The sequence below is a fragment of the Streptomyces sp. NPDC107550 genome, assembly GCF_055639095.1.
This window is the reverse complement of record NZ_JBVKBC010000001.1, coordinates 111,361-342,046: the sequence shown is the minus strand read 5'-3', so window position 1 is coordinate 342,046 and position 230,686 is coordinate 111,361. Positions and strand designations below refer to the sequence as shown.

185 protein-coding genes (2 of these 185 running past the window's edge) are annotated in these 230,686 nt (G+C 72.9%); 100 read left to right on the top strand and 85 right to left on the bottom strand.

Going from position 1 to position 230,686, the window contains the following annotated elements; translation table 11 throughout:
• The 6 genes from ACZ7LY_RS01460 to ACZ7LY_RS01435 form a co-directional block, all read right to left on the bottom strand.
• Positions 1-1,085, bottom strand: partial view of a Wzz/FepE/Etk N-terminal domain-containing protein gene (locus tag ACZ7LY_RS01460; RefSeq protein WP_471622420.1) — the 5' portion only. It extends 277 nt beyond the left edge of the window; the window shows 1,085 of its 1,362 coding nt (coding positions 1-1,085); its start codon is at positions 1,083-1,085; its stop codon lies off the left edge, out of view.
• Positions 1,082-2,329: a glycosyltransferase family 4 protein gene (locus tag ACZ7LY_RS01455; protein WP_471622419.1), complete on the bottom strand. Its 1,248-nt coding sequence runs from the start codon at positions 2,327-2,329 to the stop codon at positions 1,082-1,084. The genes ACZ7LY_RS01460 and ACZ7LY_RS01455 overlap by 4 nt, the downstream gene beginning before the upstream one ends.
• On the bottom strand, positions 2,319-3,635 hold the full coding sequence (locus ACZ7LY_RS01450; RefSeq protein WP_471622418.1) for a nucleotide sugar dehydrogenase: 1,317 nt from the start codon (positions 3,633-3,635) through the stop codon (positions 2,319-2,321). Before ACZ7LY_RS01450 ends, ACZ7LY_RS01455 begins: the two co-directional genes overlap by 11 nt.
• 73 nt (positions 3,636-3,708) lie before the next feature.
• A complete protein-coding gene (locus tag ACZ7LY_RS01445; protein WP_471622417.1) occupies positions 3,709-5,187 on the bottom strand; it encodes a sugar transferase in 1,479 nt (492 codons plus the stop codon).
• Positions 5,188-5,954: 767 nt separating this feature from the next.
• Entirely contained in the window at positions 5,955-6,221 is a 267-nt protein-coding gene (locus ACZ7LY_RS01440) for a twin-arginine translocase TatA/TatE family subunit (protein ID WP_471622416.1), read from the bottom strand.
• Between the two features lies 1 nt (position 6,222).
• Positions 6,223-7,281 carry a sporulation protein gene (locus tag ACZ7LY_RS01435; RefSeq protein WP_471622621.1) on the bottom strand — a complete coding sequence of 353 codons (1,059 nt, stop codon included), beginning with the start codon at positions 7,279-7,281 and terminating at the stop codon, positions 6,223-6,225.
• A gap of 432 nt (positions 7,282-7,713) precedes the next feature.
• Between ACZ7LY_RS01435 and kdpF the strand changes: the two genes are divergently transcribed.
• The 11 genes from kdpF (at position 7,714) to ACZ7LY_RS01380 (ending at position 19,129) form a co-directional block, all read left to right on the top strand.
• Positions 7,714-7,803 carry a K(+)-transporting ATPase subunit F gene (kdpF, locus tag ACZ7LY_RS01430; protein ID WP_078075662.1) on the top strand — a complete coding sequence of 30 codons (90 nt, stop codon included), beginning with the start codon at positions 7,714-7,716 and terminating at the stop codon, positions 7,801-7,803.
• 6 nt (positions 7,804-7,809) lie between these two features.
• Positions 7,810-9,474, top strand: coding sequence for a potassium-transporting ATPase subunit KdpA (gene kdpA, locus ACZ7LY_RS01425; protein ID WP_471622415.1), 1,665 nt, complete (start codon positions 7,810-7,812; stop codon positions 9,472-9,474).
• 178 nt (positions 9,475-9,652) lie between these two features.
• Entirely contained in the window at positions 9,653-11,854 is a 2,202-nt protein-coding gene (gene kdpB, locus ACZ7LY_RS01420; protein ID WP_471622414.1) for a potassium-transporting ATPase subunit KdpB, read from the top strand.
• 21 nt (positions 11,855-11,875) lie between these two features.
• Positions 11,876-12,535 carry a potassium-transporting ATPase subunit KdpC gene (gene kdpC, locus ACZ7LY_RS01415; RefSeq protein ID WP_471622413.1) on the top strand — a complete coding sequence of 220 codons (660 nt, stop codon included), beginning with the start codon at positions 11,876-11,878 and terminating at the stop codon, positions 12,533-12,535.
• Between the two features lie 296 nt (positions 12,536-12,831).
• Positions 12,832-13,593, top strand: a complete 762-nt coding sequence (locus tag ACZ7LY_RS01410; protein ID WP_471622620.1) for an ABC transporter ATP-binding protein — start codon at positions 12,832-12,834, stop codon at positions 13,591-13,593.
• Positions 13,594-13,810: 217 nt separating this feature from the next.
• On the top strand, positions 13,811-14,686 hold the full coding sequence (locus ACZ7LY_RS01405; RefSeq protein ID WP_471622412.1) for an ABC transporter ATP-binding protein: 876 nt from the start codon (positions 13,811-13,813) through the stop codon (positions 14,684-14,686).
• 3 nt (positions 14,687-14,689) lie between these two features.
• A complete protein-coding gene (locus tag ACZ7LY_RS01400) occupies positions 14,690-16,072 on the top strand; it encodes an FtsX-like permease family protein (protein WP_471622411.1) in 1,383 nt (460 codons plus the stop codon).
• 104 nt (positions 16,073-16,176) lie between these two features.
• Positions 16,177-16,563 carry a cell division protein SepF gene (locus tag ACZ7LY_RS01395; RefSeq protein ID WP_471622410.1) on the top strand — a complete coding sequence of 129 codons (387 nt, stop codon included), beginning with the start codon at positions 16,177-16,179 and terminating at the stop codon, positions 16,561-16,563.
• 140 nt (positions 16,564-16,703) lie between these two features.
• Positions 16,704-17,879, top strand: a complete 1,176-nt coding sequence (locus tag ACZ7LY_RS01390; protein ID WP_471622409.1) for an AAA family ATPase — start codon at positions 16,704-16,706, stop codon at positions 17,877-17,879.
• 167 nt (positions 17,880-18,046) lie between these two features.
• Complete coding sequence (locus ACZ7LY_RS01385) at positions 18,047-18,448, top strand: nucleotide pyrophosphohydrolase (RefSeq protein WP_471622619.1); 402 nt, start codon at positions 18,047-18,049, stop codon at positions 18,446-18,448.
• Between the two features lie 177 nt (positions 18,449-18,625).
• Positions 18,626-19,129 (top strand): DUF6099 family protein, encoded by a 504-nt coding sequence (locus ACZ7LY_RS01380; RefSeq protein WP_471622408.1) that lies wholly within the window; start codon positions 18,626-18,628, stop codon positions 19,127-19,129.
• A 70-nt stretch (positions 19,130-19,199) separates the two neighbouring features.
• On the opposite strand, the gene ACZ7LY_RS01375 is transcribed toward ACZ7LY_RS01380, so the two are convergent.
• Together ACZ7LY_RS01375 and ACZ7LY_RS01370 are read right to left on the bottom strand one after the other, a co-directional pair.
• Positions 19,200-19,388 (bottom strand): hypothetical protein, encoded by a 189-nt coding sequence (locus ACZ7LY_RS01375; RefSeq protein ID WP_471622407.1) that lies wholly within the window; start codon positions 19,386-19,388, stop codon positions 19,200-19,202.
• A gap of 252 nt (positions 19,389-19,640) precedes the next feature.
• Positions 19,641-20,564, bottom strand: a complete 924-nt coding sequence (locus tag ACZ7LY_RS01370; protein WP_471622406.1) for an LLM class F420-dependent oxidoreductase — start codon at positions 20,562-20,564, stop codon at positions 19,641-19,643.
• A gap of 79 nt (positions 20,565-20,643) precedes the next feature.
• On the opposite strand from ACZ7LY_RS01370, the gene ACZ7LY_RS01365 reads away from it, so the two are divergent.
• The 5 genes from ACZ7LY_RS01365 to ACZ7LY_RS01345 all read left to right on the top strand — a co-directional run bounded on the left by ACZ7LY_RS01365 (position 20,644) and on the right by ACZ7LY_RS01345 (position 29,233).
• Entirely contained in the window at positions 20,644-22,176 is a 1,533-nt protein-coding gene (locus ACZ7LY_RS01365) for a 3' terminal RNA ribose 2'-O-methyltransferase Hen1 (RefSeq protein ID WP_471622405.1), read from the top strand.
• Positions 22,173-24,737, top strand: a complete 2,565-nt coding sequence (locus ACZ7LY_RS01360; RefSeq protein ID WP_471622404.1) for a polynucleotide kinase-phosphatase — start codon at positions 22,173-22,175, stop codon at positions 24,735-24,737. Before ACZ7LY_RS01365 ends, ACZ7LY_RS01360 begins: the two co-directional genes overlap by 4 nt.
• Positions 24,738-25,093: 356 nt before the next feature.
• Positions 25,094-26,323 (top strand): arginine deiminase, encoded by a 1,230-nt coding sequence (locus ACZ7LY_RS01355; RefSeq protein WP_471622403.1) that lies wholly within the window; start codon positions 25,094-25,096, stop codon positions 26,321-26,323.
• Positions 26,324-26,497: 174 nt separating this feature from the next.
• Complete coding sequence (argF, locus tag ACZ7LY_RS01350; protein ID WP_471622402.1) at positions 26,498-27,517, top strand: ornithine carbamoyltransferase; 1,020 nt, start codon at positions 26,498-26,500, stop codon at positions 27,515-27,517.
• Between the two features lie 231 nt (positions 27,518-27,748).
• Positions 27,749-29,233 (top strand): amino acid permease, encoded by a 1,485-nt coding sequence (locus ACZ7LY_RS01345; RefSeq protein ID WP_471622401.1) that lies wholly within the window; start codon positions 27,749-27,751, stop codon positions 29,231-29,233.
• Here ACZ7LY_RS01345 and ACZ7LY_RS01340 read toward each other — a convergent pair.
• Positions 29,187-29,639, bottom strand: coding sequence for an ATP-binding protein (locus ACZ7LY_RS01340; protein WP_471622400.1), 453 nt, complete (start codon positions 29,637-29,639; stop codon positions 29,187-29,189). The two genes, ACZ7LY_RS01345 and ACZ7LY_RS01340, sit on opposite strands and share 47 nt — an antisense overlap.
• Positions 29,640-29,942: 303 nt before the next feature.
• Here ACZ7LY_RS01340 and ACZ7LY_RS01335 point away from each other — a divergent pair, with 303 nt between their 5' ends.
• Complete coding sequence (locus ACZ7LY_RS01335; RefSeq protein WP_471622399.1) at positions 29,943-30,773, top strand: enoyl-CoA hydratase family protein; 831 nt, start codon at positions 29,943-29,945, stop codon at positions 30,771-30,773.
• Entirely contained in the window at positions 30,758-33,034 is a 2,277-nt protein-coding gene (locus tag ACZ7LY_RS01330; RefSeq protein ID WP_471622398.1) for a bifunctional salicylyl-CoA 5-hydroxylase/oxidoreductase, read from the top strand. Before ACZ7LY_RS01335 ends, ACZ7LY_RS01330 begins: the two co-directional genes overlap by 16 nt.
• Before the next feature lie 327 nt (positions 33,035-33,361).
• Here the strand turns inward: ACZ7LY_RS01330 and ACZ7LY_RS01325 are convergent, their stop codons facing one another.
• Positions 33,362-34,213, bottom strand: coding sequence for a PaaX family transcriptional regulator (locus tag ACZ7LY_RS01325; RefSeq protein ID WP_471622397.1), 852 nt, complete (start codon positions 34,211-34,213; stop codon positions 33,362-33,364).
• A 4-nt stretch (positions 34,214-34,217) separates the two neighbouring features.
• On the bottom strand, positions 34,218-35,984 hold the full coding sequence (locus ACZ7LY_RS01320; protein ID WP_471622396.1) for an AMP-binding protein: 1,767 nt from the start codon (positions 35,982-35,984) through the stop codon (positions 34,218-34,220).
• Positions 35,985-36,163: 179 nt separating this feature from the next.
• On the opposite strand from ACZ7LY_RS01320, the gene ACZ7LY_RS01315 reads away from it, so the two are divergent.
• The 3 genes from ACZ7LY_RS01315 (at position 36,164) to ACZ7LY_RS01305 (ending at position 38,790) form a co-directional block, all read left to right on the top strand.
• A complete protein-coding gene (locus tag ACZ7LY_RS01315) occupies positions 36,164-37,294 on the top strand; it encodes an acyl-CoA dehydrogenase family protein (RefSeq protein ID WP_471622395.1) in 1,131 nt (376 codons plus the stop codon).
• Complete coding sequence (locus tag ACZ7LY_RS01310) at positions 37,284-37,706, top strand: RidA family protein (protein WP_471622394.1); 423 nt, start codon at positions 37,284-37,286, stop codon at positions 37,704-37,706. The genes ACZ7LY_RS01315 and ACZ7LY_RS01310 overlap by 11 nt, the downstream gene beginning before the upstream one ends.
• A 148-nt stretch (positions 37,707-37,854) precedes the next feature.
• A complete protein-coding gene (locus ACZ7LY_RS01305; protein ID WP_471622393.1) occupies positions 37,855-38,790 on the top strand; it encodes an SDR family oxidoreductase in 936 nt (311 codons plus the stop codon).
• Positions 38,791-38,819: 29 nt separating this feature from the next.
• Here ACZ7LY_RS01305 and ACZ7LY_RS01300 read toward each other — a convergent pair whose 3' ends face one another.
• Positions 38,820-39,251 (bottom strand): response regulator, encoded by a 432-nt coding sequence (locus ACZ7LY_RS01300; RefSeq protein WP_471622392.1) that lies wholly within the window; start codon positions 39,249-39,251, stop codon positions 38,820-38,822.
• Between the two features lie 504 nt (positions 39,252-39,755).
• Here ACZ7LY_RS01300 and ACZ7LY_RS01295 point away from each other — a divergent pair.
• Together ACZ7LY_RS01295 and ACZ7LY_RS01290 are read left to right on the top strand one after the other, a co-directional pair.
• Positions 39,756-41,336: a sensor histidine kinase gene (locus ACZ7LY_RS01295; RefSeq protein ID WP_471622391.1), complete on the top strand. Its 1,581-nt coding sequence runs from the start codon at positions 39,756-39,758 to the stop codon at positions 41,334-41,336.
• The gene (locus tag ACZ7LY_RS01290) at positions 41,333-42,502 is read left to right on the top strand and encodes a PP2C family protein-serine/threonine phosphatase (protein ID WP_471622390.1); all 1,170 of its coding nucleotides are present in this window, start codon (positions 41,333-41,335) and stop codon (positions 42,500-42,502) included. The genes ACZ7LY_RS01295 and ACZ7LY_RS01290 overlap by 4 nt, the downstream gene beginning before the upstream one ends.
• A 142-nt stretch (positions 42,503-42,644) precedes the next feature.
• Here ACZ7LY_RS01290 and ACZ7LY_RS01285 read toward each other — a convergent pair whose 3' ends face one another.
• On the bottom strand, positions 42,645-43,481 hold the full coding sequence (locus tag ACZ7LY_RS01285; RefSeq protein ID WP_471622389.1) for an RNA polymerase sigma factor SigF: 837 nt from the start codon (positions 43,479-43,481) through the stop codon (positions 42,645-42,647).
• Positions 43,482-43,765: 284 nt separating this feature from the next.
• Positions 43,766-43,939: a CsbD family protein gene (locus tag ACZ7LY_RS01280; protein WP_471622388.1), complete on the bottom strand. Its 174-nt coding sequence runs from the start codon at positions 43,937-43,939 to the stop codon at positions 43,766-43,768.
• A 230-nt stretch (positions 43,940-44,169) separates the two neighbouring features.
• On the opposite strand from ACZ7LY_RS01280, the gene ACZ7LY_RS01275 reads away from it, so the two are divergent.
• Positions 44,170-44,331: a DUF5670 family protein gene (locus ACZ7LY_RS01275; protein ID WP_471622387.1), complete on the top strand. Its 162-nt coding sequence runs from the start codon at positions 44,170-44,172 to the stop codon at positions 44,329-44,331.
• 107 nt (positions 44,332-44,438) lie between these two features.
• Here the strand turns inward: ACZ7LY_RS01275 and ACZ7LY_RS01270 are convergent, their stop codons facing one another.
• Positions 44,439-44,768, bottom strand: coding sequence for a hypothetical protein (locus ACZ7LY_RS01270; RefSeq protein ID WP_471622386.1), 330 nt, complete (start codon positions 44,766-44,768; stop codon positions 44,439-44,441).
• A 768-nt stretch (positions 44,769-45,536) separates the two neighbouring features.
• Between ACZ7LY_RS01270 and ACZ7LY_RS01265 the strand changes: the two genes are divergently transcribed.
• On the top strand, positions 45,537-46,364 hold the full coding sequence (locus ACZ7LY_RS01265; RefSeq protein ID WP_471622385.1) for an SCO6745 family protein: 828 nt from the start codon (positions 45,537-45,539) through the stop codon (positions 46,362-46,364).
• Positions 46,365-46,433: 69 nt separating this feature from the next.
• Here ACZ7LY_RS01265 and ACZ7LY_RS01260 read toward each other — a convergent pair whose 3' ends face one another.
• Positions 46,434-47,186, bottom strand: coding sequence for a DUF4118 domain-containing protein (locus ACZ7LY_RS01260; RefSeq protein WP_471622618.1), 753 nt, complete (start codon positions 47,184-47,186; stop codon positions 46,434-46,436).
• A gap of 682 nt (positions 47,187-47,868) precedes the next feature.
• On the opposite strand from ACZ7LY_RS01260, the gene ACZ7LY_RS01255 reads away from it, so the two are divergent.
• Entirely contained in the window at positions 47,869-49,743 is a 1,875-nt protein-coding gene (locus ACZ7LY_RS01255; protein ID WP_471622617.1) for an APC family permease, read from the top strand.
• A 189-nt stretch (positions 49,744-49,932) separates the two neighbouring features.
• Here the strand turns inward: ACZ7LY_RS01255 and ACZ7LY_RS01250 are convergent, their stop codons facing one another.
• Positions 49,933-51,462 (bottom strand): helix-turn-helix domain-containing protein, encoded by a 1,530-nt coding sequence (locus ACZ7LY_RS01250; protein ID WP_471622384.1) that lies wholly within the window; start codon positions 51,460-51,462, stop codon positions 49,933-49,935.
• A 508-nt stretch (positions 51,463-51,970) separates the two neighbouring features.
• On the opposite strand from ACZ7LY_RS01250, the gene acnA reads away from it, so the two are divergent.
• The gene (gene acnA / locus ACZ7LY_RS01245; protein WP_471622383.1) at positions 51,971-54,685 is read left to right on the top strand and encodes an aconitate hydratase AcnA; all 2,715 of its coding nucleotides are present in this window, start codon (positions 51,971-51,973) and stop codon (positions 54,683-54,685) included.
• Between the two features lie 197 nt (positions 54,686-54,882).
• Positions 54,883-55,533, top strand: coding sequence for a dihydrofolate reductase family protein (locus tag ACZ7LY_RS01240; RefSeq protein WP_471622382.1), 651 nt, complete (start codon positions 54,883-54,885; stop codon positions 55,531-55,533).
• A gap of 70 nt (positions 55,534-55,603) precedes the next feature.
• Here the strand turns inward: ACZ7LY_RS01240 and ACZ7LY_RS01235 are convergent, their stop codons facing one another.
• Entirely contained in the window at positions 55,604-59,485 is a 3,882-nt protein-coding gene (locus ACZ7LY_RS01235) for a GH92 family glycosyl hydrolase (RefSeq protein ID WP_471622381.1), read from the bottom strand.
• A gap of 850 nt (positions 59,486-60,335) precedes the next feature.
• On the opposite strand from ACZ7LY_RS01235, the gene ngcE reads away from it, so the two are divergent.
• From ngcE to ACZ7LY_RS01185, 10 genes are all read left to right on the top strand, one after another.
• Entirely contained in the window at positions 60,336-61,796 is a 1,461-nt protein-coding gene (gene ngcE, locus ACZ7LY_RS01230) for an N-acetylglucosamine/diacetylchitobiose ABC transporter substrate-binding protein (RefSeq protein WP_471622380.1), read from the top strand.
• Between the two features lie 86 nt (positions 61,797-61,882).
• Entirely contained in the window at positions 61,883-62,806 is a 924-nt protein-coding gene (locus ACZ7LY_RS01225) for a carbohydrate ABC transporter permease (RefSeq protein WP_471622379.1), read from the top strand.
• Positions 62,806-63,762: a carbohydrate ABC transporter permease gene (locus ACZ7LY_RS01220; RefSeq protein WP_471622378.1), complete on the top strand. Its 957-nt coding sequence runs from the start codon at positions 62,806-62,808 to the stop codon at positions 63,760-63,762. The genes ACZ7LY_RS01225 and ACZ7LY_RS01220 overlap by 1 nt, the downstream gene beginning before the upstream one ends.
• A 296-nt stretch (positions 63,763-64,058) precedes the next feature.
• On the top strand, positions 64,059-65,258 hold the full coding sequence (locus tag ACZ7LY_RS01215) for an ROK family transcriptional regulator (RefSeq protein WP_471622377.1): 1,200 nt from the start codon (positions 64,059-64,061) through the stop codon (positions 65,256-65,258).
• 121 nt (positions 65,259-65,379) lie between these two features.
• Positions 65,380-66,507 (top strand): substrate-binding domain-containing protein, encoded by a 1,128-nt coding sequence (locus ACZ7LY_RS01210; protein WP_471622376.1) that lies wholly within the window; start codon positions 65,380-65,382, stop codon positions 66,505-66,507.
• A gap of 228 nt (positions 66,508-66,735) precedes the next feature.
• A complete protein-coding gene (locus ACZ7LY_RS01205) occupies positions 66,736-67,527 on the top strand; it encodes an ATP-binding cassette domain-containing protein (RefSeq protein ID WP_471622375.1) in 792 nt (263 codons plus the stop codon).
• The gene (locus ACZ7LY_RS01200) at positions 67,524-68,825 is read left to right on the top strand and encodes a sugar ABC transporter permease (RefSeq protein WP_471622374.1); all 1,302 of its coding nucleotides are present in this window, start codon (positions 67,524-67,526) and stop codon (positions 68,823-68,825) included. Before ACZ7LY_RS01205 ends, ACZ7LY_RS01200 begins: the two co-directional genes overlap by 4 nt.
• 618 nt (positions 68,826-69,443) lie before the next feature.
• On the top strand, positions 69,444-71,372 hold the full coding sequence (gene dxs / locus ACZ7LY_RS01195; protein ID WP_471622373.1) for a 1-deoxy-D-xylulose-5-phosphate synthase: 1,929 nt from the start codon (positions 69,444-69,446) through the stop codon (positions 71,370-71,372).
• A gap of 154 nt (positions 71,373-71,526) precedes the next feature.
• Entirely contained in the window at positions 71,527-73,056 is a 1,530-nt protein-coding gene (locus tag ACZ7LY_RS01190; RefSeq protein ID WP_471622372.1) for an amino acid permease, read from the top strand.
• 105 nt (positions 73,057-73,161) lie between these two features.
• Positions 73,162-74,664, top strand: a complete 1,503-nt coding sequence (locus tag ACZ7LY_RS01185) for an ArnT family glycosyltransferase (protein ID WP_471622371.1) — start codon at positions 73,162-73,164, stop codon at positions 74,662-74,664.
• Between the two features lie 7 nt (positions 74,665-74,671).
• On the opposite strand, the gene ACZ7LY_RS01180 is transcribed toward ACZ7LY_RS01185, so the two are convergent.
• Positions 74,672-75,766, bottom strand: a complete 1,095-nt coding sequence (locus tag ACZ7LY_RS01180; RefSeq protein ID WP_471622370.1) for an LCP family protein — start codon at positions 75,764-75,766, stop codon at positions 74,672-74,674.
• A gap of 346 nt (positions 75,767-76,112) precedes the next feature.
• Between ACZ7LY_RS01180 and ACZ7LY_RS01175 the strand changes: the two genes are divergently transcribed.
• From ACZ7LY_RS01175 to ACZ7LY_RS01155, 5 genes are all read left to right on the top strand, one after another.
• A complete protein-coding gene (locus ACZ7LY_RS01175; RefSeq protein WP_471622369.1) occupies positions 76,113-77,246 on the top strand; it encodes a hypothetical protein in 1,134 nt (377 codons plus the stop codon).
• A 361-nt stretch (positions 77,247-77,607) separates the two neighbouring features.
• Positions 77,608-79,422, top strand: coding sequence for a stealth family protein (locus ACZ7LY_RS01170; RefSeq protein WP_471622368.1), 1,815 nt, complete (start codon positions 77,608-77,610; stop codon positions 79,420-79,422).
• Positions 79,419-82,169, top strand: coding sequence for a bifunctional glycosyltransferase/CDP-glycerol:glycerophosphate glycerophosphotransferase (locus ACZ7LY_RS01165; RefSeq protein ID WP_471622367.1), 2,751 nt, complete (start codon positions 79,419-79,421; stop codon positions 82,167-82,169). Before ACZ7LY_RS01170 ends, ACZ7LY_RS01165 begins: the two co-directional genes overlap by 4 nt.
• 21 nt (positions 82,170-82,190) lie before the next feature.
• Entirely contained in the window at positions 82,191-83,669 is a 1,479-nt protein-coding gene (locus tag ACZ7LY_RS01160) for a glycosyltransferase family 2 protein (RefSeq protein ID WP_471622366.1), read from the top strand.
• Between the two features lie 53 nt (positions 83,670-83,722).
• The gene (locus tag ACZ7LY_RS01155; protein WP_471622365.1) at positions 83,723-86,461 is read left to right on the top strand and encodes a bifunctional glycosyltransferase/CDP-glycerol:glycerophosphate glycerophosphotransferase; all 2,739 of its coding nucleotides are present in this window, start codon (positions 83,723-83,725) and stop codon (positions 86,459-86,461) included.
• Positions 86,462-86,488: 27 nt separating this feature from the next.
• Here ACZ7LY_RS01155 and ACZ7LY_RS01150 read toward each other — a convergent pair whose 3' ends face one another.
• The 6 genes from ACZ7LY_RS01150 to ACZ7LY_RS01125 all read right to left on the bottom strand — a co-directional run bounded on the left by ACZ7LY_RS01150 (position 86,489) and on the right by ACZ7LY_RS01125 (position 93,724).
• A complete protein-coding gene (locus ACZ7LY_RS01150) occupies positions 86,489-86,836 on the bottom strand; it encodes a PIN domain-containing protein (protein WP_471622364.1) in 348 nt (115 codons plus the stop codon).
• A gap of 83 nt (positions 86,837-86,919) precedes the next feature.
• The gene (locus ACZ7LY_RS01145) at positions 86,920-89,052 is read right to left on the bottom strand and encodes a 3-hydroxyacyl-CoA dehydrogenase NAD-binding domain-containing protein (protein ID WP_471622363.1); all 2,133 of its coding nucleotides are present in this window, start codon (positions 89,050-89,052) and stop codon (positions 86,920-86,922) included.
• Positions 89,049-90,275, bottom strand: a complete 1,227-nt coding sequence (locus ACZ7LY_RS01140; protein ID WP_471622362.1) for a thiolase family protein — start codon at positions 90,273-90,275, stop codon at positions 89,049-89,051. The genes ACZ7LY_RS01145 and ACZ7LY_RS01140 overlap by 4 nt, the downstream gene beginning before the upstream one ends.
• A 295-nt stretch (positions 90,276-90,570) precedes the next feature.
• Positions 90,571-91,866, bottom strand: a complete 1,296-nt coding sequence (locus ACZ7LY_RS01135) for an HRDC domain-containing protein (protein ID WP_471622361.1) — start codon at positions 91,864-91,866, stop codon at positions 90,571-90,573.
• Between the two features lie 160 nt (positions 91,867-92,026).
• Positions 92,027-92,689 carry a response regulator transcription factor gene (locus ACZ7LY_RS01130; RefSeq protein WP_164301513.1) on the bottom strand — a complete coding sequence of 221 codons (663 nt, stop codon included), beginning with the start codon at positions 92,687-92,689 and terminating at the stop codon, positions 92,027-92,029.
• Positions 92,690-92,947: 258 nt separating this feature from the next.
• Positions 92,948-93,724, bottom strand: a complete 777-nt coding sequence (locus tag ACZ7LY_RS01125) for a DUF3000 domain-containing protein (RefSeq protein ID WP_471622360.1) — start codon at positions 93,722-93,724, stop codon at positions 92,948-92,950.
• A 97-nt stretch (positions 93,725-93,821) separates the two neighbouring features.
• On the opposite strand from ACZ7LY_RS01125, the gene hemE reads away from it, so the two are divergent.
• Positions 93,822-94,901, top strand: a complete 1,080-nt coding sequence (gene hemE / locus ACZ7LY_RS01120) for a uroporphyrinogen decarboxylase (RefSeq protein ID WP_471622359.1) — start codon at positions 93,822-93,824, stop codon at positions 94,899-94,901.
• 113 nt (positions 94,902-95,014) lie between these two features.
• Here the strand turns inward: hemE and ACZ7LY_RS01115 are convergent, their stop codons facing one another.
• Both ACZ7LY_RS01115 and ACZ7LY_RS01110 read right to left on the bottom strand, forming a co-directional pair.
• The gene (locus ACZ7LY_RS01115) at positions 95,015-96,412 is read right to left on the bottom strand and encodes an FAD-dependent oxidoreductase (RefSeq protein ID WP_471622358.1); all 1,398 of its coding nucleotides are present in this window, start codon (positions 96,410-96,412) and stop codon (positions 95,015-95,017) included.
• 46 nt (positions 96,413-96,458) lie between these two features.
• Positions 96,459-97,541: a DUF4349 domain-containing protein gene (locus tag ACZ7LY_RS01110; protein WP_471622357.1), complete on the bottom strand. Its 1,083-nt coding sequence runs from the start codon at positions 97,539-97,541 to the stop codon at positions 96,459-96,461.
• 141 nt (positions 97,542-97,682) lie between these two features.
• On the opposite strand from ACZ7LY_RS01110, the gene hemG reads away from it, so the two are divergent.
• Complete coding sequence (gene hemG / locus ACZ7LY_RS01105; protein ID WP_471622356.1) at positions 97,683-99,206, top strand: protoporphyrinogen oxidase; 1,524 nt, start codon at positions 97,683-97,685, stop codon at positions 99,204-99,206.
• Positions 99,207-99,210: 4 nt separating this feature from the next.
• Positions 99,211-99,942, top strand: a complete 732-nt coding sequence (gene hemQ / locus ACZ7LY_RS01100; protein WP_471622355.1) for a hydrogen peroxide-dependent heme synthase — start codon at positions 99,211-99,213, stop codon at positions 99,940-99,942.
• A 38-nt stretch (positions 99,943-99,980) separates the two neighbouring features.
• Here the strand turns inward: hemQ and ACZ7LY_RS01095 are convergent, their stop codons facing one another.
• The 7 genes from ACZ7LY_RS01095 to ACZ7LY_RS01065 all read right to left on the bottom strand — a co-directional run bounded on the left by ACZ7LY_RS01095 (position 99,981) and on the right by ACZ7LY_RS01065 (position 106,628).
• Positions 99,981-101,645 (bottom strand): alpha/beta hydrolase, encoded by a 1,665-nt coding sequence (locus tag ACZ7LY_RS01095; protein ID WP_471622354.1) that lies wholly within the window; start codon positions 101,643-101,645, stop codon positions 99,981-99,983.
• Between the two features lie 156 nt (positions 101,646-101,801).
• Positions 101,802-102,563: a TIGR04222 domain-containing membrane protein gene (locus ACZ7LY_RS01090; protein ID WP_471622353.1), complete on the bottom strand. Its 762-nt coding sequence runs from the start codon at positions 102,561-102,563 to the stop codon at positions 101,802-101,804.
• Positions 102,564-102,705: 142 nt separating this feature from the next.
• Complete coding sequence (locus ACZ7LY_RS01085) at positions 102,706-104,034, bottom strand: MbnB/TglH/ChrH family RiPP precursor modification enzyme (RefSeq protein WP_471622352.1); 1,329 nt, start codon at positions 104,032-104,034, stop codon at positions 102,706-102,708.
• Between the two features lie 143 nt (positions 104,035-104,177).
• Positions 104,178-104,942, bottom strand: coding sequence for a peptidyl-tRNA hydrolase (locus ACZ7LY_RS01080; protein WP_471622351.1), 765 nt, complete (start codon positions 104,940-104,942; stop codon positions 104,178-104,180).
• Between the two features lie 55 nt (positions 104,943-104,997).
• Positions 104,998-105,165: a hypothetical protein gene (locus ACZ7LY_RS01075; protein ID WP_471622350.1), complete on the bottom strand. Its 168-nt coding sequence runs from the start codon at positions 105,163-105,165 to the stop codon at positions 104,998-105,000.
• A gap of 60 nt (positions 105,166-105,225) precedes the next feature.
• Positions 105,226-106,065: a polysaccharide deacetylase family protein gene (locus ACZ7LY_RS01070; protein ID WP_471622616.1), complete on the bottom strand. Its 840-nt coding sequence runs from the start codon at positions 106,063-106,065 to the stop codon at positions 105,226-105,228.
• Between the two features lie 152 nt (positions 106,066-106,217).
• Positions 106,218-106,628, bottom strand: a complete 411-nt coding sequence (locus ACZ7LY_RS01065) for a VOC family protein (protein WP_471622349.1) — start codon at positions 106,626-106,628, stop codon at positions 106,218-106,220.
• A gap of 216 nt (positions 106,629-106,844) precedes the next feature.
• On the opposite strand from ACZ7LY_RS01065, the gene ACZ7LY_RS01060 reads away from it, so the two are divergent.
• Positions 106,845-107,180 carry a DUF6479 family protein gene (locus ACZ7LY_RS01060; RefSeq protein WP_471622348.1) on the top strand — a complete coding sequence of 112 codons (336 nt, stop codon included), beginning with the start codon at positions 106,845-106,847 and terminating at the stop codon, positions 107,178-107,180.
• Positions 107,181-107,494: 314 nt separating this feature from the next.
• Here ACZ7LY_RS01060 and ACZ7LY_RS01055 read toward each other — a convergent pair whose 3' ends face one another.
• Positions 107,495-107,773 carry a WhiB family transcriptional regulator gene (locus tag ACZ7LY_RS01055; protein WP_471622347.1) on the bottom strand — a complete coding sequence of 93 codons (279 nt, stop codon included), beginning with the start codon at positions 107,771-107,773 and terminating at the stop codon, positions 107,495-107,497.
• Positions 107,774-108,055: 282 nt separating this feature from the next.
• Between ACZ7LY_RS01055 and ACZ7LY_RS01050 the strand changes: the two genes are divergently transcribed.
• Both ACZ7LY_RS01050 and ACZ7LY_RS01045 read left to right on the top strand, forming a co-directional pair.
• On the top strand, positions 108,056-108,379 hold the full coding sequence (locus tag ACZ7LY_RS01050) for a plasmid stabilization protein (RefSeq protein WP_471622346.1): 324 nt from the start codon (positions 108,056-108,058) through the stop codon (positions 108,377-108,379).
• 11 nt (positions 108,380-108,390) lie between these two features.
• Positions 108,391-108,711, top strand: a complete 321-nt coding sequence (locus tag ACZ7LY_RS01045; RefSeq protein WP_471622345.1) for a hypothetical protein — start codon at positions 108,391-108,393, stop codon at positions 108,709-108,711.
• A gap of 115 nt (positions 108,712-108,826) precedes the next feature.
• Here ACZ7LY_RS01045 and ACZ7LY_RS01040 read toward each other — a convergent pair whose 3' ends face one another.
• The 4 genes from ACZ7LY_RS01040 to zapE all read right to left on the bottom strand — a co-directional run bounded on the left by ACZ7LY_RS01040 (position 108,827) and on the right by zapE (position 113,360).
• Positions 108,827-109,723, bottom strand: coding sequence for a substrate-binding domain-containing protein (locus ACZ7LY_RS01040; protein WP_471622344.1), 897 nt, complete (start codon positions 109,721-109,723; stop codon positions 108,827-108,829).
• Between the two features lie 105 nt (positions 109,724-109,828).
• Positions 109,829-110,704, bottom strand: a complete 876-nt coding sequence (locus tag ACZ7LY_RS01035; RefSeq protein WP_471622343.1) for a polyphosphate kinase 2 family protein — start codon at positions 110,702-110,704, stop codon at positions 109,829-109,831.
• Between the two features lie 74 nt (positions 110,705-110,778).
• Positions 110,779-112,155: an alkaline phosphatase PhoX gene (locus tag ACZ7LY_RS01030; RefSeq protein WP_471622342.1), complete on the bottom strand. Its 1,377-nt coding sequence runs from the start codon at positions 112,153-112,155 to the stop codon at positions 110,779-110,781.
• A 134-nt stretch (positions 112,156-112,289) separates the two neighbouring features.
• Complete coding sequence (gene zapE / locus ACZ7LY_RS01025; protein ID WP_471622615.1) at positions 112,290-113,360, bottom strand: cell division protein ZapE; 1,071 nt, start codon at positions 113,358-113,360, stop codon at positions 112,290-112,292.
• A gap of 85 nt (positions 113,361-113,445) precedes the next feature.
• On the opposite strand from zapE, the gene ACZ7LY_RS01020 reads away from it, so the two are divergent.
• The 4 genes from ACZ7LY_RS01020 to msrB all read left to right on the top strand — a co-directional run bounded on the left by ACZ7LY_RS01020 (position 113,446) and on the right by msrB (position 116,853).
• The gene (locus ACZ7LY_RS01020) at positions 113,446-114,288 is read left to right on the top strand and encodes a pyrimidine reductase family protein (protein WP_471622341.1); all 843 of its coding nucleotides are present in this window, start codon (positions 113,446-113,448) and stop codon (positions 114,286-114,288) included.
• A 150-nt stretch (positions 114,289-114,438) separates the two neighbouring features.
• Positions 114,439-114,894, top strand: a complete 456-nt coding sequence (locus ACZ7LY_RS01015; protein ID WP_471622614.1) for an indole-3-glycerol phosphate synthase — start codon at positions 114,439-114,441, stop codon at positions 114,892-114,894.
• 126 nt (positions 114,895-115,020) lie between these two features.
• Entirely contained in the window at positions 115,021-116,427 is a 1,407-nt protein-coding gene (gene murC / locus ACZ7LY_RS01010; RefSeq protein ID WP_471622340.1) for a UDP-N-acetylmuramate--L-alanine ligase, read from the top strand.
• 18 nt (positions 116,428-116,445) lie between these two features.
• Complete coding sequence (gene msrB, locus ACZ7LY_RS01005; RefSeq protein ID WP_471622339.1) at positions 116,446-116,853, top strand: peptide-methionine (R)-S-oxide reductase MsrB; 408 nt, start codon at positions 116,446-116,448, stop codon at positions 116,851-116,853.
• 117 nt (positions 116,854-116,970) lie between these two features.
• Here the strand turns inward: msrB and ACZ7LY_RS01000 are convergent, their stop codons facing one another.
• Entirely contained in the window at positions 116,971-118,230 is a 1,260-nt protein-coding gene (locus tag ACZ7LY_RS01000) for a cytochrome P450 (RefSeq protein ID WP_471622338.1), read from the bottom strand.
• Complete coding sequence (locus ACZ7LY_RS00995) at positions 118,227-119,003, bottom strand: alpha/beta fold hydrolase (RefSeq protein ID WP_471622337.1); 777 nt, start codon at positions 119,001-119,003, stop codon at positions 118,227-118,229. The genes ACZ7LY_RS01000 and ACZ7LY_RS00995 overlap by 4 nt, the downstream gene beginning before the upstream one ends.
• Before the next feature lie 220 nt (positions 119,004-119,223).
• Between ACZ7LY_RS00995 and ACZ7LY_RS00990 the strand changes: the two genes are divergently transcribed.
• A complete protein-coding gene (locus ACZ7LY_RS00990; protein ID WP_471622336.1) occupies positions 119,224-120,087 on the top strand; it encodes a pentapeptide repeat-containing protein in 864 nt (287 codons plus the stop codon).
• 3 nt (positions 120,088-120,090) lie between these two features.
• Here the strand turns inward: ACZ7LY_RS00990 and ACZ7LY_RS00985 are convergent, their stop codons facing one another.
• Entirely contained in the window at positions 120,091-120,669 is a 579-nt protein-coding gene (locus ACZ7LY_RS00985; RefSeq protein WP_471622613.1) for a chorismate mutase, read from the bottom strand.
• A gap of 412 nt (positions 120,670-121,081) precedes the next feature.
• On the opposite strand from ACZ7LY_RS00985, the gene cyc2 reads away from it, so the two are divergent.
• From cyc2 to ACZ7LY_RS00965, 4 genes are all read left to right on the top strand, one after another.
• Positions 121,082-123,316 (top strand): germacradienol/geosmin synthase Cyc2, encoded by a 2,235-nt coding sequence (cyc2, locus tag ACZ7LY_RS00980; RefSeq protein WP_471622335.1) that lies wholly within the window; start codon positions 121,082-121,084, stop codon positions 123,314-123,316.
• Between the two features lie 67 nt (positions 123,317-123,383).
• Entirely contained in the window at positions 123,384-125,333 is a 1,950-nt protein-coding gene (gene phsA, locus ACZ7LY_RS00975) for an O-aminophenol oxidase PhsA (protein WP_471622334.1), read from the top strand.
• Between the two features lie 321 nt (positions 125,334-125,654).
• Entirely contained in the window at positions 125,655-126,119 is a 465-nt protein-coding gene (locus ACZ7LY_RS00970; RefSeq protein ID WP_471622333.1) for a PDZ domain-containing protein, read from the top strand.
• A gap of 104 nt (positions 126,120-126,223) precedes the next feature.
• Complete coding sequence (locus tag ACZ7LY_RS00965; protein ID WP_471622332.1) at positions 126,224-127,351, top strand: aminopeptidase P family protein; 1,128 nt, start codon at positions 126,224-126,226, stop codon at positions 127,349-127,351.
• A gap of 468 nt (positions 127,352-127,819) precedes the next feature.
• On the opposite strand, the gene treZ is transcribed toward ACZ7LY_RS00965, so the two are convergent.
• The gene (gene treZ / locus ACZ7LY_RS00960; protein ID WP_471622331.1) at positions 127,820-129,604 is read right to left on the bottom strand and encodes a malto-oligosyltrehalose trehalohydrolase; all 1,785 of its coding nucleotides are present in this window, start codon (positions 129,602-129,604) and stop codon (positions 127,820-127,822) included.
• Between the two features lie 146 nt (positions 129,605-129,750).
• On the opposite strand from treZ, the gene ACZ7LY_RS00955 reads away from it, so the two are divergent.
• Positions 129,751-130,299 (top strand): FHA domain-containing protein, encoded by a 549-nt coding sequence (locus tag ACZ7LY_RS00955; RefSeq protein WP_471622330.1) that lies wholly within the window; start codon positions 129,751-129,753, stop codon positions 130,297-130,299.
• Between the two features lie 150 nt (positions 130,300-130,449).
• Positions 130,450-130,956, top strand: a complete 507-nt coding sequence (locus tag ACZ7LY_RS00950) for an SSI family serine proteinase inhibitor (protein ID WP_471622329.1) — start codon at positions 130,450-130,452, stop codon at positions 130,954-130,956.
• A 116-nt stretch (positions 130,957-131,072) separates the two neighbouring features.
• Here ACZ7LY_RS00950 and ACZ7LY_RS00945 read toward each other — a convergent pair whose 3' ends face one another.
• Positions 131,073-132,326 (bottom strand): M14 family zinc carboxypeptidase, encoded by a 1,254-nt coding sequence (locus ACZ7LY_RS00945; protein ID WP_471622328.1) that lies wholly within the window; start codon positions 132,324-132,326, stop codon positions 131,073-131,075.
• Positions 132,327-132,549: 223 nt separating this feature from the next.
• Between ACZ7LY_RS00945 and ACZ7LY_RS00940 the strand changes: the two genes are divergently transcribed.
• Complete coding sequence (locus ACZ7LY_RS00940; protein WP_471622327.1) at positions 132,550-133,716, top strand: cytochrome P450; 1,167 nt, start codon at positions 132,550-132,552, stop codon at positions 133,714-133,716.
• Positions 133,717-133,986: 270 nt separating this feature from the next.
• On the opposite strand, the gene treY is transcribed toward ACZ7LY_RS00940, so the two are convergent.
• Complete coding sequence (gene treY, locus ACZ7LY_RS00935) at positions 133,987-136,350, bottom strand: malto-oligosyltrehalose synthase (RefSeq protein ID WP_471622326.1); 2,364 nt, start codon at positions 136,348-136,350, stop codon at positions 133,987-133,989.
• Positions 136,351-136,430: 80 nt separating this feature from the next.
• Here treY and ACZ7LY_RS00930 point away from each other — a divergent pair, with 80 nt between their 5' ends.
• On the top strand, positions 136,431-137,696 hold the full coding sequence (locus tag ACZ7LY_RS00930) for an MFS transporter (RefSeq protein WP_471622325.1): 1,266 nt from the start codon (positions 136,431-136,433) through the stop codon (positions 137,694-137,696).
• On the opposite strand, the gene glgX is transcribed toward ACZ7LY_RS00930, so the two are convergent.
• Positions 137,671-139,788, bottom strand: coding sequence for a glycogen debranching protein GlgX (glgX, locus tag ACZ7LY_RS00925; protein WP_471622324.1), 2,118 nt, complete (start codon positions 139,786-139,788; stop codon positions 137,671-137,673). The two genes, ACZ7LY_RS00930 and glgX, sit on opposite strands and share 26 nt — an antisense overlap.
• A 158-nt stretch (positions 139,789-139,946) precedes the next feature.
• Between glgX and ACZ7LY_RS00920 the strand changes: the two genes are divergently transcribed.
• From ACZ7LY_RS00920 to ACZ7LY_RS00905, 4 genes are all read left to right on the top strand, one after another.
• On the top strand, positions 139,947-140,729 hold the full coding sequence (locus tag ACZ7LY_RS00920) for a Tat pathway signal sequence domain protein (protein ID WP_471622323.1): 783 nt from the start codon (positions 139,947-139,949) through the stop codon (positions 140,727-140,729).
• A 61-nt stretch (positions 140,730-140,790) separates the two neighbouring features.
• Positions 140,791-142,137 (top strand): copper amine oxidase, encoded by a 1,347-nt coding sequence (locus ACZ7LY_RS00915; protein ID WP_471622322.1) that lies wholly within the window; start codon positions 140,791-140,793, stop codon positions 142,135-142,137.
• A 113-nt stretch (positions 142,138-142,250) separates the two neighbouring features.
• Positions 142,251-143,519, top strand: a complete 1,269-nt coding sequence (locus tag ACZ7LY_RS00910; protein ID WP_471622321.1) for an SAV2148 family HEPN domain-containing protein — start codon at positions 142,251-142,253, stop codon at positions 143,517-143,519.
• Positions 143,520-143,646: 127 nt separating this feature from the next.
• The gene (locus tag ACZ7LY_RS00905; protein WP_471622320.1) at positions 143,647-144,366 is read left to right on the top strand and encodes an exonuclease domain-containing protein; all 720 of its coding nucleotides are present in this window, start codon (positions 143,647-143,649) and stop codon (positions 144,364-144,366) included.
• Positions 144,367-144,424: 58 nt separating this feature from the next.
• On the opposite strand, the gene ACZ7LY_RS00900 is transcribed toward ACZ7LY_RS00905, so the two are convergent.
• Positions 144,425-145,306, bottom strand: a complete 882-nt coding sequence (locus ACZ7LY_RS00900) for a phosphotransferase enzyme family protein (RefSeq protein WP_471622319.1) — start codon at positions 145,304-145,306, stop codon at positions 144,425-144,427.
• A gap of 129 nt (positions 145,307-145,435) precedes the next feature.
• Between ACZ7LY_RS00900 and ACZ7LY_RS00895 the strand changes: the two genes are divergently transcribed.
• Positions 145,436-146,722 carry a macrolide family glycosyltransferase gene (locus ACZ7LY_RS00895; RefSeq protein ID WP_471622318.1) on the top strand — a complete coding sequence of 429 codons (1,287 nt, stop codon included), beginning with the start codon at positions 145,436-145,438 and terminating at the stop codon, positions 146,720-146,722.
• A gap of 508 nt (positions 146,723-147,230) precedes the next feature.
• Here the strand turns inward: ACZ7LY_RS00895 and ACZ7LY_RS00890 are convergent.
• Positions 147,231-148,184, bottom strand: a complete 954-nt coding sequence (locus tag ACZ7LY_RS00890) for a hypothetical protein (protein WP_471622317.1) — start codon at positions 148,182-148,184, stop codon at positions 147,231-147,233.
• Between the two features lie 619 nt (positions 148,185-148,803).
• Here ACZ7LY_RS00890 and ACZ7LY_RS00885 point away from each other — a divergent pair.
• From ACZ7LY_RS00885 to ACZ7LY_RS00875, 3 genes are all read left to right on the top strand, one after another.
• On the top strand, positions 148,804-150,012 hold the full coding sequence (locus ACZ7LY_RS00885; RefSeq protein ID WP_471622316.1) for a S8 family peptidase: 1,209 nt from the start codon (positions 148,804-148,806) through the stop codon (positions 150,010-150,012).
• 79 nt (positions 150,013-150,091) lie between these two features.
• On the top strand, positions 150,092-150,649 hold the full coding sequence (locus ACZ7LY_RS00880) for a DUF1697 domain-containing protein (RefSeq protein WP_471622315.1): 558 nt from the start codon (positions 150,092-150,094) through the stop codon (positions 150,647-150,649).
• 45 nt (positions 150,650-150,694) lie between these two features.
• A complete protein-coding gene (locus ACZ7LY_RS00875; protein WP_471622314.1) occupies positions 150,695-151,714 on the top strand; it encodes a ketopantoate reductase family protein in 1,020 nt (339 codons plus the stop codon).
• Between the two features lie 51 nt (positions 151,715-151,765).
• Here ACZ7LY_RS00875 and ACZ7LY_RS00870 read toward each other — a convergent pair whose 3' ends face one another.
• Entirely contained in the window at positions 151,766-152,548 is a 783-nt protein-coding gene (locus tag ACZ7LY_RS00870; RefSeq protein WP_471622313.1) for a HEAT repeat domain-containing protein, read from the bottom strand.
• 502 nt (positions 152,549-153,050) lie between these two features.
• On the opposite strand from ACZ7LY_RS00870, the gene ACZ7LY_RS00865 reads away from it, so the two are divergent.
• The 3 genes from ACZ7LY_RS00865 to ACZ7LY_RS00855 all read left to right on the top strand — a co-directional run bounded on the left by ACZ7LY_RS00865 (position 153,051) and on the right by ACZ7LY_RS00855 (position 155,033).
• Positions 153,051-153,635 carry a hypothetical protein gene (locus tag ACZ7LY_RS00865; protein ID WP_471622312.1) on the top strand — a complete coding sequence of 195 codons (585 nt, stop codon included), beginning with the start codon at positions 153,051-153,053 and terminating at the stop codon, positions 153,633-153,635.
• A 54-nt stretch (positions 153,636-153,689) separates the two neighbouring features.
• Complete coding sequence (locus ACZ7LY_RS00860; RefSeq protein ID WP_471622311.1) at positions 153,690-154,277, top strand: TIGR03086 family metal-binding protein; 588 nt, start codon at positions 153,690-153,692, stop codon at positions 154,275-154,277.
• A gap of 84 nt (positions 154,278-154,361) precedes the next feature.
• Positions 154,362-155,033 carry a mycothiol-dependent nitroreductase Rv2466c family protein gene (locus ACZ7LY_RS00855; RefSeq protein ID WP_471622310.1) on the top strand — a complete coding sequence of 224 codons (672 nt, stop codon included), beginning with the start codon at positions 154,362-154,364 and terminating at the stop codon, positions 155,031-155,033.
• A gap of 40 nt (positions 155,034-155,073) precedes the next feature.
• Here ACZ7LY_RS00855 and ACZ7LY_RS00850 read toward each other — a convergent pair whose 3' ends face one another.
• Positions 155,074-156,351 (bottom strand): MFS transporter, encoded by a 1,278-nt coding sequence (locus ACZ7LY_RS00850; RefSeq protein WP_471622309.1) that lies wholly within the window; start codon positions 156,349-156,351, stop codon positions 155,074-155,076.
• 88 nt (positions 156,352-156,439) lie between these two features.
• Here ACZ7LY_RS00850 and ACZ7LY_RS00845 point away from each other — a divergent pair, with 88 nt between their 5' ends.
• Positions 156,440-157,432 (top strand): ArsR/SmtB family transcription factor, encoded by a 993-nt coding sequence (locus tag ACZ7LY_RS00845; RefSeq protein ID WP_471622308.1) that lies wholly within the window; start codon positions 156,440-156,442, stop codon positions 157,430-157,432.
• 72 nt (positions 157,433-157,504) lie between these two features.
• On the opposite strand, the gene ACZ7LY_RS00840 is transcribed toward ACZ7LY_RS00845, so the two are convergent.
• From ACZ7LY_RS00840 to ACZ7LY_RS00790, 11 genes are all read right to left on the bottom strand, one after another.
• Positions 157,505-158,257: a sirohydrochlorin chelatase gene (locus ACZ7LY_RS00840; RefSeq protein ID WP_471622307.1), complete on the bottom strand. Its 753-nt coding sequence runs from the start codon at positions 158,255-158,257 to the stop codon at positions 157,505-157,507.
• An 8-nt stretch (positions 158,258-158,265) separates the two neighbouring features.
• Positions 158,266-159,195 carry an ABC transporter permease gene (locus ACZ7LY_RS00835; protein WP_471622306.1) on the bottom strand — a complete coding sequence of 310 codons (930 nt, stop codon included), beginning with the start codon at positions 159,193-159,195 and terminating at the stop codon, positions 158,266-158,268.
• Entirely contained in the window at positions 159,182-159,973 is a 792-nt protein-coding gene (locus tag ACZ7LY_RS00830) for an ABC transporter ATP-binding protein (RefSeq protein WP_471622305.1), read from the bottom strand. The genes ACZ7LY_RS00835 and ACZ7LY_RS00830 overlap by 14 nt, the downstream gene beginning before the upstream one ends.
• A 42-nt stretch (positions 159,974-160,015) precedes the next feature.
• The gene (locus ACZ7LY_RS00825) at positions 160,016-161,128 is read right to left on the bottom strand and encodes an ABC transporter substrate-binding protein (RefSeq protein WP_471622304.1); all 1,113 of its coding nucleotides are present in this window, start codon (positions 161,126-161,128) and stop codon (positions 160,016-160,018) included.
• 236 nt (positions 161,129-161,364) lie between these two features.
• On the bottom strand, positions 161,365-162,717 hold the full coding sequence (locus ACZ7LY_RS00820) for a sulfate adenylyltransferase subunit 1 (RefSeq protein WP_471622303.1): 1,353 nt from the start codon (positions 162,715-162,717) through the stop codon (positions 161,365-161,367).
• Between the two features lie 2 nt (positions 162,718-162,719).
• Positions 162,720-163,658 (bottom strand): sulfate adenylyltransferase subunit CysD, encoded by a 939-nt coding sequence (gene cysD, locus ACZ7LY_RS00815; protein WP_471622302.1) that lies wholly within the window; start codon positions 163,656-163,658, stop codon positions 162,720-162,722.
• The gene (cysC, locus tag ACZ7LY_RS00810) at positions 163,655-164,257 is read right to left on the bottom strand and encodes an adenylyl-sulfate kinase (protein ID WP_471622301.1); all 603 of its coding nucleotides are present in this window, start codon (positions 164,255-164,257) and stop codon (positions 163,655-163,657) included. The genes cysD and cysC overlap by 4 nt, the downstream gene beginning before the upstream one ends.
• Positions 164,257-164,967: a phosphoadenylyl-sulfate reductase gene (locus ACZ7LY_RS00805; protein WP_471622300.1), complete on the bottom strand. Its 711-nt coding sequence runs from the start codon at positions 164,965-164,967 to the stop codon at positions 164,257-164,259. Before ACZ7LY_RS00805 ends, cysC begins: the two co-directional genes overlap by 1 nt.
• Positions 164,964-165,143, bottom strand: coding sequence for a hypothetical protein (locus ACZ7LY_RS00800; RefSeq protein ID WP_471622299.1), 180 nt, complete (start codon positions 165,141-165,143; stop codon positions 164,964-164,966). The genes ACZ7LY_RS00805 and ACZ7LY_RS00800 overlap by 4 nt, the downstream gene beginning before the upstream one ends.
• On the bottom strand, positions 165,140-166,837 hold the full coding sequence (locus ACZ7LY_RS00795; RefSeq protein ID WP_471622298.1) for a nitrite/sulfite reductase: 1,698 nt from the start codon (positions 166,835-166,837) through the stop codon (positions 165,140-165,142). The genes ACZ7LY_RS00800 and ACZ7LY_RS00795 overlap by 4 nt, the downstream gene beginning before the upstream one ends.
• A 449-nt stretch (positions 166,838-167,286) precedes the next feature.
• Positions 167,287-167,862 (bottom strand): GNAT family N-acetyltransferase, encoded by a 576-nt coding sequence (locus tag ACZ7LY_RS00790; protein ID WP_471622297.1) that lies wholly within the window; start codon positions 167,860-167,862, stop codon positions 167,287-167,289.
• Between the two features lie 110 nt (positions 167,863-167,972).
• Here ACZ7LY_RS00790 and ACZ7LY_RS00785 point away from each other — a divergent pair, with 110 nt between their 5' ends.
• The gene (locus ACZ7LY_RS00785) at positions 167,973-169,010 is read left to right on the top strand and encodes a M4 family metallopeptidase (RefSeq protein ID WP_471622296.1); all 1,038 of its coding nucleotides are present in this window, start codon (positions 167,973-167,975) and stop codon (positions 169,008-169,010) included.
• 108 nt (positions 169,011-169,118) lie between these two features.
• Positions 169,119-170,657: a right-handed parallel beta-helix repeat-containing protein gene (locus ACZ7LY_RS00780; RefSeq protein WP_471622295.1), complete on the top strand. Its 1,539-nt coding sequence runs from the start codon at positions 169,119-169,121 to the stop codon at positions 170,655-170,657.
• A gap of 244 nt (positions 170,658-170,901) precedes the next feature.
• On the opposite strand, the gene ACZ7LY_RS00775 is transcribed toward ACZ7LY_RS00780, so the two are convergent.
• Both ACZ7LY_RS00775 and ACZ7LY_RS00770 read right to left on the bottom strand, forming a co-directional pair.
• A complete protein-coding gene (locus tag ACZ7LY_RS00775; protein WP_471622294.1) occupies positions 170,902-172,194 on the bottom strand; it encodes a GAF domain-containing protein in 1,293 nt (430 codons plus the stop codon).
• 267 nt (positions 172,195-172,461) lie between these two features.
• Entirely contained in the window at positions 172,462-174,105 is a 1,644-nt protein-coding gene (locus tag ACZ7LY_RS00770; protein ID WP_471622293.1) for an acyl-CoA dehydrogenase family protein, read from the bottom strand.
• 80 nt (positions 174,106-174,185) lie between these two features.
• Here ACZ7LY_RS00770 and ACZ7LY_RS00765 point away from each other — a divergent pair, with 80 nt between their 5' ends.
• The 3 genes from ACZ7LY_RS00765 (at position 174,186) to ACZ7LY_RS00755 (ending at position 177,088) form a co-directional block, all read left to right on the top strand.
• On the top strand, positions 174,186-175,343 hold the full coding sequence (locus tag ACZ7LY_RS00765) for a YihY/virulence factor BrkB family protein (protein WP_471622292.1): 1,158 nt from the start codon (positions 174,186-174,188) through the stop codon (positions 175,341-175,343).
• Between the two features lie 507 nt (positions 175,344-175,850).
• On the top strand, positions 175,851-176,381 hold the full coding sequence (locus tag ACZ7LY_RS00760) for an AraC family transcriptional regulator (RefSeq protein ID WP_471622291.1): 531 nt from the start codon (positions 175,851-175,853) through the stop codon (positions 176,379-176,381).
• A complete protein-coding gene (locus tag ACZ7LY_RS00755; RefSeq protein WP_471622290.1) occupies positions 176,378-177,088 on the top strand; it encodes a DUF6597 domain-containing transcriptional factor in 711 nt (236 codons plus the stop codon). The genes ACZ7LY_RS00760 and ACZ7LY_RS00755 overlap by 4 nt, the downstream gene beginning before the upstream one ends.
• Before the next feature lie 26 nt (positions 177,089-177,114).
• Here ACZ7LY_RS00755 and ACZ7LY_RS00750 read toward each other — a convergent pair whose 3' ends face one another.
• The 3 genes from ACZ7LY_RS00750 to ACZ7LY_RS00740 form a co-directional block, all read right to left on the bottom strand.
• On the bottom strand, positions 177,115-177,516 hold the full coding sequence (locus ACZ7LY_RS00750) for a VOC family protein (RefSeq protein ID WP_471622289.1): 402 nt from the start codon (positions 177,514-177,516) through the stop codon (positions 177,115-177,117).
• Between the two features lie 65 nt (positions 177,517-177,581).
• Positions 177,582-178,502, bottom strand: coding sequence for a homocysteine S-methyltransferase (mmuM, locus tag ACZ7LY_RS00745; RefSeq protein WP_471622288.1), 921 nt, complete (start codon positions 178,500-178,502; stop codon positions 177,582-177,584).
• A gap of 75 nt (positions 178,503-178,577) precedes the next feature.
• Positions 178,578-179,540, bottom strand: a complete 963-nt coding sequence (locus ACZ7LY_RS00740; RefSeq protein WP_471622287.1) for an NADP-dependent oxidoreductase — start codon at positions 179,538-179,540, stop codon at positions 178,578-178,580.
• 70 nt (positions 179,541-179,610) lie between these two features.
• Between ACZ7LY_RS00740 and ACZ7LY_RS00735 the strand changes: the two genes are divergently transcribed.
• Positions 179,611-180,627 (top strand): GlxA family transcriptional regulator, encoded by a 1,017-nt coding sequence (locus tag ACZ7LY_RS00735; protein WP_471622286.1) that lies wholly within the window; start codon positions 179,611-179,613, stop codon positions 180,625-180,627.
• A 107-nt stretch (positions 180,628-180,734) separates the two neighbouring features.
• Here ACZ7LY_RS00735 and ACZ7LY_RS00730 read toward each other — a convergent pair whose 3' ends face one another.
• Both ACZ7LY_RS00730 and ACZ7LY_RS00725 read right to left on the bottom strand, forming a co-directional pair.
• Entirely contained in the window at positions 180,735-182,786 is a 2,052-nt protein-coding gene (locus tag ACZ7LY_RS00730) for an NAD(+) synthase (RefSeq protein WP_471622285.1), read from the bottom strand.
• 91 nt (positions 182,787-182,877) lie between these two features.
• The gene (locus ACZ7LY_RS00725) at positions 182,878-185,748 is read right to left on the bottom strand and encodes a glycoside hydrolase family 2 TIM barrel-domain containing protein (RefSeq protein ID WP_471622284.1); all 2,871 of its coding nucleotides are present in this window, start codon (positions 185,746-185,748) and stop codon (positions 182,878-182,880) included.
• A gap of 249 nt (positions 185,749-185,997) precedes the next feature.
• Here ACZ7LY_RS00725 and ACZ7LY_RS00720 point away from each other — a divergent pair, with 249 nt between their 5' ends.
• Positions 185,998-186,687, top strand: coding sequence for a pyridoxamine 5'-phosphate oxidase family protein (locus ACZ7LY_RS00720; protein ID WP_471622283.1), 690 nt, complete (start codon positions 185,998-186,000; stop codon positions 186,685-186,687).
• A gap of 64 nt (positions 186,688-186,751) precedes the next feature.
• Positions 186,752-188,074, top strand: a complete 1,323-nt coding sequence (locus tag ACZ7LY_RS00715) for a radical SAM protein (protein ID WP_471622282.1) — start codon at positions 186,752-186,754, stop codon at positions 188,072-188,074.
• A gap of 111 nt (positions 188,075-188,185) precedes the next feature.
• Here ACZ7LY_RS00715 and ACZ7LY_RS00710 read toward each other — a convergent pair whose 3' ends face one another.
• The gene (locus tag ACZ7LY_RS00710; protein WP_471622281.1) at positions 188,186-189,241 is read right to left on the bottom strand and encodes an asparaginase; all 1,056 of its coding nucleotides are present in this window, start codon (positions 189,239-189,241) and stop codon (positions 188,186-188,188) included.
• Between the two features lie 128 nt (positions 189,242-189,369).
• Here ACZ7LY_RS00710 and ACZ7LY_RS00705 point away from each other — a divergent pair, with 128 nt between their 5' ends.
• The 4 genes from ACZ7LY_RS00705 (at position 189,370) to ACZ7LY_RS00690 (ending at position 193,479) form a co-directional block, all read left to right on the top strand.
• Positions 189,370-189,819: an Lrp/AsnC family transcriptional regulator gene (locus tag ACZ7LY_RS00705; RefSeq protein WP_471622280.1), complete on the top strand. Its 450-nt coding sequence runs from the start codon at positions 189,370-189,372 to the stop codon at positions 189,817-189,819.
• Between the two features lie 251 nt (positions 189,820-190,070).
• The gene (rsgA, locus tag ACZ7LY_RS00700; RefSeq protein WP_471622279.1) at positions 190,071-191,201 is read left to right on the top strand and encodes a ribosome small subunit-dependent GTPase A; all 1,131 of its coding nucleotides are present in this window, start codon (positions 190,071-190,073) and stop codon (positions 191,199-191,201) included.
• Positions 191,202-191,581: 380 nt separating this feature from the next.
• Positions 191,582-192,979 carry a DNA-3-methyladenine glycosylase 2 family protein gene (locus ACZ7LY_RS00695; protein WP_471622278.1) on the top strand — a complete coding sequence of 466 codons (1,398 nt, stop codon included), beginning with the start codon at positions 191,582-191,584 and terminating at the stop codon, positions 192,977-192,979.
• A gap of 20 nt (positions 192,980-192,999) precedes the next feature.
• Positions 193,000-193,479, top strand: a complete 480-nt coding sequence (locus tag ACZ7LY_RS00690) for a methylated-DNA--[protein]-cysteine S-methyltransferase (RefSeq protein WP_471622277.1) — start codon at positions 193,000-193,002, stop codon at positions 193,477-193,479.
• Positions 193,480-193,966: 487 nt separating this feature from the next.
• On the opposite strand, the gene ACZ7LY_RS00685 is transcribed toward ACZ7LY_RS00690, so the two are convergent.
• Positions 193,967-194,449 (bottom strand): DUF456 domain-containing protein, encoded by a 483-nt coding sequence (locus ACZ7LY_RS00685; protein WP_471622276.1) that lies wholly within the window; start codon positions 194,447-194,449, stop codon positions 193,967-193,969.
• Positions 194,450-194,527: 78 nt separating this feature from the next.
• A complete protein-coding gene (locus tag ACZ7LY_RS00680; RefSeq protein WP_471622275.1) occupies positions 194,528-195,514 on the bottom strand; it encodes a helix-turn-helix domain-containing protein in 987 nt (328 codons plus the stop codon).
• Positions 195,515-195,706: 192 nt separating this feature from the next.
• Here ACZ7LY_RS00680 and ACZ7LY_RS00675 point away from each other — a divergent pair, with 192 nt between their 5' ends.
• From ACZ7LY_RS00675 to ACZ7LY_RS00665, 3 genes are all read left to right on the top strand, one after another.
• Positions 195,707-199,480, top strand: a complete 3,774-nt coding sequence (locus ACZ7LY_RS00675; RefSeq protein ID WP_471622274.1) for a S8 family peptidase — start codon at positions 195,707-195,709, stop codon at positions 199,478-199,480.
• Between the two features lie 120 nt (positions 199,481-199,600).
• On the top strand, positions 199,601-201,454 hold the full coding sequence (locus tag ACZ7LY_RS00670; protein WP_471622273.1) for a protein phosphatase 2C domain-containing protein: 1,854 nt from the start codon (positions 199,601-199,603) through the stop codon (positions 201,452-201,454).
• A 110-nt stretch (positions 201,455-201,564) separates the two neighbouring features.
• Positions 201,565-203,310 (top strand): pyruvate dehydrogenase, encoded by a 1,746-nt coding sequence (locus tag ACZ7LY_RS00665; RefSeq protein WP_471622272.1) that lies wholly within the window; start codon positions 201,565-201,567, stop codon positions 203,308-203,310.
• Between the two features lie 109 nt (positions 203,311-203,419).
• Here the strand turns inward: ACZ7LY_RS00665 and ACZ7LY_RS00660 are convergent, their stop codons facing one another.
• Positions 203,420-204,694 carry an FAD-dependent oxidoreductase gene (locus ACZ7LY_RS00660; RefSeq protein WP_471622271.1) on the bottom strand — a complete coding sequence of 425 codons (1,275 nt, stop codon included), beginning with the start codon at positions 204,692-204,694 and terminating at the stop codon, positions 203,420-203,422.
• Between the two features lie 607 nt (positions 204,695-205,301).
• On the opposite strand from ACZ7LY_RS00660, the gene ACZ7LY_RS00655 reads away from it, so the two are divergent.
• Positions 205,302-205,760, top strand: a complete 459-nt coding sequence (locus ACZ7LY_RS00655; RefSeq protein ID WP_471622270.1) for an ATP-binding protein — start codon at positions 205,302-205,304, stop codon at positions 205,758-205,760.
• A 42-nt stretch (positions 205,761-205,802) separates the two neighbouring features.
• On the opposite strand, the gene ACZ7LY_RS00650 is transcribed toward ACZ7LY_RS00655, so the two are convergent.
• Both ACZ7LY_RS00650 and ACZ7LY_RS00645 read right to left on the bottom strand, forming a co-directional pair.
• Complete coding sequence (locus ACZ7LY_RS00650; RefSeq protein ID WP_471622269.1) at positions 205,803-206,876, bottom strand: DUF2637 domain-containing protein; 1,074 nt, start codon at positions 206,874-206,876, stop codon at positions 205,803-205,805.
• A 209-nt stretch (positions 206,877-207,085) separates the two neighbouring features.
• On the bottom strand, positions 207,086-207,943 hold the full coding sequence (locus ACZ7LY_RS00645) for a (2Fe-2S)-binding protein (RefSeq protein ID WP_471622268.1): 858 nt from the start codon (positions 207,941-207,943) through the stop codon (positions 207,086-207,088).
• Between the two features lie 137 nt (positions 207,944-208,080).
• On the opposite strand from ACZ7LY_RS00645, the gene ACZ7LY_RS00640 reads away from it, so the two are divergent.
• Positions 208,081-208,809 (top strand): GntR family transcriptional regulator, encoded by a 729-nt coding sequence (locus tag ACZ7LY_RS00640; protein WP_471622267.1) that lies wholly within the window; start codon positions 208,081-208,083, stop codon positions 208,807-208,809.
• Positions 208,810-209,037: 228 nt separating this feature from the next.
• On the opposite strand, the gene ACZ7LY_RS00635 is transcribed toward ACZ7LY_RS00640, so the two are convergent.
• Together ACZ7LY_RS00635 and ACZ7LY_RS00630 are read right to left on the bottom strand one after the other, a co-directional pair.
• Positions 209,038-209,805, bottom strand: a complete 768-nt coding sequence (locus tag ACZ7LY_RS00635; protein ID WP_471622266.1) for a hypothetical protein — start codon at positions 209,803-209,805, stop codon at positions 209,038-209,040.
• A gap of 149 nt (positions 209,806-209,954) precedes the next feature.
• Complete coding sequence (locus ACZ7LY_RS00630; RefSeq protein WP_471622265.1) at positions 209,955-211,631, bottom strand: PucR family transcriptional regulator; 1,677 nt, start codon at positions 211,629-211,631, stop codon at positions 209,955-209,957.
• A gap of 274 nt (positions 211,632-211,905) precedes the next feature.
• Between ACZ7LY_RS00630 and ACZ7LY_RS00625 the strand changes: the two genes are divergently transcribed.
• The 5 genes from ACZ7LY_RS00625 (at position 211,906) to ACZ7LY_RS00605 (ending at position 218,706) form a co-directional block, all read left to right on the top strand.
• Positions 211,906-212,808, top strand: coding sequence for an FAD binding domain-containing protein (locus ACZ7LY_RS00625; protein ID WP_471622264.1), 903 nt, complete (start codon positions 211,906-211,908; stop codon positions 212,806-212,808).
• Entirely contained in the window at positions 212,808-213,392 is a 585-nt protein-coding gene (locus ACZ7LY_RS00620) for a (2Fe-2S)-binding protein (RefSeq protein WP_471622263.1), read from the top strand. The genes ACZ7LY_RS00625 and ACZ7LY_RS00620 overlap by 1 nt, the downstream gene beginning before the upstream one ends.
• Positions 213,393-213,397: 5 nt before the next feature.
• Positions 213,398-215,785, top strand: coding sequence for a xanthine dehydrogenase family protein molybdopterin-binding subunit (locus ACZ7LY_RS00615; RefSeq protein WP_471622262.1), 2,388 nt, complete (start codon positions 213,398-213,400; stop codon positions 215,783-215,785).
• 271 nt (positions 215,786-216,056) lie between these two features.
• A complete protein-coding gene (locus ACZ7LY_RS00610) occupies positions 216,057-217,514 on the top strand; it encodes an NCS2 family permease (RefSeq protein ID WP_471622261.1) in 1,458 nt (485 codons plus the stop codon).
• Between the two features lie 43 nt (positions 217,515-217,557).
• A complete protein-coding gene (locus tag ACZ7LY_RS00605; RefSeq protein ID WP_471622260.1) occupies positions 217,558-218,706 on the top strand; it encodes an XdhC family protein in 1,149 nt (382 codons plus the stop codon).
• A gap of 112 nt (positions 218,707-218,818) precedes the next feature.
• On the opposite strand, the gene ACZ7LY_RS00600 is transcribed toward ACZ7LY_RS00605, so the two are convergent.
• From ACZ7LY_RS00600 to ACZ7LY_RS00585, 4 genes are all read right to left on the bottom strand, one after another.
• Positions 218,819-219,559 (bottom strand): bestrophin-like domain, encoded by a 741-nt coding sequence (locus ACZ7LY_RS00600; RefSeq protein ID WP_471622259.1) that lies wholly within the window; start codon positions 219,557-219,559, stop codon positions 218,819-218,821.
• Positions 219,560-219,626: 67 nt separating this feature from the next.
• On the bottom strand, positions 219,627-221,075 hold the full coding sequence (locus tag ACZ7LY_RS00595; protein ID WP_471622258.1) for a hypothetical protein: 1,449 nt from the start codon (positions 221,073-221,075) through the stop codon (positions 219,627-219,629).
• A 123-nt stretch (positions 221,076-221,198) separates the two neighbouring features.
• Positions 221,199-221,630, bottom strand: coding sequence for an SRPBCC family protein (locus ACZ7LY_RS00590; RefSeq protein ID WP_471622257.1), 432 nt, complete (start codon positions 221,628-221,630; stop codon positions 221,199-221,201).
• Positions 221,631-221,689: 59 nt separating this feature from the next.
• Positions 221,690-222,502 (bottom strand): polysaccharide deacetylase family protein, encoded by an 813-nt coding sequence (locus tag ACZ7LY_RS00585; RefSeq protein WP_471622256.1) that lies wholly within the window; start codon positions 222,500-222,502, stop codon positions 221,690-221,692.
• A 599-nt stretch (positions 222,503-223,101) separates the two neighbouring features.
• On the opposite strand from ACZ7LY_RS00585, the gene ACZ7LY_RS00580 reads away from it, so the two are divergent.
• The 3 genes from ACZ7LY_RS00580 (at position 223,102) to crcB (ending at position 225,705) form a co-directional block, all read left to right on the top strand.
• Entirely contained in the window at positions 223,102-224,601 is a 1,500-nt protein-coding gene (locus ACZ7LY_RS00580) for a hypothetical protein (RefSeq protein WP_471622255.1), read from the top strand.
• 181 nt (positions 224,602-224,782) lie between these two features.
• The gene (locus ACZ7LY_RS00575) at positions 224,783-225,325 is read left to right on the top strand and encodes a fluoride efflux transporter FluC (protein ID WP_471622254.1); all 543 of its coding nucleotides are present in this window, start codon (positions 224,783-224,785) and stop codon (positions 225,323-225,325) included.
• Positions 225,326-225,330: 5 nt separating this feature from the next.
• On the top strand, positions 225,331-225,705 hold the full coding sequence (gene crcB / locus ACZ7LY_RS00570; protein WP_471622612.1) for a fluoride efflux transporter CrcB: 375 nt from the start codon (positions 225,331-225,333) through the stop codon (positions 225,703-225,705).
• A 44-nt stretch (positions 225,706-225,749) separates the two neighbouring features.
• Here the strand turns inward: crcB and ACZ7LY_RS00565 are convergent, their stop codons facing one another.
• The 4 genes from ACZ7LY_RS00565 to ACZ7LY_RS00550 all read right to left on the bottom strand — a co-directional run bounded on the left by ACZ7LY_RS00565 (position 225,750) and on the right by ACZ7LY_RS00550 (position 229,403).
• A complete protein-coding gene (locus ACZ7LY_RS00565) occupies positions 225,750-226,856 on the bottom strand; it encodes an ABC transporter ATP-binding protein (RefSeq protein WP_471622253.1) in 1,107 nt (368 codons plus the stop codon).
• A gap of 98 nt (positions 226,857-226,954) precedes the next feature.
• On the bottom strand, positions 226,955-227,803 hold the full coding sequence (gene modB / locus ACZ7LY_RS00560) for a molybdate ABC transporter permease subunit (protein WP_471622252.1): 849 nt from the start codon (positions 227,801-227,803) through the stop codon (positions 226,955-226,957).
• A complete protein-coding gene (gene modA / locus ACZ7LY_RS00555) occupies positions 227,800-228,648 on the bottom strand; it encodes a molybdate ABC transporter substrate-binding protein (protein WP_471622251.1) in 849 nt (282 codons plus the stop codon). Before modA ends, modB begins: the two co-directional genes overlap by 4 nt.
• A 362-nt stretch (positions 228,649-229,010) precedes the next feature.
• Positions 229,011-229,403, bottom strand: a complete 393-nt coding sequence (locus tag ACZ7LY_RS00550; RefSeq protein ID WP_471622250.1) for a TOBE domain-containing protein — start codon at positions 229,401-229,403, stop codon at positions 229,011-229,013.
• 82 nt (positions 229,404-229,485) lie between these two features.
• Here ACZ7LY_RS00550 and ACZ7LY_RS00545 point away from each other — a divergent pair, with 82 nt between their 5' ends.
• Positions 229,486-230,598, top strand: a complete 1,113-nt coding sequence (locus tag ACZ7LY_RS00545; protein ID WP_471622249.1) for a bile acid:sodium symporter family protein — start codon at positions 229,486-229,488, stop codon at positions 230,596-230,598.
• A gap of 50 nt (positions 230,599-230,648) precedes the next feature.
• Here ACZ7LY_RS00545 and ACZ7LY_RS00540 read toward each other — a convergent pair whose 3' ends face one another.
• A protein-coding gene (locus ACZ7LY_RS00540) for a glycoside hydrolase family 5 protein (protein WP_471622611.1) crosses the window boundary here: on the bottom strand, positions 230,649-230,686 show its final stretch. It continues 1,354 nt past the right edge of the window; only the last 38 of its 1,392 coding nucleotides appear in the window; its start codon lies off the right edge, out of view; its stop codon occupies positions 230,649-230,651.

Sequence of the window (230,686 nt, the reverse complement as noted above, 5' to 3'; positions counted from 1 at the left end):
TTCCTGCCCTCGGCGGCGAGCTGCTCGGCGGCCCGTACGGCGATGTCGTCGCCGTCCGGCACCACCAGCAACAGCCGTCTGGGCGGCGGCAGTTGCTCCCGCAGCCGCGTGCACACCCGCTTGTAGCGGATACGGCGGCCCGCCTCGTCGCCCGACTTCGGCGGCGCCGGCAGGTCCCACCGGCTGTCGAGGCCGAGCAGCCCCCGCACCCCGCGCTCACGCGTCCGGCGCGTGCCGCGCTCACCCGGCACGTCGACCGTGCCGAGGACCGTCGAGCCGAGCGCCGCCGCGATCTGCTGCTCGCTCCGCAGCCGCCGGTTCGTACGGGCCGCTGCCACATGCCCGATCAGCGCCAGCAGGAAGAACAGCAGCGCGCCGCCGCCGACGAGCTGCACGCGCGTGGGCGGTGCCTCACCGGTGGGCGCGGGCGCCGGACCCATCACGACAAGGCCCGCCTTGACCGACGCCGGGTCGGCCTCGTCGAGCTTCTTCATCGCGTCCTGGAGCGTCGAGCGCAGCTTCTCCAGCTCCGTGCGCGCCTGCACGCTCTCCACCGTCCGGCCGGGGTCGGCGGCCTGCGCCAGCTCCGTGATCCTCCGGTTGGTCTGCGCGACCTTCTTGCGCAGCTCCTCCGGGCTCGTCGACGCGGCGGTGTCCGCCGTGCCGGTGCCGCCCGCCGTGATCCGCGCCGAGAACGCCACGAACTGCTGCGCCAGCGTGTCCGACAGGCGCTGCGCGCGGCGCGGGGTCTCGGCCGTGCCGGACAGCGTGATGATGTTGCCGTCGGCGGCCTTCGCGGTGACGCGGTCGCGCAGCTCCTTGGCGTCGACGCCGCTCCAGTGCAGCCGCGTGGCGACCCGCTCGACGACCGCCGAACTCGTCGCCACGTTCACCTGCGTCATCAGCTCCCGCTCCTCCCACTGCCCCGGGAGCAGCACGGAGGCCGACGCCGTGTAGCGCGGCGGGAACAGCAACGACGTACCGAACCCCGCGAGCGCGCCCACCAGCGCGATCACGACCAGCAGCCGCCACCGCCGGCGCAGAATCCGCCCCACTGTCGCCAGGCGGATCGTGTCCTCGTTCAACGCCGCTGCCTCTTCCCCGTACGTGCCGTGCCGCCGCCGCCCGCCATGGCCGCCTCGTACGCGGCGAGCAGCGCCGCCTGCGAGTGCTGCCACGACAGTTCGCCGCCGACCCGCTCCTGGCCGATCTTGCCCATCCGGGCCCGCCGGTCGGGGTCGTCGAGCAGCGCCGCGATCAGCGCGGCGAACTCCCGCTCGTCGTCGCCCTGCGCGTACAGGGCCGCCTCGCCCGCCGACACCTTCGCCTCGCGCAGGTCGAAGGAGACGATGGGCTTGCCCATCGCCATGTACTCCAGGACCTTGTTCATCGTGGAGACGTCGTTGAGCGGGTTGCGCGGGTCGGGGGACAGGCACACGTCCGCCGTGGACAGGTAGCGCACCAGGTCGGCGTCGGGGACGCGCCCGGTGAACTCCACCCGGTCCGACAGGCCGAGCGTGCGCGACAGTTCCACCATCGCCTCGAACGCGTCACCCGCGCCGACGAACACCGCGTGCCAGTCGTCGCGGTCCTGCTCGTCCCGGAGCCGCGCCAGCGCGCGCAGCGCGTAGTCCACGCCGTCCTGCGGGCCCATCACGCCCAGGTAGCACAGTAGATGGGGCTTGCCGCGCTTCAACTCGGGCTCCGGCGGCACCGGTTGGAAGCGGTCCGTCTGCGGCGCGCTGCGCACCACGAACACGTCCTCGGGCCGCTGCCCGCCCCGGCGCACCGCGACCCGCTTGTAGCTCTCGTTGGTGGCGATCACGATGTCCGCCGCCTTGTACGTCATCCGCTCCAGCGCGCACACACCCCGGTACAGCAGGTCCTGGCCCCGGTCGAAGCGCGACAGATACAGCTCCGGTACGAGGTCGTGCTGGTCGAACACGAAGCGGGCGCCGCGCCGCTTGAGCCACAGCGCGGGCAGGAACAGCAGGTCCGGCGGGTTGCACGCATGCACCACGTCCACCGGGCCGACCTTGCGGGCCAGCCGCATCGTGTGCCACAGCGCGGAGCCGTACTCACGCGCGTACCCGGAAGGGCCGCCCGTCGCCGCGCGCAGCGGGTAGCGGTGGATGCGCACGCCGTCGATGACGGCCTCCGCCTCCGTGTCCCGCTTGCCGCCCTGCGGGCAGATCACGTCGACCTGCCAGCCGGCGTCGCGCAGCGTCGTGCACTCCTGCCACACCCGCCGGTCGAAGGGCACCGACAGGTTCTCCACGAGGATCAGCGCGCGCCGGCCGTGCCGGGCGCCGTTCGATTCACCAGGCAAGGCCCACGTACCCCGGCTCGGTCCGGCGCGCGTCGGCGTCGGGAAGGTGGACGAGGTCGACGATCACCGGCGCGGCGCCGTGCGGCAGCGCCGCGAGGACCGCCGGGTCCTTGGTGCCGACCAGGCACACCTCGGCGTGGTCGAGCACCTCCTCCACGGAGTCCGCGAGGAGCTGCGCGAGATGCGGCAGCCGCGTCTCGATGTACTCCCGGTTGGCGCCGATGAGCCGCGACAGGCTCACGTTCGCGTCATGGATGCGCAGGTCGTAGCCCTTGCCGAACAGGCGCTCCGCCAGCTCCACGAGCGGCGACTCGCGCAGGTCGTCGGTGCCCGGCTTGAACGACAGGCCGAACAGGCCGACCCGCCGCTTGCCGGTCCGCTCGACCAGCTCCACGGCCCGTTGCAGATGCGCCTCGTTGGAGGTCAGCACGTGCGCGAGGATCGGCACCGACACGTCGGCGCGCTGCGCGGCGTGCACGAGGCTGCGCAGGTCCTTGGGCAGGCACGAGCCGCCGAACGCGAACCCGGGCCGCAGATAGGCCGGGCTGATGTTGAGCTTGCGGTCGGCGAGGAAGACGTCCATCACCTGGTGCGAGTCCACGCCGAGCGCCTGGTAGACGGCTCCCAGCTCGTTGGCGAAGCCGATCTTCAGGCCGTGGAAGGCGTTGTCGGCGTACTTGATGGCCTCGGCCGTCGGGATCGACACCCGGAACACCTCGCCGGGCAGGTCCTTGTAGAGCGCGGCGACCACGTCACCGCTCGCCGCGTCCAGCTCGCCGATGACGGTCTTCGGCGGGTCGAAGAAGTCCCGCACGCTGGTGCCCTCGCGCAGGAACTCCGGGTTGACCGCCACCCCGAGGTCGACGCCCGCGGTCGCGCCGACGGCCTTCTCCAGGAGCGGCACCAGCAGGTTCAGGCAGGTCCCCGGCAGCATCGTGCTGCGGAAGACCACGGTGTGGCGCCCGCCGCGCTCGGCGAGCGCCTCGCCTATCTCCTCGGTGACCCGCTCCAAGTAGGTCGTGCACAGGCTGCCGTTGGGCTCCGACGGCGTGCCCACGCACACCAGCGACACCTCGCTGTGCGCGAGGGCGTCCCGTACGTCGGTGGTCGCGCGCAGCGCCCCCGTGCGCACGACGTCGGCGATCAGCTCGCCGATCCGCTCCTCGACCACGGGCGCCTTGCCGTCGTTGACCAGGTCCACCTTGACCTGGTTGACGTCGACCCCGACGACCTCGTGCCCCATCCCGGCCAGACACGCGGCTGACACGCAGCCCACGTACCCGAGCCCGAAAACGCTGATCTTCATGACGCGTCCTTCCCCCCAAGCGGGCCTCGCCGGCCCGATATCCGCGCACGGGCCGGTGTCCGGCCCCCGCGCATCAGTACGCCCCTTGCCCGTGGAGCACCGCACGCAGCGTCTTCCACAAGATCACGGTGTCCAGGGCGAGCGACCAGTCCTCCACGTACCGCAGGTCGAGGCGGACAGCCTCCTCCCACGGCAGGTCGCTGCGCCCGCTGATCTGCCACAGCCCGGTCAGCCCCGGCTTGACCAGCAGCCGCCTGCGGATGTCGGGGTCGTACGACGCCGACTCCTCCGGCAGCGGCGGGCGCGGGCCGACGAGCGACATCGACCCGGTGAGTACGTTGAAGAGCTGCGGCAGTTCGTCGATCGAGTACCGGCGCAGCACCGAACCGACCCGGGTCACCCGCGGATCGCGGCGCATCTTGAACAACACGCCCGCGCCCTCGTTGAGTTCGGCCAGTTCGGCGCGGGCCTGGTGGGCGCCGGTGACCATCGTGCGGAACTTCCAGATCGTGAACTCCCGGCCGTCCTTGCCGACGCGGCGCTGACGGTAGAACGCCCCGCCGCGGCTGTCGGTGACGACGAGCAGCGCCACCGTCGCCATGAGCGGCGCGAACAGCAGCAGCAACAGCGCCGCGCCGAGCCGGTCGACGACGCCCTTGATGGCGCGCCGGCCGCCGGTGAAGGCGGGCATGCTCAGGCGCAGCAGCGGTATCCCGAGCACGGCGTCGATGTGCAGCCGGGGGCCCGCGACCTCCATCAGGACGGGCGCCACGACCATGTCGGCGTCGCTGCCCTCCAGGTTCCACGCGAGGCGCTGGAGCCGGTCGGGCGTCCAGTGCGGGTCCGGGGTGACGGCGACGACCCGGTAGCCGTCGCGCCGCACGTGCCCGGCGACATCGCTGAGCCGCCCGACGACGGGTACGCCGTCCAGCAGATCGCTGCCCACGCCGTGCCCGTCCGGCGTGCACACCGCGGCCACCTGCCAGCCCAGGTGCGGGAACTTGCGGGTACGCGTGATCAGGTCGCGGACGGTCTCCGGGCTGCCGGCGGCGAGCACGGGCCTCAGGCACAGGCCGTCCTTGCGCTGCCGGTGCAGCCACAGCCGCAGCACGTACCGCTCGGTCATGGTGACGAGCGCGATCGCCGGGATCGCCACGAAGATCCACAACTTGATGTTGCGCGAGGTCAGGGCGATGCCGCCGAGCGCCAGCACGACGGTCGCCGTGAACAGCGACCGGCCGAGCCTGCGGAACTCCTCGGCGCCCTGCCCGAGCACGGCCGGCGCCCACGAGCGGCTGACCGCGAGCGCCCCCAGCACCAGCAGTTCGGTGCCGAAAGCGAGAATTCCCCATTTCTCGTGCCAGTTGGCCGCGTCACGCGCCCCGAAGAAATTGCCGATCGACGCCACCACCAGGGCGGTCGCCACGGTATCGCTGGTGATCACGGTACGTCTGTACCGCTGCTCCCAGTCATGTGCGGGATGGCTGATGACCCCGTCCGCCATGTTCCCGCGCGCCGAAGGAAAAGGGCCTACTAATCCCCCCTGCCGCACAGAACCCCCCTGGTCCCCAGTGGTCCGACGTGCTCGCCTGACAACGTTCCTCCCCCCGGGAGGCCCCCGCCCCCCGCGCTGTCCTTCCCCCCGGGAGGCCCCCGCCTCCCGCGCCCGCGCCGTTCTTCCCCCGGGAAGGCCCCCGCCTTCCCGCGCGTGACATGACGGCTCACGGGGCCGATGGGCCCCGGAATTCCTCCCGCGCTCGAAGTCCCCCCGGAGCGCCGGGAATTGATCACCCCCATGTCCGGCTCCGAGGGACCTCGAAAACGGTGTCCCACGGCGCCCGACCTATTGATCATTCACGCTCCGCAGGTGCTCGATCACCCGGAGCACGGTCAATCTAGACCATCGAAGCCGCGTTGAAGAGTGGATGTGTGGAATTTGTGTTCAAGCTTGGGCGACGGCAAACGGTTGCTGCGCTCGTGGGGCGGCCACAGCAGCCCCACGAGGCTGTGAACTGCGGTGGGACAGTGGGGGAGTGGGCCCCGGCGCACGGGGCGCACAGGGGGCGGGAAGCGGAAGCGGATCGCTACCGGAAGCCCCGCGCGCCGCCCTGCGGGCCCGGTCGCAGGGGGCGCACACACGCGAAGGACGCCGCCCGGCAGCGGGCGGCGTCCTCGTGGGAAATGGCTTCAACTATGGCGCGATATCGACCTTTTGACGGGCGATCAGGGCGTCAGGGCCGTTCGTCGGGCCCGGGGTCGGGCCTGGAGTGCCGGGCCTTGGACGTCAGCGCCGGGACGTCAGCCCCCCTCCGGGGCGCGTCAGGCCCGATCCGCGGGCGCGCCCGACGCACCCGTACCGCGCGCGCCACCCGCCGCGCGCCCCCGGGGCGGCAGCGTCTCGCCGCGGATCGTGCGCGGCGCCGGCTCCTCGGGCGCGTAACGGTCCTTGCGGCGCAGCGCCTTGGCCTCCGCCCTGAGGATGCGCGCGGAGCGGCCCGCGTTCCGCGCGAGGTCGGGGAGCTTCTTCGCGCCGATGAGCAGCACGAGCAGGATCAGTACGAGCCCCAGTTCGCTGATGCCGAACACGTCAGTCCTCGCCTCCGTCGTCACCCTCGTCGTCGCCCTCGAAGAAGTCGCCGACCTCGTCCACGACCTCGGCGGCGACCATACCGCCGACGACGCCCACCGCGAGCCCCGCGGCCCCGGCCGCCACCGCCGTGCCGACGCCGGGCCCGGAACGGTGCGTGCCGTGGGCGCCGGCGTGCGGGCCGTAGGGGTCTCCATGCGCGCCGTGGTGCGGGCCGTAGGCGTCCGCGTGCGTGCCGTACGGGTCGTGGCCGCCGTGTCCGTACGCCGCGTGCGACGCGTACGCCGACCGGTGTTCGAGCAGCGCCTCGATCCAGCCCTCCACGCGCGCGTTCCAGTCGTTCCGGCCCGCGTCCTCGTGCGCGACCGTGAACCGCGTGACCGTGTCGTGCCCCGCCGAGAACAGGCCACCGCGCTTGTCGGCCTCCAGGACGACGTCCATGCCGCCCGGCGTCGTCAGGAACGTCAGCTCGACCTCGTTCAGGGCGTGCGCGTACCGCGGCGCCGGGGTCAGCTCGATCTCCTGGTAGAACGGCAGTTGCTGGCCCGTGCCCCCGATCCGGCCCAGCTCCAGGTCCGCCGAGCGGAACCCGAACCCGAGCTGCCCGAACGCCTCCAGGACCGCCTCCTGCACGGGCAGCGGCGCCACCGTCAGCGGGTCCAGGTCGCCCTTGTCGCGCGCGCCGGACACCGAAAGCTCCGTGCGCACCCCGAGGACGATGCCGAGCGGCTGCCCGTACAGCTCCGTCACGGGCGTCTCCCAGGGCAGGCGGAGCGTGAACGGAACGGTCCGCGTCTCCTCGGCGGCCAGCCGGAAGCCGCCGCCCACCAGGTGCCGGTCGAAGCCGACCGCGCCGTGCGCCTCGCCGTCCTCGTGCTCGGCCTCCACCCGCGCCACCAGCTCCAGCGCGATGTGCTCGATCTGCACGTCGGCGCCGCCGCCGCGCAGCCGCACCTCACCGCTCAGCGCGCCGCCGGGCAGGGCGGGGCCGGGGTCGAGCACGGTGTCGAGGGTGGGGCCGCCGACACCGAGCGAGCCGAGCAGTCGTTTGAACACCATCGTGGCGTCCGCTCCTCTGGGGGTTGTTCCGTCGTCGTGGGTCATGCCGCCGTCCGCGCGGGCGCGGGACGTGTGAGGGGCGGCGGGCTCCCGGAGAGGGCGCGCGCCCCGCGTTCTACAGGCATGTAGAGCATAGGGGGCGGTGCGCTCCGGCGCGCCCGGTCACCGACGGGTTCACGCCGTTCGGCCCTGTTCAGGGGGGGGCGGGCGGTTGCCGGGCTCCTCCCGTAAGAGAACCGTCAAGGCCGCCCGCACACCCGTACGGAAGGCGTCAACGGCGTTCGGATCGGGCCCCGGGCCGGGTTCTGCTCTTGCTGTCCGATCCCGAACCCCGACACCCAGGGAGCACACGATGGCCGACGTGGCCTTCGTCGTCACCACGCTCGCGGTCTTCGCGCTGGTGGCACTCGTCGCCAAGGGGGCGAGCAAGCTGTGACCGCCGAGAACATCGTCGGCCTCGTCGTGGCCGTCGCCCTGCTGGGCTATCTCGTCCTCGCCCTGCTGTACCCGGAGAGGTTCTGAACCGTCATGAGCCCCCTCCTCGCCGCCGCGCTCCAGTTCCTCGCCCTCGTGGCGGCCCTCGCCCTCGCCCACCGCCCCCTCGGCGACCACATGGCCCGCGTCTACAGCGGCGACCGCCATCTGCGCGTCGAGAAGTGGATCTACCGGGGCATCGGCGCCGACCCCGACACGCGGATGCGCTGGCCCGCCTATCTGCGCGCCGTCCTCGCCTTCTCCGCCGTCGGCGTCCTCCTGCTCTATCTGCTCCAGCGCCTCCAGGGCGTGCTGCCGGGCTCGCTCGGCTTCCGCTCCCTCGACCCCGACCAGGCGTTCAACACCGCCGCGTCCTTCGTCACCAACACCAACTGGCAGTCGTACGCGGGCGAACAGGCCATGGGCCACCTGGTGCAGACCGGCGGCCTCGCCGTGCAGAACTTCGTCTCCGCCGCCGTCGGCATGGCCGTCGCCGTCGCCCTCGTACGCGGCTTCGCCACCTCCCGCACCGGCGAACTCGGCAACTTCTGGGCCGACTTGGTGCGCGGCACCCTGCGCATTCTGCTGCCGCTGTCGGTGGCCGGCGCCCTCGTCCTCGTCGCCTGCGGCGTCCTGCAGAACTTCGCGGGCATCCACGAGGTCGGCCAGTTCACCGGCGGCGTCCAGCAGTGGAACGGCGGCGCCGTCGCCTCCCAGGAAGCCATCAAGGAACTCGGCACGAACGGCGGCGGCTACTTCAACGCCAACTCCGCGCACCCGTACGAGAATCCGTCCGGCCTGTCCAACCTCTTCCAGGTCTTCCTCATCCTCCTCATCCCCTTCTCCCTCACCCGCACCTTCGGCCGCATGGTCGGCTCGCTGCGCCAGGGGTACGCGATTCTCGCCACGGCCGCCGCGATCTGGGTGACCTTCACCGCGCTCATGCTGGCCGCCGAATTCGCCCACCACGGCGCCGCGTTCGACCTCGCGGGCGGCGCGACCGAGGGCAAGGAGACCCGCTTCGGCATCGGCGGCACGTCGATCTTCGCCGTCGCCACCACCCTCACCTCGACCGGCGCCGTCGACGGCTTCCACTCCTCGTTCACCGGCTTCGGCGGCGGCATCGCCCTGCTCGGCATGCAGCTCGGCGAGATCGCCCCCGGCGGTGTCGGCTCCGGCCTGTACGGGCTGCTCATCATGGCCGTCGTCGCCGTCTTCCTCGCGGGGCTCATGGTGGGCCGCACCCCCGAGTACCTCGGCAAGAAGATCGGCGCCCGCGAGATGAAGTGCGCCGCCTGCTACCTCCTCGTCACACCCGCCCTGGTCCTCGTCCTCACCGCGCTCTCCGTCGCCCTGCCGACCCCCGCGCGGGCCGCGCTCAACGGCGGCGCCCACGGATTCACCGAGATCCTCTACGCGTTCACCTCCGCCGCCAACAACAACGGCAGCGCCTTCGCCGGGCTCGCCGCCGACACGCCCTGGTACAACACGGCCCTCGGCATCGCCATGCTCCTGGGCCGCTTCCTGCCCATGGTGTTCGTCCTCGCGCTCGCCGGCTCGCTCGCGGAACAACGCCCCGTGCCTGCCGGGCCGGGCACCCTGCACACGGCGAAGCCCCTGTTCACGGGGGTGCTCGGCGGCACGATCGTGGTCGTCGCCGGCCTCACGTACTTCCCGGCGCTGGCGCTGGGGCCGCTGGCGGAGGGGCTGGGGACATGATCCAGCGTGTCGCCTTGCGGGCGAGTGCCGTGTTCCCGTCCGGCCCGGTCGGCTCCGTACACCGCGCTTACGTCCGGTCCCGGCAGCCCCGTACACCTCACTGACCTCCGGTCCCGGCAGCCCCATGGGTCCCGCCGGCCCATCGACTCCCTCACTCCTCAGCAGAACCGAGGCTCACATGTCCACCCTCAGTCCCGCCCGCGCGCCCCACGACGGCACGCCCGACGCCTCCGGGGCGCCCGACGAGCCCGCGAAGGAGCGCCGTGGCCGGGTCGGCGCCGGCCTGTTCGACCCGCGCCAGCTCCTGCGCTCGCTCCCCGCCGCCCTGCGCAAACTCCACCCGCGCGTGATGGCGGCCTCGCCCGTCATGTTCGTCGTCTACGTCGGCTCCGCGCTGACCACCGCGTACGCCCTCACCGACCCGACCGACTGGTTCGGCTGGACGATCAGCGCCTGGCTGTGGCTGACCGTCGTCTTCGCCAACCTCGCGGAGGCCGTCGCCGAGGGCCGCGGCCGCGCCCAGGCCGACACCCTGCGCCGCGCCCGCACGGACGCCGTCGCCCGCAAGGCGGACGGCACGGTCGTCGCCGGGACCGACCTGTGCGTCGGCGACCTCGTCGTCTGCGAGGCCGGTGACACCATCCCGGGCGACGGTGACGTGGTCGAGGGGGTCGCCGCCGTCGACGAGTCCGCCATCACCGGCGAGTCCGCCCCCGTCATCCGCGAGTCAGGCGGCGACCGTTCGGCCGTCACGGGCGGTACGAAGGTGCTCTCCGACCGCGTCGTCATCAGGATCACCACCCGGCCCGGCGAGACCTTCATCGACCGCATGATCAACCTCGTCGAGGGCGCCGCCCGGCAGAAGACGCCGAACGAGATCGCCCTCACGATCCTGCTCGCCTCCCTCACCCTCGTCTTCCTGCTCGCCGTCGCCACCCTTCCCGCGTTCGCCGCGCGCGCGGGCGCCCACCTCGGCACGGTCGTCCTCGTCGCCCTCCTCGTCTGCCTCATCCCGACGACCATCGGCGCCCTGCTGTCCGCCATCGGCATCGCCGGCATGGACCGCCTCGTGCAGCGCAACGTCCTCGCCACCTCGGGGCGCGCCGTCGAAGCCGCCGGTGACGTCTCGACGCTGCTCCTCGACAAGACCGGCACCATCACCCACGGCAACCGGCGGGCCACCGCCTTCCTGCCCGTCGGCACCGCCACCGAGGCCGAACTCGCCGAGGCCGCCCGGTTGTCCTCCCTCGCCGACGAGACCCCCGAGGGCCGCTCGGTCGTCGCCCTCGCCGACAGCCTGTACGCCCCTTCCGGCTCCGGCTCCGGTTCTGGTTCCGGCTCCGGTTCCGGCGGCGCGGCGCGTGAGCAGCACCGGCGGTCGCCCGGCGACGTGCCCGCGCCGAAGCAGCGCCCTACGGACGAACTGCCCGGCGCCCGCTGGGTGGAGTTCACCGCGCAGACCCGGATGTCCGGCGTCGACCTCGACGGGCGCGGCATCCGCAAGGGCGCGGCGGCCGCCGTGCTCGCCTGGGTCGAGGAACGCGGCGGCGCCCCCGCCCCCGACGCCCGCACCGGCGCCGACGCGATAGCCGAAGCGGGCGGTACCCCGCTCCTCGTCGCCGTCGACGACTCCGAAGGCGCCCGCGTCCTCGGCGTCGTCCACCTCAAGGACGTCGTCAAGGACGGCATGCGGGAACGGTTCGCCGAGCTGCGCCGCATGGGCATCAAGACCGTCATGATCACCGGCGACAACCCGCTGACCGCCGCCGCCATCGCCGCCGAGGCCGGAGTCGACGACTACCTCGCCGAAGCGGCCCCCGAGGACAAGATGGCCCTCATCCGGCGCGAACAGGCGGGCGGCCACCTCGTCGCCATGACCGGCGACGGCACCAACGACGCGCCCGCGCTCGCCCAGGCCGACGTGGGCGTCGCCATGAACACCGGCACGTCCGCCGCCAAAGAAGCCGGCAACATGGTCGACCTCGACTCCGATCCGACCAAGCTCATCGAGATCGTCGAGATCGGCAAGCAACTGTTGATCACACGAGGCGCATTGACGACCTTCTCGCTCGCCAACGACATCGCCAAGTACTTCGCCATCATCCCCGCCCTGTTCGCGGCGGTGTATCCCGGCCTCGACACGCTCAACATCATGCGGCTGTCCAGCCCGCAGTCCGCGATCCTCTCCGCGGTCGTCTTCAACGCGCTGATCATCGTCGTCCTCGTCCCGCTCGCCCTCAAGGGCGTCCGCTACCGGCCCGTCAGCGCCGACCGCCTGCTCCGCCGCAACCTCACCGTCTACGGACTCGGCGGCCTGATCGCCCCGTTCATCGGCATCAAACTCATCGACCTGCTCCTCTCCCTGATCCCCGGCCTGTGACCGCGAAGGCGTGACGACCCCATGAAGAACTCCCTCACCGCCGGCGGCCGGCTGCTCGGCGCAGGACTGCGCGCCCTCGTGCTGCTCACCGCCGTGTGCGGCGTCCTCTACCCCCTCGCCGTGACCGGCGTCGCCCAGGCCGCCTTCCCGCACCAGGCGAACGGCTCGACCGTCGAGTCCGGCGGCAAGACGGTCGGCTCCGCCCTGGTCGGCCAGCGGTATCTGCGCGCCGACGGCACCCCCGACCTGCGCTGGTTCCAGCCCCGGCCCTCCGAAGGACTCGCCGAGAACACCGTCAACCGGCAGTACCGGCTGCTCGTCTCCGGCGCCACGAACCTCGCCGGCGACAGCGACGAACTCGTCCGCCGGGTCAAGGCCGCGCGTGCCGCCGTCGTCGCCGACAACTCCACGCCCACCCACCGCGTGGACCCCGCCGACGTGCCGCCCGACGCGGTCACCTCCTCCGGTTCGGGGCTCGACCCGGCGATCTCCCCGGCGTACGCCGCGCTTCAGACGGAACGCGTCGCCCACCGCAACCACCTGCCCGTGGCCCGCGTACGCGACCTCGTCGCCGCGCACACCCAGGGCCGCACCCTGGGCTTCATCGGGGAGCCCACGGTGAACGTGCTGGAGTTGAACATCGCGCTGAAAGAACTGACGTCGCACTCGTCAATGGGTTGACGTCGCACTCAAAGGGCTGACGGCATCGACGGTATCGACGCGGGCGTCCGCAGGTTGATCCAACTGGTGCATACGAAGGGCCGGTGCATGTCCGTCAACAATGTTGACCACGTTGACGGGAAACGGCATCGGCCCTGGGCCCCGACCGCACATCCGCTCGATGTCCGTCTGCTGGACGCCCCGCCGAGTCGATGCACCACGCAGCTACCCTCCGTAGGACACGCGACGAGGCGGGAGGCACCGGCACCGTGAACGACAACGACAGGCGCGTCGTCGCCGCACTCGACGGCGCGACCATGCGCCGCTACACCACCGGCCAGGTCATCCTCGACGGCATCGACTGGACGGTCCGCTCCGGCGAGCACTGGGCCCTGCTCGGCCCCAACGGCGCCGGCAAGACCAGCGTCCTGCGCCTCATAGGCGCCACCGCCTTCCCCACCACCGGCACCGTCGAGGTCCTCGGCCACCGCCTCGGCCGCGTGGACGTCCGCGAACTGCGCGCCCACATCGGCCACGTCTCCACCTCGCAGCGCGTCCCGCAGGACCTGCCAGGACACACCGTCGTCCTCACCGGCCACACCGGAACCGTCCAGCCCTTGTGGAAGGCGTACGGCGACGAAGTCCGCGAACGAGCCCACGAACTGCTCGCGGAACTCCAGATCAAGGAGCTCGCCGACCGCCCCTACGGCGTGTGCTCCGGAGGCCAGCGCGCCCGCATCCTCATCGCCCGCGCCCTGATGGCGGACCCGTCGCTGCTGCTGCTCGACGAACCGTTCAACGCCCTCGACCTGCCCTCCCGCGAAGACCTCATCGACACCATGGGCCACCTCGCGGCCTCGCGCCCCGACCTGGCGACCGTCACCGTCACCCACCACCTGGAGGAGCTGTCGCCCGCGATCGACCACGCGCTCCTCCTGCGCGACGGCCGCGTCCTCGCCCGCGGCCCCGTCCACGACGTCCTCACCGCCGACCGCATGACCGCCTGCTTCGGCCGCCCCATCGATGTCACCCGCCACGAGGGCCGCTGGCTCGCCCGCTCCGCCGGCCGCCGCCCCTGACGCCGGGGACGCCCGCCCCCGCCCGGGGTGGTGACAACTCCACCCCCTGCTCGGGCCGTACACCCCGTGTCCGCGCGCCCCGCCGTCCCTAGCGTCGTAGGAGACGGATCGAACGGCGCTCCGACAGCGCCACGCACCGGGACGAACGCCCCGCCGCCGATCCGCCGCCACCGGCCAACAGGCGCACCCGCGGCGCCCGACGAGGGGATCGGCGACCATGCGACGCCACCACACACCCGCCACCACCGCACCCACCACCGTGGGCGGGTACGAGAAGCGCGCGGAGGCCCTGCGCCTCGTCCGCGTCACCAAGACCTACGGCGGCACCGGCACCGGCACCGGCACCGGCACCGGCACCGGCACCGACAGCGGCGGCGACGGGCCCGAGACCGCCGTACGGGCCCTGGACGACGTCACGCTGAGCCTGCCCGCCGGCACCTTCACCGCCGTCATGGGCCCCTCGGGCTCCGGCAAGTCCACCCTCCTGAACTGCGCCGCCGGCCTCGACCGCCCCGACAGCGGCCTCGTCGTGGTGGACGGCGAGGAGATGACCGGCGGGCCGGGCGGCCCGCGCGGCGAGGCGGCCCTCACCCGGTTCCGCCGCACCCGCATCGGCTTCGTCTTCCAGCAGTACAACCTGCTGCCGACGCTCACCGTCGCCCAGAACACCGTCCTGCCGCTGCGCCTCGCCGGCCGTCGCGTCCACCGCGCCCGCGCCGAGGCGATCCTCACCTCCGTCGGCCTCGGCGACCGCCTCGGCCACTACCCCGACCAGCTCTCCGGCGGCCAGCGCCAACGCGTCGCCATCGCGCGCGCCCTCGTCACCGAACCGTCCGTGATCTTCGCCGACGAGCCGACCGGCGCCCTCGACACGCGCAGCGCCCGCGACGTGCTGCGGCTGCTCCAGGAGGCGGTGCGCGACCACGGCAGGACCGTCGTCATGGTCACCCACGACCCGATCGCGGCCGCGCACGCCGACGCCGTCCAGTTCCTCGCCGACGGCCGCCTCGCCGGACATCTGACCGCCCCCACCGCCGACAGCGTCGCCGAGCGGCTCGCCCACCTCGGCGACCCCACCCTCCTGGAGGTGTGAACCGTGTTCACCACACTCGGCCTCGCGGCCCGCTCCGTACGCAAGCGCCCCGGCCGCTTCCTCGCCACGCTCTTGTCGGCGTTCCTCGGGGCGACGATCATCATGACGTTCAACTCCCTCTACGACACCGCCGACGCACCCGGCGTCGACCAGGCCAGCTCCGACACGCTCACCACGGTCGCCGGCGTCGTCGGCGGCTACGGCACACTCCTCGTGTTCTTCGCCATCGCCTCGACGCTCACCGTCAACGTCCGTCAACGTATGGACGAGATCCACCTGTTGCGCGGTGCCGGCGCCACCCCCGGCCAGATCAAGCGCATGATCGTGGGGGAGGCCGTCGCCGTCGCGCTGGCCGGGGCGCTCCTCGCGGTCGGCCCCGCCGCCCTCGCGGGCGGCATCCTGCTCGACCGGTTCAAGGACAGCGGCCAGGTCGCCGGCTCCGTCGACCACTCCTTCGGCACGATCGCCCTGGGCAGCGGCCTGTACATCACCCTGCTCGCCGCGGCGGGCGCCGCCTTCCTCGCCGTACGCCGCGCGACCGGCCCCACCCGCACCGGCCGCACCCGTCGCGCCGGACGCAAGGGCGCCGCCGCGCGCCGACGCCCCGGCCGCGCCCGGCGGGCGGCGACCTGGGCCGCGCTCGTCCTCGGCGTCGCCGCCGTCAGCTCCACGTTCGCCATGAAGGCCACTGACGCGGCCCTGATGGCGGCCCCCGCGTACGGCGCGATCCTGCTCTCCGTGGGCTTCGCGCTCCTCGCTCCCGGCCTGCTGCGCACCGCGCTCGACCGCGCCGAACCCTTCCTCGCCGCGCTCGCGGGCGCCGCCGGGTACCTCACCGTACGGAACCTGCGTCGTCGTGCCGATCAACTGAGCGGTGTACTGATGCCGTTGATCCTCTTCACCGGCATGGCGACCGCGACGCTGTACATGCAGGCCGTCGAGAACGACGCGATCACGTCGTCCGGCCTGACCAAGTCCATAGAGGACAAGAACCTGGAGACGCTCAACCTCACCGTGGTCGGCATCATCGTCGTGTTCGCCTGCATCATGTTGATCAACTCTCTGTACGCCGCCACGGCCTACCGCGTCCGCGAGTTCGGACAGCAACGGCTCGCCGGCGCCACACCCGCCCAAGTCCTGGCGACGGTCGCGTCCGAGGGCGTCGTCCTCACCGCCACCGGCGTGTTCTTCGGCACACTCGCGGCGCTCGCGGGCATCGTCCCGTTCAGCGTCGTGCGCGCCGACAGCCTCCTGCCCGACCACGGCCCCGGTATCTGGATCGCCGTCGTGGCCACGGCCGCCGCCGCCACCCTGGTCACCGCCCTCGCCACCGCGCGCCGCGCCCTGCGGACGCCGGTCGTGGACTCCGTCGCCCTCGCCGCCTGACAGCGGGCGGCTCGCGGGCCGTGTCGGTGTTGGGCTGAACGGGTGACATGGCGTAAGAATTGCCCGGTGCAGACAACAGTGCGAGCCCGGACGGGGTGGGGGCAGTGAACAGCCACGACGTCACCGACGAACAATGGGAAGGGCTCGCCCAGGTCGTTCCGCTCCGTAGCCGCAACGAATGGCCCTCGGCGGTCGACCACCGGGCGATGCCCGAGGCGTACACGGAGCCGCGCCGCCGCTTCGTCGTCCTGCGGGTCAATGTCTTCGGCGACGCGCGCGAGGTCGCCGAGACCGTGATGTCCGGCATCCCGGTCCTCCTCGACCTCACCGGAGCCGAGTCCGAAGTGGCCAAGCGGGTGCTGGACTTCAGCAGCGGCGTGGTCCTCGGCCTCGGCTGCGGCATGCACCGCGTCGACCGCAACGTCTTCCTCCTCGCCCCGCCCGGCACCGAGGTCCAGGGCCTGGTCGCCGGGGCGAGCGCCCTGTCCTGACCCGGGACCGGACGCCGCCGGGCCGGCACCCGGCACAGGCCCGCTGCGCTCTGGCAAGACCGAGGGGCATAGTCCCTCGTTCGTAGGAAGGTCCCGGCGGAGAGACGGTTCTGCGTCTCATGACCGTTTACGTTCGCCGCATGACCGTGCTCCACCGGGGCGCGCCCCCGTCACCCCAGGGCGCGTCCGCGGACCGCCCGCGCGTGTCCGAACTGAGGCTCTCCGCCTACGCCCGGCACCGCGGCACCACCCTTCCCCTCGGCCCCTTCACCGTGTTGAGCGGGCCGAGCGGCAGCGGCAAGTCCAGCGCCATCGCCGCGCTCACCGCCCTCGCACGCCTCGGCGGCGGCGCCGGCCTCGCCGACGTCTTCCCCGACCCGTCCTCCTGTGTCCCCGAACGCGCGCGCCCCGACGCCCAGCAGCGGCGCGGCTTCCGCATCGGATGCACCGTCGAGGGCGCCCTCGGCCCCGTCCGCCTCGACCTCGCCATCCAGGCCGAACCCGAACTCCGCATCGTCGGCGAGCGGTTGCGGGGCCCGGACGACGTGACGTACCTGGAGACCGCGCTGCGCGATCCGGGCCGCAGAGACGTCCAGGCCGCCTGGTACACCGCCGGATCGGTGCCCGTCACGCGCGGCCCCCTCCCCGACGACCTCCTCGGCACCGCCCTCGTGCCGCTGCGCGTCGCCGGCCGCACCGAGGGGCAGCGCCAAGTGCTCGCCGCCGCCGAGCAGGTCGTCGTCGGCCTGCGGTCGGTCTTCCCCTGCGATCCCGAGCCGCGGCGGATGCGGGCGCCGGTCTCCGTCTGCGCCGACCGGCTCCAGCGCGGCTGCGACAACCTCGCCGCCGTCCTGCGCCGCACGCGCTCCGACTGCGGCATCCGGCACTCGCTCCTGGTGGCCGCCGCGCGCGCGGGGCTGTCCGGCGAGGTGACCGACGTCCTCACCGAGCACACCGCGTCGGACCGTTTCGTACGGGCCTTCGTGGCGCGCGGCGACGGCCCGGGCACGCCGCTGTCCCGGCTCGCGGACGGCGAACTGCGCTACCTCGCGCTCGCGCTGGTGCTCCTGACCGGGCCGCGGGTGCTGGAGGTGGACACGGCGGCCGAGGTCCCCGAGGCGTTCCAGAGCCTGACCATCGCCGCCGACGGCCTCGACCGCGGCCTCGACCCCACGCAGAGCGCCGAACTCGTCGGCCTGGCCACCCGCATGTGCGCCCGTGGACACATCCGCCTGCTCGCCGCCGTGGGCGTGGACTCCGTCGCGGAGCGGGTGGCGCGGGAGGAAGGGGCGACGGTGGTAGACCTGAGGCCGTGACAGACAGCGCCACCGGCCCCACGGACCCCCGCCCCGCCGACCCGGCCCGCCCCGGCGGCCCGGCCCCTGCCGATCCAGCCGCCCCGGCCGTCCCCGATGCCACCGCCGGGCAGGCCGGGTCCGCCGGCTCCCGTGCCGCCGAGAGGCCGGCCGGCGCGGACGGGCCCCTGGACGTGGCGGGCCTTCAGGCGCGGCTGGCCCGTTTCGCGGCGGCCCGGGACTGGCAGCGGTTCCATACGCCGAAGAACCTGGCGACGGCGCTCAGCGTGGAGGCGTCCGAACTCGTGGAGATCTTCCAGTGGCTGACACCCGAACAGTCGGCCCGCGTGATGGACGACCCGGCCTCCGCCCACCGGGTGGAGGACGAGATCGCGGACGTCCTCGCCTACCTCCTCCAGCTCTGCGAGGTGCTCGGCGTCGACGCGCTGGGCGCGCTCGCGGCGAAGATCGACCGCAACGAACACCGCTTCCCGGCCCCCGACCGCTCCGCCCGCCCGGACCCGGCGCCCGGCTCCCCGGCATTCGGGGCATCCGGGACGTCCGGGGCGCCCGGGGTGTCCGAGACATAGGACGGTCCGACCCGCAGGACGGTCCGAGGCCACCCGTTCGTCACTCTCCGGAGTCATAGAGTTATCCACATTCGATAATCTGTCCACAGATTTCGGTTTTCCTCTGGCGTTTCCACCCGACGACCCTCACTCTGGGTAGTGGACAAGGGAGTTGGGCAGGGACGGACGGGGACGCGGATGGATGCGGTGCGGCTCATCGGGGTCGGTCGACGGGCCCTGGCGGAGAGCCAGGACGCGCCGGACATCATGAGGGAGGCATGGCAGGCACAGGCACTGGCCCAGGCGATCGGGAACGGACTGGCGACACACGATTCGTCCCGGGTGCGCAGTGAGGCCCGGGGGCTGAGCGAGGCGGGCGCGCGGGGCAGCGGCGGCTCGGCGATACCGGTGGTCGGCGCGGGCGGCATACGGGCGGCGCGCCTGACCGAACTGGGGGACACACGGCAGGCGTTGACCGACCTCGCCGCGCTCCTCGGAGATGTGGGGATCGCGCTGGTCGCCGTGGCGAGCGCGTCGTTCGAGGAGGGTGCCTATTGGCAGTGCATGGAAGCGATCGACGCGGCGGACGAATCCCGGGACCGCGTCCTGGAGTTACTGCGGCGCCTCCCGGAGCATGAGCCCCGCCGGCTGGAGTCGGCCCCGGCCCCGGGGACTCACCCCGGTTCGGACTCCGCCGCATGAGGCCGGTCGGCGCGGCGGGGAGCGCGGCGATCCGCGCGGGTGGCGCGGACATCGGACCGGGGGAGGAGCGTCAGGCGTCCTCACCGCCCGGACGGGAGCCGCCCGGGGACTGCTGGAGGTCGGCGTCGAGCTGGGACAGATCGGCGTTGAGCGCCGCCATCAGCTCCTCCATCTGCTGCAGAAGCCCCTTGGGTGCGCCCTGCTGTGCAGGCACGGTCGACTCGTGCGCGGCCTGTTCGGGCACGGCTTCCTGGGACATGACGGCCTCCTCGGCCCTCGCCCTCCTCCGAGGGGAGGGCAGGTGACGCGAATGACGTCCGGCAGCGACCGCCGGCGCGGGTGCCGGGCGGTCCGGCTCCGCCCCGACAACGATCATCGTCACTGGCGGGTCACTGGCGCGGGCACCCCCCGCCACCAGGGTTGACGCCTTTTCACCCGCGCGTGGCGCCACCGCGTGCGGGGGTGTGTCCGGTTGACGCGTGTTCGAGCGAAGGAGGGAGGGGAAGTGGGATCAGCGGAGTTGAGGGGCGACCTCGGACGCGATCAGTTCGAGATGGTCCACGTCGTCGAGATCGAGCATCTGGAGGTACATGCGCCGAGAACCCACCGCCTGGTAGGCGCCGATGCGTTCGACGACCTCGGCGGGCGAGCCGGCGAGGCCGCTGGCCTTCAGCTCGTCCACGTCCCGGCCGATCGCGTCCGCGCGCCGCTTGACCTCGGCATCGTCACGGCCGACGCAGATGACGAGGGCGTTGGAGTAGACGAGGTCGTCCTCGGGGCGCCCGTGCCGGGCAGCCGCCGCCTTCACCCGCTTGAACTGGCGCTCCGTGTCGGCGACGGAAGCGAAGGGGATGTTGAACTCCGTGGCGAAGCGGGCCGCGAGCGCCGGGGTCTTCTCCGCGCCGTGCCCGCCGACGAGGATCGGCACCCGCCGCTGCTCGGGCTTGGGCAGGGCGGGGGAGTCCTTCAACTGGTAGTACGCGCCGTCGTAGCTGAAGCGCCGGCCGACCGGCGTCTCCCACAGGCCCGTCACGATGGCGAGCTGCTCCTCAAGGCGGGCGAACTTCTCCTTGGGGAACGGGATGCCGTACGCGGCGTGCTCCTGCTCGTACCAGCCGGTGCCGAGGCCGAGTTCGACACGGCCGCCCGACATCTGGTCCACCTGGGCGACCTGGATGGCCAGCACACCGGGCAGTCGGAAGGTGCCCGCCGTCATCAGCGTGCCGAGACGGATGCGCCGGGTCTCGCGGGCGAGGCCGGCGAGAGTCGTCCAGGCGTCCGTCGGACCGGGCAGCCCGTCGACGGACCCCATGTGCAAGAAGTGGTCAGAGCGGAAAAAAGCGTCGTAGTCGAGTTCCTCGGCGGCCTGGGCGACGCGGAGAAGGGTGTCGTAGGTGGCGCCCTGCTGGGGCTCGGTGAACACGCGGAGATCCATGCCGCCATCATGCCCACACCGAAGCCGGAGCCCGGAAAACCCGGTGGTCACCGTCGTGCCGCACGGGGAGACTGGCAGCGTGTTCATGACGATCAGCACCACCGGCTCCCCGGAGAACCCCGCGACCGACCTCGGGCACCTGTTGCACAAGCATCCCGACAAGGCACAGGAGTTCTCCACCTCCTACGGCACCGCGCACGTCCTCTATCCCGAGGCGAGCGCGCAGCGCTGCACGGCCGCGCTGCTGCTGGAGATCGATCCGGTGGCGCTGGCGCGCCGCGCCCGGAGCAAGGGCGGCGCCCCGGCGGACGCGGCGCTGGCGCAGTACGTGAACGACCGGCCCTACGCGGCGTCGTCGCTGCTCGCGGTGGCGCTCGGCGCCGTCTTCTCCAGCGCCTTGCGCGGGGTGTCCAAGGGGCGGCCCGAGCGTGCCGAGCAGCCGCTGGCGTTGCGTGTCGAGGTGCCGGCGCTGCCCGCGCGCGGTGGCCCCGAGCTCGTCCGCAGGCTGTTCGAGCCGCTGGGCTGGACGGTCCAGGCCGAGCAGGTGGCGCTGGACGAGACGTTCCCGCAGTGGGGGCCGTCGCGGTACGTGCGGCTCGTCCTCGACGGCGAGATGCGGCTCGCGCACGCACTGCGTCACCTGTACGTCCTGCTGCCGGTCCTCGACGACGCCAAGCACTACTGGGTGTCGCCCGACGAGGTGGACAAGCTGCTGCGGGCCGGCGAGGGCTGGCTTGCGGACCACCCCGAGCAGACGCTCATCACGAACCGCTACCTGTCCCGGCGCTGGTCGCTGACCCGGCAGGCCAAGGAGCGGCTGGAGCTGGCCCGCCTCGCCGCCACCGACGACACGGACGTCGAAGACCTCGACAACGCCGTGGACGAGGACGCGGACACCGAGGAGAAGCCGGTGCCGCTCGCCGTGCGCCGCCGCGAGGCGATCGTGGCGGAGCTGCGGGCGTGCGGGGCGGCGCGGGTGCTCGACCTGGGCTGCGGGCAGGGCCAGCTGGTGGGGGAGCTGCTCAAGGACCCCCGGTTCACGGAGATCGTCGCCATGGACGTGTCCGTGCGGGCCCTCACCATCGCCCGGCGCAGACTGCACCTCGACCGGCTCGGCGAGCGGCAGGCCGCGCGGGTGCGGCTGACGCAGGGCTCGCTGGCGTACACCGACAAGCGGTTGCGCGGGTATGACGCGGCGGTGCTCAGCGAGGTGATCGAGCACGTCGACCTGGGGCGGCTGTCCGCCGTCGAGTACGCGGTCTTCGGCGCCGCACGGCCCCGTACGGTGCTCGTGACCACGCCGAACGTCGAGTACAACGTGCGCTGGGAGTCGCTTCCGGCCGGGCATGTCCGGCACGGGGACCACCGGTTCGAGTGGACGCGCGCCGAGTTCCGCGCGTGGGCCGAGCGGGTCGCGGGGCGGCACGAGTACGAGGTGCGGTTCGCGCCCGTCGGCCCCGACGACCCCGAGGTCGGTCCGCCGACCCAGCTCGCGGTGTTCACGGCCACCGACCGGCCCGGCCCCGGCGACCCCCACACCCGTAGCAGCACCCGCACACAGCAGCACATACCGCAGTCCACATCGACGGAGAAGGAGGCGACAGCGGCATGAGTGTCCGTACGAGCGACGGCCGGGAGACCGGCCCGCGCGTGGTGAGCGTCACCGACCTGGCGCTCGTCGTCCTGATCGGTGCCTCCGGCTCCGGCAAGTCCACGTTCGCGCGCACCCACTTCAAGGCGACCGAGGTCCTGTCCAGCGACTTCTGCCGGGGCCTGGTCGCGGACGACGAGAACGACCAGAGCGCGAGCGGCGACGCGTTCGACGTGCTCCACTACATCGCCGGCAAGCGCCTCGCCGCCGGCCGGCTGACCGTGGTCGACGCCACGAACGTGCAGCAGGAGGGGCGCCGCCAGTTGATCCAGCTGGCCCGCGAGCACGATGTGCTGCCCATCGCCGTCGTCCTGGACGTGCCCGAAGACGTGTGCGCCGCGCGCAACGCCGCCCGTGACGACCGCGCCGGCATGCCGCGCCGCGTCATCACCCGGCACACCCGCGAACTGCGGCGCTCCCTGCGTCACTTGGAGCGCGAGGGCTTCCGCAAGGTGCACGTCCTGCGCGGCACCGAGGAGATCGACGGGGCGAGTGTCGTACGGGAGAAGCGGTTCAACGACCTCACGCATCTCACCGGCCCCTTCGACATCATCGGCGACGTCCATGGCTGCGCGAGCGAACTGGAGTCGCTGCTCGGCAAGTTGGGGTACGTCGACGGCGCGCACCCCGAGGGCCGGACGGCCGTCTTCGTCGGTGACCTCGTCGACCGGGGCCCCGACACGCCCGGTGTGCTGCGGCGCGTCATGGGCATGGTGGCGTCCGGCGCCGCGCTGTGCGTGCCCGGCAACCACGAGAACAAGCTGGGGCGTTGGCTCAAGGGCCGCACCGTGCAGCCCACGCACGGGCTGGCGGAGACCGTCGCGCAGCTGGAGGGGGAGAGCGAGGAGTTCCGCGCCGAGGTCGCGCGGTTCGTGGACGGGCTCGTCAGCCACTACGTCCTCGACGGCGGCAAGCTCGTCGTCTGCCACGCCGGCCTGCCGGAGAAGTACCACGGCCGCACCTCGGGCCGGGTGCGGGCGCACGCGCTGTACGGGGACACGACGGGGGAGACCGACGAGTTCGGGCTGCCCGTGCGCTACCCGTGGGCCGAGGAGTACCGAGGGCGTGCCGCTGTGGTGTACGGGCACACCCCGGTTCCGTCCGCGACATGGCTCAACAACACCCTGTGCCTCGACACCGGCGCCGTCTTCGGCGGGCGGCTGACCGCCCTGCGCTGGCCGGAGCGTGAGCTGGTCGACGTGCCGGCCGAGCGTGTCTGGTACGAGCCGGTCAGACCGCTCGCCACGGGGGCGCCGGGCGGTCACCAGGGCCGGCCGCTCGACCTCGCCGACGTCCACGGCCGCAGAACCGTGGAGACCCGGCACGCGGGGCGGGTCGCCGTGCGCGAGGAGAACGCGGCGGCGGCGCTGGAGATCATGAGCAGGTTCGCCGTCGACCCGCGCCTGATGCCGTACCTGCCGCCGACGATGGCACCTACCGAGACCTCCTCCGTCGAGGGCTACCTGGAGCACCCCGCCGAGGCGTTCGCGCGATACGCGGCGGACGGCGTGGACCGCGTCGTGTGCGAGGAGAAGCACATGGGGTCCCGGGCCGTGGCCCTGGTCTGCAAGGACGCGGCGGTGGCGCGGGAGCGGTTCGGCGTGGAGGACGGGACTGTCACCGGGTCGCTGTACACCCGTACCGGGCGCCCGTTCTTCGACAGCGCCGAGACCACCGAGGCGGTGCTCGGCCGGATCCGGGACGCGTTCGGCGCGGCCGGGCTGTGGGAGGAACTGGACACGGACTGGGTGCTGCTCGACGCGGAGCTGATGCCGTGGTCGCTGAAGGCCCAGGGGCTGCTGCGCTCGCAGTACGCGGCGGTGGGCGCGGCGGCGGGCGCCGTGTTCCCGGGCGTGCTCGGGGCGTTGGAGGCGGCGGCCGGGCGCGGTGTCGACGTCGGCGGGCTGTTGGAGCGGCAGCGCGGGCGGGCGGCGGACGCGGCGGCGTTCACGGACGCGTACCGGCGGTACTGCTGGGACACGGACGGGCTGGACGGTGTGCGGTTCGCGCCGTTCCAGATCCTCGCCGTCCAGGGGCGGTCGCTGGCGGAGCTGCCGCACGACGCGCAACTCGCGCTCATCGACCGGGCCGTCGAGCATGACGCGAGCGGGCTGCTGCGGACGACGCGGCGGCTGTACGTCGACACCGGGGACCCCGCGTCCGTGCGGGCCGGGGTGGACTGGTGGCTGGAGATGACCGGGCGGGGCGGCGAGGGCATGGTCGTCAAGCCGGTCGGGGCGGTCGTCCGGGACGGGAAGGGGCGGCTCGTGCAGCCCGGCGTGAAGTGCCGGGGGCGGGAGTACCTGCGGATCGTGTACGGGCCCGAGTACACACGGCCGGAGAACCTGGAGCGGTTGCGGCAGCGGACGCTCGGGCACAAGCGGTCGCTGGCGGTGCGGGAGTTCGGGGTCGGGGTGGAGGGGCTGGAGCGGTTGGGGGCGGGGGAGTCGTTGTGGCGGGTGCATGAGTGTGTGTTCGCGGTGTTGGCGTTGGAGGCGGAGCCGGTGGATCCCCGCCTGTAGCTTCCGCCGCGTCCTTCTTGCCCCGAGCCCTCTGAAGGGGCTGCCCCCTGGGGTTGTCGTTCACCTGCGGGTGGGTGGTGGGTTGGTCGCGCAGTTCCCCGCGCCCCTGGAGGGGCGACTGCGTCGCCGCCTCCTCCCCTGGGGAGCTGGGGCGAAGCCCCGCTCCCTCAGGGGCGCGGGGAACTGCGCAACGTTCAGGTCAGCGGGCCTCAGCTGGAGAACGCCTCAGGGGCGCGGGGAACTGCGCGATCAGCCACGACGGAGTGGAGGGCGAAAGACCACGCCCGCCCGCCCGCCGGCCTGAGGCATCGCGTCGGGCGCGTGCGTCATCGCGCGAAGAGGGAATGATAGGCCGCATGGGAATTCACGTGGACTCCGAGTCCGGCCGCCTACGCCAAGTGATTCTGCACAGGCCCGACCTGGAGCTGAAGCGCCTGACCCCCAGCAACAAGGACCAACTCCTCTTCGACGACGTCCTCTGGGTCCGCCGCGCCCGCCAGGAACACGACGGCTTCGCCGACGTCCTGCGCGACCGGGGCGTCACCGTCCACCTCTTCGGCGACCTGCTCACCGAGGCCCTGGAGCTGGACGAGGCCCGCACCCTCGTCCTGGACCGCGTCTTCGACGAGAAGGAGTACGGCCCGCTGGCGACGGACGCGCTGCGCGCCGCGTTCGAGACGCTGCCCGCGCCGGAGCTGGCCACGGCGCTGATAGGGGGCATGACGAAGCGGGAGTTCCTGGCGGCGCACGCGGAGCCGACCTCGGTGCGGTTCCATGTGATGGAGCTGGACGACTTCCTGCTGGCGCCGCTGCCGAACCACCTGTTCACCCGGGACACGTCCGCGTGGATCTACGACGGCGTCTCCGTCAACGCGATGAAGTGGCCGGCCCGGCAGCGCGAGACCGTGCACTTCGAGGCGATCTACCGCCACCACCCCCTCTTCCGCGACGAGCCGTTCCACGTCTGGTCGCAGGGCCAGGCCGACTACCCCTCGACCATCGAGGGCGGCGACGTGCTCGTGATCGGCCAGGGCGCGGTCCTCATCGGCATGAGCGAGCGGACGACGCCGCAGGCCGTGGAGATGCTGGCGCACAAGCTGTTCGCGGCGGGCTCGGCGCGCACGATCGTGGCGCTGGACATGCCGAAACGGCGGGCGTTCATGCATCTGGACACGGTGATGACGATGGTGGACGGTGACACGTTCACGCAGTACGCGGGCCTCGGGATGCTCCGCTCGTACACCATCGAGCCGGGCACGGCCGGCCGGGAGCTGAAGGTGACGGACCACCCGCCGGAGCACATGCACCGGGCCATCGCGGCGGCGCTCGGCCTGAGCGGGGTGCGGGTGCTGACCGCGACGCAGGACGTGCACGCCGCCGAGCGCGAGCAGTGGGACGACGGGTGCAACGTGCTGGCGGTGGAGCCCGGCGTGGTCGTCGCCTACGAGCGCAACGCCACGACCAACACGTTCCTGCGCAAGCAGGGCATCGAGGTCATCGAGATCCCCGGCAGCGAACTGGGCCGGGGCAGGGGCGGCCCGCGCTGCATGAGCTGTCCCGTGGAGCGCGATCCCGTACCTGCGTAGGGGATTCCGTCTGAAATGCACTCCGTCCCTGTACGACGCGACCCCGCCCCTGGCACGGACGCGACCCCGCCCCTGAATAAAAATGTGGATCGTCGTATAGACTTCCAGTTTCCGGGGCGGCCCGCGCCCCGGGAGTCCACCGGTCCCGCCCACGTCGTACCCCAGGAGCGTCCCATGGCGACAGCCCCGCGTCCCGATCTCACCGGCCGCCACTTCCTCAAGGAGGTGGACTTCACCGCCGAGGAGTTCCGCGGCCTGGTCGACCTGGCCGCCGAACTGAAGGCCGCGAAGAAGGCCGGGGCCGAGAAGCAGTACCTCAAGGGGCGCAACATCGCCCTGATCTTCGAGAAGGCGTCGACCCGTACGCGCTGCTCGTTCGAGGTGGCCGCCGCCGACCAGGGCGCCTCCACCACGTACATCGACCCGGCCGGCTCGCACATCGGCAAGAAGGAGTCCAGCAAGGACACCGCCCGGGTGCTCGGCCGGATGTTCGACGCGATCGAGTTCCGCGGGGACGCCCAGGAGACCGTCGAGACGCTCGCCGCGTACGCCGGGGTGCCCGTCTACAACGGCCTGACCGACGACTGGCACCCCACGCAGATGCTGGCCGACGTGCTCACCATGACGGAGCACAGCGACCGCCCGCTGACCGAGATCGCGTTCGCGTACCTGGGTGACGCCCGTTTCAACATGGGCAACTCCTACCTCGTCACCGGCGCCCTGCTCGGCATGGACGTACGGATCGTCGCGCCCCGCGCCTACTGGCCCGCCGACGCGGTCGTGGCCGAGGCCCGCGCGCTCGCCGAGGCCAGCGGCGCCCGGATCACGCTCACCGAGGACGTGGCGGAGGGCGTGCGCGGCGCCGGGTTCGTCGTCACCGATGTCTGGGTGTCGATGGGCGAGCCCGAGGAGGTCTGGGACGAGCGGATCAAGGCGCTCACGCCGTACGCGGTCACCATGGACGTGCTGCGGGCGACGGGCGTGCCGGACGTGAAGTTCCTGCACTGCCTGCCCGCCTTCCACGACCTCGGCACCAAGGTCGGCCGCGAGATCCACGCCAAGTACGGCCTGGAGTCCCTGGAGGTCACCGACGAGGTGTTCGAGTCGGAGCACTCCGTCGTCTTCGACGAGGCGGAGAACCGCATGCACACCATCAAGGCGGTCATGGTCGCCACGCTCGGCACCACCGACTGACGCCTCCCCGCGCCGCGCGGCCCGAACCCCGTACCCCGAGCCCCCTACCGGCTCCGCCGCCCGGCGCGGCACCCCCGTACGCGACCGTCCACACTGGTAGGACCGGACCCACCCCCGTCCGGTTCACCTCCGTCCGGCCCGCCCCTGATCCGAGCCCCGAGCCCACAACGGAGCCCCCCGCAACCCCGGAGACCCCGGCGGCCGGGAGCCGTAAGAAAAGAGCACCACCCCATGTCGCCGTCGCCGCCCCCTACCGGCCTGCGCATCAAGTCGCCCGAGTCCCTGATCGCCGAGTCCGGCGCCGACCTGGAGGGGCACGGGCTCAAGCGGACCATGGGCCTCTTCCAGCTCGTGTCGTTCGGCATCGGCGCGATCGTCGGCACCGGCATCTTCGTCGGTCTGTCCGACACGGTCGCCAAGGCGGGCCCCGCGGTCATCGTCTCGTTCGTGCTCGCCGCGATCACCTGCGTGTTCACCGCGTTCTCGTTCGCGGAGCTGGGCGGCGCGATCCCGGTCTCGGGGTCCTCGTACTCCTTCGCGTACGCGACCCTCGGCGAGCGCGTCGCCTTCCTCGTCGGCTGGTGCCTGCTCCTGGAGTACGGCGTGTCGGTGTCCGCCGTCGCGGTCGGCTGGAGCCAGTACCTGAACGAGCTGCTGGACAGCCTCACCGGATGGCAGCTCCCCGCCGCGCTCTCCGCCGGACCCGGCGACGGCGGTGTCGTGAACCTGCCCGCCGTGATCGTCATGCTCATGGCCGCCACGCTGCTCGTGCGCGGCATCCGGGAGAGCGCCCGCGCGACCGCCGCGATGGCAATACTCAAGCTCGGCATCCTCGTCGCGTTCTGCGCGATCGGCTTCAGCGCCTTCCAGGACGGCAACCTGTCGCCGTTCATGGCCCAGGGCGTCGGCGGCGTCACCTCGGGCGCCTCCCTCGCCTTCTTCTCGTACATCGGCTTCGACGCGATCACCACGGCCGGCGAGGAGGTCAAGAACCCGCGCAGGAACATCCCCGTCGCCATCCTGATCTGCATCGGGCTCGTCACCCTGCTCTACTGCGCGGTCGCCGTCGCCGCCATCGGCGCGCTCGGCGCCGAGCAGGTCGGCGACAAGCCCGCGGCGCTCTCCCTCGTGGTGAACCACGTGACCGGCTCGACCGTCGGCGGCGGCATCGTCGCGTTCGGCGCCGTCGTCGCCATCGCGTCCGTCGTGCTCGCCGTGATGTACGGACAGACCCGCATCCTCATGTCCATGTCGCGCGACGGCCTGATCCCGCGGGTGTTCGAACGGGTCTCGCCGCGCACCTCGACGCCCGTCGCCGGCACCTGGATCGTGGCGACGGTCTTCGCGGTGCCCGCCGCGTTCGCGTCCCTGGACGTGGTCGTGAACCTGACGACCATCGGCACCCTCGCCATCATGGCCGTGGTCAACATCGCCGTCGTCGCGCTGCGCCGCTCGCGCCCCGAGCTGACCCGCTCGTTCCGCGTGCCGCTCTACCCGCTCAGCCCGGTGCTCGGCGTGGCGATGTGCCTGTATCTGATCTGGGGGACGGGCTGGACGACGTGGGTCCAGTTCGCCGGGTTCCTCGTGGTCGGCGCCCTGGTCTACGCGCTGTACGGGCGCCGCAACTCACGGCTCGGCGCGCCCGGCGGACCCGGCGCTTCCGGATCCCCTAGCGCTCCGACGGCGGACGCTGGCACGGGACCGCCGGCAGCGTGAACCACACGGCCTTGCCGGACTCGGTGGGGCGGTGCCCGCAGGAGGAGCTGAGGGTACGGATCAGCAGCAGGCCCCGGCCGTGCTCCTGCCAGGGGTCGGGCGCCCCGGCGTCGTCGGGCCGGGTCAGATCGGTGGGCGGCGCCGGATCGGGGTCGTGTACCTCCACCTGACAGCCGGACTCCAGCAGCTCCACGACCAGCTCGATCGGGGCGTCGCCCGTCGTGTGCTCCACCGCGTTCGCCACCAGCTCCGCGGTGAGCAGTTCGGCGGTGTCCGCGTCCGCGACCGGTGACTCGATCTCGGCCAGGGCGGTTCGGACGAGGGCGCGGGCGACGGGCACTGCGGCGGCCGTGTGAGGCAGCGCTATCCGCCACGAGGCGGGCGCGGGGCCGGGATGAGGCGACAAGGCGGGTCCTGAGTGGGGCGGCTCGGGGACGGGCGTGGCGGCAGGGCGGCCGGGCAGGACGGCGGCACTGCCCGATGTTCAACCTTATGAATGGTACGGCGTGCGCCGATAGAGCCTCCCGGTGGTCTTCCACAGGACATTGGACTCTATGGAGGGGAAATAGCGCTTATGTACCCGTCTGCTCCCTCCGGCTCTACGGAGGCCGCCCGGCCGCGCAGGCTTATCGCGTACTCCTGACGGAAGTCACAAACAGGTGATAGCTTCGACGGAGAGCAGCCGAACCGTCCAGGAGGCCGCACGCGCATGAGTCCCTTCACCGGCTCCGCCCCCCGCACCCCGTCCTGGCGGCACCTCGCGTACGCCGAGGACGAGCACGGCGTGGCGACCGTCACCCTCGCCCGGCCCGACAAGCTCAACGCGCTCACCTTCGGCGCCTACGCCGACCTGCGCGACCTGCTCGCCGAACTCTCCCGCGAGAGATCCGTACGCGCCCTCGTCCTGACCGGCGAGGGCCGCGGCTTCTGCTCCGGCGGCGACGTGGACGAGATCATCGGCGCGACCCTCGCCATGGACACCGCCCAGCTCCTCGACTTCAACCGGATGACCGGGCAGGTCGTGCGCGCGATCCGCGAGGCGCCCTTCCCGGTGATCGCCGCCCTGCACGGCGTCGCCGCGGGCGCCGGCGCGGTCCTCGCGCTCGCCGCCGACTTCCGTGTCGCGGACCCGAGTGCCCGGTTCGCGTTCCTGTTCACCAAGGTGGGGCTGTCCGGCGGCGACATGGGCGCCGCGTATCTGCTGCCGCGCGTCGTCGGCCTCGGCCACGCCACCCGGCTGCTCATGCTGGGCGAGCCGGTGCGCACGCCCGAGGCCGAACGGATCGGCCTGCTCAGCGAGTTGACCGAGGAAGGCGGCGCCGACCGGGCCGCCCTCGCGCTCGCCCGCCGCCTCGCCGACGGACCCGCCCTCGCCCACGCCCAGACCAAGGCCCTGCTCACCGCCGAACTGGACATGCCCCTCGCGGCGGCCGTCGAGATGGACGCCGCGACACAGGCACTCCTCATGAACGGCGAGGACTACGCCGAGTTCCACGCCGCGTTCACCGAGAAGCGCCCGCCGAAGTGGCGGGGCCGGTGACGGCCGCGCCCGCCCGGCGCGTCGCCGTGCTCGGCGGCGGCCCCGGCGGCCTGTACACGGCGGCCCTCCTCAAACGCCTCGACCCCACCCGCGAGATCACGCTCTGGGAGCGCAACGCGCCACACGACACGTTCGGCTTCGGCGTCGTCCTCTCCGACGAGACCCTCGGCGGCATCGAACACGCCGACCCCGTCGTGTACGCGGCGCTGCGCGAGGAGTTCGTGCGCTGGGACGACATCGACATCGTGCGCCGCGGCGCCCGCCTCACCTCCGGCGGCCACGGCTTCGCCGCCCTCGGCCGGCGCCGCCTCCTGGAAATCCTGGAGGAGCGCTGCCGCGCCCTCGGCGTCGACCTGCGCTTTCGCACAGAAGCGCCGGCCGCCGCCGAACTGCGCGACTCCTACGACCTCGTCGTCGCCGCCGACGGCGTCCACAGCCGCACCCGCACCGCGCACGCCGACCACTTCGAGCCCCGCGTCGAGGAACACCGCAACCGCTACATCTGGCTCGCCGCCGACTTCGCGTTCGACGCGTTCCGCTTCGAGATCGCGGAGACCGAGCACGGCGTCATGCAACTGCACGGATACCCCTACAGCGCCCACGAGTCGACGGTCATCGTCGAGATGCGCGACGAGGTGTGGCGGGCCGCGGGCTTCGCCGCCATGGACGTCGCCGCGTCCGTCGAACACGCCGCCAAGGTCTTCGCCGACGCCCTCGGCGGCCGCCCCCTGAAATCCAACAACTCCGCCTGGCTCACCTTCCGTACCGTCGTCAACGCGCGCTGGTCGTACGGGAATTGCGTCCTGCTCGGCGACGCCGCCCACACCGCCCACTTCTCCATCGGGTCCGGCACCAAGCTCGCCGTCGAGGACGCCGTCGCCCTCGCCGGTGCCCTCGGTGAACAACCCACGGTCGAGGAGGCGTTGCGCGCGTACGAGGAGGAGCGGAGGCCCGTCGTCGCCTCCACGCAGCGCGCGGCGCGGGCCAGCCTGGAGTGGTTCGAGGACCTTCCCCGCCATCTCGGCCTGCCGCCACGGCAGTTCGCGTTCACGCTGCTCACGCGCTCGCGCCGGGTCACGCACGACAATCTGCGGATGCGGGACGCGGAGTTCGTGCGGGGCGTGGAGCGGGAGTTCGGGTGCCCCGAGGGGACGCCGCCCATGTTCACGCCGTTCGAGCTGGGCGGGCTGCGGCTGCGCAACCGCGTCGTCGTCTCCCCGATGGACATGTACTCCGCCGTCGACGGCGTGCCGGGCGACTTCCACCTCGTCCACCTCGGCGCGCGGGCGCTCGGCGGGGCGGGGCTCGTCATGACCGAGATGGTGTGCGTCAGCCCCGAGGGCCGCATCACCCCGGGCTGCGCCGGCCTCTACACCGACGAACAGGGCGACGCCTGGCGGCGCGTCGTCGACTTCGCCCACACCCACGCGCCCGGCACCGCCCTCGGCGTCCAGCTCGGGCACTCCGGGCGCAAGGGCTCCACGCGGCTCATGTGGGAGGGCATCGACGAACCCCTTCCCGACCCTGACTCCAACTGGCCGCTCGTCGCGCCCTCCGCGCTGCGCTACCGGCCCGACAGCCAGCTCCCGCGCGCGCTCACCGTGCCCGAACTCGCCGACATCCGCGAGCAGTTCACCGCCGCCGCGCGACGGGCGGCGCGGGCCGGCTTCGACCTGCTCGAACTGCACTGCGCGCACGGCTACTTGCTGTCGTCGTTCCTCTCCCCGCTCACCAACGTGCGGACGGACGCGTACGGGGGGTCGCTCGCCGGCCGGCTGAAGTTCCCGCTGGAAGTCTTCGAGGCGGTACGGGAGGTCTGGCCCGCGGGGCGGCCGATGACGGTGCGGATCTCGGCGACGGACTGGGCGCCGGGGGGCACGAGCGGGGAGGACGCGGTGGGCATCGCTCGGGCGTTCGCCCTGGCCGGGGCGGATGCGGTGGATGTGTCCACGGGGCAGGTCGTGAGCGGGGAGCGGCCCGCGTTCGGGCGGTCGTATCAGGTGCCGTTCGCGGACCGGATCCGGCATGAAGTGGGGGTGCCCGTCATCTCCGTGGGGGCGATCTCGTCGTGGGACGACGTCAACTCGCTTGTTCTCGCGGGGCGGACGGATCTTTGTGCGCTTGGGCGGCCGCACCTTTATGACCCTCATTGGGCGTTGCACGCGGCGGCGGAGCAGGGGTATTCCGGGCCGGGGGTGCGGTGGCCCGTGCCGTATGCGGCGGGTTCGCGGCGCCCCCAGACAGGGAAGTTCTCCGGCTGAGGCGGCTTGTAGCGACCGTTCCGCGCAGTTCCCCGCGCCCCTGACGGGGCGCTGCCCCTGGGCGTGGTTGTTCATCTTTCGGCCGGTGGGGCCTGGTCGCGCAGTTCCCCGCGCCCCTGTCGGGGCGACTGCGTCGCCACCTCCTCCCCTGGGGAGCAGGGGCGAAGCCCCGCTCCCTCAGGGGCGCGGGGAACTGCGCGAGCAACCACGACGAGAGTCGAGGATTCCCACCGGGTGGGGCCACCCACTCACCCAGGGGCGCGGGGAACTGCGCGATCAGCCACGACGAGAGTCGAGGTGACCCACCGGGCGGGGCCACCCACCTACCTAGGGCCGCGCGGAGCTGACCCCGTGGACGAATTCTGACGCCCGTTCCCGGAGCGCCTCGTTCAGCGCGTGGAAGACCGACGCCGACCGGAACCCGGGCCACCCCTCGGGAAGAACCCCCACCGGCAACCCGGGATCCGCATACGGCAGATGCCGCCAGGAGTCCAACGCCAGCAGATGATCCCGGTAAGCCTCAGCCGCCGCCCCCGGCGAACCCCCAGAACCCCGTTCACGCCACCGCACAAGCACAGGCCCATGCTCCGCAAGAAACGCCTCGTGCAACGAAGCCAGCCCCGCCAGATCCCACCACCGCGCAACCGCGTCAGCCGTCGCCGCGAACCCCACATGCTCCCCGCGAAAAAGATCCACGTACTCCGCGCACCCGATCCGCCGCAACGTATGCCGCGTCTCCTCATAGTGCCGCGCCGGCGCCACCCACACCCCGGGCGCGGCCGTCCCGAACCCGAGCCCGGCCAGCGCGGAGCGCAACACGTGCCGCTTGGCCCGTTCCGCCTCCGGCACGGAGAACACCGCGAGCACCCACCCGTCGCCGGCGCCGGCCTCCCCGTACACCCGCCGGTCCCCGTCGTCGAGCAGCTGACGGGCGTCGTCGGACAGGGCGTAACCGGCCGCGCCGCCCGCCGTCCGCGCGGCGACGAGCAGCCCGCGCCGCTTCAGGCGCGAGACGGCGGACCGTACGGACGGCGCGTCCACCCCGGCCGCCCCGAGCAGCCGGATCAGCTCGGCGACGGGCACGGGCCCCGCGAAACCGCGCCCGTGGGCGCCGTACAGGGTGACGATGAGGGAGCGCGGCGTGTGCGCGACGGGGGAGTGGGGCTGCTGCTCGGACACCCGATCACTGTACGGTTCCGCCCCCACCGTCCCCCCTGGCGCCACCGTCCCTCCCGGCCCCACCTACCCCCGGGGCACCGCCCCCGCGAGGCTCCCGGAGCCGGAACCGCTGGAGCTTGCCCGTCGCCGTACGCGGCAGCGCGTCCAGGAACTCGATGACGCGCGGGCACTTGTACGGCACCAGCTCCGCCGTCACGAAGTCCCGCAGCGCCTGCGCGTCGCGCCGCGCGCCCGGCCGCAGCACGACATGGGCCACGGCGATCTGCCCGCGCGCCTCGTCGGGCCGCCCCACGACCGCGGCCTCCGTCACGTCCGGATGCCGCAGCAGTGCCTCCTCGACCTCGGGCCCGGGGATGTTGTACCCCGCCGAGATGATCATGTCGTCGGCGCGGGCCACGTACCGGAAGTAGCCGTCGGCGTCGCGGACATAGGTGTCGCCGGTGATGTTCCAGCCGTGGCGTACGTACGCGCGCTGGCGCGGATCGGCGAGGTAGCGGCAGCCGACCGGACCGCGCACGGCGAGCAACCCCGCCTCCCCGTCCGGGAGTTCGCGCCCGTCGTCGTCCACGATCCGCGCCTGCCAGCCGGGCACCGGCACCCCCGTCGTCCCGGGCCGGATCGCGTCGTCGGCGGCGGAGATGAAGATGTGCAGGAGTTCGGTGGCGCCGATGCCGTTGATGATGCGCAGGCCGGTCGCGTCGTGCCAGGCGTGCCAGGTGGCGGCCGGCAGGTTCTCCCCGGCGGAGACACAGCGCCGCAGCGAGGAGATGTCGTACGGGCCCCCGCCCTGGCCTCCGCCGCCGGTCAGCTGGGCGAGCATCGACCGGTACGCGGTCGGGGCGGTGAACAGGACCGACACCCCGTGCTCGGCGATGGCGGGCAACAGCCGCGCGGGGCCCGCCTGTTCGAGCAGCAGCGCGGACGCCCCGGCGCGCAGCGGGAAGAGGACGAGCCCGCCGAGCCCGAACGTGAACCCGAGCGGCGGGCTCCCCGCGAACACGTCGTCCGGCACCGGCCGCAACACCTGCGCGGAGAACGTGTCCGCGACGGCGAGCACGTCCCGGTGGAAGTGCATACAGCCCTTCGGCCGCCCGGTCGTACCGGAGGTGAAGGCGATGAGGGCGACGTCGTCGGCGGCGGTGTCCACGGCGTCGAAGCGGCCGGGCCGCCCGGCGGCGCGGCGCAGCAGGTCGTCGGGGCCCTCCCCGCCGAACGTCACCACCCGCAGCCCCGGCACCTCCGCCTTCGCCAGATCGTCGAAGGACCGTACGTCGCACAGCGCGTACCGGACGCGGGCGATCTCGCACATCGTCGCCAGTTCCGCGGACCGCGCCTGAGCCAGCACGGTCACGGCGACGGCCCCCGCCTTCATCACCGCGAGCCAGCAGGCGGCGAGTTCGGGCGTGGTCGGGCCGCGCAGCAGCACCCGCTCGCCGGGCACGACACCGAGGTCGCCGCTGAGCACATGCGCGATCCGGTCGACGGTCGTCAGCAGGTCCCCGTAACTCCACGAGGTGCGGCCGGGGGCGTGGAAGGCGGGCCGGTCCGGGCCGAAGCGGGCGACGGTCGCGTCGAGGAGGGCCGCGCCGCAGTTCAGGCGCTCGGGGTAGGCGAGTGCGGGCAGTCCGCGTACGAGGTCCGGCCACTGCTCGCGCGGCGGCAGATGGTCGCGCGCGAACGTGTCGGTGTGCCCCGAACGCGACAGGGGCGGGAGCGCCGCGCCGGGCGGAGCGGGCCGGGGCGGGTCGGACGGTGTCGTCGGGTCGGTCATGGCCGGGCGCCCCCTTGCCGTGGTGGGCCCTCAAGGACAGGCTCGCGCCGGCCGTCGCACCGCCGGACGACCGCGCAACGAGCGTATCGTGATGGTGACGGCGGTCAAGACTGCGCGATACGGTTCCCGCGGGCCGGAACGCCGGCCCGGGGCCACGGCCCGGAGAGGAGCACCGGCAGATGGGGTCATTCTCGCTCGAACCCGAACAGATCGCCTGGTGTGAGCGGCTGCGCGAGGACGCCGCCCGCCATCTCGTCCCGCTCGCCGAGAAGGGCGAGGAGGGCCGCGTCAACCGCCCGCTCCTCGAAGGGCTCGGCCGACTCGGCCTCCTTGAGCGCCTGTTCACCTCCGGCGCCCTCGACCTGTGCCTCATGCGCGAGTCGCTCGCCCGCGTCTGTACGGAGGCGGAGACCGCGCTCGCCCTCCAGGGCCTCGGCGCCCACCCCGTCCACGCCCACGGCACGCCCGAGCAGCGCGAGCGCTGGCTGGGGGAGGTCGCGGCGGGGCGCGCGGTCGCCGCGTTCGCGCTGAGCGAGCCCGGGGCCGGCTCCGACGCGGCGGCGCTCGCGCTGAGCGCCGTCCCCGACGGGCCCGGGCGGCTGCGCCTGACCGGCGAGAAGACCTGGATCTCGAACGCGCCGCAGGCCGACTTCTACACCGTCTTCGCGCGTACCGGCGAGGCCCCGGGGGCGCGCGGCATCACGGCGTACCTCGTCCCCGCCGACCGCCCCGGGCTCACCGGCGAACCCCTCGACATGCTGTCCCCGCACCCCATCGGCACCCTGGCCTTCGACGGCGTACCCGTCACGGACGCCGACCGGCTCGGGGCGAGCGGCGGGGGCTTCCGGGTGGCGATGGGCACGCTGAACCTGTTCCGGCCGAGCGTCGGCGCGTTCGCGGTGGGCATGGCGCAGGCCGCGCTGGACGCCACGCTCGCGCACACGGCCGGCCGGGAGGCGTTCGGCGGGCCGCTCAAGGAGCTCCAGACGGTCGCCCACGCCGTCGCCGACATGGCCGTACGCGTCGAGTCGGCACGGCTCCTCGTCCTCGCGGCGGCCTGTGCGTACGACGAGGGCGCGCCGGACGTGCCGCGCCGCGCCGCGATGGCGAAACTGCTCGCCACGGAGGCCGCCCAGCACGTGGTCGACACGGCCGTCCAGCTCCACGGCGCCCGCGCCCTGCGCCGCGGCCACGTCCTGGAACACCTGTACCGCGAGGTCCGCGCCCCCCGTATCTACGAGGGCGCAAGCGAGGTCCAACGCGCCATCATCGCCAAGGAGTTGTACAAGGAGGCAGACCATGGCCGCTGACCCCGCCGACCCGGCAGGGCTCGACCGCGTCAACCCGCCGGAGCTGTCCCCGCCCGCCGGTTTCTCGCACGCCGTCGTCGCCACCGGCGGCACGCTGGTGATGCTGGCCGGCCAGACCGCGCTCGACGCCGACGGCAAGGTCACCGGCACGACCCTGCCCGAGCAGTTCGCCCGCGCCCTCGGGAACCTCCTCACGGCCCTGCGCCACGCGGGCGGCACCCCCGCCCACCTCGCCCGCGTGACGGTCTACGCCACCGACGTCGCCGCCTACCGCGCCCACGCCCGCGAACTGGGCCGGATCTGGCGCGAGCAGGCCGGCCGCGACTACCCGGCGATGGCCGTCATCGGCGTGAGCCGCCTGTGGGACGAGGAGGCACAGGTCGAGATCGACGGGCTGGCCGTACTGCCCTGACCGGGGGACGACTGCCCCGACCGGGGGACGCCGGTGATTGAGGATGATCGGCGGGGGCACCCGGCCGGGGCCGTGAGAGCGGAGGCCATGCGTCCGCCGCCCTCCCGACAGCACGACGGCCCTGTCCTCGACGCCAGGAGGTGAGCCCGTGCCCGGCTCCCCGCACGACCCGCATGACCCGTACGACCAGAACGACCGGTCCCGCTCCGCCGAGCGCAGGCCCACCCCGCCGTACGCGTACGAGCGCCAAGACCGTCCCGGGCTGGAATCCCGGATGAGCCAGCGCCCCTGCTATCTGGCCCCCGACTACCGGGGCTCCGGCAAACTCGCGGGCAAGGTGGCCCTGATCACCGGCGGCGACTCCGGGATCGGCCGCGCGGTCGCCGTCCTCTACGCCCGCGAGGGCGCCGACGTGGCGATCGTCTATCTGCCCGAGGAGCAGCCGGACGCCGAGGAGACCCGGGAGGCCGTGCGGAAGGAGGGCCGCACCTGCCTGCTGCTGCCCGGCGACCTGTGCGACGCCGACTTCTGCCGGGAGACCGTCGAGGCCACCGTCCGCGAACTCGGCGGCCTCAACATCCTGGTCAGCAACGCCGCCCGGCTGAACAGCCAGAACAGCCTGGAAGACCTCGACTTCGAGGACTTCGACCTGGCGTTCAAGACCAACATGTACGCCTACTTCCACCTCTTCCTCGCCGCGCTCCCGCACCTGGGGCAGGGGGACGCCGTGATCGCCACGGCGTCCGAGGAAGGGCTCAAGGGCAGCGACATGATGATGGACTACGCCGCTTCCAAGGCCGCGCAGATCGTCTTCACGAAGTCCGTGGCGAGCCACCTCGCCAAGCGCGGTGTACGGGCCAACGTGGTCGCCCCTGGCCCGACCTGGACCGTACTCAACCTCTCGGGCCAGCGCTTCCCGGACCACTACCTCGAAGACCTCGGCTCGTCCTCCGACCCCCTCGGCCGCGCCGCGCAGCCCGAGGAGATGGCCCCGGCCTACGTCCATCTCGCCTGTGAGGCCGACTCCAGCTACACGGTCGGCGAGACGATCGCGGTCACGGGCGGCATGACGGACAGCCGCTGAACCGGCGCACCGCAGCCGCCCGTCGCGCGCTACTCCTTCGGGGGCTTGACGGTGACGTCGAGGTAGAAGGCGTCGATGCTGCGGACGGCCGCCTCGAACTCGTCGAGGTTGACCGGCTTCGTGACGTACGCGTTGGCGTGGTGGTGGTAGGCGCCGGTGACGTCGTCGGGGGCGGCGGAGGTGGTGAGGACGACGACCGGGATCGTGCGCAGGTCGGCGTCCTCCTTCACCACGGCCAGGAACTCGCGCCCGTTCATCCGGGGCATGTTCAGGTCGAGCACGATGAGGTCGGGGCGCGAACTGTCCGGGTCACGCAGGTAGTCGAGCGCCTCGACCCCGTCGGAGACCTGGGTGAGGTTGCGGGTACCGCGCTCGGTGAGAGCGTCCTGGATGAGCATCGCGTCGGCGGTGTCGTCCTCGACCAGCAGCACGTCGTAGGGGCGGATAGCGGCGGCAGCCATGAGTCACGTGCTCCGGAGTGGGGGACGGTGGGGCGGTTCGGTCGTGTCGTTCGTGTCGCTGGTGACCAGTCCGGGCCAGCGGCGTCTTGCTCCCTGCCGGCTCATGCTGACGGCCTGGCCGATGGCGGGGTACCCGGCGCCGCTCTCCGCGGCGGCGAGGGCGGCCTCGTCCTCCAGGGACCTGACCGCCCGCTTGACGTCGGTGAGAACTCGCAGGCGTAGAAGAGCATATCTGCGGGACTCATGTATCGGATCGGCGGCCTTCGCCGGTGGGCGGACGGTTTCCGGAGTGAGGCGCCGACTGACTTCGTCCACCAGCCGGGCCACCAACGCGGCCGTTTCCCCCCGGGAAAGGGGGGTAACGGGAGACGGATCGAGCATGGCGTCACCCTACTGCGGCTTCACAAAGGTGGACAACATGTGTTGTCCATGGGTGGGTAGAGTGTCGTAGCCGCGCACATGCGTCTGGCAAGGGCGCTCGGTCAGGAGAGAGAAGTCACCACGATGGCAAGGGAGCAGACGCGGTTCCGGGGTGCGTTCTCCGGGTGGACCACCCGCCGCTGGCTGCGCGTGGGGGTGAGTGGCGTCCTCGTCGTCCTGGCGGGCCTCGGATCCCTGGGCGGCTGGGCGATGTGGCGTACCTCCGAGGTCACCGCCTCGCTGATCGAGAGGCGCTCCCCGGCCCTGATCGAGTCGATCCGGTACGAAGAGGCCCTGATCAACCAGGAGACGGGCATCCGCGGCTACGGCGTGTCCGGCCGCCGCGACTTCCTGGAGCCGTACGCGCAAGGGGTCACCGCCGAGAAGGACGCCCTGCGGCGGCTGCGCCCGCTGCTCGACGGCGACCAGCGCGCCCTCGACGACCTCGCCGCGGTGGAACGGCATGCCGGGGCCTGGCAGAAGCTCGTGGCGCGGCCTGTCGCGTCGGCGTCGCCCGCCGAGGCCACCCGGGTCGCCGGGAAGCGGGCCGCCGACGGCAAGGCGGACTTCGACGCGCTGCGGCGGGCGATGACACGCCAGCAGACCCACCTCCAGGACGAACGGACCGCGGCCACCCAGGAGCTGAAGCGGTCGGTGACCCTGCGGAACTGGATGTTCTCGGTCATCGCCGTGGTCATCCTGGTCGTCGCCGCACTCGTCTTCGAGGGCCTGCGCCGAGGGGTCACCCGCCCGCTCAGCCGGCTCGGCGAGGCCGCCCGCGACGTCGCCCAGGGGCGCTTCGACCGCTCCATCACCGGCAGCGGCCCCGCCGACCTGCGCAGGCTCGCCAGCGACGTGGACTCCATGCGGCTGCGGCTCGTGAAGGAGCTGCGCTCCAGCGAGGAGACCCGCGGCGTCCTCGACGAGCAGACCGAGGACCTGAAGCGGTCCAATGCCGAGCTTGAGCAGTTCGCGTACGTCGCCTCGCACGACCTCCAGGAGCCGCTGCGCAAGGTCTCCAGCTTCACGCAACTGCTGCAACGGCGCTACGGCGGGCAGTTGGACGACAAGGCCGACCAGTACATCGCCTTCGCCGTCGACGGCGCCAACCGCATGCAGAACCTGATCAACGACCTGCTGGCCTTCTCCCGCGTCGGCCGCGTCCACAACGACCACCGCACGGTGGAGTTGGAGGACGTGTTCGCCAGGGCGCTGGACGACCTCAGCGTGCGCGTCGAGGAGACCGGCGCGGAGATCACCCACGACCCGCTGCCCGTCGTCGTCGGCGATGTGACCCAACTGGGCATGCTGTGGCAGAACCTGCTGTCCAACGCGCTCAAGTTCCACAGCCCAGACCGGCCGCCGCGCATCCACATCGGCGCCGAGCTGCGCGACGAGGACACCTGGCAGTTCACGGTCACCGACAACGGCATCGGCATCGAGCCGGAGTTCCAGGAGAAGGTGTTCATCCTCTTCCAGCGGCTGCACACCAAGGACGCCTACCCGGGGACCGGCATCGGCCTCGCCATGTGCAAGAAGGTCGTCGAGTTCCACGGCGGCACGATCGGCATCGACCCGGACCACACCCCCGGCACCCGGGTCGTCCTCACCCTCCCCGCCCTCGACGCCGCGCCGGCGGCCCCGGACGAAGAGACACAGCCGTGACCCTTCCCGCCGCAGGCCGCGACGAGCCGTATCTGATGCTGCTGGTCGAGGACGACGACGGGGACGCCCTCCTCGTCGAAGAACTGCTGTACGACACCGATCTGCCGCACACCCTCACGCGCTGCCGTTCGGCGGCAGAGGCGCGCGAGGCGCTCGCGGCCGCGCCCGTCGACTGCGTCCTGCTCGATCTGCACCTGCCCGACGCGGGCGGGGTGGCGACGGTGCAGGCGATCCAGGCCGACGCCCGTACCGCGATCATCGTGCTCACCGGCCTCGACGAGCCCCGCGCCGGCGTCGACGCGCTGGCCGCGGGCGCCCAGGACTACCTCATCAAGGGCAAGGTCGACCCGGACCTCATGCAGCGGGCCGTCCGCTACGCCGTCCAGCGCAAGCAGGCCGAGCGCGCCAACGCGGCGTTGCAGATCGGCCGGCTGCGGGCCCAGGAGAACGCCCGCCTCGAACGCGGGCTGCTGCCCGAACCCCTGCTCTCCTCCACCAGCGTCAGCGCCTCCAGCCGCTACTACCCCGGCCGGGCGCAGGCGCTGCTCGGCGGTGACTTCCTCGACGTCGTCCAGACCGACGACGGCCAGGTGCACGCCGTCATCGGGGACGTCAGCGGCCACGGCCCGGACGCGGCGGCGCTCGGCGTCTGCCTGCGCATCGCCTGGCGCTCCCTGACGCTCGGCGGCCACCGCGACCAGGAACTGCTGCGCCTCCTCGAGCAGATCCACATCGCCGAACGCGCGGGCAACGACCTGTTCACCACCTGCACCCTGATCACCCTGGACCCCGGGGCAGGCACGCTCACCCTGCACCTCGCCGGGCATCACGAGCCCCTCGTCACGACCTCCGGCGCCACCCGGCAGCTCAGCGCCGCCCACGGCATCGCTCTGGGCATCGCCCCGGGGCTCGGCGACTGGCCCGCCACGAAGGTGGACCTGCCGGCGCAGGGCGCGCTCATCGCGTACACCGACGGACTGATCGAGGGCTTCGCGGACGAGGCGGGCACGCGGCTCGGGGTGGAAGGACTGCTGCGCATCGTCGACGAGGTGGACACCGTGGACCCCGGCGCCCACCTCGACGAGCTGATCGCCCGCACCCGCGCCCTCAACGCGGACCGGCACACCGATGACCTCGCGGTCCTGCGCCTGGACTGGAAGACGTGACGGGTCGTGGGGTGCCCGGGGCGTGAGGTGCCTGTGTAGTGAGGTGTCCCCGTGTAGTGGGGTGCCCGGGCTGTCCCGGCGCCGGACATGACTGAGGCCCGCCACGATCGTGGCGGGCCTCAGTCATGTCCGGGGGAGAGTCTCAGGAAGTCGAGAGCATGCCCTCACGCAGCTTGGCGAGGCAGCGGGACAGCAGCCGGGAGACATGCATCTGGGACACGCCCAGGCGCTCACCGATCTGTGCCTGGGTCAGCTCGTCGACGAACCGCATGTGCAGGAGCTGCCGGTCGCGCTCGTCGAGTTCGGCGATCATCGGCGCGAGGGCGTGGAAGTCCTCCACCAGCTCCAGCGCCGCGTCCTCGCTGCCGATGAAGTCCTGGAGCGCGCTCTCGCCGTCCTCGCTGCTGTTGATCGCGGCGTCCAGGGAGGAGGAGTTGTAGCCGTTGGAGGCGAGCCGCGCCTCGACGACCTCTTCCTCCGACAGGCTCATCAGCTCCGACAGCTCCTTGACCGTCGGGTCGCGGTCGAGCCGGGTACGCAGCTCCTCCGTGGCCCGGGCGAGCTGGACACGGGCCTCCTGGAGCCGGCGCGGCACATGCACGGCCCAGGTCGTGTCACGGAAGAAACGCTTGATCTCGCCGACGATGTAAGGAATGGCGAAGGAGGTGAATTCCACCTCTCTCGTCAGCTCGAACCGGTCGATCGCCTTGATCAGACCGATCATGCCGACCTGGACGATGTCCTCCATCTCCTCCGGGCCGCGGCTGCGGAACCGGCCGGCCGCGTAACGGACGAGGGACATGTTCATTTCGATCAGCGTGTTACGCGCATAGCTGTACTGCGGCGTGCCCTCCTCAAGAACCGCCAATTCCTGGAAGAAGAGCTTCGACAGCTCGCGTGCGTCTTTGGGCGCCATCCGGGAAGGATCGGCGACCTCGGGCAACTCGGCCGTCTGCTGTGTCAGCACGCTGGGCGCCATGCTGGGTCCCCTCCCATATTCGGTCTCAACCTTCTGTGGCGGCCTGTGCGGCCGCCGTGGCTCCGTGTACCCCGCCTTCCGGCACCCATGCCTGCGCCTTCAGCGAAGTGTCCACCGCCTCACGGGCCGTCAGAATCCTACGCCCGGGCGGCTCCGCCCCCGCCCCTGGGTGGCCCCGCTCCCGCCCCCGGGCGGACATGCCAGTGGGGCCGTGACCGGACAGGTCACGGCCCCACTGCGGGGTCACTCAGACGCTCAGGCGCGCTCAGGCGCTCAGGCCCAGGTCAGTCGTCGAAAACGTCCTTGACCTTCTCCTTGGCGCCCCGGGCGTCGCCCTTGGCCTGCTCGGCGCGGCCCTCGGCCTCAAGGCGCTCGTTGCCGACCGTCCGGCCGGCGGCTTCCTTGATCTTGCCCTTGGCCTGCTCGGTCTTCGACTTCGCCTTCTCGTCACCAGCCACGGCGCTCAACTCCTCGTACGACACAAAGGGGATTACGGTCTTGCTGCCGGGACGGTTATCCCTCATGTGTCCCCGCAAACAACAAAGGCACCTTTTTTCCGAGCCGCGTTCGGGTCGCGGTACGGGGCGGGGCGCCACCGGATTCCCGCGTAAGTTTCTTATAAACAACCTTCTTCACAGGGTGTACACCTGTGGGGCCAGGGCATTCGATGGCTCGGAGGTTGATAACTATGGTTCCCCTGCTTCTCGTTCTTCTTCTGGCTCTGCTTCTCTTCGGTGCGGGCTTCGCCCTCAAGGCACTGTGGTGGATCGCCGTGATCGTGCTCGTCGTCTGGCTGGTCGGGTTCATCGCCCGTCCGAAGGGCGGAAGTGCCCGCTGGTATCGCTGGTAGGTACCGGGCGCAACGGGCGCACATATAAATAGACGTGTGGGGCGGCTTATCCTTCGGGACGGGCCGCCCCACACGTGTGCCCGGCGACCGCCGGGAGCGGGGCCCCGCTACTCGACGGTCCAGCCGATGTGACCGATCCCCGAGCTGTAGATGGCGCAGGTCCCGGAGGACTCGCCGACCTCGCCGGGTGCCACGGTCACCGAGTTCCCGGTGACGTCCGGGGCCCAGCCGCAGACGATGTCGGCGTGGAAGGTGATCGTCTGGCCGGTGTTGTTGGTGCAGTCGACGCCGCCGTGCAGCGGGTCGTTGTTGTGGATCCAGGTGGTGCAGTCGAGCCCGCCGAGGCGCGGGGCCGGGGCGGCGGCCGCCGCGGCGGGCAGGACGGGCAGGGCCGCGAGCGCGGCGGCGATGACCAGGGCGACGGAAGAACGCTTCAACGGATCTCCTTGAGGACGGTTGCCTGATACGCCCCCGACGATGGCGCCCGCCCGCCGCCCCCGCTCACCGGACACGCATGATCCACGCGCAAACCACCTCAACGGGGCGCCCCGCCCCCGCCCGGTGGACGTGTCACGGCCGTCGCGCGGCCCGGGCGTGGCTGCGGTTGCGGTTGTGGTTGTTGTCGCGGCTGCGGTAGCGGGCGGGGAGGTGCTTGCGGGCCTGGTGGCCGCCGGCGATGTCCCGTCCCGTAAGAGGTCAGTGAACGCCCTGACCTGCCGTGATGAGCGGTATGTAGTCGCTGAGCTGCGCGAATGGTCTTTCGGCTGCTGGGTAAAATGATCCATGTCGTCGCAGGGCTCGGCGCCTCACTCAGACATCAGTCAGCTCGCGCGATGCAGGCTCCTCTCGGCGGCGAGCCTGCGCAGCTCTGTACGGGGCCCGGCGCGGGCACCGGCCCTCCCAGTACGGGTGCGCCATCAGTCCCACCCATCCGACGCGCGTCAGTTGTCACCAGCGGGTGCGGCTGAGCTCGTGAAGGGGGACGACCGAGGGAGCTCCGTCGTCACACGTGAGGCATCCGCCCTCACAGGCGCTCGATCGGCAGTCATTCCGTCACCGGGCCGGTCTCGCATACACAGCCGCGCAGATGCCAACCCATCCGTACTGCTTCCCTCCGGTCGCCGATGAGTTCTGGTGCGCTGGACGGTCCAAGTCGGCATACCTGACAAAGGGAGAATCCGATGGGCAAGACACGCTTGCATCCGATGACTCACATCGCCCGTCGCATGTTCGAGCTCCTGGAGCCGATCTGCCTGGTCACGTTCCTGGCGGACGAGTGCAACGAGGAACTGGCCGCCCTCGGCCACCGCACCTACTGGGACGGCTACTTCGCCAGCCGCGCCGCACCACTGGGACGGGTGCCGGCCCAAGTCGTGCACGCGGCCTTCTACAACTTCGCCGACGGGGAAGCCGCACGGCACATCCCCAGCGCTTGGGAGACGATCCCGCCCGAGGACTCCGTCGCCGCGCGGGAGCGGGGCAGCGCGGCCTCTCTAAGGCGCATCCTCGGCGACGAACTGGCCGAGTCCCCGGGCCTGGTGCGCGCCGCGGACCTGACCACCAAGGCCGCGACGGGCGCCCCTACCGAAGGCCGGGTGATGTACGCAGGCATGCGCACCCTTGAGGTGCCCGGCGACCCCGTCGCCCGGCTGTGGCATTCCGCGACCATGCTGCGCGAGCACCGCGGCGACGGGCACATCGCCGCTCTCGTCAGCGCGCGCATCGGCGGCACGGAGGCCCACGTGCTCTCCGCTCTGGAGCAGGGCATCCACCCCCCGGAGTCGTTCGGACGCATCCATCACCTGCCGAAAGAGCGCTTGGCCGCGGTCATGGGCGGCATGCGCGAACGCGGACTCGTCGACAGCGACGGCCACTTCACCGACGCAGGCCGTGCGACCAAACAGCGCATCGAAACCCTCACTGACGAACTCGCCATCCCGCCCTACGACGTCCTGTCCCCAGCCGAACTCGACGAACTGATCACCAACCTAGAACCCCTCACCGCGACCCTGGTGGCCGCAGGTTCGCAGTGACTCGCAGTGACTCGCGGAAACCGCTACAGATCTGCGTGATCAGACGTGGGTGACACGAAGGCGCGTCCGTCAAGGTTCTTGCGGGCCTGGGCCTGCTGTGTCCAGGGCGGCGCCGGCTTGGTCGGCGAGTGTCGTGGCGACGAGGCGGGCTTGGACGCTGGGGCGGGCTCCGGGGGTGGGGGAGAGCATGAAGCGGCCCTGGAAGCGGCCGCCGCCGTTGGCACGCACTTCGATCTCTTCCGTCGGCCAGCCTTGCCGGTCGACGTCCCAGTGCTTGCGTCCGATCATGAGCCTGCCGTCCTGCTCCAGGCGGGCGGGATGGCCGAGCAGGTGGCCGTACTCGAAGCGGCAGTCACGTAGCTCCAGCAGTTCGGTGAGCTGCTCTTTGACATGGTCCACGACGGTGTCGGCGGAGGTGGCGGTCTGCGCGAGCCGAGCTGTGTCGTGAATGCGGCTGAGGTGGTCGGCATCGGCGACGACGATCACCTGAAGCTTCCGTGCGTGGGCGGCGAGGAGCGAGACGACGATCCCGACGGCCAGCAGGGTGACGGCCGTGGTGACGTCGTCGCTGCGGATGATGTCGAAGCTCTGGTAGGGCCGGGTGAGGAAGAAGGAGTACCAGGCGGCGGCGGACAGCGCGGCCAGAACGCCGGCCACGCGATTGCCGAGGGCGGCGACCCCGACGACGACCACCACCAGGATCAGCGCCAGATTCGTGCTCGACACGTCGCCACGGAAAGGCACCATCACCAGTGACACCACCAGCGGGCCGAGGACAGCCGCCGCGACCGCGACGGAATCACGAAGCGTATACCTGGTCATCTGGCGCCCTTCCGTGCCGGCCGTGCCGCGCGGGTCCCGGTCACTACGACCCGCCTGCTCCCACGCCTTGACGCCCTGCCACTCGTCACCGGCGGCTGACGTGCCGCGGCAGTCCCTCAGTGCTGTCGTCCACGGGCACAGCCGTGACCGACCGGCCCAGAGTGACGCCACCGGATGGAACAGCCCGCCCATTGAGCCGACGGCGGCGTGCCGCACACCGTCATACAAGAACGTCGCCACGCTCGTACACGCGCGACTCAGGTCACCGTGATCGGCCCCGCTGCTGTCCACACTGAGCGATGTGAACAAGGGCCATGAAGAGGATGAGCGGGATTCCGGAGTGCCTGCTCCATCCGATGCGCTGCCGCGTCTCGATCACGATCAACTCCGGGCACTGCGCGAGGCCGGCCGCCAATGGCGTCGTGCGGCCCCGGGGTTCACGGGGGAACACCGGGAGCTTCCTGTCGACCCCGACGCGGGGACGTTCCCCCGGGCGGCGGACATCGGCCCGACCCGGTTCGGCCGGCTGGTGCACATCACTTCCCTGGGGCAACACGCGCCGGAACGGAAGACCGACGACGCGGACGCGACCGCCCGCTCCCGCACGGGCCGCCTCGCGCATCGCTCCCGCCGGATGCTGCTGGGAGCACCGCTGAAGAGCACAGCCGTCGTACGCGAGAGCATGAGCAAACTGGTGGCGCTGCCGGTCCTCTCGGCCGACGCCCTGTCCTCGGTGGCCTACGGCCCCGAGGCGATGCTGGCCGTACTCGTGCTGGCAGGCACAGCCGGACTCGCGTACTCCCTGCCGATCGCCGCCACGGTCGCGTTCCTGATGCTGGTGGTAGGCGTGTCCTACCGGCAGACGATCCGCGCCTATCCGCACGGAGGCGGCTCCTACATCGTCGCCAGTGACAACCTGGGCCTCCTGCCGGGACTGCTGGCTGCGGGGGGCCTGCTGATCGACTACGTCCTCACGGTCGCGGTCTCGATCGCCTCCGGAATCGCCGCGGTCACCTCCGCGATCCCCTCGCTCACGCCGGCCACGCTCCCGCTGGGCCTGATCATGATCGCTCTCCTGCTGATCGGGAACCTGCGCGGAATCCGGCAGGCAGGCGTGCTGTTCGCCGCACCGACGTACGCCTTCATCATCGCGATGTCCGCCCTGATCATCAGCAATCTGACGGACTCGGCCGGGAACGGGTTCGAGGCGGCCCCCGCCCCCCATCTGAACGCGACCGAAGGCGTCGGAGTGCTGCTGGTCATGCGCGCCTTCGCCTCCGGCTCCACGGCGATGACCGGCATCGAGGCCATCTCCAACGCTGTGCCGGCCTTCCGGCCTGTCCGCTGGCGCAACGCACGCGCCACACTCACGTGGATGACCGGCCTGCTCGTCGCCATGTTCGGAGGCATCATCGCCATCGTCCATCTGCGCGGCATCATCCCCCGGAGCGACGAGACGGTCCTGTCGCAGCTCGCCCACCTGACATTCCATTCCGGCCCGATGTACGTCTTCGTCCAGGCCGCCACCGCGGCGGTGCTCCTCCTCGCTGCGAACACCGCCTACAACGACTTCCCCCGCGTGCTGTTCCTCCTGGCCCGCGACGGCCACGCCCCCCACATCTTCCTCAGGCAGGGCGACCGACTGGCCTTCAGCAACGGCATCGCCCTGCTGTCGGTCGCTTCCGCCCTCGTCTTCGTCGTCTTCGCGGGCGACACGAACGCGCTGATCCCGCTGTACGCCGTGGGTGTATTCCTCGCCTTCAGCCTGTCGCAGACGGGCATGGTGGTCCACTGGCGCCGCGTCCGCACCCGGCACTGGCGCAAGAGCCTCACCTTCAACGCCGTCGGAGCAGTGCTCTCCACACTCGTCCTGATCACCGCCGCCCTCACCAAGTTCACCTCCGGAGCCTGGGTCGCTCTCCTCGCCATCGGCCTGTTCTTCCTGCTGGCCACACGCATCCGGCACCACTACCGGACGGCGGGCGCGGCGCTGCGACTGAGGCCCGAGACCACGGAAGCCCCCGGCCCTCCCGGCTCGCCCGCCCGTGCCCCCGCACCCGTACCGCCGGCGCACCACCCCGCGAAGCCCGGAGGGGGACAGCCGGACCACGAAAAGGGAGACGGAGAAGAAGAAAGGGAGGAAACACCCCAGGCCGTACATCACCTGACAGTCGTCGCCCTTGCCTCCCTCGATCTCGCCGGCCTGCGGGCCCTCGCCTACGCGGACTCACTCCAGCAACCCACGCTCGCCCTGCACATCAGTCCCAGCGAGGAGGAAGCACAGCGGTTCCGTGAGTACTGGACCGTCTGGGGCGATCACGTGCCCCTCCACGTCGTCCTCTCCCCGTACCGGGCGATCGTCGCACCGCTGATCCACTACATCGAGGCACTCCACCACCAGCGCCCCGACCTGACCATCACCGTGATCCTCCCCGAGATCGTCACCCGGCACCTGCGCCACCGGCTCCTGCACAGCAAGGACGCCGCCCGCCTCCGCCGCGCCCTGCGCCCCCTCCCGAAGATCGTCATCACGAGCGTTCCCTTCCACATCCCTTGAGGAAGAGCGTGGACAGGGCGTCGAAGGGCGCGTCCCGCACGCCAAGGTCAATGGGGCCGGGGCCGTTGGGCGTTTGCGGGTGGGACGCCGACCAGGCGTCCATGGCTCTGGATGCCGCCGCACCCCTACCTGACTCGCTCCGTAGCAGGTCAGACGGGGTGCGGCGGCATTCACGTATCAGATGTCCCGTCAGATGTCCCGAAACGTCTCGATCTGGGCGCCCACCGAGTTCAGGCGCTCCGCCAGGTCCTCGTAACCGCGGTTGATGACGTAGACGTTGCGCAGGACGGAGGTGCCCTCCGCCGCCATCATCGCCAGCAGCACGACGACCGCGGGGCGCAGCGCCGGCGGGCACATCATCTCGGCGGCGCGCCAGCGCGTGGGGCCCTCCACGAGCACCCGGTGCGGGTCGAGGAGCTGGAGGCGGCCGCCGAGGCGGTTGAGGTCGGTGAGGTAGATGGCGCGGTTGTCGTAGACCCAGTCGTGGATGAGGGTCTTGCCCTGCGCCGACGCCGCGATGGCCGCGAAGAACGGCACGTTGTCGATGTTCAGGCCGGGGAACGGCATCGGGTGGATCTTGTCGATCGGCGCCTCCAGTTTGGAGGGGCGCACGGTCAGGTCCACCAGGCGGGTGCGGCCGTTGTCCGCGACGTACTCGGCGGAGCGGTCGTGGTCGAGGCCCATCTCCTCCAGGACCGCCAGCTCGATCTCCAGGAACTCGATCGGCACGCGGCGCACGGTGAGTTCGGACTCGGTGACGACGGCGGCGGCCAGCAGGCTCATCGCCTCGACCGGGTCCTCGGAGGGGGAGTAGTCGACGTCGACGTCGATGTGCGGGACGCCGTGGACGGTGAGGGTGGTCGTGCCGATGCCGTCGACGCGCACGCCGAGGGCCTCCAGGAAGAAGCAGAGGTCCTGGACCATGTAGTTGGACGACGCGTTACGGATGACGGTGGTGCCCTCGGCGCGGGCGGCGGCCAGCAGCGCGTTCTCCGTGACGGTGTCGCCGCGCTCGGTCAGCACGATGGGCCGGTCCGGGGTGACGCCCGCCTGGACCTCCGCGTGGTAGAGCCCCTCGGTCGCCGTGATGTCCAGGCCGAACCGGCGCAGCGCGATCATGTGCGGCTCGATCGTGCGGGTGCCGAGGTCGCAGCCGCCCGCGTACGGCAGCTTGAAGTGGTCCACGCGGTGCAGCAGCGGGCCGAGGAACATGATGATGGAGCGCGTGCGGCGGGCCGCGTCCGCGTCGATCGCGCCCATGTCCAGCTGCGCGGGCGGCACGATCTCCAGGTCCACGCCGTCATTGATCCAGCGGGTGCGCACCCCGATGGAGCCCAGCACCTCCAGGAGCCGGTAGACCTCCTCGATGCGCGCGACGCGGCGCAGCACCGTACGCCCCTTGTTGAGCAGCGACGCGCACAGCAGCGCCACGCACGCGTTCTTGCTCGTCTTGACGTCGATGGAGCCGGAAAGCCGACGCCCGCCGACCACCCGCAGATGCATCGGCCCGGAGTAGCCGAGGGACACGATCTCGCTGTCGAGGGCCTCGCCGATACGGGCGATCATCTCAAGGCTGATGTTCTGGTTGCCGCGCTCGATGCGGTTCACGGCGCTCTGACTGGTGCCGAGCGCCTCGGCGAGATGCGTCTGCGTCCAGCCCCGGTGCTGACGCGCGTCACGGATGAGCTTGCCGATGCGTACGAGGTAGTCGTCTTCCATGGCGTCAGGTTATCTCAGATATGAGATGACGCATTCCGAGGGGGTCCGTACGGGTGACGAGCCGTCAGTGCCCCGCGAACAACCGGTACCCCGCCTTCCGCCTCTCGAACACCCCCGCCCGAGGGGCGTGGTGGGGAGATGGCCGGCTCTTGCCCCGCTCTTGACGATCGCGGCGGCCGGGCGGGGGGCCTGTGCGGTGGCTCGGCGGTGTCGAGGGAGGGCGCGAAGGCCCTGAAGGGGACCGTGTAGCGCTGGTGGGGGCGTGAGGGGCGTATCAGGATGGAGGGGCGTGACGTAGGACATGACTGGGGGACGCGCTTGGTCGCGCGCAGGGGTCATGTACTAGAGTTATCTCGACATCGAGATATCTGCCGAGGCGCCCCGCGGCCGGGCGCCGGCTCCGAGCCGGCGGTAAGGGTTACCTAACTAAGCCTTACCTTAGCGGATCGACGGGCCGGCGTGGCGGCAGGATCGTGGTGGAACGCGCACATAAATGAAGGAGACTGTCGTGTCGGCGAACAGCTTCGACGCCCGCAGCACGCTGCGCGTGGGCGACGAGTCGTACGAGATCTTCAGGCTGGACAAGGTCGAGGGCTCCGCTCGCCTTCCCTACAGCCTCAAGGTTCTCCTGGAGAACCTGCTCCGCACCGAGGACGGCGCGAACATCACCGCCGACCACATCCGTGCCCTCGGCGACTGGGACTCGCAGGCCCAGCCCTCCCAGGAGATCCAGTTCACGCCGGCCCGCGTGATCATGCAGGACTTCACCGGCGTGCCCTGCGTCGTGGACCTCGCCACCATGCGCGAGGCCGTCAAGGAGCTGGGCGGCGACCCGGCGAAGATCAACCCGCTGGCCCCGGCCGAGCTGGTCATCGACCACTCCGTCATCGCCGACAAGTTCGGCACCGACGACGCGTTCAAGCAGAACGTCGAGCTGGAGTACGGCCGCAACAAGGAGCGCTACCAGTTCCTGCGCTGGGGCCAGACCGCGTTCGACGAGTTCAAGGTCGTCCCGCCGGGCACCGGCATCGTGCACCAGGTCAACATCGAGAAGCTGGCCCGCACGGTCATGGTCCGCGGCGGCCAGGCCTACCCCGACACCCTGGTCGGCACCGACTCGCACACCACGATGGTCAACGGCCTGGGCGTCCTCGGCTGGGGCGTCGGCGGCATCGAGGCCGAGGCCGCCATGCTCGGCCAGCCGGTCTCCATGCTGATCCCGCGCGTCGTCGGCTTCAAGCTGACCGGCGAGCTGCCCGCCGGCACCACCGCCACGGACCTCGTCCTCACGATCACCGAGATGCTGCGCAAGCACGGCGTCGTCGGCAAGTTCGTCGAGTTCTACGGCGAGGGCGTCGCCGCCACGAGCCTCGCCAACCGCGCCACCATCGGCAACATGTCGCCGGAGTTCGGCTCCACCGCCGCGATCTTCCCGATCGACGACGAGACGCTGAACTACCTGCGTCTGACCGGCCGCGACGCCCAGCAGGTCGCGCTCGTCGAGGCGTACGCCAAGGAGCAGGGCCTGTGGCTGGACCCGGCCGCCGAGCCCGACTTCTCCGAGAAGCTGGAGCTGGACCTCTCCACGGTCGTCCCCTCCATCGCCGGCCCGAAGCGCCCGCAGGACCGCATCGTCCTGGCGAACGCCGCCGAGCAGTTCAAGATCGACGTGCGTAACTACGTCGACAGCGTGGACGAGGCCGGCAAGGAGTCCTTCCCGGCCTCCGACGCCCCCGCCGCCACCAACGGCACCCCGTCCAACCCGGTCACCGTGACCGCCCCCGACGGCTCGACGTACGAGATCGACCACGGCGCCGTCACCGTCGCCGCGATCACCTCCTGCACCAACACGTCGAACCCGTACGTGATGGTCGCCGCCGCCCTCGTCGCGAAGAAGGCCGTCGAGAAGGGCCTGACCCGCAAGCCGTGGGTCAAGACCACCCTCGCCCCGGGCTCGAAGGTCGTCACCGACTACTTCGACAAGGCGGGCCTGACGCCCTACCTCGACAAGGTCGGCTTCAACCTCGTCGGCTACGGCTGCACCACCTGCATCGGCAACTCCGGCCCGCTGCCGGAGGAGGTCTCCAAGGCCGTCAACGACCACGACCTCGCCGTCACCTCGGTCCTCTCCGGCAACCGGAACTTCGAGGGCCGTATCAACCCCGACGTCAAGATGAACTACCTGGCGTCCCCGCCGCTGGTCGTCGCGTACGCCATCGCCGGTTCGATGAAGGTCGACATCACCAAGGACGCCCTCGGCACGGACCAGGACGGCAAGCCCGTCTACCTGTCCGACCTGTGGCCGAGCGAGGCCGAGGTCAACGACGTCGTCGCCAACGCCATCGGCGAGGACATGTTCGACAAGTCCTACGAGGACGTCTTCGCCGGTGACGCCCAGTGGCAGGCGCTGCCCATCCCGACGGGCAACACCTTCGAGTGGGACGCCGAGTCGACCTACGTCCGCAAGCCCCCGTACTTCGAGGGCATGCAGATGGAGCCGGCCCCGGTCACCGACATCTCCGGCGCCCGCGTCCTCGCCAAGCTCGGCGACTCGGTCACCACCGACCACATCTCGCCCGCCGGCGCCATCAAGGCCGACACCCCGGCCGGCAAGTACCTCACCGAGCACGGTGTGCAGCGTCGTGACTTCAACTCCTACGGCTCGCGCCGGGGCAACCACGAGGTCATGATCCGCGGCACGTTCGCCAACATCCGCCTGCGCAACCAGATCGCGCCGGGCACCGAGGGCGGCTACACCCGCGACTTCACGAAGGACGACGCCCCGGTGTCGTTCATCTACGACGCCTCGCGCAACTACATCGAGCAGGGCATCCCGCTGGTCGTCCTCGCGGGCAAGGAGTACGGTTCCGGCTCCTCGCGCGACTGGGCCGCCAAGGGCACCGCGCTGCTCGGCGTCAAGGCCGTCATCGCCGAGTCCTACGAGCGCATCCACCGCTCGAACCTCATCGGCATGGGCGTCCTGCCGCTCCAGTTCCCCGAGGGCCAGACCGCCCAGACGCTCGGCCTGACCGGCGAGGAGACCTTCTCCTTCACCGGCGTCGAGGAGCTGAACAACGGCACCACCCCGAGCACGGTCAAGGTCACCACCGACACCGGCGTCGAGTTCGACGCGGTCGTGCGCATCGACACCCCCGGCGAGGCGGACTACTACCGCAACGGCGGCATCATGCAGTACGTGCTGCGCAGCCTGATCCGCAAGTAAGCGGTACGGCGCGCCGTACGGCACGCGCGGCGAGGGCCGCATCCCCGGCGACGGGGGTGCGGCCCTCCGCCGTACCGGGGGCCGCCCGGCGCGCGCGTGGCGGCGAGCGATGAGTTCCGCGAGGCGCGAGAGTCTTCCCTGACGTCACCCATGACCCGGCGGGCCGGCGCGCCCGCGACCCAGGAGGCCCCACCGCCATGGCACAGCAACTGCTCAAGGTGCAGAACTTCAACGTCTCCAGCGACGGCTTCGGCGCCGGCGAGAACCCCACCTTCGAGCGCCCCTTCGGCCACGCCGACCCCGCCGAGATGTTCGCCTGGTGCGGAGCCACCGCGAGCTGGCCCATGCGCGGCGAACCCGGCGGCACCCGGGGCCTCGACGACCACCTCGTACGCGACTACAGCCGCAACATCGGCGCCGAGATCATGGGCCGCGGCAAGTTCGGCCCGCAGACCGGCCCCTGGGAGAACCTCGACTGGCAGGGCTGGTGGGGCGACGAGCCGCCCTTCCGTACGCCCGTCTTCGTCATGACGCACCACCCGCGGCCCTCGATCACGCTCGGCGACACCACGTTCCACTTCGTGGACGACGAGCCTGCGGCCGTGCTCGCCCGCGCCAAGGAAGCGGCCGGCGGCAAGGACGTACGGCTCGGCGGCGGAGCCACCGTGATCCGCGCGTTCCTCGACGCCGGCCTCGTCGACACCCTGCACGTCGCCGTGTCACCGATGAAGCTCGGCTCCGGCTCCCGCCTGTGGCAGTCGCCGGACGAGCTGCGCGACCGCTACCACGTCGACATCGTGCCGAGCCCGACCGGGAACGTCACCCACCACCTGTTCTGGCGCAAGTGACGCCAGTGACACCCGTGACGTGAGTGGCTCAGGTGGCGCGGGGGACGCGCCCCGGCCGGGCCCGCCCGCCTCACCCGAGCAACTGCACCTCCGCCAGCGTCGCCGCCCCGCCCGGGAACACAAGCCGGTAGTGCCGGTGCGCGGCGGGGGAGCGGACCGAGAAGACCCGGGTCTGGCGGTCCCAGGCGAAGGACTCGCCGGAGCGCTCGTCGACCGTCGTCCACGTCGAGCCGTCCTCGGACGCCTCAAGGCGCCAGCCGTCCGGCGCCGCCGCCCGGTCCGCCGAGGTCAGCGTGTACTGGACGGCCTTCGCCCCGTCCGCGCCGACCGGCAGTTCCACCGAGGCCATGCTCGCGCTCGTCGCCGAGGTGTCGTCGAACAGCGGCCCCTCACCGGTGACCTGGTCGGTGCGCGGGGCGGGCATCTCGTCGCCCCGCGTCAGCGAGGCGGGCCCGGCGTCCGCGCCCGTGCCCCACCGCGAGGGCTTCGGCCCCATCGCGAACTCGACGACCCCGCCCTTCGCCACGACCGCGTGCGGGAGGGACGTCTTCGACCACGTCCGCCCGTTCACCTTCACGCCCTGCACGTACACGTTCGTCGCGCTGTTGCGGGGCGCCTTCACGACGAGGTCCTTGCCACTCTCCAGGTGCAGCGTCATCTTCGTGAACTGCGGCGAGCCGATCGCGTACTCCCCACTGCCCATGACCAGCGGATAGAAGCCCAGCGATGAGAACAGGTACCAGGCCGACTGCTCGCCGTTGTCCTCGTCGCCGTGGTAGCCCTGCCCGATCTCGCTGCCCGTGTACAGCCGCGACAGCACCTCCCGCACCTTCTCCTGCGTCTTCCAGGGCTGCCCGGCCGCGTCGTACATGTACGTGATGTGGTGCGCGACCTGGTTGGAGTGCCCGTACATGCCCATCCGCACGTCACGCGCCTCCGTCATCTCGTGGATGACACCGCCGTACGAGCCCGCCACGTCGCTCGTGCCCGTCTCCGGCGTCGAGAAGAACGTGTCGAGCTTCTTGGCGAGCCCGGACCGGCCGCCGTACAGGTTGGCGAGGCCCCGCGTGTCCTGCGGGGCGGTGAAGGCGTAGCCCCACGCGTTGGTCTCCGTGTAGTCGTGGCCCCAGATCCGCGGGTCGAAGTCCTCGGACTTCACGCGCCACGCGCCCTTCGCGTCCCGGCCCTGGAAGAAGCCCGTGCCGGCCGCCTTCTTGTCGAACATGCGGACGTAGTCGCGGGCCCGGTCGAGGAAGTACGCCGACTCCTCCCGGTAGTGCTCCTCGCCGGTCTTCTCGTACAGCGCCTGACCCATCCGCGCGATGCCGTAGTCGTTGAGGTAGCCCTCCAGCGCCCACGACAGGCCCTCGTGCGTGTCCGTCGAGGTGTACCCGAGGAACGGCGAGGTCGTCATGCCCTTGCGGCCCACCCCGGACGAGGGCGGCACCACCGTCGCGTTCTTCAGCGCCGCCCGGTACGCGCCCTCCGCGTCGAAGCCGCGCACCCCCTTGACGTACGCGTCGGCGAACGCCACGTCCGACGACGTGCCCGTCATCAGGTCCGCGTACCCCGGCGAGGACCAGCGCGAGATCCAGCCGCCGTCCCGGTACTGCTGCACGAACCCGTCGACCAGCTCGCCCGCCTTCCCCGGCGTCAGCAGCGAGTACGCCGGCCAGGTCGTGCGATAGGTGTCCCAGAAGCCGTTGTTGACGTACGGCTTGCCCTCCACGATCTTCGCGCCGGTGTGCGTCGGCGTGTCGGGGCCGGGCATCGGGGAGAACGGCGACGCGTATCGGAAGACCGGCTTCCCGCCCGAACGGACCTTCTCGAAGCCCGAGTTGGGGTAGAGGTACAGCCGGTACAGCGATGAGTACAGCGTCGTGCGCTGGTCCTCGGTCGCGCCCTCGACCTCCACCTTCCCCATCAGCGCGTCCCACTGCGCCCGCGCCGCGTCCCGTACGGCCGTGAAGGACCGCCCGCTCGGCAGCTCCTGCGCCAGATTGTCGGCGGCCTGGTCGATGCTGATCAGCGAGGTCGCCAGGCGCAGCGTCACCGTGCGGTCCTTGCCCGCGTCGAACGTGAAGCGCCCCTTCGCGCCCGACGCCGACGCGTCCGTGACCGGCTTGTCGAAGACGCCGTACACGAACAGCCGCGTCGCGCCCGTCGACAGACCGGACTTCACGTCCGAGTAGCCCGTCACGATCCCGCGCTCCCGGTCGAGGGTGAGGCCCGCCTGCTCCGAGACGTTGTCGAAGACCACGCTGGCGTCCGCGCCCGGGTAGCGGAAGCGCAGCGCCGCCGCGTGGTCGGTAGGCGCCATCTCCGCCCGCAGCCCGTTCTCGAACGTCACGCCGTAGTAGTACGGCCGGGCCGTCTCCGACTCGTGCCGGAAGGCGAGCGCGCGGCCCGAGCGCGACGTGTCCACCGCGTCGCCGGCCGCCGCCGAGGGCATCACCTGAAACGTCTGCCGGTCGCCCATCCACGGGCTCGGCTCATGGCTCGCGGCCAGCGCCTCCATCGTGGGCAGATTGTCCTTGTCGTTGTCGCGCGCGTAGTCGTACAGCCAGCTCAGCGAGCCCGCGTTGGTCACCGGCGTCCAGAAGTTGAAGCCGTGCGGGACGGCCGTCGCCGGGAACGTGTTGCCGCGGGAGAAGCCGCCGCTGGAGTTCGTGCCGCGCGTCGTGACCGCGTAGTCGCTCAGATGCGCCTTCGGCGGGGCCGGCTTCGCGCGCCGGATGCCGATGTCGTCCACCCAGCCGCGGAACTTCGCCGGGCCCTTCGGCGAGTCGTACGCCACGAGCACCCGGTCGACCGTCTTGCCTGCGGCGACCGAGCCGATGGAGGCGCGCACCGCGTTCCACTGGTTCACGTACAGCCGCTTCGCCGCGCCCTGCCCGCGCGGGGTGAGCAGCCCGCCGTTCGAGTCGAGCGCCTTGAGGTCGCTCAGATACGTACCGTCCGTGAAGGCGAGGTCCACGGCCACGTTCGTCGCGTCGTAGTCGAGGTCCCCGTCCGCCATCTGCGGGAACACCTTGTACGACAGCTCGGTGTCCCGGGAGACGGCCACGTCCACGTCGAAGACCTTGTTGTACGAGAACGCCCGGCCGTCCGCCTTGTGCGTCCCCGCGTAGCGCAGCGCCCGCTTCCCGGTGAAGCCCGCGCCCGCCTTCGCCGTCGGGGAGCCGCTCGGGCCCCGGTCCACGAGCGACAGCATGTCCTCGGGCGCGGGGGCCTGGTCGTCACCGGTCGACAACTGCAGGTCGGCGAGCTGGATGATGCCGCTCGCGCCGTTGTTCCGGGTGAACTCCACGCGGAAGTGGGCGTAGGCGGCCGGTTTGTCGATCGTGTACGTCTTCGTGCGGAAGCGCCCGTCGAAGGTCTCGTCGGAGCGGGTGTCGAGGGTCGTCCACTCCTTGCCGTCCGCGGAGCCCTTGAGGACCCAGTCGCGGGGGTCGCGCTCGGCGGAGTCGTTCGCGGAGGTCAGCGCGTAGCGGGAGACCTCCACCGGCTGGTCCAGGTCGTACTCGACCCAGGCCGTCGGCGTGAACGCCAGCCACTTCGTGCTCGCCTCGCCGTCGACGAGATTCTCCTTGGTCTCGCCCGAGCCCGCGTTCTCACCGCTCGCGCGGACGTCGGTGACATGCCCGTTGACGTTGCCGGGGATGCCCGCCGCGTAGCCGCCGTCGACGCCGGAGGCACGCTTGGCGCCGTCCGGGCCGCTCTCCACGGTGTTCAGCCAGTCGGGCACCGGATCGCCCGTCTCGAACGAGGAGCTGAACTCCCGCTGCGCGCCCGGGTGTTGCTCCGGACGCGCGAAGGCGGGCCCCTGGCCCGCGACGGTGAGCACCAGCGCGGCGGCGCCCAGCGCCGCCGTCGTGTGAAGCGCGGTCCGGCGTCTGCGACGGCCTGCCCCGCCGCGCCCGGATCTGCCCTGACCGGATCTGCCCTGCATGAGCGTGCACCCTCCCGGCGACCTTGGACAACGTTGTCAGTTCGCTGCGCAAGGTCCAGTAGGGCGGCAAGTGCCCGGTGGTGTCAAGGGTGTTGGAGCGGTGTGCGGAGGCGCGCGGGAGTGTGGCCGGATCGCGCCCTCGTGTGCTGGCCCCGGCCGGTGTCCGGCAGGTCGCGTGCGGGTGGCGGCGCGGGCCGGCGGTGGCGGGTCGGTGCGGAGTTCGCCGGGGGAGTGGGGGCGGGCGGTGCGGGCCTCGGCGTACGAGGGCCGAGGGGCGGGCGGCGGAAGTCCTCGCGTACGGGGTCCGAGGGGCGGGGACGTCGTTCGGGAGCCGCGGGATCGTCGTTCGCGTACTGCGGGACCGTCGTTCAAGAACTGAACGGTGTGTCCCGGGTATCGCCCGTTCTGTCTCTCCATCCTTTGTAGGCAGTCGAGTTGGGAAGATCAACATCTCCCGTGGTGCGGCTTATTTCCGGGAGGTCTCAACTCGGAAAAGACCGGCGGCCAAACCTGCATTCGATCTTGCCCAGTTCACAGTGAGTGGACTATACCTGTCGGCGTCCGCCCCGGCCGGGAACACAGGCCGCGGTCGGGCCCGGGGGGCGGGGGGACGACGGCAGGGGTGCGCGGCGCGCGCTCACGGCCGTCCGGTTCGCCTCTCCCGGTACTTCCACTGCACCACCCAGCTCCACTGCGTTCCCCCGGGACGGCGCATTTTCGGACACCGTCCGAGGGTGACGATCCGGCCAGGGGCCCGGGACCCGTTCCCGGCACAACACAGCACATCACCGCGGTGCCGGGAGGAGATCCGGTTCACCGCCTGAGTCCTGGAGAAGGCGAGGACTTGAGCATGGGATCCACTTCCGACCTGAACGGCGCCAAGGGTGCGGGTCAGGGCACCAACCGTCGTGACCTGATCAAGCGTTCCGCGGCGCTCGGCCTGATCGCCGTGCCCTCGATGGGCTTCCTGTCGGCCTGTGCGAGCGGCGACAGCGGCTCCGACAACAAGGTCGCCAAGGGCAAGAAGTCCAAGAAGAACCCGCTGGCGGTCAACGAGAGCGCCGCCCTGTCCGTCGTCATCTTCGACGGCGGCTTCGGCACCAAGTACGCCACCGACGCCAACGCCGCGTACAAGAAGGCGTACCCGAAGGCGAAGGTCAACTTCCACTCGACGCAGAAGATCCAGTCGGAGCTGCAGCCGAAGTTCAACGGCGGCACCCCGCCGGACCTCATCGACAACTCGGGCGCCGAGCAGATGGACATGGGCGTCCTCGTCGGCAAGAAGCAGCTCGCGGACCTGACCCCGCTGCTCGACGCCCCCTCCATCGACGACCCGAGCAAGAAGGTCCGCGACACGCTGCGGCCCGGCATCGTCGAGATGGGCCAGTTCGACGGCACCCCCGTCTGGATCATGTACTACGCGTACACGGTCTACGGCGTCTGGTACTCGCAGACCGCCCTGGAGAAGCTGGACTCGGAGTACCCCGAGGACTGGGACGCGATGCTCGCCCTGTGCGCCAAGGCGAAGAAGAAGGGCATCGCCGGCTGGACGTACGCGGGCAAGTACCCGTACTACCTGCCGTTCTCGCTCTACCCGTTCATCGCGAAGATCGGCGGCCGCGAGGTCCTCGACGCGATCGACAACCTGGAGCCGAACGCCTGGAAGCACCCGGCCGTCAAGGCCGCGTTCGACGCCTACTACGAGCTGTACGCCAAGGGCTACATCCTCAAGGGCACGCCCGGTATCGACCACATCCAGTCGCAGACCGAGTGGGCCAAGGGCAAGGCGCTGTTCATCCCGAACGGCTCCTGGGTCGAGAACGAGTCGGCGAAGGTCATCCCGAGCGACTTCAAGCTCTCCGTCGGCGCTCCCTCCAGCCTCGACAAGAGCGACAAGATGCCGTTCGGCACCATCTGGGCCTCCGGCGGCGAGCCCTTCATCGTCCCGGCCAAGGCGAAGAACGTCGAGGGCGGCATGGAGCAGCTCCGCATCATGCTCAGCGAGGAGTCCTCGAAGAACTTCACCACGCAGGTCAAGTCGCTGTCCGCGTTCAACGGCGGCACCGACGGCATCGACCTGACCCCGGGCCTCAAGTCCGGTGTCGACGCGCTGAAGAAGGCCGGCGACAACGTGGTCAACCCGCGCCTGCAGGACTGGTACGTGAAGCTCCAGAAGGAGCAGATCGGCGTCGCCGGCCTCGGCGAGATGATGGCGGGCCGCCTCACCCCGGCCGAGGCCATCAAGAAGATCCAGGGCTTCGCGGACGCGGCGGCCAAGGACCAGTCGATCAAGCACTACAAGCACCAGTAAGCCCACAGTCAGCGACGGGCGAGGGAACAGCACGTGCACACGCGTCACCAGCGGCGGCACCCGCACAGCGATCGGGGTCGGTAACCATGCAACACGGCAAGTACCGCTTCATAGTGGGGTTCTTGGCGGCCCCCCTGGCGTTGTACGCCATCTTCGTCATCTGGCCGTTCATCCAGTCGATCTACTACTCGTTCACCGACTGGACCGGCCTGAGTCCCGACTTCAAGATGGTCGGATTCGCCAACTACAAGCGGATGTTGCAGGACGACATCTTCTGGAAGTCGCTCCAGCACAGCGTGTTGTTCGTCGTGCTGCTGCCGCTGGTGACGCTGGGTCTCGCGCTGTTCTTCGCCTTCATGCTGAACGTCGGCGGGCGGCACCGTAAGGGTGCCGCCGTCGCCGGCGTCCGCGGCTCCGGGTTCTACAAGATCGCGTACTTCTTCCCGCAGGTGCTCTCGATCGCCATCGTGGCCCTGCTGTTCCGCTTCATCTACAACCCCAACGGCGGCGCGCTGAACTCCATGCTCGACGCCGTCGGGCTCGGCAGCTTCCAGCCGCAGTGGCTGGGCGACCCCAAGTGGGCGCTGTGGGCGGTCATGGGCGTCCTCGTGTGGAGCACCGTCGGCTTCTTCGTCGTGATGTTCTCCGCGGGCATGGCCTCGATCCCCAAGGACTTCTACGAGGCGGCGCTGCTCGACGGCGCCGGCCGCTTCACCACGTTCTTCCGCATCACGCTGCCGCTGCTGTGGGACACGATCCAGTCCGGCTGGGTCTACATGGGCATCCTCGCGCTCGGCGCGGAGGCGTTCGCCTCGGTCCAGATCATGACGGTGGGCCCGGGCGGCCCCGACTACTCGACGACCGTCCTTCCGCTGTACGTCTGGCAGTCGGCGTTCCGTGACGCGAACGCCGCGTACGCGACGACCATCGGCGTCGCGCTCCTCATCGTCACGCTGCTGTTCGCGGCGATCGTCATGCGTCTTGGCCGACGCGAGCGGCTGGAGTTCTGATGAATACCACCGACACCCCGCCCCCCGCAGGACCGGTGGGCAAGGACCCGAACGACCCGGCCGGCGCGGGCGCGCGCGTGCCCGGCCAGCGCGTCGCCAAGCACGACACGGCGGCCTCCTCCGGCGGCGCCGGCGGCAAGACCCTCAACGTGTTCTCGCACGGCGTGCTGATCATCTGGGCGATCATGGTGGTCATGCCGCTGCTGTGGGCGGTCATGTCCTCCTTCAAGGACGACAACTCGATCCTCAGCTCGCCCTGGTCCCTCCCGGACAAGCTGCACTTCGACAACTGGTCCCGGGCCTGGAGCGGGGCCCACATGAGCGAGTACTTCCTGAACACGATCATCGTGGTGGGCTGCTCGCTCGTGGGCACGCTGGTGCTCGGCTCCATGACGGCCTACGTCCTCGCGCGCTTCGACTTCCCGGGCAACAGGTTCCTGTACTTCCTGTTCGTCGGCGGCATGAGCTTCCCGATCATCCTGGCGCTCGTCCCGCTGTTCTACGTGATGAACAACTTGCAGCTGTTGAACACGCTGCCCGGTCTGATCCTGGCCTACATCGCGTACTCGCTGCCGTTCACGGTCTTCTTCCTGACCTCGTTCTTCCGGACGCTGCCGAGCTCCATCGCGGAGGCCGCCTTCGTCGACGGCGCCTCCCACACCCGTACGTTCTTCCAGATCATGCTGCCGATGGCCAAGCCGGGCCTGGTCAGCGTCGGGATCTTCAACTTCCTCGGGCAGTGGAACCAGTACATGCTGCCGACGGTCCTGAACACCGACGCCGACAAGCGCGTCCTGTCGCAGGGCCTCGTGGAGCTGGCCACCAGCCAGGGGTACAAGGGCGACTGGTCCGGCCTGTTCGCGGGCCTGGTCATGGCGATGCTGCCGGTGCTCGCCGCGTACATCATCTTCCAGCGCCAGGTCGTCCAGGGGCTGACCGCGGGGGCGCTCAAGTAACCCCGCTGGTCACGGCCTGATCCGCAGGCGGGCCCGAGCCCGCGCGGGGCCCGCCCACAGCGCCCGAGCGGCCCTGTGGCGCCCGCGCACGGCGTCCGCGTCACCTTCCCGCACCACCAGGGGTCCGGCCCCGGAGACGGCGATCTCCGGGGCCGGACCCTTGCGCGCGCCCGCTGGAACCGATTTCTGTCAAGGGCTTGACGGCACAGGCCCCTTCAGCGGAGCTTGGAGTTCATAACTTGTACAAGGCCCGGTCACTCACGGTGACGCGGGCCAGGGCTAAGGGTGGAGAGTCAATGGAGACTCCGGGGTCGCAGTCGTCGCTGCACCGGGCCAATCTGGAGCGGGTCGTACGCGCCGTACGCCTCGCCGGTTCGCTCACGCAGGCGGAGATCGCGAGGACGACGGGCCTGTCCGCCGCGACGGTCTCCAATATCGTCCGGGAGCTCAAGGACGCGGGGACCGTGGAGGTCACGCCCACCTCCGCCGGGGGGCGCAGGGCCCGCAGCGTGTCGCTCAGCGGTGACGCGGGCATCGTGATCGGCGTCGACTTCGGCCACACGCACCTGCGGGTCGCCGTCGGCAACCTCGCGCACCAGGTGCTCGCCGAGGAGGCCGAGCCGCTGGACGTGGACGCGAGCGCCGCGCAGGGCTTCGACCGGGCCGAGCAGCTGGTCGAGCGGCTGATCGCGGCGACCGGCGTGGACCGTACGAAGGTGGCCGGCGTCGGGCTCGGCGTGCCGGGCCCCATCGACGTGGAGAGCGGCACGCTCGGCTCCACGTCGATCCTGCCGGGCTGGACCGGCGCCAAGCCCGCCGAGGAGCTGGGCCGGCGGCTCGGCGTGCCGGTGCACGTCGACAACGACGCGAACCTCGGCGCGCTCGGCGAGCTGGTCTGGGGCAGCGGCCGGGGCGTGAAGGACCTCGCGTACATCAAGGTCGCCAGCGGGGTCGGGGCCGGGCTCGTGATCTCCGGGCAGATCTACCGGGGCCCGGGCGGCACCGCGGGCGAGATCGGGCACATCACGCTGGACGAGTCGGGCCCGGTCTGCCGCTGCGGCAACCGAGGCTGCCTGGAGACCTTCGCCGCCGCCCGGTACGTGCTGCCGCTGCTCCAGTCCAGCCACGGCACCGATCTGACCATGGAGGGCGTCGTCGGCCTCGCCCGCGACGGCGACCCGGGCTGCCGGCGCGTGATCGCGGACGTGGGCCGCCACATCGGCTCCGGGGTGGCGAACCTGTGCAACCTGCTCAACCCGAGCCGGGTCGTCCTCGGCGGCGATCTCGCGGAGGCCGGTGAGCTGGTCCTCGGGCCCATAAGGGAGTCCGTCGGCCGGTACGCGATCCCGAGCGCCGCACGTCAACTCTCGGTGCTGCCGGGGGCGTTGGGGGGCCGCGCGGAGGTGCTCGGGGCGCTCGCCCTGGCCCTCAGCGAGATGGGTGATTCGACCCTTTTGGACGGGCCCGCGCCGAGCCTCGCGCCCGCCTTCACTTAGAGAACGCATGACACCGTTGCCATCTCGTTAAGGATTTACTCCTTGACGCTGGGGTTGCGGCCGAGTTGACTTCCAGCCACCTCGGCCGCAACGTCGCGGCCTCGTCAGGGAGGTTTCTGAAGTGAACACGCGTACGCGTCGTGCCGCCGTTGCCGTCTGTGCCACCGCGATGGCCGTCTCGCTCGCCGCCTGCGGCTCCGCCAAGGAGTCCGGCGACAAGAGCGGCGACAAGGCGAGCGGCGGTGCCAAGAAGGGCGACAACATCACTGTCGGCCTGCTGCTGCCGGAGAACCAGACCGCTCGTTACGAGAAGTTCGACAAGCCGATCATCGAGAAGCAGATATCGGAGCTGACGAACGGCAAGGGCAAGGTCGCGTACCTCAACGCGAAGCAGGACCCCTCGCTCCAGTCGCAGCAGATCGACACGATGATCACCAAGAAGGTCGACGTCCTGATCCTGGACGCCGTCGACTTCAAGGCCGTCGCCTCCGGCGTCAAGAAGGCCAAGGACGCGGGCATCCCCGTCGTCGCGTACGACCGTCTCGCGCAGGGCCCGATCGCCGCGTACACCTCCTTCGACAACCAGGAGGTCGGCAAGACGCAGGGCGAGGCGCTGCTGAAGGCCATGGGCGGCGACGCCAAGCCCAGCAGCAAGATCGTCATGATGAACGGCGCGATCACCGACCCGAACGCGGCCGACTTCAAGAAGGGCGCCCTCTCCGTCCTCAAGGGCAAGGTGGACATCGCCAAGTCCTACGACACCAAGGAGTGGAAGCCGGAGAACGCCAACTCCAACATGGAGGGCGCGATCTCCGCACTCGGCAAGGACAAGATCAAGGGCGTCTACTCCGCCAACGACGGCATGGCGGGCGGCATCATCACCGCGCTCAAGGGCGCGGGCGTCAGCAAGCTTCCCCCGGTCACCGGCCAGGACGCGGAGCTCGCCGGTGTGCAGCGCATCGTCACCGGCGACCAGTACATGAGCGTCTTCAAGTCGTACCCGCAGGAGGCCGAGACGGTCGCCAAGATGGCGGTCTCGATCGTCAAGACCGGCAAGGTCGACCCCTCGCTGAAGACCAGCACCGTCGACAGCGACACCGACAAGGGCATCCCGTCGGTCATCGTCCCGGTCATCTCGCTGACCAAGGACAACATCAAGGACACGGTCATCAAGCAGGGCTACTACAGCCTCGACGAGATCTGCACGCCGAAGTACAAGGCCGCGTGCGACAAGGCCGGCCTGAAGTAACCCCGCCGGGGAGCCCCGCAGGCTCCCCCTCACGCCACGGGCGGCGCGCCCCGGGGCCGGTCCTTCGGATCGGGCCCCGGTGAGCCCGCGCCCCTCGTGCGGCACGTCCGGCGCCCTGCCGCCGACAGCCCCGCAGCTCAACGGCGGGGCGCCGGACAAGCTCCCCCCTTCCTGAGTATTCGCTGAGTACAAACCTCCCGCCGGGTCAGGCCTTTGGCGGCGAAGGAGATGGTTCACGTGTCCGCTACGCCTGTGCTGGCGTTGCGCGGGGTCTCGAAGCGGTTCGGTGCCGTCCAGGCGCTCACCGACGTCGAACTCGAGGTCCACGCCGGTGAGGTGGTCGCCCTCGTCGGCGACAACGGCGCCGGCAAGTCCACCCTGGTCAAGACGATCGCCGGCGTGCACCCCATCGATGACGGTGTCATCGAGTGGGAGGGCCGCGCGGTCACGGTCAACAAGCCCCACGACGCCCAGAGCCTCGGCATCGCCACGGTCTACCAGGACCTCGCGCTGTGCGACAACATCGACGTCGTCGGCAACCTGTTCCTCGGCCGCGAGATCAAGAAGCGCGGCATCCTCGACGAGGTCGAGATGGAGCGCCGCTCCCGCGAACTGCTGGAGACGCTGTCCATCCGCATCCCGAGCGTGCGCATCCCCATCGCCTCGCTCTCCGGCGGTCAGCGCCAGGTCGTCGCCATCGCCCGCTCGATGCTCGGCGAGCCGAAGCTCGTCATCCTCGACGAGCCGACCGCGGCCCTCGGCGTCGAGCAGACCGCGCAGGTCCTCGACCTCGTCGAGCGGCTGCGCGAGCGCGGTCACGCGGTCATCCTCATCAGCCACAACATGGCCGATGTGAAGGCCGTCGCCGACAAGGTCGCCGTGCTGCGCCTCGGGCGCAACAACGGCGTGTTCGAGGTCGCCACGACCTCGCAGGAAGAGATCATCTCCGCCATCACCGGTGCCACGGACAACGCCGTGACCCGTCGTGCGGCGCGCACCACCGCGGAGGCTCAGAAGTGAGCGGCACCGACAAGACCACCGCAGGCACCGTGGACGACGCCGCCGTCGAGGCGCCCGCCGCCGCGGCCGGCGCGGCCGTCCCCACCGTCGACCCCCGCCTGCTCGTGCGCGAGCAGGGCTTCGCCGGCTACGTCGGCGAGTTCAAGCGGAAGATCAAGGGCGGTGACCTCGGCGCGATACCCGTCGTCGTCGGCCTCATCGTCATCTGCGTGATCTTCCAGAGCGTCAACTCGGCGTTCCTCGGCGCGGAGAACCTGAGCAACCTCGCCGTCCAGATGGTCGCCACCGGCATGATGTCGATCGGCATCATCTTCGTGCTGCTGCTCGGCGAGATCGACCTGTCCGTCGGCTCGATCTCCGGCGTCTCCTCGGCCGTACTCGCCGTCCTGAGCATCACCCACGGCGTCAACGAGTGGCTCGCCATCCTCGTCTCCCTCGCGGGCGGCGCGCTGATCGGCGCCCTGCACGGCTTCTTCTTCGCCCGCCTCGGCGCGCCCGCGTTCGCCGTCACCCTCGCCGGTCTGCTGTTCTGGAACGGCTTCATGCTCCAGGTCCTCGGCGACAACGGCACGATCAACCTCGACAGCGAGGGCGTCGTCGGGCACCTCACCCAGTACTACTTCTCCGACGTCGCCGCCGCCTACGGGCTCGCCGTCGTCGTGGTCGGCGGGTACTTCGTCTCCGCGTTCCTCGGCGCCCGGCGCCGGGAGGCCGCGGGCATCCCCTCCCGGCCGCTGAGCGACATCCTCGTGCGTACGGGACTGCTGGCCGTCGGCATGTTCGCCGCGGCGGTCCTCTTCAACCAGTACAAGGGGCTGCCGCTCGCGGTGCTGCTGTTCGCCGTCGCGCTGTTCGCCACGGACTTCGTGCTGCGGCGCACCGCGTACGGGCGCAAGGTGTTCGCCCTCGGCGGCGGCGTCGAGGCGTCCCGCCGGGCCGGCATCAACGTCACCGCGGTCCGCGTCTCCGTCTTCGCCATCTCCGGGTTCTTCGCGTCGGTCGGCGGTCTGTTCTGGGCCTCCAAGATCGCGGCGGCGAACCAGGGGGCCGGTGCGGGTGATCTTCTGATGAACGTCATCGCGGCGGCCGTCATCGGCGGTACGAGTCTCTTCGGTGGGCGGGGTCGTACGTGGAACGCGCTGCTCGGTGTGCTCGTCATCACGTCGATCCAGTCGGGGCTGTCCCTGCAGGGGATCGCCACGCCGATCCAGAACATGATCACCGGTGCGGTGCTGCTGGCGACCGTCGTCATCGACTCCGTCACGCGTAAGACGCAGAAGTCGGCCGGCCGGGCGTGATCGCTGCGCTGAGCTGAGCGGGGGGGGGCTCCCAGCTGATGGGGCCCGGGGATCAACGCCGATCCCCGGGCCCCATCGTGCGTTGCGTACGTGGTCACCTGCGGGTGGGTGCGGGCTGGTCGCGCAGTTCCCCGCGCCCCTGGGTCGTACTTCGTCCGCAGGTGGGTGGGGCTTCTCGCGCAGTTCCCCGCGCCCCTTCGGGGCACTACCGTGCGTGGTCATCCTCCGGCCGGTGGGGCTTCTCGCGCAGTTCCCCGCGCCCCTGAAGCATGCACTTCGTGCAGCTTCCCCTTGGGGGAGCGGGGCTCCGCCCCAGCTCCCCAGGGGGGAGGGCGCGGCGCAGCCGCCCCTTCAGGGGCGCGGGGAACTGCGCGAGCAGCCACGACGAGAGCCGAGGCCGAAGACCCAGGGACGTGTTCCCTCAGCCACATGTCAGACGGGCCCCTAGCGGCCAGCGCCCCCGTTTGGGGCGAAAATGCTACAAATGGCCCCCACTCCCGGTGACCACCGCCCACAGCGGAACATTAGACTCGACGGGACTCGCACATGCTCGACCGAGATCGATCCGCACGACCAGCTCTCACCAGCTCTAAGTAGCTCTATTGCAAGGAGGCACGGGTGCCGCTGCTGACCCGCATCACGGGACCGCGCGATCTGGACCGGCTCAGCCTGGAGCAGCTCGACCAGCTGGCAGGAGAGATCAGGACCTTCCTGGTCGACGCGGTCTCGAAGACCGGCGGCCACCTCGGCCCCAACCTGGGCGTCGTCGAGCTGACCCTCGCCCTGCACCGCGTCTTCGAGTCCCCGAAGGACAAGGTCCTGTGGGACACCGGCCACCAGAGCTACGTGCACAAGCTGCTCACCGGCCGCCAGGACTTCTCCCGGCTGAAGATGAAGGGCGGCCTGTCCGGCTACCCCTCGCAGGCCGAGTCCGAGCACGACGTGATCGAGAACTCCCACGCCTCCACGGTCCTCGGCTGGGCCGACGGCCTGGCCAAGGCCAACGAGCTGAAGGGCCGCGCGGACGACCACGTCGTCGCGGTCATCGGTGACGGCGCGCTGACCGGCGGCATGGCCTGGGAGGCGCTGAACAACATCGCCGCCGCCAAGGACCGCCCCCTGGTGATCGTGGTCAACGACAACGAGCGCTCGTACGCCCCGACCATCGGCGGCCTCGCCAACCACCTGGCCACCCTGCGCACCACCGACGGCTACGAGCGCTTCCTCGCCCGCGGCAAGGACCTCCTGGAGCGCACCCCGGTCGTCGGCAAGCCGCTGTACGAGACGCTGCACGGGGCGAAGAAGGGCCTGAAGGACTTCATCGCCCCGCAGGGCATGTTCGAGGACCTCGGCCTGAAGTACGTCGGCCCGATCGACGGCCATGACATCGAGGCCCTGGAGTCGGCGCTGACCCGCGCCAAGCGCTTCGGCGGCCCGGTCATCGTGCACTGCCTGACGGAGAAGGGCCGCGGCTACACCCCGGCGCTCCAGGACGAGGCCGACCGCTTCCACGGCATCGGCCCGATCCACCCCGACACGGGCCTGCCGATCAAGGCGTCCGGCGCCGACTGGACGTCCGTCTTCGGTGACGAGATGGTCGCCCTCGGCCGTGAGCGCGAGGACATCGTGGCGATCACCGCGGCGATGCTCCAGCCGGTCGGCCTGAAGAAGTTCGCGGACGAGTTCCCCGAGCGGGTCTTCGACGTGGGCATCGCGGAGCAGCACGGCGCGGTCAGCGCGGCCGGTCTCGCCCAGGGCGGCCTGCACCCCGTCTTCGCCGTCTACGCGACGTTCCTGAACCGCGCCTTCGACCAGCTCCTGATGGACGTGGCCCTGCACAAGTGCGGTGTCACCTTCGTCCTGGACCGGGCCGGCGTCACCGGCACCGACGGCGCCTCCCACAACGGCATGTGGGACATGTCGATCCTCCAGGTCGTGCCCGGCGTGCGGATCGCCGCCCCGCGCGACGCCGACCAGGTCCGCGCCCAGCTGCGCGAGGCCGTCGAGGTGGACGACGCGCCGACCGTCGTGCGCTACTCCAAGGGCGCGGTCGGCCCGGCCGTCGAGGCGGTCGGCAAGGTCGGCGGCATGGACGTGCTGCGCGAGGCCGGCGCCGACCACCCGGACGTGCTGCTCGTCTCGGTCGGCGCGCTCGCCCCGATGTGCCTGGAGATCGCCGCGCTGCTCGACAAGCAGGGCATCACGACGACCGTCGTCGACCCGCGCTGGGTGAAGCCGGTCGACGAGGCGCTGCCGCCGCTCGCCGAGCGCCACCGCGTCGTCGTCACCGTCGAGGACAACTCGCGGGTCGGCGGTGTCGGCTCGGCCGTCGCCCAGGCCCTGCGCGACGCGGGCGTGGACATGCCGCTGCGGGACTTCGGCATCCCGCCGCGCTTCCTCGACCACGCCTCCCGCAAGGAGGTCATGGCGGAGATCGGCCTGACCGCGCCGGACATCGCCCGCCAGGTCACCGGCCTCGTGGCCAAGCTCGACGGCCGGCAGGAGCGCGCGGCCGCGCCCAGCGAGATGGAGCCGGCCCGCGACTGACCGCGCGCCGCGCCGACACGGCGGGGGCGACCGGACTCACCCAACGGGCGGGTCCGGTCGCCCCCGTTCGCGTGAACCTGGGGGTCCGACCGGGTAGCCGAAGGCTGGACGTCTCGATCATGTCGAGGACGACGAAGCCAATCGGAGGTACCCGGTGAGCACGCAACCAGACCCAGGAGCGGCCCGCACCCGCCAAGGACTGCTGAGGACGAAGTCCATCGAGCAGTCGATCAAGGACACCGAGGAACCCGACCACCAGCTCAAGAAGTCGCTGTCCGCCCTCGACCTCACGGTCTTCGGCGTCGGCGTCGTCATCGGTTCGGGCATTTTCGTCATCACCGGTACCGCCGCGACCGATTACGCGGGTCCCGCGGTCACCATCGCGTTCGTCGTCGCGGCCGTGGTCTGCGCCCTCGCGGCCCTGTGCTACGCCGAGTTCGCCTCGACCGTGCCCGTCGCGGGATCGGCGTACACCTTCGCCTTCGCCTCGCTCGGCGAGTTCCCCGCCTGGATCATCGGCTGGGACCTCGTGCTCGAACTGGCGCTCGGCTGCGCCACCGTAGCCGTCGGCTGGTCGGGCTACGTCCAGTCCCTGCTCGACAGTTGGGGCATCCCGCTGCCCGCCGTGCTCCAGGGGCCGGGTTCGGGGCACAGCGGCTTCAGCTTCAACCTGGCCGCCTTCCTGCTCGTCATGGCCGTCATGGCGGTCGTCGTGCTCGGCATGAAGCTGTCCGCGTGGGTGACGTCCGTGGTCGTCGCCGTCAAGGTCACGGTCGTCCTCATCGTGATCGCCGTCGGCGCGTTCTTCATCAAGGGCGCCAACTACAGCCCGTACATTCCGCCCGCCCAGGACACCAAGTCCGGCTCGGGGCTCAGCCAGACGCTTCTGGAGGGGATCGCCGGGTTCACCCCGTCCAGCTTCGGCGTGATGGGCATCTTCACCGCCTCGGCCGTCGTCTTCTTCGCGTACATCGGCTTCGACGTGGTGGCGACCGCCGCCGAGGAGACCCGCAACCCGCAGAAGGACGTGCCGCTCGGCATCCTCGGCTCCCTCGCCATCTGTACGGTCCTGTACTGCGCGGTCGCGGTCGTCGTCACCGGCATGCAGAACTACCGCAAGCTCGACCCGAGCGCCCCGCTCGCCGAGGCGTTCAAGGCGGTGGGGCATCCGTTCTGGGCGGGCGTGATCTCCTTCGGCGCGGTCGTCGGCCTCACCGTCGTCTGCATGATCCTGCTGCTCGGCCAGAGCCGGGTGTTCTTCGCCATGAGCCGCGACGGGCTGCTGCCCCCGGTGTTCAGCGCCGTGCACCCCAAGTTCCGTACGCCCTACCGCTCCACGCTCATCCTCGGCTTCATCACCGCGCTGGTCGCCGGGCTGATCTCGCTGGAGGAGCTGTCCAAACTGGTCAACATCGGCACGCTGTTCGCGTTCGTGGTCGTCGCGCTCGGTGTGCTCATCCTGCGCCGCACCCGGCCCGACCTGCCGCGCGCGTTCAAGGCGCCCTGGGTGCCGGTGCTGCCGATCGCGTCCGTGGCCTGCTCGGTGTGGCTGATGCTCAACCTGTCGGTGGAGACCTGGCTGCGGTTCGCGGTCTGGATGGTCGTCGGCGTCCTCATCTACTTCGCCTACGGCCGCCGCCACAGCCGCGCCGCCCTCCCGCAGCGTGGCCCGGACGCTCCGTGAGCACCCACTGACCGCACCCGCTGACCGCGCCCGTCCACGAACGGGCGACCCGGCCCCGTATGTCCCGCTTCGAGGGGGAGTGCGGGGCCGGATAGTTTGGCGCCCATGCTCACCGAGGCGCCGCCGTCATCACCGTACGTGCCCGCCCTCCGCCCGCACGCCCCCGCGCGGATACGCGCCCCGCGCTACTGGGCCGGGCTGCTGCCCGGGCTCGCGCTGCTGGCCTGCGTGACCCGGCTGCCGTCCTTCGCGCGCCCCCTGTGGAACCCCGACGAGGGCTATCTCGCCGTCCAGGCCCGCATGTTGGCGCACGGCGGCACGCTGTACGCCACGGTCGTCGACCGCAAGCCGCCGCTCGTGCCCTGGCTGTACGAGGCGCTCTTCGCGGTGTTCGGCTCCGCCTCGCTCGCCCCGCTGAAGGTGTGCGCCCTGCTCGCGCACCTGGCGACGGCCCTGCTGCTCGCCTCGGTCGCCCGGCGCCGCTGGGGCGACGGCGCGGGCCGCACCGCCGGGGTCCTCCAGCTGCTGCTGTCCGTCGGCCTGAACCCCGAGGACGCGCAGGCCGCCGCCTTCGAGGTGTTCATACTGCCGTGGACGGCCGCCGCGGTGTGGTGCGCCGAGCGCCGCCGCTGGGGCTGGTGCGGGCTCGCCGTCGCGGGCGCCTTCCTCACCAAGCAGACCGGCGCGGTGGTCCTCGTGCCCGCCGCCTGGGCGCTGTGGCGTTCGGGCCCGCGCCGCGCGGACGTGCTGCGCTGCGCCGGGGGAGCGCTCGCCCCGGTGCTCGCCGCCGCCCTCGCCACCGACCCGGCCGGCTTCCTGTTCTGGACGGTGACCGGCTCCGGCGCCTACGCCTCCTTCACCGGATCCGAACTCCACGTCCTCGTACGGGGATCGCTCAACGCGGCGATCCTCGCGGTGGCCTGCGCGGGCATCCTGCCGCCGATCGCGCGGGTGCTGCGCGTGGCCCGCACCGGCTGCGCGCTGCTGTGGCTGTGGCTCGCCGCCTCGGTGTGCGCGGTGGCCGCGGGCTTCCACTTCTTCGGCCACTACTACCTCCAACTGGTGCCGCCGCTCGCCCTGTTGGGCACGTCCGCGCTCCAGATCCTGCCGCGCGAGCGGCTGACGCGGGCGCTGGTCACCTCCGCCTGCGCGTGCGCCCTCTTCCTCGGCTGGGGGCTGCTCGCGCCCCGGACCGAACTCGCCCACGCCGAGCGCGTCGCCGCCACCGTCCGCGCCGGCACGGCCCCCGGTGAGCCGGTGCTGATCTGGGGCATGCACCCGGAGACGTACTGGCTGGCCGGGCGCGCCCCCGCGAGCCGCTTCCTGACGGCGGGTCTGCTCACCAACTACAGCGGCGGGCGCGACGGCCCCCAGGTCGGCCCGAAGTACGCGGTGCCCGGCGCCTGGCGCACCTTCCGCGCCGAGTTCGCCGCCCGGCCCCCGGCCCTCGTCGTCGACGACTCGCGCGGCGCCCCCTACGGCGTGGACCGGGTGCCCGGGGTGCGCCGACTGCTCGGCGAGTACCGGGTCGCCGGGCGGGTGGAGGGGGCGGTGGTGTACGTGCGCGAGGGGCGGGCCCGCGCGGACCCGCCCCTCGACCAGAACTGACGTACCGTCAGCCGCCGGTGGCCGGCGACTTCTTGGCCGAGTCCGGGATCGGCTTGTCGGCCCGCAGCGCCTTCCACAGCGTGCTCGCCTGCGGCTCGGCGGCGACCACCCGGTTCGGGTCGATCTTGTCGTAGGCGACCGGCAGCATGATCGTCTCCATGGTCTGCGGGTCGACGCCCTTCATGCTGCGGGCGAACGTGCCGAGCGAGGAGAGCGAGGCGAGGTCGGAGTCCGTCGTCAGCGACGTGGTGAGGCTGTCGGCGATCTTGTACGTCTTGGTCGGGCTGCCGAGCAGGTCCTGCTGCTTGACCTCGCTGAGCAGGGCGATCATGAACTGCTGCTGGAGGCCGATGCGCCCGAGGTCGCTGCCGTCGCCGATGCCGTGCCGGGTGCGGACGAAGGCGAGGGACTGGGTGCCGTCGAGCTTGTGCGTGCCCGCGGCGAGGTCGAGGCCGCTGGACTTGTCGTGGATGGGCTTGTCGACGGTGACGGTCACGCCGCCGATCGCGTCAACGAGGCCCTTGAACCCGGAGAAGTCGATCTCCATGAAGTGGTCCATGCGGACCCCGGACATCGCCTCGACGGTCTTGACGACACACGCGGGACCGGCCAGCGAGTACACCGAGTTGAACATGACGCGCTTGGCGGACGGCAGCGTCGAGCCGTCCTTCTTCGTGCACTCCGGGCGCGTGACCAGGGTGTCGCGGGGGATGCTGATCGCCGTGGCGCGGCTGCGGCCCTCGGGGATGTGCATCACGAGCGCGGTGTCGGAGCGGGCGCCCGCCGCGTTGCCCGCGCCGAGCTTGCCGTTGGCGCCGGCGCGCGAGTCGGAGCCGAGGACCAGCACGTTCTGCCCGGAGGTGGGCAGCTTCTCCGGGCGGTCGGTGCCGATCGCCTTGTCGAGGTCGACGCCCTTGAGGTTGCCGTCGAGGCTGGAGTAGAGCCAGTAGCCGACGCCCGCGACCGCGAGGACCAGGACGAGCAGCACCAGCAGGATGATGCGTCCGGTGCGGCGCTTCTTCTTCGGCGCTCGTCTGCTGCTGCGCCCGCCGGTCGACGTTCCGGGGGAAGGCGGCACAGGGGTGCTCAGGTCGTGGCTCACGGCGGGTCCTCGCAACTCATGCCCTGGGAGGGCAGGGGCAGCAGGCCGCTCCCGTGAGGGGCCGGGTCGGTGCTGCTCGGCTGACGCTTGATGGGCAGAACTATAGACATGTAAGTCGAATGTTCATTTGGTACATGCGTGCGGTTCGCGCCGTCGCGAGGTCCCCGTCCGGCGCCCCGGAGCGGCCCGCCGGACCGTCCACCCCCGTGTGACCTGGGGGTCGTACGGGGTTCCGGGAGACGACAGCGCTTGTTCGTACGGGCATATGATGTGCCGGATTCTGGAGTCTTCTGTGACCGGATTCTGGATTTTGTGACAGACGGACCCGGGTGGGAGGGCGGCAGACATGCGCGGCAGAGGTGGGCAGGCGGTGGACCGGCAGCCCCGGCCCCCGGTCGACTCGGCGCCGCCGCGCGCCCGCGGCACGTCCGCCGCCACCGCCCCCTCGGGCGCCTGGCTGCTGCGCGGCAGCGACCACCGGCTCTCGGTGTACGGCCTGGCCGACGGGGGAGTGCGGCGCTGGACCGAGACCGCCGCGGGCGGCGGCCGGTGGAGCGGCCCCGACTTCTTCGCCGTGGAGGGCCTGACCGACCTCACCGTGGTCCAGGGCGCGAACCGCTACGCGCACTTCCTCGGCCGCCGCGAGAAGCGCCCGGCGTCCGGCCCGGCCAAGGTCGACCTCATGTACGCCGTCCAGTACCAGTCCGGCCGCACGCTCGGGGAGTGGCGCTCGATCGGCAACCCGTACCGCGAGGCCCGGGACGCGGCGGCGCTCGGCGTCCCGGCCGGCGCCGTCGACGGCCAGGGCACGGTGTACGTCTTCGTCTCCGGCGGCGGGGGCGGGGTGCTGATGCGTCGCGAGTCCAAGAGCGGCGCGTGGGAGGCGTGGAAGGACCTGCGCGGCGGCGCGGTCGAGGGCGCCCCCGTGGCGGCGGCGACCTCGGCGGGCTTCGTCGAACTGCTCGCCCCGGGCCAGCGCTCCCTGATGCGGTGGGTGCAGATGGAGGCGGGCGGCGATCTGCGCCGGGCCCAGGACCTCATGCCCGCGCCCGCGCCCGGTTCCGCCGCGCTTCTTGAGGCGGCGCCCGGGGCCTTCACCGCGTACTGGACCGAGCAGAGCGGGTCCGGGATCTTCGCGCAGCGCCCCGGCGAGTGGGCGTTCCCCGTGGGCGGCGCCCCCGGCGCGGGCGCGCAGGCGGCGCTCCGCGCGACCATCGACGGCTACGACTGCCTGGTCCTCGCCCACCAAGGGCGCACCGGTACCGCGGTGTTCGGCCTGTGCGGCCTCGGCGCCGAGGCGAACGGCTTGTGGTGGACCGACACGGGCCTGGCCTGTACGGGGACGCCCGCGCTGGCGCTGGACGGGCGCGGGCGGGTCGTGATGAGCGTCGTCGCGGCCGACGGGCGCGTCCTGACGTGCCGCCAGCGGCCCGAGTCCGGGCTCGTACTGACGGCCTGGGAGCAACTGCCCGTCGCCTGAACCTTCCGCTCCAGGTCCCGGTCCCGTGCGGGGCCGGGGCTTTGCCTGCTGTTTCCGCTTCCGCTTGCGGCGATCTCGGCCACTACCCCTGTTGCGCGCGAGAAGCAAGCATCTAAATGGTTGTACTGGCCTTAAGTGATGCTTATCACCGCGTTCGAAGGTGATCAGACTCTGTCCACGCCTGTACTTTTAAGAAACCTTCACGTGAAGGTTTGAAGGAGTCAGGAGTTTCGGCTTCTTTTAGCAAAAAGGGCAAAGGCCCGGTACAGGTGGTAGGCGAGCTTCTCTCGCCCTGCGGCTCGTCGTCGTCGTGACGCCGGACCGAGGGGCAGGGCTGCTGGGTATGGATGGTGGATGCCTCGTGGGTGGCTCGGACAATCCGGAAGCCGGTGCGCTCGTCTCCGCGTACCGGTCGGCCGTCCCGGTCGGCGCCCGCCGCAAGATCGTGGGCGGGGTGCCCTCGCCCGTCAGGCGGGTCGTCAAGTCCTCGCTCACCGCCGCCGACACCGTCCGCTCCGCCGCCGTCGTCTGGGCCATGGGCGGCCGGCGCAACGCCCCCCGGCACAGCGCCGCCTACAGCCAGCGCGTCGTGCGGGTCGGCCGCCGCCACATGCGGGCCCTGCTCGTCGAGGGCGCCACGGAATGGGCCGCCCGCGCCCGCAACCTGAGCATCGTCGTCTCCGTCCTGGAGTCCGCGGGCATCGACTACTTCTGCGTACGCGGCACCGCGCACGGGCTGCCCACCGTCGCCGTCCCCTCGGTCACCCGCCCCCAGGTCGAGGACCTGCTCCAGAGCGCCTTCACCCAGGCCCCCGGATATGTGGGCCCGGTCGGCGGCAACGAGGCGCGGATGGAGCCCGGCGACGAGGAGCGCTCCTGGCGCCAACTGCGCAAGCACAAGGTGCTGCGCGTGTCCTGGTACGTGTGCGACCCCACCCAGCAGCTCGTCTTCGGCGCCGCCACCGGCTGCGAGATCGAGATGTGGACCGAGCGCGACGGCGAGCTGCGCGCCCCGCGCCCCAACCGGGTCATCGACGCCGTGCCCGTCGACGCGCCCCGAAGAACCGTGCCGCAGGCCCTGTTCAGCCCGATCCCCCCGGCGTACCGCACCGGCGACGCGCAGACCCTCGCCGAGTTCGCCGTGCCGCTGCCCGAGGACCACCAGTTCCCCATCGACGCCGTCTACACCTGGGTCGACGACTCCGACCCCCGCTGGCGCGCGGAGCGCGACCGCACCCGCGCCGGGCTCAGCGGCGGCACGCTGCACGAACAGGCGGCCAACGACTCGCGGTTCACCAGCCGCGACGAACTGCTCTACTCGCTGCGCTCCCTGCACCAGTACGCGCCCTGGGTGCGCAACGTGTACCTCGTGACCGCCGGCCAGGTGCCGTCCTGGCTGGAGACCCAGCACCCCCACCTCACGGTGATCGACCACCGCGACATCTTCTCCGACCCGGCGGCGCTGCCCACCTTCAACTCGCACGCCATCGAGAGCCAGCTCCACCACATACCCGGGCTCTCGGAGTGCTTCCTCTACCTGAACGACGACGTCTTCTTCGGGCGCCCGGTCACCCCGGCGCACTTCTTCCACCCCAACGGCCTGTCCAAGTTCTTCACGTCCCCCGCGCTCATACCCGGCGGCGGTGTCTCGCCCGACGACCTCCCGGTCAACGCGGCGGGCAAGAACAGCCGCTGGCTCATCGCCCAGAAGTTCGGCACGGCCATCTCGCAGAAGATGAAGCACACCCCGCACGCCCTGCACCGCAGCGTGCTCCAGGAGATCGAGGAGACGTTCCCCGACGAGCACTCCCGCACCCAGCACTCCCGCTTCCGCTCGCCGCAGGACGTGCCCATCGCCTCCTCGCTCCACCACTACTTCGCGTACCACTCCGCGCGCGCGACCACCGGCGAGCTGAACTACCGCTACATCGACCTCTCCGCCGACCTCGCCGAGCGCCGCCTGAACACCCTGCTGGCCAACCGCAACATGGACACCTTCTGTCTCAACGACACGGTGGCCAGCGCTGACCCCGAGCGCCAGAGCGTCATGCTCGCCCGCTTCCTCGACGCGTACTTCCCCGTGCCGAGCCCCTTCGAGATCAGCGAGCCCGCGCCCGCCCTGGAGCGCGGCGCGGAGCCGGTGGGTGCCCTCGCCAGTGAGCCGCGGCCGGTATGAGCGCCTACGACATCACGCTCGTCGTCCCCGTCTACAACGTCGAGCAGTACCTGCCGGAGTGCCTGGACTCCGTCGCCGCGCAGAGCGTCTTCGAGCGCTGCGAGGTCCTGCTCGTCGACAACGGCAGCAGCGACGGCTCGTACCGGATGTGCGCCGACTTCGCCGCCCGCCACCGCAACGTCAGCGTCCTCGTACGCCGGGGCGGCGGCGCCGGAGCCGCCCGCAACCTCGGCATGGACCGCGCCCGCGGCACCCGGATCGCCTTCCTCGACTCCGACGACGTGCTGCCGCCGACCGCGCTGGAGCGCCTGCGCGACGCCGCGCTCGACACCGGCGCGCCGGTCGTCGTCGGCCGTATGGAGACCTTCCCCAAGGCCACCAACTGGGCCTGGAAGCACCACTTCGACGGCGGCGACCGCACCCTCGACGGGCTGTCCGGGGCGCCCGAGCTGGTGCACAGCGCGAGCGCCTGCAACAAGCTGTTCGACCTCGCCTTCCTGCGCCGGCACGGCATCCGCTTCGCCGAGGGCGTCCACTTCGAGGACGCCTACGTCGGCGTGACCGCGCTCGCCCTCGCCGAGCGGATCGCCCTCGTCGACGCCTGCGTCTACCGCTACCGCAAGCGCGCCGCGGGCAACTCGACGATGGACGCCATCTGGACCCGGCGCCAGAACTACTGGGACCACCTGCTGCTGGTCGAGTACCTGCACCGCCTCAAGGAGATCCTGCCCGCCGCCGTCCGGCCTGCCGTCGACCTCTTCCTCGTCCGCAGCTACCAGGGGTTCGCGCTGCGCGCCCCCGATCTGTTCGAGGGCGCGGAGCTGCGCACCCTCTACGACCGCTGCCGCGCCGTCTACCGGTCCGTCGCGCCCGAGACCGTGCTCGCCGCGACCGCCGACACCCGGCACCGGGTGGCCTATCTCGCCTTCCTCACCGACGACTTCGGCCTCTTCGCCGACCGCGCGCGGCGGCTGGGCGCTGTCACCGTGCACGCGGGCCGCCCCAGAGTCCTGCCCGGGCTGCCGCAGGCGCTCGCCCCGCTCGCCGAGGCCGCGCCCTTCACCGCACACCTGGAACATGTGCGGCGCGTGCCCGGGACGTCGACGCTGCGCCTCGCGGGCCGCTTCGAGATCGGCGGGCTGCCGCTGGTGCGCCCGCTCACCGCGCGGATCGGCGTGCGGGTACGGGGGATACGGCTCAGCGTCACCGCCGAGCAGGTCCGCCGCCGCGACCTGCGCAACACGCGCGCCGACACCGAGTGGGGCGGCTTCACCGTCGACCTGCCCCTGACGGCGCTGCGGCACGGCGTCCACGATCTGGAGTTCGTCCTCGACGCCGAGGGCGGCCAGGCCGTCACCCCCTGCCTGGTCGGCGCCGGATATCTGCGCGGCGCGCGCGTCGTCCGGCACGGCGGGCTGCGCGTCGTCCCGCACTGGAAGGGCAAGAACCGGGCGATCCTCATGGTGCTCGCCGGCGCCCGCCGCCCCGGCCCGCGCGCCCTGCTCGGCGGGCTGCTCGCCAAGGACGCCAAGCACGTGCTGCGCCGCCGCCCGTTCTGGAAGCAGCGCCTGCTGCGCCTGCTGACCAAGCCCGTCAAGCGGCTCTGGCTCGGCCGGGACATCTGGCTGTTCGGGGAGCGCGGCGACACCGCCCAGGACAACAGCCACCACCTGTTCCGGCACGTCCGGGCCGTGGAGAAGCGGCGCGGCGCCTACTACGTCATCCGCGCGGACAGCCCCGACCGGGAGCGGATCGCCGGGCTCGGGCATGTCGTCGCGCACAGCTCCGTCAAGCACAAGCTGCTGATGCTGCACGCCTCCGCGCTGGTCAACGCGTACGATATCGACACGTACATGCTGCCCGACGGCTGGGACCGGACGCGGTTCCTCAAGCACCTGAACTGGCGGGTCGGCGCGCGGCGCGTCTTCCTCCAGCACGGCGTCACCGACAAGGACGTCAGCAAGGGCCTGCACCGCAACCGCACCGGCGTCGACATGATCCTCGCGGTCAGCCGTCACGAGGGCTGGTTCCTCTCGGAGGAGCTGGGCTACCAGGGGCAGGTCGAGGTCATCGGCTTCCCCCGGTTCGACGCCCTGGTCCCCGAGCGCGGCGGGCGCCGCATCCTGTTCATGCCGACCTGGCGCGCCTATCTGGCCGTCGCCTCCTACAGCCGCGACGGCGGGCGCGAGGCGCGGCAGGCCATGCGCGACCGCTTCGCCACCTCCACGTACCGCGACTTCATGACGCGCTTCCTCAACGACCCGGCGCTGCTCGACGCGCTGGAGCGGTACGACTACACGCTCGACTTCCTGCCGCACTACGAGATGCGCGCGATGGTCGCCGACATGGTCCCCGCCCATCCCCGGGTGCGGGTCCTCGACCAGAGCGAGGTCAGCGTGCAGGACGCGATGCGCCGCTGCGACCTGTTCGTCACCGACTGGTCGTCCACCGCCTTCGACGTCGCCTACCTCGGCACGCCGCTCGTCTACGCGCAGTTCGACGCGGACGAGTACTGGGACGGCCACTACCAGCGCGGCTACTTCGACGCCCGCCGCGACGGCTTCGGGCCGGTCGGCGAGAGCGTCGGGGAGGTCGTCGGCGAAGTGGTCCGCTATGTGCGCGCCGGATGCGAGCGGGAGCCGGAGTACCTGCGGCGCGTGGAGAAGTTCTTCGAACACCGTGACCGCGAGAACAACGTGAGGGCGTCGGCCGCGATCGACCGTCTCGTCCAGGGCCGGACCAGGTGATCCGGCGTGCCAGGAGGAAGTATGTCCCAAGCAAACCGTGACGTGACCGTCGTCGTGCCGTTCCGCGACGTCCAGAACTTCTTCCCGGAGTTCCTGGCGTCGCTCGCCACCCAGACGGCCTTCGCGCGCGCCCATGTGATCCTCGTCGACAACGGCAGCCGCGACGGGTCGGTCGCCCTGGCGAGCGAGTTCGCCGCCCAGCACGCCAACGTCGATCTGGTCTCCCAGCCCGCGGGCCGGGCCGGCGACGCCCGCAATATGGGCATGGACATGGCGACGACGCCGTACATCGTGTTCTGGGACGCCGACGACCTCGTGCCCGCGGGCGCCCTGCAAGTGCTGCGCGACACCATCGTCAAGACGCGCGCCGCCGTCGTCGTCGGCCGCGAGAAGCACTTCCCGAAGCCCGTCAAGGCGCCCTGGCACAAGTACTTCGGCAAGAACGTCAAGACCGTCGGCAGCGTCGTCGACATCCCCGACCTGATCCACTCCGCGTCCTGCTGGAACAAGATCTTCGACCTCGACCTGCTGCGCTCCCAGGGCATCCGCTTCGGCACCGACACCGCCTTCGAGGACGCCTACGTCTCCATCCCCGCGCTGCTCCTCGCCGAGCGCATCGCCCTCGTGGACGCGCCCGTGTACGAGTACCGCAGGCGCGGCGACGGCACCTCCGTCATGGACACGATCTGGGACCTGCCGCGCAACTACGTCGACCAGCTCATGATGCTGGAGTACCTCGCGGCGATGCGCCCGAACCTCTCCCCGTACCAGCAGGAGACGCTGGAGCGGTTCCTCGTCCGCAGCGTCCAGGGCTTCCTGCTGCGCGCGCCCCGCGTCCTCGCCGAGGGCGACTGCCGTCAGCTGTTCGAGCGGTGCCGGCAGCTGTACTGGGGCATCACCGCCGAGCAGTTCGCCCGCAGCACCAATGACACCCGCCACCGGCTGCCCTATCTGGCCCTGCACTACGGCGACTTCGACCTCTTCCACCGCCCCGAGACCGTCCTCGGCTCGGTCTACGGGCGCGAGGGCGACCTGTACGTCGACTACCCGGGCACGTCCTGGGGCCTGCCGCTGACCAAGGTGACCTCCGTGCCCGCCCGCATCGAGGGCATCACCCCCGGCGAGAGCGGCGCCGCCGTCGTGCACGGCCGGTTCTCCGTCAACGGGCTGCCCGACGACCTCCTCGCCAAGCTGGAGCTCCAGGTCTGGTTCGAGCGCAGCGGCAAGACGCTGCCCGCCGTCAACCACGGCCGGCAGCACGGCGGCCAGGGCGACGACGGCGGCGCCGTCTTCAGCGTCACCGTCGCCCCCCAGGACTTCCCCACGGGCACCTTCCCCGTACGGCTCGTGCTGTGCACCCGGGGCCGTGACGTGTCCCGCCCGTGCGCGGTCGGCCCCGGCGCCGACCAGCAGCCCCCGGTCGCCGGGTTCCAGGGGCTCGTCCGCATCACGGCCGACAAGGGCGTCGCCCAACTCGTCGTCCAGTCCAGCCAGCACTGAGCACGATCCGCTCCAGAAATGGGGTATTCGGCAGAAAACAGGAGCCAGACACCGTGTACGACCCCCTCTACGACGTCGCCGTCGTCGTCCCCATCTACAACGTGGAGAGATATCTGCAGGAGTGCCTGGACTCCCTGGCCCGGCAGACCGTCTTCGAGCGCTGCCAGGTGGTCCTCGTCGACAACGGCTCCAGCGACAGCTCCCCGGCCATCGCCGCCGCGTTCGCCGAGCGCTTCTCCAACGTGTGGGCGTTCGTGCACGCCGAGGGCAAGGCGGGCGGCGCCCGCAACGCCGGCATGGACCAGGTCAGCGCCCGCTACATCACGTTCTGCGACTCCGACGACGTGCTCCCGGACAACGCCCTGGAGACGATGTGGACCACGGCCGTACGGGAGGGCGTCCCGCTGACCATCGGGCGGATGGAGACCTTCCCCGAGGCGACCGAGTGGCCCTGGCTGCGGCACTTCGGCACCGGCGTGCAGGTGCACCCGGGCATCGAGAACATCCCCGAGATGATCCACGGCGGCAGCGCCTGCCACAAGCTGTTCGACCTGGAGTTCATCCGCTCCAACAACATCCGCTTCCGCGAGGGCGTGCACTTCGAGGACGCCTTCTTCTCCGTCCCCGCGATGCTCCTCGCCGACCGCATCGCCATGGTCCCCACCACCGTCTACCGGTACCGCAAGCGCGCGGCCGAGGACTCGACGATGGACAAGCTGTGGGAGCGCCGCGAGAACTACTGGGACCACCTCCTCCTGGAGGAGTACCTGCTGACGCTGCGCCCGCGCCTGTCCGGCCACCGCGTCGAGGTCCTCAACCGCTTCCTCGTCCGCAGCTACCAGGGGTTCGCGCTGCGCGCCCCCCAGGTGCTGGAGGAGGCCGAGCTGTACCAGTTGTTCCTGCGGGCCCGCGCGGTCTACACCCAGCTCACGCCCACCGCCGTCATCGCCTCCACCCACGACACCCGCCACCGGGTGCCGTTCCTCGCGATGTACCTCAACTGGTTCGACCTGTTCGCCCGCCCCGAGCAGGTCCTCACCGGCGTCTACGGCCGCTCCGGCGACCTCTACCTCGACCTGAACGTCTCCAGCGCCCTCGTCCCGCTCACCAAGATCTCCTCGGTCTCCGTGCACGTCGAACGGATCCAGGCCGACCATGGCGCCGCCGGCGTCCGCGTCGCGGGCCGCTTCGTGCTCAACGGGCTGCCCATGGCCGGGCCCATGCGCAACACCCTGCAACTGTGGGTGGAGAAGAGCGGCCAGCTCGTCGAGGCGACCCAGGTCTGGCGCAGCGACCTCGCGGCGACCCGCGACGACCTCGCCTGGGGCGGCTTCGAGGCGGTCGTCCCCGTCAGCAGCGTCAAGAGCGGCGAGTTCCCGCTCAAGCTCGTCTTCTGCACCTCGGGCCGCGACGTCTCCCGCCCCTGCATGATCACCACGGCGATGATGCGCGGCGCCCGCCCGATGAAGGTCGCGGGGCACTGGGTGCTGCCCCAGGCCAAGGGCAAGGACCACACCGTCCTCACCGTCCGCGAGGCCGCGGGACCCGGCGGCGACCGCGACTGGGAGGCGTACCTCGAACAGCTCGACGAGGACCAGAAGAAGCGCAAGGCACCCTTCTGGCGCGCGCGGGCCATCCGCAAGGCCACCCGCCGCTTCTACCGGGGCAAGCAGATCTGGCTGATCGGCGAGCGCCGCGACACCGCGCAGGACAACAGCATGCACCTGTTCCGGTATCTGCGGACGCACGAGAAGCGCCGCAAGGCGTACTACATCATCGACAAGAACAGCGCCGACCGCGCCAAGCTCAAGCGCCTCGGCAACGTCGTGGACCACAGCTCGTGGAAGCACAAGCTGCTGATGCTGCACGCCTCGCTGCTCATCAACGCCTACGACATCGACTCGTACATGCTGCCCGACGGCTGGGAGCGCACCCGCTACCTCAAGCACCTCAACTGGCGCGTCGGCGCCCGCCGCGTCTTCCTCCAGCACGGCGTCACCGACGAGGACGGCAGCAAGGCGCTGCACCGCAACCGCACCGGCGTCGACCTGCTGTTCGCCACCAGCGACCGCGAGGCCGAGTACTTCGCGCAGCACATGCACTACGGCGACACCGCGAAGGCCCTCGGCTTCCCGCGCTTCGACGCCCTCCAGCCCGACCGGGGCCGGCGCCGCGTGCTGCTCATGCCGACCTGGCGCAAGTACCTGACGATCCCCTCCTACCTCCAGCAGGAGGGCGCCGACCAGGACGCCGTCAAGGAGATCTTCCGGGAGTCGGCCTACCGCGACTTCTACGTGCGCCTGCTGAGCCACCCCAAGCTCATCGAGGCCCTGGAGCACTACGACTACGTGCTCGACTTCCTGCCGCACTACGAGATGCGCGACATGGTCGACGGCATGGTCCCCGACCATCCGCGCGTGCAGCGCCTGGACCAGACGAAGGTGAGCGTGCAGACCGCGCTGCGCCAGTGCGACCTGTTCATCACCGACTGGTCCTCGGTCCACTTCGACATGGCCTACCTCGGCACGCCGCTCGTCTACGCGCGCTTCGACCCGGACGAGTACTGGGCCAAGCACGCCCGCAAGGGCTACTTCGAGGCGTCCCGCGACGGCTTCGGACCGGTCTGCGGCGACGTCGAGGAAGTCGTCACCGAGGTCATCCGCTACCTCGGCAACGGCTGCCGGCGCGAGCCGGAGTACGACTACCGGGCCCGGTCCTTCTTCGCGTTCGAGGACCGCGACAACTGCGCCCGCGCCACGGCCGCCATCGCCGAACTCGCCGCCCGCGACTGACGACCGCCCCGGCGCGCGGTGCGGGCGTCAGGGCCGTACCGTACGCGGTCCCACGCACGACGCGCCGAACGCGCCCACCCGGCGCCGCAGTTCACGGTCCGCGGTCACCACGACCGCGGGCCGTCCGGCGTGCTCGACCAGCTCCACGATGTGGTCGTCGCCGCTGCCCGGCGCCGACTCCACCCGCACCCCGGGCACGGACGCGACGCCCCGGGCCGCGCCCTCCACGACGAGGACGACCTCCGCGCCGGTGCGCTCCGCGTGCTCCACGAGGTGGTCGCGCAGCCGCTCGGCGGCGCCCTTGCGGTCCCGCCACCAGCCGTCCGGCACCGAACCCACCACGTTGGCCGCGTCGACGATCAGCAGTTCACGCATGCCCTCAGCATCGCACGCGCACAACGGCGACGGCCGCCCCCGAGTGTCCGGGGGCGGCCGTCGCCTTACTGCGTGGCAGGTGCTTACGCGGGGACGCTGGCGACGCCCTGCGCGAGGAACCGCTTGCCGTTCACGCGCTCCGAGACACCCTCACGGTCCAGGTACGGCGTGATGCCGCCCAGGTGGAAGGGCCAGCCGGCGCCGGTGATCAGGCACAGGTCGATGTCCTGCGCCTCGGCGACGACGCCCTCGTCCAGCATGAGGCCGATCTCCTGCGCGACGGCGTCCAGGACACGGTCGCGGACCTGCTCCTCGGTGAGCACCGAGTCACCCTGCTTGAGCAGCGCGGCGACCTCCGGGTCCAGCTCCGGCTTGCCCGAGTCGTACACGTAGAAGCCGCGCTTGCCCGCCTTGACGACGGCCGCGAGGTTCGGGGAGACGGTGAAGCGCTCCGGGAAGGCGCGGTTCAGGGTCTCCGAGACGTGCAGGCCGATCGCCGGGCCGACCAGCTCCAGGAGCACGAGCGGCGACATCGGCAGGCCGAGCGGCTCGACGGCCTTCTCGGCGACCTCGACGGGGGTGCCCTCGTCGATGACGTTCTGGATCTCGCCCATGAAGCGGGTCAGGATGCGGTTCACGACGAACGCCGGGGCGTCCTTGACGAGAACGGCGGTCTTCTTCAGCTTCTTGGCGACGCCGAACGCCGTGGCGAGCGCCGCGTCGTCGGTCTGCTCGCCGCGCACGATCTCCAGGAGCGGCAGGATCGCCACCGGGTTGAAGAAGTGGAAGCCGACGACCCGCTCGGGGTGCTTCAGCTTCGACGCCATCTCGGAGACCGACAGCGACGAGGTGTTCGTGGCGAGGATCGCGTGCGCCGGGGCGACCGCCTCGACCTCCGCGAACACCTGCTGCTTGACGCCGATCTCCTCGAACACGGCCTCGATGACGAAGTCCGCGTCCGCGAACCCCTCCGCCTTGTCGAGCACGCCGGTGACCAGGGCCTTGAGGCGGTTGGCCTTGTCCTGATTGATACGGCCCTTGCCGAGCAGCTTGTCGATCTCGGCGTGGACGTAGCCCACACCCTTGTCGATGCGCTCCTGGTCGATGTCGGTCAGCACGACCGGCACCTCCAGACGGCGCAGGAACAGCAGGGCGAGCTGCGAGGCCATCAGGCCCGCGCCCACCACGCCGACCTTGGTGACCGGACGCGCCAGCGCCTTGTCGGGGGCGCCGGCCGGACGCTTGGCGCGCTTCTGCACGAGGTTGAACGCGTAGATGCCGGAGCGCAGTTCGCCGCCCATGATCAGGTCGGCGAGCGCCTTGTCCTCGGCGTCGAACCCGGCCTGCAGGTCGCCGTCCTTGGCCGCCGCGATGATCTCCAGCGCGCGGTACGCGGCCGGGGCCGCCCCGTGCACCTTGCTGTCGGCGATGAACCGGCCGCGCGCGACGGCCTGGTCCCACGCCTCGCCGCGGTCCACGTCGGCGCGCTCGACCGCGACGTCGCCCTTGAGGACCTGCGCGGTCCAGATCAGCGACTGCTCCAGGAAGTCGGCGCCCTCGAACAGCGCGTCCGCGATGCCCAGTTCGTAGACCTGCTTGCCCTTGAGCTGCTTGTTCTGGTTGAGGCTGTTCTCGATGATCACCGAGACGGCCTTGTCGGCGCCGATCAGGTTCGGCAGCAGCGCGCAGCCGCCCCAGCCGGGCACGAGGCCGAGGAAGACCTCGGGCAGCGAGAAGGCGGGCAGCGCCTTGGAGACCGTACGGTACGTGCAGTGCAGGCCGACCTCGACGCCGCCGCCCATGGCCGCGCCGTTGTAGTACGCGAACGTGGGCACCGCCAGCGCGGACAGCCGCTTGAAGACCTCGTGGCCGCCCTTGCCGATGGCGAGCGCGTCCTCGTGCCGCTTGAGCAGCTCGACGCCCTTGAGGTCGGCGCCGACCGCGAAGATGAACGGCTTGCCGGTGATGCCGACGCCGACGATCTCGCCGGCCTTCGCCTCCGCCTCGACCTGGTCGATCGCCGTGTTGAGGTTGGCGAGCGAGCCCGGGCCGAACGTGGTCGGCTTCGTGTGGTCGAAGCCGTTGTCCAGCGTGATCAGGGCGAACCGGCCCGCCCCGTAGGGCAGTTCGAGGTGCCGTACGTGGGCGGAGGTGACGACCTCGCCCGGGAACAGCTCGGCGGCACCCTTGAGAAGTTCGGCGGTGCTGGTGCTCACTTGTCGCCTCCGGCGTCCTTGTGGTGCGGGTTCTCCCAGATCACGGTGGCGCCCATGCCGAAGCCGACGCACATCGTGGTGAGGCCGTAGCGGACCTCCGGCTGCTCCTCGAACTGGCGGGCGAGCTGCGTCATCAGCCGGACGCCGGAGGAGGCCAGGGGGTGGCCGAAGGCGATGGCGCCGCCGTACTGGTTGACGCGCGCGTCGTCGTCGGCGATGCCGTAGTGGTCGAGGAAGGCGAGCACCTGCACGGCGAACGCCTCGTTGACCTCGAACAGGTCGATGTCCCCGATGGACAGGCCCGCCTTGGCGAGGGCCTTCTCCGTCGCGGGGATCGGGCCGTAGCCCATGACCTCCGGCTCGACGCCCGCGAAGGCGTAGGAGACGAGGCGCATCTTGACCGGCAGGCCGTTCTCGCGCGCGAAGTCCTCGGAGGCGATGATCGAGGCGGTGGCGCCGTCGTTGAGGCCCGCCGCGTTGCCCGCGGTGACGCGGCCGTGCGTACGGAACGGCGTCTTGAGGCCCGCGAGGTTCTCCAGCGTCGTGCCCGGGCGCATCGGCTCGTCGGCCGTCACGAGGCCCCAGCCGGTCTCGCCGACCTCGGCGTTGGTGTTGCGCACGGAGATCGGGACCAGGTCCTGCTGGATCTTGCCGTTCGCGTACGCCTTCGCCGCCTTCTCCTGGGAGGCGACGGCGTACTTGTCGGCGCGCTCCTTGGTGATCTGCGGGTAGCGGTCGTGCAGGTTCTCCGCCGTCATGCCCATGAACAGGGCCGACTCGTCGACGAGCTTCTCCGAGACGAACCGCGGGTTCGGGTCGACGGCCTCGCCCATGGGGTGGCGGCCCATGTGCTCGACGCCACCGGCGATGACGGCGTCGTACGCGCCGAACGCGATGGAGCCGGCCGTGGTCGTCACGGCGGTCAGCGCGCCCGCGCACATCCGGTCGATGGAGTAGCCGGGAACGGACTGCGGCAGGCCCGCGAGGATGCCGGCGGTACGGCCGAGCGTCAGGCCCTGGTCGCCGATCTGCGTGGTCGCGGCGATGGCGACCTCGTCGATCTTGGCGGGGTCGAGGTTCGGATTGCGGCGCAGCAGCTCGCGGATGGCCTTGACGACGAGGTCGTCGGCGCGGGTCTCGTGGTAGATGCCCTTCGGGCCCGCCTTGCCGAACGGGGTGCGGACGCCGTCGACGAAGACGACGTCCCTGACGGTACGAGGCACGATGGCTCTCCTCCAAGATGCGGGACGGCACTGCCACGGCGCGCGCCTGAGCGCGCGCTCACCCCTCCATGCTACTTACGAGTAACCCCCATGCCCACCCCCCGCCCCCCAAGCGGCGAACGTCACACCCCCACCGCCCCGCCAGGGGCGCGGGGAACGGCGCGAGCAACCACGACCCACCCGCACCCGACGACCAACCCGCACGCCGCCCCAGGCGCCCGCCCCCGAAAACACCGAAGCCCCCGGCCCGTACAACCGACGTACGAGAACCAGGGACCCCGAGCGGAGCGAACCGTCAGCCCCGCGCCCCCAACGCGGCAACCAGCACAGGCGTGACCTGCTCGACCTGCCAGGCCCGCGCCCCGTGCGCGGCGAGCGCGTCCCCGACGGACGCGGCGTCCAGGGCGGCGGGCGGCTCCCAGCACACCCGCCGCACGGTGTCGGGCGTGATCAGATTCTCCTGCGGCATGTTCAACGTCTCCGCGAGCCCCGACACGGCCGCCCGCGCAGCCGCCAGCCGAGCCGCGGCGGCGGGATCCTTGTCGGCCCAGGCCCGCGGCGGAGGCGGCCCGGTCACCGCCTGCCCCGGCTGCGGCAACTCCGCGTCCGGCAGCGCCCGCGCCCGGTCCACGGCGGCCTGCCACTGCTCCAGCTGACGGCGGCCCATCCGGTGCCCGAACCCGGGCAGGGCGGCCAGCGCGTGCACGTTGGGCGGCAGGGCGAGCGCCGCCTCGACGATCGCCGCGTCCCCGAGCACCTTGCCCGGCGACACGTCCCGCCGCTGCGCCACCTTGTCGCGGGCGGTCCACAGCTCCCGTACGACGGCCATCTGCCGGCGCCTGCGCACCTTGTGCATGCCGGAGGTGCGGCGCCAGGGGTCCTTGCGGGGCGGGGCGGGCGGCGCGGAGGCGATGGCGTCGAACTCCTGGTGCGCCCAGTCGAGCTTGCCCTGCCGCTCCAGCTCCTTCTCCAGCGCGTCGCGCAGATCGACGAGCAGCTCCACGTCGAGCGCGGCGTACCGCAGCCACGGCTCGGGCAGCGGGCGGGTGGACCAGTCGACGGCGGAGTGGCCCTTCTCCAGCTGGTAGCCCAGTACGTTCTCCACCATCGCGCCGAGTCCGACGCGCGGGAACCCGGCGAGCCGCCCCGCCAGCTCGGTGTCGAACAGCCGGCTCGGCGTCATGCCTATCTCGCGCAGACACGGCAGGTCCTGCGTCGCGGCGTGCAGATCCCACTCGGCGTCGGCGATGGCGGAGCCGAGGGCGGACAGATCGGGGCAGGCCACGGGGTCGATGAGCGCGGACCCGGCGCCCTCGCGGCGCAACTGCACGAGGTAGGCGCGCTGCCCGTACCGGTAGCCGGAGGCCCGCTCGGCGTCCACGGCGACGGGCCCGGAACCGGCCGCGAACGCCGCGACCACCTCCGCGAGCGCCGCCTCGTCGGCGATCACCGGCGGGATGCCCTCGCGCGGTTCGAGCAACGGGATCGGCGCCCCGTCCACAGAGCCGCCGGCAGAACGGCTGTCGTCCGGGGGAGCGCCCCCGGTGGTGCGCAGTGAACTGTCTGCTGCGGTCTCTTGGGCGTCGGTCACCGGTCAAGGGTATCGGTACGCCCACGAACCTGACCTGCGTGTTCCGGCCATTGGTCAACTGACCTGCGAAAACGCGGGTGCGGGCGCGGGTGGGGCACACGTCGCCGCCCGTCGACGGAAACGTTCCGGCGACGGGCGGGGGTGGGGTGGGGGAGTGGGGTCAGTGGATGATTCCGGTGCGCAGGGCGACCGCCACCATGCCGGCGCGGTCACCCGTGCCGAGCTTGCGGGCGATCCGGGCGAGGTGGCTTTTGACGGTCAGGGCGGACAGGCCCATCGAGACGCCGATGGCCTTGTTGGACTGGCCCTCGGCGACGAGGCGGAGGACCTCCACCTCGCGGCCCGACAGCTCCCGGTAGCCGCCCGGGTGGCTCGGGGCACCCGGGGGGCGGCGGTGCATACGGGCGGCCGCGGCGCCGATGGGGGCGGCGCCGGGGCGGGTGGGCAGGCCCACGTTGGTACGGGTGCCGGTGACGACGTAGCCCTTCACGCCGCCCGCGAGGGCGTTGCGCACGGCGCCGATGTCGTCGGCCGCGGAGAGGGCGAGGCCGTTGGGCCAGCCCGCAGCGCGGGTCTCGGAGAGGAGCGTCAGACCGGAGCCGTCGGGGAGATGGACGTCGGCGACGCAGATGTCACGGGGGTTGCCGATGCGGGGACGAGCCTCCGCGACGGACGAGGCTTCGATGACGTCACGTACACCGAGCGCCCACAGATGGCGGGTGACGGTGGAACGGACGCGCGGGTCGGCCACGACCACCATCGCGGTCGGCTTGTTCGGGCGGTAGGCGACCAGGCTTGAGGGCTGCTCGAGGAGAACGGACACCAGGCCTCCTGGGGTGCGGGACACTTTCAAGGTCTTTGACCTCTTCGGCAGCAAACCCCCGGGCCTTTAGGGAAAGATCACGATTTGGTGAGTGGCAATTCGTGCAATTCGGACACAGTATCGATCATCCGAAGATCGAACCGACTCGATCCGTGATCGTCTGCTCCGGCCAAATGACCGACGGCCGCGCCGGGAGAGATCCCGACGCGGCCGAAAAACGCCCCCCGCGCGCGAGGGCGCGACGTGACTGGAGAGGGCTCAGGAGGGCTGGGGGCCCCGCCGCTGAGGCAGTGTCACCACCGAGCCCTCGCCGCCGGACGCGCCGGATGACCCCGAGGACCCGGTGCCCGGCCGCCCCCCGGAGGGGCCCGCCGGCGCGGGCGGCAGGCCCGCGATCTGGCAGAGCAGTTCGCACCAGGCGGCCAGGTGGGCCGCCGTGTCCGGCACCCCGCCGCGCCCCTCGCGCGGCGTCCACGACGCCCGGATCTCGATCTGCGATGCGGGTGGCCGGTCACCGATCCCGCCGAAGTAGTGCGAACCGGCCCGGGTCACCGTGCCGGACGCCTCCCCGTACGTCAGTCCGCGCGCCTGGAGGGCGCCCGTCAGCCACGACCAGCACACCTCGGGCAGCAGCGGGTCCGCCGCCATCTCCGGCTCCAGTTCCGCGCGGACCAGGGTCACCAGGCGAAACGTTCCGTGCCATGCCTCGTGCCCGGCCGGGTCGTGCAGCAGGACCAGCCGGCCGTCGGCCAGGACCTCGTCGTCGTCCCGGCTGTCGACGACGGAGGCTTCGAGCGCGTAGGAGAACGGCGCCAGCCGCTGGGGCGGGCGCGTCGGGTCGATCTCGATCTCCGGCCGCAGCCGCGCCGCCCGCAGCGCGTCGACCGCCGTCCGGAACGGTAGGGGGGTGGGGTCGGTGGCGTCGTCCACGTGTGCAGCGTTCATGTCCCGAGCGTTCTGCCCCTCCCGCACCGATTCACTCATTCCCTCGGCCCTGTAAGGACCGTCCGTCTGTCGTCCCTGAGCCGCAGCCATGCCGGGAAGGTTAAGGGGAAGGAGGCCCTCAGGCGGGGAGGGACACCGCCGCGACGCGCTTGTCGGCCAGGTTCGCGCGCGTGGGACACTCTTCGGTGTGAGTGCCAACACCCAGGCCAGTGGCCACCAGCCGTCAGCGACGAACGACGCCGTCAAGGACTCCGCCTTCCTCAAGGCGTGCAGGCGCGAGCCCGTGCCGCACACGCCGGTGTGGTTCATGCGCCAGGCCGGGCGCTCGCTGCCGGAGTACCGCCGGGTGCGCGAGGGCATCCCCATGCTGGAGTCGTGCATGCGGCCCGAGCTGGTCGCCGAGATCACCTTGCAGCCGGTGCGCCGGCACGGCGTCGACGCGGCGATCTACTTCAGCGACATCGTCGTCCCGCTCAAGGCCATCGGCGTCGACCTCGACATCAAGCCCGGCGTCGGCCCGGTCGTCGCCCAGCCGTTCCGTACCCGCGCCGACCTCGACCGGCTGCGCGAGCTGACCCCCGAGGACGTCTGGTACGTCACCGAGGCCATGGGCCTGCTCACCGCCGAGCTCGGCGCGACGCCGCTGATCGGCTTCGCGGGCGCGCCCTTCACCCTCGCCAGCTACCTCGTCGAGGGCGGGCCCTCCCGCAACCACGAGAACACCAAGGCCCTCATGTACGGCGACCCGGAACTCTGGGCCGACCTGCTCGACCGCCTCGCCGACATCACCTCCGCGTTCCTGAAGGTGCAGATCGAGGCCGGCGCCGGCGCCGTGCAGCTGTTCGACTCCTGGGTTGGCGCGCTGGCCCCCGCCGACTACCGGCGCTCGGTGATGCCCGCGTCCACGAAGGTCTTCCGGGCCGTCGAGGGGTACGGCGTCCCGCGCATCCACTTCGGTGTCGGCACCGGCGAACTCCTCGGGCTCATGGGCGAGGCCGGCGCGGACGTCGTCGGCGTCGACTGGCGCGTCCCGCTCGACGAGGCCGCCCGCCGCGTCGGCCCCGGCAAGGCGCTCCAGGGCAATCTCGACCCGGCGGTCCTGTTCGCCACGCCCGACGCGGCCCGCGCCAAGGCCCGCGAGGTGCTGGACGCGGCGGCCGGTCTGGAGGGCCACGTCTTCAACCTCGGCCACGGCGTCCCGCCGAACACCGACCCCGACGCGCTGACCCGCCTCGTCGAGTACGTCCACGCCGAGACGGCCCGCTGAGCCGCCTCCCCGCACACGCGTACCGCCCGGCCGGCCACGACCGCCCTCCTTCGAGCGGTCGGGGCCGGCCGTCGGTCTGTCGGAAGCCCCGCCCGGGAGCCTGATCCGGCGCGCTATCCGCCCCGTACCGCCGCCACCGTCTTGCGGGCCGCCACCAGGATCGGGTCCCAGACCGGGGAGAACGGCGGCGCGTACCCGAGGTCGAGCGCCGTCATCTGTTCGACCGTCATGCCCGCCGTCAGCGCCACCGCCGCCACGTCGACCCGCTTCGCCGCGCCCTCGCGGCCCACGATCTGCACGCCGAGGAGCTTGCCGGTGCGCTCCTCGGCCAGCATCTTCACCGTCATCGGCGCGGCCCCCGGGTAGTAGCCCGCGCGGCTCGTCGACTCCACCGTCGCGGAGACGAACCGCAGGCCCGCCCGGAGCGCGTCCTTCTCCCGCAGTCCCGTACGGGCGATCTCCAGGTCGCAGACCTTGCTGACGGCCGTGCCGACGACGCCGGGGAACGTGGCGTAGCCGCCGCCGACGTTCGCCCCGATGACCTGCCCGTGCTTGTTCGCGTGCGTGCCGAGCGCGATGTGCCGGCGCCGGCCCGAGACGAGGTCGAGGACCTCCACGCAGTCGCCGCCCGCCCAGATCCGCCCGTCCGCGAGCGGCCCCGGCACCCGCATCGCCAGGTCCGTCACCAGGCCGCCCGACTCGCCGAGCGGCAGGCCCGCCGCCCGCGCCAGCTCCGTGTCGGGCTGTACGCCGATGCCGAGCACGACCACGTCCGCCGGGTACTCGGCGTCCTCGGTCGCCACGGCCCGCACCCGCCCGTCGTCCCCGGTGCGGATCCCGGTGACCGCCGCGTCGCCGACCATGGTGATCCCGAGGCCGTTCATCGCGTCGTGCACGAGGCGGCCCATGTCGGGGTCGAGCGTGGACATCGGCTCGGCGCCCCGGTTGACGACGGTCACCTCGTAGCCCCGGTGCAGCAGCGCCTCCGCCATCTCGACGCCGATGTACCCGGCGCCCACGACGACCGCCCGCCGCCCCTTCGTCCCGCGCAGCGTGTCGAGCAGCGCCTGCCCGTCGCCGAGGGTCTGTACCCCGTGCACGCCCGGCGCGTCGATCCCCGGCAGGTCGGGACGGATCGGCTTCGCGCCGGTGGCGATGACGAGCTTGTCGTACGTGACCCACTCCTGCGCGCCGCGCTCCAGGTCGCGGGCCCGGACCCGGCGCCCCTCGGGGTCGATGCCGACGACCTCGGTGCGCATCCGCAGATCGATGGCGCGGGCGCGGTGCTGCTCGGGTGAGCGCGCGATCAGCTCGTCGCGGTCCTCGACCTGCCCGCCGACCCAGTACGGGATGCCGCACGCCGAGTACGAGGTGAAGTCGCCCCGCTCGAACGCCACGATCTCCAGCTCGTCCGGGCCCCGCAGCCGGCGCGCCTGCGACGCGGCGGCCATGCCGGTCGCGTCGCCGCCGATCACCACGAGCCGTTCCCGCGCAGTCTTCTCGTTGCTCATGCGCCCACGCTACGTGCCGCTCAGCGCGCGCTCCCGCCCGTGCCGCTCACCGCGCGGTCCCGTCCGTTTCCGGCCTCCGCGCGGCCTCCTGCACTGTCTCCTGGGCGGCCTGCCGCGCGCCCTCCCGCGCGTCCCGCCCGCCGTGCCCCGCCGGGTGCGTGGGCAGCGGCGCGGGGGAGGGGGAGGGGACGGAGGCGGCGGATGCGGGGCGGCGCCGGGCGAGCACGGGACGTACGAGACGCAGCCAGCCGAGCACCAGCAGCGCGGCGAGCACCGCGAACGGCAGCACCGCGGCCAGCGCCAGCGCGATCCACCGCACGCACGCCACGAACACGCCCCAGCCGCCCGCCAGCGCGTCCCCCACGCCGGGCCCGTCGTCCCCGCCGCCGGCCGCGGCCCGGGGCGGCGCCTCGGTCAGCCGCAGGGAGATCGTCGCCAGGGACGTCCGGTCCTTGAGCGCGGCCTGCTGCGCGAGCAGCGCCTCCAACGCGGACTGCCTGCTGGACAGTTCGCCCTCGAGCTCCACCACGTCGCTCAACTTCGAGGCCCGGTCCATCAGTTCCCGCACCCGCGCCACACTGGCCCGCTGCGACCTGATCCGGCTCTCCACGTCGACGACCTGGTCGGTGACGTCCTTCGCGCTCGCATCCATCGACAACAGCCGCCCCGCGCCCGACAGTTCACGCAGCACCCGGTCGTACGCGTCCTGCGGCACCCGCAGCGTCAGCACGGACCGCTCCCGGCCGTGCCCGTCGCGGTCCGTCGCCTCCTCGCCCACAAAGCCGCCCGCGTCCCCGGCCGCCGCCCGGGCCCGGTCCAGGGCGTCCGGCACGCTCTTGACGCGCACCGACAGCCGCGCCGTACGCACGACATGGGCGGCGGCGACCTTCGGCGGCTGCCCCGGCCGGTCCGCCGCGCCGCCCGAGGCGGTGGCGCCGGGCACCCCGGCGGCGGTGGCCGGCGCGCCGGAAGGGGCCGCGGCGCGCCCGGGCCCGCCCTTGGCGTCGGAGGCGGAGTCGCCGCCGGAACCCGCGGAGCAGCCGGTGAGCGCGAGCGCGCCGACGAGCAGCACACCGGCGAGCGCGCGCGGCAGCGGGCGCGGACGGAGACCGACTTGGGAACGGAGCATGGACGTACCCCCGGGGACGTGGCCGACAGCCTTCGTACCTTCGACGCGCGGCACGCCCGAACCGGTGGTGTCCGGCCGGTCCCGAAGCGGTCACGGTCGGGACACGTCAGGACCGGTCCCGGATTCTGAGAGAGTGGGGACATGCGCCAAGCGGACACACGTACGGGAACTGGTCAGGTCAGGAAGGTCGTCGTCATCGGCGGCGGCATCACGGGACTCGCCGCGGCCCACCGATGGCTCGACGGCGACGAACCGGTCAGGGTGACGCTCCTGGAGGCGTCCGGCCGGCTCGGCGGCAAGCTCCACGCGGGCGACATCGCGGGCGCCCGCGTCGACCTCGGCGCCGAGTCCATGCTGGCCCGCCGCCCCGAGGCGGTCGGCCTCGCCCGTGCGGTCGGCCTCGGCGAGCGCCTCCAGCCGCCCACCACCGCCACCGCCTCCCTGTGGTCCCGCGGCAGCCTCCACCCCATGCCCAAGGGCCACGTCATGGGCGTGCCCGGCACCGCCGACGCGCTCGCGGGACTGCTGTCCGAGGAGGCGCTCGCCCGGATCGCCGAGGACGCCGACCTGCCGCCCACCGAGATCGGCGACGACGTCGCGGTCGGCGCGTACGTCGCCGCCCGCCTCGGCCGCGAGGTCGTCGACCGGCTCGTCGAACCGCTCCTCGGCGGGGTGTACGCCGGTGACGCCTACCGCATCTCGATGCGCAGCGCCGTCCCGCAGCTGTTCGAGGAGGCCCGCCGCCACCCCTCGCTGCTGGAGGCCGTGCGCGCCGTGCAGGACCGCTCCGCCGCCGCCCAGCAGGACGGGCCGGTGTTCACGGGCGTCGAGGGCGGCGTCGGCACCCTGCCTCTCGCCGTCGCCGACGCGGTCCGCGCGAAGGGCGGCGAGATCCTGCTCGGGGAGCGCGCCAGCACCCTCGGCGCCCGCAACACCGCGCGGGCCGCCCACGACCACGCCCGCGACGAGGTGCCCCGCGAGCCGCTGTGGCGCATCGTCACCGAGTCCGGCCGCACCTTCGACGCCGACGACGTGATCATCGCGCTGCCCGCCGCCCAGGCCGCGAGCCTGCTGCGCACCGCCTCCCCGCACGCCTCGCAGGAGCTGCGGGCCGTGGAGTACGCGAGCATGGCCCTGATCACCCTCGCCTTCGACCGCTCCCGCGCCGAACTGCCGCCGGGCAGCGGCTTCCTCGTACCGCCCGTGGACGGCCGCACGATCAAGGCGGCGACGTTCGCCTCGCAGAAGTGGGGCTGGATCGACCGGGAGAACCCCGACCTGCTCGTCGTGCGCACCTCCGTCGGCCGCTACGGCGACGACAAGGACCTCACGCGCGAGGACGCCGACCTCGTCGACATCGCGCGCGCCGACCTCGCCGACGCCGTCGGCCTGAGCGCGTCGCCCGTCGCCGCGCACGTCACCCGCTGGCAGGACGGCCTGCCGCAGTACCCCGTGGGGCACGCGGCCCGCGTCGCGCGCGTGCGCGAGCACATCGCCGCGCTGCCGGGCGTCGCCGTGTGCGGCGCGGCCTACGACGGGGTCGGCATCCCCGCCTGCATCGCCGGTGCCCACGCGGCCGTCGACGCGCTCCGCGGTGACCTGGGCGCGCGTGACGCACTCGACGCCGACCCGGTGCAGAGCATGCACGGCGGAGCGGGAGAATGAAGACATGAGCGACGAGAACACCACCACAGACCCGGCACGCATTCCGAACAAGGGCAAGCTGGCGAAGGACCTCAACGAGGTCATCCGCTACACCCTGTGGTCCGTCTTCAAGCTGAAGGACGTGCTCCCCGACGACCGCGCCGGCTACGCGGACGAGGTCCAGGAGCTGTTCGACCAGCTCGCCGCGAAGGACGTCACCGTCCGCGGCACGTACGACGTGTCGGGCCTGCGCGCCGACGCCGACCTGATGATCTGGTGGCACGCGGAGACCGCCGACCAGCTCCAGGAGGCGTACAACCTCTTCCGCCGCACGAGGCTCGGCCGCGCGCTCACGCCGGTCTGGTCGAACATGGCGCTGCACCGCCCCGCCGAGTTCAACCGCTCGCACATCCCGGCGTTCCTCGCCGACGAGACGCCCCGCGACTACATCTCGGTGTACCCGTTCGTCCGCTCGTACGACTGGTACCTGCTGCCCGACGAGGAGCGGCGCACCATGCTCGCCGACCACGGCAAGATGGCCCGCGGCTTCCCTGACGTGCGCGCCAACACGGTCGCCTCGTTCTCCCTCGGTGACTACGAGTGGATCCTCGCCTTCGAGGCCGACGAGCTGTACCGCATCGTCGACCTCATGCGCCACCTGCGCGGCTCCGAGGCCCGCCGGCACGTGCGCGAGGAGGTCCCGTTCTTCACGGGCCGCCGCCGCTCCGTCAGCGAACTGGTCGCCGGACTCGCGTAACTCCGGGTCCCAGCCGTCCCCGCCCCCGTCGCCTCACGTCAGGCGGCGGGGGCCCCCGGCTGTGCGGGCTGCACACGCTTCTTCGCGGGCTGCGCGCGCTTCTTGTGGTGCGAGCCCGCCCCGAGGGGTGTCGGCTCCGCGTGTGGCGCGCAGTCGGCCGCGCCGGGCTTCGGCAGTTCGCCGCGCAGCAGGTAGGCGTCCATGTGCCGGTTGACGCAGGCGTTCGCGCCGCCGGCCACGCCGTGCGTGCCCGCGCCGCGCTCGGTGACCAGGACCGCACCGGCGAGCCTGCGCCGCAGTTCCAGCGCGCCCGTGTACGGCGTCGCCGCGTCCCGCTCCGCCGCGAGGATCAGCGTCGGCGGCAACTGCCCCGGCAGGGCGCGCACATCGAGCGGGGTGCGGTGCGGCGCGCGCCAGTAGGCGCACGGCAGGTTCATGAACGCGTTGTCCCAGGTCTCGAACGGAGCGGTCCGCGCGAGCCGGGTGTTGTCGCGGTCCCACGTCGTGAAGTCCGTCGGCCAGGGCGCGTCGTTGCACTCGATCGCCGTGTAGACGGCGGAGGCGTTCTCGTTCTCGGCGGCGGCCCGGCGCGGCGGCGCGGCCTGCCCGACGAGCGGCCCGGGGTCGCCGCGCAGATACTCCGACAGGGCGAGCGCCCGCAGCGGCCAGTAGTCGTCGTAGTACCCGGCCTGCAAGAACGCGCCCTGCAACTCGCCCGGCCCGACCTTCCCGCCGGCCGGCCTGCGCGCAAGCCGGGCGCGCGCCTTGTCGTACGAGCGCTGCACCGCGCCCGGTGTCCGGCCGAGGCCGTAGACGGCGTCGTGCTTGGCGACCCACGCGCGGAAGTCGGCCCAGCGGCGCTCGAACGCGGCGGACTGCTCCAGGTTGTCGCGGTACCAGACCTTCGCCGGGTCCGGATCGACCGCCGAGTCGAACACCATGCGCCGCACATGCGCGGGGAACAGCGTCGCGTACACCGCGCCCAGATAGGTGCCGTAGGACGCGCCCATGAACGTGAGCCGGTGTTCGCCGAGCGCGGCCCGCAGCACGTCGAGGTCGCGGGCGTTGTCGAGCGTCGAGTAGTGCGCGAGGTCGGGGTTGCGCTTCGCGCACCCGCGCGCGTACGCCTTCGCCCGCGCGATCCGCTCCCGCTTGTACGCGGCCGAGGGGTGCACCGGCGCCTGTGAGGGGCCCTTGGCGAACGTCTTCGGGTCCCGGCACGACAGCGGCGCCGACCGCCCCACCCCGCGCGGCGCGTACCCCACGAGGTCGTAGGCGGCGCCGATCCGCTTCCACTCGGGCATCATCCCGGCGAGCGGGAAGTACATGCCGTTGCCGCCGGGTCCGCCCGGGTTGAAGACCAGCGCGCCCTGGCGGTGGACGGCGCGCCCGCCGCCGTCCTTGCCGCGCGCCTTGATCCGGCTCACCGTCAGCTTGATCCGGCGGCCCTCGGGGTGCGTGTAGTCCAGCGGCACGGTGACCGTCCCGCAGGTCACGAGGTCGGGCAGGTCCTCGGCGGCCGGGCACGCGGCGAACCGGATGCCGCGGGCGGCGGCCCGCTGGGCGGCGAGCGCGGTGCCGACGCTCTCGGGGACGCCCGGCCCGCCGGGTTCGGCGGCGCGCGCGCCGCCGGCCGGGGCGGCGACGAGCGCCGACAGGACGAGGGACCCCGCGGCGGCGTAGCGGGCGGCGGCTGCTCTCATCGCTCGGACGCATCCCTTTCGTTCGCCGGGCGCCCGTGCGGCGCGCGGCGAGAGGGATCCTTCGGGCGGTGACGGGTCATGTAAAGCACCGGGGCGCGGGTGTCGGGGCACGGACCCCGATCCCCTGACCCCGATGCGCCGTCCGCCGCTCCCGGCTCACCCGGACGGGTCGGCGTGTCCCGGTGCGAGGGCCGCGCGCAACTGCGGGTCGTCGATCGCGCGGACCCCGCGCACCGCGACCGACAGCAGCGTGCCGGTGCCCTCGGGGAGCGCGGCGAGCAGCCGCTGCCCGGCGGGGGAGGCCCACTGCGTGTAGGGGTGGACCTCGATACGGGCGATGGCCAGACAGCTCAGGGTGAGCAGCAGCGGCAGCGCGAACCACAGGGCGACGGGCGTGCCGGGCGCGGCGCCCGGGCCGGGCAGGAACGTGGCGAGCGCGCCGAGCACGACGACGAGGACGCTCGCCGCGCGGACCTGGCGTACCGCGTCCGCGACGGTGACGCGGGCCGCGTCGGGCACGGCGAGCCCGGCCGCCACCAGCCGCTCCGCGAGCGCCACGACCGCCTCGTCCGCCGCGGCCGCGGACCGCAGGGGCGCGGTGCGGGCCTGCCCCAGCGGGCCGATCGCGCCGAGCACCGACTGCTCCATGGCGTCGCGGCCGACCGGGTCGACGACGGTCGCCCAGCCGGTGTGCGCGAGCAGCAGGCGGCGGCCGCGCGCCATCGACACCAGCGTCACGTCCGCGACGCGCGCGGGCCCGCCCGACAGGAACGCCGTCTCGTACAGCGTCAGTTCGCGGGGGCCCGGCCCGTCAGCGCGCTTCTCGCTCTCGGCGGCGCGCACGGCGGCCAGGCAGAGCCGGCCGGCGGACACACCGGCGGCGCCGCAGGCGAGGACGAGGAACAGGACCCAGAACATGGGGAGTTTCTATGTCACGTGTTCGGGTAGGCGCTATGGCCCGTTCACTATGCGGACAGAGTGTTATCGGCCCGTGACGTTCCGCTCAGGACGGCCCCTCCCGTACGGGGGTGCCGGCAGCGGTTCCCGTACGGGAATGCCGTCAGCGGCGGCGCAGGGCGAACCGCGCCGCCCGTACCGCCCGCGCCACCGGCCGTCCCGCGAGCGGCGCCGGGCCGGAGCGCTCCAGCCACCACCGGGTCAGCTCCCGGTGCGCGGCGCCGTCCGCGAGGCGCCGCTCGACGACGAGGTCCTCGGCGAAGTCCAGCGCGTCCTGCCGGTAGCCGCCGGTCATCGGCGCCCGCGCCGCGTACGCGAGGAACGCCGCCCGGTACACCGGCTCGCCGAGCAGTTCCGGCAGTTCCGGCGCCACCTTGGCGACGACGGCGGCGCGCTTGCGGGCCAGCGCCTGCCCCTGCACCGCGAGCCGCGCCCCGTCGAAGCCCTCCGGCACGGGGGTGCCCGCGACGAGCGACGAGAGCAGCGCCGCCTGCGCGAGCCCGAGCCGCTGCCGCACGGCCCCGGCGACCGGCTCCTCCCGGAGCGCGGGCGCGGGCGGGGCCTGCGGGAGACTCGCCGGACGCGTCCGGGCGCGGGCGGCCACCCTGACCGTCTCGCGGATCACGGCGACCTCGCGGCTCAGCTCCCCGGTGTCGGCGGGGAAGTTGTCGTCGCGCTCCAGGAGGACCCCGGGCGGGGTGACGCGGCCCGCGAGGTCCGCGAGGATGTCGAGGACGGGCGGCGGCACCGGGTGGGCGTGGCTGTCGTGCCAGACGCCGTCCTTCTCGTAGCCGCCCGCGACATGGACGTACGCGATGGCCTCGACGGGGAGTTCGCCGAGCGCCTTGGCCGGGTCCTCGCCCCGGTTGACGTGGTTGGTGTGGAGGTTCGCCACGTCGATCAGGAGCCGGACGCCGGTGCGCTCCACCAGCTCGTACAGGAACTGGCCCTCCGTCAACTCCTCGCCCGGCCAGCCGAACAGGGCCGCGATGTTCTCGACGGCGAGCGGCACCGGCAGGGCGTCCTGGGCGATCCGCACGTTCTCGCAGAGCACGTCGAGCGCGTCGCGGGTGCGCGGCACGGGCAGCAGGTGTCCGGCCTCCAGGAGCGGCGACGCGGTGTGTTCGCCGCCCGCCCGCACGAACGCGATGTGCTCGGTGACCAGCGGCGCGCCCAAGGCGGTCGCCCGCTCCGCGAGCGCGGCGAGCCGGTGTCCGGCGGGCCGTTCCGCACCGCCGAGGCCGAGCGACACGCCGTGCGGCACGATCCGCACCCCGCGCTCGCGCAGCCGCAGCAGGGAGTCGGGCAGATGGCCGGGGCACAGGTTCTCGGCGACGGCCTCGACCCATTCGACGCCGTCCATCGCCTCGACCGCGTCCGCGATCTCGGGGCGCCAGCCGATGCCGGTCCCCAGGTGCGGCACCTCGCTCATGTCGTTCCCCCTCCCGCGCCGGTGCGACGGCCCCCCGCCGCGTCACGCGTGCTGGTGTCATGGCCCCGGCGGACGGCACCGAACCCCGCGCAGGGGACGTTCAGAGCAACATTTGAGGTTCCCGCGCCCCCGCCCCCCGTCCGCTACAGCCGCCCGAGGCCCGTCGGCAGGCCGCCCTCGCGCGGCCCCTCCGCGACGACCGTGCACGACCCGGGGGCGATCTCCGTGAACCCCGCGTCCCGCACGACCGGCAGCCCCGCCCGCGTCAGCGGCGCCCACCGCTCGCGGTCCGCCACCCGCACCGCCAGCGGGAACCCCGCCTCGCGCCACTCCTTGCGCTCCGCCTCCGACAGCTCCCACCAGGCGAGCTGCGCGCCGTGCCCGGCCTGCGCCATCGCCTTGCCGGCCGTCATGTCCAGGTCGGGACTGAGCCAGAGCACCGGCGCGGCCGGGTCGGGCGCGGACGGCGGCTCGGGGTCGTCGAGGTCCGTGCCGGAGACCTGGAGCCGGGCCAGGTCCTTCGGCCAGCCGTCCAGCGGAACGGGCGGGAAGACCCGCACCTGCGCCGGGTGCTCGCCGCCGCCGGTGACCGTGATGCCGTCGAGCGCCTCGGCGCGCCGCCACTCGGCACCCCTGGCCCGGCGGACCACCTTGCGGATGCGGGCGTCCTGCCAGTCCCGCATCGCCCGCGCCCAGGCGCCCTCGCCGAGGGAGCGCTCGTCGGAGAGGATCACCAGGACCGCGCGCGCCGCCGCCTCCAGCGCGTCGGTACGGGCGGGCGGCGCGTCCCGCTCGATGCGCACGACGAGCGGCAGCACGAACTGCGGTGCCTCGTCGCGCGCGGTGCGCTCGTCACGGAAGGGGCTCTCGGCGGCCCGGGTCTGCGGGGTGGTGTCGTCGCTGGTCACGCCGTCCAGTCTGCCAGCAGCGCGGGGCGCCCGACCGGCCCGTACGGGAGCGGGATCAGCCGGAGCAGGCGGTGCGCTGCGCCTCGTGCCACTCGCAGACCGGGCAGAGCGTGCTGCCCTTCGTGGCCTCGGGATACTCCGTGGGCTCACGGCACAGCACGCACTCCGCGAACGGGCCTCCGCCCGGCCGGCCGGGCGCGGGGGAGCGGGATTCGTCAGCCATGCGGCCAGCGTACGGGGATGCCGTACGGGGATGCCGGTACGGGGATGCCGTGCGGCGGGGTCAGGACGTGCGACGGGCGGCGATCAGGCTCGACACGCGGACGAAGCGGTAGCCCTCGGCGCGCAGCGCGGGCACGACCGCGCGCACGACGCGTTCCGTCGTCGGGGCCGCGCTGCGCGTGCAGTGCAGTACGACGACCGAGCCGGGCCGCACCCCGTCGAGGACCTGCCGGCTCACCGCGGCCGCGTCCGTGGCGAACGCGTCGCCGCTGACCACGTCCCACTGCACGGCCGTCACCCGCGTCGGCGCCAGCGCGCGCAGCGCCCGCCGGTCGTGGCAGCCGCCGGGGAAGCGGAAGTACGGCACGACATGGCGCACGCCCGCCCGCCGGAACGCGGCGAAGGCCCGTTCGACGTCCGCGCGCATGCCGGAGGGCGGGATCGTGGGCAGGCCGTAGCAGTCGGCGGTGAACGCGTGGTGGCTGTAGGAGTGGTTGGCGACCTCGAACAGCGGGTCGGTGCCGAGGGAGCGGGCCTGCGCCGGGTACTGCTCGGCCCAGCGGCCCGTCATGAACACCGTCGCGGGCACCTTCAGGCGGCGCAGCGCCGCGATGAGCCCGGGGTTGTCGAAGTGCTCGCCGGCGGCCGCCCGCGCGCCCTCGTCGGAGGTCATGTCGGCGTCGAAGGTGAGGGCGACGGTGCGCTGACGCGCGGGGGCCCCGGAGCGGAAGACGGGGGTCAGCCCGTCCGGGCCCGGGGCGAGGGTGGGCGGCGGGCTCGGGGTCGCGGGCGCGGCGGGAGCGCTCGTCGAGGGGTGCGCGGGGGTTCTGGGGTGGCCGGTGCCGGCGCCGCTACGGGTGTCGGTGCCAGGGCCCGCGCAGGCGGCGGCGCCGAGCGCCAGGGCGGCGAGAAGGGCGGCGGCGGTGAGGCGGCTCGTGGAGGGGAGGCGGTACGCGGCGGGGAGGCGCCGGGCGGAGGGTGAGGGTGCGGGTCTGGTCACGGCGCGAAGATAACCGTACAAATACGACTAACCCGGCATCTTGCGTGGTCGGGTCAGGTGAAGTCGGCTGCGACAGGGCCGTTCGGCTGGGCGGGCGGCCACTGGACCAGCTCGATGCGGTAGCCGTCGGGGTCGGTCAGCCAGGCCGTGCGCGGTCCGTCCGGGCCGCCGGGGTGCTGGACCGGCCCCGGGTCGAGACCCGCCGCGGCCAGCCGCTCCAGCGTGAGGGCGAGGTCGTCCACCTGGACCGCCAGATGGTCGAAGCCGCCCACCTCGACCGGGCCCGCGCCCGGCCGGTGCGTCAGTTCGAGGGAGGGGCCGGGCTCGCCGGGGAAGTGGAGCAGGACGAGCCGGTCCGCGCCCTGGAGCGGCACGCGCCCCAGCTCGACGTAGCCCAGGGCCGTGTAGAAGCCGAGGGAGCGGTCCAGGTCGGTGACGCGGCAGGAGACGAAGAGGGTTTTCACGGGGGCTCCCTGGGGGTGGGGCGGGGGTGGGGGTGGGGTGTCGTGAGGGGAGACCTCCCGGGTGGGCGTCACTCATCGCGCCGGGCGGCGGACCGGCCCCGCGCGGGTGCCTCCTGTGCCGCCCGCTCACGCCACCCAGGGTGCGCTGTTCGAGGGGATATGTCCCGATATGTACAGGGGAAGGGTTGATCGCGGAGGGGTGGGTACCCGGGGGACATGCATGCCTCGATCGCATTTATCGGCGGCCTCGTCATCGCGGTGGCCCTGGTCTGGGCCGTCTGGCTCGGAATCAGGCTCAAGCGACGCGAGCCGGACCCCCCTACCCCCGCTGAGCAGCCAAAACTCCCGCCCGACGGTCCCGTGCACGAGGTGCGGGAGATGCGCGAGCCGGACGAGATGCCCCGCACCGACGACGGGCGCGAGCGGCTGACCCCGCACGAGCTCCACGGCCAGGGCACGGCCGGCACCAAGCGCGCCGAGGACCAGCGGCCGCGCCGCTGGGGCCGCAACAGCAGCGGCTCCTTCGGCAGCGGCGGCCCCGGCAGGACCTGACGGCGGCGGCCGGGTCGGATCGGCGGTCCTGGACGGGACCGCCGATCCGGCCCGGCCCGGCCCGGCTCGTCCGCCCGGCGCCCGCCGCCCCTGCGAGCGGCCCGTACGGCAGTGACGTACGGGAGTTGCCGTACAGCAGCGATGTACAGCGGTGACGTACAGGAGTGACGTACAGGCTTGCCGTACGGGTGTCGCGCGGGCTCGTGGGAGCCCCGTGGACGACGGCGAACGTGGCGCGCACAGCGATGGGGCGCGGCCAGGGGATGAACCCCGGGCCGCGCCCCACGTGCGTCCGCCCCGCGAAGGGTGGGTGCTCAGCGTGCCGCTCGCGCGCGACGGCGTTCGGCGCGCAGGAGCGGGGCGCGCTCCGTCTCCGACAGGCCGCCCCACACCCCGGTGGTCTGTCTGGTCGCCACAGCCATCTCCAGGCACGCGGCCATCACCGGGCAGCGACGGCAGATCTGCTTGGCGGCGCGGACGTCCTGGACGGCGGGGCCCTGCGAGCCGACGGGGAAGAACAGCTCCGGGTCCTCCCCGACGCAGGCGGCCCGGTCCATCCACTGGGCTTGCGTCTCGTTCACTGGCAACGGCATGCCGCGCCGGGTGCCCGCCCCCGACCGCCGTAAAACGCGGGTTTGGTTCGCGCCGCGGCGGGGACCCGGAGCACCGGCCGGGAGGCCACAGGGGAGCGAAGGGAAGCCGGGCCGGGGGTTGGCGAACCCCCGGCCCGGCCGCGCCCCGCCCCTGGCCCCCGCCCCCTGGACCAGCCCCTTCGGCGCGATCACCTGGAATGGTCCGCCACAGCGGGGTACTCGTGACCCGCGCGCCGTCCGGTGCCACAGGACGGCGGCGAACGAACGGGAGAGGAGCCGATCATGCCGAGCGGATCGAACGCCAAGCGCGAACGGCAGTACGAGAAGATCAAGGACAGCGCGCTCGACCGCGGCGAGTCCACCAAGCGCGCCAAGGAGATCGCCGCCCGCACGGTGAACAAGGAGCGGGCGCGGGCCGGTGAGTCGAAGACGGCGAGCCGCACCTCGAAGAAGGACATCTCCTCCAGCCGGCGCGGCGGACTGCGCTCCCACAAGGGCGCGGGCGGACCGACCCGCGATCAGCTCTACGAAGAGGCCAAGGACCGCAACATCAAGGGCCGTTCGCAGATGAACAAGAGCGAGCTGGCCAAGGCGCTCGGCCGGTGACGGGAGGGCATGTGAGCGACACCGACAAGACCGGGGGCACCGGCGTGCCCCGCACCGACCCGACCGGGCACGGCGCCGACCGCATCCCCGAGATCGGCCCCGACGTACGGCCCGAGACACCGGGAGCGGCGGCGCCCGCCGTCCCCCGCGACCTGCCCGACCAGCAGGCCGGCTCCGGGGACGACCCGCTGGACGTGCCCGGCGCCGAACCAGGACGTGAGGACGCCTCCGCCACGCGCGCCCGCGCGCAGGACCGCGAGGCGGGCGGCGAGACGCCCCCGCCGGGCGGTCACCGCGAGGACGACCCGGAGCCCGACGAACCGGCCGACTGAGCCTCGGTACGCATCGATGTCCCTGAGCGCGCGGCCCCCGGGCCGTGCGCTCAGCCGCGCGCGTGGCCGTGTCCGCTCGGCCAGGCGCTCAGCCGTGCGCGCAGCCCGTGTTCGCTCAGCCGCGTGCGCGCAGTGCCGCCGCCACCTCGTCGAAGAACGCGGCGTGCGCCCGCGCGCTCGCCGGGATCTCCGGGTTCCAGGGGATGACCGCCGCCCGTTCCGCGACGGCCGCCCATTGCGCGTCGGTGGCGTACAGCTCGGGCCGGGCCGCGTTCGCGCGCGCGTCGGCGAGGACCACGTCCGGGCCCAGCTCGGCGACGTCCGCCCAGGTGCCGGTGTGCCAGTTGGCGCCGGGCCCCTCGGGCGGCTCCACCGTGCGGACGCCGAGCCCGCCGAGGGCGCTCAGATCGGGCCACTTCGCGGGCCGCGCCAGATGCACGCTCTCCGGGCCGCCGGGGGAGAGGGCCAGTACCCGGGCCGCGCCGCCCGCGGTCCGCGCCGCGCGCGCCAGTTCCCGCTCGGCCCGGGCCAGGTCCGTGAGGGCGCCCTGGTCCTCGCCGGCGCCGAGCGAGCGGCCGAGCGCGGCGAACCCTTCCCGCACCGCGGTGAGGGTGCGGCCCTGCCCGACGTCGATCACGACGAGCGGGACGTGTTCTTCGAGGTGCTTGGCGGTGTCGGGCTCGATGCCGTACACCTGTCCGCCGCCGTAGGTGAGGGCGACGACGAGGTCGGGCCGCGCCGCGAGCACGGCCTCCACACCGAGCCCGGCGCCCGCGCCCAGGTAGCCGACGTCGTCGGGGAGCCGGCCCGCCTTGGCGCGGTCGACGCGGTCCCCGTCGTGGAAGGAGCCGAAGACGGCGGCCGGGCGTATGCCGAGGTCCCACAGGCTCGCGCCCGCCTGGACATAGGCGACGACGCGGGCCGGGGGGCCGGGCGCCGCCGTGACGTGCCCGCGGTCGTCGGTGAACTCCCAGGCGGGCGTGGACGGTTCGAGGGGTGCGGAGTCAGTCATGGCTGCACCCTGCCCAGCGCGCCCCGGCCGGACACGGCGGCTATGCGCCAACGGCGGGGCATCGGGCGCCGGGCGTGTCAGGGAGGAGGGCCGTGCCCGCCTGCGTCAGGGGCTCTCCAGGAGGCGCCTGCGGGCCTGCGCCACGTCGAAGTCCGCCGCCGGATAACGCGGGTCAAGCCGCTCCAGGAGGTCGCACAGCAGCGCGCCCACCGCCCAGTTCCGGTACCACTTGCGGTCGGCGGGGATCACGTACCAGGGCGCCCCCGGCGTCGCGCACCGCTCCAGGGCCTTCTCGTACGCCTGGCGGTAGGCGGGCCACAGGGCGCGGTCCTCGATGTCGCCCATCGAGAACTTCCAGTGCTTGTCGGGGTCGTCGAGGCGGGCCAGCAGGCGGCGCTTCTGCTCCTCGTACGACAGGTGCAGGAAGCACTTGACGACGGTGACGCCCGCGTCGGTGAGGGAGCGCTCGAAGCGGTTGATCTTCTCGTAGCGGCGCTCGATCTGCGCGGCCGGGACGAGGTGCCGGACGCGGGCCACGAGGACGTCCTCGTAGTGGGAGCGGTCGAAGATGCCGATCTCGCCGGGTTCGGGCAGCGCCTTGGCGATGCGCCACAGGAACGAGTGCTCCCGCTCCTCGGCGGTCGGCGCCTTGAACGCGCGGACCCGGCAGCCCGACGGGTTGAGCCGGCCGATGACGTGCTTGACCGTGCCGCCCTTGCCGCTGGTGTCCATGCCCTGGAGGATCAGCAGCACCCGGCGCCGGTCGCCGGCCGTGCCCGCCGCCCACAGCCGCTCCTGGAGCGCCGCGAGCCGTTCACCCGTCCGGGCGATCAGCTCGGCGCCCTCCTTCTTGTCGCGGGGGCCGCCGGGCACCGCCCGCGTGTCGTACGCGCCGAGATCGACCGCCCCGGCCGGGACGCGCAGCAGCTCGCTCGGCGCGGCGGCCTCGCGCCAGCCGCCCTCGTCGTCGCCCTCCGCCACCGCGCGCCCCTTCCGTCAGGTACTGCGATCGTGCGCCGCCGGGCCCCGGCGCGCTACTCGTGCGCTAGGGCGTGTCACCGGTGGAACGGTCCGGTCACCGCGAACGTCGTGCCGGGCGTGTAGCAGTTCACGTACATCGTCGAGCCGTCCGGGGCGAAGGTGACGCCCGCGAACTCGCCCCACTCCGGCTTCTCCGCCGTCCCGATGTTCTGCCGGCCCCGCGCCATCGGGTACACCTCGCCCGCGCGCGTCACGCCGAACACGTGCTGGGCGCCCTCGCCGTCCTCGCACACCATCAGGCCACCGCCGGGCGCGAGGCAGATGTTGTCCGGTTCCTCGCCGGGCAACCGGACGTCCGTCGCCGGGCCGAAGACGACGACGAGGGTGAGCCGGCGGGCCGCCGGGTCGTAGCGCCAGATCTGGCCGAAGTGGTCGGCGGCCGAGCCCTCGCGGCTGCGCGCGAACGACGACACGAAGTACACGCAGGTCCCGCCCCAGTAGCAGCCCTCCAGCTTCTGCGCGTGCGTGATGCCCTTCGGCCCGAAGTCCTGGTTGCGGACGGGGGTCGTGGCCGCCAGCGGGTCGGGTACGTCGACCCACTCGACGCCGTGGAAGACCGCGCCGGTCTCCTGGACCGCCGACAGGTCGGGCACGCCCGGCACCCGCATCGCCTGGAGCGTGCCGCCCGCCCGCAGCGAGCCGAGGCCGCCCTTCGGCCGGTTCGGCAAGAAGCGGTAGAAGAGGCCGAACGGAGACTGGAACGCGTCCTCCGTCTCGTAGACCACGCCCCGGCGAGGGTCGATGGCCACCGCCTCGTGCTGGAAGCGGCCCAGCGCCTTCAGCGGCACCGCGCCCGAGCGGTGCGGGTCGGCGGGGTCCACCTCGAAGACGAACCCGTGGTCCTTGGTGTAGCCGTTGGTGCCGGCCCGGTCCTCGGTCTCCTCGCAGGTCAGCCACGTACCCCACGGGGTGGGCCCGCCAGCGCAGTTGACGGCGGTGCCCGCGATGGCGACCCGCTCGGAGATCACCTCGCCGCGCCGGTCGAGGGTCAGCGCGGTACAGCCGCCCTTTCCCCGCGGGTCGTACGTAAGCCCCGGAACGGTCGGCACGGGGAGCTTGGCGGTGACGCGGTTCTCGTGGTTGCGCACGAGGTGGACGCGGCCGGACCGGCCGGCGAACGCGGCCATCCCGTCGTGGTTGCTCGGCACCCGGCCCTCGCCGGAGCGCAGCGGGTCGCCCTCGCGCGAGAGGACCTTGTAGCGGAACCCTTTCGGCAGGTCGAGCAGGCCGGCCGGGTCGGGCACCAGCGGGCCGTAGCCGCCGCGCCCCTGCGCGGCGGCCGACCCGGCGAACAGTTCGGAGAGCTGACCGGCGAAGGCGATCCCGGCGACCGACGCGCCGGTGCGGGCCAGAACCTGACGTCTTGTCGCGTACGAGCGTGACTCGGACATGCGGCAACCTCCTGCTGGCGGACAGGACCTGTGACCAGGCCGTGTCTACCACGCACCACACGCCACGGGAACCACGCCTCAAGCGGGCGGCCGCAGGGATCGAGGCGCCGGATCCAGTGCCGGCGCACCGGAGTTCAGTCCCGTACGAGGTCCTTCGCGTCGCGGGCGAGGGCCGTCAGGCGCGATATCGCGCGGAAGTACTTCTTGCGGTAGCCGCCCTTCAGCATCTCCTCGCTGAACAGCTCGTCGAACGGGCGGCCCGACGCGAGCACCGGGATCTCCCGGTCGTAGAGCCGGTCCGCGAGGACGACCAGGCGCAGCGCCGTCGACTGGTCGGGCACCGGGGAGACCTCGGTGAGACAGACGGCGGCCAGGTCGTCGGTGAGCGCGCCGTAGCGGCTCGGGTGGACCTTGGCCAGATGGCCGAGCAGGTGCGGGAAGTCGTCGAGCGAGGCGCCGGGCGTCGCGTACGCGGCCTTCGTGACCTGCTCGTCGGAGAACGGCGGCGGCGCCTCGGGCAGCCCCCGGTGGCGGTAGTCCTCGCCGTCGATGCGCAGCGGGCGGAAGTGCGCGGACAGGCCCTGGATCTCGCGCAGGAAGTCGGCGGCGGCGAAACGGCCCTCGCCGAGCTTGCCGGGCAGCGTGTTCGACGTGGCGGCGAGCGCGACGCCCGCCTCGACGAGCTTGCCGAGCAGCGTGGAGACGAGGACCGTGTCGCCCGGGTCGTCCAGCTCGAACTCGTCGATGCACAGCAGGCGGTGCCCGCTCAGCGTCTTCACCGTCTGCTGGAAGCCGAGCGCGCCCACGAGGTTCGTCAGCTCCACGAACGTGCCGAACGCCTTCGCGGCGGGCTCGGCCGGCGTCGCGTGCCACAGGGAGGCGAGCAGGTGCGTCTTGCCGACGCCGTAGCCGCCGTCGAGGTAGACACCACGCGGCCCGCTGGGGGCGGCGGCCTTCTTGCCGAAGCCGAACAGACCGCGCTTGCGGCCCGCGCCGGACGCGTGCGCCCCGCCGAGGCCCGCCGCGAACGAGCTGAGCACCTCGACGGCCTGCGTCTGGCTCGGCTGGTCCGGGTCCGGGATGTACGTGTCGAAGCGCGCCGCGCTGAACCGCGGCGGCGGCACCATCTCGGCGACCAGCCGCTCAGCGGGGACGTGCGGCTCGCGGGCGCACAGGGACAGCGGCGCGTCGGACGTCGGGTTCAGTCCCGCGCGCGGCGACCCGGTGGCGGTGGTTTCGGTGGAGGACGACACAGTTCCTCAGCTTAGTGGGCATGTCACACTGCACGTCATGCGACGCCTGTTCCCTGTGACGTACGAAACAGCAGATCACGAGGGCCGCAAGGCCCGTGAGGGGGCCGAGAGGCGTGAGGGGTCCGAGGGGCGTGAGGGGTCCCTCGACGAGCTGGCCGACGCCTACGCCTATCCGGAGCCCGCGCCGGGCGCCGGGGGCGGCGATGTGTGGCTGCGCGCCAACATGGTCTCCACCCTCGACGGAGCGGCCCAGCACGACGGCCGCTCCCAGCCCATCTCCTGCCCCGCCGACATGCGGATCTTCGGCACGCTGCGCGGTCTCGCGGACGTCGTGGTCGTCGGCGCGCAGACCGTCCGCCAGGAGGGGTACCGGCCGGCGCGGGCGCGCGAGGCGTTCCTCGCGCGCCGGGCCGCCGCGGGGCAGCCGGCGGCCCCCGCCATCGCGGTGATCAGTGCGAGCCTCGACCTGGATTTCGAGCTTCCGCTTTTCTCCGATCCGCTCGTCCCGACGCTCGTGATCACCGGCGCGGGCTCCCCGCGAAAGCGTCAGGAGGCGGCGCGCGGGGCGGGCGCCGAGGTGCTGCTCGCGGGGGAGGGCGCGGCCGTCGACCCGGCGCGGGCCGTGCGCGCCCTCGCTGACCTCGGACATCGCCGGCTGCTCACCGAGGGCGGCCCTCATCTGCTCGGACAGTTCGTGGCCGCACAGGTGCTCGACGAGCTGTGCCTGACCCTCTCGCCGATGCTCACGGCGGGCGACGCGCAGCGCATCGCCGGCGGCTCGGCCCTCACCGTGCCGGAACGTTTCGAGCTGGCATCTCTTCTGGAGGAGGACGGTTTCCTCTTCACCCGATACCGTCGGACGCGACATTCGGCGGAATGACTCGTTCCGTTTAGCTTCCGCTGGGCACACTAAAACTCGCAGACCCCGTGCGCGCACGGGGCAGGATGGTTTCCGCAGGTCCTCACGGCCGTCGCAGGACGGCCCGCGGACGGAAGAAGAAGGGCACCCGTCGTGTTCAAGAGCGTGTTGATGATCGAGAAGGCCCTGACGTCCGCAGACGTGGAGTTCGTCACCACCTTGCACGGAGACGAGGAGGTCTCCTTCCACGTGCTCCTCCAGCCCCGCGGCGACCAGGCCGACCGCCTGCTGCGGGCCATCGACGACGTCGCCATGGGCGAACTGGACGAGGCCGCCCGCGAGCACGAGGTGCCCGAGGGCGACGAGGCCAAGGCCCCCGCCGAGCGCGCCCTCGCCGTCTCCCTCGCGGCCCTGCACCAGGCGGGCTGCTCCGCCGAGGGACGTCTCGTCGAGGAACACCCCCTGGACGCCCTCAAGGCCCTCGCCGAGGAGACCGGCGCCGACGAGGTCATCGTCCTGACCGACCCGCACTACGTCGAGGAGTTCTTCCACCGCGACTGGGCCTCCCGCGCCCGCCACAAGGTCGGCGTGCCGGTCCTCAAGCTGTTCTCGTACAACAAGGCGTGAACCGTCGCCGCAGCGCGGCGTGCGAAGCGGACGGGGCCAGGCAATAGGCTGGGCCCCGTTCCGCCGTCATGGCGTCCGCCCGGCCCCCGGGTGAGGACGCCCGAGGACCCCAGGGGAGAAACACCTATGGCACCCGGCCTGCCCGCCACCACAGCCGCCATGGACCGACCGCACTTCATCGGCATCGGCGGCGCCGGCATGTCGGGCATCGCCAAGATCCTCGCCCAGCGCGGCGCCCGGGTCGCCGGCAGCGACGCCCGCGAGTCCGCCACCGCCGACGCGCTGCGCGCCCAGGGCGTCACCGTGCACATCGGCCACGACGCGGCCCACGTCGCCGACGACACCACCTGCGTCGTCGTCTCCTCCGCGATCCGCGAGGACAACCCCGAGCTGGCCCGCGCCAAGGAACTCGGCATCCCCGTCGTGCACCGCTCCGACGCGCTCGCCGGGCTCATGGCGGGCCTGCGCCCGATCGCCGTCGCCGGCACCCACGGCAAGACGACCACCACGTCGATGCTGGCCGTCTCCCTGTCCTCGCTCGGCCTCGACCCCTCCTACGCCATCGGCGGCGACCTCGACGCGCCCGGCTCCAACGCGCTGCACGGCGAGGGCGAGATCTTCGTCGCCGAGGCCGACGAGTCCGACCGCAGCTTCCACAAGTACGCGCCGGAAGTCGCCATCGTCCTCAACGTCGAACTCGACCACCACGCCAACTACGCGTCGATGGACGAGATCTACGAGTCCTTCGAGACGTTCACCTCCAAGATCGTCCCCGGCGGCACCCTCGTCGTCGCCGCCGACCAGGCCGGCGCCGCCGAACTGACCCGCCGGGTGCGCGAGGCGACCTCCCTGAAGGTCGTCACCTACGGCGAGTCCGAGTCCGCCGACATCCGCATCCACAAGATCACCCCGCGCGGTCTGACCAGCGAGGTCACCGTCCTGCTCGACGGCAAGCTGCTCACCTTCACCGTCTCGGTCCCCGGCCGCCACTACGCGCACAACGCCGTCGCCGCCCTCGCCGCGGGCGTCGCCCTCGGCATCCCCGCGCGCAACCTCGCCTCCGCGCTCAAGTCGTACACCGGCGTCAAGCGCCGCCTCCAGCTCAAGGGCGAGGTCGACGGCGTCCAGGTCATCGACTCCTACGCGCACCACCCCACCGAGATGAGCGCCGACCTGGAGGCCATGCGCGCCGCCGCCGGTGACGCCCGCATCCTCGTCCTGTTCCAGCCGCACCTGTTCTCCCGCACCCAGGAGCTGGGCACGGAGATGGGCCAGGCCCTCGCCCTCGCCGACGCCTCCGTCGTCCTCGACATCTACCCGGCGCGCGAGGACCCGATCCCCGGCATCACCAGCGCCCTGATCATCGACGCGGCCCGTGCCGCGGGCGCCGACGTGCAGGCCGCCCCCGACAAGGACGCCGCCGTCACCGCCGTCGCGGGAATGGCCAAGCCCGGCGATCTCGTTCTCACCATGGGCGCGGGAGACGTCACGGAGCTGGGCCCGCGCATCCTGGACCAGCTCGCCAAGCGCTAGCCAGAGGGAGTGGCCGACATGGCGTACGACATCGAGAAGCCGGACGAGCAGTGGCGCGCGGAGCTGAGCCCCGCCGAGTACGCGGTGCTGCGCCAGGCCGGGACCGAGCCCGCGTTCACCGGCGAGTACACCGACACCACCACGCGCGGTGTGTACGCGTGCCGGGCCTGCGGCGCCGAGCTGTTCACGTCCACGGAGAAGTTCGCGTCGCACTGCGGCTGGCCGTCGTTCTACGACCCGAAGGACTCCGACGCCGTCGAGCTGATCGAGGACCGCTCGCACGGCATGGTCCGCACCGAGGTGCGCTGCGCGCGCTGCGGCTCGCACCTCGGACATGTGTTCGAGGGTGAGGGCTACCCCACCCCGACGGACCAGCGCTACTGCATCAACTCCGTCTCGCTGCGCCTGGAGCCCGTCGGCGAGTGAGCCCGCGCGGGGCAGCCGTGCCGGCAGTCCCGCGTGAGTCCGCTCAGGACCGCCGCACCGGCAGTCCCGCGTGAGTCCGCTCAGGACCGCCGCACCGGCAGTCCCGCGTGAGTCCGCTCAGGGCCGCCGTACCGGCAGTTCCTTCACGCCGTTGATGAAGTTCGACACCAGGCGGCGCGGTTCGCCCGCCAGGGCCAGCTCCGGCAGCGCCCGCGCCACCTCCGCGTAGAGCACGCGGAGCTGGAGGCGGGCGAAGTGGGCGCCCAGGCACACATGCGGGCCGTCGCCGAAGGAGACCTGCGGGTTGGGCGCCCGGCCCAGGTCCAGGGCGAACGGGTCGGCGAAGACCTCCTCGTCGTGGTTGGCACTGGCATGCAGCACGACGACCTTGTCGCCGCGCCGCACCCGCGTCCCGGCCAGCGTCGTGTCCCGTACCGCCGTACGGCGGAACGTCAGCACCGGCGGATGGCGGCGCAGCAGCTCGTCCGTCGCCCGCCCGAGGTCCGCACGGCCCGACCGCAGCAGGGCGTACGCGGCCGGGTCCCGGGCCAGCAGGGCGAGACCGCCCGGGGCGGCGCTGCGGACCGTGTCGTTGCCCGCGATCGTCAGCAGGAAGAAGAACATCTGCCGTTCGGCGGCGCTCAGTTCGCCGTCCTCGGCCAGCGTCGTCATCACGTCGTCCGCCGGGTGCGCCCGCTTGTGGGCGGCGAGCGCGGCGGCGTACGCGAACATGTCGGCGAGCGCGGAGGGCGAGCGCGGGTCCTGGGGCGGGTCCCCGCTCCCGTCGGCGGCCGGGGCCTCGTCGGGGTCCTGGTAGCCGATCACGCGGCGCGTCCAGTGCAGCATCAGGTGCCGGTCGGACTCCGGGACGCCGAGCAGCTCCGCGAGGTTCAGCAGCGCGTAGTCGTCGGTGACCGCCGCGACCAGGTCCACCGTGTCGCCGTCCGGCGCGGCGAGCGCCGCCCGCAGCAGGGCGCGGGCCCGCTCGCGCGCCGCCGCCTCGAACGCGGCGACACGGCGCGGCGTGAACGCCCGGCTGACCAGGCGCCGCAGCCGGCCGTGCGCGGGCGGGTCCTGGTTCAGCATCATGCTCCGGATGAACGGCAGGTCCGCCGGGTCCGGGTCGCGGATCTGCGTCGCCCCCAGGTGCGAGGAGAACGTCTCCGCGTCCTTCAGTACCCGCACCACGTCCGCGTGCCGGGCCACGGCCCAGAACCCCGGGCCCTCCGGCCAGCCGAGCACCGCCGGCTCCTCCTGCCAGGACACCGGGTGGTGCGCGCGCAGCACCCGGTAGCGCTCGTGTGGCACCCCGCGCGCGTATACGCGCGGGTCGAACACGTCAGGGACGGCCGGGGCGTGCGGCGCGGGCACGCTCACGCGCCGTCCGCCCGCAGGAAGTCCTCCACCACCCGGATCAGCGCGAGCGGCGCCTCGTCCATCGCGTAGTGCCCGCACACCGGCAGATCGACCAGCTCGCCGTGCGGGAACCAGCGCAGCCAGGTGCCGCGCGTCAGCTCCGCCGACAGCGCCGGGTCGAGCTGCCCGGTGACCGCGAGCGCGGGCGTCGGCGCACCCTCGACGTCCTCGTGGAAGTCGTCGCCGGTCCACGAGTCGAGCCAGGCCCGGAACGCCTTCACGTCGCTGCACGCGAGGGAGCGCGCCACCATCCGGTCCAGCCAGGCCGCCGGGCGCACCCCGCCCGTCGTCACGTCGAGGATCGCCCGCCGGTGCTCGGGCCGGGTGTCCGCCGTCGAGAACAGCTCCCACTGCTCGGGCGGCAGCGCGAGCCCCGACGCGGGCACCGGCGAGACGCCCACGAGCCGCCGCAGCCGCTCCCTGGCGAGGGCCACCACGCGCTGCGCGACCGCGCCGCCCATCGAGTGCCCGATCAGCGAGAACCGCTCCCAGCCGAGCCGGTCAGCGAGGTCCAGCACGTCCGCCGCGCCCTCGGCCGTCGTGTACGCGCCGGGCACGTCCCTGGCCTCGCCGTAGCCGCGCAGATCCACGAGCGCGTACGTGAACGACTCCCGGTCCAGGTCCGCCGCGACCGGCGCGTACGCGGAACGGTCCGCGAACCAGCCGTGCACGGCGATCACCTTGTGCGGCCCCTCGCCGCGCAGTTCATGGGGCAGATGGAAGCTGGAGGCCACGTCGACTCCCGGGGCGTGGGCGGGCGGTTCCGGATGCGATACACGGTGACGCGGCCAGCGCCGGGCCACAAGAGGGCGGTACGTCCTGCGTGTGACGGGTGACGGGTGACGGGTGACGGGTGGCGGGTGGCGGGTGACGGGAGGGCGGTGCGTCCCCTGCGGGGCGCGGGTGCGGGCGTGCCGGGGCGGGCGATGAGGGGCGTACGCCTGGTGGGTGACAATGGGGCGCGTGACCGACGCCGACGCCTCCGCCGACGCCCGCCCCGTGGCCCCCGCCGACCGGACCGCGCTCGCGGCCGACTGCGGCTCCTGCTTCGGCCTGTGCTGCGTCGCCCTGCCGTTCGCCAAATCCCAGGACTTCGCACGGAACAAGAGCGCGGGCACCCCCTGCCACAACCTCCGCGAGGACTTCGGCTGCGGCATCCACGCGCGGCTGCGGGAGGAGGGCTACCCCGGGTGCACGGTCTTCGACTGCTTCGGCGCCGGACAGCGCGTCTCACAGGTCACCTTCGAGGGCGTCAGCTGGCGCGAACGGCCCGACACCGCCCGCACCATGTACGAGGTCTTCCCCGTCATGCGGCACCTGCACGAACTGCTGTGGTACCTCACGGACGTCCTGGAGATGCGGCACGCGGCGCCCGTCCACACCGCCGCCCGCGCGGCCCGCGCCGACCTCGACGCCCTCACGCGCGCGGACGCCGCGACCGTCCTCGCCGCCGACGTGCCCGCCCTGCGCGAGAAGGTCAACGCCCTGCTGCTGCGCGCGAGCGAGCTGGAACGCGCCGCCCACGTCCCCGGCCGCCGCCGCGACCACCGGGGCGCCGACCTGTTCGGCGCCCGGCTGCGCAAGGCCGACCTGCGCGGCGCCACCCTGCGCGGCGCGCTCCTCGTCGCCGCCGACCTGACCGGCGCCGACCTGCGCCACGCCGACCTCATCGGCGCGGACCTGCGGGACGCCCGCCTGTCCGGCGCCGATCTGACCGGCGCCCTCTTCGTCACGCGGGCCCAGCTCGACGCGGCGCGCGGCGACAGCGCCACCCGGCTCCCGGCCGGCCTCGCCCGCCCCTCCCACTGGGCCGCCTGACCCTCACCGGCCGGGCGCCGCGCACACCGACGCCAGCGCCCGCGCCAACCCCCGTACGTGCAGGGCGTCGAAGCCGTGGGCGCGGGCCTCGCGCAGCGCCGACGCGGTCAGCACCGGGGCGCACGCCGGGGACGCGCGTACGGGCGTCACGCGCGCCAGCGCGTCCAGCAGGGCCGCCGTGATCCGGTCCAGCGCCGGGCGCACCTCGCGCGCGAGGTCGGGCCGGTGCGCCGGACGCTGCCCCGGGTGGGCGTCCCAGCGCGCGAACAGGCCGCGCTGCACCGCCTTGTTGGCCTCGATCTGATCCCGGAACACCGCCCGCGCGAACCCCGGATCGACGCCGAGGGCGCCCGCGCGGGCCGCCACGTCGTCCAGGATCTGCCGCTCGCGCGCAGGGTCGTCGATCGGCGCCTCGGTGCCGTACTTCGCGGCGGCGACCTTGTCGGCCAGCGCCACCCGGTCGGCGGCGAGGCGCGCGGGCGGCACGAGCACGGCACCGGACGGCGCGGTCACGGGCGGGGCCCCGGCGGCGGTGGCGGGGGCGGCGGTGGCGGGGGCGGCGAAAGCCGGGGCCGGAAGCAGGGTCAGCGCGAGGGCGTGTCCGCAAAGTCCCGTCGTCGTCCGAAGGACGGCCCCGCGGCGTCTGGTGCGTGCTCTCGGCGTGCCGGGGGCAAGGCCTCGTACTGGATGTACTTGGCCTTACGCCCGGTGCGGCGAGAGTGCGTGCCAGGCGTCGCGGGGCAGACGGGACTTTGCGGACACGCCCTAGGGCGGCGGTCGCGGGAACAAGCATGCGGGACACGCGCGTACGCACGGGCGGCCCTCCTTCTCGTACGGGAACGAACCCGCCCGGGGTTGCGGGCGGCGGCCCGGTTGGAGGGCCGGAAGCAGGAACTTCCCGCGCGCGGGGCGGAACAGTCGACGGTTCACGCGATGGAGCGATCATCGCCGTGCCGCCGGATGGCCGGACGGGGCGCTGGGTAAGGCCGCGCACATGACACAGCAGTCCACGCAGCCGTTCCGCCTGCCGCGCTTCTACATGCCCCACCCGGCGCGGCTCAACCCGCACCTCGACGAGGCGCGCGCCCACAGCGCCGACTGGGCCCGCGCGATGGGGATGCTGGAGGGCAGCGGCGTGTGGGAGCGCAGCGACCTCGACGCCCACGACTACGGGCTGCTGTGCGCGTACACGCACCCCGACTGCGACGGCCCCGCGCTGTCGCTGATCACCGACTGGTACGTGTGGGTGTTCTTCTTCGACGACCACTTCCTCGACATGTTCAAGCGCACCAACGACCGCGAGGGCGGCAAACGGCACCTCGCGCGGCTGCCCCTGTTCATGCCGATGGACCTCGACACGCCCGTGCCCGAACCGCGCAACCCGGTGGAGGCCGGCCTGATCGACCTGTGGCGGCGCACCGTGCCCGCCATGTCGCACGGCTGGCGGCGCCGGTTCGCCGAGTCCACCGAGAACCTGCTCAACGAGTCCATGTGGGAGCTGTCCAACATGGACGAGGGGCGCGTCGCCAACCCCGTCGAGTACATCGAGATGCGCCGCAAGGTCGGCGGCGCGCCCTGGTCGGCCGGGCTCGTCGAGTACGCGACCGCCGAGGTCCCGGACGCCGTCGCCCGCAGCCGCCCGCTGCGCGTCCTCATGGAGACCTTCTCCGACGCCGTCCACCTGCGCAACGACCTGTTCTCCTACGAGCGCGAGGTGTGCGACGAGGGCGAACTGTCCAACGGCGTCCTCGTCCTGGAGACGTTCTTCGGCTGCGGTACGCAGGAGGCAGCCGAGGCCGTCAACGACGTGCTCACCTCCCGCCTCCACCAGTTCGAGCACACCGCGCTCACCGAGGTCCCCGCCCTCGCCGTCGACAAGGGCCTCACCCCCGAGGAGGTGGCCGCCGTCGGCGCGTACACGCGCGGCCTCCAGGACTGGCAGTCCGGCGGCCACGAGTGGCACCTGCGCTCCAGCCGCTACATGAACGAGGGCGCCGTCGCGCCGGCCGCGCCCTGGACCACGCCGAGCGGCCCGGGCACCGCCACCGCCGACGTCAGCGGGCTGCTCCACGACCTCGGCGCCGAGCGTCTGCGCCGCTACGCGCACGTGCCGTTCCAGAAGGTCGGCCCGTCCGTGATCCCGGACATCGACATGCCGTTCGAGCTGCGGCTCAACCGGGGCCTCGCGGGCGCCCGCGAACGGCTGCTGCCCTGGGCGCGGTCGATGGGCCTGCTCTCCGAAGGGGTCTGGGACGAGGACAAGTTCGCCGCCGCCGACCTCGCGCTGTGCTCCGCGGGCATCGACCCGGACGGCGACCGCGACGCCCTCGACCTGAGCGCGCGCTGGCTGACCTGGGGCACGTACGCCGACGACTACTACCCGCTGGTGTTCGGGCGCCGGGGCGACCTCGCGGGCGCGCGCGCGTGCACGGCACGCCTGTCCGCCTGCATGCCGCTGGACGGCGCCGCGCCCCCGCCGCCCGCCAACGCCATGGAACGCGCGCTCGGCGAGCTGTGGACCGCGACCACCGCCACCATGCCGCCCGCGCGGCGCCGCGCCTTCAAGGACTCCGTGGAGGTCATGACCGAGAGCTGGCTGTGGGAGGCCGCCAACCAGCTCCAGAACCGCGTCCCCGACCCCGTCGACTATCTGGAGATGCGCCGCGCCACCTTCGGCTCCGACCTCACGATGAGCCTGTGCCGCATGGGCCACGGCCCCGCCGTGCCGCCCCAGGTGTACCGCAGCGGCTCCGTCCGCGCCCTGGAGAACGCGGCGGCCGACTACGCGTGCCTGGCCAACGACGTGTACTCGTACCAGAAGGAGATCGAGTACGAGGGCGAGCTGCACAACGCCGTCCTCGTCGTGCAGAACTTCTTCGGCGCCGACTACCCGGCCGCGCTGAGGATCGTCCACGACCTGATGACCCAGCGCATGCGCCAGTTCGAGCACATCGTCGCGCGCGAACTGCCCGTCCTGTACGACGACCTCCACCTGAGGCGGGAGGCCCGCGAGATCATGGACGGCTACGTGCGGAGCCTGCGCGACTGGATGGCGGGCATCCTGAACTGGCACGCCACCGTGGACCGTTACCGCGCCGACCACCTCGCCGGCCGCGCCCACGGCTTCGTGCCCGACCGCGTCCCCGCGGCCCCGGGTGCCGGTTTCAGGACCTTCGCGTCCGGAACGGGACATTCAGGGAACCTTGCCGGGGCGCCGGTCGTCTTGTGAGGTGAGACGGCCACGGACCGGCCGTGCTCCACGGGGGATTCACGAGGACACACGGGGGTGTTCTTGCATGACCGAGATCGTCGGACAGCTCACTGAGGAACCGGCACGGGCCGGCGGCCCGGCAGGCGTGGGGGAGGCCGCGGCGGAGATCGCCGCGGCGGCCGTCGGGGAACTGGCGCCGTACGTCGCGCCGTTGACCGTCCCGCCCGTCCTGCGACCCGCGAGCGGGGACGTGCGCGAGGAGACCGAGATCGCGCTGCGGCCCACCTGGCAGCGCCTGCACCCGCAGCTCCCGCCGACCCTCATGTGGGGGTACGAGGGTGCCGTGCCGGGCCCCACCATCGAGGTGCGGCGCGGACAGCGGGTCCGCATCGCCTGGACCAACCGCGTCCCCAAGGACGCCGAACACCCGGTGACGGCGGTGGAGGTGCCCGCTCCGCGCCCGGCGCCGGGCCAGACACCGCCGCCGAACCCGAGCACCCTGCCCGGCCGCGCCGGCGTCCCGGCGAACGCGGACGTGACGGCGCTGCCCGCCTGGACCGTCACGCACCTGCACGGCGCGCAGACCGGCGGCGGCAACGACGGCTGGGCGGACAACGCGGTGGGCTCGGGCGACGCCCAGCTCTCCGAGTATCCGAACGACCACCAGGCGGTGCAGTGGTGGTACCACGACCACGCCATGAACATCACCCGGTGGAACGTGCAGGCGGGCCTGTACGGCACCTACCTCGTCCGCGACGACGAGGAGGACGCGCTCGGACTGCCGTCCGGCGAGCGGGAGATACCGCTGCTGCTCGCCGACCGCAACCTCGACACCGACGAGGACGGCACGCTCAACGGCAGGCTGCTGCACAAGACCGTCGTCATCGACCCGAAGAACGCGGAGACCGGCAAGCCCGTCTCCCTGCCCTTCACCGGCCCCTACACGACGGTCAACGGCCGGATCTGGCCGTACGCGGAGGTCGCCGCGGGCTGGTACCGCTTCCGCCTGGTCAACGCGTCGAACGCGCGCATCTTCGACCTCGTCCTCATCGACGAGGACGACACGCCCGTGCCGGACGCGCTCGTCCAGATCGGCAGCGACGGCGGACTGCTGCCGCGCCCGGTGCCGATCACCTTCGGCCGGGACCTGCCCGCCCTGACGATCGCCCCTGCCGAGCGGATGGACCTGCTCATCGACTTCGGCCGGCTCGCCGGGCGCCGCGTCCGGCTCGTCAACAAGGGGCCGAACCAGGCGGCGGGCGTCCCGGACGTCGCCGGGAACGTGCGCTATCCGCACGTCATGGAGTTCCGCGTCGGTGAGGCGTGCGAGCCGGACCCGTTCACGCTGCCGGAGGTGCTGTCCGGGTCGTTCCGGCGCCTGACGCACGACATCGAGCACGGGCACCGGCTCGTCGTCCTCACCCCGCCCGCGACCAAGGGCGGCGGCGGACACCCCGAGATCTGGGAGATGGTCCAGGTCGACGACGCGGAGGCGGCGCACGGGCCCGTCGACGGCGTCATCCAGCTCCGCGACGACAAGGGCGCCCTGAAGACGTACCGGCGCACCGCCCGCACGTTCAACGACGGGCTCGGCTTCACGCTCGCCGAGGGCTCCTACGAACAGTGGAGCTTCCTCAACCTCGCGGTGAACCCGCCGGTCGTGCACCCCATGCACATCCATCTCGCCGACTTCCAGATACTCGGCCGTGACACGTACGACGTCTCCGGGTTCGACGTGAGCGTCGGCGGCACGGTCAAGCCCCTCACCTTCGACCCGGGCACCCCGGTCGCGCTCCCGGCCAACGAGCGCGGGTACAAGGACGTCTTCCGGGCGCTGCCGGGGCAGATGCTGCGCGTCATGGGCCGCTTCGACGGCGCGTACGGGCGGTTCATGTACCACTGCCATCTGCTGGAGCACGAGGACATGGGCATGATGCGGCCCTTCGTCGTCCTGCCCGAGCAGGCCCTGAAGTTCGACCACGGCGCGGGGCACGGCGGCCACGGCGACCATGGCGGAGGGGGCGGGCACGGCTGACGGTCCCGGCGCGGACGCCCTACCGCCCAGGTCGGGCGTTCCGTGTCGAACCGGGCATTCTCACTCGTTCGGGGATCGTGACGCGCCGCCGCGCCGGGTAGGGCTCAGGCCTGGCGGACGGTGAGCGGAGGCGGTCGAGTGAGGGAACAGACGGCGTTGCGGCCCAAGTCCCTGCCGGGTGCGCCAAGCGGGGGCCGGGGCACGAGGGCGCCCGGCTCAGGCGGCGGTGCGGGCTGCGGCGCCGGATGCGAGGCGCGCCGGGGCCGTCGCCCGCACGCGGCGCGCCGCCGGGGCCGCCGGCTGGCCGGAGCGGTCACGGGAGTGCTGTGCGCGCTGCTGCTGGTGCTCGGCGGGATCGGGCTCGGCACGGTCGGCGCGAGCGTCATCGGCCTCGGCAAGCTCGCGGAGGCGCGGGCGCGGGCCTCGGCGGCCCCCTCGGCACCGGCTCCCGGGCCCTCCGCTGCCGCGCCCTCCGCTTCCGCACCGGCCACGCCCGGGTCCGCGCGGCCCGTGCCCGCCGGCGGCAGTCTCGGCGTGGAGGCCGCCGACGCGCCCGAGGGGCCCGGCGCGCTCGTCGTCGCCGTCCATGTGCCCGGGCCCGGCTACACGGCGGGACTCGTCCGCGGGGACGTCGTGCTGGCCGTCGGCGGCGACCGCATCGGCTCCGCGAGCGACCTCGCGGACGTCGTGCGCGCCGCCCGCCCCGGCCACCCCGTCGCCCTGACGGTCCGGCACGCGGACGGTGGGCGCGTGCGGTTGACGGTGGTGCCGGGCGCCCTGGTCTGACGGCCGTCACCGGGGCGGACTCGCGCCGGGCGGGGCGGACGGGCAGGATGCTCCCGTAGACCCCGCCCCACCCACGAAGCCCGTACGCCTGGAGGCCCCGGACCATGACGACCGGCACACCCGCGCCCTTCACCGCAGCCGACTACCAGGCCCGTATGGAGCGGGCCGCGCGGTCCGCCGCCGACGCCGGGCTCGCCGGGGTGCTCGTCGCGCCGGGCCCCGACCTGGTCTGGCTCACCGGGTACCACGTGCCCGCCGACACCGAGCGGCTCACCCTCCTCGTCCTCGCCGCCGGACAGGAACCCACGCTGGTCGTGCCGACGCTGGAGGCGCCCGACGCCGCGAAGGCCGCCGGGGCGTCCGCGCTGACGCTGCGCGACTGGACCGACGGCAAGGACCCCTACGCGGTCACCGCGCCGCTCCTCGACCGCGCCGGGCGCTTCGGCGTCAGCGACAACGCCTGGGCGATGCATCTCCTCGGCCTCCAGAAGACCCTGCCCGACTCCTCCTACGTCTCCATGACGGAGGCGCTGCCCATGCTCCGCGCCGTCAAGGACGCCGCCGAACTGGAGCGGCTCGCCTCGGCCGGCGCGGCGGCCGACGCCACGTACGAGGAGATCAAGAAGGTCGCCTTCGCCGGGCGCGCCGAGAACGACGTGGCCCGCGACCTCGCGGATCTGCTGCGCGGGTTCGGGCACTCCCAGGTCGACTTCACCGTCGTCGGCTCCGGGCCCAACGGGGCGAACCCCCACCATGAGGCGGGGGAGCGGATCATCGAGGACGGGGACATGGTCGTCCTCGACTTCGGCGGGCTCAAGCACGGGTACGGGTCGGACACGTCCCGCACCGTGCATGTCGGGGAGCCGACGGACGAGGAGCGGCGCGTGCACGATCTCGTGCGGGAGGCGCAGAGCGCCGCGTGCGACGCGGTCCGTCCCGGGATCGCCTGTCAGGACGTCGACCGGGTCGCCCGGAAGGTCATCGCCGACGCGGGGTACGGCGAGTACTTCATCCATCGCACCGGGCACGGGATCGGGGTCACCACGCATGAGCCGCCCTACATGATCGAGGGGGAGCGGCAGGAGCTGGTGCCGGGGATGTGTTTCTCCGTGGAGCCCGGGGTCTATCTGCCGGGGCGGTTCGGTGTGCGGATCGAGGACATCGTGACGGTGACGGAGGGTGGGGGCCGGCGTCTGAACACGACGGCACGGGAACTGGCCATCGTCCACTGAGCTTGACGCGGGGCGCCGAGATCTTCAGGGGCGCTGCTCCTTGGGCCGGGTGGTCATCTCTCGCCCGGTGGATGGCTGACCGCGCAGTTCCCCGCGCCCCTGGGTGGGTGGGCCTGCCCGTGGTTCTTCACCTTTCGCCCGGTGGGGCTTCTCGCGCAGTTCCCCGCGCCCCTGGGTGGGTGGGCCTGCCCGTGGTTCTTCACCTTTCGCCCCGTGGGGCTTCTCGCGCAGTTCCCCGCGCCCCTGGAGGGGCGACTGCGTCGCCACCTCCTCCCCTGGGGAGCTGGGGCGGAGCCCCGCTCCCTCAGGGGCGCGGGGAACTGCGCGACCAGCCACGACGAGAGTCGAGGTAACCCACGGGCCGGAGCCACCCACCTTCCTAGGGGCGCGGGGAACTGTGCGACCAGCCGTGACGAGAGGCGAGGGTTCCCAGCGGCGGAGGCACCCGCTCGTTGGGGCGGGCCTGGGTCAAGGGGCCAGGGCGATCACCGTGCTTTCAGCGGCCAGCGTCAGCGTTCCCGTAGAAGTGACCGTCGCTTTCGACCACGCCGCCAACACCCCCGCCACCGGCCGCCCCAGCGGAATCTCCACCGGCACGGAGGACAGGTTCACCGCCACCCGCACATCCCCGCGCCGGTAAGCGATCCACCGCGCGTCCTCGTCGTAGGCGACCCGGACCGCCGCCAGATCGGGGTCCTGGAGGTCGGCCCGGGCGCGCCGCAGGGCGATCAGCTCCCGGTACCAGGCGAGGAGGCGCGCGTGCTCCCCGCCGAGGGGCTCGTCCCAGTCGAGGCAGGACCGCTCCCGCGTAGCGGGGTCCTGCGGATCGGGGATGTCCTCCTCGGCCCAGCCGTGCGCGGCGAACTCCCGGCGCCGCCCCCGCCGCACGGCCTCGGCCAGCTCCGGGTCGGTGTGGTCGGTGAAGTACTGCCAGGGCGTGCCCGCGGCCCACTCCTCGCCCATGAACAGCATCGGCGTGAACGGTCCCGTCAGCACGAGCGCCGCCCCGCACGCGAGCAGCCCCGGCGACACGGACGCGGCGAGCCGGTCGCCCTGGGCGCGGTTGCCGATCTGGTCGTGGGTCTGCGTGTAGGCGAGGAGCCGGTGCGCGGACGTCCTCGTACGGTCCAGGGGGCGTCCGTGGCGACGCCCGCGGAACGAGGAGTACGTACCGTCGTGGAAGTAGCCGTGGCCGAGCGTCTTGGCGACGGCGGCGACGGGGGCGCGCGCGAAGTCCGCGTAGTAGCCCTGGCGTTCGCCCGTGAGGGCGGTGTGCAGGGCGTGGTGCACGTCGTCGTTCCACTGGGCGTGCAGGCCGAGGCCGCCCGCCTCGCGCGGGGTGATCAGACGCGGGTCGCCGAGGTCGGACTCGGCGATCAGGAACAGCGGGCGCCCCAGTTCGGCGCCGAGCGTGTCGACCGCCGCCGACAGTTCCTCCAGGAAGGGCAGGGCCCGCCGGTCGTGGAGTTCGTGCACGGCGTCCAGGCGCAGCCCGTCGAGGCGGTAGTCCCGCAGCCAGGCCAGCGCGCTCGCCAGGAGGTACGCCCGTACCTCGTCGGAGCCGGGCGCGTCGAGGTTGACCGCGCTGCCCCACGGCGTGTGGTGGGTGTCCGTGAAGTACGGGCCGAACGCGGGCAGATAGTTGCCGGAGGGGCCCAGATGGTTGTGGACGACGTCCAGGACGACACCCAGCCCGCGCGCGTGGGCGGCGTCCACGAACCGCTTCAGCGCCTCGGGACCCCCGTACGGCTCGTGGACGGCCCACAGGCTGACCCCGTCGTACCCCCAGCCGTGCCGGCCCGGCATCGGGCACAGCGGCATCAACTCGATGTGGCTGACGCCCAGTTCCGCGAGGTGGTCGAGGCGGTCGATCGCCGCGTCGAGGGTGCCCTCGCGGGTCCAGGTGCCGACGTGCAGCTCGTACAGGACGGCGCCGGGCAGTCCGCGCCCCGCCCACGGCTCGCGCCAGACGTACCGGTCCTGGTCGACGACCGCGCTGAGCCCGTCGGGCCCGTCGGGCTGGCGGCGCGAGCGCGGGTCGGGCAGGACGGGCCCGCCGTCGAGGGCGTAGCCGTACCGGGTGCCGTCGGCGGCGTCGGCCTCGGCGGTCCACCAGCCGTCGCGGTCCGGGTCGCGCAGCATCTCCGTACGCCGGGTGCCGTCCGCTCCCGCTCCCGCGTCCGGGACCTGGGAGCTGTCGCGTACATGGAGCGTGACCCGCTCGGCCTGTGGTGCCCACACCTCGAACTGCACGGACGGTTCCCCTCGTCTGCGGCCGGTGACGACGCGTCCATGGTGCGTCACTCTTGATCGGCGGGGGGCCGATTCCGCCGATCCGGGGCGGGGCCGGGCCCCGGTCTTCTGGACACCTTCGCCGTGGCTGACCGACAATCACCTGTGTGACGTCCTCGTTCGAACACCACACGTCCCCGGCCCGGTTGTCCGACGCCGAGCGGGACCGGGCACTGAAGGTGCTCAGGGACGGCGTGGCGCTCGGCCGCCTCTCCCACGACACGTTCGTGCGCCGCATGGAGCTGGCGCTCGCGGCGCGGCGCCCGGACGAACTGGTGGCGCTCACCGCCGACCTGCGGACGGAGGGGCGCCTGGCCCGCGCGGTGTTCGGGACGGTCGGCGCGGTCTCCGGGTTCACCGTGCGGCTGCGCCGCGCCTGGACCCTGGAGCGGCTGCCGAAGCTGCTGCTGCCGGTCGCGGACCCGTTCCTGCTGCGCATCGGCCGCGACCCGGCGAACGGGCTGCGCCTGAGCCACGAGACCGTCTCCCGCGTCCACGCCGAGCTGCGCCGCCAGGGCGGCATCTGGGTGCTGCGCGACCTCGGCTCCACCAACGGCACGACCGTCAACGGCCGGCGGGTGATCGGCGCCGCCGTCGTCCAGGCCGGCGACCAGGTCGCCTTCGGACACATGGCGTTCCGGCTCTCCACGGACTGACGCGGTAGCCCGGGCCGGGCAGTCGGCGGTCACCTGTTCGGGTGGGCCGGTCCGCGTGTCGGGTGCGGTGGAGCGTCCCGCGTGGCATTGCATCCACTCGGTGCGGGCGAGGACCCGCACCTGTGGAACGCGAGGAACGGTGACACCCCCATGACGTCTGCCCCGGTCACGACGACCCCCCGTATCCCGGCCCGCCGCACCGCCCGTACCGCGCCGCGCACCGCGCTGCTCGCGGCGGCCGTCGCGGTCGGCGCCCTGCTCGGCGCCGCCGCCGCGCCCGCCCAGGCCGCCCCCGCGCGCCCGCACGGGCCGAACTGGCTGCGGCTCGACGTCACGCCCGGCGAGGACACGGGACCCGCCCGCGACGGCGGCGTGCTGCTGCGCTGTCCGGCGGGGTACGGCGCCACCCACCCGCACGCCGACCAGGCGTGCGCCGAACTGGCCGCCGTCCAGGGCGACATCACGCGCCTGCCCGTCCGCGACACGATGTGCACGATGATCTACGCCCCGGTCACCGCGCACGCCCACGGCCGCTGGAACGGCCACCGCGTCAGCTACACGCACACGTTCCCGAACACCTGCGTGCTGCGGGCCTCCACCGGATCGGTCTTCGCCCTGACCGGCGACGGCGCGGGGATCTACGGCGGAACCCGCTGACGGCGGGCGCCACTCACGGGGGCGATGACCGCTGACGGGGGCGATGGCCGCTGACGGGGGCGATGACCGCTGAGGGTGGCAAGGACCACTGACGGCGCGGGCCGCAGGCGTACGGGTCAGCCCTGGGCGTGGCGGACCGCGGCGATCGTGGTCCGCGCCTGATGCTCCACCTGATGCGCCACCGGCACCCACCGCGCCCCGAACCGGTCGGCGTACACCTCGCACCAGCGGTCGACCAGCGCGTCGAGCCGGGGCGCCGCCGCGTCGTCCGTCTCCTCCAGGACCCGCAGCAGCATCGCGGCGGCCCGCAGCGGCAGCCGCCGGGCGAACGCGTCGATGGACCCGACGTACGCCATCGTCGCGTCCGGCGGCGCCAGGCGCGTCCAGTCGTCGGCCAGGCCCGGCACGAGGCTCAGCGCCCAGCGCGCCGCCCGCAGCAGCGTCCCCGAGGTGGCGGGCAGGGTGGCGGGCAGCCGGGGCAGCGCCTGAGCCAGCACGTCCTCCACGAGCCGCGTGTCCCGGCTCAGCCGCGCCGAGAGGCGGCGCAGCGCCCGCTCCGGCGCGGGGTGCGGCGCCGGGTCGTCGACGAGGTCGCTCGCCCACATCGGCACCTCCACGATCGCCGTGGACCCGCCGTAGCGGTGCGCGTGGTGCCACGTGGAGTGCCGGGCGTCGTCGGGCAGGCTCGGGAACGCGGCCCGCGCGTCCGGGTCCGGCATCACATGCACCCCGGGACCCGACGCGGGCCAGCCCGCCGCGTCCGACGCGCCCGTCTCCACCGGTATGTGCAGCTCCGCCGCCGACTTGGCGAACGGCTCGGCGAGCCCCGGTATGTCCCGCGTCAACTGCACCCAGCTTCCGCCCAGTTCGGTGCCGTGCAGCGACACCTGGAGATAGGGGCGCAGCTCGTCGATGACGCCGGTCAGCGCGCGCGTCTCCGGGGGCAGCCGGTCCGGGGGCAGCACGGAGGGCGACCACTCCGGCTGCTCGTCGCCCGCCGGACGGAAGAAGCGGCGGTGGTAGTCGCGCAGGGAGCGCGGGGCGGGGGAGCGGTGCAGGGCAGCGCCGTCCGGGTCCGCGCAGAGCAGGAAGTGCCAGGAACGGTCCGTGCGCAGCGCCCGGTCCCCGAGCGCCCGCTCGGCCAGATGCAGCGCCGTGGAGCCGCCCGTCGGCTCGTTGGCGTGGGCGCCCGCGACGACGAGGACCGTGCGGCTGTCGTGCCCGACCGACAGCAGGTGCAGGGGGCGGCCGGCGCGCGAGGTGCCGACCTGGCGCAGCCGGCACAGGTCGGGTCGGCGGGTCGCCAGCTCCCGCGCCGCGCGGACGAGTTCGGCCGAGGTGGGGTACCGCTGCTCCGTCAGGTGACTCACCCCCGTTGGCGCTCACGGCGTCAGCACCCGCAGTACCCCACGCCCGGCGGCCCCTGTCAAGAAGGCCCGGACCAAAGGGCCTGCCCTTCGGATCAGGCCGGATCAGGGAGCGGGGCTTCACCCGTATGGGCGTACGGGGGCTGCGCCGCGCCGCGGCCGGTGATGCGCTGTGAGGAGCCGCGCGCGGGGCCGCCGCGCGCACCGGCCGGACGGGAGCCTCGCGGTGCTGTGTGTTCCCGGACCCGCCCCGGGTGCCGGCGCGTCCGGCGCCCCGGCCCACGCCGACGTCCGTCCGGCGGTCACTGGCGCGGGCGCGCTGCCGCCCGGCGCGCCGCCGTCCCTGGCCGACCCCGCGGTGGCGCGCGACCCGTACCCGCTCTACCGGCTGCTGCGGGAACGCCATCCGCTGCGCTACGACGAGGAGTTCGGGGCGTGGCTGGTGAGCCGGCACGCCGATGTGCACGCCGCGCTCACCGATCCGCGGCTCGCGCTGCCGGTCGCCGGCGGGCTCGCCGGGGCGCGGGTGGCGGGGGTGCCCGCCGGGCTGCGTGAGCGGGCGCTCGATGTCCTGGAGGACGGTGCCCGGCGCGGCGCGTACGTCCTCGCCCGGCGGCTCGCCGGGCGGCGCGAGGCCGAACTGGTCGCCGAGTTCTGCGACTGGCTGCCCGCCGCGGCCGTCGTCGCCGCGCTCGGACTGCCCTACGCCGACGTCGAGCGCGTCACCTCCTGGTACCGGGGCGGCGGCGCGCCCGACGGGCTCGGCGCGTTCCTGCGGCCCCTGCTGGCCCGCCGCCGCGCCCATCCCGGCCGCGATCTGCTGTCCCTGCTGTGCGCGCCGCCCGAGCGGGGGCGTCCGCTGTCCGACGAGGCCGTCACCTCCGTCGTCGCCGCGCTGCTCGGCACCGGCGGCGCGGCCACGGAACGGGCGCTGGCCGCGCTCCTCGCCGACCTCCTCGACCATCCCCGTCAGCTCGCGCTCGTCCGGGGGCGGCCGGGGCTCGCCGGTGCGGCCTGGGCGGAGTCGCTGCGGCGCGATCCCGTGGTGCATGTCGTGCAGCGCCGGGCGCTCGTGCCGTTCGTCGTCGGCGGGGGGACGGTGCCGGCGGGGGCGCGGGTCGCCTGTCTCGTGGGGTCCGCCGGGCGTGACGCGGGGCGCTTCGCTGATCCTGACCGGTTCGATCTCTTCCGGGCGGGGGGTGGGGTGCCGTCCGTCTTCGTCGGGGAGCGGTTCGCTCGGGGGCTCGCTGTGGCGGGCGTCCAGGCGTTGCTCGCGGCGCTTCCTTCTCTTGCGTGGGTGCCGGGGACGCGGGCCGGCTTCGAGGGTTTTCCCCTGCGGGCGCCGCGGGTGCTGCCGGTCCGCGTGGGCGGTTCCCCGCACCCCGAGAGGTGACAGCCCCGGCTGGTGGGTTCGTCGTCTCCAGCGTGCGCGGTGGCTGATCGCGCAGTTCCCCGCGCCCCTTACGGGGCTGCCAGCCCCGGTGCCTTTAAGGCGGCACCCAGCGCCGGGTGCGTGATCGTTGTGCGTTCAGTTCAGCCCGGTGGGGCTTCTCGCGCAGTTCCCCGCGCCCCTTACGGGGCTTATCTCAGCGCCGGTCAATTCGAGCCCCTCCGGCGATTGAGGAGCGGGGTCTGGGGCGGAGCCCCAGGGGAGGGCGCCGGGTCACTGGGTCGAAGCGCGGCGCAGCAGAACCGCCGGAGACCTCTCGAAGAGGGACACCGCCCGCGTCGCCCCCGCGAAGACCCGGCCGGGGTCCAGCACATCCGCCCACGTACCCGCGGGCAGCACAAGCCGCGTCTCCCCCCAACCCCCCGCCCCCCGAAGCCGCAAAGACAACCGCGTCACCGCCACCACGACCTCCCCGCCCCGCGCGAAAGCGACCACATGCCCGGCACCCTCCCCCCGCACCGCCAGCGGCTCATACGCCCCCCGCGCCCCGAACCACTCCGGCCGCTCCCGCCGCAACCCCAGCGCCACCCGCGTCAACGCCTCCTTGCGCGCCGCGAGCCCCTCGGCCGGCTCCGCGCCGAAGCGGGCCGGTGCCCGGTTGTCCGGGTCCACCAGCGCCCGGTACACGCGCTCCGTGCCCTGGTAGACGTCCGGCACGCCCGGCATCGTCAGATGCAGCAGCGCCGCGCCGAGCACGTTCGCCGCGACATGCTCGGCCAGCGTGTCCATGAAACGCGCGACGGCCCGCCCCGGTTCCCCGCACGGCCCGGCCGTGACGAAGTCCCGTACGGCACGCTCGTACGGCTCGTTCTGTTCGGTCCAGGTCGTGTGCAGGCCCGCCTCGCGCGCGTGCTTGAGCAGCGCCTTCCGTACCCGCTCGGGATCGGCCGGGCCGATCCCCGCGACGGTCTGCCACGCCGCCCAGGCGAGCGCCGGGTCGGGCGCGGGCGCGCCCGTGCGGGCCGCCTGGCCGGTCACCTCGGCGAGCACCTCCTCCCAGCGCTCCGGGCACTGGGACAGCACGGAGATGCCGGCCCGTACGTCGGCGCTGCGCTTGGTGTCGTGCGTGGACAGCGCCGTCGACGTGGCCGGCCAGTCGCGCAGTACGCGCGCGCAGTACGCGTGGAACTCCTCGACCGGCACCGCGGGCCGCTGCGGCGCGCCGCCCACCTCCAGGACCGAGAGCAGCGGCGTGTACCGGTAGAACGCGGTGTCCTCCACCGACTTGGCCCGCAGCGCCGACGCGGTCTGCGCGAACCGGTCACGGAACGCCGCGTCCGCGCGCCCCTCCCCGAGCCGCCCGAGCGCCGCCTGCCGGACGAAGTCGACCGCGGCGGCCTCCTGCGGCACCTCGAAGGCTTCCCGCGCCTCGCGGGCCGCCTCCGGCGTCAGGACGGTCTCCGGCTCGGCGCCCCCGGCCGCGTACGGCCGGTACACGGGGACGCGGACGAGGAGTTCGCACAGGGCGCGGCGCAGCGCCCACGGCGCGAGGTCCCGGGAGCGGGGGTCGCGCGCGGCCAGGGCCCCCGCCTCGCGCGCGAGGCGGTCCACTTCGGCGGCCAGCTCGTGCTCGACGACATGGTGTGCGGCGCGCCGCACGGTGGCCGCCCAGTCGCCGCCCTCGTCGTCGGCGGCCCCGGTGTACCGGCGGAACACGTCGGTCAGCGCCCGCGCGCCCGCCTCGTCGGTGAGCACGCCGTCGATGTGGCGCATCGCGTCGTAGCCCGTGGTGCCCGCCACCGGCCACGCGGCCGGCAGTTCCTCGCCGTCCTCCAGGATCTTCTCCACGACCGTCCAGCGCCCGCCGCTCGCCTCGTGCAGCCGCTCCAGATACGTACCGGGGTCGGCGAGGCCGTCCGGGTGGTCGACGCGCAGCCCGTCCACGACGCCCTCGCGCACGAGCCGCAGCAGTGTCGCGTGCGTCGCGTCGAACACGTCCGGCTCCTCGACGCGTACCGCGATCAGGTCCGAGATGGTGAAGAAGCGCCGGTAGTTCAGCTCGGTGCGGGCCAGGCGCCACCAGGCGAGCCGGTACCACTGCGCGTCGAGCAGGCGCGGCAGTTCCAGGTGCGCGGTGCCCTCGCGCAGCGGGAAGACGTGGTCGTAGTAGCGCAGCACGTCGCCGTCGACCGTGAACCGGTCCAGTTCCTCGCCGACCGGCCCGCCGAGCACCGGCAGCAGCACCCGCCCGCCCTGCGCCTGCCAGTCGATGTCGAACCAGTGCGCGTACGCCGACGCGGGGCCGTGCCGCAGCACGTCCGCGAGCTGCGCGTTGTACCGGGGGGAGGCCGCCATGTGGTTCGGCACGATGTCCACGACCAGGCCGAGGCCGTGCGCGCGTGCCGTACGGGACAGCTCCCGCAGCCCGTCCTCGCCGCCCAGTTCGTCCCGTACGCGCGCGTGGTCGACCACGTCGTAGCCGTGCGCGGAGCCGGGGACGGCATCGAGGACCGGTGACAGATGCAGGTGCGAGATGCCGAGAGCGGCCAGATGCGGCACGGCCGCGGACGCCGCCGCGAAGCCGAACCCGGGTTGGAGCTGGAGCCGGTAGGTGCCCGTCACAGGCCGATGCGTCATACGAACCTCCTTACCCCATGGCCCGGTTTCGTGCCATCACCGCATGCGAGCGCGGCGGCCCGCGTGGCTACCTTCGGACGATGACCGCGCCCGCCGCCCCGGCCACCCCTGGCACCCCCGCACCGAGCACGCTCGCCGTCTACCGCCGGGTCATCGGCGTGACGGGACGGCTGCTGCCCCTCGTCTCGTTCCTCGGGCGGCTGCCGGTCGCCGTGATCCAGTTCGGCAGCGTCCTGCTCGTGACGCGCACCAGCGGCTCCCTCGCCACCGGCGGCACCGTCGCCTGCGCGCTCGCCCTCGGCCAGGTCGCCATGGGGCCCGTCGTCGGGCGCCTCGCCGACCGGCGCGGACAGCGGCCCGTGGTGCTCACGTTCGCCCTCCTGAACGCGGTCGCCGTCGCCTGCTACACGCTCGCCGCGCTGGCCCAGGCGCCCACCGCGGGCCTCATCGCCCTCGGCGTCCTCGCGGGCGCCACCGTGCCCGGCATCGGACCGCTCGCCCGCGCGCGCGGTGTCGCCCTCGTACGCCGTGCGGGCGGCGACGAGCGGACCGTGAACGCGGTGCTCTCCCTGGAGTCGACCATGGACGAACTCTCCTTCGTCCTCGGCCCCGCCCTCATCGGCGTCGCCTCCGTCGTCGCGCACCCCGCGTACGCGTTCGGCGCGGCGGCCCTCCTCGTCGGCGTCTGCGGCTGCGCGTTCGCCCTGCACCCGACCGCGCGCGCCGTGCCCCGCGCCCCCGCGCACACCGGCGCGCGCCCCGCCGTCCGCCGTCCCCTGCCGCGTCAGGTCCATGTCGTCCGCCTCGGCCTGGTGCTCCTCGGCATCCTGCTGGGCGGCTGCGGCGCCGGGATCACCGCCCTCACCCAGAAGCTGGGCCACGAGGACCAGGCGGGCCTCGTGTACGCGGCGATGGGCGTGATGAGCGCCGGCGTCGGCCTCGCCATGGCGGCCGTCCCCGAGCGGTTCGCACTGCCCGCGCGCTGGCGCGTGGCCACGGCCGCCGCCGCGCTCCTGTCGCTGCCGCTGATCGTCATCGACAGCATGCCGCTCCTGTACGTCGTCGTGACCCTCTTCGGCGCCCTGTTCGCGCCGAACCTCATCACCGGGTTCGGGCTCACCGAGCGGGCGGTGCCCCGCGAACGGCTCGCCGAGGGCATGACCGTCGCCGCCGGCGCCTTCGTCGGCGGGCAGGCCGTCACCCTCGCCGTCGCCGGGCGGCTCGCGCAGGCCCACGGCCCGGCCGTCGCCTTCGGCCTCGGCAGCGCCGCCGCCTGCCTCGCCTTCCTCGTGGCGCTGCGGGTGCGCGCCCCGGCGCCCGTCACGCCGGCCGGTGCAGCACCGTGAGGCTGCGTCCGGTGAGGGTGAGCCGGTCGCCGGCCTGCACCTTGGGGCCCTCGTCCGCCGGCAGCCCGGCGGGCAGGGCCGTGTCGACGACCGTGCGCCACTGCCGGCCGTGGTCCACCGGCACGACGAAGTCCTGCGGCTCGGGCGAGGCGTTGAACAGCAGCAGGAACGAGTCGTCGACGATCCGCTCGCCGCGCGGGCCGGGCTCCGAGATCGCGTGCCCGTTCAGGAACACCGACAGCGCCCGCGCCTGCGACGCCTCCCAGTCGCCCCGCGTCATCTCCTCGCCCTCCGGGGTGAACCAGGAGATGTCGGACAGCTCGTCGTGCGTGCCCTCCACCGGCCGCCCGTGGAAGAAGCGCCGCCTGCGGAACACCGGGTGCTCCCGGCGCAGCCGCACCATCGCGCGCGTGAACTCAAGAAGCGGCCCCGGCTCCTCGTCGGGGTCCGGCCACGCGACCCACGCCACCTCGTTGTCCTGGCAGTAGGCGTTGTTGTTGCCGCCCTGCGTGCGGCCCAGCTCGTCGCCGTGGCTGAGCATCGGCACGCCCTGCGACAGCATCAGCGTGGCGATGAAGTTACGTGTCTGCCGCGCGCGCAGCTCCCGCACGCCCGGGTCGTCCGTGTCGCCCTCCGCGCCGCAGTTCCACGACCGGTTGAAGCTCTCTCCGTCCCGGTTGTCCTCGCCGTTGGCCTCGTTGTGCTTGTCGTCGTACGAGACGAGGTCCCGCAGCGTGAAACCGTCGTGGCAGGTCACGAAGTTGACGGAGGCCAGCGGGCGGCGCCCGTCGTCCTGGTAGAGATCCGACGATCCCGTCAGGCGGCCCGCGAACTCGGCGAGCGTGCGCGGCTCGCCCCGCCACAGGTCCCGTACGGTGTCGCGGTACTTGCCGTTCCACTCGGTCCACAGCGGCGGGAAGTTGCCCACCTGGTAGCCGCCCTCGCCCACGTCCCACGGCTCCGCGATCAGCTTCACGCGGCTGACCACCGGGTCCTGCTGCACCAGGTCGAAGAACGACGACAGCCGGTCCACCTCGTGGAACTGGCGCGCCAGCGTCGCCGCGAGGTCGAAACGGAACCCGTCGACGTGCATCTCCTCGACCCAGTACCGCAGCGAATCCATGATCATCTGGAGGACGTGCGGGGACCGCATCAGCAGCGAGTTACCCGTGCCCGTCGTGTCCATGTAGTAGCGCGGATCGTCCGTGAGCCGGTAGTACGAGGGGTTGTCGAGCCCCTTGAACGACAGCGTCGGCCCCAGATGGTTGCCCTCCGCCGTGTGGTTGTAGACCACGTCCAGGATGACCTCGATGCCCGCCTGGTGCAGCGCCCGGACCGCCGACTTGAACTCCAGGACCTGCTCGCCCCGGTCGCCCCAGGACGCGTAGCTGTTGTGCGGGGCGAAGAAGCCGATCGTGTTGTAGCCCCAGTAGTTGTTCAGGCCCATCTCCACCAGCCGGTGGTCGTTCACGAACTGGTGCACCGGCATCAGTTCGAGCGCCGTCACGCCCAGCTCCGTCAGATGCTCGATCACCGCCGGGTGCGCGAGGCCCGCGTACGTGCCGCGCAGCTCGGGCGGCAGCCCCGGATGGCTCATCGTCAGGCCCTTGACGTGGGCCTCGTAGATCACCGTCTCGTGGTACTCGGTGCGCGGCGGGCGGTCGTCGCCCCAGTCGAAGTACGGGTTGACGACGACGGACGCCATCATGTGCGGCGCCGAGTCCAGGTCGTTGCGCTCCTCCGGCGCCCCGAACCGGTAGCCGTACACCGACTCGCCCCAGTCGATCCGGCCGCTGACGGCGCGCGCGTACGGGTCGAGCAGCAGCTTCGCCGAGTTGCAGCGCAGGCCGCGCTCGGGCGCGTACGGGCCGTGCGCGCGGTAGCCGTAGCGCTGCCCCGGCATCACCCCGGGCAGATAGGCGTGCCGGACGAAGGCGTCCGACTCGCGCAGCTCCACGGCCGTCTCCGAACCGTCGTCGTGCAGCAGACACAGCTCGACGCGGTCGGCGGCCTCAGAGAAGACCGCGAAGTTGGTCCCGGCGCCGTCATAGGAGGCACCGAGCGGATACGCCTGTCCAGGCCAGACCTGCATGGCTACCACTCTTCCCCTCGGGCCCGGGGCTCCGGGCGACCTTCATGAGTCCTGCCCCCAAATCGGGGGAACCACCGGCGAGTTCACCCCCTCTTATACGAAGACCACGACCTGCCGGCGCGTCCTCGACCGGGACGGCCGGGGAATCTGGGGGGAACGTGCGTGAACTAGCAAGACGTCATCTCGGCAAGCTCGTGACGGGGCTCGCCCTCGCGGCGGCCGGCGCCGCCGTCGCCGTCACCGCCACCCTGCCGGGCGGCGACAGCGACGTGACCAGGGCCGGCTCGGCCCAGCGCGACGCCGTCGCGCCCGCGGGCACGATAGAGGCCGCGCCCGCCGAGGGCGCCCACGGCAAGGGCCGCGACCCGCTGACCGACGACGAGATCGCCCGCGCCCAGAAGCTGGCCACCGCCGGCGACGGGCTGCGCATGCGCGCCCGGGACGTCGAGGGGGACCGGGGCCCGCAGCGCCTGTCGATCAACCTGACCGAGACCGACCCCTCGCTCGGCGCGGCCGCCGCCGCCCAGCGCCGCGCCGACGTCGTCATGTACGACTACAAGCGCGACGCGGTCGTCACCACCACCGTCAACCTCGACACCGGCAAGGTGGAGACCACCGCCACCGACCACGGCGTGCAGCCGCCACCCAGCCGCGACGAACTCGTCGAGGCGGGCCGCCTGCTGATCGCCGCCCCGCTCGGCAATGACCTGCGCGCCGACTACCGCGACGCCACCGGCAAGAAGCTCACCGGGCCCGACCAGCTCCAGCTCAGCGGCATGGTGTTCCGCAAGGAGACCGTGGCGAAGGTGCCCTCGGACCTGACCGCCTGCGGCAAGCACCGCTGCCTGCGCGTCGTCGCCAAGGTGACCAACGGGCCGTGGATCGACACCCGCGCCCTCGTCGTCGACCTCAGCGACCGCCACGTGAGCCGCATCGGCTGACGCGCGGCGCAGCGCCCGCAGCCCTTCCACCGACTTCTCCTGCATGAGGGAGCCCTTCCGTATGCACGTCACGCACGTCACGCAGGCCACACCCGCCCGCAGACCCGCGCGGGCCCGCACCCGGCCCGCCGCCGCCCTCACCGGGCTCGCGGTCACCGCGCTGCTCGCCACCGCCCTGACCACCGCCCCCTCCGCCGTCGCCGCACCCGCCAAGGCGCCCGCCGCCGCGGCCCCCGCCTGCTCCGCCGCGTACCAGATCGAGCAGACCCTCGACGGCGGCACCACCTGGCGCATGTGCTGGCACTACAACACGCTGTCCGGGCTCGTCCTGGACGACGTCAGCTACCAGCCCAAGGGCGAACCCAAGCCGATAGCCGTCCTCACCAGTGCCCGCCTCGCGCAGGTCCATGTCCCCTACGACGACGGGGAGAACGAGTACGACGACGTCACCGGCACCGACTTCGGCCTCGCCCTGCAGAACCTGCGCCCCGCCGAGTGCCCCGGCGGCACGATCAAGACCGTCAAGGTCCCCAGCATGGGCGACGTGCAGGGCGTGTGCGCCACCACGCGTGCGCGCGGGCACGCGTACCGGCTCAACGACGACGCCTCCACCGGCGGCAACGGCAAGCTGTACAGCGCCCAGGGCAAGGACCTGCTGGTCTACACGGTCAACAAGGCGTCCTGGTACGAGTACATCACCGAATGGCGCTTCTCCTCCGACGGCACCATCACCTCCAACGTCGGCGCCACCGGCAGCCTCTCCCCGTACGACTACAAGGGCACCGACGGCAAGGGCTGGCCCATCGGCAAGGGCGCCAGCGCCTACGCCGAGTCCCACAGCCACAACGTGTTCTGGCGGCTCAACTTCGGGCTCGACGCCTCCACGAAGACCAAGGTCGAGCAGTACGACTCCAAGGTCACCCCGCCGCGCGGCTCCGGCGCGCCCACCACCAAGACCACCCGCACCCCCGTCACCAAGGAACTCGCCGGTGACGTCGCGGACATGCGCTGGTGGCGCGTCGTCTCCACGGCCGGCAAGAACAAGGACAACCACCCGCGCTCCTACGAGTTCGTCCCCGGCCGCTCCAACAAGTATCCGGGCCGCTCCTTCACCAAGCACGACGTGTACTTCACCGAGTACAAGAAGTGCGAGCAGTACGCGAGCGACAACCCGTCCGCCACCTGCGGCGGCCGCAGCGTGGACAAGTGGGTGAACGGGCAGACGCTCACGCACCCCATCGCCTGGGTCAACATCGGGTTCCACCACATCGCCCGGGACGAGGACCAGCAGCCCATGCCGGTCCACTGGCAGGGCTTCTCGCTGGCGCCCAGGGATGTGACCGCTATGAATCCGCTCACTCCGGCCGACCTCGCCGATCAGAACGGACAGCCCAGAAACGGCAGTTGAGAAACTCTCGGGCTCATCAGGCTGCACCGCCCGCCGCTCCCGGAGTACCCTTCCTTGATCGTTGATGGGGGAGTGCTCGGACAGGCGCGGGGGCGGAAGGCGGTGCGGAGCGGGTGAGCTCGGGAGGTCTGGAGCTGCCCCCTGGTGACGACGGTCACGAGGGAGGGGACGGCCAGGGGGCACCCACCACGGAGATCCCGGCCCAGGCGGTCTCGCTGGCCCGGCCGATGGACGTGGCCTCCCAGATCGGACCCGAACTCGACTGGGGGGCCGACGCCTGGCGCGAGGTGCGCACCCGCGCCCAGCGCGCCGGCCGCGCCTACATCTGGCTCAACCTCGTCGAGCAGCGGCTGCGGGCCGTCGTCGCGGCCGTGCTGCGCCCCATCTACGAGCCGGTCAACGGGGACGACTGGGTGGTCGCCGCCGCCGGCCCCGCCGGCCAGGAGTGGGTGCAGCGGGCCGTCGCCGTCCGCGAGGTCAGCCGCCGCAAGGGCTATCTGCTCGACCCGGCCGACGACAACGTCCTGTCGTTCCTGACCCTGCCGCAGCTGCGCGAGCTGATGATCCAGCACTGGCCGTGCTTCGAGCCGTACTTCGACGACCGCCGCGACGTCGAACTGGCCCTGGACGAGCTGGAGGTCACCCGCAACGTGGTCTCCCGCAACCGCGCGCTGTCCGAGGCGGTGCTCGGGCAGGCCGAGCGGGCCTCCGCGCGGCTGCTCGACATGCTCGGCGCGGGCTCCGACGTGCCCTCCGCGCGCCGGCTGCCGGTGGACGCCGTGGAGGACCTCGTCGGCGACCGGTACGCGGACGTGGTGGGCGTCCACCCGGACCGGGTGCGGCTGCTGCGGCAGTTCCCCGCCGAGGACCTGTTCGGCGACGCCCGCCGCCTCGACGCCATCGGCATAGGGCTCAACCTGCTCGTGCAGAACTTCTCCGGGCGCCGCCTGTTCCGGCTCGCCGAGTCCGGGTGCAGGACGCGGCTGCTGTTCCTCAATCCGGCCTCCAGCGCGGTCAAAAGGCGCGAAAGGGAACTCGGCCTCAAAAGGGGCGAGTTGAGTCGTGCGGTCGAGGCGAACATCCTGCACATGCGCCGCGTACGGGCCCGGCTGCGCGACCCGGGCGCCTTCGAGATCCAGGTCTTCGACGAGACGCCCCGCTTCACCGCGTACCTCGTGGACGGCGACGGCTCGGACGGCGTGGCGGTCGTGCAGACCTATCTGCGCCGCACCCGGGGCATGGAGGCGCCGGTCCTCGTGCTGCGCGGAGGCGGGCGCGTGGTGCGCTCGGGCGGGCGGTCCGACGCCGAGGAGAACGGCCTGTTCGTGACCTACCGCGACGAGTTCGAGCAGGCGTGGGCGGACGCGCGGCCGGTGTCCTGAGCGGGGGCGCCTGCGGCGGGCTCCGGGGCGGGTCCTCGCAGGTGGGGGCGGGTGCCGGGCCGATTGTCAGTGGCGCGTGCGAAGGTGGTGCTCACTGGGGGAACGCACCACGAAGAAGGGGGCTGCCATGGGCTGGCACCGGGAGCTGCTGATCGGCTTCGACCTGGAGACGACCGGGACCGATCCGCGCGAGGCGCGCATCGTGACCGGCGCGGTCATCGAGGTCAGGGACGGCGCGGTGCTCGGCCACCGGCAGTGGCTCGCCGACCCGGGCGTGCCGATCCCGGCCGACGCGGTCGCGGTGCACGGCATCAGCAGCGAGCGGGCGGCGAGCGAGGGAGAGCCGGCCGACCGCGTGGTGAACGCCATCGCGGAGGTGCTCGTGGGCTACTGGCGCGTGGGCGTCCCGGTCGTCGCGTACAACGCGACGTTCGACCTGACCCTGCTCTCCGCCGAACTGGCCAGGTACGGGCTGCCGTCGCTGCGCGAGCGGCTCGGAATGGACCCGGCCCCGGTCGTCGACCCGTACACCATCGACCGCAGTGTCGACCGCTACCGCAGGGGCAAGCGGAACCTGGAAGCGGTCTGCACGGAGTACGGGGTCACGCTCGACGCCGCGCATGACGCGGGCGCCGACGCGCTGGCCGCCGCCCGCCTCGCCCGCGCGATAGGCGAGCGGCACCCGAAGGTCGCCTCGCTCGGCCCCGCCGAACTCCACCGCCGCCAGGTCGAGTGGTACGCGGGATGGGCGGCCGACTTCCAGAAGTTCCTGCGCGGCAAGGGGGACGAGGACGCGGTCGTCGACCCGTCCTGGCCGATACGGGAGCTGGACGCGCGGGTCGGCTAGAGCCTCTCGTCCTTTCGGAGCGGAGCGGAGCGGGGCGGGGCGGAGCCGGGGCCGGAGCTCAGAAGGGGTACCAGCGGACCTCGGGGTCGTTCTCGCGCAGGGACGCCACGCGGCGGCGGAACTCCTCCAGGGCGCGCGGGTTGGTCGGCGCGTGCTGGGAGACCCAGGCGCAGGACGCCGTCTCGCGGGCGCCGCGCAGCACCGCGCACCCCTCCCACTCCCGTACGTCCCAGCCGTACGCCGTCACGAACTCCTCGTACGCCGACGCCGGGAGGCCGTAGCGGTCGCGGGAGAGCGCCATGACGACGAGGTCGTGCTCGCGCAGATCGAAGGAGAAGGTCTCCAGATCGGCGAGGACCGGTCCTTCGGGGCCGATGTGGACGTTGCGCGGGAGCGCGTCGCCATGGATCGGGCCGGGCGTGAGATGCGGGGTGAGGGCGGCGGCCTGCGCGGCGAAGCCATCGCGCCGCTCCCGCAGATAGGCGGCGTCGGCCGGGTCGATGGCGTCGCCCGCGAGCCGCAGCCAGCGCTCGACGCCGCCCAGCAACTCCCGCCGGGGGAGGGCGAGGTCGGTGGGGGCGGGCAGCGCGTGGACGAGACGGAGCAGTTCCGCCAGGTCGCGGGGTTCGGCGGGGCGCACCGCGTCGGGCACCCGGTGCCAGACCGTCACGGGGTGCCCGTCGACGACCAGCGGCTCGGGGCGCGCGGCGCGGACGGCGGGGATGTCGTGGGCGGCGAGCCAGGCGGCGACGGCCAGTTCGTGGCGGGCGCGGTCGAGGAGCGCGGGGCCTGCCTGCGCGATGTCCCGGCCGACCTTGACGACCAGGTCGCCGGCGGCGAACACGGCGTTCTCGCCGAGCGCGAGCAGCTTCGCTCCGCTCGCGGGCCCGTCCACGACCGCCGCCTGTGCCAGCACGTCCCGTGCCCGTGCCTCGTCCATTCCCGCGCCTCCCGCGTTCCGATCGGATGCGGGGTCAGTCTCGCACCTGCGGGCGGGCGGGGCGCGGGGGGATCGGTGTCGGCGCGAAAAAGGTTGTACGAGACGTCTCGTCTCGCTTACGGTGGGGGCATGACGAACCCGGAATCCGTACGTCCCGCCCATATCGCCATGTTCTCCATCGCCGCGCACGGGCACGTGAACCCGAGTCTGGAGGTGATCCGGGAACTCGTCGCACGCGGACACCGCGTCAGTTACGCGATCCCGCATCTGTTCGAGGAGAAGGTCGCCGAGACCGGCGCGACGCCCGTCCTCTACCGCACCACCCTGCCCGGTCCCGACGACGACCCGTCGGCGTGGGGCACGACCCTGCTCGACAACGTGGAGCCGTTCCTCGACGACGCGATCCAGGCGCTGCCGCAGCTCATCGAGGCGTTCGAGGGGCGTGACGGCGAGGGCGGACGCGACGGCGCGGGCGGACGTGACGGCGCGGGCGGACGTGACGGCGCGGGCGGGGTGGGCGTGCCCGATCTCGTGCTGCACGACATCACGTCCTACCCGGCGGCCGTCCTCGCCCACCGCTGGGGCGTGCCCGCGATCTCCCTCTCCCCGAACCTCGTCGCATGGGAGGGGTACGAGCAGGAGGTCGCCGAGCCGATGTGGGCCGAGCCCAAGCGGACGGCACGGGGAGCCGCGTACTTCGAGAAGTTCACGCGCTGGCTCAAGGAGAACGGGGTGCCCAAGAGCGCCGAGGAGTTCTGGGGGCGGCCCGACCGGTCCCTCGTGCTCATCCCGAAGGCGCTCCAGCCGCACGCCGACCGGGTCGACGAGTCGATCTACACGTTCGTCGGCGCGTGCCAGGGGGACCGGGCGGCGCAGGGGGAGTGGGAGCGGCCCGCCGATGCCGAGCGGGTGCTGCTCGTCTCGCTCGGGTCGTCCTTCACGAACCAGCCGGCGTTCTACCGGACGTGCGTGGAGGCTTTCGGGGGGCTGCCCGGGTGGCATGTCGTGCTCCAGGTCGGCAAGCACGTCACCGCCGACGATCTCGGGGAGGTGCCCGGGAACGTGGAAGTGCGGTCGTGGGTACCGCAGTTGGCGATCCTCAAGCAGGCCGACGCCTTCATCACGCATGCGGGGGCCGGGGGCAGCCAGGAGGGGCTTGCGACCGGGACGCCGATGGTGGCGGTGCCGCAGGCGGTCGATCAGTTCGGCAACGCGGATGTTCTCCAGGGGCTCGGGGTGGCCCGGCATGTGCCCATGGAGGAGGTGACGGCGGAGCGGTTGCGGGCGGAGGTTCTCGGGCTTGTGGGGGATCCGGCGGTGGCGGAGCGGCTTGCGGGGCTCCGGGGGCGGATGGAGAAGGAAGGGGGTACGGCCCGCGCGGCAGACCTCATCGAATCCGAACTCCCCGGGGTCTGACTCCGTCGGGGTGCGTTGTCGCAGGGTGCGGGTTTCGTCGTGGCTGGCCGCGCAGTTCCCCGCGCCCCTTATGGGGCTGGCCTCAGCGCCGACTCCTGGCCTTCGGCCCTGGGGCTGGCCTCGCCGCCAACTCCCAGCCCCTCCGGCGCTTGAGGAGCGGGGGCTGGGGCGGAGCCCCAGAGTGCCGGGGGCGTCGTGGCTGGGCGCGCAGTTCCCCGCGCCCCTGACGGGGCTGCGAGCCCCGGTGCCTATTGGGCGCCGCCCGCCCCGCCTTGGGCAGTCTGCCTCCCCCAGACTTCGTCCGGGGGGACCCCCAGGGCGGCACGGGTGGGCAAGGCGGCACCCCAGCGCGGGGTCAGTACACGTTGTGCGTCCAGTTCAGCCCCGGTGGGGCTTCTCGCGCAGTTCCCCGCGCCCCTGAGGGAGTCGGGGTCAGCGCCAACATCCCCAGCCCCTCCGGCGATTGAGGAGCCGGGGGAGCTGGGGGCGCGGCCCTTGTCGGGGAGGGTTACTGGTACTGGGGTGTCACCAGGCGGGCCCGGTAGACGATGGCGCCCGGGGTCTGGAGGGGCCGAGTCGTACCCAGGTTGAAGTGGACGTACTTCGTACCGAACGCACTGCCCTCATCCACCGCCCCCGTCCACATCTGCTCCCCGGACGCATGCCGCACATACGACTTGACCCACTTACGGTCATGCAACAACGTCTTCCGCATCGTCGCCTTGTCGACCGCGTACACCCCGTCCGTCTCACAGATGAGCAACCGCCCCGGCGCCATGTAGTCGGGCTGCACATCATGCCCCCGCCGCACGGCGACCCGCCGCGCCCGGTCCTCCGTGAGCTTCGCCGAGGACGCCGTCGTCGTCACCTGATACGCCGTCAGCACGCTCCCGCCGATCGCCCAGAGCCGCTCGATCGACGGGTCCCACAGCAGCCCGTGCGCCTGGTGGAAGGGGACCGTCCCCGACGTGACCAGCGTGCTGACCGAGCCGCCCGTCGCCCGGAAGACATGCAGGCTGCCCCCGGTCGCGGAGCCGCCCCCGCTGCCGGTGCTGCGCCCGGCGACGACGACCACGCCGAGCCCGGGGACGCGCTCGATGCAGTGCGGGTAGTTCGGCACGTTCGCCGACCACAGCTTCCTCTTGTCACTGCGCCGGTAGATGCTCGCCGTACCGCTGTCGGGCGTGCCCGTCGCCACCAGCAGGATCTGCCCGTCGGCCTGCGTGTGCCGCAGCCGGTGCTCCATCGGGTGGCTGCCGGCCGGGTCGAGCGACCACTTGATGTTGGCCGCCGTGAACGGCTTGTTGCGGTCGAACTGCAGGATGCGCCCGGACGTCACGTCCCCCACCAGCACGTCGAACGGCGCGGGCGCCGCGCTCGCCGCGCCCGCCGGGAGCAGCGCCGCGGCCGGTGCCGCCAGCGCCCCCGCCGCGACACTCTTGAGCAGACTGCGTCGGTCCATGGTGTGTCCTCCCCCTGGGAATCTTGTTCGCGGAAGGGGATGCGCGCCGCGCCCCGGCGGTTCCGTACGAGGACGCGCCGCCGCCCGCGCGCACGCTTCCCGGCCACCCGGCATGGAGAAACACGCACCGCGCGCCCCGGCCGCGCCGCCCGGCCCGCAGACCCCGCCCCGCCTCGCGCGATGCCCCCGGCCGGCACCCCCGTACCCGCCCGCCACCTCGGCGAACTCCCCCCGCGCCGAGCCGTGGACCGTCCCGCGCGTGCCTCCTCGTACCCCCGCGAAACCCTCGTACGAGATCGACGACGCCCCGGCGCTCGGCCCACCACCCGCCGCTCACCAGGGAGTTCGCCGGGGCGGCGTCCGTGCCGAAGTTGGCGGAGATCATCGCCGCGCGCGTGGAGGGGGAGTGAAGTCCCCTTCATCATCGCGCCGTTGCCGTGACGTTCGGGTCTGTCCGGTTTGTTATTACGAAGCCTTGTTGAACAAGTCACAGACGTATGAAGTCCTTGATCTGCACCCGTCATTCGGACAGGGTTTCGTCTCAACCCCCGCAGATCTTCCGGAGATCGGCCGGGGGCGCGGTAAATCCCCCCACACCACCACGAGGAGACCCCTCTTCATGGCATCTCACAAGCGTGCGCGCTCGCTGAAGCCGGCCGCCGCCATAGCCACCGCCGCGGCAGCCGTCGGCGTCACCGTCCTCACCGGCGGTCTCGCCGGAGCCGCGGCCCCCGCCGAAGGCAAGGTCTACGGCCTCGACGCGAAGGGCGCCGTCTCCGGCAGCTACATCGTGCTCCTCGACGGCAAGGCCACCACCGCCGCCAAGAAGGACCTCGCCGCGTCCTACGGCGGCAGCCTCAAGCGGTCCTACGCCTCCGCCGTCAACGGCTTCTCCGTCAGCGGCCTGAGCGAGACCGAGGCCAAGCGGCTCGCCGCCGACACATCCGTCGACAAGGTCGTCCAGAACAAGAAGTTCCACATCGACGCCACCCAGACCAACCCGCCCTCCTGGGGCCTGGACCGCATCGACCAGAAGGAGACCGCGGGCGACGGGGCGTACACGTACCCCGACAGCGCGGGCGAGGGAGTCACCGCGTACGTCATCGACACCGGCGTCCGCATCAGCCACAAGGACTTCGGCGGCCGGGCCTCCTACGGCTTCGACGCCGTCGACAACGACACCAGCGCCGACGACGGCAACGGGCACGGCACCCACGTCGCCGGCACCATCGCCGGACAGGCCCACGGCGTCGCCAAGAAGGCGAAGATCGTCGCCGTGCGCGTCCTCGACGACCAGGGCTCCGGCACCACCGAGCAGGTCGTCGCCGGCATCGACTGGGTCACCAAGAACCACCAGGGCCCCTCCGTCGCCAACATGTCCCTCGGCGGCGGCACCGACGAGGCCCTCGACGCGGCCGTACGCAAGTCCATCGCCTCCGGCGTCACCTACGCGGTCGCCGCCGGCAACGAGTCCGCCGACGCCTCCACGTCGAGCCCGGCGCGCGTGCCCGAGGCGATCACCGTCGCCTCCTCCACCAAGGACGACCAGCAGTCCGACTTCTCCAACCACGGCACCCTCGTGGACCTCTACGCCCCCGGCTCGGACATCACCTCCGACTGGAACACCGGCGACAGCGCCACCAAGACCATCTCCGGTACGTCCATGGCGACCCCGCACGTGACCGGCGCCGCCGCCGTCTACCTCGCCGGCCACCAGAGCGCGACCCCGGCCGCCGTCGCCACCGCGCTCACCGGCGGCGCGACCCCGGACGCCATCAAGAACGCCACCGCCGGCACCCCGAACAAGCTCCTGAAGGTCGCCGAGTAACACCCGGCGCCCCCTCCCGAGAACCGGCGGCCGTCGTGCCCACCCCCACGGGGCACGGCGGCCGCCTTATCGTGTGCGGATGACGACCGAGCGATACGCGGCGCTGCTGCGCGGCATCAACGTGGGCGGCAACAAGAAGGTCCCCATGGCCCGGCTGCGCCCCCTCGTGGAGGCCCTGGGCGCCACCGACGTCCGCACCTACCTCCAGAGCGGCAACGTCACCTTCGCCGCCGGCCGCGGCGACGAGACCACCTGGGCCCGTGACATCGCCGCCGCCCTCGACGCCGCGTTCGGCTTCCCCGTCGACGTCCTCGTCCGCGACCACGCCTACCTCGCCGCCGTACGGGACGCCTGCCCGTTCCCCGCCGCCGAGCTTGAGGGCAAGCAGCTCCACGTCACCTACTTCTCCGCACCCGTCACCGCCGAGCGCTACGCCGACATCGACCGCTCCGCCTTCCTCCCCGAGGAGTTCAGGCTCGGCGACCGCGCCCTGTACCTGTACGCGCCCGGTGGCCTCGGCACCTCCAAGCTCGCCGACGCCCTCGGCCGGCCCTCCCGTACCAAGGACGGCCTGATCGCCACCAGCCGCAACTGGAACACCGTCGTCAAGCTCGTCGAGATGACCTCAGGCGACTGACCCGTCCCTCCCCGGAGCCGCCCCCTTCCGTGAAAGGGTCGGCGCATGCGTTACGTCATCATCGGAGCGGGCGCGGTCGGCGGCGCGCTCGGCGGACGGCTCCACCAGAGCGGGCACGACGTCGTCCTCGTCGCACGCGGCGCGCACCACGAGGCGCTGCGCACCCGAGGCCTCGTGCTCCAGACCCCCGACGGCCCGCACACCCTGCGCCCGCCCGTCGCCGACGGACCCGACGCGCTCGGCACGCTCCGCGCCGACGACGTGCTCGTCCTCGCCGTGAAGACGCAGGACAGCGCGGCGGCGCTCGCCGCGTGGGCGCCGTGCCCCGTCGAGGGCGGCGGCACCGCCGCCCAGCGGCTCCCGCTCGTGTGCGCGCAGAACGGCGTGGAGAGCGAACGGCTCGCGCTGCGTCTGTTCCACCGCGTGTACGGGATGTGCGTCTGGCTGCCCGCCTCGTTCGTCGAGCCCGGCGTCGTACGGGCCGACGGCACCCCCCTCACCGGCATCCTCCACCTCGGCCGCTACCCGGCGGGCAGCGACGCCACCGCCCGCGCCGTCGCCGCCGACCTCGCCGGCTCCCGCTTCGAGGCGCCCGTCATCGACGACGTCATGCGCTTCAAGCACGCCAAACTCCTCGCCAACCTCGCCAACGCGATCGAGGCCGTCTCCGGAGTCATCGACAGCGAGGAGGGCATCGCCCTGTACCGGCGGGCCCGGGCCGAGGGGGAGGCCGTGCTGCGCGCGGCGGGCGTCGCGTACACGAGCGAGGACGAGGAGCGGCGGGCGCGGGAGGGCCGGATGCGGTTCGAGCCGTTCGACGGGCGACCGCGGGCCGGGGGCTCGTCGTGGCAGTCGCTGCGGCGCGGCGCGGGCAGCATCGAGGCCGACTACCTGAACGGCGAGATCGCCCTCCTCGGCCGCCTGCACGGCGTCCCCACCCCCATCAACGACGTCCTCCAGGAACAGGCCGACACCGCCGCCCGCACGTCCCGTGCCCCCGGCGACACCCCGGTCGCGCACCTGGTCGCGGCGGTCGAGGCCAGGGTGGCGGCGCGGGACGCGTAGGGCGCGGGGACGGGGGGCCACCGAGACGTACGCCCACGTCGTCTCCTGAGGTCAGCGACCGTCGCGGCGCAGCTCGTACCGCCCTACCTCGTCGAGGTCGTACGTAGAGGAGGGGGTGCCGGGCGGCGCCGGCGGGAGGCGGCGCGCGCCTTCCACGCACCGCTCGTCGTCATGACGGGCGAGCCCGCACACGGCGGCGACCCTGACCTGGCGGTCCGGATCGTCCAGCAGGGCCCCCATGCCATCGGCGAGGGCGGGATCGCGGTCCTTGCCGTCGCCGACCGTGCGACAGGCGCGCCGCCGCACCTCCGCGTCAGGGTCGCGCATCAGCCCCAGCAGCGTCTCCCGGACGGCGGGGGAGAAGGCCCGTGACCACAGGTCGAAGGCGGAGGCCACCGCGCGCCGCACGCGGACGTCGGGACAGCTCGCGTGCGGCAGGAGAGCCGCGTCCGCGCGCGGGTCGTCGTGCTCGGCGAGGCCGGTCAGCACCTCCGTGAGCACGGCGGCGTCGGTCTCCCGGCCCGCCCAGCCGAGGAAGAGATCGAGGGCGGGACCCGCGAAGGGCTGCTCGTCGCTCTGGTCGAACAGGTGGGTCAGCCGCGCCATCTCAGCGCCGAACAGCCGGTGGACCGGGTGCGGGTGGAGGCGCAGGGCCGCGGCGGCGTCCCAGGTGTCCTGGTCGCGGCGGTTCGCCAGAAGCATCGTGGAAGCCAGCCATACGGCGTGCTCCTGGTCGGGGCGGGTCAGCGCGCGGTCCCTCAGTTCCGCGAAGGGGGTACGGATGCCGAGCGCCGCCTCCAGATCCGTGAGGATCGCCGCGTGCCCGTCGCGCACCGTCAGCCCGCCGAGGGTGAGCCTTGCGCAGGGGCGCCATACCGTCCGGTCCGCACCGCTCGGGGTCGGCGCCGTGCTCGGCCCTATCGAAGGGGCCGTTCTGGACTGGCGATGGGGGCTTCGAGCCTCTTCTGATATCCGCGGTGCGGGCCGAGGACACCGGTGCCATGGCGCACCTGCTGCGGGCGGGCGCCGACCCCGATGTGCGTGACGGGCGCGGAACAGCCGGCGAGTGGTTCAGGGCGGCTCCGGTTTAGTAAAGCGTTACTCAAAAGGTCGCTTTCGAACCTCATGTGAACCTCAGGTGCGCATCCCTCATGAGGCGTCAAGATCCGCCATATATAGATATTTGGGTGTGCTGTGCAGGTGAGGGCCTTGGCGGGCTTGGGTTTTCGCTCCCTTCGCGTGTGTTTAGATCCCCGCACTGGCGGGGGCGTCCCGGTGTGAAAAGGGACAGGAAAGCCAGAGGTTCAGGTGGGACCGCACTACATCTGGGGGCGTCATGACAAGGTCTCGGGGAATTCCGGCATTTTCCTCTCGTGCCAGGCTCGCGCTGGCCGCCGGCGTTGTCGTCCTCGGTGCTGCCGCGTGCTTCGTTCCGGCCTTCGGTGCCTCTGCCGATGGAGAAGCGCTCGACGGAGGGATGCGGTCCAACGGCACTCTGGGGACCGACCACGTGCACGTGGGGGAGAAGTGGTGGGTGGCCTTTCCTCCGGCGGTCAACACCACGAAAACCCCTCTCAGGGTGACGCGCGTGCGGATACTCAAGGTGCCCGAGGGGCTCAAGATCCTTGGTTACAAGGCCGTCGACAGCGTCGACTCGGAAGGCGTCAACCTGATGGCGCGTGAGGGGGACCCGGACATGGCGAACATCGCAGGACTGAAAGACCATGCGACCGCACCGGTGACGATCAGGGCCGGGACCGACAGCGATATCTACTACCTGGTCCACCTCAAGGTGGTGGGGCCGATCCACGGCAACCTGAACGACTGCCGGTTCACCTACGAGCAAGAGGGGCGCCAGTACACCCAGACCCTCGCTTGCGACACCGCGCTCCGCCTGGAGAAGACCAGAGAAGAGAACTGACGGCTGTCGCGTTTGTTCAAGAAGGGGAGTGGGGGTGGGTCGTAGGTTCGGGGTATGGAAAAGCGTCAGGAGAACCTGTACCCCGCTCTCGTCGCGTGTGCCGCCGAGGCCGCGCGGGTCGCCGCCGCCGTCAAGCCCGACCAGCTCGACGCCGCCTCCCGCTGCGCCGGCTGGGACGTGCGCACCCTCGTGAACCACTGGGTCCTCTACGGCGCCCACGGCCTCGAACTGCGGGCGCTGCGCCAGGAGCTGCCCGAGGAGCTGACCGTACGGGACTTCACGGCCGACGACGACTGGGCGGACCGGTTCGCCGCGCAGGCCGAGCGGGCCGTCGCCGCCTGGGCCGCGCCCGAGGTCTGGGAGGGCGAGATCGCCGCCGGCGGGGGCACGCAGCCCGCACCGGAGGTCGCCGGGCTGCTGCTGCTCGAACTCGCCCTGCACGGCTGGGACGTGGCCGCCGCCACCGGTCAGCACTACCGCGTCGACGAGGAGACCGGGCGCGTCGTTCTCGGCATCGTCACCGAGAACGCCGCGCTCTACCGCCAGTACGAGGGCTTCGCCGACGCCACCGAGGCCCCGGCCGGCGCCGACGCCTTCGCCCGGGCGCTCGCGCTCAGCGGACGTGACCCCCGGCTCGCCTGAACCCCCGGCTCGGCTGAATGGCCCACCGGGGCGGGCCGGAAGTGGACCAGGGGAGGGGGCCGGTGCGCGGCTAGGTTCGCTGCCATGAGCGACCAGAACCAGCACCCCGCCCCTGCCTCCGCCTCCGCCACCGCGCCCGACACCGCCCCCGTGGCCGTCGACTTCTTCTTCGACGCCGCCTGCCCCTTCGCCTGGATCACCTCCCGCTGGCTCCTTGAGGTCGAACGCGAACGCCCCCTCGATCTGCGGTTCCGCCCGATGAGCCTGTATCTGCACAACCTCGGCAACGACCTGCCCGACTGGTACCGCGACCTCGTCGACCGCTCCCTCGGCCCGGCCCGCGTCGCCGTCGCCGTTGCCGCCGCGGCCGGGCACGGCGACGGCGTGCTGCGCGACCTGTACACGGCGTTCGGCACCCGCATCCACCACGAGAAGAACCAGGACTTCGACGCCGTCGTCACCGAGTCCCTGGCCGCGCTCGGCCTGCCCGCCGCCCTCGCCGCCGCCGCCCACGACCCGGCCTGGGACGACGCCCTGCGCGCCGCCCACGACGCGGGCCGCGAACCGGAGAGCGGCGGCTACGTGGGCACGCCGACCCTGCACGTCGACGGCACCGTCTGGTTCGGCCCCGTGCTGCGGGCCGTGCCGCGCGGAGCCGAAGCGGCCCGCCTCTTCGACAGCTTCCGCACCCTCGCCGCGCACCCCGACTTCTTCGAACTCAAGCGCACCCGCACCGGCGGCCTGAGCTTCGACTGACCCGACTGACCCGACTGACCCGCGCCCGCCCCGCCCCGCCTCACCGGGACGCGCCCCGTCCCGGGCTCCGCCCCGCCCACCGCACCGCGGGCCCCGCGCTCAGCCCCGCCCCGACGAACAGCGCCCCGAGCACGGCCCACCCCGCCGGGCCGTGCGCGAGCACCGTCACCGTCACCAGGGCCGGCGCCGCCATCGTCGCCGCCGCCTGCCCGGACTGGAACACGCCCTGGTAGACACCCTGCGCGCGGGCGTCCGCGAGGCCGTAGCCGACGGTCCAGCCGCCCGCCGACGACGCCACCTCCGCCAGCACCTGCGTCACCGCGCCCGCGAGCAGCACAAGGCCCGCCACCAGGGCCGACGCGGGCCCCGCCGACACCGCGAACAACGCACACGCGACAGCGAGCAGCAGCCCCGCCCGGCGCATCGCCCGGACCGCTCCGCCCAGCCCCTCGACGCCCCGCGAGGCCCGCACCTGGAGCAGCGCCACCAGCGCGCAGTTGACGATCATCAGCGCCGCCGCACTCCAGCGCGGCGCCTGCGTGTACCGCACGACCCACAGCGGCAGCCCCACCTCCAACAGGCCGTTCTGCAGGACCAGTACGGCATTGACGCACGTCACCGCCAGATACGGCACATCGCGCACCGCCCGCCACCGCTCGCCCCGGGGCGCGTCCGCAACCGGCGCCGCGGCCCGGGCGTCCCCGGCCGGAAGACGCAGCACGAGCCACGCCGACCCCGCGAACGCGAGGGCGTCGAGCAGCAGCAGCGCCGTGTACCCGGGCCGGCTGTCCCACTGGAGCGCCAGCGCGCCGAACGCGCCGCCCGCGCCCATCCCCACGTTCGTCACCGTCCGCAGATGGGCGCGGCCCTCGACCCGTACGGGGGCGGGCAGCGCGTCCGCGTACAGGGCGTTGCGCACCCCCATGCTCGCCTCGCACAGCGCCGCGTACGCGACCGCCGCCGCCAGGAACGCCGGGTACGAGCCGACGAACACGTACGCCACGAGGACCACCGCGCAGCCCGCCCACAGCCCGGTCAGCACCGGTCTGCGCCCCCAGCGGTCCGACGCCCGCCCGGCCGGGACGCCCGCCGCCATGCCGAACAGGCCCGCGACCGTCAGACCGAGCCCCACGGACGTGACGCCGAGGCCCACGACCCGCGTGAAGTACAGGACGCCGACGGGGAGGAACAGGCCGCGCCCGAACGCGTTGAGGAGCGTGAACAGCGACAGCCGGCGCACCGGGCCCGGCGCGGGCAGCAGCCCCAGGAAGCGGGTGGCGGGCGGGGAGGCGGCCGGGAACGTCCGTGAAGTCGTCATGAGCCGAGTCCAGCGGGCTGTCCGCCGCGCCGACATTCCTTTAGCCTCCCGCTGAAGGGTGCCGGGCCGGACGGGGGTGGGGCGGGGCGTGATCGAGTTCCGGTTCGGCGTCGGTGATCTGGCGCGCATGTCGTTCGCGTACGCGCCGCTCCAGGAAGCGGTGTACTCGCTGCGCTGCTGGCGCGACCCCGCCCGCTACCCGCACCAGCGGCCCTGGCTGCGCCGCCTCGCGCCCGCGTTCGCCCGCGAGGACACCGAGACGCTGACCGCGCTCGTCGCGCCGAGCCAGTGGATACCGGACTTCCTCACCCCGCGCCCCGAGCGCCCGCGCCCCGCCTTCGCCGCGCAGCTCGACGCGCTGCGCGCCACCCCGCCGCACCTGCTCGCGCCGCACTTCGCCGCCGCGTACGGCACCGATCCGCTGCCCGACCCCGTGCGCCGGGGCCTGGCGGACCCCGCGCGGCTGCTCGCCAGGATCGCCGACGCGCTGCACGGCTACTGGGAACACTGTCTGGCGCCCGACTGGTGGCCGCGCGTCCGCTCCGTCCTGGAGGCGGATCTCGCCCACCGCGGCAAGGTGCTGGCGGAGTCCGGCGCGGGCGGCCTGTTCACGTCCCTCGACGCACGCCTGACCTGGAACGGGGAGATCCTCACCCTGGTCAAGAAGAGGGACGGGCACCCCTGGCCGGAGGCCGACATCAGGATCGGCGGGCGCGGCCTGGTCCTCGTGCCGACCCTGTTCGCGTACGGCGCCCACACCATGACCGACCCGGCGCTGCCCCCGCTGCTCAGCTATCCGGCGCGGGGCCGCGCCACCCTCTCCGAGAACCCGCCGCCGGCCGGCGCCGAAGCGCTGGTGCGGCTCCTCGGCGCGGCCCGCGCCCGGGTCCTGCGGCTGCTGGCGGAGCCCGCCTCCACGACCGAACTCGCCCACCGCCTCGCGGTCACCCCGGGGGCGGTCAGCCAGCACCTCACGATCCTCTACGACGCCGGGCTGCTCACCCGTACCCGCAGCGGACGCTCCGTGCGCTACGCCCGCAGCGCGCTCGGCGAGCAACTGTGCGGGGGCGCCTCGCGCTGACGGATCCCACCACCGGGCTTCTCGCGCGCGCCGCGGCTACCCGGTGCCGGTCACATCCGAGGCCCGGACTCCCTACGCGCCGACCGCCGTTCGCTGTTCCCGGCGCGCGCGGGCGGTGTCGTAGCGGGCCAGGGCGGCGCGGGCCACTTCCGGGGACGCGCCGAGGACGCCCGCGACCACGTCCGCCGACGCCAGAGCCGCGCCCCGCGTGATGCGGTCCGGGAGGCGGCCGGGGGCGAGGGCGTACGGCGCGACGGCGACGCGCGCGCAGCCCTCGGCGCGCAGCGCGCGGACCGCGTCCTCGGTGCGGGGAAGGGATGCGGAGGCGAACGCAGGCCGCACGGCGCACCAACCGGTGTGCCGCCACTCCCGCGCGATATCAGCGATCACTGCGATCGCCTCCGGGTCGGAGGAGCCCGCCGAGGCCAGGACGACCCCGGTCGTGGGCTTGTCGGCCGGGTCGAGCCCGGCCTCGTACAGCCGCCGCTCCAGCGCCGTGAGCAGCAGCGGCGACGGGCCGAGGACGTCCGCCCGGCGTACGCGCAGGCCGCGCGGCGCCGACCGCAGCACCGCCGGGACGTCCGTCTTGGCGTGGAAGGCGCGTGTCAGGAGCAGCGGCAGCGCCACCACGTCCCGCACGCCCCGCGCCGCCAGGGACTCCAGCGAGGCCGGTACGGACGGCACGTTGAAGTCCAGGAACGCCGTCTCCACCCGCAGGCCGGGCCGCTGGGCGCGCACCTCGCTCACGAGCGCGTGGACCGTCGCGGCGTGCCGCGCGTCGCGGCTGCCGTGGGCGACGACCAGCAGGACGGGGGAGGAGGACATGACGGGGCTCAGTTCTTGACGAGGAGGCCGCGACCGCGCAGCACGCGGCGCTCCAGCGGGCTGAAGATCAGCAGGTCGATGACGATGCCGACGATCAGGATGAGCAGGATGGCGAGGAACACCATCGGCATGGACGAGGCGTTGCGGCCGTTCTCCAGCAACTGCCCGAGCCCGACGCCGAGATCGGGCGACGAGGCGATGATCTCCGCCGCCATCAGCGAACGCCACGCGAACGCCCAGCCCTGCTTGAGCCCCGCGAGATACCCGGGCAGCGCGGCCGGCAGCACGACGTGCCACAGCCCCCGCACCCCGGTCGCGCCGAGCGTACGGCCCGCCCGCAGGAACAGCGGCGGCACCTGATCGACGCCGGAGACGAGGCCGTTGGCGATGGAGGGGACCGCGCCGAGCAGGATCACCGCGTACATCATGGAGTTGTCGAGGCCGAGCCAGAGCACCGCGGGCGGCACCCACGCCACCGACGGCAGTGACTGGAGCCCCGACAGGATCGGGCCGATGGCCGCGCGCACGAACTTCACGCGCGCCACGAGCAGCCCGAGCGGTGTGCCGATGGCCAGCGCGAACACGAAGCCGAGCAGACCGCGCGAGACGCTCGTCCAGATGTAGTCGAGGAGCGTGCCCGCGAGCCACGCGGTGCGCAGCTCGTCCCACACGGCGGACGGCGCGGGCAGCTTCGTCGGGTCGTCGACGACCTTGAACGAGACGAGCGCCTGCCAGATCACGAGGACCACCACGACGGCGGTCAGCGGCGGCAGGACCTTCTCGCGCAGCGTCCGCGTCCAGGGCGTGCGCCCGGTGCGTACGGTGTCGAGCGCGTCGAGGCCGGCCTCCAGGCCCGCCAGGTCGTCCTTGGGCACGCGGTCGGCGGGGGCGCCCCCGGCGGCGGCGCTGTCGACGGTCGCCGGTTCAGTCCTTGCCATGGCGGCGGATCTCCCCACGCAGTTCTTCGGTGATCTCGACGGACAGCTCGGCCACCTCGGGGTCCTCGATGCGGCGCGGCTGCGGGATGTCCACGCGCCACTCGCGGGCGACCCGGCCCGGCCGCGACGACAGCAGGACGACGCGTTCGGCGAGCCGTACCGCCTCGCGGACGTTGTGCGTGACGAACAGGACGGACAGCCGCGTCTCGCGCCAGATCCGGGTCAGTTCGTCGTGCAGCACGTCCCGCGTGATGGCGTCGAGCGCGGCGAACGGCTCGTCCATCAGCAGCAGGCCCGCGTCCTGTGCGAGCGCGCGGGCGAGCGCCACCCGCTGCCGCATACCGCCCGACAGCTCGTGCACACGCTTGCCGTACGCGCCTTGCAGCCGGACCAGTCCGAGCAGTTCCTCGGCGCGTGCGCGCCGCTCGTTCTTGGCCACGCCCCGCAGTTTCAGGGCGAGTTCGATGTTCTTGCCGGCGGTCAGCCACGGGAACAGCGCGTGCTCCTGGAACATCAGCGCGGGCCGCCCGCGCGTGGCGATGGACCCGGCCGACGGGGCATCGAGCCCCGCGACCAGGTTCAGCAGCGTCGACTTGCCGCAGCCGGACGCCCCCAGGAGGGTGACGAACTCACCCGGCGCGACATCGAGGCTGATGTCGTCCAGGACGAGCTGGGTCCCCGCCGGTGTGGCGAAGGACTTCGAGACGTGCTCGATACGGGCCGCCTGGCCGCCCGTGGCGGCGGGCGAGTCGGCCGCCTTGGCGAGGGTCGTCGCCATGGTCGTCACCTCCTGGGTGCGCGGATCGGCTGGAAGGGCGGGCTACTTGACGCCGAGACCGGCGTCGGAGACCGGGGCGGCGCCCTCGGCCTTCAGCACCTTGTTGAGCGGCTTCAGGTCATAGATGCCGTCCAGGTCGGGCTTGGCCAGCAGACCGGCCTTCACCGCGTGCTTCGCCTCCGAGTCGAGCGTCGCGGCCAGCGGGTCGTCGGTGAACTGGATCGACTTCCACGCCGGGTCGAGGACACCGGCGGGCAGCGCCTTGCCGGAGTCCTTCTCCAACTGCTTGTTGGCGGCGGCCTTCGCCGCGTCCGGGTTGGCGCCGATCCACTTGTTCGTCTTCACGGAGCCGCGCAGCACCGCCTCGACGACGTCCGGGTGCTCCTTGAGGAAGGACTGCTTCACGATGATGTTCGTGATGACGAACTTCTTGCCGGGCCACAGGTCCTTCTCGTCGAGGAGCACCTTGCCGCCCTCGGCGACCAGCTTCGACGCGGTCGGCTCCGGCACCCACGCGCCGTCGATGGAACCGGACTTGAAGGCGTCCGGCGTGATCTTGTTGTCGGTGCGCACGACCGACACATCGCCCTTGCCGGAGTTCGCGTCGACCTTCCAGCCCTTCTCCGCGACCCAGTTGAGGAACGCCACGTCCTGGGTGTTGCCGAGCTGCGGGGTGGCGATCTTCTTGCCCTTGACGTCGTCGAGGGACTTGATCTTCTTGGGGTCGACGACCAGCTTGACGCCGCCCGACGCGCTGCCGCCGATGATCCGCAGCGACTTGCCCTGGGACTTGGTGTAGCCGTTGATCGCGGGGGAGGGGCCGATCCAGCCGATGTCGATGGAGCCCGCGTTCAGCGCCTCGATCTCGGAGGGGCCCGCGTTGAAGATCTGGTACTGCGCCTTCGTCCCCTTCAACTCCTTCTGGAAGAAGCCCTTCTGGTTGCCGACGAGGGCGGTGCCGTGGGTCAGGTTGCCGAAGTAGCCGATCTTGACGGTGTCGGCGGACAGGGCCTTGCCCTTGGCGGCGACGTTCTCCTTCGACGCGGTGTCCGCGTCGGAGCCGTAGCCGCAGGCCGTCGCGGTGAGCGCGAGGAGCGGCAGGACGGCGGCGGCGAGCAGGCCGCGGCGCGCGGTGGTCGAACGGATGGCAGACACGGGAGGCTTTCCTCTCGTAGTGCCCGGCTGGTGGCACGCGCTCAGGGCGTGGCCGGGCGGTCGGCAGGTCTTCGTTCACGTCGAACGGGGTGGTGGGGGGTGTGGGCGCGCGAGCAGTGCGCGTACGTCACCGCGCACATCGCGCGACCCCGCCCTGCCCGCTGCCGAGGGCGCCGCTGCCGACGCGGCCGCCCTCCTTGGCGAACGTCCCGTAGAAGTCGATGAGGGTCATGGCGTCAGAAGTCCCAGCCCTCGTCGTCGGCGGGAGCGGCCTGCGCGAGGTCGCCCGCGGCCTCGGCGAACGCCTCACCGGCCATGCCGGCCGCGAGGGTCGTGCCGTCCGCCGGGTCGATCAGCAGGAACGAGCCGGTGCGCCGCGAGTGGGCGTACGCGTCGATGGCGAGCGCCTCCGCGATCCGCACCTTCACCCGCCCGATGTCGTTGGCGACGAGCCGGCCGGGCGCCGGGTGCTGCGAGAGATCGTCCAGGGTGAGCTTCGAGGGGATCTCCTTGACGATCGCCTTGACCGTGCGCGTCGTGTGCTTGAGCAGCACCCGCTGCCCCACGGTCAGCGGCGCGTCCGCGACATGGCAGACGGTCGCCTCGACGTCCTGCGAGGTGGCGGGCGCGTCGTCGCTCGGCACGATCAGGTCGCCGCGCGAGATGTCGATGTCGTCCTTCAGGAGCAGCGTCACCGACTGCGGCGTCCACGCCACGTCGACGGGCGTGCCCAGCAGGTCGATCCCCGCGATCTTCGAGGTGCGCCCGGACGGCAGGACCGTCACCGACTCGCCCACCCGGAAGGTGCCGGCCGCGATCTGGCCCGCGTAGCCCCGGTAGTCGGGGTGCTCGCTGGTCTGCGGCCGGATCACGTACTGCACGGGCAGCCGCGCGTGGCAGCCCGTCAGGTCGTGGCTGACGGGGACGGTCTCCAGGTGCTCCAGGACGGTCGGGCCGCCGTACCAGTCCATCGACGCGGACGGCTCCACGACGTTGTCGCCGGTCAGCGCCGAGATCGGGATCGCGGTGATCTCCGGTACGCCCAGGCGGCTCGCGTACGCGGTGAACTCCTCGGCGATCCGCGCGAAGGCGCCCTCCTCGAAGCCGACCAGGTCCATCTTGTTGACGGCGAGGACGACGTGCGGGACGCGCAGCAGCGCGGCGATGGCGGCGTGCCTACGGGTCTGCTCGACGACGCCGTTGCGGGCGTCGACGAGGATCACGGTCAGCTCGGCGGTGGAGGCGCCGGTCACCATGTTGCGCGTGTACTGCACGTGCCCGGGGGTGTCGGCGAGGATGAACCGGCGCCGAGGTGTGGCGAAGTAGCGGTAGGCGACGTCGATGGTGATGCCCTGCTCCCGCTCGGCGCGCAGGCCGTCGGTGAGCAGCGCGAGGTCGGGGCCCTCGGCGCCGCGCGAGCGCGAGGCGTGCTCCACGGCCTCCAACTGGTCGGCGAGTACCGACTTGGAGTCGTGCAGGAGGCGTCCCACCAGGGTGGACTTGCCGTCGTCGACGGAGCCCGCGGTGGCGAACCGCAGCAGGGTCGTGGCGGACAGGCCGGCCAGCTCCTCGGCAGTGGTGGTGCTCATGTCTAGAAGTACCCTTCGCGCTTGCGGTCTTCCATGGCGGCCTCGGACATCTTGTCGTCGGCGCGCGTGGCACCGCGCTCGGTGAGCCGGGACGCGGCGATCTCGGCGATGACCTTCTCGATGGTCGTCGCGTCGGAGTCGACGGCGCCGGTGCAGGACATGTCGCCGACCGTGCGGTAGCGGACCAGCCGCGTCTCGACGCTCTCGCCCTCCTTCGGGCCGCCCCACTCGCCGGCGGTCAGCCACATGCCGTTGCGGCTGAACACGGGCCGCTCGTGCGCGTAGTAGATCTGCGGCAGGTCGATGTTCTCGCGGGCGATGTACTGCCAGACGTCCAGCTCGGTCCAGTTGGAGAGCGGGAAGACGCGGACGTGTTCGCCGGGGGCGTGGCGGCCGTTGTAGAGCTGCCACAGCTCGGGGCGCTGGCGGCGCGGGTCCCACTGGGAGAACTCGTCGCGCAGCGAGAACACGCGCTCCTTGGCGCGGGCCTTCTCCTCGTCGCGGCGGCCGCCGCCGAACACCGCGTCGAACCGCTCGGTCTGGATCTTCTCCGTCAGCGGCACGGTCTGGAGCGGGTTACGGGTGCCGTCCGGGCGCTCCCTGAGGACGCCCCGGTCGATGTAGTCCTGCACGGACGCCACGTGCAGCCGCAGCCCGTGCGCGGCGACCACCCGGTCGCGGTACTCGATGACCTCGGGGAAGTTGTGCCCCGTGTCCACGTGCAGCAGCGAGAACGGCACCGCCGCCGGGGCGAACGCCTTCAGCGCCAGGTGCAGCATGACGATGGAGTCCTTGCCGCCGGAGAAGAGGATCACCGGCCGCTCGAACTCGCCCGCCACCTCGCGGAAGATGTGCACGGCCTCCGATTCGAGCGCGTCCAGGTGGCTGAGCGCGTACGGGCTGTCGGTCTGGTCGGAGACGTTCGATGCGACGGTCGTCATGCGGCGAGGCCCCTCTCGGTGAGCAGCGCGCGGAGCGCGGCGGCGGACTCCTGCACGGTCTGGGCGTGCGACTCGATGCGCAGGTCGGGCGATTCGGGCGCCTCATACGGGTCGTCGACCCCGGTCAGACCGGTCAGCTCGCCCGCGGCCTGCTTCGCGTACAGGCCCTTCACATCGCGGGCGGAGCACACCTCGACGGGCGTGGCGACGTGCACCTCCAGATAGGCGGTGCCCCCGGCCTGGTGCCGCTTGCGTACGTCCTCGCGGCTGTCGGCGTACGGCGCGATGACCGGCACGAGCGTCAACACGCCGTTACGGGAGAGCAGTTCGGCGACGAAGCCGATGCGCAGCACGTTGGTGTGCCGGTCCTCGCGGCTGAAGCCGAGGCCCGCCGAGAGGAACTCGCGGATCTCGTCGCCGTCCAGGACCTCGACCTTGCGGCCCTCGGCGCGCAGGGTCGCGGCCAGTTCCTCGGCGATCGTGGTCTTGCCGGCGCTCGGCAGACCCGTGAGCCAGATCGTGGCTCCGGTCACGTGCTTCTCCAAAGTCTCGGAAGTCTCGGGGGCGGTCACGGATGCGGTCGCGGGGGAGGTCGTCATCAGCCGTGCAGCCCGCACTCGGTCTTGGCGCGGCCCGCCCAGCGCCCCGCGCGGGCGTCCTCGCCGGCCAGCAGACGGCGGGTGCAGGGGGCGCAGCCCACCGAGCCGTAGCCGTCCATCAGCAGCGGGTTGGTGAGCACGCCGTGCTCGGTGACGTACGCGTCGACGTCGTCCTGCGTCCAGCGGGCGATGGGGGAGACCTTCACCTTGCGGCGCCGCTCGTCCCAGCCGACGACCGGGGTGTCCGCGCGGGTCGGGGACTCGTCGCGGCGCAGGCCCGTCGCCCACGCGGTGTACCCGGCGAGGCCCTCCCGGAGCGGCGCCACCTTGCGCAGAGCGCAGCACAGGTCGGGGTCGCGGTCGTGCAGCCTCGGCCCGTACTCTGCGTCCTGCTCGGCGACGGTCTGCCGGGGCGTCAGCGTGATGAGGTTGACGTCCATCACCGCCTCGACGGCGTCGCGGGTGCCGATGGTCTCCTCGAAGTGGTAGCCGGTGTCGAGGAAGACGACGTCCACGCCGGGCCGCGCGCGGGAGGCGAGGTGGGCGACGACGGCGTCCTCCATGGAGGACGTCACGCAGAACCGGTCACCGAAGGTGTCGGACGCCCAGCGCAGGATGTCCAGCGCGGGGGCGTCCTCCAGGTCGCGGCCCGCCCGCTCGGCGAGCGCCTTCAGCGCGGCGGAGTCCGTGGTGGTCGAGACGGTCGTCATATCTCCTGCCCTCCCGTGTCGTCGCGGCGCAGGCCGCGCGCGAGCAGCCCGAGGAACTTCAGCCGGAACGCCCGGTTGCAGGCCCCGCACTCCCAGGCGCCGTGACCGTCCTCGCCGGGGCGCAGGTCCTCGTCGCCGCAGTACGGGCAGTGGAAGGGGGCGGCTCGCTCGCTCACGACAGATCGGCCTCCGTCGCGCGCGCGGTCCAGGCCGCGAACCGCTCGCCGTCCGCGCGCTGTTCCAGGAAGCGGCGCAGCACCCGCTCGATGTAGTCGGGCAGTTCGGCGGAGGTGACCTTCAGGCCGCGCACCTTGCGGCCGAACCCGGCCTCCAGGCCGAGCGCGCCGCCGAGGTGGACCTGGTAGCCCTCCACCTGCCGGCCGTCCCCGTCGAGGACCAACTGGCCCTTGAGGCCGATGTCCGCGACCTGGATGCGGGCGCAGGCGTTCGGGCAGCCGTTGAGGTTGATGGTGAGCGGCTCGTCGAACTCCGGGAGCCTGCGCTCCAGTTCGTCGATGAGCTGGGAGCCGCGCTGCTTGGTCTCGACGATGGCGAGCTTGCAGAACTCGATGCCGGTGCAGGCCATCGTGCCGCGCCGGAACGAGGACGGACGGGCCGTCAGATCCAGTGCCTCGAGCCCCTCGACGAGCGAGTCGACCTGGTCCTGCTCGACGTCGAGGACGATCATCTTCTGCTCGACCGTGGTACGCACCCGGCCCGAGCCGTGCGCCTCGGCCAGCTCCGCGATCTTCGACAGGGTCGCGCCGTCCACCCGTCCGACACGCGGGGCGAAGCCCACGTAGAAACGGCCGTCGCGCTGGCGGTGGACGCCGATGTGGTCGCGCCAGGTCTGCGAGGGCTGCTCGGGGGCGGGCCCGTCGGTCAGCTTGCGGAGCAGGTACTCGTCCTCCAGGACCTGGCGGAACTTCTCCGGGCCCCAGTCGGCGACGAGGAACTTCAGACGGGCGCGGGTGCGCAGCCGGCGGTATCCGTAGTCGCGGAAGATCGAGATGACGCCCTCGTAGACGTCGGGGACGTCCTCGATGGGCACCCAGGCGCCGAGCCGCACGCCGAGCTTGGGGTTGGTGGACAGGCCGCCGCCGACCCACAGGTCGAAGCCGGGCCCGTGCTCGGGGTGGCGGACGCCGACGAACGACACGTCGTTGATCTCGTGCACGACGTCGAGGACCGGCGAGCCGGAGATCGCGGTCTTGAACTTGCGCGGCAGGTTCGAGTACGCCGGGTTGTTCAGGACGCGGCGCTTCATCTCCTCCAGGGCCGGGGTGGCGTCGATGATCTCGTCCTCGGCGATCCCGGCGACCGGCGAGCCGATCATCACGCGCGGGGTGTCGCCGCAGGCGGTCACCGTGGACAGGCCCACGCCCTCCAGGCGGCGCCAGATCTCCGGCACGTCCTCGATGCGGATCCAGTGGTACTGGATGTTCTGCCGGTCGGTGATGTCGGCGGTGCCGCGCGCGAACTCCTGCGAGACCTCGCCGATCACCCGCAGTTGCGCGGTGGTGAGCTGCCCGCCGTCCACCCGGACCCGCAGCATGAAGTACGAGTCGTCCAGCTCCTCCGGCTCCAGGACGGCCGTCTTGCCGCCGTCGATGCCGGGCTTGCGCTGCGTGTACAGACCCCACCAGCGCATGCGTCCGCGCAGGTCGTTGGGGTCGATGGAGTCGAAGCCGCGCTGCGAGTAGATCGTCTCAATACGTGTCCGTACGTTGAGACCGTCGTCATCCTTCTTGAACTGCTCGTTGCCGTTGAGCGGGGTGTGGTGGCCGACGGCCCACTGGCCCTCGCCACGGTGACGGCTCACCTTGCGGCGCGGCGCGGCGGTGGCGGGGTTTTCCGGGGTGGCAGCCATGGGTGACGTCCTTCAGGGCAGGGGGTGTCGACGGGGCGGCGCGCGGCGCCTCGTGACTAGGGCGGTCAGGGGCCGGGCGCACCGCTCCGGCCTGCGTACTTCGCGCTGCGGCGCGGCGGTGCGCAGGGATCGGGCGAGGTGGGTGTCGGCGGTGCGGGAGCGGTGCTCCGTGGGGACCGGGGTCGGTCAGCGCGCCGGACAGATGGCGCTGGACATGCGGCCGAAGTCGACGTGTCGTCGACTCACCAAGGCGATTCCAGCAGGAGACATGACGGAAGCGTGGCACGACGTTTCGCGCCCGGTCCACCGTCGTCCGCATAGTGGACGAGTCTGTCTCGAAGAGTGGGCAGATGTGGCACGGGTCATGGCCGTACGTCCCGTATGCGGAGATTGGCCACCGCGGGCGGCCGGCCGCTGGACCGAGCCACCCGCGGTGGAAAGAGGAACCGTCAGAAAGCCCCCGGCCAGGGACCCGGCGTCGGCGCCACCGGCTCCCGCGTCTCCTCCGTGCGGAACAGCCGGAAGCCGCGCCGCTCGTAGTTGGCCATCGCGTGCGCGCCGTCCCGGCTGCACGTGTGCAGCCACACCCGCTTCGTCGGCGCCCGGTCCGGCCGGCGCTCCGCGAGATCCCAGGCGCGCGCCACACCGTACGAGAGGAGGTGGCCGCCGATGCGCCGGCCGCGGAAGGCGGGGATCAGGCCGAAGTAGACGACCTCCACGACCCCGTCGTCCTGCGCCTCCAGTTCGACGTACCCGGCGGGCGTGCCCCGCTCGTACGCCACCCACGTCTCCGCGCCCGGCCGCGACACCTGCTCCTGCCACCGCGCGTACGACCAGCCGAGCCGGTCGGTCCACTGGATGTCGCCGCCGACCGACGCGTACAGGAAGCGGCTGAACTCGGGGGAGGGCACCTCGGCGCGCACGACGCGCACGTCGTCGCCGGGCGGCGGCGAGGCGGGCCGCAGATCGGCCGGAGAGGTCTGTTCGAGGTGCCAGATGGTGACGGGCTCGGTGCTGCTGCTCATGCGGCTCATCGGATCATGCCCGCCGCGCTCTGGCCAAGGGTGTTCAGGATGCGGGAAGATCCCGCTCGCGCCACCACCCCCCGCATCCGACCCACCCGGAGGATGTACCGATGTCCCACCGCACACCCCGCGCTCCGCTCGCCCTGGCCACCCTCACCGTCGCCCTCGCCACGCTCGCCTCCCCGGCGCTCGCCGCCGCGCCCGCCGCGCTGCCCCAGGCCCGCGTCTTCATGGTCAACCCCGTCCAGTCCTCCGGCGACCAGAGCCTGACCGACGCCAAGGACGCGGCGAGCGCCGTGCCCGCCTCCGCCTACGCCACCGCCGCCCTGCGCGGCCTCGACGGGAGCGGCGGCCTGTCCGGCAAGTGGGCCGTCGTCCGCTCCAGCACCGGCTCCGCCGCGAAGGTCGCGGACGCCTCCTCGTACGACCGCGGCGACGACCAGTTCGAGCAGGTCATGGCCTACTTCTGGGTCAACGAGGCGCAGGAGTACCTCCAGTCGCTCGGCTTCGGCGGCGACCTGCCCGGCGCCAACGACCGCGCCCAGCCCGTCCGCGTCGACCAGTGGGGCGCCGACAACTCCTTCTTCACCGACAAGAAGGCCGAGATCCGCTTCGGCAAGGGCGGTGTCGACGACGCCGAGGACGCGGAGGTCGTCGTCCACGAGTACGGCCACGCCGTGCACAACGCCCAGGTCCCCGGCTTCGGTACGTCGCCGGAGGCCGGGGCGATCGGCGAGGCGTTCGGCGACTATCTCGCCGTCGAGGTCGGCGCCCACGCGGACGACCGCTACGGCTGGCCCATGAAGACGGACCTCGCCTGCGTCGCCGACTGGGACTCCACCGCGTACACCGACAGCGCCCCGCACTGCCTGCGCCGCCTCGACACCACCAAGACGTACGCGGACAAGGTGGGCGAGGTGCACGCGGACGGGGAGATCTGGTCGCGGGCCCTGTTCGACGTGCGCCGCGCGCTCGGGGCGCGCACCGCCGACCGCATCATCGTGAACGCGCAGTTCCGCTTCGCGCCGGACACGAGCTTCGCGGCGGCGGCCCGCGCGACCGTCGACACCGCCCGCTCCATGTACGGGACGCAGGCGGCGGAGACGGTCCGCAAGGCGTTCGCCGACCGGCAGATCCCCGGCATCTGACCGCTCCCGGCCGCCGGGGCCGCGCGCGAGGCCCCGGCGACCCCAGTCCATCAAGCGGGCGCGTTAGTCCATGGCCCGGTGCGGGCGGGCGGCGTCAGCCTGGGGCGCATGAGACGGATGACCTTGAAGCGGACGACGACCGCGCTGCTCGCCCTCGGCGGCTGCCTGCTCACCGGGGCGCCCGCGCACGCCGCCCCCGCCCCGCGCGTCCAGCATGTGGACTGCCAGGCGCCGCCGGGTGGACGCGAGAACGGCTCCGAGAACGCGCCCTGGCGCAGCCTCGCCGCCGTCAACGCCCTCCAGTTGAAACCCGGCGACGCCGTCCGCCTCAAGCGGGGCACGCGCTGCGCCGGCACCCTCGCCCCGCAGGGCGCCGGCGCCCCCGGCCGCCCCCTGACCATCGGCGCCTACGGCAACCCGCACGCCGCCAAGCCCGTCATCGACGGCGTCGGAGCCCGCGACACCGTCCTGCTGCGCAATACCGAGTGGATCGAGGTGTCCGGGCTCGACCTCACCAACGCCGCGCACCCCGGCACCAAGCGCGGCGGCGTCCGCGTCGTCCTGGACGACTACGGCACCGGCACCCACTACCGGCTCACCGGCCTCACCATCCATGACGTCCTCGGCGACGACACCAAGGACGCCGACGGCTCCGAGGGCATCCTGTTCGCCGCCACCGGCGACCGCGTCCCCACCCGCTTCGACGACGTACGCATCGAGGGCAACACCCTCGACCACATCGACCGCGGCGGCATCCGCGTCGCCTCGACGTGGAAGAACCGCGCGGGCATCAGCAGCAACGACCCGGCTGGGCCCGCCTGGACGCCCTCCACCCGCGTCGTCGTCCGCGGCAACACGCTGTCCGACCTCGGCGGCGACGGCATCGTCATGACCGTCACCCGGGGTGCCCTCGTCGAGCACAACACCCTGCGCGGCTTCCAGCGCCGCTCCGCCGGCTACAACGCCGGGATGTGGCCGTACAACGCGGACGGCACGGTCTTCCAGTACAACGACACGTCCGGCGGCGAGACCACCCGCGACGGCATGGCCTACGACGTGGACGAGGGCACGTCCGGCACGGTCTTCCAGTACAACTACAGCCACGACAACGCGGGCGGCTTCTTCCTCGTCTGCACCGCCGACGGCACCCTCACCGACGCCGTCATCCGCTTCAACATCAGCCAGAACGACCACTTCCGCGGCATCGAGACCTGCCGGGGCGCCTTCCGGAACGTGCGCTTCCTGCACAACACCCTGTCCGTGGGGGACGGCGTCAGCCAGACCGTCGTCAACGAGAACACCGCGAACCGGCACGAGATCGTCTTCGCGGACAACATCGTGCGGAAGGTGGGCGCCGGTACGGCTTCGATGGCTCTGCGCTCGGGGAGTGTGAGCCTGACGCACAACGTGCTGTACGGGGTCACGGGGGTGCCGGGGCATCCGGGGCTGGTGTTGGCGGATCCGCTGTTCGCGGGGGCGGGGAGTGCGAGCGGGTGGGGTGACGCGGGGCGGGCGTACGCGTTGTTGCCGGGGTCGCCTGCGCGGGGGGCGGGTGTGCGGTTGGCTGACGCCGGGTCGCGGGATTACGCGGGGCGCGCGCTGACCCCGGGCACCCCGGTCACCGTGGGCGCCCTCAACACCCCCTGACCCTTCCTCACCGGCGACTTGCGCAGTTCCCCGCGCCCCTGGGTTGTACTTCGTGTGCGGGCGGGCGGGGGCTGGTCGCGCAGTTCCCCGCGCCCCTGTCGGGGCGACTGCGTCGCCGCCTCCTCCCCCGGGGAGCTGGGGCGCAGCCCCGCTCCCTCAGGGGCGCGGGGAACTGCGCGACCAGCCACGACGAATGTCGAGGTGACCCACCGGCAGAGCCACCCACCCACCCAGGGGCGGGGAATCAGCCGTCCGCCGGAGGCAGCCGCGCTGACGTCACCCCGGGGGCCGTTGAGTGCGGTAGCAGCGCCGTGGGGTCCGCCGGCAGGACCAACTCCACCTCCACGTCCTCCGCGAAGCGATACGGGCGATGGGCGAGCAGCGCCCCCAGATAGCGCCGCACCCGGGACATCTCCGCCCGCACGGTCACCGTACGCCCGGGATCCCCGAACAACTCCCCGGCGAGCCCCGCCGCACTCAGCCCCGCCGGCCGCCGCGCCAGCAGAAACAGCAACTCCGCATGACGTGGGCTCAGTTCATGCGTCCACGCCCCCGCGTCCCCGCACACCCGCAACGTCCACCCCCGCCCCCCGCTGACGTCCAGCGTGACCCGCGTAGCCCCGGCCGGCCCCGCCACCCCGTCCAGCCGCAGCAGCCACCCGCCCGGAAGCGGAGCCACCCGGCACGTCCCGAGCGCCGGTATCCAGCAGGTCCCCTCGGCGAGCGACGCGGGCAACGCCACCCGGTCCGGCGACGGCATCCCCGTCACCGCCGCCGTCCACCCGTACGGATCGACGGCCAGCGCCCGCCCGCCCGTACGCGCGAGGACCGGCGCCGCGACCGACCGCAGCCGCTCGATCCCCGCCAGATGCCGCTCCCGCAGCCGCGCCTGGGCGAGCTGCGCCACCGACGTCACCCACGACAGCGTCGCCGGATGCATCGACTCCAGCGGCCCGCTCACGTCCACCACGCCCAGCAGCCGCCCGTCGCGCGGGTCGAGGACCGGCGCGCCCGTACACGTCCACGGGTGGTGCGAGCGCACGAAGTGCTCGGCGGAGAACACCTGCACGGGCCGCCGCGTCACGAGGGGCGTGCCCACGCCGTTGGTGCCGACGACGTCCTCGGCCCACTGCGCGCCCACCTCGAACCCGAGCCGGTCGCCCTTGCGCAGCACCGCCGGATGACCCTCGCGCCACAGGATGCGGCCCTCGTCGTCACTGATGACCATGATGTGCCGGGCCGCGTCGGCGACGGCGAGCAGCGCCTCGCGCAACAGCGGCAGCACCGGCAGCAGCGGCGAGGCACGGCGCCGCCGTTCGACCTCGTCGGCGGCGAGCAGGCCGCGCCGCACGTCCCGGTCGGGGTCGACGCCCTCGCGCAGCATCCGCCGCCAGGACTCGCCTATCTCCGGCCGGGGCAGCACCGGCGGTCTGCGCCCCGACAGGGTCGCCTCGCGTACGCCCTGGAGCAGCCGCGAGGCGAGGACCGTGTCCATCGCCGACAGGCGTGCCAGATCGATCGTCGCGTCCTCGTTCATGCCTGCACTCCTCGTCGGGCGGGAAGTCGCGCGTGCCGTGCGCCTCCGGGCCCCGCACAGCGTGCGTCCTGACGCGGACCGTTGCAACCCCCTGCAACCCTGGCGAACACCCGCACACCGGCGGAGACTGGCAGCAACGCCGCCGAGGCGGCGTCCGTGCTCCTGTAGGGGCCTGGAGGCGGGGATGGCGCCGTGTCGGCGCGGCACCATCCCCGCCTCATCACCATCCTCGCCTCGTCACCGTCCCCGCCCCCGCCGGCGGGCCGCTCAGGCCACGGGCCTGGCCCGTTCCACGATCACGTCGGTGGCGAGGCCGCGCGGCAGCGTGCCGAACGCGGCGCCCCGCCCGGCGCCGAACCGCGCCGCGCAGAACGCGTCCGCGACCTCGGCGGGCGCGTACCGTACGAGCAGCGACGCCTGGAGCACCAGCGCCATCCGCTCCACGATCCACCGCGCCCGCCCCTCGACGCCCTCCAGGTCGCCCAGTTCGGTCAGCAGGTCCTTGACGGCCGCGTCCAGGCGGTGGTCCGCGCCGCGCGTCACGCCGATCTCCAGCAGGAACGCGTCCAGCGCGCGCGGTTCGCGGCGCAGCGCCCGCAGCACGTCGAGGGCCTGCACGTTGCCCGCGCCCTCCCAGATCGAGTTCAGCGGCGACTCGCGCAGCAGCCGGGGCATGCCCGACTCGGTCACGTACCCGTTGCCGCCGAGGCACTCCAGGGCCTCCGCGACCAGCGGCGTACAGCGCTTGGTCACCCAGAACTTCGCGGCGGGCAGCGCGAGCCGCAGCAGCGCCCGCTCCCGCGCGTCCCCGGCCCGCGCCGCGTCGTACGCCGCCGCGAGCCGCAGGCCGAGCGTCGTGGCCGCCTCCGACTCCAGCGCCAGGTCCGCGAGGACCGACCGCATCAGCGGCTGGTCGACGAGCAGCGAGCCGAACGCCTCGCGGTGCGCGCAGTGATGGACGGCCTGCGCGACGGCCTGCCGCATCAGCGCCGCCGAACCGAGCACGCAGTCGAGCCGGGTCGCCGCCACCATCTCGATGATCGTGGCGATCCCGCGCCCCTCGTCCCCGACGCGCCGCGCCCACGTACCGTCGAACTCGACCTCAGCCGACGCGTTCGACCGGTTGCCCAGTTTGTCCTTGAGCCGCTGGAGCGCGAACGCGTTGCGCGTGCCGTCGTCGAGGACCCGCGGTACGAGGAAGCAGCTCAGCCCCTCAGCGGCCTGCGCCAGCACCAGGAACCCGTCCGACATCGGGGCGCTGCAGAACCACTTGTGTCCGGTCAGCTCGTACGCGCCCGACTCGGCCAGGGGCCGCGCCCGCGTCGCGTTCGCCCGTACGTCACTGCCGCCCTGCTTCTCCGTCATCGCCATGCCGGCCAGCGCGCCGGCCTTCCGCCCGACGGGCCGCAGCCCGGCGTCGTAGACGGTGGACGTCAGCAGCGGCTCCCACACGCGGGCGAGGTCAGGCTCGGCGCGCAGCGCGGGGACCGCCGCGTGCGTCATCGACAGCGGGCACAGATGCCCCGCCTCCACCTGCGACCACACGAGGAACGCGGCCGCGCGCCGCAGATGACCGCCCGGCCGCGTCCACGCCGCCGTCAGTCCCGCGCCGACGCCCTTGCCGAGCAGCCGGTGCCAGGCGGGCGTGAACTCGACCTCGTCCACCCGGTTCCCGTACCGGTCGTGGGTGCGCAGCACCGGCGGGTTCTCGTCGGCGAGCCGCGCCCACTCGGCGGCCTGCGCGCTGCCCGCCGCCCGCCCGAGTACGCCGAGTTCGGCGCGGGCCTCGTCGAGCAGTTCCGGGGCGAGGTGGCGCTCCAGTCCGGCGGTGAGGACCTGGTCGGCCGCGAAGACGTCGTAGCCCGTGAGCGGCGGGGGCTGGTTGGTGACGGTGTGCGTGCTGCGTGCCATGCTGCGAACCTACCGGCGCGGACCGGGCCCGGGGACGGGTACCGCACGCGCTGTCGGATGTGGCGGATACCTTTATGGGCGTGCAGCCAGCAAGTGAATCCCCCGAACCGCCGTCCGGCCGTCTCCACCGGGCACGCGTGCTCTACAAGAACGTCTCCAAGCGCAGGACCGCCTGGCTGCTTCTGAAGGACACCGTCAACTCCTGCATGGAGTACCGGATCCTGGGCCTGGCCGCCGAGGCCGCGTTCTTCACGCTCCTGTCGGTGCCGCCGCTGCTGCTGTCCCTGGTCGGGCTGCTGGCCTACGTCGACGGGTGGACCGGCGCCGACACCATCGCCGGTGTGCGCGACAACATCCTGGAGGCGTCCCGTACGGTCCTCACCGACCAGGGCGTCAAGGAGATCGCGCAGCCCATCCTCGACGAGGTCATCAAGGGCGGCCGCCCCGACGTCATCTCCATCGGCTTCCTGATCTCGCTGTGGTCGGGGTCGCGGGCGGTGTCGACGTTCGTGGACACCGTCACCGTCATGTACGGCCTCGACGGGGTGCGCGGCATCGTCACCACCCGCCTCCTCGCGTTCCTGCTGTTCCTCGTCGGGCTCGTCGTCGGCTCGGTCGCGCTGCCGCTGATGATCGCAGGGCCGGACGCGGTGATCGGGCTCGTGCCCTGGTCGCGGACGGTGGTGCAGGTGCTGTACTGGCCGGTCGTGCTCGTGCTGTCGGTCGCGTTCCTGACGACGCTGTACCACGTGTCGGTGCCGGTGCGGTCGCCGTGGATCGAGGACGTGCCCGGCGCGCTCGTCGCCCTGGCGATGTGGATCCCCGGCAGCTTCCTGCTGCGCCTCTACATCACCAACACCATCGAGGGGCCCACGATCTACGGCTCCCTCGCCGCGCCCGTCGCCGTGCTCCTGTGGATCGGCGTGTCCGCGTTCGCGGTCCTCGTCGGCGCCGCCGTGAACGCGGCGATCGACCGGGTCTGGCCGTCCGTGGCGACCGCCGCCGCCCGCGCCACGAACGAGCGGGTGCGCACCGCTGCCGCCGCCGAGTACGTCGCCCGCCGCGCCCCCCGCGACGGCGCCCACGACCCCGACGACACGGGCGACCCGGACATGCCGTCGGAGTTCCCGGAGCGCTGGTCGAAGTTCCTGCCGCCCGAGGACGTCACGTCCCGGCTGCGCGCCCACGGCCGGCGGGCGGAGGACAGCACGCCGGACGACGACGAGGACCACCGCTGACGGCACGCCCCCGGGGAACACAGCCCCGGGGGCGTCCGCATGAGCGCGGCGGAACCGGCGCCCGCAGCAGCGAGGTCGGCGGGGGTCAGCCCCACGCCCCGTCCCACGCCGCCCGCCGCGCGAACCCGCGCCACCGCCCCGACCGCCTCCGCCGCGCCGGGCGCCCCCACGTCCGAGGGGTACGCCAGATGCGCCGCGTCGGCGCCCGCGAACGCCGCGTCCCAGGTCGCCGGGCTCGCCCAGTCGAAGGGCACCGCGCCCGTCCGGAAGCCGCCCGCACCCGCGGCCCCGCCGCCGCGACCCGGCTGCCGGTGCGCCCCCGCGCCCCGGTCACCAGCAGCACCCCACCCCGAATGCCCTGCTCCGTGTACACCGCCGTGTCCGTCATACCCCCACCCAACCGCCGCCGCCGACCCCCTCCGACCCGCTCACCGGCATACGCGTCCGTCCAGGACCTCTCCCCTCCGGGACAGGCGAGACGGTGCGGACACGGCCTAGGCTTCCGGCATGGACGTACTGGCTGGGCTGCTGGGAGGGCCGCGGGCGCGGGGGGCGTTCATGATCCGGGCGGGTTTCGAGGCGCCCTGGGCCGTGCGCATCGCCGACGAGACTCCTCTCTCCGTCATGATCATGGCCGAGGGCGCCGCGCCCCGCCGGATCCGTCCCGGCGACATCGCCGTCGCCCGCGGCCCGGCACCGTACGTGTGCTGCGACGACCCCGCGCCCGAGCCGCGCGCCGAGATCGGCCCCGGGCAGGAGTGCCGCCCGCTCGGGCCCGCGCACGCCGGACGGTACAAGCCGCTCGGGGTGCGCGAGTGGGGCGAACACCCGGACGCCCCCGCCAAGATGCTCATCGGCACCTACCAGATGCGCGGCGAGCTGACCGGATGGCGGCTCGCGCTTGCCGGCGACGCGCTGCGCGAGGGCGACCGCACGGTGGCGTCGATAGCGCGCCAGGTCGGCTACGGCAGCGCGTTCGCCCTGTCCACCGCGTTCAAGCGTGAGTACGGGGTCAGCCCCCAGGAGTACCGGGCGTGAGCGGCGGCGCCGACGCGTACCGGCAGCGGGCGGGCCGCGTGCCCGGGTCCGTCGTGTGGACGCGGACCGTCGGCACGGGCCCGGCGGCCGAGACGCCGGTGCTGCCCGACGGCTGCATCGACCTGATCTGGAGCGAGGGCCGCGTCTTCGTCGCCGGGCCCGACACCCGCGCCCACCCGGCGGGCGCCGCGCCCGGCAGCCGCTACGCCGGGATCCGCTTCGCACCCGGCACCGCCCCCGCCTACCTCGGCGTGCCCGCGCACGAACTGCGGGACCAGCGCGTCGACCTGGACCGCCTCCGGCCCGGCCCCGAGGCCCGCAGGCTCACCGAACGCCTCGACGCGGCCCCCGACCCGGCCGCCGCCCTCGACGCCGCCGCCCTCCGCCTCGCCTCCGAGGCCGAAGCGCCCGATCCGCTGCTCGCCCGCGTCGTCCGCGCCCTCGACGCGGGCCGCACCGTCCGCGAGACGACCGAGGAGGTCGGTCTGGGCGCCCGTCTCCTGCACCGCCGTTCACTCGCCGCCTTCGGCTACGGACCCAAGACGCTGGCCCGCGTGCTGCGCCTCCAGCGGGCTCTGGCGCTGGCCCGCGCGGGCGTCCCGTTCGCCGAGACCGCCGCCCGCGCCGGCTACAGCGACCAGCCCCATCTCGCCCGTGACGTACGGGATCTGACGGGCCGTACGCTCGGCGCGCTCATCGCCCGCTGAGCCGACGGCCGCCCGGCGCCCGCGCCTTACGCCCGCCCGTCCGGGGCGAACAGGTCGATCTGGTTGCCGTCCGGGTCCCTGACCACCGCGTACCGCTGCCCCCACACCGCGTCCCACGGCTCCGCCTCGCCCCGGTGCCCGGCCCCCGTCAGCCGCGCGTACACCACGTCCACCCCGGCCGCGTCCCCGCAGTGGAACGCGAGCGCGATCCGCCCGCGCCCCGCACCGGCCGCGTCCGTACCGGCGCCCGCCGGCTCCGGGTCGAACATCAGGCGCAGGCCCCCGGGCAGTTCCGCCTCCACGTGCGGCTGCCGCTCGGCGCCCTCGGGGAAGGTCAGCCCGAGGGCGCGGTAGAAGGCCAGCGAGGCGGCCAGGTCGGTGCAGGAGATGCCGATGGCGTCCATCCGGACGTGCGGGTAGTCGTTCATGCGGCCACGCTAGCCAGCCCGCCCGCCGCCGGTCTTGTACGGAACGGACACACGTCCCGCGCCGCTCAGGCCAGCGCCCGCGCGATCCGCGCGACGCCCTCCGGGCCCACCCGGCAGCACCCGCCGACCAGCCGCGCCCCGGCCGCCGCCCACCCCGCCACGCGCTCCGCGTCGAAGGTCGAAGGGCCCCGCCAGGCGCGGGCGTCCGCGTCCCAGCTCTCCCCGCTGTTGGGGTAGACGACGACGGGCTTGCCGGTGACGCGGGCGGCGACCCGGACCGCCTCGTCCACGTCGTCCGGGTCGCAGCAGTTCACCCCGACCGCGATGATCTCCTCCGCGTCCGCCGCGAGCGCGAACGCCTCCTCCAGCGGCTGCCCGGCACGCGTGCGCCCGCCCGCCACGCTGTACGACAGCCACGCCGGGACACCCGCCCCGCGCACCGCCCGCAGCAGGGCGCGGGCCTCGTCGGCGTCCGGGACGGTCTCCAGGGCCAGCACATCGGGGTGCGCCGCCGCGAGCACGGCGATCCGGGGCCGGTGGAACGCCGTCAGTTCCTCGACGCTCAGTCCGTACCGCCCCCGGTACTCCGAGCCGTCGGCGAGCATCGCCCCGTACGGGCCGACCGACGCCGCCACCCACAGCGGCCGCCCGGTGTCCGCCTGGCGGGCCGCCTCGCGGGCCAACTCCACGCTGGAGGCGATGAGTGCGGCCGCCCGGTCGCGGTCGATGCCGCCCCGGGCGAACCCCTCGAACGTCGCCTGGTAGCTCGCGGTGATCGCCACGCTCGCGCCCGCCTCGAAGTACGCGCGGTGCGCCGCGACGATCGCCTCCGGCGCCTCGTCGAGCAGCCGCGCCGACCACAGGGCGTCGCTGAGGTCGTGGCCGGCGGCTTCCAACTGGTTGGACAGGCCGCCGTCCAGGACGAGCGGGCGGGCGGCCGAGGTCAGGGCGCGGGCGAGGTCCCCGCCGAAGTCGTCGCTGCTCATACGGCGACGCTAACCGATCCCCGCCCCCAGCCGCCCGCCCCCAGCCGCCCGCCCCCGGCCGCCCGGCCCCTCGCCTCAGGGGCGGACCGTGAGGACCAGCTTGCCGGTGACCCGGCCCGTCTCGCCCTCCTCGTGCGCCCGGGCGGCCTGCGCCAGCGGGTACGTACCCGACACATGGACCGTCAACTGCCCCGACTCCACCAGCGAGGCGACCGCGCGCATGCCCGCCTGGTCGTGCTCCACGAGCATCGCCGCCGCGCGCACACCCAGCTCGGCGGCCCGCTTCTCGACCGCCTCGAAGTCCATCGGCAGCAGCGACACCAGCATCCCGCCCGGGCGCAGCACGTCGAGGGAGCGCAGCCGCTCGTCGCCGCCCAGCGTGTCGAGGACGACGTCGATGTCGTGGGCCTCGCGCGTCACGTCGGACGTGCGGTAGTCGATGACCTCGTCGGCGCCGAGGCCGCGTACGAACGCGTGCTTGGGCGCGGAGGCCGTGCCGATGACGTACGCGCCGCGCGCCTTGGCGATCTGCACGGCTACGTGCCCGACGCCCCCGGCCGCCGCCTGCACCAGCACCCGCTGCCCGGGCTGCACGTCCGCGAGGTCCACCAGCGCCTGCCACGCGGTGAGCGACACCAGCGGCACCGCGCCGGCCTGCGTGTGGGTGAGCCCGGCGGGCTTCGGCACGAACGCGCGGGCCGGGCCGGTCACGTACTCGGCGTGCGACCCCGCGCCGTACGGGTAGGGCAGCATGCCGAAGACCTCGTCGCCGGGCTGGTGCAGCGCCACGCCGTTGCCCACGGCGACGACGGTGCCCGACACGTCCCAGCCGAGCGTGAACGGCGGCTCGCCCAGGTAGGCGCCCCACCGCCGGTGCTTCCAGTCCGTCGGGTTGACGCCCGCCGCGTGCACGGCGACCAGGATCTGGCCGACGCCCGGGCGCGGCACCGCGCGCTCCACCTCCTCCAGCACCTCGGGCCCGCCGAGCGTGCTCTGCCGGATCGCCTTCATGGTCTCGGGTCGCTTGTCGTCGTTCATGGTCACCAGCCTGCGCCGGATGCCCGTACGCGGCAATGGCAAGAAGGACAGTCACCGATACGATCGTGCCATGGTCATGCCGCAGCTCCCCTCAGGACCGCCGCACCGGGTGGTCGTCCTCGCCCTCGACGGCGTCTACCCCTTCGAGCTGGGCATCCCGCGCCGCGTCTTCGGCGGCGCGGGCGACGGCTACGAGGTGCTCACCTGCGCCGCGAGCGAGGAGCGCACGGTCGCCACCGACGCCGACTTCACCGTGAACCTCGCCCACGGCCCCGAGGCGCTGGAGAGCGCCGACACCGTCGTCGTGCCGCCGTACTCCCTGGACCGGATCAGCGACCGGCTCCCGGACGAGGTCGCCGCCGCGCTCGCCCGGATCCGCCCCGGCACCCGGCTCGTCTCCATCTGCACCGGCGCCTTCACCCTCGCCGCCGCCGGGCTCCTCGACGGGCGGCCCGCGACGACGCACTGGGCGCTCGCCGACCGCTTCCGCCGGATGTTCCCGCGCGTCGCCCTCGACGCGGACGTCCTGTTCGTCGACGACGGCGACATCATCACCTCGGCGGGCGCCGCCTCCGGGCTCGACGCGTGCCTGCACGTGGTGCGCCGCGACCACGGCAGCGCGGTCGCGGGCTTCGTCGCCAAGTGCTGTGTCGTACCGCCCTGGCGCGAGGGCGGGCAGGCGCAGTACATCGAGCAGCCCGTGCCCGAGGACGGCAGCGACGGCACGGCCGCCGCCCGCGCCTGGGCGCTCGCCCACCTCGACCGCGCGCCCGCCCTGCGGGAGCTGGCCGAGCGGGCGCGGATGAGCCCGCGCACCTTCGCCCGCCGCTTCCAGGAGGAGACCGGCACCAGCCCCGGCCGCTGGCTCGTCCAGCAGCGCGTGCACCGGGCCCGGCACCTGCTGGAGTCCACGGAGCTGTCCGTCGACCGGATCGCCGCCGAGGTCGGCTTCGCCACCGGCGCCTCCCTGCGCCGCCATCTGCACGCGGCGATCGGCGTCTCCCCGGCGGCCTACCGCCGCACTTTCCGTACGACGGGGACGGCGACGGCGACCTCGGCCACCACCGCGCCCGTGACCGCGACCTGAACCACCGCCACCGTCCCCGCCGCCACCGGCTGACGAGACGACGACGGGGGCCGCCGACGGGATCTCCCGTCAGCGGCCCCCGGGGGGCGGTACGCGGCGCCCGTACGTCAGTCGTCGCGGCCGTCCACCGGCCAGTCCCAGCGCTCAAGGTCCCGCAGCCACGCGCGCGCGTTGCCGTCGGAGGGCGCCCGCCAGTCGCCGCGCGGGGAGAGCGAACCGCCCGCCGACACCTTCGGCCCGTTCGGCATCGCGGACCGCTTGAACTGGGCGAACGCGAAGAAGCGGCGGCAGAAGTACTCCAACCAGTGCCGGATCTGCCCCAGGTCGTACGCCGTGCGGTCGGCCTCGGGGAAGCCGGGCGGCCACGCCCCCGCGTCCTTGTCCCGCCACGCGTGCCACGCCAGGAAGCCGATCTTCGAGGGCCGCATCCCGTACCGCAGCACATGGAACAGCGTGAAGTCGTGCAGCGCGTACGGGCCGATCTTCGACTCCGTGGACTGCAACTCCTCGCCCGGCACCAGCTCAGGGCTGATCTCCGTGTCCAGGATCGCGGTCAGCGTGCGGCCCGCCTCGTCACCGAACTCGCCCGTGCTCACCACCCACCGGATCAGATGCTGGATCAGCGTCTTCGGCACGCCCGAGTTCACGTTGTAGTGGCTCATCTGGTCGCCGACGCCGTACGTGCACCAGCCGAGCGCCAGCTCCGAGAGGTCGCCGGTGCCGAGCACGATGCCGCCGCGCTGGTTCGCCAGCCGGAACAGATAGTCGGTGCGCAGGCCCGCCTGCACGTTCTCGAACGTCACGTCGTACACCGGCTCGCCCGCGGAGAAGGGGTGGCCCATCTCCTTGAGCATCAGCGTCGCCGTCGAAGTGATGTCCAGCTCCGCCTTGGTCACGCCGAGCGCGTCCATCAGGCGGTGCGCGTTGGACTTCGTGTGGTCGCTCGTGGCGAAGCCCGGCATCGTGTAGGCGAGGATGTCGGTGCGCGGGCGGCCCGCCCGGTCCATCGCCTTCGCCGCCACGATCAGCGCGTGCGTCGAGTCGAGCCCGCCGGACACGCCGATGACGACCTTCGGGCCGCCGATCGCCCCGAGCCGCTGCTGCAAGCCCGCGACCTGGATGTTGTACGCCTCGTAGCAGTCCTGCGCGAGCCGCTCCGCGTCCGCCGGCACGAACGGGAACCGCTCCACGCGCCGCCGCAGCCCGAGGTCCGTGTCCGGCGCGCCGAGCCGGAAGGGGACCGTGCGGAAGGAGCCGGTGCGGGCGGCGTGGGTGCGCCGGTTGTCGTCGAAGGTGCCCATCCGCTGCCGCTCCTGGCGCAGCAGGTCCAGATCGAGGTCCGCGACCGCGTACTGGTCGCCCTGCGCGAACCGCTCGGTCTCCGCGAGCAGCACGCCGTTCTCGTAGACGAGCGTCTGCCCGTCCCAGGACAGGTCCGTCGTCGACTCGCCGAGCCCCGCCGCCGAGTACACGTACGCCGAGAGGCAGCGCGAGGACGCCGAACGGCACAGCAGCTTGCGGTCCTCGGCGCGGCCCACGGTGATCGGGCTGCCCGACAGGTTCGCCAGGACCGTCGCCCCGGCGAGCGCCGCCTCCGCGCTCGGCGGCACCGGCACCCACATGTCCTCGCAGACCTCGGCGTGGACCACGAGCCCCGGCACGTCCTCCGCCGCGAACAGCAGATCCGGACCGAACGGCACCTCCACGCCGAGCAGCCGCAGCGTCCCGCCGCGCTCCTCGTCGCCCGCCGCGATCTGCCGCTTCTCGTAGAACTCGCGGTAGTTCGGCAGATACGACTTGGGGGCGACGCCGAGGATCCGGCCCCGGTGCACCGCGACCGCGCAGTTGTAGACGCGGCCCCGGTGGCGCAGCGGGGCGCCGACGAGCAGTACCGGCAGCAGGTCGGAGGAGCCGTCCACGACCGTGCGCAGCGCCCGCTCCACGTCGTCGAGGACCGCGTCCTGGAGCAGCAGGTCCTCGATCGAGTAGCCCGTCAGACAGAGTTCGGGGAAGACGGCGAGCGCGACGCCGTCCTGCGCGCACCGGCGGGCCTGCCGCAGCACCGCCTGCGCGTTCGCGGGCGGATCGGCGACGGCGGCGTGGCCGGTGCACGCGGCGACCCGCGCGAAACCATGGCTGTAGATCGACCGGAAGTTCACCCGTCCATCATGTCAACCGTGCGGCGCACCTGCGCGCCAGCCCCCGAGCACTTGCGCGCAAGTCCCCGCGCACCTGCCCGCCGGCCCCCGCTCAGCCGGCGGCGCGGAACACGAACGAGAACGCCGCCGGCCGCGCGATCAGCCGGTACGTGGGCAGCACCCCGGGCCCGCAGGAGTGCGAGCCGATGCCGTGCAGCGCGTGGTCCAGGTTGACCCACACGGTGTCCCCGGCGACGAGGTCCGTGCGGTGCCGGGCCGCGTCCAGCTCCTCGGACGTCCAGCGCCGCGCCGTCAGCGCGAACGCGGGCTCGCCCTCGATCCGCAGCCCGCCCAGCTCCGCCCACCGCACATCGGCACGCGCCCCGTTCTCCTGCGGGCGCAAGTACGGCGTCTGGAGGGCGTCCACGTCCGCCTCCCAGCGCCCGAGCCGGGCCGCCGCGCACGTGTCCGGGTACGCCTCCCCGGGCCCGCCGCCGAACCAGCGCACGGCGTCCGCGCCGCCCGGCAGCCCAAGCCGCACCCCGAGCCGGGGCAGCGGCACCGGCCAGGAGCCCTCCGGGGTGACCGACACCGTCAGCCGCAGCCGCTCGGCGTCCGCGCTCCACCGGTAGTGCGCGCGCAGCCCGAGGTCGCTGCCGGCCGACGCGACCCGCGTCCGCACGCTCAGCCCGTCCGCGTCGGCGTCCACGCCGTCAAGCCGGTGCTGCATCCGGTGCAGCCCCAGCTCCCGCCAGAGCGGGCCGAGCCGGGGCTCGTCGCGCCAGCTCATGCCGTTGTCGTTGTCGGTGGGCGCCCGCCACACGTCGAGCCGGGGTGCGACCACCTCCACGTCACCGAGGGCGCGCAGCTCCCCGCGGCGCGCGTCGAACACGCCGGGTCCGAGCGCGAGCGTCAGCGGTCCGCGCACCGGTGCCGCCGCGAGCACCGGGCGCCGCGCCGGGGACGCGGGCACCTCCGCCTGCCCCCAGCCCAGTTCGGTGCCGTGCGCGTCCGTGACGGACACCGTCCAGTACGCGGCGCCCCGGCCCGGCGCGGACGGCGGCGCGGGCAGCTTCAGTCGGGCGTGCTCGCCGGGCGCGAGCGGCGGCAGCTCCAGTTGCCCGGAGGCGACGGCCTCGCCCTCGACGGCGTACGACCACGCGCACGTCAGGCCCGACAGGTCGCGGAAGTCGAAGCGGTTGACGACCGTGGCCGTGCCCGCCGCCGCGTCCACCGCGATCCGCACCGGCTCGATGACCTTCGCGTACTCGACGAGTCCCGGCGAGGGGGTGCGGTCGGGGAACAGCAGGCCGTCGCAGACGAAGTTCCCGTCGTGCAGCTCCTCCCCGAAGTCGCCGCCGTACGCATAGCCGTACCGCTCGTCGGCGACGCCGTGGTCGATCCACTCCCATACGAAGCCGCCCTGGAGCCGCTCGTACGACTCGAACAGCCGCTGGTAGTCGGCGAGTCCGCCGGGTCCGTTGCCCATGGCGTGCGCGTACTCGCACTGGATGAACGGCAGCGCGCGCCGCTTCACCGGGCCGCCGTCCACGCCCTGCCCGATCCGCTCGACCTCCGCGTGGTCGGCGTACATCCGCGCGTACACGTCCGTGTCGCGGCAGCCGAAGTCGCTCTCGTAGTGCACGAGCCGCGAGGTGTCGCGCGCGTGGATCCACTCGGCCATCGCGGTCAGGCCGCGCCCGGTGCCCGACTCGTTGCCGAGCGACCACAGGACGACCGACGGGTGGTTCTTGTCGCGCTCGACCATGCGGGCCGCGCGGTCGAGCAGCGCGGGCGTCCAGCGCGCGTCGTCGACCGGGTTGTCGCGCCAGTCCTGCTCCTCGAACCCGTGCGTCTCCAGGTCGCACTCGTCGATCACCCACAGGCCCAGCTCGTCGCACAGGTCGAGGAAGGCGGGGTGCGGCGGATAGTGGGCGGTGCGGACCGCGTTGACGTGGTGGCGCTTCATCAGCTCGACGTCCGCGCGCATCGTGGCGACGTCGAGGGCGCGGCCCCGCTCGGGGTGCCATTCGTGCCGGTTGACGCCCTTGAACAGCACGGGCGTCCCGTTCACCTTGATCAGCCCGTCCGACAGCTCCACCGTACGGAACCCGACGCGCAGCGGGACCTGTTCGCCGCCGGTGTCGAGCGTGCCCGCGTACAGCCGGGGCGTCTCCGCCGTCCACGGTTCGACGGGGACGCTCACCTCCTCGCCCGCCGGGACGTCGATGCCGAGTTCGGGCACGGTGACGCGGGCCGGGACCTCGCTGTCGACGCGGAGGGCGCCGGTGCCCGTGGTGTGGTCGTAGGAGGCGTGCACGAAGAAGTCGCCCGCGCAGGCCTCGGGGCGGTGCAGCAGCGTCACGTCGCGGAAGATGCCGGGCAGCCACCACTGGTCCTGGTCCTCCAAGTAGGAGCCCGACGACCACTGGTGGACGCGGACAGCGAGCACGTTGCCCTCGCGCCGCAGCAGCGGGCCCACGGCGAACTCGTGCGGCAGACGGCTGCCCTTGAACTGCCCGAGTTCCGTGCCGTTGAGCCACACCCGGGCGCACGACTCGACGCCGTCGAAGCGCAGCACCGCGTCCCCTGCGGGCCAGTCGGCGGGCAGGTCGAAGGCGCGCAGGTGGTCGCCGGTGGGGTTCTCCGTCGGCACGTGCGGCGGGTCGACGGGGAACGGGTAGGTGACGTTGGTGTAGATCGGCGCGCCGTGCCCCTGGAGCACCCAGTGCCCCGGCACCTCGACCTCCGCCCAGCCCTGCGGCGCGTATCCGCCGGCGGCGAACGACGTGTCCTCGGCGTCGGCGGTGGGAGCGACGCGCAGCGCCCAGGTGCCGTTCAGGCTGAGGGAGGCGGCGGAGGAGGCCGCGTACCAGGCGCGCGGCGGCAGCGCCCCTTCGCCGGGCCCGGGATCGGTGAGGTAGGAAAGGTCCGAGGGCGCCTGCGGGGCGAGCGGTGAACGGGGGGCGGGCTGCGGGGACATGACTCTCCTGGCGGTACGGGCGTGCGGTCCTACGGGGATGCGGTCCTGCGGGGGTGCGGTCCTACGGGGGTGCCGGTGGCCGGGGCCCGGCGGGCGCGCCCTCACGCTAAGGCGCCCGCTCACGGCGGCGACAGGGCGCGGGCCCCGGACGCGGCCGAAAGTCCAACAAGTCGCGCGAAAGTCCAGCGCCCGGGGCGCCGCCCGGGGCGGACGGCCGGAGACGATCATGCGGGAGTACTGTTCCGGCGCATGACGCACACCCACCCCGAACCGTCGTCGCGCCCCCTCGTCCCCACGGACCGCACCCGGCTGCGCCGCATGAAGGAGAACGGCCGCCACGAGCGCGCCGACCTGGAGGCGATCCTCGACGCCGGTTTCGTCTGCCACCTCGGCGTCGTCGTCGACGGCGCCCCCATGGTCGTACCGACCGTGTACGGGCGCACCGACGACGAGCTGTACGTGCACGGGTCCGTCGCCGGCCGCAGCCTCGCCGCCGACCCGGACGCGACGATATGCGTGACCGTCACCCACATCGACGGCCTCGTCCTCGCCCGCTCCGTGTTCGAGCACAGCGTCAACTACCGCAGCGCCATGATCTACGGCGTGCCCCGCCGCATCACCGACGACGCCGAGAAGACCGAGGCGCTGCGCGTGCTGACCGAGCACGCCACGCCCGGCCAGTGGGACTACGCCCGCCGCCCCAGCCGCAAGGAACTCGCCGCCACCGCCGTCCTCGCCCTGCCGCTCGCGGAGGCGTCCGTCAAGGTCAGCGCGGGCCCCCCGGACGACGCCGGCTCGCCGGACGCGGCCCTCGGCCTGTGGGCCGGCACCCTGCCCCTGTCCGCCCGCTGGGGCGCCCCCACGGCCGACCCCGCGCTGCCCCGGGGGATCACCGCGCCCGCCCACATCACGGCCCGAGCGGGGACCCGGCAGGGCTGAGCCCGACGCGGGGGCATACCGTGAGGTGTCGAGCTGTGACCGTCGAAAGGGCAAGGAGAACGGGATGCAGAGCCGTACGGCGCTGGTAGAGGACCTGATGGAGCGCTTCCCGCACGTTCCGAGGGAAGCGGTCTTCAAGGAGGACCTGCTGCGCGGCGGTGTGGCCTTCGACGCGTCCGCCCTCAGCGACAACGAGGACGGCGAGGTCAAGCCGAAGTCCTACTTCATCTTCTCCTTCGACCACGGCACCCTGCCGGAGCTGGGCGAGGCCGCGCTGCGCCGCCCGCCCGAGGAGATCGTCCTCACCGGCGGCCCCTACGACCTGCGCCGCACGGTCGTCTCCGTCCGCGTGAACCCGAACTCGCCCTACCGCGTCGCCGCAAACGACGAGGGCATGCTCGGCCTCTACCTCGACGGCAAGCGCATCGCCGACGTCGGCGTGCCGCCGATGCCGGAGTACTACCGGCACAAGCTCTCCAACGGCAAGTCCGTCATGGAGGTCGCCCCGACCATCCAGTGGGGCTACCTGATCTATCTGACGGCCTTTCGCGTCTGCCAGTACTTCGGCGCCAAGGAGGAGTGCCAGTACTGCGACATCAACCACAACTGGCGCCAGCACAAGGCCGCCGGGCGCCCCTACACGGGCGTCAAGGACGTGGACGAGGTCCTCGAAGCGCTGTCGATCATCGACCAGTACGACACCGCGAAGGCGTCCACCGCGTACACCCTGACCGGCGGCGCCATCACCTCCAAGGTGCAGGGCCTGGACGAGGCCGACTTCTACGGCCGCTACGCCAAGGCCATCGAGGAGCACTTCCCCGGCCGCTGGATCGGCAAGGTCGTCGCCCAGGCGCTGCCCAAGGCCGACGTCCAGCGCTTCAAGGACTACGGGGTGCAGATCTACCACCCCAACTTCGAGGTCTGGGACGAGTACCTGTTCAAGATGTACTGCCCCGGCAAGGAGCGCTACGTCGGCCGCGACGAGTGGCACCGCCGCATCCTCGACTCGCGTGACGTCTTCGGCGCGCGCAACGTCATCCCGAACTTCGTCGCGGGCGTCGAGATGGCCGCCCCCTTCGGCTTCAAGACGGTCGACGAGGCCATCGCCTCCACCACCGAGGGCCTGCGCTTCTTCATGTCGAACGGCATCACGCCCCGCTTCACCACGTGGTGCCCCGAGCCGACGACGCCGCTCGGCAAGGAGAACCCGGACGGCGCGCCGCTGGAGTACCACATCCGCCTGCTCGACGCGTACCGCAACACGATGGACGAGTACGGGCTGTCGTCCCCGCCCGGATACGGTCCGGCGGGCGCGGGCCGCGCCGTCTTCTCCGTCAGCTCCTTCATGGACAGCCTCGCGCCGAACGAGGAGAGCGTCGAGGTCTGACGCGTGCCGCGCGGAGCGCGCGCAGGGCTCCCGCGCGGGGCGCACGCATGACGGAGGCGGGGGGCCGTTCACGGCCCCCCGCCTCCGTCATGCGGTCATGCGGTCGTACGCTCAGGCCGCGTCCCGGGCCCGCCCCGAGGCCCCGGCGGTCTCCGCGCCGGACGGGACCGCGAGCAGGCGGCGCAGCAGATCGGTGCGGGCGGCGGCCGACGACTCCCCGGCCATCAGCGTGGCGAGCAGCGCGATCCGGGACTGCGCGGCGCGCAGCGTACCGGTGAGGACCGCCCCGGCGGCGACGAGATCGACGGCGCCGCCACCCGTGTACAGCTCGGCCAGCGGCCCGGCCGGCACGCGCGTGCTGACGGCGACGAGGACGCCCCGGCGCACCGCGTCGGCCACGGCGTCCACGAAGGCGGGCGTCGCGTTGCCCGCGCCGGTCGCCACCAGCACGATGCCCCGGGCGCCCGCCGCGAGCGCCGCCTCGAACAGCGCGGGGTCGGCGTCGCTGTGGTGCATCACGACATCGACACGCGGTACGGGGGTGCCGGCGGGCGGCGCGGGCAGCGGGGCGGGGCGGCGGGGGGTGGCCTTGAGGTCGACGCGGCCGAACCCGGGACGGCCCAGCGGCTCGCCGGAGGGGTCCGCGAACGCGTTCAGCGCGAGCGTCTGCGTCTTGACCGTGCCGCGCGCGGCGTGCACCGCGCCGTCGAACACGACGAGCACGCCGAGGTCCCGCACGGTCGCGGCGACCTGGAGCGCGTCGTACATGTTGCCCGGCCCGTCGCCGTCGCTCGCGCCGAGCGGCTTCTGCGCGCCCGTGAACACCACCGGGCGCGGGTCGTCGTGGTACAGGTCCAGCAGGAACGCGGACTCCTCCAGGGTGTCCGTGCCGTGCGTGACGACGATGCCGTCGACGTCCGGGTCGGCGAGGACCTCGCGGACGGTACGCAGCAGCGTCAGTTGCAGCTCGGTCGTCATACGGGAGCTGTTCACGTTGAACAGGTCGACGACCTCGACGGAGACGCCCGCCGGCACGGCCGCGCTGGCCAGCACGGTGTCGCCGCCCGCGTCGGCGGCGTATCCGGTGCCCTGCCAGCGGCTGGCGATGGTGCCGCCGGTGCTGATGAGGGTGACGCGGCGGGGCGCGTCGCTGCGGACGGTTTCCATGGGGGCGGCCTCACGAGGGGTACACGGGAATCACTTGTTCGAACTCCCGCAAGGATAGGACGGCCCTCGCGCAATCCGATTGCGAATCCTGGCACATGATCGCGTCTGCCGAGGCATAGAATTGCGCCATGGACCGAATCGACCTCCACATCTTGCGCGAGCTACAGCGCGACGGGCGGCTCAGCAACCAGGAGCTGGCCCAGCGCGTCGGCCTCAGCCCCTCGCCCTGCCTGCGCCGGGTGCGCCAGCTGGAGGCCGACGGAGTGATCCAGGGCTACCGCGCGATCGTCGACCCCGAGGCCGTCGGCCGGGGCTTCGAGGTGCTCGTCTCCATCGAGGTCCGCCGCGACCGCGAGTCCGTCGAGGCGTTCGAGCGGGCGCTCCAGGACATCCCCGACGTCATCGAGGCGTACCGGCTGTTCGGCAGCCCCGGCTGCCTGCTGCGGATCGCCGTCGCGGACCTCGCCGCGTACGAGCGGCTGTGGATCGAGCGCCTGACCACGCTCGGCGGCGTCACCGAGGTCAACTCGCAGATCATCATGAAGCGCGTGAAGGAATCGGAGGGCCTGCCCGTCTGACCCCGGGCGGACGGCCCGGCGGGCGCGCGGAAAACCCCTGGCGCGGGGGAGCGGCGCATCGCTAGGGTCGGCCGTGTCCAAGCGGGTCCGTACGGGGTACGGGGCCGCCGCCGCGCAGGTTCCTGGGAGGTGTCGATCGATGACTGTCACCGCGACGGGCGTTGCCCGCATCCGCACGTACGTCACGTCCACCTCCGTGGCCACCGGCTGACACCCACTCCGCGCGCCGAGCGCGCCGCCGGGGCCACCCTGTGAAGGGCCCCACGTTGTCTCTCTCTTTGCCTTCCCCGTCCGCTACTCCTTCCGCTTCCTCCCCTTCGCCGCTCGTGCGGTACGGGTGGGGCGTGGGCTGGGCGGAGCGGTTCGCGCCGTTCGCCGAGCGGGGGCTGCTGCCCGGCCGCGTCGTCCGCGTGGACCGGGGCCAGTGCGATGTCGTCACCGCCGACGGGACGGTGCGCGCCGACACCGAGTTCGTCGTGCCGCGCGACCCCATGAAGGTCGTCTGTACGGGTGACTGGGTCGCCGTCGATCCCGAGGGCGGCGACCCCCGTTACGTACGGGCGCTGCTGCCGCGCCGGACCGCGTTCGTCCGCTCCACGTCGTCGAAGCGCTCCGAGGGCCAGGTCCTCGGGGCCAACGTCGACCACGTCGTCATCTGCGTCTCCCTCGCCGCCGAACTCGACCTCGGACGGATCGAACGGTTCGTGGCGCTGGCCCACGCGAGCGCCGGCGGGGAGGCGCTGCTGCACGACGAACCCGGGCCCGCGCCCGTACCGGCGCACTGGGCGGGCGAGGCGCGCCCGCTGATCGTGCTCACCAAGGCGGATGTCGTGCCCGACGCGACCGGCCTGTCGTATCTGGTGTCGGACGTCGAGGCGAGCGCGCCCGGGGTGCCGGTCGCCGCCGTCAGCGCGCGGACCGGCGCAGGGATCGACGCCGTGCGGGGGCTCGTCGCGGGCGGTACGGGGGTGCTGCTCGGGCAGTCCGGCACGGGCAAGTCCACGCTGGCCAACGCGCTGGTCGGCGCGGATGTCGCCGGTGTCCAGGCGGTGCGGGACGTCGACGGCAAGGGGCGGCACACGACGACCACCCGGAACCTGTTCGTGCTGCCCCAGGGCGGCGTCCTCATCGACACACCCGGGCTGCGGGGCGTCGGGCTCTACGACGCGGAGGACGGGGTCGAGCGGGTGTTCGCGGAGATCGCGGAACTGGCGGGGGAGTGCCGGTTCCATGATTGCGGGCATGGGGTGGAGCCGGGCTGTGCGGTGGTCGCTGCGCTGGGCTCCGGGGAATTGTCTCAGCGGCGGTTCGACAGTTACCGCAAGCTTGTGCGGGAGCAGGCCCGCCGCGCCGCCAGATCCGCGGGGCGCCGCCGCCGGTGACCTGAGGTGGGTGGGTGGCTCCGGCCGGTGGGGTTCCTCGACTTTCGTCGTGGCTGGTCGCGCAGTTCCCCGCGCCCCTGAGGTGGGTGGGTGGCTCCGGCCGGTGGGTTTCCCCGACTTTCGTCGTGGCTGGTCGCGCAGTTCCCCGCGCCCCTGGAGGGGCGACTGCGTCGCCACCTCCTCCCCTGGGGAGCTGGGGCGAAGCCCAGCTTCCCTCTGGGGGAAGCTGCACGAAGTGCATGCTTCAGGGGCGCGGGGAACTGCGCGAGAAGCCCCACCGGGCCGCAGGTGGTCGACAACCTCAGGGGGCAGCCCCGCGAAAGGAACTCCCTGTCCGAAAACCGCGAGCCGCCCGCCAGGGCACCCCGCACAATTGAGACATGCCCCCCACCGAAGACACCCGCTACCAGGCAGTCCGCAGCCGCGACGCCCGGTTCGACGGCGAGTTCTTCTTCGCCGTACGGACGACAGGCATCTACTGCCGCCCCAGTTGCCCGGCGGTCACGCCCAAACGCGAGAACGTCCGCTACTACACCACCGCCGCCGCAGCCCAGAGCGGCGGCTACCGCGCCTGCCGCCGCTGCCGCCCCGACGCGGTCCCCGGCTCCGCCGAGTGGAACGCCCGCGCGGACGTCGTGGGCCGCGCGATGCGCCTGATCGGCGACGGCGTCGTGGACCGCGAGGGCGTCGGCGGCCTCGCCGGACGCCTCGGCTACAGCGCCCGCCAGGTGCAGCGCCAGCTCACCGCCGAACTCGGCGCGGGCCCCGTCGCCCTCGCCCGCGCCCAGCGCGCCCACACCGCCCGCCTGCTGCTCCAGACGACCCCGCTGCCGATCACGGACATCGCGTTCGCGGCCGGGTTCGCCAGCGTGCGCCAGTTCAACGACACGATCCGCGAGGTCTACGCCCGTACCCCCACGGAGCTGCGCGCCGACGCCCCCGGCCGCGCCGCAGACCGCCGCACCCTCGCCTCCGCCGCCGGCATCCCGCTCCGCCTCGCGCACCGGGGCCCCTACCCGTCGGGCCCCGTCTTCGACCAGCTCGGCGCCGAGCTGGTCGAGGGCATCGAGGAGCTGACCGGAGAGCCCGGCGCCCGCGTCTACCGGCGCACCCTGCGGCTGCCGTACGGCACCGGCATCGTCTCCGTCGACGAGGCCGGACACGAGCAGCCCGGGTCCGGCGCCGCGCACCGGGGCGGCTGGCTCGACGCCCGTATCCACCTCACCGACCTGCGCGATCTGACGACCGCCGTGGGCAGGCTGCGCCGCCTCTTCGACCTGGACTGCGACCCGTACGCCGTCGACGAACGCCTCGGCGGCGATCCGGCGCTCGCCCCGCTGGTCGCCGCCCGCCCCGGCCTGCGCTCGCCGGGCGCCGCCGACCCCGGTGAACTCGCCGTGCGGCTGCTCGCCGGCCCCGCCGAGGCGGCCCGGCTCGTCGCCCGCTACGGCAAACAGCTCGACGCCCCCTGCGGCGCCCTCGACCGGGTCTTCCCGGCCGCCGACGACCTCGCGGACGAACCCGGGCCGCTCGGGGTCCTCGCCCGCGCCCTCGCGGACGGCACCCTGCGCCTGGACCCGGGCGCGGACCGCGACGACGCCGAGGAAGCCCTGCGGGCGCTGCCCGGCATCGGCGCGCGCACCGCCGCGCTGATCCGGCTGCGCGCGCTCGGCGACCCGGACGTCGCCGTGCCCGGCGAAGCGGTCCGCGCCGCCGACGCGTGGCGCCCCTGGCGCTCGTACGGGCGTCAACACCTCATCGTGGAAGGACAGTTGTGAAGCCCAGTGAAGAAGACACCGTGTACTGGACCCGGGTTCCGAGCCCTGTGGGGGAGCTGTTGCTGACCGCCGGACCGGCCGGCGGGCTGACCTCGCTGTCGCTGCCCGGGCAGAAGGGCGGCCGGGAGCCGGTGGCCGGGTGGGTGCGGGACGCGGGGCCGTTCGCGGAGGCGGTGCGGCAGCTCGACGCGTACTTCGCCGGTGAACTCAAGGAGTTCCGGCTGGAGTTGCGGCCCGAGGGCAGTGAATTCCGGCGGCGGGTGTGGGATGCGCTGGATGAGGTTCCGTACGGCGCGACCACGACGTACGGCGCGGTCGCCGCGCGTATCGGGGCGTCTCGTGCCGCCGTTCGGGCGGTCGGTGGGGCGGTCGGGGCGAACCCGCTGCTCATCCTGCGGCCTTGTCACCGGGTGCTCGGGGCGGGTGGGGCGCTGACCGGGTATGCGGCGGGGTTGCCGCGTAAGGTCCGCCTCCTGACGCTGGAGGGAGCGCTTCCCTGAGCGCGGGGGGCGCATCGCCGGTCACCTGCGGCCCGGTGCGGGCTGATCGCGCAGTTCCCCGCGCCCCTGGGTTGTCGGTTGTCTGCGGGTGGGTGGGGCTTCTCGCGCAGTTCCCCGCGCCCCTTCGGGGCACGACCGTGCGTGGTCACCTGCGGCCCGGTGGGGGCTGGTCGCGCAGTTCCCCGCGCCCCTGACGGGGCGCACCCGTGCGTTGTTCTCTGCGGGCCGGTGGGGCTTCCCGCGCAGTTCCCCGCGCCCCTGAAGCATGCGCTTCGCGCAGCTTCCCCTTTGGGAAGCGGGGCTTCGCCCCTGCTTCCCCAGGGGGGAGGTGGCGACGCAGTCGCCCCTCCAGGGGCGCGGGGAACTGCGCGAGCAACCACGACGAATGTCGAGGACGAAGAACCCGCCCGAAGGGGCTGTCACCCAGGGGCGCGGGGAACTGCGCGATCAGCCACGACGCGAGTCGAGGACGAAGAACAGTCCGGCGTCAGCCCCAGATGAGGGAGCCTGCCCACGCCCCCGCGATCAACAGGCACGCGAACAACTCCGCGAAGATACTCGAACCCCCCGCCCGCATCGCCGTCCGCGTGGACGCCACCGCATCCCCATGGCTACCGAGCCGCACCCGCTCACACAGGTAGATCCCGCCCACGAACCCCGGCAGCGCCCCGACGACGGGCAGCACGCAGAACCCGGTCACCGCCCCCACCCCCGCCCACACGGCGAGCCGCCGAGTCGCCCCGGCCTGCCGCAACCGCCGGGGCGGCAGCAGCCACCGCACGACCTGCGCGGCGAGCAGCACGACGCTCGCGCCGACGAGGACGCCCCAGGCGAGGCCGGTCGGTTCGCGCAGCGCCCAGACGGCGACGGCCGCCCAGACGAGCCACGACCCGGGCACACCCGGCACCAAGACCCCGCACAGGCCGAGCGCCATGACGGCCCCGACGAGCAGGAGTTCCCACGCTCCCATCTGCCCAGGGTCCCCCAAGCGGCCCGAAACCGCAGATCAGCGCAGCCCGAACGAGCCCCACCCCCTTCCGCGCGGCGGTCAGCGGGCCACCCAGCCCCGCTCGTAGGCGTGCCAGCCGAGCTGGAGCCGGGTGGAGACCCCGGCGAGTTCCATCAGGCGTTTGACCCGGCGCTGCACGGTCCGCAGGCCCAGGTCGAGCTGTTTGGCGACGCTCGCGTCGGTGAGCCCAGCCAGCAGCAGGGAGAGGACCTCCAGGTCCACACCGTCCGGCCCGCCGCCCCCCGCTTCCTCGACGCCCGTACCGCCTTCCCCGAGCCGCAACGGCAGCGCCTGCTGCCACACCGCCTCGAACAGCCCGGTCAGTGATTCGAGCAGCCCGCTCGCGTGGACGACGAGCGCCGCCGGTTCCGCCGCCCGCGCGGCCGTCAGCGGCACCAGCGCCAGCGTGCCGTCCGCGATGACGAGCTTGGTCGGCACCCGGTCCACGACCCGTACCTCCTCGTCCCGCCCGATGGCCGCCGCCAGCTCCGTCAGCCCCTCGGCGGCGGCGAGCACCTCCCGTTCGAGGACCACGCGGTAGCTGACGCCCCGGCCGACGGCCCGCTCCTCGGCGTCGTTGTCACAGGAGCGGACGGCGATCGGCGTGCCCGTCACGAGCGCGCACACCTCGCTCGTCGCGCCGAGCTGGATCTGGAGGAAGCGCTGGGCCACCGCGTCCGCGCCGGTCACCACCTCGACGAGATCGTGCACGGCGGGCTCGGCGGCGTGTGCCCGGTACTCCTCGGCGAGCAGCGCCGCCGTCAGCTCCGCCTGCTCCAGTTCGTGCCGCTGCTGGGTGAGCAGCGCGCCGAGCGCCACCCCGGGCGGCGCCGCCACCCAGCGCCCGGGCCGGGCCGAGGACTGCGCGGCGAGCCCGTGCCGCTCCAGCGCGCGCAGGGTCCGTACGGTGTCGTGCTCGGGGCGGGCGAGACGGCGCGCGAGGTCGGGGATCTCCGCGGCTCCCACGGAGACCAGCGCGCGGTACGCGCTCTCGTGCGTCTCGTCCAGACCTATCGCAGTCAGCATTGCGCGACGTCCCTCCCCGGTTGCGCGTTCCGTCCCACCCGTGGCGGGAAAGAGCCACGGCGCATTCCCGCCTCGTCCATCTTCCCTGCACCGCCCGTCTCTCTGCCAATGTGGCGCCACCGCGACACCAACGCCCGCCGGTAATACGGCCTTTGGCCCGTATTCACCTGCGTCTTCTTCCAGGGGAGAGCCATGCGCCCGATATCCCGAACGGCCTTGGTGGCGGCCACCGCCGCCGTCCTGGCCGCCACCGCGGCCCTGCCGTCAGGAGCAGCGCAACCAAGACCCGAGGACGCCGCCCGCCGCCCGATCGTCGGTGCCGGCGCCGCCTCCACCGCCCGCGCGGCCGCCGCCACCGTCACGCTCGTCACCGGTGACCGGGTCCGCGTCACGACCGGTGCCGACGGCCGCGCCGCCGCGAGCGTCCTGCCCCGCGAGGACGGCTCCGAGCCCGTCGTCACCACCCGCCAGGACGGCAAGGACCTGTACGTCTATCCCGAAGGGGCCCTGGAGAAGATCGGCAAGGGCCTCGTCGACGAGCAGTTGTTCAACGTCACCGGGCTCGTCCGGCAGGGCTACGACGACGCGCACACCGACAGCGTCCCCGTCATCGCCACCTACGCGAAGTCCGCCGCCCTCGCCCGCTCCGCGCCGCCCGCCCCGCGCGGGGCCGAGCGCGTGCGCACCCTCGACGTGATCGGCGCGGCGGCCTTCCACGCCGACAAGAAGAAGGCCGCCGGGTTCTGGGCCGACGTCACCGACCGCAAGACCCGCGCCGGCGCGCCCGTGAAGAAGCTGTGGCTGGACGCCAAGGCCACCTCGACGCTCGCCGACTCCACGAAGCAGGTCGGCGCCGACCTCGCCTGGGCCGCCGGATACACCGGCAAGGGCGCGAAGGTCGCCGTCCTCGACACCGGCATCGACGCCGACCACCCCGACCTCAAGGGCAAGGTCGCCGCCGCCAAGGACTTCACCGACTCCTCGTCCGGCACCGACGACCTCCAGGGCCACGGCACGCACGTCGCCTCCACGGTCGCCGGTACGGGCGCGGCGAGCGGCGGCAAGGAGAAGGGCGTCGCGCCCGGCGCGGGCCTGCTCATCGGCAAGGTGCTCGGCGACGGCGGCTCCGGCTCCACGTCCGGCATCATCGCGGGCATGCAGTGGGCGGTCGACTCCGGCGCCGACGTCATCTCCATGAGCCTCGGCTCCACCCAACTCTCCGACTGCTCCGACCCGATGGGCGCCGCCGCCCAGGAACTCGCCTCGTCCTCCAAGGCGTTGTTCGTCATCGCCGCGGGCAACACCGGCCCCGCCTTCAACACCGTCTCCGCGCCCGGCTGCGCGCCCGACGTGCTGACGGTCGGCGCCGTGGACGCCAAGGACGACACGGCGTCCTTCTCCAGCCGGGGCCCGGTGTGGGGCTCGCACACCCTCAAGCCCGAGATCGCCGCCCCCGGCGTCGCCATCAAGGCCGCCGCGGCGGGCGGCCGTGGCCTGTACTCGTACCAGAACATGTCCGGCACCTCCATGGCCACGCCCCATGTCGCGGGCGCCGCCGCCCTGCTCAAGCAGAAGCACCCCGACTGGACCGGCGCCCGCATCAAGCAGGCCCTCGTCTCCTCCGCCAAGTCGGACGTGAGCGGCGACGTGCGCGAGGTGGGCGGCGGCAGCATGCGCGTCGACCGCGCCCTCGCCCAGACCGTCCTCGGCTCCCCGGCGGTCCAGGCCGGCACCTACGACTGGCCGCAGACCAAGGCCGACCGCACCACCGTCGGCGTCCCCTACACCAACACCGGCGACAAGCCCGTCACCCTCTCCCTCGACGTGGCCGCCGTCACCGGCAACGACGGCTCCCCGGTCCGCGCCTCCGTCGCCTCCCTGGAGCGGCGCAAGGTCACCGTCCCCGCCGGGAAGACCGTCACCGTCCCGCTCACCGTCGACCCGGCCGCCTCCCTCAAGGCCGCCCAGTACGGCGACGTCACCGGCCGCGTCCTCGCCACGGGCCCCGGCGGCATCCGCGTCTCCACCCCGTTCTCCCTGTACGTCGGGGCCCGTACGGTGAAGCTGACCGTCCGCGTCCTCGACCGCGCCGGAGCCGCCGCCGACGGGGCGTCCTCGCTCGCCGTCATCGGCACCGACACCGCCTCCGGCACGATGGAGTCCCTCGACGGCGCCGCGAGCAAGACGTACGAACTGCGCGCCGGGAACTACGAGTTGTCCGCGTTCGTCACCACGCTCGACGCCGGGCAGGGCGCCACGCTCTACGACTCGGTCTCCTACCTCGGCCGCCCGCAGCTCGCGCTCACCAAGGACACCACCGTCGTCCTCGACGCGCGCCGCGCCCACCGGCTGCGCGCCGTCACCGCCGACCGGACCACCGAGACGCGCGGCGCCGCCCTCGCCTACGGCCGCTCCTTCGACGACTACTGGCTGCACTCCGGGTCGGTCTCCGGCGCCCGTTCCATCAAGGGCTACTACGCCGACGTACAAGGCCGCGTCACCGACGGCGACTTCGGCTTCAGCAGCGTGTGGCGCCTCGCCACGCCCCTGATCAGCGACTTCCGCACCGCGAACGGAACGGTCCTGCACCCGTACGCCGGTTCGGTCGGCTCGGTCAACCTCGACGGCACCGGCCGCGCGAAGGTCGTCGACGCGGGCACCGGCACCGCCGCCGACCTCGCCGCCGCCGACGTCAAGGGCAAGCTCGCCCTGGTCAAGCTCCCCGACGACAGCAGCGACCTGTCCCGCGCCGCGACGGCCGCCAAGTCCGCCGGCGCCCTCGCCGTCATCGGCTACCACGACAGCGCCGCCCGCTGGGTGCCCGCCACCGGCTTCACCAGCGGCACCCTGCCCATGCTGGCGCTGCCCGCGGCCGAGGCCGAGGCACTGCTCGCCGCGCCCACCGAGGTGACGTGGAAGGCGCACGCGAACAGCCCCGACGTCTACAACCTCGCCTACGACGAGAACGGGCCCGTCACCTCGGCCCGTACGTACACGGCGAAGGACCGGCGACTGGCCCGCGTCGACGCCTCCTACACCTCGGCCGGCGTCCGCGGCGACTTCTCGGAGCTGTCCAGCGTCACCCTCGCCTCCGGCGCCACCGCGTCGCCGCTCGGCTACACGCTGTTCGGCGTCCCCGGCAAGCGCACCGAGTACTACACGGGCGGCGCCACCACCTGGCAGCGCTTCCTGACCAGTTCGCTGCCGTGGGGCGAGGCGATGGTCGGCCTGCCCACCACGTACAAGGCCGGCGAGCACCGCACCGAGAAGTGGTACGACGGCGTCCTCGCCCCGATGGCGCCCACCGACGACAAGGGCGCCCCCGTCCTCGTCGGCGAGCGGCAGGGCAATCTGATCGGCGTCAGCTTCGCGGGCGCGTTCTGGCGCGACGGCAGCCACTACGGCATGCCGGGCTCGTTCGGCGACCTCGGCGGCCTCACGGTCCGCAAGAACGGCGAGGAGCTGGGCTCGACCGGCTTCCCCGCGGGCGTCGTCGAGGTCACGCCCGGCAAGGCCGCGTACGAGATCGAACTGAACACCATGAAGACCGGGCAGCCCGCACGGATGTTCCAGCGGTCGTCGGCGGTGAAGACCGTCTTCGGCTTCTCCTCCGAGGAGAAAAAGGACGTCTACTCGCAGAGCCTGCCGCTGATGTTCCCCAAGTACGAACTCCCCGAGGACGGCGACAAGACGCTCGCCGCCGCCGACGGGCAGCGGATCGGCGTGACTGCGACCGGCCAGCAGGGGTACACGCCAGGCCGGCTCACCGCGGCCGACGTCGCGTACTCCTACGACGGCGGGACCACGTGGAAGTCGGCCAAGACCGCCTACACGGGCGGCCGTTGGGTGGCGACCGTGGACCACGCGGGGGCGTCGGGCAAGCAGGTCACCCTGCGCACGAAGCTCACCGACGACCTCGGGAACACCGTCACGCAGACCGTGACCCGGGCGTACGACGTGCGCTGACCGCGCGGCCCTGAAAGACCGGTCCGCCGGGTGGTCCTCCTGTGGGGGGTAGGACCGCCCGGCGGACCTTTTTCACCGAACCGCCGTTTCCGCCGGGCCACATCGGTGGACAATAAGGACATGAGTCATCAGGGGGAGAGGCCCGCCGGTCGCCGCGCCCAGGAGGACGACTGGTGGCAGCAGTTGTACGACGACGCCACCGAGGACACCGGGCCCGCGCCCGCGCCGGACACCCTGGACGACCGGTTCGCCTCGGCGGGCGCGGTGATGTCCCCGGAGCCCGGCGGGCAGCCGCCCGGTGGAACGCCGGACGAGTGGACTCCCGCGCCGGACACGGGAGTTCCGGCCTCCGGGGCGCAGATCCCCGGCCCGCGTGCCGCCGGGGAGGCGGTGCCGCCGGCGCCGCCGCCGAACCCGCTGCAACACCTCCGCCCACCGGCCCCGGCGGAACCCTGGGGTTCGCCCCCGCCGCCCTCCGAAACCCCGGCCTCCCGGCAGTCGCCGGAACCCCAACAGCCCCCGGAGGCCGAACGCCGGTCGGAGCCGGAGCCCCCGCAGTCCTCCGCGCCGGAGCCCGATCGCGGGGCGGAGGCGGGACTCCCACGGCCCGCGCAGCCCCCGCAGCCCACCGCCCCGGAGCCCCAACAGCCCCCGCAACCACAGCAGTACCGTCCGGAGCCCCCGCGTACCCCCGCCCCCGTACGACCCGGTGACCCCGCGCGACCCCCCGAACCCGGGCGGGACGCCGGCCCCGTACGCCCGCCCGCGCAGACGGCACCGCCCGGACCCGTACCGCCCCCCGAACCCGTGCGCCCGCCGGAGCCGCCCGCGCCGCCCGTCGGGCCCACGACCTCGTACGTGCCGCCGCCGCCCGCGCGCCCGCCCGCCGTGCCACCGCTCGCGCCGCCCGCCGGGGCGAGGCGGCTGGAGCGGACCGCCGCGCACCCGCGCCCGGACCTCCCGGCGGACCGGGCGGAGGCCGAGGCGCCCCGCATCGCCCGTTCGGACGAACCGGCCACCGCGTACGTGGGCGACGGCCCGCCCACCTACGAGGCGGAACCCACCGCGCTGCCCGCCGCCGACCCGGAGGACCTCGCGGACCTCGTCGCCGACACCGTCCTCGACGGCGCCCGCTACGGCGGCAGCACCCTGCGCGCCGCCTCCCTGCGCGGCGACTCCGCCCGCTACCGGGGCGAACCGCGCCGCGACAGCCTGCTCACCGCCCGCTTCGGCAGCGGCACCGGCGCCCTGCTCCTCGTCGCCATGGCGACCGGCGCCCGCGCCACCCCCGGCGCCCACCGCGCCGCCGCCGAGGCGTGCGCCCACATCGGCCGCGCCGTCGGACTCAGCCACGCCCGGCTCGCCGAGGACATCCGCGCCGGGCGCCGAGGCGACCTCAAGTCGGGCCTGCACCGGCTCACCGACCGCAGCCTCGGCAAGCTCCGCGCGGGCGCCGGCGAACGCGGCCTCGACCCAGAGGAGTACACGGCGACCCTGCGCTGCCTGCTGGTCCCCGCCGACCCCGAGTGCCGCACCCGGGTCTTCTTCGGTGTCGGCGGCGGCGGACTGTTCCGGCTGCGCGGCGGCGCCTGGCACGACATCGAGCCCAGCGCCGGCGAGCAGAGCGGCGCGCCCGTCGTCGGCTACGGCTCCCCGCCCGCCGAGACCCCCGAGGGCGACCGGCTCACCATGGACCTCCAGATCACGACGCCGCCGAGCCCCTACGAACCCGCGCCGCGCCCGGCCCGCGACCCGTTCCGCTTCCGCGCCTCCCTCGCCCGTCCGGGCGACACGCTGCTGCTGTGCTCGGCGGGCCTCGCCGAACCCCTGCGCGGCGAGCCCGCGCTCGGCGCGCACCTCGCCGAGCGGTGGAGCGGCGAGCCGCCGGGCCTCGCCGCGTTCCTCGGGGACGCCCAGGTCCGCGTCAAGGGCTATGCCGACGACCGCACGCTGGCGGCGCTCTGGGAGGGCTGACCCGGCGTCGGACGATGCGGAGCGGGACGTTCCCGGAGGCGGGAGCGCGAGGTGTATGAATGGATGGGAGGAGCAGACAGCAGCACCGACCGCCGAAGGGACGCGCGTCCATGGCCAAGCAGAACGTCGCCGAGCAGTTCGTCGACATCCTCGTCCGCGCAGGTGTGAAGCGCATGTACGGCGTCGTCGGCGACAGCCTCAACCCGGTCGTCGACGCCATCCGCCGCAACAGCGCCATCGACTGGGTCCACGTACGGCACGAGGAGACCGCCGCGTTCGCCGCGGGCGCCGAGGCGCAGATCACCGGGAAGATGACCTCGTGCGCCGGGTCCTGCGGGCCCGGCAACCTGCACCTGATCAACGGCCTGTACGACGCGCACCGCTCGATGGCGCCCGTCCTCGCGCTCGCCTCGCACATCCCCTCCAGCGAGATCGGCCTCGGCTACTTCCAGGAGACGCACCCCGACCGGCTGTTCACCGAGTGCTCGCACTACAGCGAGATGATCTCCAGCGCGCAGCAGATGCCGCGCGTGCTCCAGACGGCGATCCAGCACGCGGTCGGGCAGTCCGGCGTGAGTGTCGTGACGCTGCCCGGCGACATCGCCGACCAGGCCGCCCCGGATAAGTCCGTGGAGACCGCCATCGTCACCTCGCGGCCCACGATCCGCCCCGGCGACACGGAGATCGACCGGCTCGTCGAGATGATCGACGAGGCCGACAAGGTCACCCTGTTCTGCGGCAGCGGCACCGCGGGCGCGCACGCCGAGGTCATGGAGTTCGCCGGGAAGATCAAGTCGCCGGTCGGGCACGCGCTGCGCGGCAAGGAGTGGATCCAGTACGACAACCCGTACGACGTCGGCATGAGCGGACTGCTCGGCTACGGCGCCGCCTACGAGGCCACGCACGAGTGCGACCTGCTGATCCTGCTCGGCACGGACTTCCCGTACAACGCGTTCCTGCCGCAGAAGGACGTCAAGATCGTCCAGGTGGACATGCGGCCCGAGCACCTCGGGCGGCGCTCCAAGCTGGACCTCGCGGTGTGGGGTGACGTGCGCGAGACGCTGCGCTGTCTGACGCCGCGCGTGCGGCCCAAGGACGACCGACGCTTCCTCGACAAGATGCTGAAGAAGCACGCCGACAACCTCGAAGGCGTCGTCAAGGCGTACACCCGCAAGGTCGACAAGCACGTCCCGATCCACCCCGAGTACGTGGCTTCCGTCCTCGACGAACTCGCCTCCGAGGACGCGGTGTTCACCGTCGACACCGGCATGTGCAATGTGTGGGCGGCCCGCTACATCTCGCCCAACGGCCGCCGCCGCGTGATCGGTTCGTTCTCGCACGGCTCGATGGCCAACGCGCTGCCGATGGCGATCGGCGCCCAGTTCGTGGACCGCGAGCGCCAGGTCATCTCCATGTCCGGCGACGGGGGCTTCTCGATGCTGATGGGTGACTTCCTCACCCTCGTCCAGTACGACCTGCCGGTGAAGGTCGTCCTGTTCAACAACTCCTCCCTCGGCATGGTCGAGTTGGAGATGCTGGTCGCGGGCCTGCCCTCGTACGGCACGACGAACAAGAACCCCGACTTCGCGGCCGTCGCCCGCGCCGCCGGCGCCTACGGGGTGCGGGTGGAGAAGCCCAAGCAGCTCGCGGGCGCCCTCAAGGACGCCTTCAAGCACGAGGGCCCGGCGCTCGTCGACATCGTCACCGACCCCAACGCGCTGTCGATCCCGCCGAAGGTCAGCGCCGAGATGGTCACCGGGTTCGCGCTGTCCGCCTCCAAGATCGTGCTGGACGGCGGGGTGGGCCGCATGGTGCAGATGGCCCGCTCCAACCTGCGCAACATGCCCCGCCCCTGACGGACCGTCCGCGCGGAATCATCGGCGCCCGACCCGCCCCCGCACCCGGCCCTCGCAGGCCGGGTGCGGGGGCGGCGCCGTGCCGTCCCGGCGCGCCGGGGCCCGGTCGTCAGTTGTAGACGGGCTGCTCGACGCCGACGCGCTGCCCGTCGAGCTGGAACGACTCGAAGGTGGGCTCGGCCAGGCCGCTGTACGCCTCCGGGTGCAGATGCACGGCGGCCGGCTGGAGGTCGACGGCCCGGAAGGAGGCGCCCTCCATGCTCTCCAGGAGCCCCATGGTCTCGCGGGCGCAGCCGTAGGAGAGGCTGAAGCCGCTGCCGCCGTGGCCGAAGTTGTGCACGATGTTGAACCCGTACTCCCGCTCCACGCAGACGTTCTCGACGCGGTAGGGGCGCAGGCCGGTGATGACCTCGACGTCCGTGTCCTCCAGCGAGATGTCCTTGAGGAGTTCGGGCGCGAAGCGCTTGTTGCGGGCGAACATGTCCTTGATCGGCGGGTAGTCCTTGGTGAGGTGGGTGTCGTACTCGCTCGGCTCGACCAGGCCGCCGAGGATGAGGTGGGTCTTGCGGGGGACGATGAAGACCATGTCCTGCTGGTGGGCGGTCTTGGAGATGGCGTACGCGGTCTTCGGCGGCTCGGGGAAGCGGTCGACGGGGACCCGGACCAGGGCGCCGCGCAGCGGAACCATACAAGCCCCGGCGAGTTCGGCGGCTCCCATGCCGGTGGCGTTGACGATGGCGTCGACCTTGTACTCCGCGCGGAGCTTCGCGCTCTGCGGCACCAGGCGGTCGGTGATGCGCTTGCCGTACGTGATCGTGACGTTGGGCTGCTTCTTGAGCTGGTCGCGCAGCCAGCGGGTGTAGATGGGCGTGTCGATCGCGGGGACGGTGAGCTGGTAGCCGTCCTTGACCTTGAAGGAGGCGGGGACCTTCTTCAGATCCGCCTCGGTCATGCGCCTGAAGCCCTGGATGTGGCCCTCGTCGGCCAGCTTCTTGAGCTCCTGCATCTTCGTGCGTTCGAGCCAGTCGTCCTCGATCTTGATGCCGAAGTAGAAGTTCGACTGCGCCATGAGGACCCCGGCCTTCGGGTGCTCCTTGGCGATCTTGGCGAACTCCTTGTAGGACTCCACCGACCAGCGCTTGGACCGCATGATGGAGAGCTGGTTGCCGTGCTGGCCGCAGACCGCCGGCGGGAACTCCCACAGGGCGCCCGCGATCACGGACACCGTCTGGTCGGCGGGGCGCTCGGCGACGACCTGGACCTGATAGCGGGGGTTCTTGCCGTCCTTGGCCCGGGACAGCTCCAGCGCGGTCGTCAGACCGCTGACCCCGGCGCCGATGACCAGGACCTTCTCCACACGGCGGGTGTGCTGCTGCTGAGCCACAACTTCACTTCCTTGTTCACGTGACGGGTCCCGCCGGCCAGGACCCGCCGGCGGAGCGACGGCGCGCCCGTCGCCGTGCGTTTCCCCGAAAAGCCACGGGCGTGCCGTCTGCGGCCATCATTCGCCTCCGGAGCGGGGTCCCTGACTTTCCCGCGCGACAAAGGAGGAATGTCCTGGTGCGCGCCCCCGGCGCACGGGGAGCAAAGAAACCATTCCTCTCGGACGTCACCCCGATTTACCTTTTGAGTGACCGTCTGACCTGGGGGAACGGGGCGTGTGTCGAAGCCGCGACAAACGCGTTCTCTCCGGGGCGAGGAAATGCGGAAAGGAATTGCACAAACGTTGCTGCGCGCACACGCGAGTAGATATACCTACGCGGACTCGGGAAATCCCGGCGCCGCGCCGCCGCGCCTTGCCGTGCCGCGCCGACGCGTCCGCATCCCTACGACGGCCGGATGTGGCCGCCCTCGCCCGGCCCACGGTGGACGAACCCACAAGAGTGCCGCCCGGCCGATGGGGCATGCATTGCGTGTACGCGTTCGAGAATCAGGCCGGACGGCACGGCCCGGGGTGTCAAGACCCCGGGGCCGGTGCGTGGGCGGGGGTCATGAAAGGGACGACGCGAGAGACGGACGACATCGGGACGCGGCCGCCGCGCGGGCCGCGCCCCCAGCTCAGATGCACGGTGAAGAAGCGCGACCTGAAAGCGGTCGCCCGGACCCGGCGGGCGGTGCGGGACCTGCTGCGGCACTGGGAAGGACCCGCCGACACCACGGAGATCGCCGAACTGCTCACCAGCGAACTCGTCACGAACGCGCTGGTGCACACCGACCGCGAGGCCGAACTCACCGCGACCGTCGGCCCGCACGGGCTGCGCGTCGAGGTCAGGGACCACGCGGCGCACCGGCCCCGGCCGCGCGTACCGCACGCCGACGACGGTACGCACGGCAGGGGGCTGATGCTGGTGCAGACACTGGCCGACGCGTGGGGCGTGCGCCCGCTCGCCGAGGGCGGCGGGGGCAAGGTGGTGTGGTTCGAACTCGACGGCGGCGCCGCGCGGCCCTGAGACCGCGCGGCGCCGCCGCACACACCCACCTATGACGGACCGTCAGCCGAACTGCTGCTCCAGGTCCTTGAGCTTCTGCTCCAGGGTGTCGAGCCGGGGCAGCGCCTGGGTGTCGTCCTCCGCCGTCAGATCGACGGCGACCGAGGGCGCGGCGCCCTCACCGTTCTTGACGGCCTGGAGCGAGGGACGGGCGCGCACCGGCAGTTGTTGTTCCTGCGAGGGCGTCTCCGGCGGCGATATGGCAGGCTCCGCGCCGCCCTGGCCCGCGCCGGTGCCCGCCGCCACGGCCGGCACCTCCACCTGCGTGCCGCCGCGCCCGGCGAAGGGGCGGTGGCCCCGGCTGAGCGCCCGCAGCTGCGCCCGCTCCAGCTTCTGGTGCTCGCGCTGGCGCACCCGGTCCTGGGCCTTCTGCCGCTTGTCCTCGCGCACCTCGTCGACGGCCTCGTCCAGCGTCCGCACGTTCTCCAGGAGCATCAGCGACCAGGCGCTGTACGTCTCCCGGGGCGCGCGCAGCCACCGTACGATGCGGATCTGCGGCAACGGCCGCGGCACCAGGCCCTGTTCGCGCAGTGCCGCGCGGCGCGTCTGCTTCAGGGCGCGGTCGAACAGGACGGCCGCCGAGAGAGACATCCCCGCGAAGAAGTGCGGGGCGCCCGCGTGGCCGAGCCCGCGCGGCGCGTGCACCCAGTTGAACCAGGCGGCGGCGCCCGCGAACGTCCATACGAGTATGCGCGAGCCGAGGGCCGCGTCGCCGTGGCTGGCCTCGCGCACCGCCAGCACCGAGCAGAACATCGCGGCGCCGTCGAGCCCGAAGGGGACCAGGTACTCCCAGCCCCCGGACAGGCTCAGGTTCTGCCGGCCGAAGCCGACCAGGCCGTGGAAGGACAGCGCGGCGGCGACGGCGGCACAGCAGAACAGCAGCACGTACGAGGCGGAGCCGTACACGGCCTCCTTGCGGCGCCGGCGCTCCTCGCTGCGCTCCCACGAGTCGTCGGCCGAGCCGCCCTTCCCCCCGGCGCGCCTGCCGCGCGCGAGCACCGCCACCGCCGCCAGCATGCCCAGGAGCAGTACGGCGCCCGGAAGCAGCCAGTCAAGCGATATATCGGTCAGTCTCATCTGGGGTCCCTTGCATCGCGGTAGGGCGTTTCGGGCGCCATAGTGGCCCAGCCGCCCCGGCCCGCACGGGGGTTTCGGGACAAGAGAACGCCATTGGAGTGCAAGGGGGCGCGCAAAGCGGCCGTACGCTCGAACTCCCGCAGCGGAAAGGGAAGTTGCGTTCTATTTACGTCACCCGTACGGGTGGTTCGGGCGTCGGCCTCTTGTGTTCAGGCAGCGGTGGCGGCCGTCAGCTTGCGCACGCGGTCCGCGTCACAGGTGCGCGGGCAGGTCACGCAGGTGTCCTCGGGGCGCAGCGTGTAGAATAGGCAGCAGCTCGCGCGGTCGCGGGTGGGCAGCGGCTCGCCCTCCGGCCCGGTCAGCTCCCGGAAGGCGGCCCGGCCCACGTACGGCTCGGTCGTGCCCGGCAGCAACTCCTCGAGGTCGGTCATCGCGCGCCGCTCCTCGCCGAGCAGATGACCCACGTACCAGAGGCTCTCGACGATCTCGTCCGTCGCCATGCCCCACAGGGCGCGCGGGCCGCGCCGCATCCGGGGGCGGAAGCCCGCGAGCACCGGCTCCAGGTGCTCGGCGACGGCCGCGCGGACCTCGGCGCGCAGCGCCTCCTCGCCGTCCACGACGCGGGCGCCGGGCAGTGCGGCGGCCGGGTCGCCGGGCAGGCACGCGAAGTCGGTGACGCGTACCGCCATCCGGCCGAGCGCCCGGTGGAAGGAGACGTGCGCGGTGGGCAGCCGGGGCACGCGCCGCTCCAGGAACCAGGGGATCGTGACGAGCAGGCAGGCGGGCCACGCGTAGCGGTGCAGGCCGAAGCTGGCGATCACGTCCGGGCGCGCCCGCGTCCCGTAGTCCCTGAGCACCTGCGCCTCGTCCCAGGCGAGGAACGCGTCGAGCGCGCCGCCGCCCTCGGCGAGCTCCCCGGCCCCGACCCAGCCCGCCCCGCCCGGGAGCGGGGCGCCGGGCCCGGCGAGGTCGACGCGCAGGCTCGGGAACACCTCGGTGAGACGGGCGTACGCGGCCGACACCGCGGGGTGTGTCGCGGCGGGCGCCGCCGGGGTGAGAAGGCTCATGCAAGGACCACCGCATCCCGATCGTTTGCAGGTAAGCCTTACCTTATCCGAAACGGGAGGGGTTTGAACTGGGAGCCCGGCCGCCTATCGTTCTTCGTTGAGCTTCGGACAAACGGCGAGGAACGGCGGCGAACGGGATGACCGGGGTGGAGCAGACGAGGTGGCGCGCGGCGCCGGGCCACGGCGTGCCCGAGCAGCGCGGCGCGGCCGCGTCGGCCGAGCGCAGCCGGGGCGAGCACACCCACGGCGAGCCGCCCGCGCCGCGGGCCCCGCTCGTCCGGACGTCCGTGCGCGGGCAGGTCCTCGACGCGCTCCGGGCCGCGCTCGTCGCCGGAGAGCTGGTGCCCGGCGAGGTCTACTCGGCGCCGGCCCTCGGGGAGCGGTTCGGCGTCTCCGCCACGCCCGTGCGGGAAGCCATGCAGCGGCTCGCGGCGGAGGGGGCCGTCGAGGTCGTCCCCAACCGGGGGTTCCGGGTCGCCGAGCGGGGGGCGCGGGAGCTGGCGGAGCTGGCGGAGGTGCGGGCGCTCATCGAGGCGCCGACCGTGTTGCGGCTCGCCGGGGCGGGGGTCGTGCCGGCGGGGCGGTGGGGGGCGTTGCGGGCGGGGGCCGAGGAGACCGTACGGGCTGCCGTCGCCGGGGATCTCGCGGGGTACGCGGTGGCGGACCGGGCGTTTCATCGGGCGCTGCTCTCCCTTGCGGGGAATGAGCAGTTGGTGCGGGTTGCGGATGATCTTTGGGGGCGGGTGGGGGTGGTGCCGGGGGATCTTCGGGTGGATGCGGCGGAGCATGTCGCGCTGGTCGACGCGTTGGAGCGGGGTGACCTGCTTTCCGTCCAGTCCACGGTCCAGGCCCACTACACCCTCTGACCGGGGGTTCATTCTCTGACGGCACGCCAGCGCGGGGTGAGTGCACGTTGTGCCTCGGGTGCAGCCCCGGTGGGGCTTCTCGCGCAGTTCCCCGCGCCCCTTACGGGGCTGGCCTCAGCGCCAACTCCTCAGCCGCCAGCGCCCCTGACGGGGCTGGCCTCGGCGTCAACTCCCAGCCTCTCCGGCGATTGAGGAGCGGGGGCTGGGGCAGCGCCCCAGAGTGCCGGGTCAGGTCAGGGAGGGGGCCAGCCAGGTGGGGACTCCGTCCAGGAGGCGGAAGAGACGAGCCGCTTCCGCCCGCAGCCGCGCCTTCGTATCCGCCTCCCCCTCCGCCTCCGCCAAGGAGATCAGCGCAGGCGCGGTCCCCACCAGGAACCCCAGTTCCTCCCGCAGCCGCAACGACTCCGCGAACCCGTGCCGCGCCTCCGCCACCTCCCCCTCCCGCAGCGCGAGCCCGGCCAGCTGTCGCCAGGTGAAGGAGAGCAGCAGCGTGTCCCCGTGCGCGGTGGCCCCCGCATGCGCCCGCCGGTAGGCGGACCGCGCCGCCTGCGGAGAGTCCGCGAGGTTCTCCGCCATCAGCCCCCGCCGGAAGTCGAGGACCGCCCGCCGCGCCGCCCCGGGCGCGATCAGCGCCGCCGCGCGGCCGAACGCCGAACGGGCCTCGTCCACCCGGTCCCGTACCTTCAACAACGTAGCCGCATAAGCGAGTTGACCCCGCTCGCACGCGGCGGCGCCGCGCTCCTCGTCGGTGCCGGCCAGCGCCTCCGCCGCCCGCAGCGCGTCCTCCGCCTCGGGCCAGCCCCGCTCGGTGTACAGGCACCGCTCGACGAGCAGCGCCGCCCGCTGGAGCGCCGCGGCCGGGTCCGTCGCCGCGTGCGGTTCGAGCAGTGCCGCCGCGTCGGCCCAGCAGCCGCGCGAGCGCAGCCGCCATACCGCGGTCTGGAGTGGATCGTGCCCTGCGTTCGTTCCCGTACCAGACATGGCGGTATGCGCCACGTTGCCCTCCCCGAGCACGCCGTCGAGCCGAGTTGATGGAGGGCATCTCAGCACGGATCACCGGGCCCGGCCAAGAGGGTGGGTGAAAGATTTCACAAAGGGATGGGGTTCCGGTCGGCACCCGTAACCGCTAAAGGACTGACGTCGCGTCAGCTCATGCGCAGGGCCAGGAAGAAGTCCAACTTGTCCTCCAGGCGCGACAGATCACGGTTCGTGAGCTGTTCGATCCGGCCGACGCGGTAGCGCAGCGTGTTCACATGCAGGTGGAGCCGGGAGGCGCAGCGCGTCCAGGAGCCGTCGCAGTCGAGGAACGCCTCGAGCGTCGGGATCAGCTCGGCCCGGTGCTTGCGGTCGTAGTCGCGCAGCGGGTCGAGCAGCCGGGCCGTGAACGCGCGCCGCACGTCGTCCGGCACGAACGGCAGCAGCAGCACGTGCGATGCCAGCTCCTGGTGCCCGGCCGCGCAGACCAGGCCGGTGCGGGCGGCGGCGACGCGCCGGGCGTGCCGGGCCTCCTCAAGGGCACCGCGCAGCCCCTCCGCCGAGTGCACGGCCGCGCTCACCCCGATGGTCAGCCGCCCGTCGTCCGCGAGCCCCGCCGACAGCGGCTCCCGTACGGTCTCCAGGAGGCTGTCCGCGATCAGGCCCTGCTCGGGGCCGTCGTGGTCGGCGGGCACGGCGGGCAGCGGTACGAGGGCGATGGCCTCGTCACCCGTATGGGCGACGGCGATCCGGTCGGAGGGCTCGGTGCCCGTGGAGAGCGGGTCGAGCAGGATCTCCTCCAGGAGCGACTGCGCGACCGGGCCGCCTTCGATCGCGCCGCCCTCCCATTCGACGCGGGCGACGACGACCTGCCAGTGCGGGGCCGCGCCGAGCCCCGGCAGCAGCACCGGCGCCGCCACCCGCAGCCGCGCGGCGATCTCGGCGGGCGCGGCGCCCGTCTGGACCAGCTCCAGGACCTCCTGGGCGAGCCGGCGCCGCACGGTGCGGGCCGCGTCGCGCCGGTCGCGCTCCACGGAGATCAGCTGTGTGACGCCCTGGAGCAGGTCGAGCCGCTCCTCGGGCCAGTCGCCCGCGTCGGCCTCCACGGCGAGCAGCCAGTCCGCGAGCACCGTCTCGCGCACGTCCCGGTGGGCCGGGGCCGGCCCCCTGGCGCCGGTACGGATCGGGAACAGCGAGTACGCCGTGCCGTCGACGGAGACCCGGTGCGGGGCGCGCCGCCCGGCGCGGGTGGCCGCCAGGTGCTCACCGGCGAGGCGGGCGCGGACGGCGGGCGGCAGCTCGGGCCCGCCGACCGTGGACCCGGCGACCGTGCGCCCGGCGGGGGACAGGACCCAGGCCCGCAGGTCCAGGTCGCTGCCGAGCAGGTCGAGGACGACGTCGGGGCCGCCGCCGGTCGGGCCGGACGTCATCAGGCGCCGGTGGCGGTCCACGACGGCCGCGAGGTCGCCCGCGCGCTCACCGGAGACCTGCCGTACGACGTGTTCGGTGATCGTGGCGAAGGCCACCGACTCGTTCACCGCGAACAGGGGCAGGCGGTGGCGGGCGCAGGCCACCACCAGGTCCTCGGGCACCGCGCCCAGCTCCGCCTCGCCCGCCGCGAGGGCCGCGACCCCGGCCGACTGGAGGATGCGGACGAACGGCTCGGAGTCCGCCGCGTCCCGCCGCCAGGCCAGGCCCGTCAGGACCAGCTCGCCGCCCGACAGGTACCGGCTGGGGTCGCGCAGGTCCGTGGTCATCACGCCACGGACCGTGCGGTCCAGCTCGTCCTCGCCGCCGAGGAGCCTGAGGCCCAGCGCGTCCGTGTCCAGCAATGCGCGCAGCCGCATGTCGTCCTCGCCGCCGATCTGTCTCGAACTGTTGCTTGGGTGTCTTCGGGGAAACGGAGAGCCTGGTGATGCCCTCCGTTCATACGAATCTACAAGACACCATTCGTGGGCAGCCAACTCCTTCATGGTTTCCGTGACTGATGCAGGCGGAGCACAGGGCGGTGTACTGAGCCCACTCCGCGTGAACAGCACATGAACGAGCCTCCGTGATCCGCACATCCCGTGGCTCGATCGCATCGAACGATCCACGAACGACGAATGAAGAGAGCCGCTCATGGACTTCCTTCGCCCCGCAAGCTGGGAGGAGGCGCTCGCCGCCAAGGCCGAGCACCCCACGGCTGTGCCGATTGCGGGTGGTACCGATGTCATGGTCGAGATCAACTTCGACCACCGGCGGCCCGAGTACCTCCTGGACCTCAACCGCATCAGCGAGCTGAGCGAGTGGGAGGTGGGCGAGGGAGCACAGGGCACGGTCCGGCTCGGCGCCTCCGTCCCGTACACCAAGATCATGGAACATCTGCGGGCCGAGCTGCCGGGGCTGGCGCTCGCCTCGCACACCGTCGCCTCGCCGCAGATCCGCAACCGCGGCGGCGTCGGCGGCAACCTCGGCACCGCCTCCCCGGCCGGCGACGCGCACCCCGCGCTGCTCGCCTCCGGCTGCGAGGTCGAGGCCGAGTCCGTACGCGGCTCGCGCCGCATCCCGATCGACGAGTTCTACACCGGCGTCAAGCGCAACGCGCTCGCCCCGGACGAGCTGATCCGCGCCGTGCATCTGCCGAAGGCGGACGGCCCGCAGCAGTACTCCAAGGTCGGCACCCGTAACGCCATGGTCATCGCCGTGTGCGCGTTCGGCCTCGCCGTCCACCCCGAGACGCGGACCGTGCGCACCGGCATCGGCTCCGCCGCGCCGACCCCGATCCGCGCCAAGGACGCCGAGCTGTTCCTGAACGCGGCGCTCGAAGAGGGCGGCTTCTGGGACAACGGCAAGATCATCACCCCGTCGGTCGCCAAGCAGTTCGCCGACCTGTGCGCCGGCGCCTGCAACCCCATCGACGACGTACGCGGCACCGCCTCGTACCGCCGTCACGCGGTCGGCGTCATGGCCCGCCGCACGCTCACCTGGGCCTGGGAGTCCTACCGCACCGACGGTCGCACGCAGAAGGGGAGTGCCGCGTAATGCGCGTCAATTTCACGGTCAACGGCCGCAAGCAGGAAGCCGACGACGTGTGGGAGGGCGAGTCCCTGCTGTACGTGCTGCGTGAGCGGCTCGGCCTGCCCGGCTCCAAGAACGCCTGCGAGCAGGGCGAGTGCGGCTCGTGCACGGTCCGCCTCGACGGCGTGCCGGTCTGCTCGTGTCTGGTCGCCGCCGGTCAGGCCGAGGGCCGCGAGGTCGTCACCGTAGAGGGCCTCGCCGACCACGCCGCCCAGCGCGCCTGCGGCACCGGCGCCTGCGGCTCGGGCACCTCGCTCCAAGAGGCGCAGGGCTGGACCGCGAAGGGCACCGACTCGCAGACCGGCGAGGGCGGCGAACTCTCCCCGATCCAGCAGGCGTTCATCGACGCGGGCGCCGTCCAGTGCGGCTTCTGCACGCCCGGCCTGCTCGTCGCCGCCGACGAGATGCTGGAGCGCAACCCGACCCCGTCCGACGCGGACATCCGCGAGGCGCTGTCCGGGAACCTCTGCCGCTGCACCGGCTACGAGAAGATCATGGACGCGGTCCGGCTCGCCGCCGCGCGGCAGTCGCAGCCCGAGGGAGTCTGAACAGCATGGGTACGACAGGAATCCCCGGCAAGGTCACCCAGGGGGCGCAGACCAAGGGCGGCATCGGCGAGTCCACGCTCCGCCCGGACGGCACCCTCAAGGTCACCGGCGAGTTCGCGTACTCGTCGGACATGTGGCACGAGGACATGCTGTGGGGCCAGGTCCTGCGCTCCACCGTCGCGCACGCGGAGATCGTCTCGATCGACACCTCCGAGGCCCTCGCCATGGACGGCGTGTACGCCGTCATGACGCACGAGGACCTGCCGGCGAAGAAGAACTACGGCATGGAGTACCAGGACACCCCGGTGCTCGCCTACGGCAAGGTCCGCCACCACGGCGAGCCCGTCGTCCTGATCGCCGCCGACCACCCGGAGACCGCGCGCCGCGCCGCCGCCAAGGTCGTCGTCGAGTACCGCGAACTGCCCGTCATCACCGACGAGGCGTCCGCGACCGCGCCCGACGCGATCCTCGTCCACGAGAACCGCGGCGACCACCACGCGGGCCACGCCCCGCACCCCAACATCGTGCACCGCCAGCCGATCATCCGCGGCGACGCGGCGAAGGCCGCCGAGCGCGCCGACGTCATCGTCACCGGCGAGTACACGTTCGGCATGCAGGACCAGGCGTTCCTCGGTCCCGAGTCCGGCCTCGCCGTGCCCGCCGAGGACGGCGGCATCGACCTGTACGTCGCCACCCAGTGGCTGCACTCCGACCTCAAGCAGATCGCGCCCTGCCTCGGCCTGCCCGAGGAGAAGGTGCGGATGACGATGGCCGGAGTCGGCGGCGCGTTCGGCGGCCGCGAGGACATCTCCATGCAGATCCTCGCCTCGCTGCTCGCCCTGCGCACCGGCAAGCCCGTCAAGATGGTCTACAACCGGTACGAGTCCTTCTTCGGCCACGTCCACCGGCACCCGGCGAAGCTCTACTACGAGCACGGCGCCACCAAGGACGGCAAGATCACGCACATGAAGTGCAAGATCGTCCTCGACGGCGGCGCGTACATGTCGTCGACGCCGTCGGTGGTCGGCAACGCCTCCTCGCTGTCCGTCGGCCCCTACGTCATCGACGACGTCGAGATCGAGGCCATCGGCCTGTACACCAACAACCCGCCGTGCGGCGCCATGCGCGGCTTCGGCGCGGTCCAGGCGTGCTTCGCGTACGAGGCGCAGATGGACAAGCTCGCCGCGAAACTCGGCATGGACCCGGTGGAGTTCCGGCAGAAGAACGCCATGGAGCAGGGCACGATCATGCCGACCGGGCAGCCGGTCGACTCGCCCGCCCCGGTCGCCGAACTGCTGCGCCGCGTCAAGGCCCGCCCGATGCCGCCCGAGCGCCAGTGGGAGTCCAGCGAGGGCGCCGACGTGCGCGCGCTGCCCGGCGGCCTGTCCAACACCACGCACGGTGAAGGCGTCGTACGCGGTGTCGGCTACGCGGTCGGCATCAAGAACGTCGGCTTCTCCGAGGGCTTCGACGACTACTCCACCGCGAAGATCCGCCTGGAGGTCATCAACGGCGAGGCCGTGGCCACCGTGCACACCGCCGCCGCCGAGGTCGGCCAGGGCGGTGTCACGATCCACGCGCAGATCGCCCGTACCGAACTCGGCGTCCAGCAGGTCACGATCCACCCGGCGGACACCCAGGTCGGCTCGGCCGGCTCCACCTCCGCCGGCCGCCAGACGTACATGACCGGCGGCGCCATCAAGAACTCCTGCTCCCTCGTGCGCGAGAAGGTGCTGGAGATCGGCCGGCGCAAGTTCGGCTCGTACCACCCGGCGTGGGCGAGCGCCGAACTCCTCCTGGAGGGCGGCAAGGTCGTCACCGACGGCGGCGAGGCCCTCGCGTCCCTCGTGGACGTCCTGGAGGACGAGGCCGTCGAGATCGAGGAGGTGTGGCGGCACCGCCCCACCGAACCCTTCGACCTGCGCACCGGACAGGGCAACGGCCATGTGCAGTACGCCTTCGCGGCGCACCGCGCGGTCGTCGAGGTCGACACCGAACTCGGCCTCGTCAAGGTCATCGAGCTGGCCTGCGCGCAGGACGTCGGCAAGGCGATCAACCCGCTCTCCGTCGTCGGCCAGATCCAGGGCGGCACGACCCAGGGCCTCGGCGTCGCGGTGATGGAGGAGATCATCGTCGACCCGAAGACCGCGAAGGTGCGCAACCCGTCCTTCACGGACTATCTGATCCCGACGCTCCTCGACACCCCGACCATCCCGGTCGACTACCTCGAACTGGCCGACCCGAACGCGCCGTACGGCGTGCGCGGCATCGGCGAGGCCCCGACCCTGTCGTCCACCCCGGCCGTCCTCGCGGCGATCCGGGCGGCGACGGGCCTGGAGCTCAACCGGACCCCGGTCCGCCCGGAACACCTGACCGGTACCGCCTCGGCCTGACCGGCCGCGGAACCCGGCCGGCGCCCCCACCGGGCGCCGGCCCCGGGAGCGGACCGCGCGGCGCACCACCGCCCCGCCCCGCTCCCGCCGAGGGCGGCTCTCCTCTCCCCGGGAGAGCGCCCTCACCTCTCGAACTCCGGACGCGCGCCACGCGGCGCCCGCTCCAGGAATCCGCGCCTCGGGCCGTCCCCCGGGTCGTGCGTCATCCCAAATCCCGCGCGCCGCCGGCGACTCAGCGGGTGCCCCTGTGAACCTTGGGAAACGAGGCACCATGACCCAGCAGTCAGTGGAGCCGAAGACCACCGCGGACGACGCGGGCTCCGGCTCGCGCGTTCCCGCCGGGCGGTCTTGGCTCGACCGGTACTTCCACATATCCGACCGAGGATCCACCGTCGCGCGCGAAGTGCGCGGTGGCGTCACCACCTTCATGGCGATGGCGTACATCCTCCTGCTCAACCCGCTGATCCTGTCCGGCAAGGACGCCGCAGGTGACACGCTCGGCCAGAAGGCCGTCATCACCGCGACCGCGTTCGCCGCCGCCCTCACCACCCTGCTGATGGGCTTCGTCGGCAAGGTGCCCCTGGCGCTCGCCGCCGGCCTGTCCGTCTCCGGTGTCATCTCCTCGCAGGTCGCACCCGCGATGACCTGGCCGCAGGCGATGGGCATGTGCGTGATCTACGGCGTGGTCATCATGCTGCTGGTCGTCACCGGCCTGCGCGAGATGATCATGAACGCGATCCCGCTCGCGCTCAAGCACGGCATCACCATGGGCATCGGCCTGTTCATCGCCCTGATCGGCCTGTACAAGTCCGGCTTCGTGCACGTCGGCAAGGCCACCCCGCTCACCCTCGGCCCGGCGGGCGAACTCGCCGGCTGGCCCGTGCTCCTGTTCGCGGGCACCCTCCTGCTGATCTTCATGCTCCAGGCCCGCAACACGCCCGGCGCCATCCTCATCGGCATCATCTCCGGCACGGTCGTGGCGATGATCCTCAACGCGGCCGACGTCGTCGACCCCAAGCAGTGGGCCAACGGCGCCCCCGCCCTGCACGGCAGCGCGGTCTCCACGCCCGACTTCTCGCTGTTCGGCAAGGTCGAGTTCGGCGGCTGGGGCCAGGTCGGCGCCATGACGGTCGGCATGATCGTCTTCACGCTGGTGCTCGCCGGGTTCTTCGACGCGATGGCCACCATCATCGGCGTCGGCACCGAGGCCGGCCTCGCCGACGACAAGGGCCGCATGCCGGGTCTGTCGAAGGCCCTGTTCATCGACGGCGCGGGCGGCGCGATCGGCGGCGTGGCGGGCGGCTCGGGCCAGACCGTCTTCGTCGAGTCCGCGACCGGCGTCGGCGAAGGCGCCCGTACGGGCCTCGCCTCCGCGGTGACCGGCCTGTTCTTCGCCGCGTGCCTGCTGTTCACCCCGGTGACCGCGATCGTCCCGCAGGAGGTCGCGTCCGCCGCCCTCGTCGTCATCGGCGCGATGATGATGATGAACGCCCGGCACGTCGACTGGGCCGACCGTGCCACCGCGATCCCGGTGTTCCTCACCGTGGTCCTCATGCCCTTCACGTACACGATCACCACGGGTGTCGCCGCCGGCGTCATCTCCTGGGTGGCCATCAAGATCGCCCAGGGCAAGGCACGGGAGATCGGCGCCTTCATGTGGGGCCTGACGGTCATCTTCCTCGTGTACTTCTCCCTCAACCCGATCGAGGGCTGGCTGGGCGTCCACTGACGCCTCGTCACCTCCCGTACGCAACCGCTAAGGAGACCCAGACATGCTGGACATCGCCGAAGAACTGGGCCGGTGGGTCGAGCAGGGACGTGATGTCGCCGTCGCCACCGTCGTGGCCGTCGGCGGCAGCGCGCCCCGCCAGCCGGGAGCGGCCCTCGCCGTCGACAGCGAGGGCACCGCGATCGGCTCGGTCTCCGGCGGCTGCGTGGAGGGCGCGGTCTACGAACTGTGCCAGGAAGCGCTCCAGGACGGCGTCACGCGCCTGGAGCGCTTCGGATACAGCGACGACGACGCCTTCGCCGTGGGCCTGACCTGCGGCGGCGTCATCGACATCCTCGTCACACCGGTACGCGCCGCGGACCCGGCCGTACGGGATGTGATCGCGGCCGCGCTCAGGGCCGCCGCCACTGGGGAGGCGGCGGCCCTGGCGCGGATCGTCTCAGGCCCGGACGACCTGCTCGGACGCGCGCTCCTCGTCCACCCCGACGGCAGCCACGAGGGCGGCTTCGGCGCCCACCCCGAACTGGACCGCACGGTCGCCGGCGAGGCCGCGGCCCTGCTGGACGCCGGACGCACCGCCACCGTCGAGATCGGAGAGCAGGGCTCACGTTGCGGAGCACCGCTCACGCTGCTCGTGGAGTCCTCCGTGCCCGCGCCCCGCATGATCGTCTTCGGGGCGATCGACTTCGCGTCGGCGCTCGTGCGCATGGGCAAGTTCCTCGGCTACCACGTCACCGTCTGCGACGCCCGCCCTGTCTTCGCCACCGCCGCCCGCTTCCCCGACGCCGACGAGATCGTCGTCGACTGGCCGCACCGCTACCTGGAGCGCACCCACGTGGACGGTCGCACCGTGCTGTGCGTGCTGACCCACGACGCCAAGTTCGACGTGCCGCTGCTGCGCCTCGCGCTGCGCCTGCCCGTCGCCTACGTCGGCGCGATGGGCTCCCGCCGTACCCACCTCGACCGCAACGAGCGGCTGCGCGAGGTCGGCGTCACCGACCTCGAACTGGCCCGGCTGCGCTCCCCGATCGGCCTCGACCTCGGCGCCCGCACCCCCGAGGAGGTCGCCGTCTCCATCGCCTCCGAGATCGTCGCCGCCCGGCGCGGCGGCAGCGGCGTTGCCCTCACCGGCGCGCACACGCCGATCCACCACGAGCCGGGGGCCACCCGCCGCATCGGCTCGGTGGCCTGAGCGGTCGGCCGGTGGTCTGAGCGGTCGGCCGCCGGTGGTCTGAGCCGTCGGCCGCCCGGGGCTCACCTGGACGCGGGCTCACCAGGGCGCGGGGCTCACCAGAACGCCGGGCTCACCAAGGCGCGGTGAACGGGCCCGAGTCCACCGCCAGCAGGCCCGAGAACGGCCCGTCGAGCTGGTAGATCAGCAGCACCGTGAAGGTGATGAGCGCCGACAGGCCCATCACCATCACCACGTGCGTGAAGCTGCGCCGCACCCCGAACATGAACATGAACGCGACGGTCAGCACCCCGCCCACGATCAGCCCGAGCCACAGCACCGGCGACAGGCGCTGCCCCGCGTCCGACTCCCGGCCCCGGCGCGCCTCGTCCAGCACGCTCAGCTGCGCCAGCGTCTCCTGCGCCGTCGCCTGCTGCGCCGGGCCCGCGTCCGGCCCGATCTGCGCCGCCGCGCGCACCTGCTTCAGCAACTGCCAGCCGCCCGCGTCCGGCACCCCGCCGTCCGCCATGACCGGCCACTCGACGTCCACGACATGCCGTACGTACGTCTCGACGGCATCCCGCACGTCCTGGCCCTGGCGCGGTGTGAACCCGTCGGCGAGCAGATGGATCTGGTGGGCGGCGCCCGCCTCGGCGGCGACGTGGTCGTCGGCGCCGGAGTGGTTGTCCCACACCGACACGAGGCCGAGCCCGAGGATCAGCGCGTACAGCACGCCGACCATCATCGAGATGTACTCGGCGACGTCCTCGCGGGGTTCCTCGTCCTCGCGGAGCGGCCAGAAGCGGTGTTTGACGAGGACGACCGCGGCGGCGAGCAGCGCGACGCCGAGAACGATGGCCAGGCTTTCGATCATCAGGTCAGCTCCGTGGGTCGCGGCCGGTGACAGGGAGAGGCGGGGGCGGGGGAGGGGAGGGGCCGGGCTAGCGGCGGCGCGTGCCGAGCAGCAGCGCGGCGACGACCGCCGGGATCAGGATGAGGAAGAGGACGGTCGAGAGGCCGAGCCCGGTAGGCCGCCCCGACGCGTGCAGAAAGCGCCCGAGCAGCGGACGCGCGGCCTTCGGCGTCGGACGGGACGGGGGCGCGGTGCTCGCCGGCGCGTTCGGCCGGGTCTGCGGCAGCGCCGGACGGGACGCGGGCGGCGGCAGCGCACCCGGCGGCAGCCCACGCCCCGGCGCCACCTGCCCGGTACCCGGCGCCACCTGCCCGTTACCCGGCGCCACTTGACCGGCCCCTGGCCCTACTTGACCGGCCCCCGGCCCTACTTGTCCCGCCCCCGGCGGCAACACCTGCCCGCCACCCGGGAATTGACCGGACGTCAGGGGCGGTGCCAGATACGCGGGTTGGTTCATGAGGTCGGCCGGGGCCGGGGGCGCGGCGGGCGGCGGCGGCAGCGCCGGGGGAGCCAGGGGCAGCAGTGGGGAGAGTCCGCCGGGCACCGGCCGCCCCGGCGCGGGCCCGTGCGGCGGCGGAACGGCAGGCACACCCGGCGGGGGCCCGTGCGGAGGTCGCGGCCCGGACGGCGGCGGGGGAGTCCCGGGCGCCCCCGGCACGACGACGCGCGCGCTCGCCCGCGCCGTCAGCCGGGGCGGCGCGAGCCGCTGTCCGCCCGGCCCGAGGGTGCGCAGCCCGTCGCCGCCGACCGCGAGCCCCCGCCCCTCGTACACGCCCGGCGCCCGCCGCAGCCCCGCCGCGCACGTCACGGTCCGGCCGGGATCGAGGCGCGGCACGACGGCGTCGCCGCCGGGGCAGCCGATCCGGTCCGGGGCGAACCCGGGATCGGTGAGCCGGATGCCGTACGCGGGCCGGTTGCCGGTGTTGGTGAGGGCGTAGCGGGCCTCGGCGCGGCCGGGGCCCGCCGGGCGGGCGCTCTCCCGCAGGGCGAGGGCCGCGCCGACCCCGGTGTACCCGGCCTGCGCGGTGGCCTGCACGATCGCCCGCAGATACGGCTGGCTGCCCGCCGCGGTCACGGTCGCCGACCGCCGCCCCGGCAGCGCCCGGCCGATCGCCGTGCACCGCGCGGTCCGCAGTCCGGTCAGCATCCGTACCGCGTCGCCGCCGCCGGGGCAGCGCGGGCGCACCCCGGGCAGCAGCGGGTCGCGCACGCGGACGTCGTACAGGTCGGAGCCGCCCCGGTTGCGCAGTTCGTACGTGACGACGACCGGGTCGCCGGTGCGGACGCCGGGGCCGGTGGCGGCGGTGCCCGGCAGGGCGTTCACGAGGACGTCCAGGGCGAGACCGTGGGCGTCGGGGCCGTCGGCCGTCACCGGGCCCGCCGCGAGCAGCCCGCCGGTCGCCAGGCACAGGCCGATCAGCAGCCGCCGGCGGGGGAAGGCGGGCGCGAGCGAGGCGAGGAATCGTCCGATCGTCACACCGGCATGCTCGCCGCCCCGCCGCCCCGGCCCCGCGGGACGCGCCCACGGCCCCCCGCAACCACCCGCACGGCGGCGCCCGCCCCGGCGACCGGCGCCGTCAGCGGGCCGCTCGGCGCGGGGTCAGTCGTCGCGGGCCAGCAGCGCGTCCAGCGCGCGCCCGAACATCCGGCGCCCGGCCGCCGCGAGCAGCGGATCGGCGGCGCGCGGCAGTCCCCGTACGGCGATGTCCTCGCGCCACTCGACCCGGGAGCCGCCGCCGGGCAGGGCGCGGACGTCGAACTCGGCCCAGCCGGTCACGACCCGGCCGCGCTTGACCATCCGGCAGTGGCGCGGAGGCTGCCAGGCCGTGATCTCCATCGGGTCGTCGAACCCCAGCGGCCCCAACCCGGTGCGGGCCACGAACACCGTGCCGAGGTCCGTCGGGCCGGGCGTGCGCGGGGCGACCCGGGTGAACGGGACCGTGTCCCCGTGCCGCTCCCAGGCGGTCAGCCGGCGCCAGGACTCGGCGGCGGGCAGCGGGGTGTCCCGGACGAGCCGGACGGAAGCGGTCATGCGCCCACGCTAGAACAGCCCCCCGGCGCGCGCCCTCACGGCTCCTGGCCCGCGCGTGCTCACGGCTTGTAGATCTTGCCCGGCTCGGCCTTGCCGGGGGCGAGGAGCTGCGGCACGGTCACGAACACGTACCCGCGTTCCTTCAGGCGGTCGATGATCGCGGGGACGGCGGGCACGGTGTTCTTGTAGATGTCGTGCAGCAGGATGATCGAGTCCCGCTTGGTCTGGCTCACGGCCCGCTCGGTGATCGTCTTCGACGGCGGCAGCGTGTAGTCCTTCGTCGTCACGTCCCACAGGATCTGCGCGAGCCCCTCCTTGCGGGCGAGTTCGCTCACGTGGTCGTCGGTGCGGCCCTGCGGCGGGCGCATCAGCGTGGGCCGCTTGCCGGTCAGCTTCTCCACGGCGTCGTCCGTGCGCCGCAGCTCGTCGCGGATGTCGTCGTCACTGATGTCCGTGAGGATCTTGTGGTCCCAGGTGTGGCTCGCCAGTTCGTGGCCCTCGCGTGCCATGCGCTTGACGAGGTCGGGGTGCTTGGCGATGTGGTTCTTGCCGAGCAGGAAGAACGTCGCCGGGACCTTCTTCTCTTTCAGGATGTCCAGCAGCCGGGGGCTGTTCCCGCTCGGACCCGCGTCGAAAGTGAGCGCCACGCACTTGGCCTTGCGGCAGTCGACGGTGCCGTACGGGCTGCCCTCCGCCTGGGCGCCGCCCTTGCCCCGGGCCTCGGCGGGCGCCTTGCGCGCGGCGCTCGGCTTGGTCGTCTCGTACTTCGTACAGCCGGTCAGGCCGAGCGAGACCGCCCCGGCGGCGGCCAGCACGGTCAGCGCGCGGAACCCCCTCCGCGTTTTCTTCATCTTCGTAGTCGCAGCAGGCATACGGGCACTATACACACAGGTTATACACAGGGTGTATAGCTCTTTGGCCTGCGCTTTTGCGGTCCGGGCGGGACGTGGGGCGGGCGCGGGCCGGGTGCGGGGCGGGCCGTGGGGCGCGGGGTCGCGCGCCCGGCGGGCGGAAGGCGATTGACAGCCGTCGTGGCGGCCCCCGAATCTGACCCCTGTAGAGGACATGTGACGGCTTGGGGGAGACCGCGATGGGCTGGCCGGGCGAGCGTTCCGATGCGGGTGACAGAGACGCGGGCGGTGGGGCGGACGGGAGTACGGGCTCGGGTGCGGGTATGGGGGTGCCGCACACCCCGGCCTCGGCGGCGCCGACCGACGCGAACCCGTATGCCGCGCCGCAGCCGGCAGCGCCCCCGTCGATCCCACCGCAGCCGACCGACCCGGGCGGCCCGAACCCGTATGCCGCGCCGCCCACCGGCGCCCTGGGCGGCCCGAACCCGTACGCCTCGCCGCAGTCGCCCGCCCCGGGGACCCCGAACCCGTACGCCCCGCCGCCACCGCCCCCCGGCGCCCCGTCCGGCGCGCCCCCGTACGCCTCCTTCCAGCCCGCCCCTTTCTTTTCGCAGGGGCCGGTGCCGAAGGGGCCCCGGGATGTCGTGCGGGCCACGGCCGCCGCGCTGCTCGACCTGAGCGGGCTCGGGCTCGGGCATCTGTACCTCGGGCGGCGGCTGCTCGCTGCGCTCTGTGCCGTCGCCACCGGCCTGTTCCTGCTGGTCGCGCTGCCCGCCGACGCCGACGGCGTGCCCGCCTGGGCGCTCACCGGCTACCTCGTGCTGCTGCTCGGCGCCGCCGCCGACGCGGCCCGGCGCGGCCTGCGCGCGCCCGCGACGGCGGCCCGCGTACGCCCCGCCGTCGCCGCGGCGGTCGGACTCGCGCTGCTCGCTGTGCCCGCCGGGGCGTGGGTGACGTACGGCGGCATGCGGGACGACGCCGTCGAGGCGATGCTGCTGAAGCGGCTGCACACCGCCGACGCCCTCGTGAAGGACGCCTCCCGGCGCGACTTCGCCGACGCGCGCCCCACGTACGACACCGTTCTCACCGCCTACCGCGATCTCGCCGAGAACCACCCCGGGTCCCGCGCCGCCGACCGCGTCCACACGAGTCTCGTCGCCTACTACAAGGCGGTCTCCGCGCCCTACGCCAAGGGCGACGCCTGCGAGTCCATCGCGCCCCTCGACGCGCTGCGCGAGGTCCCGAAGTCCATCGACCGCGCCGTCCTCCGCGACCTCGCCGCGTGGCCCGACCAGCCCCTCGCCGAGTCGCTCCTCGCGTGCGGCCAGGCCCGTCTCGGCGGGACCCGTACCGACGAGCGCGGCGGCGAACTCGGCCGTCTCGTACGGACGTTCCCGAAGTCGCCGCAGGCCGCCGAGGTCGAGGGCGCCGTCCGCGACGCCGTCGACCGGCGGGCCCGCGCGCTGCGCGGCGGGCAGCCCTGCGACGCCACCGACGAACTGCGCCGCATCGCCACCACCGTCGCCCAGCTCCCCGACCCGGCCCCCGCCCATCTGAAGGGGACGGTCGACGGCCGGATCAAGGACGGCGTGTACGCGTGCGGGGTCGACCAGTTCAAGGACAAGAAGTTCAGCGAGGCACGCACGACCCTCACCGGGTTCGCGGGCAGCTACAAGGGCGACGGCCGCCGCGCCCGCGCCCGGCAGATCGCCGTCGCCGCCGAGATCGCCGAGCAGCGCCCCCAGGCGGGCCGGAGCCTGCCCCCGGCCCACGCGCCCGGCGGCACCCGGATGAGCATGGTGATCAGCAACGCGGGCCCCGACCCCGTCGAGATCCTCTACACCGGCCCGGTCACGGGCCGGATCACCATCCGCGGCTGCGGCTCCTGCAGGGAGTTCGCCGGCCGGCCGGCGGCGGCGAAGGCGTGCAAGGCCGGCAAGGCGTACCCGAAGAAGACGCTGTGGCTGCCCGCGGGCTCGTACCACTTCCTGCACAAGCCCGGCGGCAAGAGCAGCAGCGCGCGCAGCCGCGCCGACGGCGGCACCATCCAGCCCGGCTACACGTACACGCAGTGCAGTTACGTCGTCAGCGGCATCGGGTTCGGCGGCGCCGACCTCTGAGCCTCGCCGCTCCGCCCGGTCGTTACCATGGAAGCGCGGTGCCCGTGCGCGGGTGCCGCGCGGCGGTGGGGCCCGCCGCACCCCAACCGCGGCGAAGGCGCCGCCAACGGTCCCTGCTTGCGACGATGACCACCCGTGCCCTCGTGCGGCACGGGTGATACGGCGAGTAGGAGACACCACCGTGGACGCGGACAGCACCCGCGCGGAGCGTACTGGCGCGGACAGCACCGGCGCGGGCCGGACACCCGGCGAACCCGTCGACCCCGACCTCGCGCCGCCCCCGCCGTCGCCCGGCTCCGGTACGGCGTGGCTGCGCGGCCAGGGCCCGGTCATCGCCGCCGTCGCGGCGGGCGGTGCCCTCGGCGCGTGCGCCCGCTACGGCGCGAGCCTGCTGTGGCCGACCGCGCCCGGCGCCTTCCCCGCGACCACCCTCGTCGTCAACGTCGCCGGCTGCGCCGTCATGGGCGCCTTCATGGTCCTCGTCACCGAGCGGTGGACCGCGCACCCGCTGCTGCGCCCGTTCTTCGGCACGGGCGTCCTCGGCGGCTTCACCACGTTCTCCACGTACGCCGTCGACATCCGCGGGCTCGTCCACGCGGGCGAGGCGGCCACCGCGTTCGGCTACCTCGCGCTGACGGTGTGCGCGGCGCTGCTCGCCGTGTGGGCCGGGGCCGCGGCCACCCGCCGCCTCACGCGCGGCGCCCGGGAAGGCGGTGTCCGGTGAACGCCCTGAACTGGCTCCTGGTGATCGCGGGCGCGATGGTCGGCGCCCCGCTGCGCTACCTCACCGACCGCGGCCTGCGCGCCCGCCGCGACACCGTGTTCCCCTGGGGCACCTTCACCGTCAACGTCGCCGGGTCCTTCGTCCTCGGCCTCGTCACCGGCGCGTTCGCCGCGGGCGCCGCCTCCTCGCACGTACAACTCCTGCTCGGCACGGGCCTGTGCGGCGCCCTCACCACGTACTCCACCTTCTCGTACGAGAGTCTGCGGCTCGCGGAGACGGGCGCCCGGCTGCCCGCCGTCGCCAACGTCGCCGGGACGCTCGTCGCCGGGCTCGGCGCCGCGTTTCTCGGCGCGGGCGCGGCCGGAGCGCTGTGGGGCTGAGCGCTGTGCGGGCGCACGCTGGGGGGTGAGCGGGCGCCGGTGGGTCAGGCCGGGTAGGCGTGCGTCTGCGCCGCCTTGACCGTCGCCCACAGCTCGACGCCCGGATGCAGGCCGAGTTCGGCGGCGGCGACCGTCGTCAGGTCGGCGGCGAGCGGGAGTTCACCGGTCAGCGCGGCCCGCACCTGATCGCCGTGGGTCTCCATGCCGGCGACCGCGCAGCGCCACAGATTGCGGGCGCTCGACCCGGTGGGTCGCTCCCGGTGCAGCGTCACCGAGCCCGGCGCGAACGCCACGAACACCTCGCCCGTCAGCTCCTCCGTCGTCGTGATCGCGGGCCCGTCGTCGAGGCGCACGGAGTGCCCTTCGGCGCGGCCCCGGTACAGGTTCAGGCCCACGAGCCGCGCGATGTAGTCGGTGCGCGGGCGGCGCGCCACCGCCGACGGCGCCCCCTCCTGCACCACGCGCCCCTGCTCCACCACGACGAGCCGGTCCGCCAGCACCATCGCGTCCAGCGGATCATGCGTGACGAGCACGGCGACCGCCTCGAACTCCGCGAGGTGGCGCCGCAGTTCGGCCCGTACCTCCAGACGCGTACGGGCGTCGAGCGCGGCCAGCGGCTCGTCCAGGAGCAGCAGCCGGGGCCTCGTGGCGAGCGCGCGGGCCAGCGCGACGCGCTGCGCCTGACCGCCCGACAGGCGGCGCGGCTTGGCGCCCGCGTGCGCGGCGAGGTCCATCCGCTCCAGCCAGCGCGCGGCCACGGCGCGCGCCTCGGCGCGGGAGCTGCCCTGGCAGCGCGGCCCGAACGCCACGTTGTCCAGCGCCGTCAGATGCGGGAACAGCAGATAGTCCTGGAAGACGACGCCGACCGGCCGCGCCTCGGGCGGGGTGCGTTCCAGGGCGGCGCCGTCCAGCCGCAGATGCCCGCCGTCGAGCGGTGCGAGGCCCGCGAGGGCGCGCAGCGCGGTCGTCTTGCCCGCGCCGTTCGGCCCGAGCAGCGCGACGACCTCGCCGGGCGCCGCGCTCAGCGCCACGTCGAGCCGGAACGTACCGCGCTCCACGACGAGCCGCGCGTCCAGCCCGGCCCCCGCCGCCGCGCCCGGGCCACCGTCGCCCCCGTACGGGCCCTGCTCCACCGGCGTCGTCACGGGCACTGCTCCAGGGGCGTCGTCGCGGGGCGGATCGGAAGGCGGATCGGAAGGCGGACGGGGAGGCGGATCGGAAGGCGGACGGGGAGGCGGATCGGAAGGCGTCATGACGTGGTCATCCAGCGGTCGCGCAGGCCCGCGAGGACCGTGATCGACACGGCGAGCAGCACCAGGCTCAGCGCGATCGCGGCGGCCGGGTCGCTCTGCATCGCCAGATAGACGGCCAGCGGCATCGTCTGCGTACGGCCGGGAAAGTTCCCGGCGAAGGTGATGGTGGCGCCGAACTCGCCGAGCGCCCGCGCCCACGCCAGCACCGAACCGGCCGCGATCCCCGGCGCGATCAGCGGCAGCGTCACCCGCCGGAACGCCGTGAACCGGGACGCGCCGAGCGTCGCCGCCGCCTCCTCGAACCGCGGATCGGCGGCGCGCAGCGTGCCCTCGACGCTGATCACGAGGAACGGCATCGCCACGAACGCCTCCGCGATGATCACGCCCGTCGTCGTGAACGGCAGCGTCAGCCCGAACCAGCGGTCGAGGTACTGCCCGACGATGCCGTTGCGCCCGAGCGCCGTGAGCAGCGCGACACCGCCCACGACCGGCGGCAGCACCAGCGGCAGCGTCACCAGCGCCCGTACGAGACCGCGCCCGGGGAAGCGGGTGCGGGCCAGCAGCCAGGCCAGCGGCACCCCGAGCACCAGGCTCACCAGCGTCGCCGACGTCGCGCACACCAGGGACAGTCGCAGCGCCTCCCACACCTCCGCGCTGGTCAACTGCTGCGGCAGCTCCCGCCAGGGCGCCCGGACGAGCAGCGCGACCAGCGGTACGACGAGGAAGGCGAGGGCGACGAGCGCGGGCACGAGCAGCGGCAGCGGCGCCCCGCGCCCACGCGCACGGCGGCGCGGACCGCCCCCGAGGGTGTCGGCCGCGCCGCCGGACGTGTCGAGCGAGGTCACGGCTTGAGGAACCCGGCCCCGGTCAGCGCCTTCTGGCCCGCGTCCGAGCGCACCAGGGAGATGAACGCCTTGGCCGCCTCGGCGTTCGGCGCGTTCTTCAGCAGGGCGATCGGGTAGTCGTTGATCGCGTCCTCGGACTCGGGGAACTCCACGCCCTCCACCTTGTCACCGCCGGCCTTCACATCCGTCTTGTACACGACGGCGGCGTCGGCCTCCTTCAGCTCCACCTTGGTCAGGGCGCTCTTGACGTCCTGCTCGTAGCTGACGGGGGTGAGCTTGAGCTTCGCCGCGTCCAGGGCCTTCTGCGCGGCGGCGCCGCACGGCACGCTCTTGTCGCAGAGCACGACCTTCAGCTTGGAGCCGGTGAGGTCCTTCAGCGAGGACACCTTGGCGGGGTTGCCCGGCAGGGTGGCGATCTCCAACTGGTTGCGCACGAAGGTCGCCGGGGCGCCCGCCGCGTCGCCCTTGTCCGTGACGATCTTCATCGTCTTGGGGCTGGCCGCCGCGAACACGTCGGCGGGCGCGCCGCCCGTGATCCCCGCCGCGAGGCTGTCGCTGCCGCCGAAGTTGAAGGTGACCTTCGTGCCCGGGTGCTCCTTCTCGAACTGCTTGCCGAGCGTCGTGAAGCTCTCTTTCAGGGAGGCCGCCGCGAACACGGTGACGTTGCCCGTCAGCTTCTTGCCCGAGGAGGCGGACGCGGACGACGGCGAAGTCGAGGCGTCGGAGCCGGAGCCGGAGCCGGAGCCCGAGTCGGAGGAGCCGCAAGCGCTCAAGGTCAGCAGGGCGGCGGCCCCCAGGCCGGCCGCACCGAGTATCCGACGGGTCCGGCGCGCGGAACGGGTCATCACGGGTCCACTTCCTCACCTCTGGCTCGCGCCGCGACGGCGCGAGACCTGCGTCCTCACCTCCGGCGCGACCGAGCGGGACCGGCCGAGGGCATGCGCCGATGATAATGCCGCAGATGCCAGGGGGAAGTCTCCTGTCTCATCGCATGAGCGCGGCTGATGATCTGTGAGGGTGGCATGTGCGTTCGTACGTACGGCTTGTGCCGGCAGATGCGTACGTGGGGCCCGGGCGGGTGCGTACATACGGTCCCGGCAGGTGCGTACGCCGGAACCCAGGCGGGTGCGTACGCCATGTGCCAGCAGGTGCGTACGCCGGTTCCCAGGCGGGTGCGTACGCCATGTGCCGCCGGCGCGAGCGGGGGTCAGGCCCTGTCGATATGGACGTTCGTCGACTTCACCCGGGCCGTGGCCTCCATGCCGACCTCCAGGCCCAATTCCTCCACCGCCTCCCGCGTCAGCAGCGACACCAGCCGGTGCGGGCCCGCCTGGATCTCCACCTGCGCGGCCACGTCCCCGAGCTTGATCGCGGTGACGATGCCGGGGAACGCGTTGCGCACCGACGTACGCGGCACCTCCTCCTCGTCGCCGCCCTTGGCGAGTTCCACGGAGAACGCGGCGAGGTCCTTGCCGTCGACGAGGCGCCGCCCGCTCTCGTCCCGGTGGGTCGCCACCCGGCCCGCGTCCGCCCACCGTCGTGCGGTGTCCGGACTCACGCCGAGCAGCCGTGCCGTCTGGCCGATCGTGTATGACTGCATGCCGGTCAAGATAGAACGCCCCGGCGACGGCCCCGCCGCACCCCGCCCGATGTCGCTCACCGTGACCGATAGGCTCTGCTGGGTGACAAAGGTGATCGCGCTGGCCCAGCGCCGGCTTCTGGCACTCATGGGCGCCTGCTACGTACTCGCGGCCGTCCTCCCCGGCCCCGGCGAAGCGCTGCGCGCCCTCGCCCCGCGCGTGCCGGACGACCACGTCAGACTCACCCTGCCCATGGGCCTGCTGGCGATGATGCTGTTCAACGCCGGGCTCGGCGTGCGCGTCGGCGAACTGCGCGGCGTCCTCGCCCGCCCGCTGCGCCTCGTCCTCGGCATCACCGCGAACGCCGTGCTGCCGCTCGTCCTGCTGCCCGTCGTCGCCCTCGCGCTGCGCGGCTGGCACGACCGGGGCGAGGCGGAGGGGCTCGTCGTCGGCCTGATGCTGGTCCTCGCCATGCCCATCGCGGGCGGCGCCGCGTCCTGGGGCCAGAACGCCGGGGGCAACGTGCCGCTGGTCGTCGCCATGGTCATCGGCTCCACCCTGCTCAGCCCGTTCACCGTGCCGCTCGGCATGCGGCTCGCCGGGCTGCTCGTCGGGCCCGACGGCGCGGGCACCCTCGACGACACGACGAAGGTGGACCTCATCGCCCGTACGGGAGCGGGGGTGTTCGCGCTGGTCGCGGTGGTCGCGCCGTGCCTCGCGGGGATCGCCGTGCGCCGCCTGCTCGGCGAGCGCCGCGTGCGCCGGACCCTGCCCGTCGTCAAGGCCGTCAACCTCGTGAACATCCTGCTGCTCTGCTACGTCAATGCCGCGGGCGCGCTCGGGCAGGCCCTCGCGCACCCCGACCCCGACCTCCTCGCCGCCGCGCTGGTCCTCGCCGGGAGCGTGTGCTGGCTGACGTTCGCGTGCGGGCGGCGGCTGTCGCGGTGGACCGGCGGCGACCGCGCGGACGGCATCTCGCTGACGTTCGCCACGGGCATGAACAACAGCAGCGCCGCGGCCGTCCTCGCCGCCTGCTGGTTCCCGCACCGCCCGGCGGTCCTGCTGCCGATCCTCGCCTACAGCCTGCTCCAGAAGGCCGTCGCGGGGACGGCGGCCCGTCCGCCCCGCGCCGAGGAACACCCGGCGGCGACACCCGCCCCGGATGCCCCCGCCCCGGATGCCCCCGCCCCGCTCACCGGCTCCCGCCGCGCCTGACCCGCGCGCGGTCTTTCAGCGACTGGCGGTCCTTCAGCTCGGGCGGTCGCTCAGCGGCGGGTGGCGGTCACGGTCACGCGGGCGCCCG

What these genes read in the sequence shown, in the direction of transcription:
- ACZ7LY_RS00705 (WP_471622280.1), top strand. Translation starts at nt 189,370, where the DNA reads ATGGACCGAATCGACCTCCACATCTTGCGCGAGCTACAGCGCGACGGG.
- ACZ7LY_RS00775 (WP_471622294.1), bottom strand. Translation starts at nt 172,194, where the DNA reads ATGAACGAGGACGCGACGATCGATCTGGCACGCCTGTCGGCGATGGAC.
- ACZ7LY_RS01295 (WP_471622391.1), top strand. Translation starts at nt 39,756, where the DNA reads ATGGCAAGGGAGCAGACGCGGTTCCGGGGTGCGTTCTCCGGGTGGACC.
- ACZ7LY_RS00630 (WP_471622265.1), bottom strand. Translation starts at nt 211,631, where the DNA reads ATGCGGCTGCGCGCATTGCTGGACACGGACGCGCTGGGCCTCAGGCTC.
- kdpC (WP_471622413.1), top strand. Translation starts at nt 11,876, where the DNA reads ATGAAGAACTCCCTCACCGCCGGCGGCCGGCTGCTCGGCGCAGGACTG.
- ACZ7LY_RS00590 (WP_471622257.1), bottom strand. Translation starts at nt 221,630, where the DNA reads ATGACCGCTTCCGTCCGGCTCGTCCGGGACACCCCGCTGCCCGCCGCC.
- ACZ7LY_RS01015 (WP_471622614.1), top strand. Translation starts at nt 114,439, where the DNA reads ATGATCGAGAAGGCCCTGACGTCCGCAGACGTGGAGTTCGTCACCACC.
- ACZ7LY_RS01030 (WP_471622342.1), bottom strand. Translation starts at nt 112,155, where the DNA reads ATGTCCGAGTCACGCTCGTACGCGACAAGACGTCAGGTTCTGGCCCGC.
- ACZ7LY_RS00600 (WP_471622259.1), bottom strand. Translation starts at nt 219,559, where the DNA reads ATGATCGAAAGCCTGGCCATCGTTCTCGGCGTCGCGCTGCTCGCCGCC.
- ACZ7LY_RS00900 (WP_471622319.1), bottom strand. Translation starts at nt 145,306, where the DNA reads ATGGACGAGGCACGGGCACGGGACGTGCTGGCACAGGCGGCGGTCGTG.
- ACZ7LY_RS00795 (WP_471622298.1), bottom strand. Translation starts at nt 166,837, where the DNA reads ATGGCTGCCACCCCGGAAAACCCCGCCACCGCCGCGCCGCGCCGCAAG.
- ngcE (WP_471622380.1), top strand. Translation starts at nt 60,336, where the DNA reads ATGGGATCCACTTCCGACCTGAACGGCGCCAAGGGTGCGGGTCAGGGC.
- ACZ7LY_RS01125 (WP_471622360.1), bottom strand. Translation starts at nt 93,724, where the DNA reads ATGGCTGCGGCTCAGGGACGACAGACGGACGGTCCTTACAGGGCCGAG.
- ACZ7LY_RS01380 (WP_471622408.1), top strand. Translation starts at nt 18,626, where the DNA reads ATGGATGCGGTGCGGCTCATCGGGGTCGGTCGACGGGCCCTGGCGGAG.
- ACZ7LY_RS00720 (WP_471622283.1), top strand. Translation starts at nt 185,998, where the DNA reads ATGACGCACACCCACCCCGAACCGTCGTCGCGCCCCCTCGTCCCCACG.
- ACZ7LY_RS01265 (WP_471622385.1), top strand. Translation starts at nt 45,537, where the DNA reads ATGACTCACATCGCCCGTCGCATGTTCGAGCTCCTGGAGCCGATCTGC.
- glgX (WP_471622324.1), bottom strand. Translation starts at nt 139,788, where the DNA reads ATGCAGGTCTGGCCTGGACAGGCGTATCCGCTCGGTGCCTCCTATGAC.
- ACZ7LY_RS00695 (WP_471622278.1), top strand. Translation starts at nt 191,582, where the DNA reads ATGCCCCCCACCGAAGACACCCGCTACCAGGCAGTCCGCAGCCGCGAC.
- ACZ7LY_RS01075 (WP_471622350.1), bottom strand. Translation starts at nt 105,165, where the DNA reads ATGGCTGACGAATCCCGCTCCCCCGCGCCCGGCCGGCCGGGCGGAGGC.
- kdpA (WP_471622415.1), top strand. Translation starts at nt 7,810, where the DNA reads ATGAGCCCCCTCCTCGCCGCCGCGCTCCAGTTCCTCGCCCTCGTGGCG.
- ACZ7LY_RS00725 (WP_471622284.1), bottom strand. Translation starts at nt 185,748, where the DNA reads ATGTCCCCGCAGCCCGCCCCCCGTTCACCGCTCGCCCCGCAGGCGCCC.
- ACZ7LY_RS00610 (WP_471622261.1), top strand. Translation starts at nt 216,057, where the DNA reads ATGACCCAGCAGTCAGTGGAGCCGAAGACCACCGCGGACGACGCGGGC.
- ACZ7LY_RS01405 (WP_471622412.1), top strand. Translation starts at nt 13,811, where the DNA reads ATGCGACGCCACCACACACCCGCCACCACCGCACCCACCACCGTGGGC.
- ACZ7LY_RS01255 (WP_471622617.1), top strand. Translation starts at nt 47,869, where the DNA reads ATGAGCAAACTGGTGGCGCTGCCGGTCCTCTCGGCCGACGCCCTGTCC.
- ACZ7LY_RS00805 (WP_471622300.1), bottom strand. Translation starts at nt 164,967, where the DNA reads ATGACGACCGTCTCGACCACCACGGACTCCGCCGCGCTGAAGGCGCTC.
- ACZ7LY_RS01435 (WP_471622621.1), bottom strand. Translation starts at nt 7,281, where the DNA reads ATGGTGTTCAAACGACTGCTCGGCTCGCTCGGTGTCGGCGGCCCCACC.
- ACZ7LY_RS01165 (WP_471622367.1), top strand. Translation starts at nt 79,419, where the DNA reads ATGAGCGCCTACGACATCACGCTCGTCGTCCCCGTCTACAACGTCGAG.
- ACZ7LY_RS01410 (WP_471622620.1), top strand. Translation starts at nt 12,832, where the DNA reads ATGCGCCGCTACACCACCGGCCAGGTCATCCTCGACGGCATCGACTGG.
- ACZ7LY_RS00875 (WP_471622314.1), top strand. Translation starts at nt 150,695, where the DNA reads ATGCGTTACGTCATCATCGGAGCGGGCGCGGTCGGCGGCGCGCTCGGC.
- ACZ7LY_RS01160 (WP_471622366.1), top strand. Translation starts at nt 82,191, where the DNA reads ATGTCCCAAGCAAACCGTGACGTGACCGTCGTCGTGCCGTTCCGCGAC.
- ACZ7LY_RS00830 (WP_471622305.1), bottom strand. Translation starts at nt 159,973, where the DNA reads ATGGCGACGACCCTCGCCAAGGCGGCCGACTCGCCCGCCGCCACGGGC.
- ACZ7LY_RS01260 (WP_471622618.1), bottom strand. Translation starts at nt 47,186, where the DNA reads ATGACCAGGTATACGCTTCGTGATTCCGTCGCGGTCGCGGCGGCTGTC.
- ACZ7LY_RS01205 (WP_471622375.1), top strand. Translation starts at nt 66,736, where the DNA reads ATGGTTCACGTGTCCGCTACGCCTGTGCTGGCGTTGCGCGGGGTCTCG.
- ACZ7LY_RS01240 (WP_471622382.1), top strand. Translation starts at nt 54,883, where the DNA reads ATGGCACAGCAACTGCTCAAGGTGCAGAACTTCAACGTCTCCAGCGAC.
- ACZ7LY_RS01360 (WP_471622404.1), top strand. Translation starts at nt 22,173, where the DNA reads ATGAGTGTCCGTACGAGCGACGGCCGGGAGACCGGCCCGCGCGTGGTG.
- ACZ7LY_RS00710 (WP_471622281.1), bottom strand. Translation starts at nt 189,241, where the DNA reads ATGGAAACCGTCCGCAGCGACGCGCCCCGCCGCGTCACCCTCATCAGC.
- ACZ7LY_RS01370 (WP_471622406.1), bottom strand. Translation starts at nt 20,564, where the DNA reads ATGGATCTCCGCGTGTTCACCGAGCCCCAGCAGGGCGCCACCTACGAC.
- ACZ7LY_RS00585 (WP_471622256.1), bottom strand. Translation starts at nt 222,502, where the DNA reads ATGCCTGCTGCGACTACGAAGATGAAGAAAACGCGGAGGGGGTTCCGC.
- ACZ7LY_RS00640 (WP_471622267.1), top strand. Translation starts at nt 208,081, where the DNA reads ATGACCGGGGTGGAGCAGACGAGGTGGCGCGCGGCGCCGGGCCACGGC.
- cysD (WP_471622302.1), bottom strand. Translation starts at nt 163,658, where the DNA reads ATGACGACCGTCGCATCGAACGTCTCCGACCAGACCGACAGCCCGTAC.
- ACZ7LY_RS00665 (WP_471622272.1), top strand. Translation starts at nt 201,565, where the DNA reads ATGGCCAAGCAGAACGTCGCCGAGCAGTTCGTCGACATCCTCGTCCGC.
- ACZ7LY_RS01050 (WP_471622346.1), top strand. Translation starts at nt 108,056, where the DNA reads ATGCCGAGCGGATCGAACGCCAAGCGCGAACGGCAGTACGAGAAGATC.
- ACZ7LY_RS01220 (WP_471622378.1), top strand. Translation starts at nt 62,806, where the DNA reads ATGAATACCACCGACACCCCGCCCCCCGCAGGACCGGTGGGCAAGGAC.
- ACZ7LY_RS01450 (WP_471622418.1), bottom strand. Translation starts at nt 3,635, where the DNA reads ATGAAGATCAGCGTTTTCGGGCTCGGGTACGTGGGCTGCGTGTCAGCC.
- ACZ7LY_RS00625 (WP_471622264.1), top strand. Translation starts at nt 211,906, where the DNA reads ATGGACTTCCTTCGCCCCGCAAGCTGGGAGGAGGCGCTCGCCGCCAAG.
- ACZ7LY_RS00895 (WP_471622318.1), top strand. Translation starts at nt 145,436, where the DNA reads ATGACGAACCCGGAATCCGTACGTCCCGCCCATATCGCCATGTTCTCC.
- ACZ7LY_RS00930 (WP_471622325.1), top strand. Translation starts at nt 136,431, where the DNA reads ATGACCGCGCCCGCCGCCCCGGCCACCCCTGGCACCCCCGCACCGAGC.
- ACZ7LY_RS00740 (WP_471622287.1), bottom strand. Translation starts at nt 179,540, where the DNA reads ATGAACGACGACAAGCGACCCGAGACCATGAAGGCGATCCGGCAGAGC.
- argF (WP_471622402.1), top strand. Translation starts at nt 26,498, where the DNA reads ATGGCGACAGCCCCGCGTCCCGATCTCACCGGCCGCCACTTCCTCAAG.
- ACZ7LY_RS00770 (WP_471622293.1), bottom strand. Translation starts at nt 174,105, where the DNA reads ATGGCACGCAGCACGCACACCGTCACCAACCAGCCCCCGCCGCTCACG.
- ACZ7LY_RS00615 (WP_471622262.1), top strand. Translation starts at nt 213,398, where the DNA reads ATGGGTACGACAGGAATCCCCGGCAAGGTCACCCAGGGGGCGCAGACC.
- treY (WP_471622326.1), bottom strand. Translation starts at nt 136,350, where the DNA reads ATGACGCATCGGCCTGTGACGGGCACCTACCGGCTCCAGCTCCAACCC.
- ACZ7LY_RS01110 (WP_471622357.1), bottom strand. Translation starts at nt 97,541, where the DNA reads ATGCTCCGTTCCCAAGTCGGTCTCCGTCCGCGCCCGCTGCCGCGCGCG.
- murC (WP_471622340.1), top strand. Translation starts at nt 115,021, where the DNA reads ATGGCACCCGGCCTGCCCGCCACCACAGCCGCCATGGACCGACCGCAC.
- ACZ7LY_RS01375 (WP_471622407.1), bottom strand. Translation starts at nt 19,388, where the DNA reads ATGTCCCAGGAAGCCGTGCCCGAACAGGCCGCGCACGAGTCGACCGTG.
- ACZ7LY_RS00620 (WP_471622263.1), top strand. Translation starts at nt 212,808, where the DNA reads ATGCGCGTCAATTTCACGGTCAACGGCCGCAAGCAGGAAGCCGACGAC.
- ACZ7LY_RS01095 (WP_471622354.1), bottom strand. Translation starts at nt 101,645, where the DNA reads ATGAGAGCAGCCGCCGCCCGCTACGCCGCCGCGGGGTCCCTCGTCCTG.
- ACZ7LY_RS01060 (WP_471622348.1), top strand. Translation starts at nt 106,845, where the DNA reads ATGCATGCCTCGATCGCATTTATCGGCGGCCTCGTCATCGCGGTGGCC.
- ACZ7LY_RS00675 (WP_471622274.1), top strand. Translation starts at nt 195,707, where the DNA reads ATGCGCCCGATATCCCGAACGGCCTTGGTGGCGGCCACCGCCGCCGTC.
- cysC (WP_471622301.1), bottom strand. Translation starts at nt 164,257, where the DNA reads ATGACGACCTCCCCCGCGACCGCATCCGTGACCGCCCCCGAGACTTCC.
- ACZ7LY_RS00865 (WP_471622312.1), top strand. Translation starts at nt 153,051, where the DNA reads ATGACAAGGTCTCGGGGAATTCCGGCATTTTCCTCTCGTGCCAGGCTC.
- ACZ7LY_RS01285 (WP_471622389.1), bottom strand. Translation starts at nt 43,481, where the DNA reads ATGGCGCCCAGCGTGCTGACACAGCAGACGGCCGAGTTGCCCGAGGTC.
- hemQ (WP_471622355.1), top strand. Translation starts at nt 99,211, where the DNA reads ATGAGCGACGAGAACACCACCACAGACCCGGCACGCATTCCGAACAAG.
- kdpB (WP_471622414.1), top strand. Translation starts at nt 9,653, where the DNA reads ATGTCCACCCTCAGTCCCGCCCGCGCGCCCCACGACGGCACGCCCGAC.
- ACZ7LY_RS00645 (WP_471622268.1), bottom strand. Translation starts at nt 207,943, where the DNA reads ATGAGCCTTCTCACCCCGGCGGCGCCCGCCGCGACACACCCCGCGGTG.
- ACZ7LY_RS01355 (WP_471622403.1), top strand. Translation starts at nt 25,094, where the DNA reads ATGGGAATTCACGTGGACTCCGAGTCCGGCCGCCTACGCCAAGTGATT.
- ACZ7LY_RS01250 (WP_471622384.1), bottom strand. Translation starts at nt 51,462, where the DNA reads ATGGAAGACGACTACCTCGTACGCATCGGCAAGCTCATCCGTGACGCG.
- ACZ7LY_RS01040 (WP_471622344.1), bottom strand. Translation starts at nt 109,723, where the DNA reads ATGACTGACTCCGCACCCCTCGAACCGTCCACGCCCGCCTGGGAGTTC.
- ACZ7LY_RS01320 (WP_471622396.1), bottom strand. Translation starts at nt 35,984, where the DNA reads ATGACCGACCCGACGACACCGTCCGACCCGCCCCGGCCCGCTCCGCCC.
- ACZ7LY_RS00655 (WP_471622270.1), top strand. Translation starts at nt 205,302, where the DNA reads ATGAAAGGGACGACGCGAGAGACGGACGACATCGGGACGCGGCCGCCG.
- ACZ7LY_RS01085 (WP_471622352.1), bottom strand. Translation starts at nt 104,034, where the DNA reads ATGAGCGAGGTGCCGCACCTGGGGACCGGCATCGGCTGGCGCCCCGAG.
- ACZ7LY_RS00715 (WP_471622282.1), top strand. Translation starts at nt 186,752, where the DNA reads ATGCAGAGCCGTACGGCGCTGGTAGAGGACCTGATGGAGCGCTTCCCG.
- ACZ7LY_RS00905 (WP_471622320.1), top strand. Translation starts at nt 143,647, where the DNA reads ATGGGCTGGCACCGGGAGCTGCTGATCGGCTTCGACCTGGAGACGACC.
- ACZ7LY_RS00670 (WP_471622273.1), top strand. Translation starts at nt 199,601, where the DNA reads ATGAGTCATCAGGGGGAGAGGCCCGCCGGTCGCCGCGCCCAGGAGGAC.
- ACZ7LY_RS01150 (WP_471622364.1), bottom strand. Translation starts at nt 86,836, where the DNA reads ATGCGTGAACTGCTGATCGTCGACGCGGCCAACGTGGTGGGTTCGGTG.
- ACZ7LY_RS01090 (WP_471622353.1), bottom strand. Translation starts at nt 102,563, where the DNA reads ATGTTCTGGGTCCTGTTCCTCGTCCTCGCCTGCGGCGCCGCCGGTGTG.
- cyc2 (WP_471622335.1), top strand. Translation starts at nt 121,082, where the DNA reads ATGACACAGCAGTCCACGCAGCCGTTCCGCCTGCCGCGCTTCTACATG.
- ACZ7LY_RS00950 (WP_471622329.1), top strand. Translation starts at nt 130,450, where the DNA reads ATGACGTCTGCCCCGGTCACGACGACCCCCCGTATCCCGGCCCGCCGC.
- ACZ7LY_RS01115 (WP_471622358.1), bottom strand. Translation starts at nt 96,412, where the DNA reads ATGAGCAACGAGAAGACTGCGCGGGAACGGCTCGTGGTGATCGGCGGC.
- ACZ7LY_RS01315 (WP_471622395.1), top strand. Translation starts at nt 36,164, where the DNA reads ATGGGGTCATTCTCGCTCGAACCCGAACAGATCGCCTGGTGTGAGCGG.
- ACZ7LY_RS00605 (WP_471622260.1), top strand. Translation starts at nt 217,558, where the DNA reads ATGCTGGACATCGCCGAAGAACTGGGCCGGTGGGTCGAGCAGGGACGT.
- ACZ7LY_RS00965 (WP_471622332.1), top strand. Translation starts at nt 126,224, where the DNA reads ATGACGACCGGCACACCCGCGCCCTTCACCGCAGCCGACTACCAGGCC.
- ACZ7LY_RS01275 (WP_471622387.1), top strand. Translation starts at nt 44,170, where the DNA reads ATGGTTCCCCTGCTTCTCGTTCTTCTTCTGGCTCTGCTTCTCTTCGGT.
- ACZ7LY_RS01235 (WP_471622381.1), bottom strand. Translation starts at nt 59,485, where the DNA reads ATGCAGGGCAGATCCGGTCAGGGCAGATCCGGGCGCGGCGGGGCAGGC.
- ACZ7LY_RS00735 (WP_471622286.1), top strand. Translation starts at nt 179,611, where the DNA reads ATGGTCATGCCGCAGCTCCCCTCAGGACCGCCGCACCGGGTGGTCGTC.
- ACZ7LY_RS00860 (WP_471622311.1), top strand. Translation starts at nt 153,690, where the DNA reads ATGGAAAAGCGTCAGGAGAACCTGTACCCCGCTCTCGTCGCGTGTGCC.
- ACZ7LY_RS00750 (WP_471622289.1), bottom strand. Translation starts at nt 177,516, where the DNA reads ATGAACGACTACCCGCACGTCCGGATGGACGCCATCGGCATCTCCTGC.
- ACZ7LY_RS00915 (WP_471622322.1), top strand. Translation starts at nt 140,791, where the DNA reads ATGCACGTCACGCACGTCACGCAGGCCACACCCGCCCGCAGACCCGCG.
- ACZ7LY_RS01185 (WP_471622371.1), top strand. Translation starts at nt 73,162, where the DNA reads ATGCTCACCGAGGCGCCGCCGTCATCACCGTACGTGCCCGCCCTCCGC.
- ACZ7LY_RS01055 (WP_471622347.1), bottom strand. Translation starts at nt 107,773, where the DNA reads ATGCCGTTGCCAGTGAACGAGACGCAAGCCCAGTGGATGGACCGGGCC.
- hemG (WP_471622356.1), top strand. Translation starts at nt 97,683, where the DNA reads ATGCGCCAAGCGGACACACGTACGGGAACTGGTCAGGTCAGGAAGGTC.
- ACZ7LY_RS01020 (WP_471622341.1), top strand. Translation starts at nt 113,446, where the DNA reads ATGCGACGCCTGTTCCCTGTGACGTACGAAACAGCAGATCACGAGGGC.
- modA (WP_471622251.1), bottom strand. Translation starts at nt 228,648, where the DNA reads ATGACCCGTTCCGCGCGCCGGACCCGTCGGATACTCGGTGCGGCCGGC.
- ACZ7LY_RS01310 (WP_471622394.1), top strand. Translation starts at nt 37,284, where the DNA reads ATGGCCGCTGACCCCGCCGACCCGGCAGGGCTCGACCGCGTCAACCCG.
- ACZ7LY_RS00840 (WP_471622307.1), bottom strand. Translation starts at nt 158,257, where the DNA reads ATGTCCTCCTCCCCCGTCCTGCTGGTCGTCGCCCACGGCAGCCGCGAC.
- ACZ7LY_RS00685 (WP_471622276.1), bottom strand. Translation starts at nt 194,449, where the DNA reads ATGGGAGCGTGGGAACTCCTGCTCGTCGGGGCCGTCATGGCGCTCGGC.
- ACZ7LY_RS01345 (WP_471622401.1), top strand. Translation starts at nt 27,749, where the DNA reads ATGTCGCCGTCGCCGCCCCCTACCGGCCTGCGCATCAAGTCGCCCGAG.
- ACZ7LY_RS00760 (WP_471622291.1), top strand. Translation starts at nt 175,851, where the DNA reads ATGGACGTACTGGCTGGGCTGCTGGGAGGGCCGCGGGCGCGGGGGGCG.
- ACZ7LY_RS00820 (WP_471622303.1), bottom strand. Translation starts at nt 162,717, where the DNA reads ATGAGCACCACCACTGCCGAGGAGCTGGCCGGCCTGTCCGCCACGACC.
- ACZ7LY_RS01335 (WP_471622399.1), top strand. Translation starts at nt 29,943, where the DNA reads ATGAGTCCCTTCACCGGCTCCGCCCCCCGCACCCCGTCCTGGCGGCAC.
- ACZ7LY_RS00885 (WP_471622316.1), top strand. Translation starts at nt 148,804, where the DNA reads ATGGCATCTCACAAGCGTGCGCGCTCGCTGAAGCCGGCCGCCGCCATA.
- ACZ7LY_RS00990 (WP_471622336.1), top strand. Translation starts at nt 119,224, where the DNA reads ATGGGGCGCGTGACCGACGCCGACGCCTCCGCCGACGCCCGCCCCGTG.
- ACZ7LY_RS00550 (WP_471622250.1), bottom strand. Translation starts at nt 229,403, where the DNA reads ATGCAGTCATACACGATCGGCCAGACGGCACGGCTGCTCGGCGTGAGT.
- mmuM (WP_471622288.1), bottom strand. Translation starts at nt 178,502, where the DNA reads ATGAGCAGCGACGACTTCGGCGGGGACCTCGCCCGCGCCCTGACCTCG.
- ACZ7LY_RS00650 (WP_471622269.1), bottom strand. Translation starts at nt 206,876, where the DNA reads ATGAGACTGACCGATATATCGCTTGACTGGCTGCTTCCGGGCGCCGTA.
- ACZ7LY_RS00850 (WP_471622309.1), bottom strand. Translation starts at nt 156,351, where the DNA reads ATGACGACTTCACGGACGTTCCCGGCCGCCTCCCCGCCCGCCACCCGC.
- phsA (WP_471622334.1), top strand. Translation starts at nt 123,384, where the DNA reads ATGACCGAGATCGTCGGACAGCTCACTGAGGAACCGGCACGGGCCGGC.
- ACZ7LY_RS00855 (WP_471622310.1), top strand. Translation starts at nt 154,362, where the DNA reads ATGAGCGACCAGAACCAGCACCCCGCCCCTGCCTCCGCCTCCGCCACC.
- ACZ7LY_RS01215 (WP_471622377.1), top strand. Translation starts at nt 64,059, where the DNA reads ATGGAGACTCCGGGGTCGCAGTCGTCGCTGCACCGGGCCAATCTGGAG.
- ACZ7LY_RS01390 (WP_471622409.1), top strand. Translation starts at nt 16,704, where the DNA reads ATGACCGTGCTCCACCGGGGCGCGCCCCCGTCACCCCAGGGCGCGTCC.
- msrB (WP_471622339.1), top strand. Translation starts at nt 116,446, where the DNA reads ATGGCGTACGACATCGAGAAGCCGGACGAGCAGTGGCGCGCGGAGCTG.
- ACZ7LY_RS01175 (WP_471622369.1), top strand. Translation starts at nt 76,113, where the DNA reads ATGCGCGGCAGAGGTGGGCAGGCGGTGGACCGGCAGCCCCGGCCCCCG.
- ACZ7LY_RS00680 (WP_471622275.1), bottom strand. Translation starts at nt 195,514, where the DNA reads ATGCTGACTGCGATAGGTCTGGACGAGACGCACGAGAGCGCGTACCGC.
- ACZ7LY_RS01225 (WP_471622379.1), top strand. Translation starts at nt 61,883, where the DNA reads ATGCAACACGGCAAGTACCGCTTCATAGTGGGGTTCTTGGCGGCCCCC.
- ACZ7LY_RS00890 (WP_471622317.1), bottom strand. Translation starts at nt 148,184, where the DNA reads ATGGACCGACGCAGTCTGCTCAAGAGTGTCGCGGCGGGGGCGCTGGCG.
- ACZ7LY_RS00790 (WP_471622297.1), bottom strand. Translation starts at nt 167,862, where the DNA reads ATGAGCAGCAGCACCGAGCCCGTCACCATCTGGCACCTCGAACAGACC.
- ACZ7LY_RS00780 (WP_471622295.1), top strand. Translation starts at nt 169,119, where the DNA reads ATGAGACGGATGACCTTGAAGCGGACGACGACCGCGCTGCTCGCCCTC.
- ACZ7LY_RS01300 (WP_471622392.1), bottom strand. Translation starts at nt 39,251, where the DNA reads ATGGCTGCCGCCGCTATCCGCCCCTACGACGTGCTGCTGGTCGAGGAC.
- ACZ7LY_RS00835 (WP_471622306.1), bottom strand. Translation starts at nt 159,195, where the DNA reads ATGGCAAGGACTGAACCGGCGACCGTCGACAGCGCCGCCGCCGGGGGC.
- ACZ7LY_RS00880 (WP_471622315.1), top strand. Translation starts at nt 150,092, where the DNA reads ATGACGACCGAGCGATACGCGGCGCTGCTGCGCGGCATCAACGTGGGC.
- ACZ7LY_RS00785 (WP_471622296.1), top strand. Translation starts at nt 167,973, where the DNA reads ATGTCCCACCGCACACCCCGCGCTCCGCTCGCCCTGGCCACCCTCACC.